Below are 230,686 nucleotides of genomic sequence, written 5' to 3' on the forward strand. Positions count from 1 at the left end.
TAGACGCATTGGGGCCCGGCGCCTGCGCCGGGCCTCCCGCTTTTCGGGCCCGGCGCGAGACCTTGATCCTCAGACCACCTTGGCGGTCCTGAGCGCGGCAATCTCGTCAGCGCCGAAGCCGAACTCCTTGAGCACCTCGTCGGTCTGCTCGCCGAACTCCGGCGGACGCGCCACCATCCTGCTCGGCGTGCGCGACAGCGTGACGGGCTGGCCGACCAGGCGGATTTGACGACCCTCGTCGTTGGGCACATCCTGTGCGATGCCGAGATGTTTGACCTGCGCGTCCTCGAACATCTGGTCGATGGCGTAGATCGGCCCGCACGGCACGCCGGCCTCGTTGAGCTCGCGGACCCAGATCTCGGTCGATTTCGTCACGGTGCGCCGCTCGATCTCGGCGTTGAGTGCGTCGCGGTTCTTCGAGCGCGCTGGCGCAGTGGCGTAGTCGGGATTGGAGACAAGCTCCGGCGCGCCGATCGCCTGCGCGCAGCGCTCCCAGATCCGTCCACCTGTCGTCGCAATGTTGATGTAGCCGTCCGAGGTCTTGAACACGCCGGTTGGAATGCTGGTCGGATGATTGTTGCCGGCCTGTTTTGCTACTTCCTTTTCCATCAGCCAGCGCGCGGCCTGGAAGTCGAGCATGAAGATCTGGGCCTGGAGCAGCGAGGTCTGCACCCACTGGCCCTTGCCCGAAATGTCGCGCTCGAGCAGCGCCGTGAGGATGCCCATGGCGCAAAACAGGCCGGCGGTGAGGTCGGCAACGGGAATGCCCACCCGCATCGGGCCTTCGCCCGGTGCACCGGTGATCGACATCAGCCCACCCATGCCCTGGGCGATCTGATCGAAGCCGGGCCGCTTGTGATAGGGGCCGTCCTGGCCGAAGCCGGAGATGCTGCCATAGACGATGCGCGGGTTGATGCTGGCGAGGCTGTCATAGTCGATGCCGAGCTTCTTCTTCACGTCGGGCCGAAAATTCTCGACCACGACGTCGGCCTTGGCGGCGAGGCGCTTGAACACGGCAAGCCCGCGCTCGTCCTTCAGGTTCAGCGTCATGGCCCGCTTGTTGCGGTGCAAATTCTGGAAGTCGGAGCCCAGCCGCGGCCCCCCTGGCTGCTCGCCGCCGGCGTCCTCCGTGAGCGCGTCGATCTTGATCACGGTCGCGCCCCAATCCGCGAGCTGGCGCACGCAGGTCGGCCCGGAGCGGACTCGGGTCAGATCGAGCACGGTGAAGCGCGAGAGGGCTTCGGAAGCGTGAGGAAAAGGCATTTCGAGGCTCCGGTGAACGCAGGAGGAATAGTGATTCTGATCGGTCAATTCGAGCGGGACTTCAATGCCTGGGAGAATGGCAGTGGGTTCCGAGGCCTACCGCAGAATTCAGTAGCTTTGTCCGAATGCTACATTATTTTTGACGGTAGTTGTCCGGGTTGAATAGATAGAGGCTTCGGAACAAAAGGCGCTGCTAACGCTCGCATTGCCGGTTCCATGAAACCACAAATTAACGTTGGTGGCCCGATCCTGACGCCTGAGCCTGATGGGGGCTGGCGCCGAGCACCGCGTCCTCCTCATGGCCGCAGGCGAACAGTCGACTGAAGCCCGACTCGAGACACTACAATGAGAACATCGACCGATGAACTGCTCGCCGACGATCCGTTCTATACGGTTGTCGGCAACAGCATTCAGGGCAGCTATTTCCCGGACACTGCGGCAAGCACTCCCGGTTCGACCACGACGACCGGCTCCGTCATGTCGGTCAATTCGGGCGGCATCACGATCAACTTGGTTCTCGATGCGGCGGCACAGGCCGCGCCGACCAGCTTCAAGAACGGTCTGCAACAAGCGGTCTCAATCCTTGCGGCCAACATCACCGACAAGATCACCGTCAATATCAACATCGATTATAGCGGGACGGGCGGCGGGGCCGCGGCCGGCCCAGATTCCGGGTATTACGAGAATTACTCTTGGGTGCACTCCCAGCTGGTCAACAACGCGACCGCGGGCGATACCACTTTCAACAGCCTGCCGACTGGCTCCACAATCCAGGGACAGACGAATGTTGCGGTCTGGAATGCGCAGCTCAAGCTTTGGGGCGTGCTTGGCGCCAACGACACCACCACCGACGACGCCAGTGCGAATTTCGCCACCGACATCAATTCAAATCTAATCGTCGGTGTCGCGCTTCACGAGCTGACGCATGCAATGGGCCGCGTGCCCTACGGCGCGGCGCCGGACATCTTCGATTTCTATCGTTTCATGAGCCCGGGCGTACGCCTGTTTTCCGGTGCACAAACCGCGCCGGCCGCGTACTTCTCGCTGGACGGGGGCAACACCAAGCTCGCCGACTACGGACAGAGCTCCGACCCAAGCGACTTCCTCAACAGCGGCGTGCAGGGGTCCAACGACCCCTTCAACGAATTCTACACTGGCAGCACCTATCAAGGGCTGACGGCGATCGACTTGAAACAGCTTGACGCGCTCGGCTTTCATCTTGCGACGAACTCGCCGACAACGATTGAGTCCTATGGCGCAACCAGTCTGGTGCAGGCCGGCAGCAACTATTTCGTGAATCCCACGGTTGGCGGCAGCGGTCCGTCTCTGAAGTATGGCGACACCAGCATTACGGCCGGGCAGTGGGGCGGCTGGGTGCCGATCGGCGCCGAAGCCGTGGGCGGCGGATACGAGGTCGCCTGGAAGCTCACCGGCGCGGATCAATACACGGTCTGGAACACCGACGCCAACGGCAACGACACTGTCAACTATATCGGCACAGTGTCGGGCAGCAGCACAGCGCTGGAGTCGCTGGAGACTAGCTTCCATCAAGACCTCAACGGCGACGGGGTCATCGGCGTTCTCGGCGTCGCCGGCGTGACGATCGAGTCCTATGGCTCAACGAGCCTGCTGCAGTCGGGCAACTATTATTTCGCCAATCCGGTCGCGGGCGGAATTGGGCCGACCTTAAAATTTGGCGGCGCCAGCATCACGGTGGGGCAATGGGGCGGCTGGGTGCCGATCGGCGTCGAAGCCGCGGGCAGCGGATACGAGGTCGCTTGGAAGCTGGCCGGCGCAAATCAATACACGGTCTGGAATACCGATTCCAACGGGAACGACACCGTCAACAATATCGGCACGGTATCGTCGGGCAGCACCTCGTTGCAGTCGTTAGAGGCCAGCTTTCATCAGGACCTCAATGGCGACGGCATCATCGGTGTTGCCGCATTAGCTACCGCAACGATCGAGTCTTATGGCGCCACCAGCCTGATACAATCGGGAGGCAATTACTTCGTCAATCCGACGGCGGGCGGGTCCGGGCCGACGCTGAAATACGGCGGAGCCGGCATCACGGTCGGGCAGTGGGGCGGCTGGGCGCCGATTGGCGCGGAAGCAACTGGCAGTGGTTATGAGGTCGCTTGGAAGTTTGCGGGAGCCGATCAATACACCGTCTGGAACACGGACACCAGCGGCAACGACACCGTCAACAATACCGGCACGGTGTCTGGGAGCAGCACTGCGCTGGAGTCGCTGGAGACCGGCTTTCATCAGGATCTCAATGGCGATGGAGTCATCGGAATTCCCAGCCATACAAGTCCGCAGGTTGTGACGGTCGCCAAAGACGGCTTTACGTTCGCGCCCAGCGCGAGCACTCCCTCGAGCGCAATCGGCTCCGCTGCCGCGCCCTTGGCTGTTGGCGCCCATACAGCCGTTCATTTGGATACCGGCGGGGTTCCGGTCGCCGGTCAGCCGGTGAGCGATCTCCTCGCCGATTGGATCGCCCACCATCAGGACTCGTTCGCTGGTTTTATTATTCTTCACTGAGGTTTGTTGTGCCCAACTTGCGACTACGCCGGGTCGACCGCGGAGCGAAGTTGTTCCGCCTGCGCTCAAGTACAAACAAACACGTTGGACCTCGCTATTCTCTTCAAGCTAGAATGCGGCTCTAAAGCATGATCCAAGAACCTGATCATCGCATTTTTGTCTAGCAGCGGGAGAAATCGTGCAAAAGCACCCGATTGTCATCTTCGGAACTGGTGAAATCGCCGAGTTGGCCGATTTTTACTTCACTGCTGATTCCGGCTATGAACCGGTCGCGTTCACGGTCGATGCCGCTTTTCTCAAACAACATGAGTTTCGGGGGCGTCCCGTCGTTGCGTTCGAGGAGGTTACCGAGACTTTTCCGCCAGACCGTTTCGGCGCCTTCGTGGCCGTGAGCTACGCTAAGATCAACGCCGTGCGGACCGAAAAGGTCGCCGCCTTCAAGGCCAAGGGTTATGGCCTCGTCAGCTATTTGAGCAGTAGCGCGACCACATTTCCCTTGTTCAATCTCAGGGAGAACTGCTTCATCCTGGAAGACAACACCATCCAGCCTTTCGCGACGGTCGGTGCCAATGTGACCTTGTGGAGCGGCAACCATATCGGCCATCACTCGGTTATCGAGGACGACGTTTTTCTCGCATCCCACGTCGTGGTGTCAGGGGGCGTGCGGGTCGGGCAGGGAAGCTTTGTTGGCGTCAACGTCACGATCCGGGATCATGTGACGATCGGCAAGAAGTGCGTGCTTGGTGCCGGCGCCCTCGTGCTAGAGAACCAGCCGGATTTCTCGGTGGTAGCCCCGCGCGGTTCGGAACGCTCGGCGGTGCCCAGCACGCGCTTACGAAATCTTTGAGGCAGGCGATGTCCTGGAGACGTCTTGGCTTGGTCTACGTTCCGGATGGCACGCTCTCATGGGCGCGGAGCCATGCGGCTCTGGCCACTCCGCTTCATCTCGTCGGGGACACCTTCCGGGTGTTCTTCAGCTCACGGGATGCTGACAAGCGTTCGTACGTTGGTTGGGTGGACGTCGAGATCTGCGAAAGGCCCCGCGTCTTGGACGTTGAGCGCGGGGCTGTGTTAGCGCCGGGCCCTGATGGCACGTTCGACGACAGCGGCATCGGCATCGGCAGCATCGTCGCGACGGATGGCGAGCTTTTGATCTACTATATGGGCTGGAATCTCGGGACGCGCTCGCCATGGCGGAACGCTATTGGACTTGCACGATCCAGTTCCAAAGGCGGCCCTTTCACGCGATTTTCGCCTGGTCCGATCCTGGATCGTTCACCGGAGGACCCTTACACCCTTTCTTATCCGTGCGTGTTGCGGCTCGGTCCTCAAGATTGGCGTATGTGGTATGGTTCGAATCTCGCTGCTGCAGTCGGCAACGCCGACATGCAACATGCGATCAAGCAGGCGCGGTCGACCGACGGAATTCGTTGGACACGCGACGGCCGGACTGTCGTTGGGTTCGCCGACGAGACCGAATATGCACTCGCGCGTCCGAGCGTGATCAAGGTCGGCAGCGCGCTACTGATGTGTTTCGCTTGCCGCGGGCCGCACTATCGCATCGGCGCTGCAGCCTCGCAAGACGATGGGACAAAGTGGACGCGGATCGACTCGACGATGGGACTTGATGCATCCGATAGCGGCTGGGACAGCGAAATGGCCTGCTACCCGGCCTTGTTCTGGCACGCCGAACGACTTTGGATGGCTTATAGTGGCAATGGCTATGGGGCGACTGGGTTTGGCCTTGCCGTGTGGGACGGACCCCTTTCGCTGCCTATCTAGGTAATCTTCCGCGCACTCCGGTAACTGCAAGCAGTGGACGCGGAAGCTACGCAAGAGGTCCGTTAGATCTTGTCAGGCCGATCGGGCTGCGGAGGCCCGAAGCCGCAAGCGCGCCACGACCACGCTTCCGAACCACCGTGCCAATTGCACGGCCGGGTCATTGACGAGGTGTGCGAACAGAACAGCGGCCGTTATTGAACCGACGATGACGAGGCCGTCGACTGTAAGACCCCAAGCAATTGATGGGTTGCTTCGCATCATGGGTTCGCCAACCAAAGAGATCACGGGCCCATGAACAAGATAGAGCGGGAAGGACAGCCATCCAAGCCATTCGGATATTGGATTGCTCATGAGGTTGCGAATGGACGGAAGCCTTATCGACCCTGCGATCAGCAAAGGAGCGGCGATCATTCCCCAGGCCAGCACGCTGTAGGGAAACAGAGCAGGAATGAGAACGCCGCCAGCAACCGCAGCCAAAGCCGCAATAAAGACGGACATCCTGTCGAGCCAGCCCCGCAGCATTGCGTCGGCAAGTGCAATACCGAGAGGAAAGATAGCCAGCATCTGACTCGTTGAGGTTTCTGCCATATAGAACATGCTGGCTGCGAGGCCGGCCAAGACGGCTATTCGAAATCTTATCGGCCTGACGATGATCGCAGCAGCCAACGTAACTATCGAACCCAGCATTTCCGGCTGCATGGTCCAAAGGGGCCCCGCGTAAGTCTCAAGGGGGCTGTAGCGGAAGAACACGTCGAAAAGGCCGAAGGTCAGAAGATGTCTCAGCGTCGGCTCAAACTGGAACAGGAAGCGAAAGTTCGGCAGCCGGTCCGACCTGTCGACCCAGCCTGATAGCAAGACGAGGTGCACCAAGAGACAGATGGCAAAGACCGGGATTGCAAGTCTGATATAACGGGCGGCCGCAATGCGAGCAATGCTACCGATCTCACCAGAGGCCAGATAGCCGACTGAAAGCGAGATCGCTGAAATCACGAAGAAACAGAACACGGCCATGCCGCCGTTGAACGGCAACACATAGCGGAGGTGCGTGGCCCATGGTACTGGCGACAACCCATCAACAAAGACGTGGAAGAGAACCACGAATACGGAGGCCCATCCGCGCATGCCGTCGAGAAACTTTAGTCGCACTAGCCCTCCCGTTTGCGGGCTTTTCCTAACATCTTTATCGAAGGAACGTCCATGGTGGATGGCGGTCGCAATCGCAAAATTCCGAATGCCGGCCTAGAGTCAAGCTGGTCTGAGAAGCTCATGCTTGGCGCCCGCCTGTTCTTCGGGGTGTCAGCCCGAGCAGTGCAGGAAGCTCCCGCAAGGCGGCCGGGCTCAAAGACTTGATGCGGACTGGTGCGGACTTGACCACCGTCATCGACGCCGACTGCTCAGACTGGCTACTCGATTAATCCGATTCAAGGATGCCGCACTAGGATCGTGAACTCGTACAGTCCGTAATCTTGTAGCAGTGCGACGGATCTGCCGTAGCGCGACAGGCAATAGCCGAGCATTAACGAAGGGTCCGCATAGTACAGATTTGGTCTTCGCCGGTCCTCATCGCTCGACAGGCTCAGGATGTTGAAGCCAAATCCCTTGCGGCCTGCGTCGGCAAGGACATCCATGGTCTGGTGGATATAGTCCAACCAGAGCTCGGCCGGGATGGTCCCCTTCACGTTGAAGACCCCGCTGGCGATCGCGAAGTCGGCCGCGATAGCCGGCATGGCGCCGACGTGCCAGCGCCGGTCCTCACCTTCACCATGCAGGCTCCGCGCCGCCTCGATCATGTCGGGCGCGATATCGTAGCCAATGAATGGGCCGCGATGGCCCGAGCGTCTCAAGAAGTCCAGGAAGTCGCCAAAGCCGCAGCCGAGATCGATGATCGACCCGTCCGGGTCGTTTTCGATCAATCGCAAAAACTGCCGGTGTCGGAGCTGGTGCGATTCTGGCCCGTTCCAGTCGACGCCCCGCGCCGTCGCACCGTGGGCCTCGAGCTTGGTAGCATAGTAGGCAGCAACGTCGCTCAGTATCTGGGCTTGGCGCAAGCTATCGGTGTTCATGGGGCAAGCCTTGCTTCCGTCCTTGGGTCGTCCCATCGCCGGAACGATAGACGGCGCGAACGACAGTATAGGGTCTGCGCTTGGTCTCCGCGAGGATACTTGAAATGTAAATCCCAAGAATGCCGAGAATCAGAGTGATGAGCCCACCCAGAAACCATAGCGAGATGATCTGAGAGGTAAAGCCGCTCACTCCGATCCCATGGGTCAGGTAACGGAATAGAAAGTAGATGACGATGCCGATCGATGTCGTAAAGATCGCCAGCCCCGTGTAAAAAACTAGGTACAGCAATCGCATTGAGGACGTCGTCAAATGCTTCACGGCAAGATCGACGCGTTTCCAGATCGAATAAGTTGATGGCGAGGCAGCGAGCTTTCCGACAACGATGGGTATCTGGCGAAATCCGGTGACCTCCCAGAGATCCGAGATGACGAACTCTCGATCGCGATGCTGGATCAGTGCCTTGACGTAATTGGCTGTCATCAGTCGCGAAGTCACGAGATTGCGCGGCAATGGGCGATCGCCAAGGGCATCGACCAATGCAAAAAATACGGCGCCGCTTATCCGCTCGAGCAGCCCGCCCTTTCGCTTTTGCTGCACACCATACACGACGTCACAATCGCCCTGGCAAAATCGCTCGTAGAAGCGGGCGAGATCTTCCGGTTGTTCCTCCAAGTCGCTATCGATCAAGAAAACGAGTTCGCCGGAAGCGTATGCCAACCCGGTCATGATCGCTTTATGATGTCCAAAATTGCGGGACAGATCGACCACGATCACGTCGGGATTCGAGCTGCGCACCTTCAAGGCAAGATCGAGGCTTTCATCGGGGGAACCGTCGTTCACCATGATCAACTCGACCTCGTCGGCGATCTTGCGCGCGGCCTCGGTCGCACGCTGGTGGAATTCCTCGATGTAGGGTGCGGAGCAGTAGAGCGTGGTAACAATCGAGAGTTTCATCAGGCAGCCTTTGTCTTCGGCGGATCGCTGGCCGCGTGCGTGGAGCGACCAGCCGGGGACTTAGCGCACCGGACACGTTGTGGCTGCAGGGGAAGAATGTTGCTATGCAAAAAGGAGCGTGTCTTTCCGCAGCCTTGAAGCCGCCTTCCAATGCACATCAGATTTTCATCGATCCACAATTGTTCTAAACCCACCAAGGACATACGACAGGCGGCTACCATGCGCAATTGACCGAATGAATCAACCTCGGCGGGACACGTAATAAACATGCACGGCTATTGAACCATTGTCGCAAAGGGAGGGACATAATATGAGAAAGGCCCCGTCCATCGGTCAGTCTTGCATCCCGTCTTCATTTATTTCCCGAAATTTGGTTGTTTGCGTATCTGTTTGATTCGATGGGCATTCAAGCGATACGGCATTCGTTTCAGCTGGAAAGAACTTTCAGCCAACAAGGAGGGTTCGTTATGCGGCGTTTAGCGTTTCTGGCATTGATCATTGGTCTATTCCTGCCGTTCCTCGCATCAGCTCCGGCCTATGCTCAGGCATCACGAACCTGGGTATCGGGAGTGGGCGATGATGCTAATCCCTGTAGCCGGACGGCTCCCTGCAAGACGTTCGCTGGCGCGATCTCAAAGACCGCGGCGTTCGGCGAGATCAACTGTCTGGATCCAGCGGGCTATGGTGCGGTGACGATTACCAAATCCATTACCCTAAATTGCAGCTCTACGATTGGATCTGTCCTGGTAGCGGGTACGAATGGTATCGTCATTAGCGCGGCGACGACCGACAAGGTGGTTCTCCGCAACATCCAGCTTCAGGGGCTCGCGGGTTCGGCTTCGCCAGGTCTCAACGGTGTGCGCATCCTGAGTGCGGCGTCGGTATCTATCGAAGATTGCGTCATCACCCAATTCTCGCAATCCGGAATCAGTGATGCGCGAACGGCTGGCAACACACAACTCTATATCCGCAACAGCATCATCAGCAACAATACTGGAACTGGGATAGCTCTCGTCGCGACGGGTCCAAACAGGGCCGTTGTGAACGGAGGTCATGTTGTCGGCAACCTGTTCGGCATCGCGGCCGCCAATGGTAACAGCGCTATGGTCACACGTTCGGCATTTTCCGGCAACACTACTGGTGTAGAAGCCGACTCGGGTGGCGCCGTCAGCATCGACAGCAGTTCGATTTCAGGGAATGGCACCGGCGTTCAGTCGACCAGCAACATCCGTTTGTCGAACTCCGACGTCACATTCAACACCACGGGCTTCAATGGAGCGGCCATCACCTACGGCAACAACCGGACTCTAGGCAACACATCGCTTGGAACCACGCCCACGGCTGCCGGCGGTGCTGTCAGCAATCTGGGTGAACAATAAATCCTGCTTGCTTGCGGACAGCTCTCATAGCGCGAAGAGGACAAATCCCGGGGCCTTGCCCCGGGATCTTCGTGATCAAACGACCCTGACGTCAGGGCCCACTTTTTTGGCGGACGAAACGCGGCGCTTCGGGACCGGCGTTAAAGAGTATGTCGAGCACGCTGACGGCATGCTCAAACTGGCCATGGAGCTGCGGATACTCTTGATATCGTTCGTAGCTCATCCATTCAGTGGCGATACCGGCGGTCGCGAGCAGCGACTCGTCGAGATAAGCGCGTGCAGATGGGCCGCTAAGATAGCGGTCTGCGCCCGCAGCAGCCGCAATTGCGAGAAGTCGTGCGGTCTTGGTCCCCTCTGCGGGATAGTCTATATCCCTTACTATACGGGTTCGCATCCCAAGCAGCGCGGCGATTTCTCTTGTGAACAATTCGTTGATGTCAGTGAGAAGCATCTTCTTGTCGGCGCGCTCGTACCAGCCTTGCACGAGGGGTGCCAGGGTCTCGAAGAAAGGTGCGCGACGGTAGGCCAGTTCCAGCGCGCGCCAGTGCTTCTCGGCCCAAGGCTTCTCAATCTCGACCTCGTCAATAGCCTGGTCAAAGCGCCCCTTCGTGACGACGGGTATCGTCAGCCACTCCAGCCCGTTAGCGGTTTTGATCCGGTTTCGATTGTGCCAGTGCCGCTTGACGAATTGCATGCGATCGAAGATGACGTATTCGTCGCACTGTCCGATGAGGTCAAAAAATCCCTTCCATGGGATGTAGCAGGATTGGATGATCGAAACTAGCACTTGCCATTCCTGTCAAGAATTCCCCGGGCGTCGAGGAGCAGGCCTATCTAACTCTTTCCAGCCGTGTGTAAAAGGGCATTAGCGTTCCGGACCTTTGCTTGATAGCGGCGGGAGGTGAACATGTTATTTGGCCGCACCTGCGCAGCTGGCGTTCACCACGGACCATAATTCCCCTTTTGTCTTGATCTGCGTCCGAAGCGGCGTCCCAAGATGTTCGTTGCAATACCTGTTCAACAGCGATTGCTGCTCGGGGGCAGCAATCAGAGGAATGCCCGCCTCGGTTCGCAATCGCACGAGAAAGCCCCGGTGCGCCGCCTCGTCTTTAGTGGGGACAGAGAATGGTGCGAGCGTCAACACTCCCAGGGCGTATATTCGGGTCGAGCGGACATCGTCCACGCGCGTGAACACGGGAAACACTACTTCATATGGCAGCGCGTCGCCCCAAACGAACGTAGATTCCGGGGAGCTGAGTTTTTGAAAGCGGGCGAGAGCGATGGCTCGGTCGTTTGCAGCGGCCTCTCCGATGAGATGCCACGCGTTCAAGACGGCACCGGCAAGCAGGGCTGCGGTCAGGGCGAGGTCCCTCCATCGCGGCAACTGCGGTTGCATGGAGACGGCGGCAATGATCAGCAGTCCGAGCAGGGGGAAGCAGACGCGAGGTGGCGGAGGTCGTCCGACCGACGCAAATGCAAAGATGGCGGCCAAGAAGAGGGCCCAGACGGCGAACAGGCGGAGCCGCAGCAGGATCATCAGCAGCACGATACCGACATATGTAAGCGTCAGGAGTAAAGGGCTCTGCGGTACCGCAATAAGGACAGCGAGACTGGAGGCGAGGTTTCTCTCAACGATCGTCCGCGCCGGAATTTCGCGGACCAGCGAGAGCAACAGCTCCGGATTGGAGAGCTGGGGGTCGACGAAGAACCAATCGCTGATGAGCCGAACGTCGTTCCTGGATAAGCCATGACGCTGCATGAGATCCGGACGTTCCAGGATGAATGTGGCGACGCCAAAATCCGTCAGCGGGGCGCGCGCCAGGTTCTGCTGCCGGAAGGCCTGCCATTCGGGCGACGAATAGGCACGCACGTCAGCGATGGTTGCGCCAGCCATGCAAATCAAGAGCACGGCCGTTGCGAGGTGAGCCAACTGTGAGTTAGCCAACTTTCGCCACGGAAACAGGGGGAGAGCTACAGCAAAGACCAGAGCCAATTCAAGGTCTCGGATGAGATATGCGAAGAATGCCAGGCAACACGCTGCGACGAGATCGTAAACCGATCGGCGGCGACAAAAAGCCTGCAGGCCGAGCGCGGCTGCAATACCTAGCAATCCAGCTGTCTCGGTGAACTGCGGAATAAGGATGGGGCGCGTGAAGACGATGGTCAGGACCAAGGTGGCGACCATCGGCCTGACACCCAGGCGCAGTAAGAAATAGACGGTCGCGGCACCAGCTAAGGCCAGTGATAGCAATGTCGCGATGGAGTAGCCGAGTATGCCGTCGACCGAGGGAAGGCTGCGGACGATAATGCCCCACAGTACGTTGGAAAAGAACAGGCGAGCCGAGCCGTGATCGGCAATGCCATACCCGTGAGCGACCATCGACATCGCGACATCGTCGTTGGTTTCCCATTTTGGATCGAAAGTTGCACATAGCAGGATCGTCCAGCCGACAGCGATTGTCGCGGCCATCAGGAGGTCGCGGCTCGGCGAGCGGTCGCGCATTCCCGGGGTGGTCGGTAGCAGGACTGAAAAACTCATCTTCATTGGTCGGAGGAACTGTCGGCCTGCCGGTTATACCCACCGCGGCCGATCGGCAAGCCAATCTTCCACGCCTATCATCAGCGGGCATAATGGAACGAGAAAGTAATGGCAATCGCCGCACCATGTTGGATTGTTGCACCGAGCTTTAAGCATTGGCGAGCGAGACCTCAGGCAAGGCAGGCGTATGGATTTCATCGCCGCTCGATAATAGTGTGTCTCCAGCATAATCGACGGGACGATGGACGATGAGCACGAACGGCCGCAATCAAGGCCTTAGCAAGAAGTTGTGGCTCCGACGCCGGCTCGTGGCAGCTAGCCTCGTGACTCTCGTGGCCGCAAGCGGCACTCTTGCCCGGGCCCAATCGCTCGGCCAAGGCATGTCCGCCTACCAGCGCCAGGATTTTGTGACGGCGTCCCGCATCTTCATTCCGCTTGCGGAGCGCGGCAACGCCTCTGCGCAGACCTATCTCGGTTTCCTGTTCGAGACCGGTCGCGGCGTGCCGCAGAACTACACGGAAGCTGCGATGTGGTACCGCCGAGCGGCAGAGCAGGGCGACAGCCGCGCGCAATATTCGCTCGGCCTGCTTTATGATCGCGGTCAGGGCGTGCCGCGGGACATTGTCGAAGCCTCCAAATGGCTGAACCTGTCGACCGCGGCCTCGCCGCCGCGGGTGCGCGAGTCCCGGGCCCGGATCCGCGACGCCGTCACCACCAAGATGACGCGCGGACAGATCGCCCAGGCCCGTCTGCGGGCGCTGGAATGGGCGCCAAGCCGCGAGCGCTGATGGCGTCAGGCCGGGGCCCCGGCAAACAAACGAAAACAACCCCATGCACGGTGGAAGTCGGCGGCCGCGATTTGCGCGGTCGTAGCGATTCAGCCTCCGTGCCCCGGGCGTTAACCGGGCCAGCCGCCCAGCCAGTTCAGATACCAGGTCTCGGCCAGCCAGCCGATCCAGATCGATGGCGCGAGGAACAGCCCGAACGGCAGGAACGCTGTCCCGCGCAGCGGCTTTCCTTGCCATGCAGCATTGGCGACATAGGCACCGATCGCGAGCAGCGCGGCAAACTCGATCACCGCCGCCACCGCCGCAAGATCCAGCCAGGCGCCGCAGACGGCCGCGAGCTTGACGTCGCCGAGCCCGAGCCCGTCGCGGCCGCGCCAGCGCCGATAGGCCAGCATCAGGAGCAGCAGCGGGAGCGCCACGGCGAGGGCGCGCGCGACCGGCCAGAGCAGAGCCCGGGCGCCGACATCGGGCACCACGGTGGCAGCGCGGAGCAGCGCGAGTGCGAAGGCGGCACCTGTCAGCTCGTTGGGGATCAAATAGTGGCGGGCATCATGCGCAGCGATGGCGAGCATCAAGGCGGCGAGGAACGCGCCGTAGATGCCTTCCGCGGCGGGCGCCGTCACGAGGCTTGCGAACACCCCGACGATCAGCGCGCAGCTGAGGACCAGCGGGGCGCCGATCCCGTCCTGCGCATCGTCCTCGGTCACGCCGTCAGCGCGCCGCCCTGGGCGCGCTCACGGTGACCACGGGATTGCTGGTGCCGACCAGGCGGCCGTTCATCTTGCTGCGCATCTCCTCGGCGATGACATGTGCATCGACGCCATCCTTGATCACGGTCGGGCGGATGAACAGGATCAGCTCGGTACGGGCTCGGGCGTTGGTCTGATGCGAGAAGGCATCGCCTACGCCGGGAATGGAATCCAGGACGGGAATGCCTTGGCGCTGCTTGTTCTCGGTCTCGCTGATCAGGCCGGCGAGCAGCACCGTCTGCCCGCTGGCCACCGCAATCGAACTCTTGACACGACGCTGCGAGATCGTCGGCGTCAGCGAATTGGCGCTGCCGGCGGCCACGCTGGAGATTTCCTGCTCGATGTCGAGCACGACATTGCCGTTGGCGTTGGCGCGCGGCAGCACGCGCAGGATGATGCCGGTGTTCTTGTAGTCGATGGTATTGACGACAGTGTTGTTGGCGGTCAGCACGGTCGCGGTGCCCGTGGAGAACGGCACCTGGTCGCCGACCTGCAACGTCGCCGCCTGGTTGTCCAGCACCACCAATGACGGGTTCGACAGCACCTTGACGTCGGTGATGCCGTGCAACGCGTCGAGAATGACCCGCGGCGAGTTCTCGGAGCCGATCAGGAAGTTGAAGCCCGGCAGGACACGTCCGAGCAGCGCGCCGCCCGCGGCGTTGACGGCGTTTGACGCCGCTTGGACCGCACCGCTGCCGACGCTTGCGGCATTGCTGACACCGGAGATGGTGTTGGAGATCGAGCCCTTCTGGCTCGCCAGGAAGAACTGCACGCCGTAGTTCAACTGGTCGTTCAGCGTCACCTCGGCAATCGTCGCCTCGATCGCGATCTGGCGCTGCGGCCGGTCGATCTGGCGGATGGTCTGCTCGACGATGCGCTGCGCATCCTGATTGGCATAGACGAGAACGGCATTGTTGGTGACATCGGCGGTGATCCGGACATTCTGCAGGATGCTGGTGATGCCAGACTTCGAACCGCTTCCGCCCGGTGCACCGAGGCCGTTGTCCTGACCCTGCGCCGGTGTTGCCGACGCAGCCGGAGCGGGGCGGGTCCCGAGCGCGGATCCCGCAGGTCCGGTCACGGGCGTTGCCGCGCCGGCCGCGGCGGTCGGCATCGCGCTGAGTGCGGCGACCGGATTGCCGGACGAGGACGTCGAAAGGCCCGCGCCGGGCGCGACCTGGCTCGAGGCGCTGTCGAGCGAGGTGTTGCTCGTCGAGCTCTGGTTGAACAGCATATCGTTCAACATCGACACGACCAACTTCGAGTTGCCGTAGCGCAGCGGATAGGACTTCAGGTTCACACCGTCGGTGTCGGAACGGTCGAGCCGCGCGATCCAGGTCTGGGCGCGCTTCAGATATTCCGGCTTCTGGCTGACGACGAGGATCGCATTGAGCCGTGCGATCGCCTGCATCTTGATGACGTTCTGGCCCATCCCGCCTTCGCCGGAATCCATGATCTTCTCGATCTCGGAGATCACGGGCTCGGGCGCGGAATTCTGCACGGGGAAGACGCCGACGGATTGTCCGCGCATCCAGTCGGCGTCGAACGACAGAATAGTGTCAACCGCCGTCGCGCGATCGGTCCCGCTGCCCGATACGATCAGGGTGTTGCGCGAATTGTCGGCACGCATGGTCGAAGCCTTCACGCCGAAGGCGTCGAGCAGCTTGAAGATGTTTTGCGCCGAGGTGTAGCGCAGCGGCACGACAGTGATGCCCTGGCCGGCCTCGGTGCTCGCGGAGCGGTCGATGCCGCCGGGGCCGGCCTCCGGCGCCGGCAGCAGACGATAGCCGGTGCGGTCGCGCACCAGCGCGACGCCGGACATGCGCAGCGCGTTCTCCAGCACATAGACCGCGTCCGCCTTGGGGACCGGCCGCACCGAGGCGAGCGTCACGGTCCCCTGCACGCGGGGATCGATGGTGTAGCCGACGTTGAGAACGTCACCAAGGATGACCTTTGCGACGGTCGCCACGGGTGCGTTCTCGAAATTGAGGTCGTAGCCGCTGCCGCCGCCATCGTCGCGCTCGACCAGCGCGCCGCCTTGCGGCGTTGCACCATCGCTCAGATAAATCGCGGGCTTCGACGATTTCGGCTGGGAGATGCCGCTGCTTCCGGTATCCGCAAGTTGGCGCGGCTGGAGATCGATGCCCCGGATCTTGTCGACGAGGTCCTGGGCGCGCGGATCCTTTGGATCGGCTTCGATCGACTGATCGGCGGTGACGATGCATCCCGTGAGCAGGACGGCCGTCGACAACAGCAAAATCATTCCAGTCAACGCTGCGCGGCGGCGCAAAAGCGGTTGGACCACTTCAAACAAGGTACGCCTGCCAACTCTGGAAGTGACTGGAAACAGCATCCGATCCCCCTTGGTTCGGACGCGCAATAATTTGCGCCACGATTATGTTTTTGCTAAGAAATAAGTCAAGGGCAAAGGACCTCCCGTGCCCGTTGAAGCTGTTGCATTCAAGTAACAAGGTCAACGCTGTGAATGCGATGCGAGACCGTTCCGCCGACAGCTTCCGGCAGCATCTTCTTGAAAAATACTCAATGCCGCCGCGCGCCCATGTCCGTGTGGAAAAAACCGCCAATCCCGCGCTCGTACGTCCGTTGCGCGAGTTTTGGGAGGCCACCGATCTGTCGGCGGCCGAGTTCGCCGATGAGGTGTCGGATTATTTCGCCCTGCCGCGGCTGAGTCTTCCGCAACTACTGACGACGACGCCTCGCCTCGAAGGCTTTTCGCGTCGATTTCTCCGGGAATCGACCATTTTTCCATTCGGCGCGCCGGACGGCGGATTTCGTCTGGCGGTCGCCGATCCCTCCGATACGGCTGCCATTCGGGCTGCGGAAATCGTGTTCGGAACGGCGGTCGATGTCGTCGTGGCGTCATATGAGGACATTACCACGGTCCTCGATCAGCGAGCCGATGCCGACGATGCGAATGCAGACCAGGGCACCGGCCGCGCGGTGCAATCAGACGACGACATCGAGAGCCTGCGCGATCTCGCCAGCGGCGCGCCGGTGGTTCGCGCCCTCAACGATCTGCTGGAGCGCGCGGTCGACCTGCGCGCCAGCGACATTCACGTCGAGCCGTTCCGCGCCGGGCTGGTAGTGCGCATGCGCGTCGACGGTCTCCTGCGCGCGCTGTCGTCACCGCATGGCATCCCGCCACAGGCGCTGATCTCGCGCATCAAGATTCTCGCCAGCCTCAACATCGCGGAACGGCGCCTGCCGCAGGACGGCGCAGCGCGCGTGCGCGTCGGACGCAGCGAGCTCGACGTCCGCGTCGCCACCATGCCGACGCAGCATGGTGAGAGCGCGGTCATCCGCCTGTTGCCGCGCGACCGCGGGCTCCTCGAGATGAGCAAGCTCGGGCTCGGCGCGCGCGACGAGAATGTGATGACCCGGCTGCTCGCCATGCCGCACGGCATGATCGTGATCACCGGACCGACCGGCAGCGGCAAGACCACGACGCTTGCCACCATGCTGTCGATCCTCAACGAGCCGACGCGGAAGATCCTCACCATCGAGGACCCCGTCGAGTACGAGATTCCCGGCATCAATCAGTCCCAGGTCAAGCCGTCGATCGGCCTGACCTTCGCCTCGGCGATGCGCGCCTTCGTGCGCCAGGACCCCGACGTCATCATGGTCGGCGAGGTCCGCGACGCCGAGACGGCGCATATCGCGATCCATGCCGCGCTCACCGGCCATCTCGTGCTGACGACGCTTCATACCGAGACCGCGGCGGCGGCCGTGCCGCGCCTGATCGATCTCGGCATCGAAGGGTTTCTGCTCAAATCGACGCTGCGCGCAGTCGTGGCGCAGCGGCTGGTGCGCATGCTGTGCGACCGTTGCAAGGTGCCGCACACGTTGACCGAGGCCGATCTCGCCAGGGATCCGCGCTTTGCCGTGATCGGCTTCAAGTGCGGCGAGGTGGTGCACGAGGCCGGCGGCTGCGAACGCTGCGGTGGCACCGGCTATCGCGGTCGTAACGGCGTATTCGAGCTTCTCGAAATGTCCGACGAGGTGCGTGCACTGATCGGGCCGCAGACCGACTCGCACTCCGTCGACGCCGCCGCGATGCGGGGCGGCATGACGACGATGCTGGAGGATGCGGTGGCCAAATGCAGGGCCGGACTGACGACGGTGCCCGAAGTCTTCCGCGTCACGACGGTGCGCTAGACCTGGGAGCGCTAGACATAATGCCGAACTATCGCTACCGCGCTCTCAATGCCGACGGCGAACTGGTCTCCGGAGCCATAGCCGCGCCGGCGCCGGGCGACGTGGCGTCGCGGATCGAGCGGCTCGGCCTGGTGCTGGTCGACAACGTCACCCCGGAGGAGGGCGGTGCGGCCGGCAGCGTGCTCAGGCTGTTCAACAGGCCGAAGCCGGAAGACGTCACCATTCTCACGCGCGACCTCGCGCTGCTGCTGCGCGCCGGCGCCCGCATCAATGACGCACTGGAGCTGCTTGCGGCCGATCCGGATTTCGGTCGGCTGCTGCCCGTTGTCGCCGACATCCGCGCGCGCGTCGTCTCAGGCGAGAGCTTTGCCGAAGCGTTGGCACGGCATGAGGGACTGTTTCCGCCGATGTATATTGCGCTGGTGCGGGTCGGCGAGGCGTCGGGGTCGCTGGACCAGGTGCTGGAGGTGTTGTCGGGCGAACGGGCGCGCGCCGAGGCGCTGAGGCGGCGCCTCACCGATGCGATCCGCTATCCGCTCTTCGTGCTCGGCGCGGCCGGCTGCGTGCTGCTGTTCTTCCTGACGTTCGTGTTGCCGCAGTTTGCCGGCGTCCTGCAGGATTTCGGCGCCAAGGTCGATCCTGTGGTCGGCGTGTTCCTGAACATATCGACTTTTCTGCGCAGCAATTCGGAGCTGGTGCTGGCCGGCCTTGCTGCGACGATCGCAACGCTGTGGCTCGTGCTGCGGCAGGAGCGTGTCCGTCGCGGTTTGACCAACGCTCTCGTGCGGCTGCCGGCCATCCGCAACGTGATGGGCGCGTATCGTACGGCGCTGTTCTGCCGCAATCTCGGCTTGTTGCTGGGGAGCGGCGTCAATCCCACCACCACGCTGCGCATCCTTATTGACATGATGGCGACAACGGGGGCATCCACGGTCTGGAGCGATGCCGCCGACCGTGTCCGCCACGGCTCAAAACTCTCCGATGCGCTGGCGGAAACGGACGCGTTGCCGCCCATGGCTGTCCGCATGCTGAGATTGGGCGACGAGACCGGGCAGTTGCCGATGCTGTCAGGCCGGGTCGCCGAGTTTTACGAGTCGAAGCTGCAACGCACGCTCGATCGCGCGGTCGGCATTGCCGGGCCTGCGGCGATCATTGCGATCTCGCTCGTCGTCGGCGGTCTGATCACATCGGTGATGACCGCGCTGATGTCGGTGAGCCAGCTTGTCGGTTAGATCGAGGGAATGGGAGGGCTTGAAGTGACCAGACATCCACCGTCGAGGCGTCGTCAGCGGCGCGGGGCCGGCGGCGAGGCCGGCTTCACCCTGGTCGAGATGCTCGTCGTCATCACCATCATCGGCATGATCATGGCGCTGGTCGGCCCGCGGGTGTTGAACTATCTCAGCGAGTCCAAGGCCAAGGCGGCGAAGATCCAAATCGAAAGCTTCTCCAGTGCGCTCGATCTCTACTACCTCGATCTCGGCCGCTATCCGACCTCGAATGAAGGCCTCGCCGGCCTGACGCGAAGCAACAACCAGGCCGGCTGGAACGGGCCGTACCTGCGCGGTGGCGTCGTGCCCAACGATCCCTGGGGCCACGGCTATGTCTATCGGTCACCGGGCGCGAGCGCTCCCTACGAGATCATCTCGCTCGGATCAGACGGGCAGGAAGGCGGCAGTGGAACAGCAGCCGACATCGTCAGCGGCGGACGCTGAACCTGATCGTGAGGTGCAAGCCTTCGATCGGCAAGAAGGCTTCGATCAGCAAGGTTTCGCGCTGATCGAGATCCTCTGCGTGCTCGCGATCATCGGCCTGCTCGCAGCAATCATCCTGCCGGCGATCCCGCGCTCGACGACCCGAGCCAAGCTCGAGAGCTACGCGGTCGAGACCGCGGCGTTACTGAAATCCGATCGCAACGCTGCGCTGCGCCGCCAGGTCAGGGTCGCAACCCAGGTGGATGCGGAGGGGCGCGCGATCCGCTCCGGCGTCACCGGGCAGACCATCCGCCTGCCGCGCGACGTCGTCGTGCAGGCGACGCTTGCCGCGCGCTGCGCCGATCACGCGACGGGACGGTCGATCGACTTCTTTCCGTCGGGCATGTCGTGCGGCGGGACGATCGCGCTGGCGCGGCCGGGCATGGGCTACGAGGTGCGGGTCAACTGGCTGACCGGAGGCGTCGAGATTGTCCCGCAGAAGCTGCTCTAACGGCGCCGCCGGCTTCACCTTGATCGAGACGCTGGTTGCGCTCGCGATCATCGCCATCGTGCTTGGGACCATCGGCTCGGTAGTCTCAGTCACGGTCAGGGGCACGCGCTCGATCGACCAGCGTCTGGCGCTATCGGGAACGGCGGAGACCTTGCTTGCAGACTTGCCCGCGCGCGGACTGCTGAAGCCCGGCCGGCAGAACGGCCAGCTGGCCGGCAGCCGCTGGCGGGTCGATATCGCGCCGATGAACGTCGCCGGCGGCAATCCCGCCACCGACCGCTTCGTGCCGCTTGCGGTCAATCTGCGCCTCCAGGGCAGAGACGGCGGCGCGATCCAGGTGACGACGGTGAAGCTGGTGCCAAGGTCTACGCAATGACCGACGCAATGACCAGCGCAATGATCCACGCCATGAAGCGCATGACGCGACGGTCGCGCCGCGCGCTCGGATCCGAAGCGGGTTTCACGCTGCTCGAAGTCCTGCTGGCGACGCTGCTGATGACCGTGATCCTGGCCGCGCTCGCGACCGTCACGGCGCAGTGGATGCCGAACTGGAATCGCGGCATCGCGCGGGTGCAGCGCGCAGAGCGTCTCGCCACCGGGCTCGACCGCATCGTTGCCGATCTCTCGGTCGCCGAGCAGATGACCATTAACGGCGACGCCAAGGTGCCGCTGTTCGATGGCGCCGAATTGTCGGTGACCTTCCTGCGCACCGCGCTCGGCCCGAGCGCGCGCCCGGGCCTGGAATTCATTCGCTTCATCGAGAAGGCCGACGCGCAGGGGCTGGCGCTGGTCCGCGAGCGCGCGCCGTTCCAGCCGATGCCGAGCGACGGCCAGATCCGCTTCATCGACCAGGTGGTGCTGATCCGCGCGCCATTCCGTGTGAACTTCTCCTATGCCGGTCCCGATCGGACCTGGCAGCCGACCTGGCGCGGCCAGTCGCAACTGCCTGAACGCATCCGCATCACGGTGCGCGATGGCGCCTCCGGCCAGGTGCTGGCCGTGTCGGCGGCGACGGTGCTGCACATCAATGCGCCCGCCGAATGCGCGCGCGCCAAGAACCCGACGACCTGCGTGACGGGCCCCAGGCCGCAGCAGGCGCAGAAACAGGAGCCGCAGCTGTGAGCGGCAGGGCTCAGAATCGGGCTGCAATTGGCGACGACCGTGGCTTCATCGTCATCGTGGTGCTCTGGATGCTGGCGGCGCTCGCCACGCTCGCGCTGATCTACCTGACCTATGTCACCAACACGGCGGTGACGGTTGCCGTGAACACCGACCGGTTGCAGGCCGATGCACTAATGAACGCGGGCCTCGAGCTCACGGCCTATCGGCTCACCGCGCAGAGCGAGGCGGCGCGCCCGACCAGCGGCACCTTCAACGCCCGCGTCGGGGCAGGCCGGATAGCCGTGACATTCCGCTCGGAGGCTGCGCGCATCGATCTCAACGCCGCGCCGAAGGCGATGCTCATTGGCCTGATGACGACCGGGCTCGGCGTATCGGCGGCCGACGCGCCCGACTATGCCGACCGGATTCTGGCGTGGCGGTCCTCGACGGAGCCCGGCCAGGACAATCCGGAGGACTCCTACTATCGCACGCTCGGCGCGTCCTATCTGCCCCGCCATGCACCCTTTCAGAACGCTGACGAGCTGTGGCTGGTGCGTGGCATTCCCCCCAACGTGATCGAGCGCATGCTGCCCTTCGTCACGGTGTTCAGCAACATGCGCACCGTGAACGTGCTGGATGCCGCGCCGCAGGTGGTGGCGGCACTGCCCGGCATGACGCCGGAGACTTTGCAACGGCTGCTGCGCGACCGCGCCGATCCCGGCGTCGACCCGCAATCCCTGGTCGGGCTCGCCGGCAGCGCCAGCGCGACGATCGAGGGCGCGAAGACCTACCGTGTGACGGTCGCGGCCGAAGCGCCGTCGCACCGGCAGAGCTCGGCCGAGATCGTCATCCTGCTTCTCGAAAGCGGCGATGAGCCCTATCGTGTATTGTCGTGGCACAACGCCTTTGACGGCTCCGCCGGAAAGCCTCTGTGAGATGAGCTCGCTCAGTTCCATCAGCACCGTTTTCGATACCTGGACCGGCACGGTGGCGGGTGCCGCGGTCTCTGGACTGGAGCGGATGGTGTCGCCGCGCCTGGTAAGGCTGGTCGAGGGCGACAGCGGCGCGTTCGCCCTGGAGGCCTCCAAGCCGGACAATGCGCCCAGGGAGGTCGCGTTCGAGGACGGCAAGTTCACCGGCGCCAATCTCGCGCCGATCGTCCGCGGCAGCCGCATCGAGATCGTGCTGCGGCCGGCTCGCTTCCTGTTCCGCCCGCTGGAGCTGCCGGCGCGCGCGGCCGATTTCCTCGACGGTATCGTGCGGGCGCAGATCGACCGGCTGACGCCGTGGAGCGCTGCGGAGGCGGTATTCGGCTGCAGCGCGCCGGTGACGCAAGGCAGCGAGGGCATTACCACGATGATTGCGGCCGCACCGCGTCGGCTGGCGATGGGCTATGTCGAAGCGCTGTCCGGCTTCCATCCATCCGCGATCGCGGTTCTGACGGAGGCTGACGGCGGGCGGATCAGGGTGTTCGAGCAGAAATCGCGCGGTGCGATCGATCCCGTGCGGCTCAGCCGGACGCTGCAAGTGGTGCTGGCCGTCGCCGCGGTCACGGCTGTGCTCGGCTCGATCGTCGCGGGTTACATGGCGGATAGTCTGAGTGCTCAGGAGAGTGAGCTCGAGCAGCAGATCACCCAGCGCCGTGCCGCGATCCGTGGCGCCGACGGCGGCGAGCGCTCGCCGCTGGCACTGCTGGAGCGGCGCAAATACGAGACGCCGGCAAGCGTGATCGTGCTGGAATCGCTGAGCCGGTTGCTGCCTGACCACACCTACGTCACCGAGATGCATCTGGCCGGCAACAAGCTCCAGATCGCCGGCATCACGCGCGATGCACCCTCGCTGATCCCGCTGATCGAGCAGTCCCAGCATTTCACCCGCGCGACCTTCTACGCCCCGACGACGCGCAGCCCCTCCGATCCCGGCGAGCGCTTCCACATCGAAGCGCAGGTCGAGCCGAGGAACGCGCCATGACCGGCGCCATGAAAAGCGGCATGAGCGGCAGCGGGATCGCAAGCGGAAACGTGCTGGCGCGGTGGCTGAGTTCGCCGCCGATCGCGGTCACGCTCTATCTCGCGGTGACGGGGGGTCTGCTGTTGATGGCGGGTCTGTCGATCGCCGACGTGATCGCCCATCGCCAGGCCCTGGCGCAGACGTCCGACCTGCTCGATCAGCTGCGCGGTCGCAAGGGCGCCGCCAAGAATGCCGCGGCCGCTCTGGCGGAGCATCCCGGCACGCCATTCCTGGAAGGGCCGACGGTGACGGTGGCGGGCGCCAATCTGTTGCAGCGGGTTGCGGCCGCTGTCGGCAATCAGGGCGGCTCGGTGCAGTCGTCGCAGGTCGACGTGTCGGGTGCGCAGACCAAGGACGGCTTCGTCGGTCTCGTCATCAGCTGTGAGCTCGAGCAACCCGCACTTCAGAAGGTGCTCTACGATCTCGAGGCCGGGATGCCGTTCCTGTTCGTCGATCAGCTCGACGTCCAGGTGCCGCAGACCACGGCACTGAACGATGCCCCGAGCGGCCGCGTCAGGGTGATCCTGGGCGTCTCCGGCCAGTGGCAGGCGGCGAAGTAGGCCGAATCCGCTCATCATTCTGCGTTTGATGAACGCTGACTCGCGCAGCTCGCTCCGTTCACCTCCCCCCGACGGGGAAAAGTGCCCCCGCAGGCGCACACGTCGAATTCAAGCGAAACGCGTCTCGCTCTCGATGCAGGGCAAGGCAAGCGATGTCGCCTCGCTCACCAGCTGTACTTGAACACGCCCTTGCCGGAGTAGCTGGTGACGTTGCCGGAGAACTCGCCGTCGAAGGTGCCGGCGATCGAGAAGCCGTTCAGCCATTTCATCTCGGCGCTGGCGCTGACGAGCGCGGAATCGGCATCGACCCTGGCGCCGTTGACGACGAAGCTGGTGCCCGGCAGCGTCTGGAACAGCGCGGTGACGGCGCGGCTCGGATTGTAGTCATGGGCCCAGGCGGCGCGGCCGCGCAGGGTCAGCACACCGTTCTGCATCGCATAGGATTTGTCGGTGCGCAGGCCGAGCTCGGAGCGGGTATCGATCAGCGATTGCGAGGCGTAGTTCAGTGCGAACAAGCCGCCGCCATTGAGGCTGACTTCGGAATAGTTGGGCAGGTTGAAATTCGTAACCTGGGCGGCGGCGTAGGGCGTGATGCCGACAAGCGGCGTGGTGAAGCGATAGCCGCCTTCGAAGCGCGCAGAGAAGGTGTCGGCCTTGAAGCGGCCCTGGAGCTGGTCGGCGCCGATCAGGGTGCGGTTGGTGGTGACGTCGTGCCAGCCATAGGCCAGCGCGGCCGAAAGATAGGCGGGTCCGATATTGTGCCGACCGTAGACTCCGGCCTGGAAAAGGTCGGCCGAGCCTGTGCCCATCGCATTGGCAAGCGAATAGTTCAGCCCGCCGCCGCCGAGCGCAAAGCCGACCAGCGTATCCATCGAAATCCTGTAGTCGGCGCCGGCCGCGCCGCCCCAGACCCGCGCCGTCAGATCCTGCGTGCCGACCGCGGCATTGCCGCCGACCTGCGCCGAGCCGCCGTAGCCGGCCGTCCAGACGCTCCAGCGATTGATCGGCTGCGCCGACAGCAGCGGCGCCTTGATCGCCATCGCGAAGGCCTCGCGCTCGCGCGCAGTGGCCGGGCGCATGGTCGCATAAGCATCGGCGTCATCGCTCTCGGCGAATTGCGCGACGCTGCCTGCCTTGGTGAAGCCGCTCGAGCGGCCCGCGATGGTCGGATCGAGCATCAGGTTCAGGAACTGGCCGTCGGCATTGATCGAAGACTGGATGATGCCGGTGCCGAGCTCGCCCGAGACGGTGCTCAGCCCTGACGGTGTCAGCGCGGCGAAGGCCGCGGGGATGCTGCCGGTCGAGTTGAAGAAGTTCGTCAGCGTGTTGGCGACGTTTTGCTGATTGGGGTTGAGGCCGCCGCCGCCCGGCGCGAAATTGATGCCGATGTTGAGGAACACGTCATGGGCGTCGTAGCTCAGCGAGGTGTTGAGCGCCGGCATGTTGGAGACGACCGCCGGATTGAAGGTGGTGCCGCCGAGGCCGCCGGTCGCGGTCAGGATCGTGTACTGCTTCTTGATGCTGCCGGAGTCGAAGATAGCACTCACCGTGGCGCCGCCGAGCGTGGCCGCGCCCGTGACGTTGGCGAGGCTGGCCGCGCTGGAGGAGACCTGCACCAGATAGGTCGAGGCGGCGGTGAAGCTCAGCGATCCATTGACCGCCAGCGTGCCGATCGCGCCCTTGCGGCCCGGCGCAAGCGTGCCGCCGGTGACCGCGACGTTGCCGACGGTGCCGGTGCCCGCGAGCGTGCCGCCGGTGTTGACAGTGGTCGCACTGACGATCGAGCCGTCGACCTGCAGCCTGCCGCCGTTCACCGTGGTCGCACCGGCATAGGTGTTGGCGCCGGTCAGGGTTTCCGTGCCGCCGGCCATGGTGAGGCCGCCGCCGGCGCCACCGTCGGCGATGATTCCGGCGAAGATGCCGTTGCCGCTGGTGATGGTCAGCGTGTTGGCGCCGAGATTGACGTTGCCCGAGCCCGACAGCGATTTGATCGAGGTGCCGGCGGCCAGGGCCGAGATGTCGAAGATGCCCTTGGCGATGACTTCGCGCGAGGTTGCGATGCTGCCGTCGCTGCCGCCGTTGGTGAGATCGAGCTCGCCGCCCGCCGCGATGGTCGTGGTGCCGGTGTAGGTGTTGATCCCGTTGAGCTGCTGCGTGGCGCCGTTTGCGATGACGAGGTTGCCGCCGACGCCGCCCCCGATGCCGCCATCCTGGATCACGCCGCCGAAGAAGCTGCCGCCCGTGATCGTCAGCGTCTTCGATCCCAGCGAAACGAAGCTGCCGCCGGCGGCGGAGACCAGCGCATTGACGGACGCGCCGGTGGTCGTCTGCGAAATGTCGAATGTCCCGCCTGCGCCGGGCGTGAAGGTGACGCTCGCCGAGTTCGCGATCGATCCGCTGCCTTTCAAGGCCAGCGTCGCGCCCGCGTCGATCTGCGTCGTGTCGGTGTAGGTGTTCACGCCGGACAGCGTCTGCGTTCCGCCGAAGACCTCCAGCCCCCCGGTGCCCTGGATCACGCCGGCAAACTCGGTCGAGCCGTTGATGATGAACAGGCCCTTGGTGCCCAAATTGACGATGCCGCTCGCGCTGCCGGCAAGGGTCGTGATGGGGGCGAACGACGGGGTCATCGCCGAGATATCGAACGTCGCATTCACCGTCACGACGCTCGATGACGAGATGTCGCCGAAGCCCGACAGCGCCAGCGTTCCTGACGAGACCGTCGTCGCGCCGGTGTAGGTGTCGCCGCCGGTCAGCGTCAGTTTGCCGGTGCCGACCTTGGTCAGGCCGCCGCCGGTGCCGGAGATCACGCCGTCGACCTGGGTCGAGGTGTTGAGGCTGCCGGTGGTCAGCGTGTTGGCGCTGAGCACATAATTGCCCGCGCCCTCGATCGAGCCTGCGGTCATGCCGCCATTGGTCAGGCCGGAAATGTCGACCGTGCCGCCGGCATTGGTGATGAAGCGCGCGTTGCCGCCGCTCGCCGTGGCGGTGAAGCTCGTGGTGGCGAGATTGTTGGTCGTAATGGTGGAGCTGCCTGCAGTAGCGGAACCGTCGAAGTTCAGCGAGCCGCTGTTGGTGATGCTCGACGTGCCAGCGGTGGTGTTGTTGTGGAAGTTCAGCGTCGCGGATGCCGCGTTGATGATGGTGGAGCCGGCGGCCGTTGCGTTGCTGAAGAAGTCGATCTGGCCGTTCGCATTGTTGGTGATTTGTGAGGTGCCAGCCGAGGCGAAATCCTCGAACGTCACGAAGCTGTTGTTGATGAGGGTCACCGACCCCGCCGTGCTGTTCTGGATGAAGTTGACGGTGCCGCCGGTCGCGTTGGTGATGGTCACCGCGCCGGTGCCGCCACTCGCGGTGCTGTTCTGCTGAAACACCAGATTGTTGCCGGAGGTGACTCCGAAATTCTGCGCATTGCCGGAATTGTTGATAATGCCTGTCCCGTTGACGATGAACGGGTTACCGACAGTGACCGTGTAGGCCTGAGCGGTGCCGTTGAACAGGACCGTGCTGATCGTGATGATGCCGTTGTTGTTATCGACGGCGGCGCTTCCGGTGTTACCGAAGGTTGCGGTCCCGTCCGGCACGGTGGGGCTCGACCAGTTCGTCGGATCGGTCCAGTCGGAGGTGGCGCCAACCCAGGTGCCATCGACCGCATGCGCGGCGACGACGCCGAGCGCCGTGGTTGCTAGCAGTGTCGCCAGTGAATGCCTGATGACGGCGGGCAGGCGGCCATCAATCCTTCGAGGCGCAATGATCGAGTTGGCCATCTGCCCTTCGCAAATCTCTAAAGCAAATCGGGAGCGATAACGTTCCGGCGGCATGATCCCACGGTGTCGCCTCCGGCTGCAATGAACGGGCATCAATTTGCCTGGGGTTCCCGCCAGTTTCCTTTGCAATTTCAGTAATCGTGGCCATTGGGCAACAATTTGACGCATCGCAACATAGCAGGGAATCAACCAGCGAAGAGCGGGTTGATGGCGAGGCTTATCAGAATTACATTAGTGCGGCAGGGCAGCCGCGGACGGTCGCGGTTTGCAAGGGACTTTCGATGTCGAGTTGGCTGAGATCGAGCGGGATCGCCGCGCTGTGCGCGGGGCTCGGCGTTGCCGGGGCCGTCGCTGCGACCTCCTCACGCATGGACATCTTGCCCGACGATGCCGCCCGCCGCCCCGCCGAGAACGTTGAGGTCGGCGCGGTCAGGCCAATCGTCCGGGTCGAGCCGAATGCAAGCAAGCCGGCCCCCCGCGGCAACCCACTGTGGTCGGTGCCGCTGTCGGTGCTGACAGTCACCCAGGAGCGACCGATCTTCTCGGCCACGCGCCGACCGCCGCCGCGCGCGGTCGCAGCCGCCCCGGTCGACGATGTTCGCGCGCCGCCGCCGCCAAAGCCGGTCGAAGCGCCGCCGCTGGCGCTGGTCGGGGCCGTGGTGGGCGAGGGTGATGCGATCGCAATTCTTGTTAACCGCACCGACCAGAAGGTGGTCCGCCTGCGGCAAGGCGAATCGGTTGGTGGCTGGGCATTGACCTCGGTCCAACCACGCGAGGTTACGTTCAAGCAGGGCGATCGCAGCGAGGTGCTGGCACTGCAGCGACCGGGCGGAGCAGCCCCGCCCGCTAGTTCGCCTGCCCCCGCCGAAACCGGCGGCAAGTTGACGATGCCGACCACGGCCGATACGTCGTTTGCGCCCTTCGTGCCACGGTCCACTCCGAAACACGGCGAGTCGGACGGGCTCTGAAAGCTGCTTGGAACACTCAACCCCATTCGCAAACAAAGGCTGAATCGCCGTCAATCGTGCGATCCCGAGTCAGAAGGCCAGCGCCTGCGCTGTTTGCCGCCGCATTCTCAACGACATTAGTTCGGCAGGCTCATCATCACTCAAGGCCAAAGGGCAAGCTGCCGGAGGGTCCTCTGAGGCTGTTCGTTTCTCCACCGCAAGGCGACGTGAGGCAACAATTGCGAACTTGTGGCTCTGGACAGGAGCCTTCCGTTGTCTAGCATGTCTGCATCGAATCCGGTACAGCATTCGATCCCACGAACTGCGCCTTCGGATTTTATCTTTTGCCTGACGTTCACAGATCATCGACCTTGCCAGGAAACGAGCGAGGCGCGCCCTTAGTGAAGGTATTCGAAGCTGCGGCCTTTTGCGCCTCCTTGGCGGCGAGCTTCTGCCTTCTCATCTGGGTGCTGCTTCTTTGTCGGCATGGCATCGATTTAACCGACGAAGGCTTTTACTTAAACTGGATTGCAGCTCCCCAAGAGTACCGCGCATCCATTTCGCAATTTGGATTCGTATATCATCCTTTATACCGGCTCGTCGGCCAAAACGTCATATTGCTTCGGCAAGCGAACGTCCTGATCATATTTTTCTGCGCCTTCCTCGTTGCCCTCGCGACGCTTCACACGTTGCGGCCAGGCCGGTCCGAGCCCGGATCGAATTTACCGGTGAGAGGACTGTTCGCCCCGGCGTTCCTGACGGCGAGCGGCGCGCTGGCCTTTCTTGACCTGTGGCTGCCGACGCCGAACTACAACTCCCTTGCGTTCACCTCCTTGATGATCGCCTCCATCGGGGCGATCTTGAGTGGCGCCGCTTCCCCGCGGCTGCGATTCGGCGGATGGTTCATCATTGGCGCGGGAGGTGCGTTGGCGTTTCTTGCAAAGCCCCCGGGGGCGGTTCTGCTGGGCACCCTCGTGATGGCATACACAACTGCCGTCGGCAGGTTCTCGATTCGCGGATTGCTCGTTTCGTGTCTAACCGCGCTGTTGATCCTGATCTTCGCGGCGCTGGCCATCGACGGCTCTGTCAGCGCGTTTGTCGCCCGGATCGAGCATGGCTTCGAGCTCAGCACTTTGATGGCGGCCGGCCAGTCCTTGGGGAATCTGTTTCACCTGGATCACTTCAACTTGAGCCAAGAGCAGCACGTCAATTTTCAGCGGCTCCTCGTCCTGGCCTTCGTCATGAGCGTGCTCACCGCCAGCGCGAGGCCGGCGCTGAGGATCGTCTCCGCGATCATCGCTGCGATCGCTTCGGCAATCGTAGTTTCTGTGAGCCTCGGCTGGATGAATCCGACGATCTCGTACGAACCGTTTCAGCCGCTGATGTTCTGCGCGATCCTGTTTGCCACCATCGTCGCTGCTCTGTTTTTTTCGCCGTGGCGGCGTGCGCTCCTGTCGCGTGAGATTCTTGCGACGACTGTGTTCTTTATCGCGATGCCGTATGTGTATGCTCTTGGAACCAACAACAATTATTGGCAACAGGGCGCGCGCGCCGGCTTCTTCTGGCTGCTGGCAGGCGTAGTGCTCAAGAGCGCGCCGGCCGCGAAAGAGGGGGCTCTCGCCAGGTGGCACCTTACCCCGATCCTTGCTGCGGCCCTGCTTGCGACGACCGGCATTGTGTTGGCTTCAGCCGAGCATCCATATCGCCAGACCGCAGCTTTGCGGATGCAGACCACGGCGACCGAATTCGGTACCGGTGGTCGGCAACTCCTGGCGAGTGCCGAGGTGGGGGCCTATGTCCGCAGTCTCAAGACCATTGCGGTCGACAACGGATTTGCGCCGGGTAGCCCGGTAATCGATCTCAGCGGCGTCAGCCCCGGCGCCGTCTACTCCCTCGGAGGTAAGGCCCCCGGCGCCGCCTGGCTCTCCGCGGGATATCCCGGTAGCAGCAATTTCCTGAAAGCTGCGTTGGCGGATGTCGACTGCGCACAGCTCGCCGCGTCCTGGTTGTTGACGGAGCCAGCCTCGCCGGATTCATTTCCCTTGGACGTGCTCAGCCCGTTCGGAATCGACGTTTTGCGCGACTACGAGGACGTTGGTGCGGTCCAGGCGGTCAGGGCATTCGCGCCTGTCAAATTCGAGCAGCGCCTTTACAAGCCTGTGCGAGACGTCAAGGACGCCATTGAAGCGTGCGAGCGAGCCAGGATGGCGAAGCCGTAACGACGGCGGTACGCTCTCGTTCAGCGCAGGAGAATGTCCCGCAACGTGTCGCAGACCCGCTGCTGCTGCGATTCGCTCAAGCCGATCCAGAACGGCAGCCTGACCAGCCGCTCCGACACCGACGTCGTGGTTTTGAGTTCGCCGGCCGCGCGGCCAAACCGCCGCCCCGCTGGCGACGAGTGAAGCGGCACATAGTGGAAGACCGCGTGAATTCCTCGCTCCTTGAGCGCTGCAAGAACCGCGCCGCGGTCGATCTCTGGGGCCAGCAGGACGTAATACATGTGTCCGTTCTGGCGGCTGCCGTCGGGCACGATGGGCCGGCGCAGCACGCCCTGCTGCTCCAATCCGGCGAGCATGCCGTGATAGCGGTTCCAGATCGTCAGCCGCTCAGCCGTGATGCGGTCGGCCTGCTCGAGCTGGGCCCACAGAAAGGCCGCGGTCATCTCGTTCGGCAGAAAGGAGGAGCCGACGTCCTGCCAGTTGTACTTGTCGACCTCGCCACGGAAAAACCGGCTCCGATCGGTGCCCTTCTCACGCATGATCTCAGCGATGGTGACGAGCTCGGGATCGTTAACCAAGATGCATCCGCCCTCGCCGGACATGATGTTCTTGGTCTCGTGGAAGCTGAAGCTGCCGATGCGCCCCATCGCCCCAAGTGCGCGGCCCTTGTAGTCCGCCATGATGCCCTGCGCGGCGTCCTCGACGACCGTGAGGTTGTGGCGCTCGGCGAGCGCCAGGATCGGATCCATGTTGCAGCTGACGCCGGCGTAATGCACCGGAGCGATCACGCGCGTGCGCGGCGTGATGGCGGCTTCGATCTGCCGTTCGTCCAGATTGAGCGTGTCCTCGCGCACGTCGACGAACACCGGCGTTGCGCCGCGCAGCACGAACGCATTCGCGGTCGAGACGAAGGTGAACGAGGGCACGATGACCTCGTCGCCGCTCTTGAGGTCGAGCATCAGCGCGGCGAGATCGAGAGCGGACGTGCAGGAGTGCGTCAGCAGCGCCTTCGCGGAGCCGGTGTTCCGCTCGAGCCATTCATGGCAGCGCTTGGTGAACGATCCATCGCCGGAAAGGTGATGGTCGCGATGAGCTTGCTCAATGTAAGCAAGCTCGTTTCCAGTCAAATACGGCCGATTAAAGGGTATGAACTCGGATCCCATCCCTCACACATCCATGTCGACCGCTTCGTGGTCCCGCCGGAAATCATATCGACATCTAACCGCGAGGCTGCTAGCTCGCTCCCGGGAGAGAGGTAGCCCTTGAAGCACAAAGTCGAGTCGAGCGGAAACTTGGGGCCGGGCGACTACGGCCGTCATAGCCGGGTTCGCCGCCTTGTTCAAGGCTGGTCGGCGAATCTCGTCCAGCTGGCGCTTGGCATTACGCAACAGGTTTTCCTCGTCCCGGTCTTTCTGCAGTTCTGGACTGGCGAGGGGCTCGCGGCTTGGTTCGCCATCGTCGCTGCGGGAAACCTCATGCTGGTTGCGGACGCCGGCCTGCAATTGCACGTGATCAATCGCTTCCTAACCTTCAAGTCGAGCGTCGACCCGGACGGGCGCACGGCAAGCTTCTATGCGCGCATGCATCGCATCTATCTTGCCGTCGCCGGCGGGCTCTCCCTGCTGCTGCTGGCGCTGGTGCGATTTGTGCCGCCCTCGACAACCCTGGGGTTCCAGGACATCACTGGGTTCGACACCGCGTTTCTGATCATGACGATCAGTGTGCTGGCGATCATGCCGTCCAACCTCGTATCGGCCCTGTACCGGGCGAGGGGCGAGTACGGCCGAGCGGTGTGGCTGCAGAATGCGGCTATGCTCGTCGCGCAGTTTGCGCAGGTCGTTGCCGTCCTGATCGCTGGTACGCTGATCGCCGTTACGATCGCCTTCACCGCGATACAGGTCGCGATGGCGCTTTTCCTCCTTGTGGTCGACGCGCCGCGCCTGTTTCCGTTTCTGCGCCGCAAGCAGACCCGGGCATCCTGGCGCTGGTCTGGCGGACAATTCCGACTGGCGTTTCCGTTCGCCGTCGCCAACCTCACCGAACTCGCGCTGCTCAACGCGCCGGTGCTGCTGGTCAGCGCGCTCCTGGTCGATCGTATTGCAGTCGCGCAGTGGGGACTGATGAGGGTGGTCGTCGGGCTCCTGAGAGGATTGTGCGTTCAGGTGAGTCTGCCCCTGGCTGCCGAGCTCGGGCACGACCACGCCATCGGCGACAGGGAGCGGCTGCGCCGCCTGTTCGCGCGTGGCTCGCTGCTCGTCACCGTGCTCTCGAGCTTGATCGTGTCCGGACTGCTGCCGTTCTGGTCGGATTTCTTCGCGTTGTGGACGCACGACAGCATTCCCTACGATGCCGCACTCACCGCGACCCTGCTGCTCGGCTCCGTCGCCACCGCGCCATCGCTGCTCGCACTGTCGTTCGCCAACTACAGCAACCGCCGCGAGCTTCTCGTTCGCACTAAGGGTCTTCAGCTCATCGCCTTCCTAATCCTGTCCGTCACGTTGATCCCTATGCTGGGCGTGCTGGGAGCGGCGATCTCGATCGTGCTGAGCGATTTCCTGATCCAGACGTGTGTGCTCGGCGTCATCGTCATGCGCCAAACCTTGCAGAGCGCGGGGCGCCACCTGCTGTTCAGTGGAGTGGTCGCCGTGGCCATCATCCTGCTCGGCTACGGCGTCGGCGCGGTCATCAGGTCGTCGCTGCCGCTGGCGGGTTTCCCGCGCCTCGCCGGCGAGAGCGTCTTGTGGCTGGCTGCAATGGCGCTCGTCGCCGGCGTGATATGGACCCGCCGCATTCGGGACACGCTGATGGCCTCGATCCCGGATTAGGAGAGCCCGGCCTGACGGATGAGGTATTTGCCGTAGGCCGTATTCTTCAACGGCTCGGCGAGTTTCACGAGCTGTTCCGCGTTGATGAATCCTTGGATGTAGGCGACTTCCTCCGGACAGGCGATCTTCAAGCCCTGCCGCTTCTCCACGATGTAGATGAATTCAGAGGCTTCCAGCAGCGATTCATGGGTGCCTGCATCGAGCCAGGCATAACCGCGGCCGAACCGCTCGGCGCGGAGCTCGCCGCGCTCCAGGTACCACTGGTTGACGTCGGTGATCTCGAGCTCGCCGCGCGCCGACGGCCTGATCTCGCGCGCGACGTCGACTACGCGCTCGTCGTAGAAGTAGAGGCCCGTCACGGCGTAGTTCGATTTCGGCGCCTTCGGTTTCTCGACGATTCCCGCCGGCCGGTGCGATGCGTCGAACTCGATCACGCCATAGCGCTCGGGATCGTCGACCCAGCAGGCGAACACCGTCGCGCCGCGGGTCTGCTCGGCGGAATCGCGCATCAGCGCGCGGAGATTGTCGCCGTAGAAGATGTTGTCGCCGAGGATCAGGGCGCAGGGACTGCCGGCGAGGAAGTCGCGACCAATCAGGAACGCCTCGGCAATGCCGCCCGGATGATCCTGAATCGCAAAGGAGAGCTCGATGCCCCATTGCCGCCCGTTGCCGAGGAGCCGCTTGAACTGGTCGATCTCTTCCGGCGTCGTGATGATCAGCAGCTCGCGGATTCCGGCAAGCATCAAGGTAGTCAACGGATAGTAGACCAACGGCTTGTCGTAGATCGGCAGCAATTGCTTCGATGTTGCAAGCGTCAAGGGATAGAGTCGGGTTCCCCGACCGCCAGCCAGAATGATTCCTTTGCGTTTCATGTGCTCGCACTCTATGTATAATGACGGCTAATTAGAGTCGTCCGTTAGCACGCGGCGCAGCCAACTCAAAGATCGAGTCAGCAAAGTCGACGCATTGGGACGTGCTGAAGGTAGAAAATCGTCAATAATTTCAATGTTTTGGGACGATAGTCTGACTGCGTTGCTACGCCTCGACCTGTGAGATAGGAAGGCAATGGGCGCACAAGATGCTTCGATGCGCCAGGCTCCCTCCTGCTGACCGGCAAGGTATCATGGCAAAGCGCGTTTACTGCACTTACTTCGATCACAACTACATCGCGCGGGGACTGGCGCTCTTCCACTCGCTGCAACAACACGCACCCGGCTCGCGGCTCTGGGTGCTGTGCCTGAGCGAGCCTTGTTACCGCGCGCTGATCGCGCTCAACCTGCCGAATCTCGTTCCCTGCCGGCTTGGCGATTTCGAAGCGGCGGATCCTCAAGTCGCCGCAACCAAACCCACGCGCAGCACGATCGAGTACTACTTCACCTGTTCGCCGGCCTGGAAGCTGCATGTGCTCGCCAACGAGCCGGACGCGGAGTGGGTCACCTATCTGGATAGCGACCTCTTTTTCTTTGCATCGCCTGAGCCGATCTACGACGAAATGAAGGGCGCCTCATTCGGCATCATCCCGCATCATTTCACTAGGCGAATCGCCTTCAGGCAGCGCTTCGGTACCTACAATGTCGGCTGGGTCAGCGTCCGCAATTGCGAGGAGGGAATTGCGGCTCTCCGCTGGTGGAGAGAACGCTGTATTGAGTGGTGTTTTGACTATGTGGATGTTGAGGGCGACCGATTCGCGGATCAACGCTATCTTGATCGGCTGCCACGCCTATTTCCTAACGTCCGCATTATCGAAAATCTGGGCGCCAATCTGGCGCCCTGGAATATGGCCGAGCGGGAGATGGAATGGCGCGACGGCGCACTGCTGATCGACAGCAAGTACAATCTATTGTTCTTTCACTTCCACGGTGTTCAGCGCGTGGGTGACTACTACTTCAATAGCCACCGTGTCTTTCGCGCGCCGTTTCCCTCTATCATGCGCGCGCACGTCTATGAGCCTTACGTGGCGGCGCTCGCCGCGGCGGAAGCCAAGGTCGCGCCGATGCTGGCCGGCGACCGCGTCGAGATTGTGCGCAATTGGGCCGTGGGCAGCCGCGTCGATCATCTCCTCAACATCTTCCGGAGGTTGAGGACGGTGGTGTTGAGGTGGCTCGACGTGGTCACGCGCCGTGCCATTGCTGTGCCGCGCGAGCCGGCTCGCTAGTCCCACCCCCTTGAGAAGCCACAATGCGATTGCTAATCCTCGGTTATTCCTCCATAGCAGAACGGCGCGTGATACCGGCCGCCGCAAAAGTGCCCTCCATCTCGGAGGTTTCGATTGCGAGCAAGAGCCGGCCCCGCCCCGCCGAATGGCCCAAGGCCGGACGCTTCTTCGCAGACTATGAACAAGCCTTGCGCCAGTCAGACGCCGACGTCGTGTATTTGTCGCTCCCTAACGCCATGCACGAGCTTTGGTTGTATGCCTCGTTGGCGGCGGGCAAACATGTCGTTGTCGACAAGCCGGCGCTGATGAACGCGCATGCAGGCCGGCGCGCGATCGCGGCCGCGCGTTCGGCCGGGTGCCTCGTCGCCGAGGCAACCGTGTTCGGCTATCATCCGGTGTTTGCGCAGATTGCGACGCTCTTGGCAGACAACGGCCCGCTGACGCAAGCAGCCGCACAGTTCATTATTCCCCCACTCCCGATCGATAACTTTCGCAACCACGCCGAGCTCGGCGGCGGCTGCCTTCTGGACATGGGACCCTATGCTGCCGCGACCATGCGCCTCCTCGGGGGCTCCGTGTCCCGCCTGACCGCAATCGGGGGTGGGCGGCATCCAGAGACCGGCGTCGATATGGGCTTCTCGGTGCAGGCGCAGCTCGCTAATGGCGGGGTGTTCTCGGGCCATTACAGTTTTGAGGGCGAATATCAGAACCGCCTGCTCGTGGTGGCGCGTTCGGGCTCGGCCATGATCGAGCGCGTGTTCAGCCCGCCTGCCGATTTCCGCCTGGAATTGCGACATCGCGTGCGTAATAACGAGAATGTCGAGGTAATCGAGCCGGCCGACACATTCGCAAATTTCCTGACTTCGGTGACGGACGCTATCGACGGGGGTGATCATGAGATATTTTATAGCGACCTGCTGATGGATGCCGAATGCCGCGACCGGATAGCCGCCGCGCTTACCTAGCCAGAACTCGCCGTCGCACGTGAAGGAGCGAACAGGAATGCCGATCAACGTTTGGGACTACCTTCGGGAGTACGACGAGCTTCGCGACGAGATCCTGAAGGCGGTCGACCGCGTATTCAGCTCGGGTCGGCTAGTGCTCGGGCAGGAGGGCATAAAGTTCGAGCGCGAGATGGCCTCGTATCTTGGGGTTGCTGGGGGAGTTGGCGTCAACAGCGGAACGGATGCGATCTATATCGCGCTCGCGTCGCTCGGTGTGAAGGCCGGCGACGAGGTGATCACCGTGCCCAACACCGCGGTTCCGACCGTCTCTGCGATCCGCACCCTCGGCGCCAAGCCCGTCTTTGTCGATATCCGCGACGACGATTTCTTGATGGATGTCGCTCAGATCGAGGCGGCGATCACTCCGCGCACGAAGGCTATTATTCCTGTCCATCTCTACGGTCAGTGCGTCGACCTCGAACCGCTGATGAGGCTTGCCGAAATGCACGGTCTGAAGGTGATGGAGGATTGCGCCCAGGCGCAAGGCGCGCTGTACAAGAATAGCCAGGCCGGTAGCGTCGGCCATGCCTCGTCCTTCTCGTTCTACCCAACCAAGGTGCTTGGCGCCTATGGTGACGGCGGCATGGTGCTGAGCAATGACGAGGCGGCGCTCAAGCTCGCCCGCAGCCTGCGCTTCTACGGCATGGAGACCCAGTATTATTCGGAGCGGCACGGCTACAATTCGCGCCTCGACGAGGTTCAAGCTGCCATCCTGTCGCTGAAGCTGCCGCTGGTGAACGGCTGGATCGACCGGCGCCGACAGATTGCTGAGCGCTACAACCGCGGGCTCAAGGACAGCGGTCTCAGCCTGCCGGCCGAAAACGCGCACAGTCGGCATACCTATTACGTATATGTGGTCGAGCATCCCAGCGATCGCGACGGCGTGCTCGACCGGCTTGCCAAGCGCGACATCAACTGCAACGTTTCGTATCGTTGGCCGATTCACATCATGCGCGGCAGCACGGACCTCGGTTATCGCGAAGGTCAGTTTCCGGTGGCAGAACGCAAGGCGCAGCGTATCTTTTCGCTGCCGATGTATCCGCACTTGAAGGATGAGGAAGTCGATACCGTGATCAACGTATTGCGGGAAGTGGTGTAATGGCCGAGCGCACGCACCTCGACTGGCTACGCCAGCGTCTGGTCTTGTCGCATACGATCGAGCCGAAGGATCCCGCGCCGCTGCTTGCCTGGCGCGAGCAGCGACGCAGCGCGATCACTTTCAGGGCGGAGCTGATCGGCCTCAATGACGTGCGCGGCTGGTCGCGCGATGAAAACGGCAATGTTCGGCACCAGACCGGACAGTTCTTCAGTGTCGAGGGCGTGAGGGTCCAGAGCGGGGACTTGCGTGAGGTCGCTTCCTGGGACCAGCCGATTTACAGCCAGCCTGAAGGCGGAATTCTCGCGCTCCTGGCGCGCGAGACCTCAGCCGACGGCGTTCAATTCCTGCTTTGCGGCAAGCCGGAACCTGGCAACATCGGCATCATCCAGTTCTCGCCGACTATCCAGAGCACGTGGTCCAATATCCGTCGAGCGCACGCCGGAAAGCGGCCCCCGATGGTCGAAGTGCTGGCCGCCGAAAAAGGCGTGCGCTTCGTCTACCGTGCGGAGCACAACGAAGAAGGGGGGCGGTTCTGGCGCAAGTCGAATGAGAACATCATCGCCTTCCTGGACGACGAAAGCGTCATTGAGACGGACATGACGATGTTTTGCTGGGCGAGCCTGAGTCAGATCAGAGAACTCGCTCTAATGGATAATGTGATGAGCCCGTTCGTCAAGACAATCGTGGCGCCGCTTTAGCAGCGTCAGGCCTTTTCTAATTTCGCAAACAGATAGGTCTCCATGATCGAATGGCGTCCTGTTACTTCGACGACGTCGTAGGGAATTGACGTCCAAGTCGATGTGAGACTCAGGCCGGCCTGTTCGCACAAGGCCATAAGCTCTTTCTTGGAGAAAATGATCTCCACCACGGGCGCGCCGTAGGCATATTTTTGCAGGAACACCGTCGGACCATCGTTGGAGGTGAAGACGGGTACGCTATGCAGGATGGAATAATGCGCCACCCTTGCGGCCTCGCGGATCGCCGCTGCGTAGTCGAGTATATGCATCAACGACACGCCATTGAAGACGATGTCGAAGCTCGCGTCGCCATAAGCGAGCCGCGTGGCGTCACCCACCTCGAAGGAATCGGACGGATAGTTCGCGCGCGCCCGCTCGATCATGGCCTTCGAATAATCGAGCCCGGTATATTGTACCCTGCCGGTCAAGAGCGTGCCGAATACCTCTGAATAGTAACCACTTCCGCAGCCGACCTCGAGCAGCCGCGGGCGGCTTAATTGAGTAGCAGAGATTGCTTGCGCGGCCACGGCGAAATCCAGCCGAGGCTCGCCTTTTCTCATGTCTGCGATAAGGCTTCGATAAGCATTCTCCTGCCGTCGCACGGTCCGCGCCTGCAACCATCCGCCCGATGAGGCTTGGAGGCGGCGGGCTTCGTCGATACCCTCGAGTACCCGATAGTCGGTTGATGAAAGGATGCGTCGGCGCAAGAAGGGCGTCGCCTTGACGACCTTCTTGCCGACAGATCGGATCGCGCGGCGAAGGTTCATCACTATGTCCTGGTTGCGTCGAGGAACCCGAGGATCTCGCGGGTCCTGTGGTGAAAAGTGTGCTCTTGGAGTGTCTTTGCCTGGCCCGTGTGTGCCACCGCGGTGCGTCTCGCGTCGTCGCCGAGGTAGCGCTCGACCGTCTTCAGACAATCGTCGATGGTGTGCCATACGGTGACCTCGCGATCGGGCTCGAACAACGTGTGGAGATTGTCCTTGAAGTCGGTGAGCAGGAACGCCCCGACGCCGGTCGCCTCGAACAGACGCATGTTTCCCGCTTCCCGGCCGGCGAGGTCGATGTGCGAGTTCAGCGTGATCTTCGACTGTCGAAGCACCTGATACATGTCCGTGCCCCAGACTTCACCCTGGAAGCAGGCGTGCAGGGGCGAGGAGGTGGGAAGCGTTCGCGGAATCGTGCCCCACAACTTGAGCTCATACCGTCGCGCCACCGCCTCGAGCAGCGTAATCCGTTGACGGTGATCGTCGGATATCGTTCCGACGAACGAAACGTCGACCGGGCCATCAGTCACCGCCGGTAGCCGCTCCAGCACGACCGGCTCGAATGCGAGATGGCTGACCTCGGCCCGAATGCTGCGCCTGCGGAACCATTCGACCGTCGTCGGCAACTGGGAAATCATCAGATCGTAGGTGGTCCAATCCTCGCCGGCGGATGGCTCGATCCCGACCTGCCCGATGACGATCGGCTTGCAGACTGCTTTAATGCGGCGGATCAGCCGTGTGTCAATGTAGAAGACGTCCTGATTGAGAATGAGATCGGGCCGGAACTCCTCGATCTGCGCGAGTAGGATGTGCTCGCTTTGCGGGTCGAGGCGCGGACTGAGACCCACCCTGCGTGCCAGCGGCCGCAGCAGCGGCTTAAATGGGACGGCCGCCCGCTGCATCCAGCGGGGCAGTCGCTGTGCCTTGCCGGACGCGATTTCGGCAGGCCCTTCGATAGCCAAGCCGTGTTCGCGTGCCCAGGCCGTTTGCAAATAGGCATTGTTGACATGAATCTCCGCCGCGGCATGGCCGAGCTTTGCGAAGTTACACGAGTAGAAATCGGCGACGCCGAATAGAGTGGCGTTCCTCGCCGCCATCTGATCGGCGTAGCAGGCCTCGGATAACGCCGGCTCGCGCCGGTACATCCAGGTCAGAAAGCGAGGATAGTCGGCGTTCAGGACGAGAATGCGCATCCGCTAGACCGCGGTCCGGAAGCTGTAGTTCTTGTCGAGCCAGGCCTTGTATCCGCCGGTGACGATCTCGTCCCACCAGCTCTGATGGTCGAGGTACCAGTGGACAGTTTGATCGAGACCTGCCTCGAACGTTATGTGGCAACGTTCGCCTAGCTTCATGGCGAGCTTGTCTGAATCGATGGCGTAACGGTGATCATGGCCGGGACGGTCCGTGACGTATCGGATCAGCGAATGGGAGGACTGCTTGGTTGCCGCCGGGCATGACGGGAAGCGCGCGGCCAGCGCCGGATCTTCCGCGAACGCACGATCGATCAGGTCGCATATGGTGCCCACGACATCGCGATTGTTTCGCTCGCTGCGGCCACCCACATTGTAGGTCTCACCCGGCGATCCGCGTTCGATGATCGTCATCAGCGCCCGGCAGTGCTCAGACACGTGCAGCCAGTCGCGAATGTTCGAGCCATCTCCGTAGATCGGCAGCGGCTTACCTTCGAGCGCGTGAATGATCATGAGGGGAATGAGCTTTTCCGGGTGTTGGTACGGACCATAATTGTTCGAGCAATTGGTGATCAATGCCGGCAGCCCGTAGGTCACCACGTAGGACCGTACCAAATGATCGCTCGCTGCCTTGCTGGCGGCATAGGGCGAGTTCGGACGATAGGGATTAGACTCCGAGAACGGCGGGTCAGTGAGTTTCAGCGATCCGTAAACTTCGTCGGTCGAGACATGAAGAAAGCGCGACTGCGACATGGTGTCCGATGCGCGCCAGCAATCTAGGGCCGCCTTGAGCAGCGTAAACGTGCCGAGCACGTTGGTCTGAAGGAACGCTTCAGGGTCGACGATAGAACGGTCGACGTGAGATTCGGCGGCCAAGTGCAGCACGCGATCGAATTTGTGCTCGTCGAACAGCGAACGCACCATACCGGCATCCCTGATGTCGCCCTTGATGAATAAAATGCTGCCGCTCGCGATCAACGGTTCGAGGCTGCGGATATTGGCCGCATATGTCATCGCGTCTAGCACAACTAACCCGTCCTCCGGACGCGCCGTCCGCCACGCATGCACCAGATTCTGGCCGATGAAGCCGGCCCCTCCAGTGATCAGAACCTTATGCATACAACACCTCGACGATCACGTTGGTCAATTCAATGCGCGAGTGCCCACTGGGGGCTTCGGTTCGTCCGATCGGGCGCTGAAACCCGCCCTTGGCATAACGTACCACAGTATGAAGAGGAGAAGGGCCCCATTCGATAGCAGCGTCGTTGTCAATGGTACGTTTAGGAGCACTTGGCTGAGGAGCCCTCCAGACAGGATGACGAACTTCGCAGGCAGGCCGGCCGAAGTCCGATTCCCGAGCGAGACCACGAGCCCGCACACGGCCGCCGCAATCGGCGCTCCGAGCGGGCCAAGCGACGCAATCCCCTCAGTGGCAAACAGCGATGCGTTCAGGTTGCCGAGCTCGTAGTTCTTGGACATCAGGACTGACAGAGGATCGCCATAGGCGCAGCCGGTGAAGAGCTTGACCATATTGATCTGGCAAAAGTGCGTTAACTGATGGGTCGAGAAGAAGTCGTTGTAGACGTCGAGTGCGATCGAGGGGAAGGCGACCATGCGGAAGTTCACCAGCGAGAAGTAGTTGACGAACCGGTCGTACGGGATCGCTCCGAGATTGTAGGGAACGACCAGTAATAATCCGCCAAGCAGCGGCAGGAATAGGGACAAGACGACCGCGGTCCTGGATTCCGACACGCTGGAGATGACAGCGAGGAAGAGGAGCCACATTGGAGCGAACAGGGTGAGCTTGGTCAGCGTGACGGGATAGAACGCCAGCAGCAGCAGCAGCACAATGGCCGCCCTCGCTCTCTCGCCGCTGATGACGAATCCGGCAAAGGCGAACGGCAACAGCGTGTTCGAGGTGATGCCGATAGCGTATCGGAGCGGCCACGGTAAATCTAGGGCGTTGCGGAAGTCATATATGGAGCCCAGGCTGGTCAGCCGAAAATTGTAGAGCGTTCCAACGGCGATAGTGGCGGCTGCGATCACCAGGATGGCGAGCCGCAGCCTGTTAGCCGCACCATCGCTCAGCACAAAATATTGCTTGAGCGGCGAAGTGATGAAGAGCACCGGGACCAGGAACGCCAAGATTGAGGTAATGGCCGAGGCGATCGACAGCGCGTGGTCGTAGGGAAACTGGGAGAAAACGCTGAGCCAAGCGTACCCGAGGATTAGGGTGTACAGATAGAACCCGACAAAATAGCCGAAACTAAACCGCGCGACCGCTAAGAGGATAGCGACTGGCGCAAATGCCGCTGCGACTAAGATGGCGTGCGGCAGCCTTGTCTGCTCAAAGGCGACCACTCCCGTGTACGCGTAGAACTGGGCGACATAGACCAACGATAGGCAACTGACGAACAGGTGAGTCCATAGCAATGGCAGGCGGCCTCCCCACGACGAGGGCGTCGAGAGGCCGAAGAACCTGGCTGCTCGGGGGGATCGCTCCGTGAACTTCATGCTTGCTCGCCGAATAGTGAGCTAGGGGTCAGGTACCAGAGTAGGAAGAGCAGCGCCGCGCCGTTCGTCACGAATGTGATCGTGAGCGAGACGTTGAGGAAGATCTGCGGGAGCACACCGGCCGAGAGCAGGATAAATCGCGCCGGCAAGGCGGAGGAAGCCGAATTACCGACGGCAACGACGAGCCCGCAGATGAAGGCGGTCAACGGCGCAAGAACCACGCCAACCGAAGCGATGCCTTCGGTTGCGAACAGGGAGGCGTTGAAATTGCCCACATCGTAGGCCTTTTGCATCGCGATGGCCAGCGGCTCGCGGTAAGGACAATCGATGAAGGATTTTAGGATGTTCACCTGACAAAACCAGGTCAGGTCATGATGGGCGAAAAAATCATTGTAGAAATCGAGAGCGCTGGAAGTCAACGCCACCATTCTGAAATTGACCAGGCTAAAATAAGCAATGAACTGTTGATACGAGATCGCGTTCATGTCGAATAGCCTGGCTAGCAGCACGCCGAACAAGATCGGCACCAGCAGTGACAGCGTTACTGCGATCCTCGCCGTGAAGAACTGGGTGACAGCCGTCAGGATGATTAGCCACACCGGCGCAAAGAGCGCGAGCTTGCTCAGAGTGATCGGGTAGAACATGAGCAGTAGCAGCAGGCAGAACGCGGCACGCCATCGGGCGCGCTCGACGACGAAGAATGCGAAGGCGAAAGGTAGCAATACGTTCGAAGTAACTCCCAGACCATACTGGAGCCAGGCTGGAAATTCGAGCTGGTTGCGGAAGTTGTAGATCTCGGAGATCCCAACAACCCTCACATTGTGAAGCGCGCCGATCCCGAGCAGTACAACCGAAAATGCCAGGACGGATGTCAGCAATCGTCGAAAACCAGCCTCGGACAAGGCGAACCTCTGCCCGACCGGCAGCGAGATCAACATGGCGGGAAGTAAAAACGCCAAACCCGAAGCGAATGCTGACGCATAGGCCAAGGTGTGATCGTAGGAGAATGTCGATAAAGGCAGCAGCCAAAGGTACCCCATCAGCATGGTGAAGAAGTAAAAGCCGATGAGGTAGCCGAAGCTGAAACGGCATACCGCGAAGAGGATGGACAACAGGGCGAACGGGGCGACGTTTAGCGCGGCGAGCCAGAGCCTGTCGCTGTCCGGTATGGTCAGGCGCATGAGCGGCGCGTAGTATTGTGCCACATAGGCCATCGACACGAAGCAGACGGCTATGTGGAGGTAGAGTAGGAAGACGGGTCCCAGGCCTTCGTTGCGGCGCGTGCCGGCCTCGTCGGGACTGTGGTTGGGGACGTCGTTTGATTCGCTGCTCATGTGCGCAGGATGATTGCCCGAGGCATTGTGAATGGCCGATCCGTCAGGCTTTCGTGATGACCAAGTTGTGGAGAAATGCAATCGCTCCGAACGCGAGCAGGATCGATGCGACCGCAGCGATGATCAGTAGGGAGGACCGTTTGGTCCCGACCGGCTCAGGCATCACTTCGGGCACGAGGGTAACGCGCGTGACCTTGAACGCCCGCGCTGCGATCTGCGCTTCGACGAGGTTCCCTGCAATGACGTCGCGCCGGGCGCGCAATCTCGTCACATCGCGCATCGACTGGGTGCGATCCTCGCTCAGGACCGCCAGCAGCTCCAGTTGGCTCGCAATCTCCTTTCGCAGTCCTTCGATGTCCGCCGCCTTGTTGCTGTCTTCGACCTGCGCTGCGGCGCGCTTTTGGAGCGCTGCGCCACGCTCGAGTTGTCTAGCGTGAAGCAGGCTCTCAGCTTCCGGCACCAATCCGCTCAGGTGGTCCAAGATCTTCCCGTAGTTGGCGATTTGCTCTTCTAACCCGTCGCTGGTCTGTTTCAGCATTGCGGTCCGCAAGGCGGCGGCCTCGCGCAGGAAGTCGCTGCGCTTGCTCTCCTCATCCACGATCTGGTCGAGGATGTTCTGCTGGAGCTTCTTCGCTTCCGTAACCATGGCCGAATTGACGATGCTCAGTATACTCACGGTCTGGCCGATGCTTTCGCCTGACGAAGTCTGCAGCCCGCCGAGCGTCGACGCTGGCGCGCCGCCCTTGGCCAGCGCGGTGATAGCGGCTGGCACATAGACCGCGGGGATGCGCTTTGCGAGCAGTTCCGGCGACTCGAGCGGCTCCTCCCTGCCGTTTACCGCAACGGTCCCGACTTCGATGGCGGAGCGGACAAGCGAACGAGGCTGGACAAAAATGAATATAGCGGTAGCCAGGATAAAAAACGTGATCCCCGCGGCAGACAGGAAAGTAACCCAAAATAACTGAAATGGCCTCAGGATCGCGACAGTGGCTTTATCGGTCATGCTCATGAACTTGAATTGAAATCCTCAGCCCTTTCGGCTGGTTCGCCGACTGTTAGGTGAAACGGAGAGCCAAGTCCATTTCAAGTGTCTTTCTGGGTTGTTTGCGCCGCAATTTTCACTTGAAGCGCTCGATCCCCCCGGAGAGGCTGTCCGGAGCACGCGATTCCGCCGGAATCGGGCTCGGTCACCGTCCTGACAGGTGCCCAATTGGCTTGATCTAAAAGAGCTTTTGCGTATAGACCACTAGGCCGCGAGGGGGGTATCGAGCGTCTCGGTCTCGACACGCCCTAATCAGGGGAAGGTTTTATGCTCAGATTCGGCTTGCTCGGCTGCGGCCGCATTTCCAAACGGCATTCGGACCTGCTTGGCTCCAATCAGATCGAAAATGCCAAGCTGGTCGCGGTTTGCGATTCCGTTCGCGAGCGCGCTGACGCCGTGGCGGCCAAATTTGCGATACCGGCAGACTATGACATCGATACGTTCCTAGCCCGTAAAGACATAGACGTCGTCGCCGTGCTGACGCCTAGCGGTATGCATCCCCAGCATGCGATCGCCTGTGCAAAGGCTGGCAAGCATGTAATCGTCGAAAAGCCAATGGCGCTCCGCCTTCAGGACGCCGACGATATGATCCGTGCTTGCGACCAGGCTGGCGTAAAGCTGTTCGTTGTGAAGCAAAATCGTTTCAACGTTCCGGTGGTGAAGGCCCGTGAGGCGCTGGACGCCGGAAGATTCGGTCGGCTTGTCCTCGGTACGGTGCGGGTGCGCTGGTGCCGAGATCAGTCCTATTACGATCAAGACGCCTGGCGCGGCACCTGGGCCTATGACGGCGGCGTGCTGACGAATCAGGCCAGTCACCACATCGACATGCTGGAATGGTTCTTCGGGGACGTGGTGAGCGTGCATGCGAGGGCGACGACGGCCCTGGTGAAGGTCGAGACCGAAGATACTGCGGTTGCGACGCTGAAATTCCGCAACGGCGCGCTTGGTATCATCGAGGCGACCACAGCGGTGCGGCCAAAGGATCTTGAAGGTTCCCTTTCGATCCTCGGCGAGAAGGGAACTGTCGAGATCGCGGGCTTCGCGGTCAACCAGATCAGACACTGGAACTTCGTCGAGGAGTTGCCGAGCGACAAGGTGGTCATCGAGAAGTTCTCCGTGAATCCGCCCAACGTCTACGGCTTCGGCCACCAGGCCTATTATCAACACGTCGTCGACTGCCTACTGCATCAGCGCGCCGCGCTCGTCGACGGTCTTCAGGGCCGAAAGAGCCTCGAACTGATCTCTGCTCTCTACGAGTCGATCGAAACAGGGCAGGAGGTTGCGCTGCGTTTCGAGCCGCGGCGGAGCAAGCTCGGTGCGCTCGCGTGAGTGGCATGCCGCAAGTGCACCAAGTTGCAATTCGCGACGTCAAATTTGGGGAGCGCGTTAGGCTGGTCGAACCCTGCAATCTTTACGGTTGCGCGATTGCAGACGACTGTTTCGTCGGCCCATTCACCGAGATACAGGCCGGCGTTATCGTCGGTGCACGCACACGCGTACAATCGCATGCGTTCATTTGCGAGCTGGTGTCGATTGGGGAAGACTGCTTCATCGGGCACGGGGTGATGTTCATCAATGATACGTTTTCGACTGGCGGGCCGGCACGCGGACGTCGCGAATTGTGGTGCGCGACGAAAATCGGCAACCGGGTTTCGATTGGTTCTAACGCCACCATCATGCCGGTATCAATTGTCGACGACGTCGTGATCGGAGCCGGCTCGGTGGTCACAAAAGACATCGTCGAACCGGGCAGCTACGCCGGAAATCCCGCCCGCCGCCTCAAGACCAAGACCTAAGGACAGCAATCATGCCGGTACCATACGCGGATCTCGGGCTCCAATACCAGTCGATCAAGAATGAGATCGACGGTGCGATCGCCGCGGTCATTCGCGACAGCGCATTCATCCGCGGGCCCTATGTCGACGCCTTCGAGCGGGAGTTCGCGGCGGCGGCGAGCGTCGAACACTGCGTGTCCTGTGCGAATGGCACCGACGCGCTATACCTCGCGATGGCCGCACTGAAGGTCAAGCCTGGTGACGAGGTCATCACGACGGCGCATTCCTGGATATCGACGTCCGCGATGATCACGCATGCAGGTGCACAGGTCGTGTTCTGCGACACCGACGGCGAGACCTTCACGATCGACCCTGCGGCTATCGAGGCGGCGATCACGCCGCGCACCGTCGGCATCATCCCCGTGCACCTCTTTGGCCAGCCGGCGGACATGGACGCGATCATGGCAATCGCCCGCAAGCACGGCCTTTGGGTCGTCGAGGACTGTGCCCAGGCGCATTTGGCGCGGTACAAGGATCAGCCGGTCGGGACGTTCGGGGCGGTTGCGACCTATTCATTCTACCCAGGCAAGAATCTGGGTGCGTTCGGCGATGCCGGCGCGGTCGTGACCGGTGATGCTGCGCTCGCCGAGCACATGACCATGCTGGCTCGCCATGGTGGCCTCGTGAAGCACAAGCACCTGATCGAGGGCATTAACAGCCGTCTCGACGGAATGCAGGCGGCGATTCTGTCGGCCAAGCTCAGGCATTTGCAGGCTTGGACCAAGTCACGCCAGGATGCAGCGGCAGTCTATGATGCCGGTCTCAATCAGCTCGACGGCGTGGAGCTGCCCCGCGTCGCGCCTGACCGTACCCACGTCTACCATCTCTATACGATCAAGCACCGGAAGCGAGACGCGCTCGCCGCTTATCTGGCAGAGAATGGAGTGCAGACGGCGATCAATTACCCGACGGCCCTACCATTCCTTCCCGCCTATTCGCGCCTTGGACACAAGCCGGAGCAGTTTCCGCGGGCGTTTGACGACCAGAGCAAGATCCTTTCGTTGCCGATGTTTGCGGAAATCACGCGCGAGCAGCAGGACGAGGTCATCAGGCTGATCAAGGACTTCTAGTCGTCGCTCTCGCGCAGGCACCGTACTATGTCGCGGTAGCGCTGCGTCGAAGTTTGCTGGCTATATTTCAGCGCGGCGACCGCTGCCTTGCTGCCTCGCTCGAGCGTCGCCGGGCGATCGGACGCGGCTGCGGAGATCGCTCGCGCCAAGCTCGTCGGATCCTCCGGAGGCACGACCCAACCAATGTCCTCTTCGGCGACCGCAAGTGCAGCTTCCGAATTCGGTTCTGTTCCGACGATGACCGCCCGCCCAACGGCGAGGAGGTTGTAGAGCCGGCTTGGGATAGAGACCCCAGCGACGTTGCGCCGGTAGGGAATGACCCAAGCGTCGGCCATCGCGAGGAATTCGGCAAGTTGTTCCTCGGGCACGGGGTCCAGCAAGGTCACGTTCTCCAGCTTCTCCGCGGCCTGAAGGGTTTCCAGCTCGTTCCAGCCGATGCCCCAGCCAGACAGAACGAAATGTATATGCTTCTCATGTTGCAGAAGCCGTGCGGCTTCAAACACGGTGCGAGGCGCATGCGTGAAGCCGAGATTGCCGCAAAGACCGACGACGAACGGTGCCGAGTAGGGTTTCCTGAAACTGCCGCCATTATCAGGTTCGCGGAAGCCGATCGGTAGCAACGTCCAGTTGGGCACGAAATGAATGTTGCCTGCACGCACGTGTGGATAGCGCAGCAGCAGCGGGGGGACGTCGCGGCCGATGACGAAGATTGCGTCTAGGGATCTGAAAAGCCAGCCATTGGCAATACGCGAGAGGCGTGTGATGATCGATGACTGACCTGCCATGCCGGCGGCAACCAGAGCTTCCGGATAGAGGTCGTAGATCAGAAGTGCCGTCCTGGCGCCCCGCAGTCTTGCGGCAAGCGTAATCGCGTAGGGCAGCGTGAAGGGGCTCGTGACCGACATGACTACATCACCCGGCGTTGCGCATCTATAGACGCCCCAGAACAAGCGCATCGCCAGCGCGAAACTTGCGATGAGCCGTCTTACGAGCGCCTGCTTGGGAGGTCTCCAGTTTGCGATCTCGATGACCTCGGGCGTGTCGTTGTCGGATTTCGGCTTTGCGGAGCCCTGCGTTCCCGACAGGACGACTGTGTGCATGTCGAGGGCGATCGCATTGGCGATCGCACCGAGATAGATCGCCGTCGTGCTAGGGTCCGGCGGATAGAATTCTGTCGCGAGAATGAAACTGGGAGCTTTCGCCACGCCGTTATCCGTTTACCAGAAGGGGCAAGATGAAATCTCGCAGATTTCCGCCCGGAAAGGCGTGGCCCGGGAGGCCTGCGGCGCGCGCTGCTTCGATGTCCGATGGATTGTCACCGACTACGAAGCTCCGGCTCGCGTCGACGGGAAACTTGTTCAGAAGGTCGATGATCATGCCGGGCTGCGGCTTGCGGCGTTCGCTGACGCGTCGGTAACGTTCGATGCTTCCCTCGGGATGAAACGGACAATATTCGAAAGCATCGATGCGTGCACCCTGGGCCTCCAGTTCACGCGCCATCCAGTTGTGTAGCCGATGTATGTCGGCCTCTTCGTAGATGCCCCTGGCTACGCCCGATTGGTTGGTGATCACGAAGGCAAAATAGCCGGCTTCGTTGGCCGCTTTGATGGCCTCAATCGCGCCATCGATCCAGACGAATTTATCGATCTCGAACAGATAATCGGTGTCGACATTCAGAACGCCGTCACGATCGAAGAAAACAGCCGGGCGCAACGTCTGGTCAATCGCCGGGCTCTGTCTATCTTGGGACATTTCGGCTCGAGTTTGTGAGTCTCTGATGGGCGCGAAGCCGCCACTGCGGCTAATTGCATGTGCCAGTATCACGATTGGGTCCCGGGTCCAATCCGTCTCCGCGCACCCGGCATCCCGGTTTTCGGGGCGTTCCCCGGGGTTGACCCGCCCTGGGTGATATGGCCAAGAAGGGGCACGGGAATGCGCTTCGTTCGGCGCTCTGCATGCATCCATGAATTCTAAATGTTGCGAGAACTAGGTCGGCTATGACTCAACGCGTCGCTCTCATCACCGGTGTGACCGGCCAGGACGGTGCCTATCTGGCCGAGCATCTGCTGTCGCTCGGTTATGTCGTGCACGGCATCAAGCGGCGGTCATCCTCGTTCAACACCGCGCGCGTCGATCACCTCTATCAGGACCCGCATGTCGGCGACGTGCCGTTCATGATGCATTACGGCGACATGACGGATTCGACCAATCTGATCCGCCTGGTGCAACAGATCCGGCCGACCGAGATCTACAATCTCGCCGCCCAGAGTCACGTCGGCGTCAGCTTTGAGAGCCCAGAATACACCGCCAATGCCGACGGCATCGGCGTGCTGAGGCTCCTGGAAGCGATCCGCATTCTCGGCATGGAGAAGGACACGCGGTTCTACCAGGCCTCGACCTCCGAGCTCTACGGCCTCGTGCAGGAAATCCCGCAGAAAGAGACCACGCCATTCTATCCACGCTCGCCTTACGGCGTCGCAAAGCTCTACGGCTACTGGATCACGGTGAACTACCGCGAAGCCTACGGGATGTTTGCCTCCAACGGTATCCTGTTCAACCATGAGAGCCCGATCCGCGGTGAGACCTTCGTTACCCGCAAGATCACCCGCGGCGTGGCTCGCATCGAGGTCGGCTTGGAACAGACGCTCTATCTTGGCAATCTTGAGGCCAAGCGAGACTGGGGCCATGCCAAGGACTACGTCGAGGGCATGCACATGATCCTTCAAGCCGACGAGCCCGACGATTTCGTGCTCGCCACCGGCGAGATGCACTCGGTGCGTGAGATGGTCGAGCTGTCCTTCGCGCAGGTCGGCCGCCACATCGAATGGCGCGGCGCCGGCGTGGACGAGACCGGCATCGACGCCAAGAGCGGCAAGGTAGTGGTGAAGATCGACCCAACCTATTTCCGCCCGACCGAGGTCGATCTCCTCATCGGCGATGCCTGCAAGGCGCAGCAGGTTCTGGGCTGGAAGCCGAAGCGGACTTTTGCGCAGCTCGTCGAGGAGATGATGGCGAGCGATGTGGCCGAGGCAAAGCGGGATGTCGTCAATGGCAAGCGTACCGTTTGAGCTGAAAGGCAAAAGCGTCTACGTCGCTGGCCATCGCGGCATGGTGGGCAGCGCGATTGTGCGTCGGCTGGCGCGGGAGAATGTCAATCTCGTCACCGTCGACCGGCGCGAGGTCGATCTCTGCAACCAGGCCCAAGTGTTCGACTGGTTCGCCCGCGCGCGGCCGCAGGTGATTTTCCTCGCCGCGGCCAAGGTCGGCGGCATCGTCGCCAACAACACGCTGCGCGCCGAGTTCATCTACGACAACATCGCGATCGCCGCGAACGTGATCCAGGCCGCGCATCAAAACGGCGCCGAGAAGTTGATGTTCCTCGGCTCGTCCTGCATCTATCCGAAGCTGGCGCCGCAGCCGCTGCGCGAGGATGCCGTCCTCACCGGTCCGCTGGAGCCGACCAACGAGCCCTATGCGATCGCCAAGATCGCCGGCATCAAGATGGCGGAGGCCTATCGCAGCCAGTACGGCAGCGACTTCATCAACGTGATGCCGACCAACCTCTACGGCCCCGGCGACAATTATCATCCCGAATTGAGCCACGTCGTCGCAGCCCTGATCCGCCGCTTCCACGAGGCGAAAGAGTCCGGCGCCAAGAGCGTCGTCGTCTGGGGCACCGGGACGCCGCGGCGCGAGTTCCTCTATGTCGACGACATGGCGGATGCCTGCGTGCATCTGATGAAGACCTATTCCGGCAGCGACCTCATCAATATCGGCACCGGCGAGGACATCGCCATCGCCGAGTTCGCGCGCGTGGTCGCCGGGATCGTCGGCTACCGCGGCGAGATTTCGTTCGACACCTCGCGCCCCGACGGCACGCCGCGCAAGCTGCTCGATGTCAGCAGGCTCGACAAGCTCGGCTGGCGCGCGACGACGCCGCTTCACGACGGCTTGAAGCGCGCCTACGAGGCGTACCTACGACCGGCCGAACAGTCATGAGCAGACACAGGCGGGACGATTACCGCTCGTCTGCGATCACCTTGCCGTCGTTCGGCAGCGCCCCTGGGCTAACCAGCTCGACGGCGCCGCCGAGCTTGGTCACGGCCCGCAGGCTGCTCGCGATCTCTTCACGCAGCGTGTCGTCCAAAGTGCAGGTCTCGGCCTTCAGCGTCATCGCGTCGGCCTCGCCCTGGCGGGTGACGACAAGGCGCAGTCGTCCGAGCGCGGGATGGCGCTTGCCGATTTCGGCGATCTGCTCGGGGCGTACGAACATGCCCTTGACTTTGGTGGTCTGGTCGGCACGGCCCATCCAGCCCTTGATGCGCATATTGGTGCGCCCGCACGGGCTCGTGCCCGGCAGGGACGCAGTGAGGTCGCCGAGCGCCAGTCGAATCCAGGGATGATGCGGATCGAGCGAGGTCACTACGATGTCGCCGACATCGCCCGGCGCCACCGGATCGCCGGTGCCCGGTTTGACGATCTCCATGATCAGGTCCTCGTTGACGACCATGCCGTCGCGTGCCTCGGTCTCGAACGCGATGAGGCCAAGATCGGCCGTGCCGAACGCCTGGTAGGCGTCGATGCCGCGTGCCTTGATCTCGGCCTGGAGGGAGGGCGGGAATGCTGCGCCCGAGACCAGCGCGCGCTTGATCGAGGAGAGGTCGCAGCCGGCGGTCGCGGCGGCATCGAGCAGGATCTTCAGGAAATCGGGCGTGCCGCTGTAGCCCACGGGCCGGTAGGCCTCGATCAGCTCGAATTGCTGCTCGGTATTACCAGGGCCGGCGGGGATCACGGCGCAGCCGAGCGCGCGTGCGGAGGAATCGAAGATGAAGCCGCCGGGGGTGAGGTGGTAGCTGAATGTGTTGAGCACGATATCCTGGGGGCGGAACCCGGCGGCAAACAGCGCCCGCGCGCCGCGCCAGGGGTCGGCCTGGCGTCCTTCCGGCTCGAAGATCGGGCCCGGGGAGGTGAACAGGCGCGCGAACGACCCGGGGGCTGCCGCAACGAAGCCGCCGAAGGGCTGGGCGGCCTTGTGCAGGGCCGGCAGTTCCGATTTGCGCAGCACCGGCAGGCGTGCCAGCGCTGCCCTGGAGGTCACGGAGGCGGGATCGATCCCCTTGAACCGCTCGGCATAGGCAGGTGCGGCCATGGCGCTGCGCAGCACGTCCGGCAGGCGGGCGAACAGATCGGCCTCGCGCGCCGCAGGCTCGCGCGTCTCGAGGGCGTCGTAATGGGCGGTCATGGCAGATCTTTCCGGGTTGGCATCCGTTGCACGCCGCCGCTTGCATGGGTATCAGACGGCCATTGGTAGGGCGTGGAGAGAACGCGATGGCGGACGAGAGCATCATTCCGGTAGAGGAGGCGGCTGGGGTCGTCGCGCGCCTGAAGCGCCGCATGATCGAGGACGCGATCCCGCTGTGGTCGACCGTCGGCTTGGACCACGCCACCGGTGGTTTCATCGACCGGTTGCATCGCGACGGCACCGCTGACGTCTCCGCGCCGCGGCGCGTGTTCGTGCAGGCGCGGCAAATCTATTGCTACGCCAAGGCGGCGCAGATGGGGTGGTATCCGCAAGGCCGCGCCATCGCGCTGAAAGGGCTCGAATACATGCTCGCGAAGGCCAAGGCGCCCGACGGCAAGCCTGGCTATGTGCACCGTCTGACGCCTGAAGGCACGGTGCTGGACTCGCGGCGCGATGCCTACGATCACGCCTTCATCCTGTTTGCGCTGGCGACCGTTTATTCGCTCGACAAGGACGCGCAAGTTCGCGCCGAGATCGACGCGTTGCTTGCCTTCCTCGACGGCCATCTGCGTTCGCCGCATGGCGGCGTCCACGAGGGCCTGCCGGTGTCGCTGCCGCGCCGGCAGAACCCGCACATGCATCTGTTCGAGGCGATGATCGCGTGTTTCGACGCGACCCATGATCTGTCGTTCCAGAATCGCGCCGGCGAGTTCTTCGCGCTGTTCCTCGCCAATCTCTACGACAAGCGGACGTGCGCGCTCGGGGAATATTTCGAGGAGGATTGGTCGAAGATCGCGCCCGTCAGCGTCGAGGCCGGCCACCAGGCGGAGTGGGTCTGGCTGCTGAAAGGGTTTGAGCGCATCACCGGCTGCCCGACCGGACAGCGGCGCGCCGAGTTGCTTGCGACCGCGATGCGCTACCGCGATGCGGCTACCGGCTGTCTCGTCGACGAGGGCGACGATGCCGGCAACATCCGCCGCTCGACGCGCCGGCTGTGGCCGCAGACCGAGATCGCGAAGGCGTGGATCGCGCAGGCCGAGTCCGGCGAGGCGGGCGCGGCGGAGCAAGCGCGCGCGGCGCTGGTGCGGCTCGAGCGACACTACCTCAGCCATCCCGTGCGGGGCGGCTGGTACGACCAGTTCGACAGCGACGGAAAATCGCTGATCGACACCATTCCTGCGTCGTCGTTCTATCATGTTCTCTGCGCGGTCACGGAAGCGGATCAGGTGCTCGGTTGAGAATTAAAGCCACCGTTTGCGCCGCTTGAAGCTCTTGAGGTTCTTGAAGCTCTTGCGCTGGTCGCCGGCGCCGCCGAGATAGAATTCCTTGACGTCCTCGTTGTCGCGCAACTCGTCGGCGGTACCGTCGAGCACGACCTTGCCCTGCTCCATGATGTAGCCGTGGCTTGCCACCGACAGCGCGGCGCGCGCGTTCTGCTCGACCAGCAGGATGGTGACGCCGAGGTCGCGGTTGATCTTCTGGATGATGGAGAACACCTCCTTCACCAGCAGCGGCGACAGGCCCATCGAGGGTTCGTCCATCAAGATCATCTTCGGGCGCGCCATCAGCGCGCGGCCGATCGCCAGCATCTGCTGCTCGCCGCCGGAGAGATAGCCGGCCAATCCGGTCCGCTCCTTCAGGCGCGGAAAATAATTGAAGACCATGTCGAGGTCGGCATCGACCCCACGGTCTTTGCGGGTGAAGGCGCCGAGCCTGAGGTTTTCCAGCGACGTCATGTCGGCGACGATGCGCCGGCCCTCCATCACCTGGAAAATGCCGCGGCGGACGATCTTGTCGGGATCGATGCCAGCGATGGGCTCGCCCTCGAACAGGATCTCGCCGCGCGTGACGTCGCCGTCCTCGGTCTTGAGCAGGCCCGAGATCGCCTTCAGCGTCGTCGACTTGCCGGCGCCGTTGGCCCCGAGCAGCGCGACGATCGCGCCCTTGGGCACGTCGAGGCTGAGGCCGCGCAGCACCAGGATGACATCGTCATAGACGACCTCGATGTTGCGCACGGCGAGGAGGGACGGGGGTGGTACGGCGGTCGGCTTGGCGCGAGATGTCTCGAGGGTGTCGGTCATGCTTTATGACTCCGCTGTCGTCGCCCGGCTTGACCGGGCGACCCAGTATTCCAGAGGCGCCGGAGACTCATCGAGAAGCCGCGGCGTACTGGATCCCCCGCCTTTCGCGGGGGATGACAGTTGTGCGTAGGGAAACGGCGAGGCTCACCAGCCAAACCATTCCGGCTTGCGAGGCAGATCGACCGATTTGACCTTCTCCAGCTTGATCGAGCCTTTGCCCATCAGATCGTTGATGTCGCCATCGGTCGCGCCCGACACCCTCGTGCGATAGAGATCGACCTTCATGGTCCCGCGATGGTCTTTCTCGGTCCAGGTCGAGGGATTGCAGACGCCTTCCATCCCGGCCGGCACCCAGTCCTTTTTCTGGTAGAAGCCCTTGGCGACGTTCTCGCCGGTGGCACCGCCGTTCTTGGCCGCCCAATCGAGTGCTTCCTTCATGTAGAGCGCCGAGCAGACGGCCGCGACGTAGTGCACGGGGCGGTAGACCTTGCCGGTGGGATCGGACATCTTGGAGATTTCCATCACCGTCTTCATGCCGGGCGCATCGCCGCCCCAGCTCACGGCCGTGCGTAGGGGAAACACCACCCCGTCGGCGGCGTCGCCGGCAGCCTTGGCGCCGGCCTCGTCCATGCCCCAGACGTTGCCGAGGAACTGGACGTCCACGTTCGCCGCCTTGCAGGCCTTCAGCACCGACACGTTGGACTGAGGCGTATTGCCGAGATAGGCGTAATTCGCACCCGAGCTCTTCAGGCTCAGGCACTGGCTGCTGTAGTCGCCGGGGCTCAGCGCGAAGACCAGCGGTGGCAGAACTTCGAAGCCGAGCTCGGTGGCCAGCGCCTCGCCGGCAGCCTTCGGGGCGTTAGGATAGGGATGGTTGGCGCCCATGTGGACGTATTTCGGCTTGCCGGGCTTGCCCTTGGCCTTCCAGTCTTCGGCCGCCCACATCAGCATCGCACGCAGCGCGTCCGAATAGGTGGGACCGTAGAAGAAATTATAGGGCGCAGGCTTGGCCTTGCCGCTGGTGCCCTCAGGATCCGACAGGGCTGCTGCGTATGAGCCGGACATATCAGGGATCTTGTCCTGGGCGAGGAAGCCGGTCAGTGCTTCGGTATCCGCCGTGCCCCAGCCCATGATGGCGGCAACCTTGTTGTCCGGTGCTGACCACTTCTTGTAGAGCGCGATCGCGCGCGGCACCTGGTAGCCGTAGTCGTTGGTGTCGACGTTCAACTGTTTGCCGCCGACGCCGCCGTTCTTGTTGACCCAGGCGAAGGTGTCGGCAACGGCCTGCCCGAACGGTGTGCCGACGTCGGCGGTACCCCCCGAGCGGTCTTCAAGATGGCCAATCGCGATCTGCGCCTGCGCGCTCGCAGAAAATGCGGCGATCGCGAGCGCGAGTGAGGCGGTGCTCAAAAGGGCCTTTGTCTTCATTGGTCGTCTCCTCCTGTTATTGGTTTGTCGAGATAGCCGCGCTCAATAAGAGAACGGGTAGAGTTTCCAATAGGCCTTGATCTGACGCCAGCGATGGGCAAGCCCATCAGGCTCGAACATCAGGAACACGATGATGATGAGCCCGATCGCGATCTCGCGCAGGAAGGTCAGGTTATTGTTGAGCGACAGCGCCTGATCGATCGCGCCGCCCTTAAGGTGCAGGCTCATCCATTCCATGGATTCCGGCAGCAGCACCACGAAGGCGGTGCCCATCAGCGTGCCCATGATCGAGCCGGTGCCGCCGATGATGATCATGGCCAGGAACAGGATCGAGCGCTCGATGCCGAAGCCTTCCTGCGACACGACCTGCTGGTAATGCGCGTAGAGCGCGCCGGCAATTCCGGCGAAGAAGGCGGCGAGGCCAAATGACAGCGTGCGGTATTTGGTGAGGTTGATGCCCATGATTTCGGCGGAGAGATAATGGTCGCGGATCGCCACCAGTGCCCGGCCGTCGCGCGTGCGCATCAGGTTGGTAACGAGAATGTAGCTCGCGAGCACATAGGCCAGCACGACGTAGAAATATTGCTTATCGCCGTGCAGCGTATAGCCGAAGATCGAGAACGGATTTGCGCTTGCCGGCACCGAGCCGCCGGAAAACCATTCGGCGCGGGAGAAGAAGTCGAGCAGGATGTATTGCGCGGCGAGCGTCGCAATGACGAGATAGAGACCCTTGAGCCGCGCCGCGGGAATACCGAAGATCAGCCCGACCAGCGCGGTGACGACGCCGGCGAGCGGGATCGCGAAGAACACCGGGATCGGCGCGTTGTTGGAGATGTAGGCGGACGTGAAGGCGCCGAGTAGGAAGAAGGCGGCGTGGCCGATGGAGATCTGGCCGGTGAAGCCGACCAGAATGTTGAGGCCAAGCGCCGCGATCGAGAAGATGCCGATCTGGATCAGGATGCTGAGCCAGTAGCCGCCGAGAACCTGCGGCACGAGGCAGAGCAGCAGCACGCCTAGAATCGCGAAGTTGCGGCTGGTCGTGGTCGGGAAGATCGTGGTGTCGGCCGCGTAGGAGGTGCGGAAATCACCAGCAGGGATGAGGGCAGGGCCGGCCATGGATCAGATCCGCTCGATGTCGTGGGTGCCGAACAGGCCGTAAGGCTTGATCATCAGCACGATGATGAGGACGTAGAACGGCGCGATCTCGTAGAGATTGCCCCAGTGCAGGTACTGGCTGTCGACATATTGCGCGACGTTCTCGAGCAGGCCGATGATGATGCCGCCGAGCACGGCGCCGCCGACGGAATCCAGCCCGCCCAGGATCGCCGCCGGAAACACCTTGATGCCGTAGGCCGCAAGGCCCGACGAAACGCCGTTCACCACGGCGACGACGACGCCTGCGACCGCCGAGACGGTCGCCGAGATCGCCCAGGCCATCGCGAACACGCTCTTCACGGAGATGCCGAGCGACTGCGCCACCTGCTGGTTGAACGCGGTGGCCCGCATCGCAAGGCCGTACTTCGAGGCGCGGAAGAACCAGGCCATGCCGATCATCATCGCGAGCGAGACGACGAGGCTCATGACATAGACGGTCTGGATCTGGAGGCCGAACAGTCCGACGGACTGGCTCTCGAACACGCGCGGGAACGGCTGCGGATTGACGCCGAACATCCATTTCAACGTCGCCTGCAGCACGGTAGAGAGGCCGATCGTCACCATGATGACGGAAATGATGGGCTCGCCGATCATCGGCCGCAGGATGAGGACCTGGATCGCGATGCCGAACACGAACATGAACACCAGCGTGATCGGCATGCCGATCCAGAACGGCACCTGGTATTTGGCCAGCAGCGCCCAGCACACCCAGGCGCCGACCAGCAGCAGCTCGCCTTGCGCAAAATTGACGACCTGCGTCGCCTTGTAGATCAGCACGAATGACATCGCGACCACGCCATAGAGCGTGCCGACCACGAGACCGTTGACCAGGAGCTGAATGAGGAAGGCGGTGTTCATGTTGATTCCGTGCTATCTTCGCCTCTCTCCGCTTGCGGGGAGAGGCCGACGCGCGGAACGCGCGGCGGGTGAGGGGGAGTGGCGTGCTTGTCTGGCTGCATCACTCCGCAGCCTCCGCCATGGGCCCACGGCCGCCGAGATCCACCACACGCAATGTCGTCCGCACGCGCTGCGTGGTGCCATCCTGGAAGCGGATCACGGTGTCGACGGGGATGTCGGCATCGCCGCGATAGATGGCGTCGATGATTTCAGCGTATTTCTCGTTGATGACGCCGCGGCGCACCTTTCGGGTGCGGGTGAGCTCGCCGTCGTCGGCGTCGAGCTCCTTGTATAGCAAGAGGAAACGCGAGATGCGTTGCGCCGGTGGCAGCGTGGCGTTGACGGTCTCGACTTCCTTCTGAACCAGCGCATACACCTCAGGGCGGGAGGCGAGGTCGCTATAGGTCGTGAAGGAGAGCCGATTCTTCTCCGCCCATTTCGAGATAATGGAGTAGCGGATGCAGATCATCGCCGCGAGCGCGTCGCGGCCGGCGCCCAGCACCACGGCTTCGGCGATATAGGGCGAGAACTTCAGCTTGTTCTCGATGAACTGCGGCGAGAAGCGCTCGCCGCGCGAGGTCTCGGCGAGGTCCTTGATGCGGTCGATGACGACGAGCTGCTTGTTATCGTTGAAATAGCCGGCGTCGCCCGACAGCATCCAGCCGTCCCTGATGTCGGCAACGCTCGCTTCCGGGTTCTTGTAATAGCCGAGGAACATGTTGGGGTGCCGCACCACGATCTCGCCGACGCCATGGACGTCGGCATTGTCGATGCGGATCTCGACATTGTCGGCCATCGGCACGCCTGTCGTGTCGGGGTCGACCTTGCCCTCGGGGTGGAGCGTGTATGCCCCTAACAATTCCGTCTGACCGTAGAGTGTGCGCAGCGGCACGCCCATCGCCTGGAAGAACTTGAACGTATCGGGCCCGAGCGCTGCGCCGCCGGTCGCGGCGGAGCGCAGCCGCGTGAACCCGAGCCGGTCGCGGAGCGCACGGAACAGGATCGCGTCGGCAAAGCCGGAGCGCTTGCCCTGTTCGAGTGCGGCGAGGCCACTGTTCATGCCGATATCGAACAGGCGCTGCTTGAACGGCGTCGCATCCATCACTTTGGCGCGGACGTCGGCGGCGATGGATTCCCAGACGCGGGGCGCAAAGAGCACGAATGTCGGCGCGATCTCGCGCAGATCGTTCATCATGGTGTCAGGCTCTTCGACGAAGTTGATCTTCATCCGGCAGAGCAGGCCTTTGCCGAGCACGTAGACCTGTTCCATGATCCAGGGCAGCGGCAGCACCGAGACGTATTCGTCGTCGGGTCCCTTCGGATCGAAGGCGAGATAGGTCGCGCAATGGCCGAGCACGCGGCCGGCGGCGAGCATCGCGAGTTTCGGATGCGACGTCGTGCCCGACGTGGTGCAGAGGATCGCGACGTCCTCACCTTTGGTGGCATCGACAAGGCGGTCGTAGAGCTCCGGCTCGCGCGCGGCCCGGGCGCGGCCGAGCTTGGCAAACTTCTCCGCCGACATCAGGCGCGGGTCGTCATATTTCCGCATGCCGCGCGGGTCGGAATAGATGATGTGCTTGAGATCAGGCACGCGCTCGGCCAGCGCCAGCAGCTTGTCGACCTGCTCCTCGTCCTCGGCGAAGACCAGCTGCGCTTCGCCGTAGTTGAGGAGATAGGAGGCCTCTTCGTCGAGGACGTCGCGATAGAGCCCGAGGCTCAGTCCGCCGATCGCGTGGGTGGCTACCTCCGCCGCCACCCAGTCCGGCCTGTTATCGCCGATAATGCCGATGACATCGCCGCGGCCAAGGCCCAGCTCGATCAGGCCGAGCGCGAAGTCGCGCACGCGGGTCTGGTAATCGGTCCAAGTGAAGGGACGCCAGAGGCCGAGGTCCTTTTCGCGCAGCGCGATCTCGTTGCCATGCTCCTTCGCGTTCAGGCGGAGCATCTTCGGATAGGTGTCGGCCTGCGTGACGCGCCCTGCGTAATCCATCATGCCGCGCTCTCCTGTGCCGGCGGGGCATCATCGGGATCGACCAGAACCTCGTCCTCTTCGCCGAGATAGGCGCGCTTGACGTGCGGGTCGGCAAGAACGGCAGCCGGATCGCCCTCGGCGATCTTGCGACCGAAATCCAGCACCATGACGCGGTGGGAGATGTCCATCACGACGCCCATGTCGTGCTCGATCATCACCACCGTCATCCCGAACTCCTCGTTGAGATCGACGATGTAGCGGGCCATGTCCTCCTTCTCCTCGAAGTTCATGCCGGCCATCGGCTCGTCGAGGAGGATGAGGCGCGGCTCCAGCGCCATGGCGCGGGCGAGCTCGACGCGCTTGCGCAGGCCGTAGGAGAGGGTGCCGGCCGTCGCCTTGCGCACCGACTGGAGGTCAAGGAAGTCGATGATCTCCTCGACCTTGCGGCGATGCGCGAGCTCTTCCTTGCGCGCGCCGGTGAGCCAGTACAGCGAGCCGGTGAGAAAGTTGTTCTTGAGCAGGTGATGGCGCCCGACCATGATGTTGTCGAGCACGCTCATATGGTGGAACAGCGCCAGGTTCTGGAAGGTGCGGCCGATGCCGAGCTTGGGGCGCGCATTCGGCGTCAGCCCCGTGATGTCGCGGCCCTGGTAGAACAGCTGGCCTTCAGTCGGCTTATAGCGGCCGGAAATACAATTCACGATCGAGGTCTTGCCGGCGCCGTTGGGGCCGATGATCGAGAACAGCTCGCCCTCGCGGATCGAGAAGCTGACGTCGGTCAGCGCGCGAACGCCGCCGAATCGCAAGGACACGCCGCGCACTTCGAGACTGGTAGCCACCAAACAATTCCCTCCCGGTGATGGCGCATTCAGCGGCGCTCTTCGTCGATTCTTCCCGAGCGATCCTAGTACGGTCGTCCCGGTGAGGCCATGCAGCACATGGTCCCGACCAGACCCGCTCCGCTTTCGCCCCGTTTGGGATCAAAAGCCGCATCGCCCGAGGTGGTTCTCAATAGGGGAAAGCGCTATTTTGAAATGTCTCCGGCCTGACAATTCTGCGACAAAGTTTTCGGGCGGCCGCGGTCTCCCTCTTTCGTAGGATGGTGGCGGGAATGATCATGTTGCAATGCAACAGAAGGATGGAGTGACGAAGCGGTGCGGCTGGCCTCTCGATCATGATTTCAGAGGATCAACTGAGGCGCGTCGCCGCCTGGTCGCGCGAGCTCACGTCGGCGGAGATCGAGGTCGCCCGCGCCGGGATCACCGAACGGTCCTACGGCACCGGCGAGACCGTGTTCATGCGCGGCGACAAATTCGATTATTGGGCCGGCATGGTGAGCGGCCTTGCCCGCATGGGCGGGGTGTCGCGCGACGGCAAGGAGACCAGCCTTGCCGGGCTCACGGCAGGCGCCTGGTTCGGCGAAGGCAGCGTGCTCAAGAACGAGCTGCGCCGCTACGACGTGGTCGCGCTGCGCGACAGCCGCGTTGCGCTGATGGAACGCAGCGCCTTCATGTGGCTGTTCGAGAACAGCGTCGGCTTCAACCGCTTCCTGGTGCGCCAGCTCAATGAGCGGCTCGGCCAGTTCATCGGCATGCTCGAGGTCAATCGTACTCTGGATGCGACCTCGCGCCTTGCCCGCAGCATCGCCTCGCTGTTCAACCCGATCCTCTATCCGGAATCGACCGCGCATCTGGAGATCACCCAGGAGGAGATCGGCGCGCTCTCCGGCATGTCCAGGCAGAACGCCAACCGCGCATTGAACCGGTTGGAGAAGGAGGGTCTGCTGAGGCTGGAGTATGGTGGCGTCACCATCCTCAACGTCGAGCGGCTGCGCGGATACGGGGATTAGCGCGCATTGGCGGGCGCGTGGACCGGCCAGAGGTCGGCGCGCCAGCGGATCGCGATCGCCAGCATCGCGATGAAGCCGGCGGCGGCATAGAGCGATCCCGTCGCGGAATAGCCGATGATGTCGATCAGGCTGCCGGCCGCGAGCAATCCGATCGGCAGGCCGTAGATCACCATCATGCGCACGCCCATCACGCGACCGCGCAGATGCGCGCTGGCCGTCCTCATAAGGATCACGGCGGCCGAGATCATCGACATGCTTTGGGCGATGCCGGCCAGTACGAGGCAGGCCATCGCGACTGGCATGGTTCTGATTTCGACGAATACCAGCAACAGCGTGTACCAGGCCAGCGTGGCGCCGATCAAAAGACGGGCGATGCGCAATCCGCTGACCAGGCTGAGGGTAATCGAGCCGATCAGCGAACCGACGGCGAAGCTCGCCGAGAGATAACCGAGGCCGGTCTGGTCGGTGTGAAAGATTTCGCGCGCGATATAGGGCAGCAATCCGCCGGTGAAGGGAAATGCGGTGAGATTGGCGAGGAAGGCGACGCACAGCGCGGCGCCCATTCCGGGGCCATTCCAGGCGTAGACGATCCCTTCCTTCAGTTCGTCGAGCAGTTTTGAAAGAGCGCGGCTGTTCGCCGGCAGATCGGTCGTGGCAATGGTCCTTTCCGGTCGGGTCAGGCAGGACATGAGAATTGCCGCCACGAGGTAGAGGCTGGCAACCGCCGTGTAGACGAGGCCAATGCCAAGTACGGCAAACAGTCCGGCTCCCGTCAGCGCCCCTGCGATGCGCGCGCTGTCCTGGGTCGTGCGCGACAGGCTGATCGCCCCCACCAGCAGCTCGGCCGGCATGATGTCGGCAAGCAGCGCGCTGCGCAGGCCGAGATCGGAGGAACGGATCAGGCCCATGATCGTCACGATGATCATGACGTTGAGCGGCGCCAGGTGACCGGTCAGCGCCAGCACCATGATGGTCGAGGCGAGCACCGTATAGGTGAGACGCAGCACGACGAGGAGGTCGCGGTGACCGATGCGATCACCAACCATGCCGAGCGCCGGTGCAATCAGCGTTCCCAAATATTGCAGCGAGGCGAGAACGGTCAGCAGCAGCACCGAGCCTGTTTCGACCAAGATGTACCAGCCGAGCACCAGCGTCTCGATCTCGAACGCCCAGGAGGTGAGCAGATCCGACGGCCACTGGAAGCGATAGTTGCGGATGCGGAATGGTGCGAGCGCCGAACGCCGTGCGGCTGCGCTCACAACGCGAGGACGCGTGTCACGGCGATTCCCTGCCTGGGTTGTTTCTTCTTGATACCGGGCAAACTAACGCTGGCGATGGGCGTGTCAATCGCAGCCGTTGCGGGCCGCCCCTGCGCTCGGCGTCTACCTCGCCGCGGCCTGCTGCTTTCGCTCGGACAGCGCCGCGGCCATCGCCGAGATCAGGGGACGCATGAAGAAGGCTTCATCGGCGGGCGATACGTCGGTGCGCAAACCATGCGCGGCGAGTTCGCCGGAGACGGCCGGTCCGACAGAGGCAATCAGTGTCCGATCAAATCCCGCGCGCAGCTTCGCCTCGCTGCCATGCGCCTTGGCGGCCTCGATCAGCCGGCGAACCTGACCGAGATTGGTCAGCGCGATGCAATCGATCCGTCCCTCGGCCATATCGTCGATGGCGGCGACGATATTGGCGTCCGCAGCTTTGGAGTCGTAGACGTAGGGCAGCACGGTATCGACCTCTGCACCTTGCGCGGCCAGCGCGCCGGTCAGCGCGCTGTGGTCCTTGTCGGGATAAAGCTGGAGGCCGAGGCGATGCCCGTTCAAATCGAGCTTGCCCAGCATCTCGATCACGCCATCGGTGGTCGGCTTCTCCGTGGTCTGCTGTGCCTCGAGCGAGATTTCGCGCAGCGCCTTGCCGGGTTTCGGCCCGCGGGTGAATTTTCGCGATTTGGCCAGCGCTGCGATAAAAGCCTGGTCGAGCCCGCGCGTGCGCGCGAGCTTCATGATCCGCCGCAGGCCCTCTCCGGTCATCAGCACGAGGTCGTCGAACGGCTTGTCGATGGCGCGGCGGATCCAGGCTTCGACCGGAACGTGGTCCGGGGCATCCTGGATGGTGAACATCGGACATTGCACGACCTCGGCGCCTTGCTCGGCCAGGAGCTTTGAGAACTGCGCCTCCTCGCGGGTTTCCAGGATCAGGATGCGGGTGCCGTTCAAACGGTCGGCCATGGGCGTGCTCCGGTCGGTCCAAAATCGCAATCGTCCATTCATCCTGACTCCGTCGTCGGGATTGGCGCAAGGGTGGGGTGGTGCTAGAGCAGGGCGCAAAATCGCGGGGTGTTTCGCGCGCCGCTGCCCAATCCTTCGTCAAGAGCCAATCTCTTCAACAGCCATGCCCAATCACCAATACGTGCTGACCCTGTCCTGTCCAGATCGTCCCGGCATCGTCTCGGCGGTGTCGACCTTCCTGGCGAACTCCGGACAGAACATTCTCGACGCCCAGCAGTTCGACGACGTCGAAACCAAGAAATTCTTCATGCGCGTGGTGTTCACCGCGGCCGATCTCGCCGTGGAACTGTCCGCGCTCCAGACCGGCTTTGCCGCGATCGCCGAGCGCTTCGGCATGGAGTGGCAGATGCGCGACCGCGCCGCGCATCGCAAGGTGATGCTGCTGGTGTCGAAGTCCGACCACTGCCTGGTCGACATCCTCTATCGCTGGCGCACCGGCGAATTGCCGATGACGCTCGCCGCGATCGTCTCCAACCACCCGCGCGAGGTCTATGCCGGGCTCGATTTCGGCGAGATCCCGTTCCACTATCTGCCTGTCACCAAGGAGACCAAGCGCGAGCAGGAGGCGCAGATCCTCGATCTCGTCGCCAGGACCGGGACCGATCTGGTCGTGCTCGCCCGTTACATGCAGATCCTGTCGGACGATCTGTCGGCAAAACTGTCCGGTCGCTGCATCAACATCCACCACTCGTTCCTGCCGGGCTTCAAGGGCGCAAAGCCCTATCACCAGGCCCATGAGCGCGGCGTGAAGCTGATCGGCGCCACCGCCCATTACGTCACCCGCGATCTCGACGAAGGTCCGATCATCGACCAGGACGTCGAGCGCATCAGCCATCGCGACACGCCTGAGGATCTCGTGCGCAAAGGCCGCGACATCGAGCGCCGCGTGCTGGCGCGCGCGATCCGCTATCACCTCGACGACCGCGTCATCCTCAACGGCCGCAAGACCGTGGTGTTCGTGGATTGATCGTGCGAGTCATTCCGGGGCGATGCGCGAGCATCGAACCCGGAATCTCGAGATTCCGGGTCTGGTCCTTCGGACTATCCCGGAATGACGGCTGCTCCTCAATGCACCGCGTCGCCCGACGTCGACCCGGTGGCGCCCTTCTCCGCCTGCTCTTCCTTGTCGCGATCCGCCGCGGGCATCAGCCGCTTGCGCTCGCGCTCCTTCATATAGGCATCGTATTGCGGCGTGCCCGGCCGGGGCGGGGCATCCGCCGGCAGGCCGCCGGCCCATTGCGGGATGTAATCACCCATGCCAGCCGAGAGTTTTTCGTTGACCGTGCCGCAGCCGGACAGGCCCGCGGCGAGCGCGAGCAGGGACACGATGGAACGGAAACGTCTGGACATGTTTGGGCGCTGCAATCGGGACGAAGGACCTGACGCCGCGGACGAACGGCGCTGCCGGAACGGTAGCCTTCAACAAGGTAAAATAGACTTATTCGAGGTAGGTATAAGAATACCTTGATGTATCAAGATCGGTTTTCCCCCGATGTCCGAATTCTGCAAATGAAAGACGAAATCCTCCATCCACGCAGGCGGGCGTCTTCCTAGACTGCGGCCGCCGGCTCGCGACAATCTGCTTAGCAGGCGCGAGGGCTTTTTCGTTGACAGCTCCATTTCATTTGTACAATCGTACAAATGATGGAGCGAGCTCGGGGCTCGGGTTACCCCGGCGTGACCGCGAGATCGCTTTCCAATGTTGGTAACCGGAACGCGCGGGCATTGCGCGGAATGGTCGCCAAACGTCCGATTGACAATGAGGGCGCGAAAGACGCCATGTGGCGCGCGATATCGCTCGTGCGTGGGTTAAAGTCAGGCAAGGACCGAGGCAATCGGTCCACCGCACAAGAAGGTCAGGAATGAAGGGGAGGGACATCTGATGTTCGAACACAAAACGTTTTCTCGGGCAGCTGCCATTGCCGCCATCGCGGGCCTTGCAGGCCTTACGCCGGCCAAAGCGGAAGACACCGTCAAGGTGGGCTTGATCCTGCCGATGACCGGCGGCCAGGCATCGACCGGCAAGCAGATCGAGAACGCGATCAAGCTCTACATGCAGCAGAACGGCGACACCGTCGCCGGCAAGAAGGTCGAGATCATCGTCAAGGACGATGCGGCGATCCCGGACAAGACCAAGACCGCCGCGCAGGAGCTGATCGTCAACGACAAGGTCAACTTCATCGCCGGCTTCGGCGTTACGCCGGCGGCGCTCGCCGCGGCGCCGCTCGCAACGCAAGCGAAGATTCCGGAAGTCGTGATGGCGGCGGGCACCTCCATCATCACCGAGCGCTCGCCCTATATCGTGCGCACGAGCTTCACGCTTGCGCAATCCTCCACCATCATCGGCGACTGGGCGGCGCAGAACGGCATCAAGAAGGTGGCGACGCTGACCTCGGATTACGCGCCGGGCAACGACGCGCTCAACTTCTTCAAGGAGCACTTCACCGCCGGCGGCGGCGAGGTGGTCGAAGAGGTCAAGGTTCCCCTGCAAAATCCTGACTTCGCGCCGTTCCTCCAGCGCATGAAGGACGCCAAGCCCGACGCGATCTTCGTGTTCGTGCCGGCCGGTCAGGGCGGCAATTTCATGAAGCAATATGCCGAGCGCGGCCTCGACAAGGCCGGCATCAAGGTGATCGGGCCGGGCGATGTCACCGACGACGATCTCCTCAACAACATGGGCGACGCCGTGATCGGCACCGTGACCGCGCATCTCTATTCCGCGGCCCATCCCTCCCAGATGAACAAGGACTTCGTGGCGGCGTACAAGAAGGCCTTCAACAGCCGTCCGGGCTTCATGGCGGTGAGCGGCTATGACGGCATTCACCTGATCTACGAGGCGCTGAAGAAGACGGGTGGCGACACCGACGGCACCAAGCTGGTCGAAGCCATGAAGGGTCAGAAGTGGGAGAGCCCGCGCGGCCCGATCTCGATCGATCCGGAGACGCGCGACATCATCCAGAATATCTATATCCGCAGGGTCGCAAGGTCGAAGTCCGACGGCGAACTCTACAATGTCGAGTTCCAGGTCTTCGAGGCCGTCAAGGATCCCGGCAAGACGAAGAAGTGACCCGCGAAAGCGGGTCATCCCGGGGCGCGCTTGGCGCGAACCCGGGATCTCGAAATTGATGAAACGGATTCCGGGTTCAGCGCTGCGCGCTGCCCCGGAATGACGAGCGTCTATCAGGATCGATCCACCTTCGATGACCTCAATCCTCACCAACCTGTTCGATGGCGTTGCCTACGGCATGCTGCTGTTCGTGCTCGCTTGCGGGCTCGCGGTCACGCTCGGCCTGATGAACTTCGTCAATCTCGCCCATGGCGCCTTCGCCATGGCCGGCGGCTATGTCTGCATGCTGCTGGTGAACCAGCACGGCTGGCCGTTCTTCGCGGCATTGCCGCTCGCCTTCGTCTCGTCCGCGGTGATCGGCATCGTGCTCGAGCGCACGCTTTATCGCCACCTCTATGCGCGCAGCCATCTCGATCAGGTGCTGTTCACGATCGGATTGACGTTCATGTCGGTCGCGGCCGTCGACTACATCCAGGGCTCCTCGCGTGTCTTCATCAATTTGCCGGCCGCGCTGGAGGGCCAGTTCGACCTGTTCGGCGTCGGCATCGGCCGCTACCGGCTGATGATCATCGTAATCTGCGGCCTGCTCACGATCGGCCTGCAGATGGTGCTGGCCAAGACGCGTTTCGGCAGCCGCCTGCGCGCCGCGGTCGATGATCCCCGTGCCGCGAGCGGTCTCGGCATCAACGTGCCGCAGGTGTTCGCCTTCACCTTCGCTTTCGGATGCGGGCTTGCCGGTCTCGGCGGAGCGCTGAGCGCGGAGATTCTCGGTCTCGATCCGTACTTTCCGCTGAAGTTCATGATCTACTTCCTGATTGTGGTCACCGTCGGCGGCTCCTCCTCGATAACAGGCCCGTTCCTGGCCTCGCTTCTGCTCGGCATCGGTGACGTCGCCGGCAAATATTACGTGCCGAAGATGGGACCCTTCGTGATCTACACAATGATGATCGTGATCCTGATCTGGCGCCCGAACGGCCTGTTCGGCCGCACGGCTGCGCGTTGAGCTTGCCGATGAACGCTTCGTCCGACGTCGGTTATCACGCCCAGCGGCAGGCGCGCTGGCACTATGGCGAGGCCGCCTTCTGGCTCGTCGTGCTCGCCTGCGGCTTTCTGTTTCCCTCGCGCTATCTGATCATGACCGACATCCTGCGGCTGGCGCTGTTTGCGATGTCGCTCGATCTCATCCTCGGCTATGCCGGCATCGTCTCGCTCGGCCACGCCGCCTTCTTCGGCGTCGGCGCCTATGTCGCGGGACTTCTTGCCCTTCATGGCGTCATCAACGAGCCGGTGCTGGCGCTGATCGCGGCGGGCCTCGCCGCCATGGTGCTCGGCTTTGCCACCAGCTTCCTGGTGATCCGCGGCGTCGACCTGACGCGCCTGATGGTGACGCTCGGCATTGCTCTGCTGCTGGAGGCGCTCGCCGAACGCTTCTCCAACATCACCGGCGGCACCGACGGCCTGCAGGGCATCGAGATGCAGCCGATCCTCGGCGCGATCCCGTTCGACATGTTCGGCAAGGCCGGGTTCTTCTATTCGCTGGCCGTGCTGTTCGTGCTGTTTCTGCTCGCCCGCCGCATCGTGCACTCGCCATTCGGCCTGTCGCTGCGTGCGATCAAGAACAATCCGTTGCGGGCAGCAGCCATCGGCATTCCCGTCAACCGCCGTCTGGTCGCGATCTATACGCTCGCTGCGTTCTATGCAGGCATCGCGGGTGCCCTGTTCGCTCAGACCACCGCGATCGCCTCGCTCGATGTGTTCGCATTCGATCGCTCCGCCGATCTGATGCTGGTGCTCGTCATCGGCGGCACCGGCTATCTCTATGGCGGGCTGATCGGCGCGGTGATCTTCCGCATGCTGCAGGAGATATTCTCCACCATCACCCCGCAATATTGGCAGTTCTGGATCGGCCTCGTGCTGGTCGTGATCGTGCTGGTCGGCCGCCAGCGCCTGCACTATGGCGTGCTGTTCCTGCCCAATTTGCTGATCAAGCAGCTTGCGGGACGCAAGGCGGTCGTATCAGTGCCGGAGAGCGACGCATGACCATCGCCCTCGAAACCCAAAACCTCGAAAAGACCTTCGGTGGTCTGCGTGTCACCCGCGACCTGTCGCTCAGGATCGAGCAGGGCGCCCGCCATGCGCTGATCGGCCCGAACGGCGCCGGCAAGACCACCGTGATCAACCAGCTCACCGGCGTGCTCAAGCCGAACTCGGGCCGCATCCTGCTCGAAGGCCAGGACATCACCGATCTGCCCGTGCACAAGCGCGTGCTGCGCGGACTGTCGCGCACCTTCCAGATCAACCAGCTCTATCCTGATCTCACCCCGCTGGAGACCATCGGCCTTGCCGCCTCCGAGCGCCTCGGCCATGGCGGCGACTGGTGGCGGCGGATGGGTACGCGCAGCGACGTCAACGGCGAGATCGCCGATCTCCTGACGCGCTTCCATCTGCTCGACGTCATGAACGAGCTGACCGTGACGCTGCCTTACGGCAAGCAGCGCCTGCTGGAGATCGCGGTCGCGATCGCCGCCAAGCCGCGCGTGCTGCTGCTCGACGAGCCCGCCGCCGGCGTGCCCGAGAGCGAGCGCCACGACATTCTCGCCGTCGTCGGCAGCCTGCCGCGCGACGTCACGGTGCTGCTGATCGAGCACGACATGGACCTCGTGTTCTCCTTCGCCGACCGCATCTCGGTGCTGGTCTCCGGCGCATTGCTGACCGAAGGGGCACCCGAGCAAGTCGCGCGCGATCCGCAGGTGAAGGCGGTCTATCTCGGCGAGGAGGCGGTCAATGTCTGACCTGCTCGCAATCGACCAGCTTCGCGCCGGCTATGGCGAGGCGGTGGTGCTGCCGAAGATGACGCTGAACCTGGCCGAGGGGCAGGTGCTGGCGCTGCTGGGCCGCAACGGCACGGGCAAGACCACGCTGATCAACTCCATCGTCGGCGTCACCCGTCGCTTCTCGGGCTCGGTCACGCTCGCGGGCACCGACGTCACGAGCTTGCGGCCCGACCAGCGGGCGCGTGCCGGCATCGGCTGGGTGCCGCAGGAGCGCAACATCTTCCGCTCGCTGACGGTGGAAGAGAATATGACCGCGGTGGCGCAGCCCGGTCCCTGGACCGTCGAGAAGGTCTATGAGATGTTCCCGCGGCTGAAAGAACGCCGCAGCAATTTCGGCAACCAGCTCTCCGGTGGCGAGCAGCAGATGCTGGCGATCGGCCGCGCGCTGACCCTCAACCCGAAGGTCCTGCTGCTGGACGAGCCGACCGAGGGCCTGGCGCCCATCATCGTCGAGGAGCTTCTGAAGGCAATCGGGACAATCACCCGGGCCGGTGGCATCTGCTCTATCATCGTCGAGCAGAACGCGCAAAAGATTCTGGGGCTCGCCGACCGTGTTGTGATATTGGAGCGCGGAACGATCGTCCACGACGCCCCGAGCGCCGCGCTGAAGGCCGACCCGTCGGTCCTGGACCGCCACCTCGGCGTCGCAGGGGCGGCGGCCCACTAACTGTCCGACGCGTTTTCTTCGCGCGAACCGGTCTCCACTTCGCTTGAAAACGCTATAGAAAATATCTTGGGAGTTAAGACATGCAGCGAACCAAAGCCCCCTTCCGTGCCGACGAGGTCGGCAGCCTCCTGCGCCCTGCCAAGATCAAGGACGCACGCGCGAAGCTCGAGAAGGGTGAGATCTCGGCCGACGATCTGCGCAAGATCGAGGACATGGAGATCGAGAAGGTCGTGCACAAGCAGGCCTCGGTTGGCCTGAAGCTCGCGACCGACGGCGAATTCCGCCGCTCATGGTGGCATTTCGACTTCCTGGCCAAGCTCACCGGCTGCGAGCTGTTCCATCCCGACACGGGCATCCAGTTCGCGGGCGTACAGACCCGTCACGACGCGGTGCGGGTGATCGACAAGCTCGATTTCCCCGACAATCACCCGATGCTCGACCACTTCCGCTTCCTGAAGAAGGTCGCCGACCAGGCCCACGTCACCGCCAAGATGACGATTCCCTCGCCAGCCGTTCTGCACTTCCGCGGCGGCCGCAAGGCGATCTCCAAGGATATCTATCCCGATCTCGACGCCTTCTACGAGGATCTGGGCAAGACCTACCGCAAGGCCGTGAAGGCGTTTTACGACGCCGGCTGCCGCTACCTGCAGTTCGACGACACCGTGTGGGCCTATCTGTGCTCGCCGGACGAATTGCAGAAGGCGCGTGAGCGCGGCGACAACCCGGACGGCCTCCAGCAGATCTATGCCCGCATCATCAACTATGCGCTGGCCGAGAAGCCTGCCGACATGGTGGTGACGACGCATGTCTGCCGCGGCAATTTCCGCTCGACCTGGATTTCTTCGGGCGGCTACGAGCCGGTGGCCGAGACCATGCTCGCCGGCACCAATTACGACGGCTACTTCCTCGAATACGACTCTGACCGCGCCGGCGGCTTCGAGCCGCTGCGCTTCCTGCCCAAGGGCAACAAGGTCGTCGTGGTCGGCGTCATCACCTCGAAGTTCGGCGAGCTCGAGAAAAAGGACGACATCAAGCGTCGTCTCGAAGAGGCTTCCAAGTTCGCTCCCCTGGAGCAGCTCGCGCTGTCGCCGCAGTGCGGCTTCGCCTCGACGGAAGAGGGTAACATCCTCTCCGAGGAAGAGCAGTGGGCCAAGCTGAGCCTGGCGGTCGAGATCGCGAAGGAAGTTTGGGGCAACTGAGCTCCGGCGCGTGAGTGACGGCGAGTCCTCACCTCACACTGATGTCATTCCCCGCGAAGGCGGGGAATCCAGTACGCCGCGGCCTCTCCGTGAATGACTGGCGTCACGGACTACTGGATCGCCCGGTCAAGCCGGGCGACGACACTTGGGTGTCGGGTGAGTAGCGCGGCGTTCAAATCGGCTACGCAAGCCATCCTCACTTCTCCGCCAGATAGACCTCGCCCAGCAGCGACGAATTCGACCACGGCACCTGCTTGTTCTTCGTGGTCGCGACCACTTCGGCCCGCACCCGCGTGAGCATCTGCTGCACTTCCAGGCCCGGCGTGCCGAGGTGGCGGGACAGCGCGGCGGAGAAGGGGGAGTTGGCGCCTTCGCCATCGAGCGCGACCTGACCCGGCGCGGTCGCGAACGCGATCAGCGTGCCGGCCCCCAGCGTTGCACCGGATCCGAGGCTCGACGGAGCAGCGAGGCCCGAGGCGCCTTCAATGCCGCGACTTCCGCCAGCAGCCGCGACCTGCTGCGCCATCGGGTTGTTGCGGCAGGCATCGAAGATCAAGATGTTGGTGCGAACCTGGTCGTCGAGGCCCGCCATGATCGTGTCCATGTCGATCATGGCCTCGGTCATGCTGCTGCCTGGCTTCAGCGCAACGTCGACGGGAATGAGATAGTTGCGGCCGTCGATTTGCACGCCGTGGCCGGCATAGTAGACGAGCGCCACCTGCGCCCGTGCGGCCTCGCGCAGGAAGTCGCGCGTCATCTTCTGCATCGCGGCGCGGTCGAGGTCGACACCCTCCGACACCGTGAAGCCGATGTCGCGCAGACTCTTTGCGACCGCGCGCGCGTCGTTGGGCGGATTGGGCAGCGCCTTCACATGGGCATAGGCACCGTTGCCGATCACGAGCGCCATGCGGCTGCCGCGAACGGCCGGCGCAGGCGAGGGCGCGGGAGACGGCGCAGGTGCTGCGTCCGTCTGCTGCGGAGCCGCCGCGGCCGCCGGTTGCGTCGTCGGGGAGGGTGCATCGCGCGGGATCGGCGCGGCTGCGTCCGTCACCAGCGACAACCGCACCTTTGCGGTGGCCTGATTGGCCTTGCTGACGGCATCGGACGCCACGATCGCGAGCGTGGCGTTATAATCGTCCTTCGCGCGCGCGTAGTCGCCTTTTGCTTCATAGGCCAGCGCGCGATGGGTGTAGCCGGAGATCAGCACGCTGTTCGGCGGCGTCATGATGTTGACGGGCGGTTTCTCCTTGGCGAGCCGGATCGCGTCGCTGCCGTCGGCAATGGCGCGATCGAGATCGCCCTTGGCGCGCCAGATCGAGGTGCGGCTGATCAGCGGCTGCGGCAGCGTCGGATCGAGCCGGATCGCCTGGTTGATGTCGGCGAGCGCACCGTCGAGATCGCCGAGGGCCTCTTTCGAGACGCCGCGATTCAGCAACGAGAACGCCGATTTCGGATCGGCCTTGATTGCGGCATCGTAATCGGCAATCGCCTTGGCGTAGTCGTGCTTGCCGCGCCAGGCATTGCCGCGATTGTGGAAGATGCTGGCGCTCGGCGGCCCGAGCTTCAGCGCATCGTCGAAATCGGCGATGGCGATGTCGTAGTCGCCCTTGTCGTAATAGGCCGAGCCCCGCAAGTTGTAGACGGGCTGGCTCGGCTGCAGCCGGATCGCCTCGGTGGTGTCGGCAATGACCTTGGCGTAGTCGCCCTTCTTGTTCCAGCCCACCGCGCGCCAGAAATAGACGGTCGCGAGCTGCTCGCCCTTGAAAGCCTTCAGGGCGATGATCTTGGTGCAGGCGTCGACCATCTGGTCCGCCGGCGTGGTCTCGGTTGTGCAGAGCGGCCCCAGCTGGCCGCGCGACTGGGCCGAGCAGGGCGCCGACCACAGAGTTGCGACGAGCAGGGCGAGCGCGACGAGCAGGCGGCTCATGGTGATTTCCTTGAGGAGAGGTGCTTGTTTGTTGTCGGGCAATACGTCGGGGTTCACGCGCCCATCGCGTCTTGGGTAAACCAAGTCGTGGTATTCCCTCGGTGGGCAGAATTTGCTAGGAAGTTGATCCCAATTCCTCTGCCCACCAACTTCCCATCCATGAAGAACGACGAAATCCTGAGCCAAATCACCGAGTTCTGCCGCAAGGCGGATATGGCGGAATCGACCTTTGGCCGGCGGGCGGTGAACGATGGGAAGCTCGTGCACCGCCTGCGCGAGGGCAAGCGCATCACCATCGACACGCTGGAGCGGATCCAGGCCTATATTGCGGCATCGACCACGGGCGGCCTGCCGCCGCCCCGGGGGCTTCAGGTCCCCCCGGAAAAGCGCGATCCGCGCGGCAATTTCCGCTTTTTCGAGAACCGGCAGAAATATCTGCTGTTCGTCCACACCTGCAGCGAAAAGCGGGTGATCGCCGACCGCGTCGCGCTGGAGCTTTCCACCATCCATCCGCGCCCGCCGGCGCTGCGCATTTTCGATGCCGGTGTCGGCGACGGAACGGTGCTGGCGCGGGTGCTGCGCGCCACGCACCAGCGCTACCCCCACATGCCGTTCTACGTTGCCGGCAAAGAGCTTAGTCTCGAGGATCTGCGCCTGACGCTCGAGAAGGTGCCGGACCGCATTTTCGAGCACCCGGCGTCGGTTTTCGTCTTCACCAACATGTTCTATTCGGAGGCGCCCTGGCTCACGCCGGCATCGCCCGCCGCAGCCGCTGCCACCGTCTGGCACGAGGTCCCGCTGCGGGGCGCCTCGTCGGGCGAGTTCGAGCAGCAGATTGCCGAGCTACGGCCGTTCCTGGAGCAGAATTGGCGCGCCGCGATCAGCCCGCGTACGGCGATGCCGCTCTACGAGCGGCCGGTCGTGCTCGTGCTCTACCGCGACGACCATCGATTCCTGCTCGATTCGACCATTCCGAGGCCCGGCCAGACCGAGGCCAATTTCGATCTCGTGATCGCATCCCAGCCATACCGGGCCCTGTCCTCGGTCAATTTTCGGGCCAAGCGGATCATTGCACCGCTGGCACGGGCGTTGCGGCCGGGCGGCCGCCTGATCGGAATCCACTCCCATGGTCACGATCCCGGCATGGAAATGATCCAGGCGATCTGGCCCGGAGAAAACCCTTTCTCGGTGAGCCGTCATGAGCTATTGCGCGCCGTTAAGTATGAGCTCGGATCGTTGGGCCGCGACCTAAATTTTAATGCCTATGCGGATAACCGTTCGATCTTCAGGTATGATATGGAAGCGCTGCCCAACGAGGTGACCGGTACGATCGGGACCTCGACGGCCTTTGCAGCGTGGAATGCGGCGGTGTATGTCGCTCAGATTGAGGACGACCGGTTGACAGATATGACTCAAAACGGCCGCACTCTGGATGCCGCCAGGGATGTGCTGCGAAAGTACAACGGGCTCTGGTTTCTCGACGAATCCTACGTCATCTCGCGCCGGCGTGATTGACATAATCCAACTGTAAACATCGCAAACGTCCGCCGGTAGCGGTGGAACAAGGGGTTTCTTGATGCGCGCGTCCTATCTCTTCACCAGCGAGTCCGTGTCTGAAGGTCATCCGGACAAGGTCTGTGACCGGATCTCCGATGAAATCGTCGATCTGTTCTACCGCGAAGGGCCGAAAGCCGGCATCGATCCGTGGGCTATCCGCGCCGCCTGCGAGACGCTGGCCACCACCAACAAGGTCGTGATTGCCGGTGAGACCCGCGGTCCGAAGTCGGTCACCAACGAGCAGATCGAGAGCGTCGTGCGTGCGGCGATCAAGGACATCGGCTACGAGCAGGAAGGCTTCCACTGGCAGAAGGCCGACATCGAGATCCTGCTGCACCCGCAGTCGGCCGACATCGCGCAGGGCGTCGACGCGCTGCAGCCGGGCGAGGTCAAGGAAGAGGGCGCGGGCGACCAGGGCATCATGTTCGGTTACGCCACCAACGAGACGCCCGACCTGATGCCGGCGCCGATCTTCTATGCCCACAAGATCCTGCGTCTGATCTCGGAAGCCCGCCACTCCGGCAGGGAGAAGGTGCTCGGCCCTGATTCCAAGAGCCAGGTCACCGTGCAGTACGAGAACGGCAAGCCGGTCGGCGTGCGCGAGATCGTGGTGTCGCACCAGCATCTGGTCGAGGATCTCACCTCCAAGCAGATTCGCGACATCGTCGAGCCCTATGTGCGCGAGGCGCTGCCGAAGGACTGGATCACGCCGAAGACGATCTGGCACATCAATCCGACCGGCAAGTTCTTCATCGGCGGCCCCGATGGTGACGCCGGCCTGACCGGCCGCAAGATCATCGTCGACACCTACGGCGGCGCGGCGCCGCACGGCGGCGGTGCGTTCTCGGGTAAGGATCCGACCAAGGTCGACCGTTCGGCTGCCTATGCTGCCCGCTACGTCGCCAAGAACATCGTCGCCGCCGGCCTTGCCGACCGCTGCACCCTGCAGCTTGCCTACGCCATCGGCGTGGCGCGTCCGTTGTCGATCTACATCGACACCCACGGCACCGGTAAGGTGCCGGAGGATCAGCTCGAGAAGGCGGCCGCCAAGGCGATGGACCTCACCCCGCGCGGCATCCGCACCCATCTCGATCTCAACCGCCCGATCTACGCGCGCACCTCGGCTTACGGCCATTTCGGCAGGACGCCCGACAACGAGGGCGGCTTCTCCTGGGAGAAGACCGATCTCGTCGAAGCGCTCAAGCGCGCGGTCTAGTTCTCTTGCGTCATTCCGGGGCACCGCGACAAGCGGCGAACCCGGAATCTCGAACCTCCGGATTCCGGGTTTGCTCGTTTCACGAGCGCCCCGGAATGACGAGCCAAACAGACAGGAACCCCCCATGAACGCGAAGCCCGGCTTCAACGATTACATCGTCAAGGACATTTCGCTCGCCGATTTCGGCCGCAAGGAACTCTCGCTCGCCGAGACCGAGATGCCCGGCCTGATGGCGACCCGCGAGGAGTTCGGCCCGAAGCAGCCGCTGAAGGGCGCGCGCATCGCCGGCTCCCTGCACATGACGATCCAGACCGGCGTGCTGATCGAGACGCTGGCAGCGCTCGGCGCCGACATCCGCTGGGTCTCCTGCAACATCTATTCGACACAGGACCACGCCGCCGCCGCGATCGCCGCCGCCGGCATTCCCGTCTTCGCCGTCAAGGGCGAGACGCTCAAGGATTACTGGGATTACACCGCGAAGCTGTTCGACTGGCACGGCGGCGGTCACCCGAACATGATCCTCGATGACGGTGGCGACGCCACCATGTACGTCCATCTCGGCCTGCGCGCCGAGAAGGGCGACACCGCGTTCCTGGACAAGCCGGGCTCGGAAGAAGAGGAAGTCTTCTTCGCGCTTCTGAAGAAGCAGCTCAAGGAGAAGCCGAAGGGCTACTTCGCCGCGATCGCCGCGAGCATCAAGGGCGTTTCCGAAGAAACCACCACGGGCGTGCATCGTCTCTACGACATGCAGAAGGCCGGCACGCTGCTGTGGCCCGCCATCAACGTCAACGACAGCGTCACCAAGTCGAAGTTCGACAACCTCTACGGCTGTCGTGAATCGCTGGTCGACGGCATCCGCCGCGGCACCGACGTGATGATGTCAGGCAAGGTCGCGATGGTTGCGGGCTTCGGCGACGTCGGCAAGGGCTCGGCGGCCTCGCTGCGCCAGGCCGGCTGCCGCGTGATGGTGTCGGAAGTCGATCCGATCTGCGCGCTGCAGGCCGCGATGGAAGGCTACGAGGTCGTGACCATGGAAGACGCCGCGCCCCGCGCCGACATCTTCGTCACCGCCACCGGCAACAAGGATATCATCACCATCGAGCACATGCGCGCGATGAAGGATCGCGCCATCGTCTGCAACATCGGCCACTTCGACAACGAGATCCAGATCGCGGGTCTGCGCAATCTGAAGTGGACCAACATCAAGCCGCAGGTCGACGAGATCGAATTCCCCGACAAGCATCGCATCATCCTGCTCTCGGAGGGCCGCCTCGTGAACCTCGGCAACGCGATGGGCCACCCGTCCTTCGTGATGTCGGCGTCCTTCACCAATCAGACGCTGGCGCAGATCGAGCTGTTCGCCAACAACAAGGACGGCAAGTACAAGAAGGAAGTCTACGTGCTGCCGAAGTCGCTCGACGAGAAGGTCGCGCGCCTGCACCTCGCCAAGATCGGCGTCAAGCTCACCGAGTTACGCAAGGACCAGGCCGACTATATCGGCGTGAAGCAGGAAGGTCCGTACAAGTCGGACCACTACCGCTACTGAGATCGCACGCACTTGCGATAGGAAGCCCCGGAGCGATCCGGGGCTTTTTTGTTGTCCCGCTGTCTGATACGCTCTCAGGTAGAGCCAAGAGAAGCCTGCCACTTTTGAAGCGGGCGGCCGCATTTCATTCATTGCATTTGGAGGGGACGCGATGTCCAGCGAAGCCAACGTTCGGTTGCTGACGGAAGCCTATCGCCTGTGGAATGACAGCAAGGGTCAAAGCGTCGACCATTGGTTCGACAGCGTCATCGGCCCGCAGATCAGCTTTGGATCCATACCGCGTGGTGCCGAGCCATTGGCATTCGCCACTCAGTACGACGACCGTACCAGGCTTCGCGGCTATTTCGACGGTCTGCTGGCGGATTGGGCCATGCAGTACTACACGATCAACGAATACGTCGCGCAAGGCGATGCCGTGTTCGCGCGCGGCACATGTGCTTGGACCAACAAGCGAACCGGAAAGACCGCGGAGACGCCCAAGGTTGACTTCTGGCGCTTCAAGGACGGCAAGGCGGTCGAGTTTTACGAGTATTTCGACACCGCTTGTGTCGTCGCCGCCGCCACCCCTTGATGGTTGCAATTTGGCGCGCTGCCGCCCATCCTGCGTCGAGGGAGAAGCGGAATGACCGAAGCCAAAGAACATTTCGACGTGCTGATCGTCGGCGCCGGCTTATCGGGCATCGGCGCGGGCTATCATCTGCAGACCAAGTGCCCGGGCAAGAGCTACGTCATCCTGGAGGGACGCGACTGCAGCGGCGGTACCTGGGACCTGTTTCGCTATCCCGGCATCCGCTCGGACAGCGACATGTTCACGCTCGGCTATTCCTTCAAGCCGTGGACCGATCCGAAGGCGATCGCCGACGGGCCGCAGATTCTGGACTATGTGCGCGAGACCGCGGCCGAGAACGGCATCGACAAGCACATTCGCTTCCGTCATCGCGTCAAGCGGGCGGCGTGGTTGACGAGTGATGCGCGGTGGACCATCGAGGCCGAGCGCACCGCGGGCGAGGGCGCCACGGAGCTCGTGCGCTTTACCTGCAATTTCTTGTTTCTGTGCGCGGGCTACTACAAATACGAGGCGGGCTACACGCCGGAGTTCGCGGGTGCTGCCGACTTCGCCGGCCGCGTCGTGCATCCTCAGAAATGGACCGAGGACATCGACTACGCCGGAAAACGCGTCGTCGTGATCGGCTCGGGCGCGACCGCGGTGACGTTGGTGCCGGAACTCGCGAAGAAGGCTGCACAGGTCACCATGCTGCAGCGCTCGCCGACCTACGTGGTGTCGCGCCCGGCGCAGGATCCCGTCGCCAACAAGCTGCGCCGCAACTTGCCGGCGCGGCTGGCCTATCATTTGATCCGCTGGCGCAACGTGTTGTGGGGGATGTTCTTCTTCCAGCTCAGCCGGCGCAGGCCGGCGAAGGTGAAGAACCTGATCCTGACGGGCGTGAGAGCCGCACTCGGGCCGGACTACGACATCGCGACCCATTTCACGCCGCGCTACAATCCCTGGGACCAGCGGCTCTGCCTCGTGCCTGATGGGGATCTCTTCAAGGCAATTCGCGAAAAGCGCGCCGCCGTGGTCACCAGCGAGATCGACAGGTTTACGCACGATGGCATCCGCCTCAAGGACGGCAGCGAGCTTGCCGCCGACATCATCGTGACCGCGACGGGCCTGGTGCTCCAGGTCGTCGGCGGCCTCGATGTCAGCGTCGACGGCCGTGTCGTCGATTTTGCCAGTACGCTGACCTACAAAGGCATGATGTATGCCGACGTGCCCAACATGGCATCGGCCTTCGGCTACACCAATGCGTCCTGGACGCTGAAATGCGATCTCACGTGTGAGTACGTCTGCCGGCTCATCAACTACATGGACCGGCACAATTTCCGGCAGGCCATGCCGCACAATGACGACCCCGAGATCACCGCGCAGCCGTCGCTGGATTTCACCTCGGGCTATGTGCAGCGCTCGGTCGCCAGGATGCCCAAGCAAGGTTCGAAGCGGCCGTGGCGGCTGTACCAGAACTATGCGCTCGATATCGTCTCCTTGCGCTTCGGCAAGATCGATGACGGCGTGATGCGGTATTCCTGATCATGCCGTCAGTCTCGCTTCCAGGCCGTGCGCGTGGTGAGCGCGAGGCCAAGGTCGATCGCGAGCGCCAGCAACGCGGCGCCGCCGCCGAGGGCGAACAGGACGAGATAGTCGCCGCCGGTCTGCGCATAGATCCAGGAGAAGCCGTAAGCCGCGGCGGCCTGGAACAGCGCAAAGCTGGTGGTGGCATGGCTCCATGTCGCGCGCTGTTGCTCGCCGGCGTGCGGGACAAGCTCATGGATGCGGCCGAGCACCAAAGGCACGATGCCCGGCGTGAAGCCCCCGATCACCACGCTTGATACGATCAGCGAAGCCGGTGCGGTGCTGACGGTCGGCAGCAGCACGGCGGATGCTTCGATCAGGAAGGCTGCGCGCAAGGCCGGGCCGAATCCGGAGCGGTCCCCGAGATGGCCGGTGACGAGCGGGCCGACGATCGCGCCAAGACCGTACAGCACCCAATAGCGTGATCCCGCGGCAATACCCTGGCCAAGACCGCGCGCCACGAAATCGACGATGAAGACCATGTGCGGCACCAGCGCGACCGCGTTCAGCCCGTACTGGATCAGCAGCGCCCGAGCGACGGGCGAGGTGTGATGCTGTCTCGTGTGGTGTGCAGCCGCAGACTCGCTCCTGGCTTCCGCGGGCCAGTTCCACCAGCTCGCGAGTGTGAGAACGGCCGCAAGGGCACCAAGGCCATACCAGCTCTGCTGCAAGCCCTGTTGCAGCAGCAGCGGCACGAGCGTGCCCGATGCAGCCACGCCGAGCCCGACGCCGGCAAAGATCACGCCGCCGACGATGCCGCGCCGGCTGGCCGGGGTGTGGGGCAGGATTACAGAGGCCGCCAGCACCATGATGATGCCGCCTGTGAGACCCGAGAGGAAGCGCCAGGCGAAGAACCAGATGAAAGACACCGGAGCAGAGCTGGCAAAGAAGGAGAGGGTGGCAAGCAGCATCATTGCCCGTAACGCGCTGACTGCGCCGATCCGTGCCGCGACAGCTCGCGCCGCGAGTGCGCCGGCGAGGTAACCGGCAAGGTTCGCGGCACCGAGATAGACGACGTCGGAGGCACTGAACCACTTTGCTGCGATCAGCGCCGGGATCAGCGGCGTGTAGGAAAAGCGGGCGAGGCCAAGCCCGACCAGCGACGCGGCGAGGCCGGCGGCGGCATATCGCCAAGTCGACTCTGACGCTGTGCCCAGCCGCTGCTGCGGCCGGGCGTGGTGCCTGGTATTTGCATTGAGTTCAATCATGTTATCCTCGTGCGCGCACGGGCGCGCGGATGCGCTCAGTGGCCGGCGCTCTGACCGCCATCGACATGCAGGATCTCGCCGGTGACGAAGGACGCACCGTCCAGGTAGAGCACGGCATCGACGATGTCCGACATCTCGCCCATATGGCCGACCGGGTGCATCGCGCCGTATTGGGCGTGCGTCGACGCCGGGTGCATCGGCGACTTGATGATCCCTGGTGCCACCGCATTCACGCGGATGCCGCGCCTGGCATACTCGATCGCGAGCGACCTGGTCGCCGCGTTCAGCCCGCCCTTGCTCAGCGAGGCCAGCGCCGAGGGCACGTTCGAATTGGCCTGGTCGACCAGGGTGGTCGTGATCTGGACAATGTGGCCAGAGCCCTGCTTCTCCATCTCGGCAATCGCGAGCTGGGTGATGTTGAAAAAGCCTGCGACGTTGGTTCCCATAACGGCCGCATAATCCTCGGCGGTATATTGCGTGAACGGCTTTGCGACAAAGATGCCGGCGTTGTTGACCAGCGTGTCGACGCGGCCGAAGCGGGCGATGGCCTGCGCGACCACGCGCTCGGCCGTCTTCCGGTCGGCGATGTCGCCGGGAACGGCGAGGACATCGTCATCGGCCGACTGCTTGACGGAGCGCGCGGTCGCAACAACGCGGTAATTGCGATCGCGAAAGCCCTGGACTAGCGCGGCGCCGATGCCCTGCGATGCACCGGTGATGATGGCAACCTTTTGCTCGATACCCATGACGGGCTCCTGTTGTTGGTTGGTGCCAGCACTCGCCGGCTTCGGCTGTGAGGTAGGCCGCGGTGGCCCGGCCGCGAATACGCGCTGCCCGGCAGACACTCTTTCGCGGCGCGCACGAATGCCGGACCGGCGTCTGGCGGGAGTTGTCGCTGATGGGGCAAACGCCTAGCTTGCCGGTGGAATTTTCAGAGGGCCGCGGCAAGGCATGGATCGTCTCGATGCAATGAAGGTATTCGTCCTTGCGGTGGACGAGGGCAGTCTTGCCGCCGCGGGGCGTAAGCTTGGCCGTTCGCCTGCGGCGGTCAGCCGCGCCATCGCATTTCTCGAGGAACGGGTCGGTGCCGAGCTGCTGCATCGGACCACGCGATCCATCAAGCTGAGCGAGGAGGGCGAGCGCTATGTGGCGGTCTGCCGCCGCGTGCTGATCGAGCTGGAAGAAGCCGCCGATATAGCAGCTGGCCCGCGCACCGCGCCGCGCGGCCTGCTCACGATCACCGCTCCCGTGGTGTCGGGCGAGATGGTGCTGCGGCCGATCCTGGATGCGTTTCTGGACGCCTATCCGACGGTATCGGCGAAGCTCCTGCTGTTCGACCGCGCGGTCAATCTCATCGACGAAGGCGTCGATATCGCGCTCCGCATCGGTCCGCTCGCGGACTCGGCGATGGTGGCGACGCGGATCGGCGAGGTCCGCCGTGTCGTCGTAGCTGCCCCGCGCTATCTCAAGCAACATCCGCGGATCGAAGAGCCCGGCGATCTCGCCAAGCACCAGGTCGTGGCGATGGCCCATCTTCCCAATTCATGGACGTTCAAACCGCCGAAAAACTCGTCCGCGCCCCGCACGGTCCAGTTCATCCCGCGCCTCACCGTCAGCAGCACCTATGCCGCCGTGGCTTCTGCCGTCGCCGGGCGCGGCGTGGCGCGAATGTACTCGTATCAGGTCGCCGAGCAGGTGGCGCGCGGCGAGCTCGAGATCGTGCTTGCCGGCGACGAGGACCCCGAGATGCCGGTTCACCTGATCTGTCCGCAGGGTCGGCTCTCGGTGCCGAAGGTGCGTGCCTTCACCGACTTCACGGTCCCCCGGCTCAAGAAGCAGTTCGCGCTGCTCAAGAAGAGTCTCGGTGCGCGCTAGTCTAGACATTGCGGCCGCAGCGCGACTGCCAATGCGTTGTTTTGCGTATACGGCCGTCGGGTTGAATCGGCGATGGTTCCCAAACGGTTAACGCCGATTTAACGGATGAGTCCTAGCCTGTCTCGGCCGGGGTTACTCGCAAGGCCGAGGTGAGCCCAATGGAAGCCCAGAAGATCGCGGTCGACGCCGTTGTGGCGCTGACCGATTGTGATCGCGACGCTGTCATCGCCTTTATCCGCCGGCTCTATCTCGCGGGCGTCACCGATCCCAAGCGCCTGACTTTCAAGGGTCTCCAGGCGTTGTCCCGGGCGTGATTCGGCCCGTTTTGGTCCGTTTTCGCCCCGGTTCCATCTCCAGGCTCTCCCCGGCGTGACCGCAACCCCCCGGTGAATATCTTGCCGGTGAGGGCGCCGCGGGTTACACGACACCCCGGCTGGGTCACTCGGGATTGGGGAAATGTTGAAACAGCTTTTTGCGCCGCAACTCGTCATTTTATATGTGCTTGTGGCATCGACGATTTACGTTCACTTCCGCGGCAAGCAACGGCTCCGCTTCGCGCGCCAGCTCGGCGATCACTCGACCTACCTCGCGCCCTACAATGTGCTGATGTATGCGGGCTCGGCGGTGCCGAACAAGCCGGTGATCTCGGTCGAGCAGTTTCCGGAACTGAAGCCACTCAGCGAAAACTGGGAAACCATCCGCGACGAGGCGGTGCGCCTGTTCGACGAGGGCTTCATTCGCGCCGCCGCAAAGAACAACGACTGGGGCTTCTACTCGTTCTTCAAGAGCGGCTGGAAGCGGTTTTACCTGAAATGGTACGACGACTTCCTGCCTTCGGCGAACGCGCTGTGTCCGAAAACGGTGGAATTGCTCAAGTCGATCCCGAGTGTGCACGGCGCGATGTTCGCCATGCTGCCGCCGGGCGGCAAGCTCGGCGCGCATCGTGATCCCTTCGCCGGCTCGCTCCGCTACCACCTCGGTCTCGTCACGCCGAACTCGAACAAGTGCCGCATCCTCGTCGACGGCGTCGAATGCGTCTGGCGCGACGGCGAAGCCTTCATGTTCGACGAAACCTTCATCCACAGCGCCGAGAACCAGACTGATGTCAACCGCATCATTCTGTTCTGCGACGTCGAGCGTCCGATGAAGTACGGCTTCATGACCGCGATCAACCGTTGGGTCAGCCATCACATCGTCAAGGCGTCGGCGACCCAGAACGTCGATGGCGAGCATGTCGGCGCGCTCAACAAGGTGTTCGGCAAGCTCTACGAGATCCATCTCGGCAGCCGCAAGGTCAAGGAGTGGAACCGCAACGTGTACTACACGCTGAAGTATTCGCTGACGGCGCTGGTCCTGGGCCTCATCGTGTTTTCGGCATTGCGCTAGTGACCGTGGAGCCCTTGCCGACGGCGAGCGCCGGTGTCGTGGAGTTCTTCCGGGACTGGCTGGAAACATTCGCCGGCTATGTCCGCGAGGTCGACTACGCCTCGGCACGCCCGCTGTTTCATCCTGACGTGCTGGCGTTCGGCACGCATAACGACGTCATTCCCGGTCTCGATCAGTGGGTCACCACACAGTGGGACAACGTGTGGCCGAAAACGACCGGCTTCCGATTTGTGCTCGACCAGACCTCGGTCCTGGCATCTTCCGATGGCTCGATGGCAACGGTGATCGCGCCGTGGACGAGCACGGGCTATCATCCCGATGACAGCGCGTTTCCCCGCCCTGGCCGCGCGACCATGATCTTTTCGAGGAATGGCGATGGCTGGCTGTGCGTGCATTCGCACATGTCGCTCAATCGCGGTGTGCCGCAAGCGAGTCACGCCAACCGGCCGGTGAAGGCCCGGTAGTTCGATGCGTAGGGCGGATTAGCGAAGCGTAATCCGCCGTGCGGCCGCGCAGCCATCGACGGCCGCAGTTTGTCGCGCAAAAGTGGCGGATTACGCTTCGCTAATCCGCCCTACGCTTTCGAGACTATTCCGGCTGCCCGATGCTCACCTTCAGCGTGCCGACGCCGTCGACGCCGCATTCGAGCTTGTCGCCCGGCTGGAGCTGCGACACGCCGGCCGGCGTGCCCGTCATGATGATGTCGCCGGCGGCGAGCTTCACTTGCTGCGAGAGTTGCCAGATGATTTCAGGCACGTTCCAGATCAACTCGGTGAGGTCGCCCTTCTGAGCTTCCTTGCCGTTGACCGTGAGCCAGATCTTGCCCTTGGTGGGATGGCCGATCTTCGATGCCGGCTGTACCGCGGAGCAGGGCGCCGAACCATCGAACGACTTGCCGATCTCCCACGGACGCTCCTTCTTGCGCGAGGCGATCTGGAGGTCGCGGCGGGTGAGATCGATGCCAACCGCATAGCCGTAGACATGGTCGAGCGCCTTGTCGGCGGGGATGTTCAGCCCGCCGCTCTTCATCGCGACGACGAGCTCGACCTCGTGATGCAGATCCTTGGTCAGCGGCGGATAGGGAATGGTGGCGCCATCGGGCACCAGCATGTCGGCGTGCTTGGCGAAGAAGAACGGCGGCGCGCGCTCGTCATTGCCCATCTCGCGGATATGCTCGAGATAGTTGCGGCCGACGCACCAGATGCGGCGTACCGGATAGCGGCCGCTCTCGCCGACGACGGGGAGCGAAGCCTGGGGCGGAAGCGGGATGACGTAGGAGGCGGCGTTCATGGAGCGATCTCGCTGCTCTTGGGTTGAAGGAACTCTATGCGGTTGCACTGATCGGCGCCAGAGCGCCGGCGTCGCGATGTTGCAGGCGGAAGAACGAGGCGTAGCGGCCCGAGCGGCGGAGCAGTTCGTCGTGACGGCCCTGCTCGACGATCTCGCCGCCCTCGACCACCAGGATGCTGTCGGCGTGCATGATGGTGTGCAGGCGATGCGCGATCACGATGGTGGTGCGGTTCTGGCAGAGATGCTCGATCGCCTCCTGCACCTGCCGCTCGGATTCGGAATCGAGCGCGGCGGTTGCTTCGTCGAGCAGAATGATCGGCGCGTTCTTGAGCAGCGCACGCGCGACCGCAATGCGCTGGCGCTGGCCGCCGGAGAGCTGCGTGCCGTGCTCGCCGACCGGCGTGTCGTAGCCGAGCGGGAAGCTCACGATGAAATCGTGCGCGCACGCGGCCTTCGCGGCCTCGATGATCTCGTCCTCGCTCGCGTCTGGCTTGCCGAAGGCGATGTTGTTGCGAATGGTGTCGCGGAACAGATAGACGTCCTGGCCGACATAGGCAGTCTGGGCCCGCAGCGATTTGCGCGAGATCGCGCCGATCGACTGGCCGTCGATGACGACGTCGCCTTGCGTCACCTCGTAGAAGCGCAAGAGCAGCGCCAGCACCGTCGACTTGCCGCCGCCGGACGGGCCGACCAGCGCCGTGACCTTGCCGGGTTCGGCGACGAAGCTCATGCGGTTGAGCACGGTCTCGCCCGAGCGATAGCAGAAGCTGACATCGCGCAGCTCGATCCGGGCGTCGATGAGCTTCAGCGCCGGCTTGTCGTCGTCGGAGTGCTCGCTGGCAGGGCTGTCGACGACTTCGAGCAGCATGCGCGCGCCGACGAGCTGGCTGTTGAGGTCGATGTTGAGCCGTGCCAACCGCTTGGCCGGTTCGGTCGCCATCAGGAATGCCGTCATGAAGGAGAAGAACGCGCCGGGCGTCGCGTTGAGCGCGACCACGCTATAGCCGCCGTACAGCAGGCAGCCGGCGACGGCGAAGCCGCCGAGCATCTCCATCAGCGGGTTGGAGCGGTTGGCGACGCGGGCCATTTTGTTGGCGTTGCGCTCGACGATCGCGATGTTCTCGTCGATGCGCTTCTGCATGGTCTCTTCGAGCGTGAAGGCTTTCACGGTGCGGATGCCTTGCAGCGACTCCTGCATCGTTTCCATGATGTCAGCGGTGCCGGTGAACTGGTTGAAGGCGAGGCCCTTGATGCGCTTGACCAGCTTGCGCAGCACCAGCATCGCCGGCGGCACCGCGACGAGGCCGATGAACGACATCAGCGGATCCTGCCACACCATCACGCCGATCATGGCGAGCAGCATCATCACGTCGCGCCCGATGGCGTTGACCAGCATGTTCAGCACGTCGGTGATCGACTTGGCGCCAGCCGTGAGTCGTGCCAGGAATTCGGACGAATGCCGTTCGGAGAAGAAGCCGACGCTCTCGCGCATCAGTTTTGCGAACAGCTGGCGTTGGTTGTTGGCGAGGATGGCGTTGCTGATCTTGGTCAGGATCACCATGTGGCCGTAGGTCGCCACGCCCTTGATGAACAGCAGGATCACCGTGATGCCGGAGAACATCGCGATGCCCGGGATGTTCTTGTCGACATAGGCCTGGTTGATGACCTGCCCGAGCACATAGGTCGCGCCTGCGGTCGCACCCGCGGCAGCCGCCATCAGCGCGAAGGCCACGAGGTAGCGCCGCCAGTAGACGACCCCCTGTTCCATGACCAGGCGGCGAATGAGGACCATCGCCGCATAGGGATCGTCGGTGATTTTCTTTGGAAACTGGGCCATCCGTAGTCCATTGACGGCGCAGGGAAAAGCCTGCCCGCGCGTCAGGGATCGAATGGCCTCTGTGCCCGCTAAAGCGCCGCTTTTCAAGCCCAATTAAGGGCTTGCGCAGGATGCGATTCTAGGCCGAGACGGCGTGGCGGAGTTCGCCGTGGCGCTCCCGGAACAGCTTGTCCTCCCAGGCCAGCGCGTGGGCCGCGATGGTCTCGAGGTCCTCGTATTGCGGCTTCCAGTCGAGCAGGCCGCGGATCCTGCTGGTGTCGGCGACCATGGTCATGATGTCGCCGGGGCGGCGCGGGGCGTACTGGACGGCGAAGCTGCGACCCGACACCCGGCGCACCGCGTCGATGGTCTCCAGCACGGAGTAGCCGCGGCCATAGCCGCAATTCAGCGTGGTCGAGGCGCCGCCGTTGCGCAAATAGGCCAGCGCCGAGCGATGGGCCTGCGACAGGTCCGTGACGTGGATGAAGTCGCGGATGCAACTGCCGTCCGCCGTCGGATAGTCGGTGCCGAACACGTCGATCTTGGCGCGCTGACCGGTCGCGGCCTCGACCGCGATCTTGAGCAGATGCGTGGCGCCGACGGTGGCAAGCCCGATGCGCGCCTGCGGATCGGCGCCGGCGACGTTGAAATAGCGCAGGGTGACGTACTGCATGCCGTAGGCGGCGGCGACGTCGTGCAGCATGATCTCGGTCATCAGCTTCGAGGAGCCGTAGGGCGACAGCGGCCGGGTCGGCGCGTGCTCGGGCACCGGCACCTGGTCCGGATTGCCGTAGACGGCGGCGGTCGAGGAGAAGATGAAGCGGCCGATGCCGCGCTTGACCGCGACGTTGAGCAGATTGCGCGCCGTGGTGAAGTTGTTGCGATAGTAGCCGAGCGGATCGCGCATCGAATCCGGCACGACCACCGAGCCCGCGAAATGGATGATGCTCTCGATATTGTGCTGGGCGATCACGCCCTCGAGCAGGTTCTCGTCGCCCGCATCGCCGATGAACAGCGGCACGCCTTCGGGCAGATAGGTGGAGAAACCGGTAGAGAGATCGTCGATCACGACGACGTCCTCGCCGGCTTCCGCCAGCGCCAGGACCGTGTGACTTCCGATATAGCCGGCACCGCCGGTGACTAGCACAGTCATGACCTCACCCGTCTTCGATCAACGCGCCAAGTTAACGTTTGCGCGGTGAAGAGGGGGTTTCGGCACGGCTGAACTGGTCACTATGCTTAATGTTGCGTATAGGGGACGCACCGAACGGAGCATGACGTGGCGAATTCCCCTGATGATCTCGACGTGATCGTGCCAAATCTGCACAGGCGCTATTCCGGGGTCACCGCGACCAACCGGATGGTGGCGCCGCGGCTGGCAAAGCTCTATCGCGCGGGCTGGTTCGGCTCCGATGCGCCCGAGGGGATCGCGCGGCTCGCCGTCGGCGATGTCCTGAAACTGTGGCGCCGCAAGCGGCCAGTGGTCTGGCACGCACGGCGCAACAACGAGATGATCGCAGGCGTGTTGCTGCGCGCACTGGGCTGGCCGCTCAAGCTGGTCTTCACGTCGGCGGGGCAGCGCCATCACACCTGGATCACGCGCTGGCTGATCCGCCGGATGGACGCGATCATCGCGACATCAGACATCTCCGCTTCGTTCCTGAAAGTGCAATCGACGGTGATCCCGCACGGCGTCGATACCGACGTCTATGTGCCTCCGGTCGATCGCGCCGCGGCGTTTTCGGAAAGCGGTTTGCCGGGCCGTTACGCCATCGGCTGCTTCGGCCGCGTCCGGGCGCAGAAGGGCACCGACGTCTTCGTCGATGCGATGTGCCTGTTGCTGCCGCGCTATCCTGACTTCACCGCCGTGATCGTCGGCCAGGTCACGGCCGAGCAGACGTCGTTTGCAAACGACCTGACGAAGCGCATCGAAGCCGCCGGACTGCAATCGCGCATCGTCATCACCGGCGAGCTGCCGATCGAACAGGTGCAGCGCTGGTACCAGCGGCTGACGATCTACGCCTTCACCTCGCGCAACGAAGGCTTCGGCCTGACGCTGATCGAGGCGATGGCATCAGGCAGCGCGCTGGTCGCCGCGCGCGCTGGAGCCGCGACGCTGGTGGTCGAGGATGGCGTGAGCGGCGTGCTGATCCCGACCGGCGATGCCGACGCGCTGGCTGTGGCGCTCGAGCCGCTGATGCGCGATGTGTCTTTGGCGACCGCGATGGGCGAGCGCGGCCGGGCTCGGGTGCTCGAGAGGTTCAGCCTCGATGCGGAGGCGGCCCGGATCGGCGAGGTCTATCGGCCGCTGCTTTGAGCTGCTTTTCCAAAACGCGAAAACAACCCCATGCACAGTAGCCGGCACCGGCCAGGTCAAGGCCTTGCCGAGGCGGATGCGCTGGAATGCGGATTTTGCGAAATTTGCTTGATGCGTCGGGCAAAACAGGTGTAGATTGGCAGCATCCCACGATCAGCGACGACGTCCACCGGCGTGCCGCCGGATGCGCGAACTTCAGCGAATCCCAACGGTCACGCCTCGATCAAGCCGGCGTCTCGCGGCTCGATGTCTTCCGGGCCTTCTGACGCAGGAAGCTGACCTCGAGCTCGTCGCCATTGACGCGGTCGAGTTGACATCGCCGATAGGCAAGTCCGGTCGAGGAGAGCAGAAGGAAGAATTCGCTCAGCGCGAGACCCTCGATCGACGTCTCGACGCGAAGCGTGGCGTCGCTCTCCGATACGTCCTTGACGAAGCAGGCGCGGCGCCAGGTGCCGTCGATCGCCATCATCTGTGCCGACAGAGGCCGCTCGAACGAGACGCGCTGGCTGTCGCGCTCTTTCTCCTTGGGCATGCCTAGCGCTTCATCTGCGGCTGCGAATGCCGGCCTGCCGGTCTGGCCGTGGCGTGCGGCGCCGGACGAAGCCTGCGCTCGTAGGTGTCGGCAAGATCGAGCAGGCGCTTTTGGGTGAACGGATCCGCCTTCGTCGCAAGCTCGCGGATGTCTCGAGCGCGTCCTCTGATGAAGTCGTCGTCCATTGGCTGTTTCCCCTGAAAGCGAGAGGATGCCAAGTTGTCCCGGGGGTGTAAGCAACATTTGTTATGATGTGGCGCAGTTCCACGAGGGCGCGTAACCTTTCAAGAGCTTCTGCGGCTCAAGATTTCGTTCCCATTTGGGAGCACCAAGAGTACGCGGAATAGATGCGGAGACTGTGTGATGATGGACGTGAAGCCCCTTCACAACGAGCAGGACTACGATTGGGCGATCCGCGAAGTATCCCGCTATTTCGACGCCGAGCCTGACAGCTCCATGTGAGCTGGGGCGCGCCTCTGCGTAATTCTGCCGGCGTAACTCGAGCCGTATTCGTAAGCGACGGCTAGACGCGCGCCCCGGTCTCCCTCAGCACCCGCTGCGCAATCCCCACCACCTCTTCGGCGGCGATGTCCCGCATGCAGCGGTGGTCGTTCATCTTGCAGACCGTGCTCTGGCAGGGCTGGCACGACAGCACGCTCTTGTTTTGCACGACGGTCGCGGCGAGGCCGTTCAATGGCGCCCAGAGATAGGGGCTGGTCGGGCCGAAAATGCCCATGGTGGGCGTGCCCAGCGCGGCCGCGATGTGCATGAGGCCGGAATCGTTGGAGATCGCGACGCCGGCCGCCGCCATGGCGAGGACGCCGTTGCGTAGATCGTTGCCGGTGAGGTCCCGCACCCCCGGGCCGCCAGCGGTCCCCGGGCTGCCAGCGGTCCCGGGGCCGCCGGCGGCGACGATCTCCTGCGCGAGGCTCTTTTCGGCGGGGCCGCCGACCACCCAGACCTCCAGCCCGCGTTCGACCAGCAGGCGGGCGGCCTCTGGATAGGAGGTCCAGCGTTTTGATACCCCGACCGAGCCAGGGGCGAGCGCCACGGCGGCGCCGCTGCTCAGCCCGTTGGCCTCGCGCCAGCGGGCGATCTCCTCAGCCGGAACCCGCAATTGCGGCACCGGCCATTCCGGAGGCAGGGGAGCGCCGTCCGGCTGGGCCAGGGCGGCATTCTCGTCGATGAAGCGGGGCAGCTTTCGCTCGCCCCAACGCCATCTGTTGATCAATCCGAACCTGAATTCGCCGACCCAGCCGACCCGTTCGGGGATGCCGGCCAGCGTCGGCGCAATGGCGGCCTTCCAGGTGCGCGGCAGCACCAGGGCCGTGCCGTAGTTCCGCTCGCGCAGAAGCTTGGCCAGGCCGAACTGGCGGCGCAGCGCCAGGCGGCTGCGCGGCAAGTCCCAGACGATCCCGGCGCGCACGCCGGGCATGTAGTCGACCAGGGGGGCGCAAAGGGAGGTGGTGAGGAGATCGACCGGCCGGTTCGGCCATCGCTCCTTGAGGACCCGGACCACGGTGTGATTCCGGACAAAATCGCCGATCCACATATAAGGAATGATCAGAATCGGGCTTGTGTCGCTCCGTTCCTCATTCCTGCCAAATTGTGAATCATCATTCATTTGTTGATGGGGCCGCAATGCTCAAGGTTTGGCGGTTCGGTAGCCGCTCCGGGCCGGCAGGTAAAGCCGGGAGGAGGCGGGTCCCAAAATGCTTACACTTTGGCAGATGATGCGCTACGGCAGGTATCGGGCCGCACAAGATCGGGCAGGGTGGTTGGAATGTTGCTGGTGACCGGCGGGGCCGGTTTTATCGGATCGAATGTCGTCGCCGCGCTGAACGATTCCGGCCGCAGCGACGTCGTGGTCTGCGATCTCCTCGGCAGCGACGGCAAGTGGCGCAATCTCGCCAAGCGGCAGCTTGTGGATATCGTTCCGCCGGCCGAACTGCTCGATTGGCTGGAGGGCCGCAGGCTCGACGCCGTGATCCATCTCGGGGCGATCTCCGCGACCACCGCGACCGACGGCGACCACGTGTTCGAGACCAATTTCCGCATGTCGATGCGCCTCCTGGACTGGTGCACGGCGCGCGCCGTGCCGTTCATCTATGCCTCCTCGGCCGCGACCTATGGCGACGGCGAGGCCGGCTTTGGCGACGATGCCTCGTTGCCGGCACTGAAGAAGCTGCGGCCGATGAACCTCTACGGCTGGAGCAAGCACATGTTCGATCTCGCGGTCGCCGGCCGCGTCGCAAATGGCGATGCGCTGCCGCCGCAATGCGTGGGCCTGAAATTCTTCAACGTGTTCGGCCCGAACGAGTACCACAAGGGCGCGATGATGAGCGTGCTGGCGCGCCGCTTCGACGACGTCAAGGCGGGCCGCGTCGTGCAGCTGTTCAAGTCGCATCGCGAGGGCATCGCCGACGGCGACCAGCGCCGCGATTTCATCTATGTCGACGACGTCGTGCGCGTCATCCTGTGGCTGCTGGCGACGCCTGCCGTCTCCGGCCTCTTCAATGTCGGCACCGGCAAGGCGCGCAGCTTCAAGGACCTGATGCTGGCGGCCTATGCCGCGCTCGGCACCAGGCCCAACATCGAATACATCGACATGCCCGAGAACATTCGCGGTGCTTACCAGTACTTCACCCAGAGCGAGGTCGATCGCCTCTGCCGCGCCGGCTATAACGGCGGCTTCACGACGCTCGAGGACGCGGTGAAGGCCTATGTCGCCGACTATCTCGACCGGCCCGACCGCTTCCGTTAAGGCCATTTGACCATGCCGACGCCGATTCTCGATTTCGATGCCCTCGCGCAAGCCATCTGCGGCCGCACGGTGCTCTGCATCGGCGACATCATGCTGGACGAGTTCGTCTATGGCGAGGTGTCGCGGATTTCGCCGGAGGCGCCGACCCCCGTCATCACGGCCCAGCGCAGCGAGATCCATATCGGCGGCGCGGGCAACGTCGCGCGCAATATCGCGTCGCTCGATGCGCGCTGCGTCTTCGTCGGCCTCGTCGGCGAGGACGATGCCGGCAGGCAGCTTGCCTCGGCACTGGCTGATCATGCCGGGATCGAAACCGTGCTGGTGTCCGACCCGTCACGCCCGACCACGCGAAAAGTCCGCTTCGTCTCCGAGCATTTTTCCACGCATATGCTGCGTGCGGATTGGGAGCAGGCGCAAGCCGCCTCCGATGAGATCGAGAGCAGGCTGATCGAGGCGATCCTGCCGCAGATCGCGCGCGCCGATATCGTGCTGCTGTCGGACTACGCCAAGGGCGTGCTGACCGCGCGCGTGATCCGCCATGCGATCGATGCCGCACGAAACGCCGGCAAGCCCGTGATCGTCGATCCCAAGAGCCTGAACTGGGCGATCTATCGCGGTGCGACGCTGCTCACGCCCAACCGCAAGGAATTCGCGGAAGCCACCCGCAGCCGCGCCGACACGCCGCAGAGCATCGTCGACGCCTCAGAGGACGTGATGCGGCTCGCCGATTGCGAGGCGATCCTGGTCACCCAGGGCGAGCACGGCATGACGCTGGTGCCGCGCCATGGCGAGGCCGTGCATGTTCCGGCCTTCCCGGTGAAGGTGCGCGACGTTTCCGGCGCCGGCGACACCGTCGCCGCAGCGCTCGCGGTGTCGATCGCGGCGGGCGCGGATTGGGACACGGCGCTGCGCATGGCGAGTGCGGCGGCCGCGGTCGCCGTCGGCAAGCAGGGGACCGCCAGCGTCAGCGCCATCGAGCTGCGCCGAAAGATCCTGCCGCACGCCACGCTCGCGGCCGAGGAGAAGGTCGTGGCCGCGCCCGGTCACCTCGAGGCCCGGCTCGCCGAATGGAAGCAAGAGGGGCTGCGGGTCGGCTTCACCAATGGCTGCTTCGACATCCTGCATCCCGGCCACGTCAAGGTGCTGACCGCGGCGCGCGCGGCCTGCGATCGCCTCATTGTGGGGCTCAACAGCGACGCCTCGGTGCGGCGGCTGAAGGGCGCCGATCGTCCGGTTCAGGACGAGCAGGCGCGTGCGGAGGTGCTGGCCGCGCTCGAAGCGGTCGATCTCGTCGTCATCTTCGAGGACGACACGCCGATCGACCTGATCAGGCGGATCACGCCGAGCGTGCTGGTCAAGGGCGGCGATTACACCCGCGAGCAGGTGGTCGGTCACGAGGTCGTCGAGGCCGCCGGAGGAACGGTCGTGCTGGTCGACATCCTCAAGGGATTCAGCACGACCGCGCTGGTCCATCGTGCGCGCGGAGGCACCACGTGACGGCGCTTGCGGGGGAGACGACCGCCCAGATGCTGTGGCGGCGTTTCCGCAGTCCGGTCGCCTGGAGCGAGACCGTCGACCTGTTCGCGATTCTCACGGTCGCCTCGCTGCCCTGGTCGACCTCGCTCGCGGCCATCTTCAACGCTGCGTTCCTGGTCTGCATGGTGCCGTTCCTCGACATCAGGGCGTTCCTGCAATCGCTGACGCGCCCGATCTGTGCGGCGCCGATCGCGCTGTTCGTGCTCGCGCTGGTGGGAACGCTGTGGTCGGACGCGGCCTGGGGTGTGCGCCTCTATGCCGTCGGCCCGACCGTCAAGCTGCTCGTGCTGCCGGTGCTGCTCTATCATTTCGAGCGCTCGCCGCGCGGAAACTGGATCTTCGTCGCCTTCCTGGTGTCCTGCGCGCTGCTCTCGGTGATGTCCTGGCTGGTCGCGTTCTATCCCGACCTGACGCTCAAGCCGGACCATCTGGAGCGCGGGATCTTCGTCAAGAACTACATCGACCAGAGCCAGGAATTCACGCTGTGCGCAGTCGCGCTCGCCTATCCTGTCGTGCTGCTCCTGCGCGAGAAGCGCTACTGGCTGGCCGGATTGCTGACGGCGGTGGCGCTAAGCTTCTTCGTCAATATGGTCTTCGTGGTGGTGTCGCGCACCGCGCTCGTCACGGTTCCGATCATGTTCGGCGTGTTCGCGCTGCTTCATTTGAGATGGCGCAGCATCGCGGTTATCTCGCTCGCCCTGATCGCCGGCGCTGCGATCGCCTGGCAGGCTTCGCCGCAATTGCGCAAGACCGCAGACACGTTTTCGCGGGATTACCGCCTTTACACCCAAGAGAGCGTGCCGACGTCCATCGGCGAGCGCCTCGAATATTGGCGGCATGCCGTTCAGTTTTTTGCGGAAGCTCCTCTTGTGGGACACGGTACCGGTTCCTCGCAGGGGCTGTTTGAGAGAGCCGCGCAAGAGCCCTCATGGGTTCCGGGCGTCAGGGTCTTTCCGAATCCGCATAACCAGACTCTGCACGTCGCCATCCAGTGGGGGATCATCGGCGTCGTCGTTCTCTACGCGATTTGGATCCTGCATCTACTTCTGTTTCGCGGCGACGGACCAGCCCATTGGATCGGCCTTCTGATTGTGGTGCAGAACGTCTTCACCTCGCTGTTCAACTCCCATCTGTTCGATTTTCACGAGGGCTGGATGTACGTCATCGGCGTCGGCGTTGCCGGCGGCATGGTAATCCGGGCACAACGGGAGGGCGCGAAAGTGGGGAAAGTGGGTTCCTGAGCGTTGGGGCTGGCAAACCGCTAGGTAGTAAGTCTTCTGCTGGCAAGTCTCGCCGAGATGGGCTATCAGCGCGGGCAGGTTGAACTAACGGGATAATCATCGGTCGGCGGATGACGCGGCTTTCGCATCTTTCATTGCGCAATTTCATGATTGCGCTCCACGACCTGCTCGCTACGACAGCGGCGTTGTTCGCGGCGTTCTATCTGCGTTTTGAGGGGGCGGACGGTTTCTATGACCGCTTGCCGCTGCTATTCCAAATCCTGCCGTACTTTCTCGCCTTCAGCGTAGTCGTGTTCTTCATTTTCAACCTGACCACGACGAAATGGCGCTTCATCTCGTTGCCGGATGCGATCAACATTGTCCGCGTCGCTAGCGTGCTGACAGTTGCCTTGCTGGCGCTGGACTACATCATTGTTGCTCCCAATGTCCGCGGGGCCTTTTTCTTCGGCAAGGTGACGATCGTTCTCTACTGGTTCCTCGAGATCTTCTTTCTCAGCGCCTTGCGCATGGCCTATCGCTACTTTCGCTACACGCGGGTTCGGCGTCATGCTCGCGCGGAGGATGCCGCGCCGACATTACTGATCGGCCGCGCTGCGGACGCCGAGGTGCTGCTGCGCGGCATCGAGAGTGGGGCGATCAAGCGGATCTGGCCGGTCGGCGTGCTGTCGCCGTCGGGCTCGGATCGCGGTCAGTTCATCCGCAACGTTCCGGTGCTGGGCGACATCGACGACATCGAGGACGTGGTCTCCGCTTTCGCCAAGCGCGACAAGCCGATCGCGCGCGTGGTGATGACGCCGTCGGCGTTCGAGCCGGAGGCGCATCCGGAATCGATCCTGATGCGGGCGCGCAAGCTCGGCGTGATCGTCAACCGCATGCCCTCGCTCGAGAGCGGCGACACGCCGCGGCTGACCGCCGTCGCGGTCGAGGACCTGCTGCTGCGGCCGAGCGAAAAGATCGACTATGCGCGCCTCGAAGACCTGATCAGGGGCAAGGCGGTGATCGTCACCGGCGGCGGCGGTTCGATCGGCTCGGAGATCTGCGAGCGTGTCGTCGCCTTCGGCGCCGCGCGCCTGTTGATCCTGGAGAATTCCGAACCGGCGCTCTATGCGGTCACCGAGGCGCTCGCCGCGCACGATGCGGGCGCTGCGATCGAGGGACGGATCGCCGACATCCGCGACCGCGAGCGCGTGATGCGCCTAATGGCCGAGTTCAAGCCCGACATCGTGTTCCACGCGGCAGCGCTCAAGCACGTGCCGATCCTCGAGCGCGACTGGAGCGAGGGCGTCAAGACCAACATTTTCGGATCGATCAACGTCGCCGACGCGGCGCTCGCCGCCGGCGCCGAAGCCATGGTGATGATCTCGACCGACAAGGCGATCGAGCCGGTCTCGATGCTCGGCCTCACCAAGCGTTTCGCCGAGATGTACTGCCAGGCGCTCGACCACGATCTTGCGGCGGCCGCCGCCGGCGCCAAGCCGCCGATGCGGCTGATCTCCGTCCGCTTCGGCAATGTGCTGGCCTCGAACGGCTCGGTGGTGCCGAAGTTCAAGGCCCAGATCGAGGCCGGCGGCCCTGTCACGGTGACGCATCCCGACATGGTCCGCTATTTCATGACCATCCGCGAGGCCTGCGACCTCGTCATCACGGCGGCGACGCATGCGCTCGGCACGGCGCGTTCGGACGTTTCCGTCTACGTTCTCAACATGGGCCAGCCGGTGAAGATCGTCGATCTGGCCGAGCGCATGATCCGTCTCTCCGGCCTGCAACCCGGTTACGACATCGAGATCGTGTTCACGGGGATGCGGCCGGGCGAGCGCCTGCACGAAATCCTGTTTGCCTCGGAAGAGCCGACCCGCGAGATCGGTGTCGCCGGCATCATGGCCGCGCAGCCGAACGAGCCGCCGATGCAGACCCTGCGCAAATGGATCACGGCGCTCGATCAGGCCATCGAGCGCGACGACCGGGCGACCATCAGGACCATCCTCAAGGATGCAGTCCCCGAGTTCGGGTCGTCAGCGGCCTGAGCATGCAGTCGCAGGGCCAGATTGTCGTCGCGAGCCAGCATTATCCGCCCGATCCGAGCACGACCGCGGCGATCATGGCCGAGATCGCCTGCCGCCTTGCATCCGACCACGAGGTCGTGGTGCTGTCGGGTTCACCAGGCGCGCTGCCGGCTTCGCAGATCGGCCCCGACAAGCCGCGGGTCATCGCCATCAGAAACCGCATGGCGGGAAAGGCGGCGCTGGTCCGGCGCGGCATCTCCGAGCTGCTGTTCGTGCTGCGCATCTTCGTCGCGCTGCTGCGGCGCCTGCAGCGCGGTGACGTCGTGCTCACAGTGACCGCGCCGTTCATGCTGCCCTACGCGGTGGTGGCCGCGGCCTGGCTCAAGGGCGCGCGCTCGGCGCTGATCATGCATGATCTGTTTCCCGACGTGCTGGTGATGGCAGGTCTCTTGAAGCCGCGCTCGATCGTTGCGGGCGTGATGCGCGCCGCCAACAGCCTGATGTTTCGCGCCCTCAGTGCCGTCGTGACCATCGGGCGCGATGCGCAAGCGCCGCTGCTCAGCTATGCCGGCATGACGCGCAACAAGATCCGCTTCATTCCGAACTGGGCGACGCTGGTGCCGGGGTTGAGGCCGGTGACACCGGACAATCCGTTCCGCAGGCACCTTTCGGCCCGCTTCATCGTCGGGCTATCAGGCAATCTCGGCTTCACCCACGATCCGGAGATCGTGTTCGAGGCGGCGGGCCTGCTGAAGAACGAGCCGGACATCGGCTTCCTGCTGTCCGGCTGGGGCATTGGCTTCGCGCGGCTGAAGCAGTTGCAGGCTGAGGCGAACCTGCCCAATGTCAGCTTCGTGGCGCGGGTCGAGGATGCCGAGCTCGAGGCGTTCCTGGCTGCGGCCGACCTCTGGATCATCCCCTACCGGAAGGACGTCGCCGGGGTGTCGGTGCCGAGCCGCTTCTATAATCTGCTGGCGGTCGGCCGTCCGGTCGTGCTGGTCTCGGAGCCCGAGGCCGAGGCTGCCCTGACCGTGGTGGAGGGCGGGCTCGGCTGGGTGGTGGCGCCGGGCCGCGCCGATCAGCTGGCCGCTGCGATCCGGGCGGCATCCGCCTCCAGCGACGGCGCCATGGCTGCGCGCGCGGTGAAGGCGGCATCGGGGTTCGATCGCGGCGTCGCGATGAACGCCTATGCCGCCATGATCGACGAATTGTTGCGCAACCCGAACCTTTCGGAGCAACGATGAGCAAGGACAGGCCGCTTGTGTTGGTGACGGGAGCGAGTGGCTTCGTCGGTCGTCACGTCGTACCCGACCTGGAGCGCGAAGGATGGTCGGTCCGGCGCGCGGTCCGCAGTTCGGAAGGGAAGGGCGACGAGGTCGTCATCGAGACCATCGGTCCCGACACCGACTGGACAACTGCGCTCGAGGGCGTCGACGCCGTCGTTCATCTCGCCGCCCGCGTGCATCACAAGCACGAGGAGCACGCGGTCCAGCTCTACCGCAACGTCAACATCGCCGGCACGCTGCACCTGGCGCGCTCTGCGGCGATGGCCGGCGTGCGCCAGTTCATCTTCGTCAGCACGGTCCTGGTGCATGGCCGCAGCAACGAGGGCCGCGCCCCGTTCAGCGAAAACGACATCCTGACGCCGCGCGGCCTCTACGGCATGTCCAAGGCGGCGGCCGAGGCCGGCTTGAGGACGCTCGCGCGCGACAGCCAGATGACTATCTCGGTGATCAGGCCGCCGCTGGTCTATGGCGCGGGTGCCAAGGGCAATTTCGCGCTGCTGACGCGTGCGGTGAACCTGGGATTACCGCTGCCTTTCGGTTCGATCCGCAATCACCGTGCCTTCCTGGCCGTGCAGAACCTCTCGTCTTTCATCCTGCGCCGGCTAGGCAAGCCCGACCGCGCGAGCAATTTCGAGGTTTTCCTGGTGGCCGACAGGGAGCAGGTCTCGACGCCCGAATTCATCGAGCGTCTGGCCAAAGCGTCGGGCAAGAATCCGAGGCTGTTCGGCATGTCGCCGGAGCTGCTGAGCTCGCTGCTCGGCCTGCTCGGCCGGCAGGACACCCATGACAGCCTGATCGGCTCGCTCGAGCTCAACGTGTCCAAGGCGATCGCAACGGGATGGCAGCCGTCGGTGACGCTCGACGAGGGCCTGCGGCTGGCGCTATCGGCTCACGACGCCTGAGAGCGGGAGAACCGCCGCAGCACGAAGGCGATCGCGATCGCGGCCGCCAGCAGCGCGATCAGCGTGACCGTCACCGAGCCTGACCGGACCGTGACCAGCGCAAGGGCCGCCAGCACGAGGTTGAGCACAAAGACTTCGCCGACGACGCGCGGAACCGAAAAACCGTTGTCGGTGGCGCGCTGGTAGAAATGCGACCGGTGCGCCGACCAGAACTGCTCGCGGCGCGCGATCCGGCGGAACAGCGTAATGGTGGAATCCGCGAGGTAATACGCCGGCAGCAGCAGCGCCGCGGCGGGTTGCCCGCGCCAGGCGAGCTCCAGCAGGCACCAGCCGAGCAGAAGGCCGATCGGGAGGCTGCCGACATCGCCCAAGAACACCTTCGCAACCGGCTTGTTGAACGGCGCAAAGCCGAGCATGGCGCCGCACAGGGCGGTGGCGATCAGCACCGCCGGCCAGGACAGATCGCCAAGCAGGCCCAGCAGCAGCAGCGCTGCGCTGACGGGCACCACCTCCGCCACCGTCATCAGGTCGAGCCCGTCCATGAAGTTGACGAGATTCACGAACCAGACACCGGCGAGCAGGACGAGCCCGCGCTCCAAAGCGAGCGGCAGCGCCGGCACGATGCGTGCGGTTTCGGGCGCGGTGAACACCACGGCGCCGACGCAGGTCGCCTGCAGCACGAGCCGTACCAGCACCGGCAGGGACACGATGTCGTCCGCGAAGCCGACCAGCGCGATCACGATGGTCGCAATCACCAGCGCGGGCGGGATCGCAATGTTCGCCCACGCCGCCCAGGCGGACGCGACGAGCAGCGTTGCCGCGATCACCGCGATGCCCGCACCTTGCGGGGTCGGAATGCGGTGCGAGGAGCGCGCGTTCGGCCGCGCCAGCGCATAGCGCTGGAGCAGGGGGCGGCTGGTCCAGGTGATCAGCGCCGAGATCAGCGCGGCGATCGCAATGGCGAGCAGCGAGGCCACGATGGTGGGCGCGCTCACTCCCGGACCCCGAGATGCGCCGAGCCCTGCGCGGCTTTCTCCGCGCTGAGGATCCAGACCAGGCCGCCGACGGCGCCGACGATGAAGAAGACCGCGCCGAACAGCAATGAGACGTTGACGCCTTCGTTGGCGGCAAGTCCGGCGAAGCCGAAGGCCAGCCCCATGGTGGCCTCGCGCACGCCCCAGCCGGCGATCGAGATCGGCATCAGGGTGATCAGCATCACCGGCGGCACCAGCAGGAAGACCTGCGCGAAGCTGACGGGTGCTGCGATCGACTGCACCACGCACCAGGCGATGACGGCAGTGAGCACGTGAACGAGCAGCGACAGGATCGCCACCCTCGGCCCGCGCGCCGCGTTGAAGATGACGCGATTGGCAATGACGGCACAGGCGTGGAGGTGATGGGTCGCCCACCAGGTCTTCAGCCACGACCATCGCAGCGCGCCGAAGATCAGGAAGCCGATGCCGCCGGCGAGCGCGGCGAAATCGACCAGCAACAGCGCCGAGCGTCCGTGCGGGTCGGTGATCAGTTGATAACTCCAGGGCAGGCTCGCGACGATGAGGATCGCCAGCGCGATCAGGCCGATGGCGCGATCGACGAAGATCGAATAGGTCGCCGCGCGCCATCCGGCGCCGGCACGCGCGACCAGCCACAGCCGCACCGCGTCGCCGCCGATTGCGGACGGCAGGGTCTGGTTGAAGAACGAGCCGATCACGTTGTAGCGCATGGCGCGGGCGAGCTCGAGCGGCGCGCCGCATGCGGCGCTGACATCGCGCCAGCGCAGCACGCCAACGAAGATCTGCAGGAATGTCACCGCGATCGCCAGGCCGATCCAGAGCAGGCTGGACACGGTGAAGCGCGAGAACAGCTCGGTCAGGTCGACCTTGCGCAATGCCAGATAGAGCAGTGCCGCGGAGATCAGGATTTTGGCCGTCGACAGCAGGATTCGGCGCATCTCGCCCGCATGAACAGGGTTGGCGAAGGTTGAGGTTACCCGACGCCAGGCGCCGAATTCGGCCGCTTTGGTATGGTTTTGGCGCCGATCTTGCAATAGCTCTGTTGAGCTCTCTTGCAACGGCCCTCGAGCGCCTGTGGGGGCTCTTTACCGTTAAAGTCGCTGGCTATTGCGGCCCCCGCGGGGGGGCGTCTAAAGAGGCTGACATTGCCAGTGTGGCGAAGCATGTCCTCGGCTTTGCCTCAGGATTTTGCCTTGGGAACAGGATGACGGATCAGGCGATTTTGGTCACGGGAGCCGCCGGCTTCATCGGCTTTCACGTCGCCCGGCAGCTGCGGGCCGAGGGCAGGCCCGTCGTCGGGCTCGATAATCTCAACACCTATTATGATCCGGCGCTGAAGCAGGCGCGGCTGGCGCTGTTGCAGGGCCAATCCGGTTTCTCCTTCGTGCAGGCCGATCTTGCCGATCGCGAGGCGATCGCGGCGCTGTTTGCGCAACACCGATTTGCCAAAGTCGTGCATCTGGCGGCCCAGGCCGGCGTCCGCTACTCGATCGACCAGCCCCACAGTTACGTCGATTCCAATCTCCAGGGCTTTCTCAACGTGCTGGAGGGCTGTCGAAACAACGGATGTCGTCATCTTGTCTACGCTTCGTCATCCTCCGTTTACGGCGCGAACACGAAACGGCCGTTTTCCGTGCAGGACCGGACCGATCATCCAGTGAGCTTCTATGCTGCGACCAAGAAGGCGAACGAGGTGATGGCGCAGTCCTACAGCCATCTGTACCGGCTGCCGGTCACGGCCTTGCGCTTTTTCACCATCTACGGCCCATGGGGACGGCCTGATATGGCCATGTTTCTGTTCGTAAACGCCATCATGGCCGGCAAGCCGATCCGGCTCTTCAACCATGGCAGGATGCGCCGCGACTTCACCTATATCGACGACGTGACGCGTGTCGTATCCAAACTTGTCGATCTCGTGCCTGCGGACAATCCGGCTGCCGCAAATGCGCCGTCTCGAACCTACAATGTCGGAAATCACCGCCCCGAAGAGCTGATGCATGTCGTCGAACTTCTGGAGCGGGAGCTGGGCCGGACGGCGATCAAAGAATTGCTGCCGATGCAGCCGGGAGATGTGGTGGAAACGTTCGCGGATGTCGAGGATTTGATGCGCGACACCGGCTTTGCACCGTCAACGCCGATCGAGCGCGGGGTCCACAATTTTGTCACCTGGTATCGCGACCACTACAAGGTTTGAAATGACGATGGACAAACGCATTATCCCCCTGATCATGTGCGGTGGTGCCGGCACGCGGCTGTGGCCGGCTTCGCGCGAGGTTCGCCCGAAGCAGTTCCTGCCGCTGTTCGGCCCGCGCTCGACCTTCCAGGACACGCTGCTGCGCGTCTCCGATCCGTCGCTGTTTGATCGCCCGGTTGTCATCACCAATGCGGCGTACCGCTTCATGGTGCTGGAGCAACTCGCCGAGATCGGCATCGAGGCCGACGTCATCCTCGAGCCGATGCGCCGCGACTCCGGCCCTGCGATCGCCGCCGGTGCGGCATTCGCGCAAAACCGCACCGGTGAAGCGATCGTGCTGGCGCTCGCCGCCGATCACGTGGTGCAGGACAACCCCGCCTTCGTCGCGGCGTGCCGCGAGGGCTTAGCTGCCGCGAGCACCGGCCGCATCGTCACCTTCGGCGTCAAGCCGGAGCGGCCGGCCACCGAATACGGCTATATCAGCCCGGGTGAGGTGATCTCGGGCGAAGTGCATGCGGTCGCACGCTTCGTCGAGAAGCCGGATGCGGTGAAGGCCGCGGATTACGTCAATTCGGGCTATCTCTGGAACAGCGGCAACTTCATGTTTCCCGCAAGCCTGCTGCTCGACGAGTATCGCAAGGTCGATGCGGCGAGCGTGGATGCGGTCTCCAATGCGGTCGCCAATGCCGGCCGCGATCTCGGCTTCGTGACGCTGGAGCCGCAGGCCTTTGGCGCGGCGAAGGCGATCTCGATCGACTACGCCGTGATGGAGAAGACGTCGCGCGCCGCGGTGGTGCCGGTGTCGTGCGGCTGGTCCGACGTCGGCTCCTGGCGCGCCGTGTGGGAATTGTCCGACAAGGACGCGCAAGGCAATGCGGCCCACGGCACCGCCGTGTTCGAGGATTCGCACAACTGCAACGTCACGACCGATCACGCACTGGTCGCGCTCGAAGGCGTCGACGATCTCGTCGTCGTCGCGACCGCGGATGCGGTGCTGGTCTCGCGGCAGAAGGATGCCAACGGGCTGAAGCGTCTCGTCACCAAGCTGAAGGCGGTCGCGCCGAAGGTCACCGAGGAGCATCTCAGGGTGCATCGCCCCTGGGGCAGCTATCAGTCGGTCGACAATGGCGAGCGACACCAGGTCAAGCGCATCGTGGTGAAGCCGGGCGGTCGTCTGTCGCTACAGAAGCATCACCATCGTGCCGAGCACTGGATCGTGGTCCGCGGCGCCGCCCGCGTCACCGTGAACGAGACGGTGAAGACGGTGCATGAGAACGAGTCCATCTACATTCCGATGGGCGCCGTGCACCGGATGGAGAACCCCGGTAAGATCATGCTGGAACTGATCGAGGTCCAGACCGGCTCCTATCTCGGGGAAGACGACATCATCCGGATTGAAGACGACTATCAAAGGTCGTAACCAGCGAACTCCGAATCACGCGATCCGGGCCCCAAAAGCCCGCTTTTGGCGGCTAACGCCCGGAGAACGTGTAATTTTTTGAATCAAATCGTGTCCGGCCAATTTGGCCGGCATTCGCCACATCTGTGGCACCCGTGCTAGAAGCGGCCCGGGGATTTGCGTTGAATCGGGGTTCGATCAGATGAGTTCCATGGGATCACAGCCGGCGAAGGCCGGCTTGCGCGTCGGTGTCATCGGCGCCGGCGTGATGGGCAGCAACCACGCGCGGGTGCTCGCCGGTCTGCCCGGCGTCAGCCTGGTCGGCGTGGTCGATCCTTCGCCGACACATCGGACGCGCGCGACCGAGCTTGCCGGATGCAACAGCTTCGAGACGCTCGACCAGCTCCTCGCCGAGGGCGTCGACGCCGTCACCATTGCGGCGCCGACCCATTTGCATCACGAGGTCGCGCTGGCTTGCATCGGCAAGAACATCCACGTGCTGGTCGAGAAGCCGATCGCCTCGACGGTGGAAGAGGGCCGCGAGATCGTCTCCGCCGCGCAAAAGGCCGGCGTCACGCTGATGATCGGCCATGTCGAGCGCTTCAATCCGGCCGTTGCCGCGGTCAAGCAGGCGATCGCGGGCGAGGACATTCTCTCCATCGCGATCACGCGGGTCGGTCCGTTCCCGCCGCGCATGTCCAATGTCGGCGTCGTCATTGACCTCGCCGTGCACGACATCGATCTGATCCGCTGGTTCACCGAATCCGACATCGTCGAGGTGCAGCCGCAACTGTCGAGTGCGGTCGCCGAGCGCGAGGACATCGCGCTGCTCCAGTTCCGTACCGCCAATGGCGTCCTTGCCCACATCAACACCAACTGGCTGACGCCGTTCAAGGCGCGCAGCGTCACGGTCGCGACCCGCGGCAAATACGTGATGGGCGATCTGTTGACGCGCCAGGTCACCGAATGCTTCGGCTTCAAGCCTGATGGCAGCTACTCGATGCGGCATCTGCCCGTCGGCCATGACGAGCCGCTGCGCGCCGAGCTGATCGCCTTCCTCAAGGCCGTGCGTAACGGCGAGACTCCCGCGGTCACCGGCGACGAGGGCGTCGCCAGCCTCGAGATCGCGACGCAGTGCCTCGAGACGCCGTCACGGCCCGCGGCCAAATCGCCTGCCATCAAGGGCCCGCGCCGCGTCGCCGGCTAACCCTATCCATGTCGACCACGCAAGAAGGCGCCAAGAACCAGACCATGAACCAGCATCTGCGTTCCGAACCCATCCCCTTCATCGACGTCGCCTCGCAGCGCGTCCGGCTCGGCGCCTCGCTCGATGCCGCCGTCAAGCGCGTGATGGACCATTGCCAGTTCGTCAACGGCCCCGAGGTCTTCGAGCTCGAGAAGCAGCTTGCGGTCTATTGCGGCGCCAAGCACGTGGTGGCCTGCTCCAACGGCACCGATGCGCTGCTGATGGTGCTGATGGCGAGGAATGTCGGGCCTGGCGATGCCGTGCTGTGTCCTTCCTTCACCTTCATCGCGACGGCGTCTCCGGCGGCACGGACCGGCGCGACGCCTGTTTATGTCGACGTCGATGAGACGACCTTCAACATGGACCCGGAGTCGCTCAAGCGCGGCATTGCGGGCGCGCGCAAGGCCGGCTTGAAGCCTGTCGCGGTCATTCCGGTCGATCTGTTCGGGCAACCTGCCGACCACGATGCCATCGCCGAGATCGCCGCGGCCGAAGGCCTCTTCATCATCGATGATGCCGCGCAAGGTTTTGGCGCAAGCTACAAGGGTCGCAAGCTCGGCACCTTCGGGCTCGCCACCACGACCAGCTTCTTCCCGGCAAAGCCGCTGGGCTGCTTCGGCGACGGCGGCGCGATCCTGACCGATGACGACGAACTCGCGGCGACCCTGCGCAGCATCCGCGTGCACGGGCAGGGCGTCGACAAATACGACAATGTCCGCCTCGGCCTCACCGGCCGGCTAGACACCATGCAGGCCGCGATCCTGATCGAGAAGTTGAAGATCTTTGACGACGAGATCGCCGCCCGCAACAAGGTCGCCGAGCGCTATGCGCGCGGCCTGTCCAACGTGGTTACCGTGCCGCGTCTGGCGCCGGGCAATACCTCGGTCTGGGCGCAGTACACCATCCGCCTGCCTGAAGGCACCGACCGGGACGGCTTTGCCGCCGCGCTGAAGGCCCAGGGCGTGCCGACGGCGGTCTATTACGGCAAGTCGATGCATCAGCAGTCCGCCTACAGGCAGTATCCGGTCGCCGAGGGCGGCCTGCCTGCCTGCGAGAGCCTGTCGCAGGACGTCATCAGCCTGCCGATGCACGCCTATCTGACCGAAGCCGATCAGGAGCGGGTCATCGCCGCCGTGCGCGGTGCGCTCGCGGGGTGATCTTGGTTCACCTCTCCCGCTCGCGGGAGAGGTCGGCGCGAAGCGCCGGGTGAGGGCTTTCTCCTCTGGGGGATTCTTCGTTGTCGAGACACCCTCTCCCCAACCCTCCCCCGCAGGCGGGGGAGGGGGCACAGCTTCATCGCGGCGGGCACCTAGACCTAATCTCGCCATGCTCTAAAACAGACGCATGCTCGGACGCATCTTCACGGTTGGTGGTTACACGCTGCTCTCGCGGCTGACGGGGTTTGCCCGCGACATCATGCTCGCGGCGATCCTCGGCGCCGGCCCTGTGGCCGACGCCTTTTTCGTGGCGCTGCGGCTGCCCAATCATTTCCGCGCGATCTTTGCCGAGGGCGCCTTCAACGCCGCCTGGGTGCCGGCCTATGCGCATGTCCATGGCGAGAAGGGGGAGGGGGCGGCACACCTGTTCGCCGACCGAATCTTCACGCTGCTGCTGGCCTCGCAGGTGGTGCTGCTGATCGTCGCCTGGCTGTTCATGCCGCAGGCCATGAGCCTGCTTGCGCCGGGCTTTTCGGAGGATGCCGAGCAGCGCAGGCTCGCGATCGAGCTGACCCGGATCACATTCCCCTATCTGCTGCTGATCACGCTGGTGACGCTCTATGGCGGCATGCTCAACGTGATGCAGCGCTTTGCCAGCGCCGCGGCCGCCTCGATCTTCCTCAACGTCGCGATGATGATGACGCTGGCGGTCGCCGTCTGGTTTCCGACCGCCGGCCACGCCGCCGCCTGGGGCGTCCTCATTTCGGGCTTCCTGCAGTATTTCCTGCTCGCGGGCGATCTCGCGCTTCATGGCGGCCTGCCGCGCTTTGCACCGCTCAAGCTCGACGAAGACGTCCGCGGCTTCTTCAAGGCGCTGGGCCCGGCGACGCTGGGCTCGATGGGCACGCAGGTCGCGCTGTTCGCCGACACCATCATCGCGACCTTCCTGCCCGCGGGCGCGCTGTCGGCGTTGTATTACGCCGACCGTCTCAATCAATTGCCGATCGGCGTGATCGGCATTGCCATCGGCACGGTGCTGCTGCCGGAAATGTCGAAACGGATCACGGCCAACGACCATGACGGCGCGATGAAGGCGCAGCGCCGCGCCTTCGATTTCACGCTGCTGTTCTCGGTGCCGTTCGTCGCCGCCTTCCTCACCGTGCCCGACGAGATCATGCGCGCGCTGTTCGCCCGCGGCGCGTTTTCGAAGGCCGATGCGATTGCCGCCGGCGGCACGCTTGCGGCCTATGCCATTGGCCTCATTCCGTTCGTGCTGATCCGCAGCGCGGTCGCAACCTTCTATGCGCGCAAGGACACCGCGACGCCGGTGCGGGCGTCGCTGAGCGGCATCGCGGTCAACGTCGCGCTCAAGGTCGCCTTGATGGGATCGCTCGCCCAGATCGGCCTCGCGCTGGCGACCGCCGTCGGGGTCTGGACCAATCTGCTTCTGGTGCTGTTCTTCGCCGTACGGCGCGGTTTTCTCGTGTTCGATCGCGCCTGGCTGATGTCGATCGGCAAGTTTTTGCTGACCGGGATCATCCTCGCGGCCGCGTTCTGGCTGATTGCACGTGTCAGCGGATCTTCGCTGGGCGCGATGCGCTTCCACCATGAAGTGACGCTGGTGCTGCTGGCCATCGGAGGCACGATCGTCTATGCGCTGGCGATCCTCGTGCTGTTCGGGCGCAGCTGGCTGCTCTCGCTGGTGCGCAACTAGCAGCGGGCGAAAGCGACGTTGGTGCGAGGGGCTCGCCTCCAGGGTGCAGTCAGCTTCCGCACACCTCTTGATTTTGCGCGATTCCCGTGCTATTGGCGCTGCATGATTAAATGCTCGCGCAAAGTCAACTTCAACCACATGACCCGCTTCGGCCGGGCCGTGGAAGGAGTCGTGCGCTAGTATCTCGACGACGACATCTTCTCCACCAGGCCCCGCCGGCATCGGACGGGGCCTTTTGTTTGGCCACGCTCCCTGCCGGCACAACAGCAGGAGCGTACGATGCCACCACAACTCACGGATATCTCACCCGGAATTGGGGGCGAGGCCGCAAGGCCCGGCCTCAGCCGCACTATTGTCTCAGCGAAGAGCGCGGTCGATCAAGCTTTGGCCGCGCGTCTCAAGGCGTCCGCCGCGGCGCTGGGCGGCGCGTTGCCGGAGGCTGCCGGACCAACGGCGGCATCGACGCCAAGCCTCATCGGTCTGCTCAAGCGCGCCTGGCTTGCGTTTCTGGCGCGGCGCCAGAACCCGCAGCTGACCTTGCAGGTTCTGAGCGACAGGGAGCTGATGGACATCGGCCTGACGCGCGGCGAGGTCGACTACCTCTCGCCCCAGCGCGCGATCGATAACCTGAGAGACAGCACGCGGTATCTCTGGAACTGCGGTGGGATGTGAATGATCCATCGCAAGACCTGCGCTCTGAGAACGACTGGCTTGGTGCGGCCGGTTGTTCTCAGGCATGCGCCGCGGCGCGAGACCAGCGACGATCCTGCCATCCGGTCGTTTCACCAACACCGGGGCGAGGGCGCCTGATCGATCATTGATCTTCACAGGGAAATGACCGCACTGCGGCCCTTCCGTCCAATCCCGCTCTGAGGCGCGAGCCACGGGACGATTTTTCGCGGGCCCGGCTTGCCTAAAGCCGTTTGCACTGCCTGTTTTTCCACGGCAATATGGTTCGCAAAACAACCATAGGACGGGACAAGACAATGGCAGCCCCCATCAAGTTCGGCGTTGGCCAAAGCGTGCTTCGCAAGGAGGACGACGCGCTGATCCGCGGCAAGGGCCGCTATACCGACGATTTCGCACCGCAGGCCGCGCTGCGCTGCCTGGTGTTGCGCTCGCCGCATGCGCATGCCAAGTTCACCATCGACGCCGGCCGTGCCCGAACCCTGCCTGGCGTTGCGCTGATTCTGACAGCGGCCGAGGTTGGGGATCTCGGCAATCTGCCCTGCCTGTTCAATTTCGAGACCGATCCGTTCACCGGCCCGCCTTACCCGATCCTGGCCAAGGACGAGGTGCGGCATGTCGGCGATGCCGTCGCCTTCGTGGTCGCGGAGACCATCGACCAGGCGCGCGACGCGATCGAGGCGATTGAGGTCAAATGGAGCCCGCTGCCGGCGGTGACCGGCGTCGTCAACGCCGTCAAGAAAGGCGCGCCGCAGGTCTGGCCGGATAAGCCGGGCAACGTGCTGTTCGACGTCTCGATCGGCGACAAGGCGGCAACGGATGCGGCCTTCGCCAAGGCGCATACGGTCGCCGAAATCGCGATCGTCAATCCGCGCGTGGTCGCGAGCTTCATGGAGACGCGCGCGGCGGTCTGCGAATACGATGCCAAGAACGATCATCTGACGCTGACCGTCGGCAGCCAGGGCAGCCACCGCCTGCGCGACATCCTCTGCCAGAACGTGCTCAACATTCCCACCGACAAGATGCGGGTGATCTGCCCTGATGTCGGCGGCGGCTTTGGCACCAAGCTGTTCCCATACCGCGAATACGCCCTGATGGCTGTGGCGGCGCGCAAGCTGAAGAAGGCCGTGAAATGGTCGGCCGATCGCTCCGAGCATTTCATGGGCGATGCGCAGGGCCGCGACAACGTCACCACCGCCAAGATGGCGCTCACTGAAGACGGCAAGTTCCTCGCGATGGATTGCGACCTGATCGGCGACATGGGCGCGTATCTGTCGACCTTCGGGCCCTATATCCCGCATGGCGGCGCCGGCATGCTGCCGGGTCTCTATGACATCCAGGCCTTCCACTGCCGCGTGCGCACCATCTTCACCAACAGCGTGCCCGTCGATGCCTATCGCGGCGCGGGCCGGCCCGAGGCCGCCTACGTCATCGAACGCCTTGTCGACGCCTGCGCGCGCAAGCTCGACATGACGCCGGATGCGATCCGCCGCAAGAATTTCATTCCGCCGAAGGCGCTGCCCTACAAGACCGCGACCGGCAAGGTCTACGATTCCGGCGATTTCGCCGCGCATCTGAAGCGCGCGATGGACATCGCGGAGTGGAAGGAGTTTTCAAAGCGCGCCAAGGCGGCCAAGAAGAATGGCCTGATCCGCGGCATCGGTCTTGCGAGCTATGTCGAGGTCTGCGGCACCATGGGCGAGGAGACCGCCAATGTGCGGATGGACCCCAACGGCGACATCACCGTCCTGATCGGCACGCAGTCGAGCGGGCAGGGGCACCAGACCGCCTATGCGCAGATCGTCGCCGAACAGTTCGGTGTTGCTCCCGAGCGCGTGCACGTCCACCAGGGCGACACTGCGGAGATTGCGACGGGCCTCGGCACCGGCGGCTCGGCCTCGATCCCGTCAGGCGGCGTCAGCGTCGAGCGCGCCACGCGCGAGCTCGGCCAGAAGATCAAGGAGATCGCGGCGCAGGCGCTGGAAGCCAGCGCCGGTGACCTCGAGATCACCGACGGCATCATCAGGATCGCCGGTACCGACCGGTCCATGAGCTTCGCCGATGTCGCCAAGCGCGCGGGCGCCGACCCGTCGAAGCTGAATGCGAGTGCGACCTTCGCATCCGCTGACGGCACCTATCCCAACGGCACGCATGTGGCCGAAGTCGAGATCGATCCGGCCACCGGCATCATCAAAATCGTCAACTACGTGATCGTCGACGATTTCGGCAAGACGCTCAATCCGCTGCTGCTCGCGGGCCAGGTGCATGGCGGCGCCATGCAGGGCATCGGCCAAGCGCTGATGGAGCAGGTGGTCTACGGCGCGACCGACGGCCAGCTCATCACCGCCACCTACATGGACTATGCGCTTCCGCGCGCGGCCGATGGTCCCGCCTTCGTGTTCGAGACCAACAACATTCCGTGCACGACCAATCCGATGGGCGTGAAGGGCGCGGGCGAGGCCGGCGCGATCGGCTCCTGTCCGGCCGTCGTCAACGCCATCGTCGACGGGCTCTGGCGCGAGTACAAGATCGACCACATCGACATGCCGGCAACGCCGGAACGGGTGTGGATCGCGATCAACGAGCACCACCGCCGCCACAGCCTGTAAGGCGGCCGCCTGGCGCCCCGCGGGAATTAACGGCCCGCGGCCGGGTTCTAACCCCTATGGTCTTCCCCCAAACCGACTTGCGAGCCGGAGTAACAAGCCTATGAAACGGATTCTTGTTGTCGCGGGCACCCTGCTTCTGGGTGCGGGCGCCGTGATGGCGCAGCAGGAGGTCGCCGTCCAGCAGGACAATCTGATGCGCTCGCAGGCCAAGAGCCTCTACACTGTCATCCTGAAGATGACCAAGGGCGACATCCCCTACAACCAGAAGCAAGCCGACGAGGCAATTGCCAATCTGGAGGCGGATGTTGGCAAGATCGCCAAGACCTTCGAGGTCAATCCCAAGCAGGACGTCGTCAATGCCACCTACGGTTCGTCGCCGAAGGTGTGGCAGCAGAAAGCCGATTTCGATTCAAAGATCCCGCCGGTGCAAAAGGCGATTGCCGAGGTGAAGGGCAAGATCCACGATGTCGCGAGCCTCAAGGCGGCCTACACCTCGATCAACGACCGCTGCAACGATTGCCACGAGACCTATCGGCTGAAGCTGAAGTAAGACGACGCGGTGTCGCCTCAACCATAGCTACGCACTCCCCGTCATCGCCCGGCTTGACCGGGCGATCCAGTACTCTGAGACGGCTGTGGTTCAACCGATGGGCCGCGGAATACTGGATTCCCGGCTTTCGCGGGGAATGACAAGCGGTGCGTGCCGCAAATTCTGTCCGCACGCCCTGACGGATCAGCGCCAGAAGGACTATGTTTGCTCGCGCCGCTGCGGCGTTGATGCCCGACGCCGTCCCGCGTTCCGACGCGCGGCGAGGAACTGCATCAACAGCGAGACTGGCCATGGCAAAACCATTTCCGTCGAAAACCCATATCGGCAACCATATGCTGCATCCGGAAACGCTGATGCTGACCTATGGCTATGATCCGCAGCTGTCGGAAGGCGCCATCAAGCCGCCGGTGTTCTTGACCTCGACCTTCGTGTTCAAGACGGCCGAGGACGGGCAGGACTTCTTCGACTACGTCGCGGGCCGGCGCGAGCCGCCGGAGGGCATGGGCGCGGGCCTGGTCTATTCGCGCTTCAACCATCCCAACAGCGAGATCGTCGAGGACAGGCTCGCGGTCTATGAACGCACCGAGAGCTGTGCGCTGTTCTCCTCAGGCATGGCGGCGATCTCGACGACCATTTTGGCGTTCGTTCGGCCCGGTGATGTCATTCTGCACTCGCAGCCGCTCTATGGCGGCACCGAAACGCTGCTGACGAACACGCTGTCGCGCTTCTCGATGGGCGCGGTCGGCTTTGCCGACGGCATCGATGAGGCGGTGGTCAACGCAGCTGCGGAAGAGGCCATGCGTCGGGGGCGGGTTTCGATGATCCTGGTCGAGACGCCGGCCAACCCGACCAATGGGCTCGTCGACATCGCGCTGATGCGCCGCGTCGCCGACAGCATCGGCAAGGCCCAGGGCCACACGCCGATCATCGCCTGCGACAACACGCTGCTCGGTCCGGTGTTTCAGCGGCCGATCGAGCATGGCGCCGATATCTCGCTGTACTCGCTGACCAAATATGTCGGCGGCCATTCCGATCTGATTGCGGGTGCGGCGCTCGGCACCAAGGCGGTGATGAAGGGCATCAAGGCGCTGCGCGGCGCCATCGGCACCCAGCTCGATCCGCATTCCTGCTGGATGATCAACCGCTCGCTGGAGACCCTGAGCCTGCGCATGGAGAAGGCCAACAGCAACGCGCGCCTGGTCGCGGACTACTTACGCGACCATGCCAAGGTCGCGAAGGTCCACTATCTCGGCCATCACGCGGAGAGCTCGCCGGCCGGGCGCGTGTTCGCGCGACAATGTCTCGGCGCAGGATCGACCTTCTCGTTCGATATCGTCGGCGGCCAGGCGGCGGCGGAGACGTTTCTCAACGGCTTGCAGATCTTCAAGCTCGCGGTCAGCCTCGGCGGCACGGAATCATTGGCGAGCCTGCCGGCGACCATGACCCACTCGGGCGTTCCCGCCGATATCCGCCGCAAGATCGGCGTGCTCGATTGCACCATCCGCCTGTCGATCGGCATCGAAAATCCGCAGGATCTGATCGCCGATCTCGAGCACGCGCTGAGTGTGGCGTAGGCGACAGATTCAAAGGGGATTGGATGCGCGACAGGCCGACATGATCGCCGCGGCCGCCTCGTTGGACTGGGCGCCCGAGAGCTGGCGCACGAGGCAGACATAATAGCCCTTGCTGGAGGCGTTCAGCAGGGAGTCGCCGTTGACCACGAGCCAGTTGCAGGCCGAACGGATCGACTGGACGGCAAGTGGCGATCGCGTGTCACGGATGGCGGACAGCTCGCATTGCGCCTGCCTTTCCATGTCGGTTTGCGCGGCAACCATCTCGGCCGATGACAGCAGCAGTCCCGCGGCAATGACAACGGCTGACAGCGGGCAAGCCGCGTTGAGGGACGCGACGCGCGGCGGCTTATTCCGTTTCATCGATGCGTTCGTCATGAACAGCTCCCGGCGCTGCGATGATGGCGCCAATGGATATTTTAGTCTCGTACCCCGAATAGAGCGAAGCGAAATCCCGGAAGTGGTTGCGAGCTGAATATTCATCCCCGGATTGCGCTTTGCTCCATCCGGACTACAAGGCTCACATTCGCACTACCCGGAATCGAAAAGGCCGGGACACGCAGCGCGCTCCCGGCCTTCGTCGACAACATTGCCTTAAAACTTACTTCGTCACCTGTCCGCGGATTTCGCCGCCCGGGTTCGCCGCGGTGTGAATGTTGACATAGAGCTTGCCGGCCAGCAGATCCGAGGCCTGCGCGTCGGTTAGCGTCGCCGAGCCCTCGGCCGGGCTGTTGGCGATACCGGGGATCGGCACCGCGACGCCGGCGTTCTTGCCGACCTCGGCAGGCCCGTGGAAATGGGCGGCGGTGGCGGGGCCGGAGAGGCCGGAATAGCTCACCTTCCAGGACAGCTTCTTGGTGGCGGCGTCATAGTCGAGATCGGCGGTGCCTTTGCCGGCGCTGGCATTGGCGGGGACTTCGGACTTTCCGTCCAGCGTCGCCTTCAGTTTCTCCGCGCTGGCCGAGCCTGCGAATGCGACGGCGGCTCCGAGTGCCAGCGTGGCAAAAAGCGTTTTGTTCATGGGTCTCTCCCTGTTGACGCCTGATTGCTGTCAACTTGCAAACAGTGCGGTCCCGACTTTATTCCCGGATTCCGATCAAACCATCTAAATTATTCGTGGCTGGAGCGGCTGCAGGATGATCCGTAAATTCGCTCGAGCTCAATGGGATCCTCAATGCTGCGACGAACAATTTATGTCACTTTGATTGCTGCTGTCGCAGCCTTTGCCGTCTACTGGTGGCTGACTGCGCCGAGCGCCTTGGCCTTGCCGGCGCCGACCCGCGGGCCCGACCTTGCCAACGGGCAGGAACTGTTCAACGCCGGCGGCTGCTCGTCCTGCCATGCCGTGCCCAACCAGCCGGACCGTTTGAAGCTCGGCGGCGGTCTCGCGCTCGGCTCGCCATTCGGGACGTTCTATGCCCCGAACATTTCCCCTGATCCCACCGACGGCATCGGCCGCTGGAGCGAGGCCGATTTCGTCAATGCGGTGAAGCGCGGCGTTTCGCCCGAGGGCACGCACTACTTCCCGGCGTTTCCCTACACGTCCTATCACATCGCGAAAGTTGATGACGTCCGCGATCTCTTTGCCTATCTGAAGACATTGCCGCCGGTCGCCGGCCGCGTGCGCGACCACGATCTGCGGTTTCCCTTCAATATCCGCCGCAATGTCGGCATCTGGAAATTGCTGTTCATGGATGTCAGGCCGTTCGTGCCGGCGGCGATGCATCCGGCAGAGTGGAATCGCGGCGCCTATCTCGTGAACGGTTTTGGCCATTGCGCCGAATGCCACAGCCCGCGCAATTTGCTCGGCGGCGTCATCAGCTCGCAGCGCTTTGCCGGCGGCCCCAATCCCGAAGGCGAGGGCTGGGTGCCGAACATCACGCAGAAAGGCATCGGTGACTGGAGTGAGAAGGATATCGCCGATTTCCTCGAGACCGGCGACATGCCCGAAGGCGACAGCGCATCGGGCTCGATGCGGCCGGTGATCAAGAATCTGGCGCAACTGAAGCCAGAGGATCGCGCCGCGATGGCGGCCTATTTGAAGTCGTTGCCGCCGGTCGACGGCCCGACGCCGCCCAAGCGCAAGGAAGGCGGCTAGCCGGTGCCGAACGCCTTGAAGGTGATGATGGTGAGCGTGTCCTGGATGCCGGGCAGCACTTGCACCTTCTCGTTGACGAAGTGGCCGATGTCGGTGTCCTTGTCGACATAGAACTTCACCAGCAGATCGTATTGGCCGGCGGTGGAATAGATCTCGGAGGCGATCTCGGCTTCCGCAAGCGCATTGGCGACCGTGTAGGACTGGCCGAGCTTGCATTTGATCTGGACGAAGAAAGGAACCATTGCAGTCACTCCGAAGGCATATCTTGTCGGCTAATAGGCCAAAACCGGGCCGATTTAGCAAGCGGGCAGGCCGACCGTCAGAGGCCAGGCCGGGCTTTACGACGTCACCGCCGCCGCTGCAAATGCGTCCCTGAGCCGCTGGGCGAGCTCGGCCTTGCGATAGGGCTTGGTCAGGATGACGGCATGCGCCTGCACGCGGCCCTGCTCGACCAGGGTCTCCAGCGCATAGCCCGAGGTGAACAGCACCGGCAGGCCGGGCCTGACGCGACGGGCCTGCTCGGCGAGCTCCCAGCCGCTCATGCCACCGGGCATCACGATATCGGTGAACAGCATGTCGATGCGGGGATCGGCGCGCAGCCGCTGCAAGGCCTCCTTGCCATTGACGGCGGCGACGACGCGATAGCCGAGCGCCTCCACCCGCTGGATCACCGAGGAGCGCACGAACGGATCGTCCTCCGCGATCAGGATGGTCTCATGGCCCCGCGGCGCAGCCTCGTCGGTCTCGGGCATGTCGGCCACCGACTGTCCGGCGCCGACGCGCGGCAGATAGATCCGGACCGTCGTCCCCAGACCCTCTTCGCTGTAGATAGAGACATGGCCGTCGGATTGCTTGGCGAAGCCATAGACCATGCTCAGCCCGAGGCCGGACCCCTTACCGACCTCCTTGGTGGTGAAGAACGGCTCGAAGGCGCGCTCGATGACCTCAGGGGTCATGCCTTCGCCGTCATCGGTGACCGAGATCAGGGCGTAGCTGCCGGATGCGACTTCCGGGTGAAGGGCGCGATAGTCATCGTCGATCGCGGCGATCTCCGTGCTCAGCGTCAAATGCCCGCCCGATGGCATCGCGTCCTGCGCGTTGAGCGCAAGGTTCAGCACCGCGGATTCGAGCTGGGCGCGGTCCGCAAACGCCCGGATGGTGCCCGGACCGAACGTCGTCCTGATCTCGATGTTCTCGCGCAAGGTGCGCTTGAGCAGCTTGAGCATGGACAGGATCAGCTCGCGGCAGTCGATCGTGCGCGGCTGGAGCAACTGGCGGCGGCTGAACGCCAGCAGCCGCTGCGTCAGTTCTGCGCCGCGTTCACCGGACTCGCAGATGTCGTCGGCAAATTGCCTGAGATCGGGCCGCGCCTTGAGCTGCTCGCTGAGATGCTCGGCGTTGCCGATGATGACGGTGAGGAGATTGTTGAAGTCGTGGGCGATGCCGCCGGAGAGCTGGCCGACCGTCTCCATCTTCTGCGCCTGCTGGAGCTGCTGCTCGGTGAGCTTGCGCGTGGTCAGATCGTGGATGATGCCGACGTGGATCAGCTCGCCGTCCTGCCAGGCCTGGCCCACCGACAGGTCCATCGGAAACGTCGAGCCATCCTTGCGCAGGCCGACGGCTTCTCCGGTTGCGAAACGCCGCGCATGACCTGCGGATGAGGACCTCTCCTCATTGGACATCAGCATGCCGATGTCGCGATTCATGAGTTCGTCGGCGCGATAGCCGAACAGCCGTTCGCAAGCGGGGTTGAACAGGAGAATGCGGGCTTGCGCGTCGAACAGGATGACGCCGTCGACCGCCGTCTCGACCACGGCTGTGAGGCGCGTCATGCTTTCGCGCATCGCGCGCTGAGCCTCGCCCACCTGTTTGAGCAGCAGCGTCGCGTCCCGGCTCTTGATCTCTTCCTCCTCGAGCGCGGCCTGAACCTTTTGCAGCTCGAACGGGGAGGGGATCGCCAGGATCTTCGGCAGCAGGGGCCACAGCGCGCCCGCGGTGAAGATGGAGGCCGCAGCCGTGACCGCCTTGACGATGCCCTCAATGCCGTAGATCGGAACCCAGAGCGTGTAGATCGACAACAGATGTGTCAGGCCGCAGGCCATGATGAAGATCGCGAACGCCCAGTAGACCCAGCCGAACTGGAGGTCGCGCCGCTTGGTGACGAGAATGGTGAGAGCGAACGGGATCGAGAAATAGGCGGCGGCGATCACGGCATCGGAGGCAACGTGCAGCCAGATCAGCTCGGGTTCCCACAACAGGCAGATGCCGTGCGGTGAAAGCATTGACGAATCGAGGAGACGTTCGAAAAAGGCCCACATGATTTCTTCCCGAGAGAATTGCAGGCCGAACCGGCCCGCAATTTGGAGTCGCTGGACGAATTCACTAATGTTTCACCGATTTGGGAGGATGCGCCAAGGCCGGGTGATGCCTAGGTCATATTTTCCGGGATGTGCACGCTTCCGGGACGACACGGCTGTGCGGCACCGTTTCTGCCTGATTCGCCGGCTTGCTGGAGCTGCAGGGGCGCGCTAGGACAGGCCATGTCAGGACAGATCATGGCCGTCGTTCCTTCAAGCAAGCGAATCCCGCGATGACCACGCCCGTGGCGCTCACCATTGCCGGCTCGGATTCGAGCGGCGGCGCCGGCATTCAGGCGGACTTGAAGACGTTTGCCGCGCTCGGCGTGTACGGGGCGTCCGCGATCACGGCGCTGACGGCGCAGAACACCAAGGGCGTCACCGGCATTCATGCGGTGCCGGCCAATTTCGTCGCCGCGCAGATCGATGCCGTGTTTTCCGATCTCGATGTCGGCGCGGTCAAGATCGGCATGGTGGCGCAGGCTGCGAGCATCGATGCGATCGCTTGTGCGCTGGCGCGCTGGAAGCCGCGCCATGTCGTGCTCGATCCCGTGATGGTCGCGACATCAGGCGACCGCCTGCTCGCCGCAGAGGCCGTGGCGGCGTTGCGCGCGAAACTGATGCCGCTCGCATCCGTGATCACGCCCAATCTGCCGGAGGCGGCCGCGCTGCTCGACGAGCCAGTCGCGCGAAGCGAGGCCGAGATCGAAAGCCAGGGGCGCCGCCTGCTGTCTCTCGGTTGCCGTGCGGTCCTGATCAAGGGCGGGCACGGCGAGGGCGCGGAGAGCACCGACTATCTCGTCAGTGCTGACACCACGCTCGCGCTCGCCGCGCCGCGCATCGCCACCCGCAATACCCACGGCACCGGCTGCTCGCTGTCGTCGGCAGTGGCGGCGGGCCTCGCCAAGGACGAGGATCTCGCGACGGCCGTGCGCCATGCCAAGAGCTGGATCAGCGCGGCAATCGCGTCGGCCGACCGTTTCAGCGTCGGTCACGGCCACGGGCCGATCCACCATTTCCACACGTTTTACTGACGCCGGCGTCCTGCTGGCGCCGACGGTCCCGATATTAACCAACAAAGCCAGGGTTCCGGGGTTCTGCAGGCCATCATTGCCTGACCATGTCGCCTGATTGTCGCATGTGACTGATATTCGCGGGGAAGGCGAGGCAAGGTTCGATTCGTATCTGAGGGTGCCTCAAGGGTTCAATCGGTCATCCCCCTGTCACGGGACACAGTTACAGGCTGGCGCATGGGAAGTTACGATGTGAGTGACGAGAGCCCGGAGCGGCGCTTTCGCACGTTGTTCATCTCCGACGTTCATCTCGGAGCCCGCGGCTCTCAAGCCGACCTCTTGCTGGACTTCCTGCGCTACCACGATGCCGACACCATCTATCTCGTCGGCGACATCGTCGACGGCTGGGCGCTGAAATCGAGCTGGCACTGGCCGCAATCGCATAACGATTTGGTGCAGAAGCTGCTGCGCAAGGCGCGCAAGGGCGCCAAGGTCATTTACGTGCCCGGCAATCACGACGAGTTCCTGCGCAATTATTACGGCACCCATTTCGGCGGCATCGACGTCGTCGAGAACACGGTGCACACCGGCGTGGACGGCAAGCGCTATCTCGTCATCCACGGCGACATCTTCGACCTCGTGGTGCAGAACGCGCGCTGGCTCGCCCATCTCGGCGACAAGGCCTATGACTTCGCGATCCAGATGAATCGCTTCGTCAACTTCTTCCGCCGCCTGTTCGGCGTGCCCTATTGGTCGCTGTCGCAATGGGCCAAGCAGAAGGTGAAGAACGCGGTCAACTATATCGGCGCGTTCGAGCAGGCGCTCTCCGCCGAAGCGCGGCGCCACGACGCCGACGGCGTGATCTGCGGCCACATCCACTACGCCGTGATCCGCGACGAGAACGGCATCCGCTACATGAACTGCGGCGACTGGGTCGAAAGCTGCACCGCGCTGGTCGAGCACGACGACGGCCGTTTCGAGATCATCACCTGGGCGGATCATCTGCAGAAGCCGGCACAAGTGCCGCAGGTGGCAGCAAGGGCGGCCTGATGCGCATCCTGGTCGCGACCGACGCCTGGCACCCGCAAGTCAACGGTGTGGTTCGGACGCTGACCAAGCTCGCTGACGCCGCGAAGACGCTTAGCGTCGAAGGTCTCGGTGTCGAGTTCGCGTTCCTGACGCCGCAATCGTTCCGCACCTTCGCGATGCCGAGCTATCGCGACGTGCGGTTGGCGATGCCGCGGCCGGCGCGCATTGCAAGACTGATCGAGGAAGCGCGGCCCGACAGCATCCATATCGCGACGGAAGGGCCGATCGGGCTGATGGTCCGCCGCTATTGCCGCCAGCGCAAGCTGCCGTTCACGACCAGCTTCCATACCCGCTTTCCCGAATATGTCCGTGCCCGGGTGCCGGTGCCGGGCTCGCTGATCTGGCGGGCGCTGCGCCGATTCCACAGCCCGAGCCGGGCCGTGATGGCGGCTACTCCTGCGCTGGCCCGGGAGCTCGGCGAGCGCGGGTTCGACAATGTCGTGCTGTGGCCGCGCGGGGTCGACACCCATCTGTTCCATCCCCACGCGGTCGATCTCTGTCTGCCGGCGCCGATATTCCTCTCGGTCGGCCGCGTCGCGGTGGAGAAGAATCTCGAGGCGTTCCTCGAGCTCGATCTGCCCGGCACCAAGGTGATCGTCGGTGACGGCCCGGCGCGCAACGCGTTGGAGGAGGCCTATCCCGAGGCGATTTTCCTGGGCGAGAAGCACGGCGAGGAACTGGCCGACATCTATGCGGCGGCCGACGTCTTCGTGTTTCCGAGCAAGACCGACACGTTCGGCCTGGTCCTGCTCGAGGCGCTGGCGAGCGGCCTGCCGGTCGCGGCCTTCCCGGTCAAGGGCCCGCGGGACGTGATCGGGGATGCGCCCGTCGGCGCGCTCGACCACGACCTGCGCAACGCCTGCTTCGCCGCGCTCGACATCTCTAGGCAAGCCTGTGTCGAATTCGCCGCCGCCTACACCTGGGAGGCCTCGGCGAGGGCTTTTGTCGACAGCATCCGCGCCGTCGGCGCCGTGCTGCCGGGCCGGGCCGGGGCGGAACAGAAGCGGTTCGTGGCCTAGATTCCTGTTTTGACGCGTTTTCTTCATGCGAACCGGTGCCCACTTCGCTCGAAAGCGCTTTGGAAATCCTCGCGCGGAGGTGTCTTGCCCGCGCCTCGTCCCCCGCGATAACATCACCCGATGTCCGAACAGCCCCTTCCGATCGGCCCCGCCGATATCGACGCCGCTGCCCGCGTGCTCGCGCCTTTCGCCGTCCGCACTCCGCTGCTGTCCTTTCCCGTGCTCAACGAGCGCGTGGGCGCAAAAGTGTTCCTGAAGCCGGAGATGCTCCAGCGCACCGGCTCCTTCAAGTTCCGCGGCGCCTTCAACAAGGTGTTCTCGATCCCGCAGGACAAGCGGGCCGGCGGCGTCGTCGCATTCTCCTCCGGCAACCACGCCCAGGGCGTGGCGGCGGCGGCGAAAATCCTCGACATGCATGCGACCATCGTGATGCCGGCGGACGCGCCGCTGTCGAAGCGCGAGCGCACCAAATCCTATGGTGCCGAGGTCGTGCTGTACGACCGCTACAACGACGACCGCGAGGCAATCTCGCGCGGCATCGCCGAGAAGCGCGGCGCGACCTTGGTGCGGCCCTATGACGATCCCTTCGTGATCGCGGGCCAGGGCACCGCCGGCCGCGAGATCGCGGAAGACATGGCAATGCTCGGCCTCCCGCCTGACATCGTGGTGGCGCCGGCTTCCGGCGGCGGCCTGATCGCGGGCGTCGCCACGGCCGTGAAGGCGCGCTATCCGCAGGCACAGATTGTGGTGGCCGAACCGGAGGCGTTCGACGATCACGGCATTTCGCTGAGCGCCGGCCATCGCGAGCCGCATCCGCCGGCGGGCCGCACCATCTGCGATGCGCTGATGGCGCTGATCCCCGGCGAGATGACCTTCGCGATCAACAGCAAGCTGCTGGCGCGCGGCGTGACGGCGTCCGACAAGGAAGTCGGCGCGGCGGTTGCCTTCGCCTATCACGAGCTGAAGCTGGTGGTCGAGCCGGGCGGCGCAGTCGGCCTCGCGGCGCTGCTGGCGGGACGCCTGGATGTCGCCGGCAAGAACGTCGTCATCGTGCTGTCAGGCGGCAACGTCGATGCGGATCTGTTCGCCGAGCTGGTGGCTTAGGCGTCATTCCGGGGCTCGCGGAGCGAGAGCTATGATGCGCAATTGCGCATCTGAGAATCCATTTCCCCACCATCTCTGCCGCACAATGGATTCCGGGCCTGCGCCTCGCGGCGCATCCCGGATGACCAGGAACTGACATGCAGAAGGGGCAGAGCGTTTCCGTTCTGCCCCTTTGTCGTTCGTTGCTTGCGGTAATCAATGCATGAAGCCGCGGTGGTTGTTGCCGCCGGTCATCGCGGGCGACTGGTTCATCGATTGGCGGAAATTGTTGTTGCCGCCGCCGTTGCCCGTCGCATTGAACTGCGGCCGGTTGTTCTGGACGCCGTTCTGGACTTGCACCTTGTTCACCGGGTTGTTGTTGAGCTTCACGACGCCGTTGTTGAGGCGGATCGGCTGGTTGTGGGGCTGACCATTCGTCGGCTTCACGTCGGTGGTCTTGACGTCGACGGTCGAACTGGTCTTGCCCGCCGGGCCGGCATTGGTGTTGCCGGTGTTCGGTGTGGTGTTGGTCACCGGCAGCGTCACGATCTTGCCGATGCCGTTGTTGTTCGTCGTGGTGTTAACAGGCGCGGGCAGGGTGACGATCTTGCTGACGGTGCCATCGACCGGCTTCTGCCCGACCGGCAGGTTGGCGTTCATCGGCGAGCCGCCATTGCCCTGCTGCATCAGCGGCATGTATTTGGGCTGGCCGAGATTGCCGATCTTCAGCGTCGGGGCGATGTTCTGCGGAGCCAGGAACTTGGTCGCCTGCATCAGCGGGATGATCTTCGGCTGGGCCTCGAGCTTGAGCGCGGCTTGTGCATAGGGGCTGTTGCCGTATTTGCTGTAGAAGGCCTGGTAGCCGATCGGCGAGTTCAGGAGCACCGCTTCGTGCCAGGCCTGCGAGATCAGGAGGTTCGCCAGCAGCCAGCGGATGTGATCGCACAGCGGGTCGTGCGGATACATCGCGACGAACTCCTGATAATATTCCGGCTTGCCCTCGGACAGCACGTAATCATAGGCCTGACGCGCCGAGCGGCTCGGCAGGTTGGAGGCCAACTGCACCACCGGCGCATGCACCGGTGCGCGGTTGGCGGCCACGGCGGTGTCGCCGAAGAAGGTGAAGTCGGAGGTGAGCGAGGAGCTCTCCCACGGCACTTGTGCGCCGCTGGTGGTCTGGTTCACCGCGAGCCGCACGCGCTTGAACAGCTGCTCGATCGGCACATTGGGCTCGCGCGCGACGTTCAGGAACGCTTGCGTATAGGGACTGTGGCCGCCCGTACCGTCGAGCGCTTCGGCGCCCGGCGCGGTCGAATAGCCGACAATCGAGCCGTTCGGCGCATCGACGATGGCGAGGCCGCGCCCGGCGTCATTCACGTTGGGGAACGGGTTGTTGCGGCAAGCGTCGAGGATGACGATGCGCATCCGGCTCGGGATCGTCTCCAGCGTCGACATCACGTCGACCAGGCGAACCGAGTCGTTGACCAGTTCGGTCTGGTTCGAGACTTTCGCGTCGACAGGGACGAGGTAGTTCTCGCCGGCAAGCTGCACGCCGTGACCGGCGTAATAAACCATCGCCACCGTGTTCGGACCGCGCGCGGACACTTTGGCGGAGAAATCCTGCACCACGCGCAGCATGTCGTTCTGGCCGAGGTCGGTCGCCGAGATCACCTCGAAGCCGGCTGAGTTGAGGAACTGCGCCATCGACTGGGCGTCATTGTCGGGGTTCGCAAGCTGCGGCGCGTTCTGGTAGTTCGAATTGCCGATCACCAGTGCCACCCGCTGCTCCGGGCCTTGCAGCGCAGTCGGGGCGGGCGCGGCGGGGGCAACTTGCGCGGAAACAGGGCCGCAGGCAAAGCCGAACAGGCTTCCCAGCAGGCCGGCAGTCATCAGGGCGGATTTCAGGCGGAACATGGCGTGCTCCTTTGGCACTCATCTCGATGCGAGATTGGTTGCGAGGAAGCTAGATTGCGTTCGAAGCCTGGTCCGTGATCGGGATCACCGTAGCGAGGAGGGTGATCCAAATCACGCAGGGATTGGCTGGGGTGAGGCCATTGGGGGAAACTGTTTCCTCATGCGCCGTCATTGCGAGCGCAGCGAAGCAATCCAGCGCCTCTCCGCGGACGGATCCTGGATTGCTTCGCTGCGCTCGCAATGACGATGTGGAGGCGGACGTGCGTCACCGCCGCTTACGAGAAGAACGCGATCTTCTCGGCCTGGGTCATGCGGCGGATCGGCGCGAGCGCGTCGTTGGCGGCGGGGCGGGGCTTTTGCAGGATGCCGCTGGCGAGGATGGTGGCGCCGAGCGAGGGCTCGGGCAGGGGGGACGGCAGCGGCAGCGTTGCGGTGGCGGCTGCGCCTGAGAAGGCCGCGGCCGCCATGGCGGGGGCCGGCTGCTCCATCACTTCGGCGGCGGCTTCCGCGATGGCATCGGTGAGGCGCGCGAGCGATTCCAGCGCGATCGGGGCCTCAGTCACCGGCTCCTCGACGACGAGCTCCTCGACATCGGGCGCGGCCGGCGCCGCCATGGCGACCGGCTCCGCGATCTCTGCGGACATCTCTTCCGGCAGCGGCTCGGGAACCGCTGCTGCCATCTCCATGGGCTCGACGATCGCGTCGAATTCCGGATCGGGCGCGGCCATCTCCAGCGCGATGGCGTCGAGGATGGCGTCGTCCTCGGCTTCCGCGGCGGCATCGAGCGAGAATTCGTCGATGATCTCGGCAAGGCCTGCGGGGGCGGAGAGGCTGTCCTCGACCGCGGCAAAGCTCTCCTCGACGGCGGTATCGCTTTCGACGATCTCGGGCGCGACCGCCACGTGCATCGTCGCGTCCTCAGCGATGTCGCTGATATCGGCGGCTGCCTCGGGTTCGGGCGCGATCTCCTGCGGCGTCTCCATAAAAGCCACGGGTGCTTCGCTCGCCATCACAGCGGGCGCTTCGGCAACCTGTGCCTCAGCCACCGGCGGCGCCGGCTGCTCGGGCGCCGGCTGCGCCATCGCCTGCGGTGCAGCAGCCCCAGCATCGGTCTGATCGACCCGGTCCTTGAGCAGATCGAAGGCGGCCTTGAGGTCGCCGCGCGGATCGATGGCCGACACCTGCGCGCAGGCCGCTTCGATCGAGGCGAGCTGCGAATCAATCAGGTCGCAGATTCGCCCGTCGGCGCCGATCTCGCGCCAGCGCCAGGAGATCTCCTTGATGATGCGCACGCCGCGCGTCACAGGCGCGAGGCTTGTCTCGATCGCGGCGGGATCGAATGCCTTGGCGGCCGCGCTTTCCGCGTCCTCGACCGCGCGGCGGATTGCGACGAGGGCTTCGGGCAGGCGATCCTCGACGACGGGTTGACGCTGTGCCGCAAGGGTTTCTTCGATTTTCGCAACCGCGTCGAGCACCATGCTCGTGTCGGCATTGCGGTTGCGCTTGGCGTATTCGCCGAGGAACCAGCGGCCCCGCGCGGTCTCCATGAAGGCTTCGCGGATCGCGTCGTAATCCTGCTCGTTCGGCTCGGCCGCGCGGGCAGACATGGGCGAGAGGGCGAATGCTTCGTTGGCCATGACAATCTCGTCGCGCAAATCACCGCGCGTTACTGTAACGATCACCACGATATCGACCGAATCGCAATTGGTTTGATGCCTCCCGAATCACAAATCCCCACGCCAGCAGCGGTCAAGCGGCGATTCGCCGTGAGTCTCGCGCTGTTCTACGGCACGTCGTACGGTGTCCTGGGCACCCATCTGCCGTTCTTCACGGTGTGGCTGAAGGCCATCGGCATCGAGCCGGGTTGGATCGGAATCATCAGCGCCGTTCCCGCCGTCACGCGCTTCACGACGCTGCCTGTCGTGACCGGCCTCGCCGAACGGCGCCGCGCGTTGCGCAGCGCGATGCTCCTGACGGCGTCGGCCACCGCGCTCTGCTTCGTGCTCGTCGGCACCCAGCAGCAGCCTTGGCCGGTGCTCGTTCTCTACATCGTGACCTGTTGCTGCTGGACTCCGCTGACCCCGCTCACCGATGCCTACGCCTTGCGCGGCGTCAGCAGGTACAAATTCGATTACGGGCCCGTGCGGCTCTGGGGATCGGTCGCGTTCATCCTCGGTGCGCTTGCTTGCGGGCTGTTGATCGAATTGATCGCAGCGCGCCAGCTGATCTGGATCATCGTCGCGATGGCGACGATCTCGGCCATGACAGGGCTTTCGCTGCAGCCGCTGGAGGATGTGCCGCGAACATCCGGGGCGAGGGAGGCCGGCAAGCCTCTGCTGCGCGACGCGGGCTTCCTCGCCATCGTCGTCTCGTCCGCGCTGATCCAGTCCAGCCACGTCGCCTACTACACCTTCGCCTCGATCAACTGGCAGAGCCATGGTCTCGGCGGATTGACGATCGCGGGGCTGTGGGTGCTCGGCGTGTGTGCCGAGATCGTCGTCTTCGCGGTGTCGCCTCGCTTTTCATTGCATCCGGCGCTGCTGGTCGTGATCGGAGGCTCGAGTGCGGTGATACGCTGGGCGATCACCGCGCATGAGCCGCCGATCGGCCTGCTCGCATTCGCGCAGCTCGGCCATGGCCTGAGCTTCGGCCTCACCCAGGTGGGCGTGATGAATCTCCTGGTGCATCACGTGCCGCCCCGTCAAATGGCGCGGGGACAGGGATATTACGCGGCGATCGGCGGGCTGTTGAGCTCGGCCACGTCGATCGTCTCAGGCGCGATCTACGCGCGTTATGGCGAGGGGCTGTACTACGTCATGGCGGCGATGGCTGCGGCCGGTGCGCTTCTGATCTGGTCGGCGCGGCATCGGCTGAAGGATCAGCCCCACAGCGCGGCGTCGGGCGGATAGACCAGGCTGCCGTCGTAACGAAGCCCATGATCGCGGTCGCGGGCGAGCAGCAACGGACCGTCGAGATCGACGAAGCGCGCCTGCGGCGTCACCAGCATGGCGGGCGCCATCGAGAGCGACGTCGCGACCATGCAGCCGATCATGATCTCGAGGCCGAGCGCCTGCGCCGCGTCCGCCATGGCGAGCGCTTCGGTCAGGCCGCCGGTCTTGTCGAGTTTGATGTTGACAGCATCGTAGCGGTCGCGGAGCGGCGCCAGCGAGTGGCGGTCGTGCACGCTCTCGTCGGCGCAGACCGCGAGCGGCCGCTTGATCCGCGCCAGCGCGTCGTCCTTGCCCGCCGGCAGCGGCTGCTCCACCAGAGTGACGCCGACGGCGGAGCAGGCGGCGAGGTTGGCTTCCAGATTGGCCTCGGTCCAGGATTCGTTGGCATCGACGATCAGCTCGGATTCGGGGGCAGCCTTGCGCACCGCCGCGATCCGCAGCGCATCGCCGTCGCCGCCGAGCTTGATCTTCAGCAACGGACGGTGCGCCGCTTTGGCGGTCGCCGCCGCCATGGCCTCGGGCGTGCCGAGCGAGATCGTGTAGGCCGTGGTGCGCTCGCCCGGGACCGGCCGGTCCAGCAGGTTCCAGGCCCGCTGTCCGGCTGCCTTGGCCTCTAAGTCGATCAGGGCGCAATCCAGAGCATTGCGGGCAGCTCCTGGCGGCATGGCTGCCTGGAGCGCCTGCCGCGTCAGCCCGCCCGCCACCGCCGCCTGCATCGCCAGGATGGCTGCAAGGGCCGCCTCGGGCGTCTCCCCATAGCGGGGATAGGGCACGCATTCGCCGCGGCCGACGAGGCCGTTCCGGCTCAGTTCGGCCACGACGGTCGCAGCTTCCGTCTTGGTGCCCCGGCTGATGGTGAAACTGCCGGCGATGGGAAACCGCTCGATTCGGGCGGCAAGAGCCGGAACTTTGCTGGAAGTCATTTTGAACTCTGGCGAAATCTGAACCTGCTGGTTACCTCTAGCAACTAATATTAACCAGTTGGGGATACCTTTTCTGGGTAAGGGCGCGTGCGCAACACTCTGATTTTCTCCGCCCTGGTCGTATGGGAGCGGACACCTTGAGCGGCGATCCGAAGCTGGAACGGATTGCCAAAGGCAATGCGCTGGCCCTCTGCGCCACCGGAACCTGGACGGCGAGCTTCGCGCCGGCCCTGGAGCGGATGGTCGCCGACGCCGAGAAGCTCGCCGGCAGCCCCCAGAACATCTTCATCGACGTCTCCGAGGTCGCCAAGCTCGACACCTTTGGGGCCTGGCTGATCGAGCGGCTGCGCCGTAGCCTGACGAAAGGCGCCGTCGAGGCGCAGATCGCCGGGTTGTCCGCGAACTATTCGAGCCTCGTCGACGAGGTGCGGCGGGTCCGTGCGACCCCTGTGGTCGAGAGCTCGGCGATCACCATCACCGGCATGCTGGAGCAGATCGGCCGCGCCGTGGCCGGCGTCGGCGGTACCTTTGCCGGCCTGATCGACATGTTAGGCGCGGTGCTCGCGGCAGGCGCGCATGTGCTGCTCCGTCCGCGCTCGTTCCGCCTGACCTCGACCGTGCATCACATGGAGCAGGTCTGCTGGCGTGCCGTGCCGATCATCGTGCTGATCACCTTCCTGATCGGCTGCATCATCGCGCAACAAGGCATCTTCCATTTCCGCCGCTTCGGCGCCGACATCTTCGTCGTCGACATGCTTGGCGTGCTTGTGCTCCGAGAGATCGGCGTGCTGCTGGTCGCGATCATGGTCGCGGGCCGCTCGGGCAGCGCCTACACCGCCGAGCTCGGCTCGATGAAGATGCGCGAGGAGATCGACGCGCTGCGCACCATGGGCTTCGATCCGATCGAGGTGCTGGTGCTGCCGCGCATGCTGGCCTTGGTGCTGGCGCTGCCGATCCTCGCGTTCCTGGGCGCCATGGCCGCGCTCTATGGCGGCGGCCTCGTCGCCTGGCTCTATGGCGGCGTCGATCCCGAAGCATTCCTGCTGCGCCTGCGCGACGCCATCTCGATCGACCATTTCATCGTCGGCATCGTCAAGGCGCCCGTGATGGCCGCGGTGATCGGCATCGTCGCCTGCGTCGAGGGACTCGCGGTGCAGGGCAGCGCGGAATCGCTCGGACAGCACACCACGGCATCGGTGGTGAAGGGCATCTTCTTCGTCATCGTGATGGACGGCGTGTTCGCCATCTTCTTCGCCTCGATCGGGATGTGACGATGGCGCGAGAAACTCAACGAGAAACCCAAAGCGCGATTCAAAATCCCATCATCCGCGTCCGCGACATCACCGTGCAGTTCGGTTCGACGCGCGTGCTCGACGGCCTCAACCTCGACGTCAAGCGCGGTGAGATTCTTGGATTTGTCGGCCCTTCAGGCGCGGGAAAATCGGTGCTGACGCGCACTATCATTGGTCTCGTGCCGAAGGTTGCGGGCTCCATCGAAGTGTTTGGCGTCGACCTCGATGCTTCCAACACGTCGCAGCGCCGCAATGTCGAACGGCGCTGGGGCGTGCTGTTTCAGCAAGGAGCGCTGTTCTCCTCGCTCACCGTGCGGCAGAACATCCAGTTTCCGATGCGCGAGTACTTACGCGTCTCGCAGCGGCTGATGGACGAGATCACCATGGCCAAGCTCGCCATGGTCGGTCTCAAGCCCGAGGTGGCCGAGCGTTTTCCTTCGGAACTCTCCGGCGGCATGATCAAGCGCGTCGCGCTCGCCCGCGCGCTGTCGCTCGACCCTGATCTCGTCTTCCTGGACGAGCCGACCTCGGGGCTCGATCCGATCGGCGCCGGCGATTTCGACGAGTTGGTCAGGACGCTGCAGCGGACTTTGGGGCTGACGGTTTTCATGGTAACCCACGATCTCGACAGCCTTTACACAGCTTGCGACCGCATCGCCGTTTTAGGGAACGGTAAGATCATTGCGGCAGGGTCGATTGCCGACATGCAGGCCTCGCAGCATCCCTGGCTGAGGCAATATTTCCATGGCAAGCGCGCCCGCGCAGTGATGAGTTGAGTAGCCGGAGCACCTGATGGAAACGCGGGCGAATTACGTATTGATCGGATCCTTCACGCTGGCGGTGATCGCGGCTGCGATCGGCTTCGTGCTCTGGTTCCAGTCGCTGCACACCACCAAGCAGCGCAGCCCCTTCCGTGTCGTGTTCGAGGGCCCGGCGGCGGGTCTGCGCAACGGCGGCAGCGTCAACTTCAACGGTATCCGGGTCGGCGAAGTGGTCTCGGTGAAGCTCGACAACCCGCGGCGCGTTGTCGCACTCGCCATGATCGAGAACAACACGCCGCTGCGCAAGGACACCCTGGTCGGCCTCGAATTCCAGGGCCTGACCGGTGTTGCTGCGATCTCGCTCAAGGGCGGCGAGGAGGCCGCGCCGCCGCCGCCGCTCGACGAGGACGGCATTCCGACGCTGACGGCCGATCCGAACAAGCTCCAGGACGTCACCGAAGCGATCCGCGGCACGCTGCAGAACATCAACAAGATCGTCGCCGACAATCAGGAGTCGGTGAAGAACTCGCTGAAGAATCTCGAGACGTTCACCAGTTCGCTCGCGCGCAATTCCGAGAAGATCGACGGCGTGATGGCCAAGGTCGACGGCGTGATGCTGAAGGCCGACAACCTCATGCTCGGCCTCAACTCGCTCGCCGGCGGCAAGGACGGCGGCGAGCTGTTCCTGACGGTGAAGTCGATTCGCGAACTGGCTGAAGACTTCGACAAGCGCTCCGGCGCGCTGATGACCGACGGTCGCCGCACGCTCGGCGACATCAGCCGTGCCGTGAACAATTTCGACCGCAACCCGACCCGCGTGCTGTTCGGCGCCAGCAACAGCGCGCCGGCCGCTGCTCCGCCGCCCGCCGAGCCGCCGAAGCCCGCGCCGTCCGCGAGCGGCAGGCGGCAGTAGGCGTCTCTCTAAATCCGTCATTGCGAGCGAAGCGAAGCAATCCAGACTATTTCCGAGGAGATAGTCTGGATTGCTTCGTTGCCTGCGCGAAATTGCTACGCGATTTTGTCGCGGGCTCCTCGCATGACGACCTATCGGGCGCCGTGCCCATACGAAAGTATGGGGGGCTGGCCGCGCCAAGGTAGGGGGAGGGGCTGGCGGGTGATCTCAGCTATATCGCGCTCAAGGCGTGCTTCACGAAAAGCGCGCCGACTTCACTCACACGGGAGGAGAGAGCGTGATACGTCTCTTGCTGTTGTTGCCGTTCATCGGCCTGATGATCGTGCCGTTCTACAATGTCCGGGAGCCCTATCTGTTCGGCTTCCCGTTCTTCTACTGGTATCAGCTCGCCTGGGTGCCGCTCACCTCGCTCATCACCTGGATCGTCTACAGGAGCGTGCGTCGTGCTGGCTAATGTCGATAGCGCGGCCTTCGCCGTTTTTCTCGTCTTGTTCATCCTCGTCACCGGCATGGGCTTCGTCGCCGCGCGCTGGCGCAAGCCGGAGACGCTCGCTCATCTCGACGAGTGGGGCCTCGGTGGCCGCAGGTTCGGGACCTGGATCACCTGGTTCCTGGTCGGCGGCGATTTCTACACCGCCTACACCGTGATTGCCGTTCCCGCGCTGGTCTACGCGGTCGGCGCCTACGGATTCTTCGCGCTGCCTTACACCATCATCGTCTATCCCTTCGTGTTCGCGGTGATGCCGGTGTTGTGGAAGGTCGCCAAGGAACGCGGCTATGTCACCGCGGGCGACGTGGTACGCGGCGCCTACGGCTCGCGCGCGCTCGAGCTTGCCGTCGCCGCGACCGGCGTGTTGGCAACGATGCCTTACATCGCGCTCCAGCTGATCGGCATGGAAGTCGCGATCAAGGCGCTCGGGCTGAGCGGCGAGGTGCCGCTGGTGCTCGCCTTCCTGGTGCTGGCGCTCTACACCTATTCGTCGGGCCTGCGCGCGCCTGCGCTGATCGCCTTCGTCAAGGACATCATGATCTACATCGTGGTGATCGCCGCGATCGCGATCGTGCCGTCCAAGCTCGGCGGCTACGGCGCGATCTTCACCGCGGCGGATGCAGCGTTTGCGGCCAAGGGCTCGGGCGGCATCCTGTTGTCGCCGGCGCAGATCGTGCCCTACGCCTCGCTGGCGCTCGGCTCGGCGCTGGCTGCCTTCATGTACCCGCACACGCTGACCGGCATCTTCGCGTCATCAGGCGGCAACACCATTCGCAAGAACGCGATGCTGCTGCCGGCCTACACGCTGCTGCTCGGCCTGCTGGCGCTGCTCGGCTATATGGGCCATGCAGCGGGGCTGAAGCTTGCGAGCAACAATGACGTGGTGCCGGAGCTGTTCAAGACGCTGTTCCCGAGCTGGTTCGCCGGCTTTGCCTTCGCGGCGATCGCGATCGGCGCCCTGGTGCCGGCCGCCGTCATGAGCATCGGCGCGGCCAACCTGTTCACCCGCAACTTCTGGAAGGTGTGGGTCGATCCGAAGGTGACGCCGGCGGGTGAGGCTAAGGTCGCCAAGATCACCTCCATGCTGGTGAAGGTCGGCGCGCTGCTCGCCATCCTCCTGATGCCGACGCAGTTCGCGCTCGACCTGCAACTGCTCGGGGGCCTCTGGATCCTGCAGACGCTGCCGGCGCTGGTGTTCGGTCTCTATCTGAACTGGTTCTCGAGCCGGGCGCTGCTGGCCGGCTGGGCCGTCGGCCTTGCGGGCGGATCGTGGCTGGCCTGGTCGGACGGCTTGAAGCCGCTGCATGGTATCGACTTCGGCGCCGGCAAGGTCGCGATCTACACCGGCGTGCTGGCGCTCGCGCTCAACATCGTGGTCGCGGTCGTGGTCAATCTCGTGCTCAAGGGCCTGCCGCAAGCCCGCCTGTCGCGCGAGGCGGCCTGACCTCAAGCCTTGGTCGGCGGCCGGCGATCCGGCCGCCGATCCCAAAAGCACCTTCCACGCGATTGAAAACGCTTTAGTATCCGCCCGCGCTCCGACCCCTCGATGAGAAGGCGGATCGATCTCGAGTGAGGATATCTTGCAGGCGTGGTTCGTTCTCGCGGTCGCAGCCGGTTATGTGACCACGCTGTTCCTGGTTGCCTGGTGGGGCGATCGGCGGAGCGTGGACGGACCGCTGGTCTCGCCAAAATCCTGGGCGGCCGCGGTCAGCTATTGCCTGACACTCGCGGTCTACAACACCTCGTGGAGCTTCTACGGATCGGTCGGCCGCGCCGCCACCAGCGGACTGGACTTCGCCACGATCTATATCGGTCCGACGCTGGTGCTGCTGTTCGGCCAGAAGCTGCTGTCCAAGGTGATCGCGATCGCGAAAGCCCAGAACGTCACCTCGATCGCGGACTTCATCGCCGCGCGCTACGGCAAGAGCCAGGCGCTCGCCGCCTTTGTCACGCTCGCTTCCCTGCTTGGCGTGCTTCCCTATATCGCGCTTCAGCTCAAGGCCGTTGGCAAGAGCTTTGACTATCTGATCCTGCAGCCTGAACGCGCCGGCGGCGAGGCGTTGCGGTTCTGGCAGGACTCGGCCTTCGGCGTCGCCGCGTCGATGGCGCTGTTTGCGATCGTGTTCGGCGTTAGGCATGTCCACGCCAGCGAGCATCATCGCGGCTTGATGCTGGCGATTGCGTTCGAGAGCGTGGTCAAGCTGGTCGCATTCCTCGTCGTCGCGCTGTTCGTGCTGTTTGGGCTCTCGGGCGGACCTGCCGCGCTGCTGTCGCAATTCTCTTCGGATCCGCAACTGGCCGGGATCCTCGCCTTCGATCCCGCCCAGCCGGTCTGGCCCTCGACGATCATCATCTCGGCGATCGCCTTCCTCTGCTTGCCGCAGGCGTTCCATGTCGCCGTCGTCGAGAACGAGAGCCCTGAGCATACGCGTACGGCGGCTTGGCTTTATCCTGCCTATCTTGCGCTGTTTAGCCTGCTGATCCTGCCGATCGCAGCCGCCGGCCTTGCAAGGTTCGGTGCGATGATGGACCCCGACACCTACGTCATCTCGCTGCCGATCGCGGCGGATGCCGGCACCATCAGCCTGATCGCCTTCCTGGGCGGGTTGTCGGCGGCCACCGGCATGGTGATCATGACCTCCGTCGCGCTGAGCACCATGCTCTGCAACGACGTCATCATGCCGCTGTTGCTGCGCTCGCGCTTCTTTGGACTGCGCGCGCAAAGCCGGCCGGTGGCTTCGGTGCTCATGATTGTGCGCAGGCTCTCGATCCTCGGCATCCTGCTGCTGGCCTACCTGATGCACCGCCTGGTCAACCAGGCCTATCCACTCACCGTGATCGGCCTGTTGTCGTTCGTTGCGGTCGCGCAATTCGGTCCAGCCTTCGTCGGTGGCCTGTTCTGGCCGCGCGCCAACAAGATCGGCGCCTCGATCGGAATCGCCGTCGGATTCCTGATCTGGGCGTATACGCTGCTGCTTCCCTCGGCCGCTCCGCTGTGGCCCGCCTTCGCGGAGATCGTTCGCCAAGGCCCGTGGCAGCTCGGTTTCCTCAAGCCGAACGCGCTGTTCGGCCTTGACGGGCTCGATCCGATCTCGCATGCGACGCTGTGGAGCCTTGCCGCCAACCTCATCTGCTTCGTCGCGTTTTCGTTGCTGGGGCGGCAAACCACCGTCGAGCGCAACCAGGCTGCGGCATTTGCCGACGGTGTCGTCCGCGACACGGTGCCAAAACTGTCCTCGCGCGTGGTGGTCCGGCTCGACGATCTCCGCGCGCTGGCCCGGCGTTTTGTCGGTGCCGAGCGCGGCGCGGCGGCCTTTGATGGTTATCTCGCTGCGCGCATGTCGGGCAACGGGCCACGCCTCGATCCGTCCGGCCTCGTCGATCTCGACTCGATCCGCTTCACCGAAAACCTTCTCGCCGGTGCGATCGGCGCTGCGTCGGCGCGCGTGGTGATTGCGGCCTCGCTGGAAGGGCACTCGCTGTCGCGGCGCGCGGCGATGGCGATGCTGGACGAGGCTTCGGAGGCGCTGCGCTTCAATCGCAATCTGTTGCAAAGCACGCTGGAGAGCGTGCCGCAGGGCATCTGCGCCTTCGATGCCGATTTCAACATCACGGCCTGGAATGGGCGGTTCATCGCGCTGCTCGACCTGCCGCCGGATTTCGTGCGCGTCGGCCTTCCGCTTGCCGATCTCATTGCCTTCAATGTCGAGCGCGGCGAATACGCCGCGTCCGAATTCGCAGCGCTCCTGGTCAATCGCGTTGTCGCGACCCAAAGCTGGCCTTATCTCTACGAGCGCAAGCGGCCGGACGGCACGGTGCTCGAGATCGTCTACGATCGCGCTGCCGAGGGCGGCTATGTCTCGACCTACACCGACGTGACCGAGCGTCACCGGGCCGCGGAGGCGTTGCGGCGCGCCAATGAGGATTTGGAGCTGCGTGTCCGCGAGCGGACTGAGGCGCTCGAGCAGGCCAAGGCGGAGGCCGAGCAAGCCAATCTTGGCAAGACCCGCTTTCTGGCGGCGGCCAGCCACGATCTGCTGCAACCGCTGAACGCGGCGCGTCTGTTCCTTTCGGCGCTCGACGAAAGCTTGCATGTCTCTTCGCACCCGGGCGCCGCCGAGAAGGAACGAACTCTCGCCGGCAGCGCCATCACGGCGCTACGCTCGACCGAACATGTCCTCGACAGGCTGCTCGACATCTCCTCCTATGATGCCGGTGCTGTCAGTGCCGAGCCATCAGACTTTCCGATTGCCGATCTGCTCGTGCAGCTGAACGTGGAATTCTCCGCAATGGCGCGCGAGCGTGGGCTCGTCTTCCGCGTCGTCGATTGTCGGCTCGCCGTGCGCAGCGATCCGCATTTACTGCGGCGGATCTTGCAGAACCTGCTCTCGAATGCGCTGCGCTACACGCCCAGAGGACGCATCCTGCTCGGCTGCCGGCGACGCGGGGGCGACCTGCGCATCGAGGTCTGGGACACCGGCATCGGCATCGCCGCGGCGGATCAGAAGCGGATTTTCGAGGAGTTCCAGCGCCTGGCGCCGGGATCGGAGAAAGGGCTGGGCCTGGGTCTCGCGATCGTCGATCGCGTCTCGCGGCTGCTAGGTCATCCCGTCGACCTCCGATCGCGCCCCGGTCACGGCTCCTGCTTTGCCGTCACGGTGCCGCTCGCGCGCGGGTCGGGAACGCCGCTCCGGCGCAAGACGACGGTTGCTGCGCCTGATGGGACGGAGCGCGCGCTGACGATCCTGTGCCTGGACAATGATGTGACGATCCTTGAGGGCCTTTCCGCGCTGCTCGGCGGCTGGGGTCATCGCGTCCTGGTCGCAACCGATGCCGCCGGCGCGATGGCGGCGGCCGCGGCAAAGCCACCGGACGTCGTGCTGGTCGATTATCACCTCGATGGGGAGCGCACCGGCTTGGACTTTCTCGACGATCTCAGGCAGAGATCGGGCCGCGGCATCTGCGCGCTGGTCGTCACGGGAGATCGCAGCGAGGCCGTCCGCACGGCGGCAAAGGCTCGTGGCTGCGAGGTGCTGTCCAAGCCGGTCAAGCCGGCGGCGCTGCGTCGCTTCCTGAGTGGCGAAGCCTTGAGCCGGCAGTTCGGGACAAAACAGGGAGCCTCATCAGTGTGACCATGCGCATCCTTATCGGCGATGATCATCCGCTGGTGCAGGCTGCGCTCCGCAGCGCGCTGTCGACCGTGCTGCCCGACCTCGACATCATCGCCTGCCAGTCCCTCGACGAAGCCGTCAGCGTGCTCTCCGCGCAATCGGACGAGATCGACCTCATCCTGTGGGACCTGACGATGCCGGGTATCCAGGGATTTGCCGCGCTGTTCATCCTGTCGGCGCAATTCCCGACGGTGCCGGTTGCGATCATTTCGGCGCGGCAGGACGCGGCCACGATCCGCCGCGCCATCGCCTATGGCGCATCCGGCTACATCCCGAAATCGCTTGGCCTGCCCGAGATGGCGGATGCGATCACGAAGATCCTGGTCGGCGAAATCTGGATGCCGCCCAATGTCGGCGGCCGCGGTTCGATCCAGACCGCCGATATCGAGCTTGCCGCCCGCATGGCCTCTCTGTCGGCACAGCAACTGCGCATTCTCGCGATGATCGTCGAGGGCAAGCTCAACAAGCAGATCGCCGGCGAGCTCGACATCGCCGAGCAGACCGTGAAGGGCCACGTCTCGACGATCCTGCGCAAGCTCGGTGTCGGCTCGCGGACCCAGGCCGCTGTCCTCGCGGAGCGGCTGTCGTTCGGTCAGCCCGGCGGGGCCTGATTTCGCGACGTCAAAAGCAAAACGGAGGCCGTCAGGCCTCCGTTCGTATTCGTCGCTAGCCTTGCCGCTTATCCAAGCCGGCCCGCCGCATGTGCCAGCAGCGTGTAGACCAGGCCCGTCTCCGAGGTCAGGTGGCTGCGCAGTTCCTGCGGGCCGCGGCCGTCGCGGGCGACTTCGTCGAGCAGGCGTTCGAACTCGCTGATGTAGCGGTCGACCGTGCCCTTGAAGTTGCGGTCGGCGCGATATTTGCGGGCGACCTCGTCGAAGGCTTTCTGGCCGGCCGGCGTGTACAGGCGCTTGGTGAAGGCCTTGTTCTCGCCGCGCTGGTAGCGGTCCCACATCTCGGCCGCGAGATTGCGGTCCATCAGCCGGCCGATGTCGAGCGACAGCGATTCAAGCGGATTGCTGCTCGCCTGCGGGGCCTGCGGCTGCGGAGCGGGGGCAGCCTGGCGGGGACGCGGAGGCTCACGACCGGTCGGGGCCGCCTGGTTGGCGTCCGTGCGGTTCAAGAGGTCCGACAGCCAGCCGTCGCGGCCCTGGTCGTTGCCGCCGGGCGCGACCGGCGGGGCCTCGGTGCGACGCGAGGAGGCGGGCATGCCGAGGTCCGGCGGCGGCAGCGTCGAGGCGCTGCCGGTGTCGCGCATGCGGGTCTCGGTGCCGCGACCGCCCACGGACGCCATCACCGGCTCTTCCTGGCGCTGGACGGCGACGGAGGCGCGGCCCGCGGTGGTGACATCGAGGCCGCGGCCATGCTGGGCCACGATGCGGTTGAGCTCGGCGAGCGCCTCGATCTGGTCAACGATCACCTTGCGCATCTGCGCGGTGCTCTCGGCGGCCTCCTGCGGCATCTCGAGCACGCCGCGGCGCAGCTCGTTGCGGGTGGCTTCGAGCTCGTTGTGCATCTCGAACGCCATCTGCTTCATGCTGGCGACGAGGTTGCCGAACTTCTCGGTCGACTGCTTGAACATCGCATCCGCCTCGTCGGTGGTCTGGCGGTAGATGTCGTGCATGGCCTCGATGGTCTGGCGGTGCTCCTCTTCGGACGCCGACCGCACCGCCTCGAACTGGCGGGTGATCGCGGCCGAGCCTGCGCCGGCGGTCTCGGCGACCACGCGGGCGATGTCGCGGGCACGCTCTTCGGCCGCAGCGAGCGACTCATCGAGCAGCCCGGTGAAGCGCGACAGGCGCTGGTCGAGATCGGCGGTGCGCAGGTCGATGGTGGTGACGAGCGATTCCAGCGCCGCCTTGCGTTCGGCAAGCGAGGCGGTGGTGTTCTTGTTGCTCTGCTCGACGACCTGCGCGGCATCGACCAGCGCCTTGCCGTGGGCGTCGAACTGGGTCGACAACTCGCCGAGGTCCTGGAGCGCCCGCGTGGTCTTGGTGTTGAAGACGTTGAGCTGGTCTTCCAGGTTCTGGGTCGCCGCGCCGTTGCGCGAGGTGACGTCGTTCATCGCCGAGACGAAGTCGGCGACGCGCGTCACCAGCGCCCGCTCCAGCGAGTTGAGGTTGTCGTGCGCACCGGTCAGCACCTCCTGGAGGAGGATGTTGCCTTCGCGCAGACGCTCGAACAGGGCGACCGTGTCGGTGCGCAGGATCTTGCTGGTCTCCTGCATCTCGGTGACGGCCGCGATCGAGACCTGGCGCGACTGGTCGATCGCCGCGCGAGAGGCCGATTCGAGGTCCTTGAGCGACTTGCCGACCGCGCTGGTGGCGATCTCGCTCGCCGCGTTGATGGTGCGGGCGACTTCGTTGCCGTTGCCCATCATGGTCTGCGAGAAGGCCTGGCCGCGCGTCTCGATCGACTTCAGCGCGTCGGAGGTGACGCGGTCGATGTCGAGCGTGAGCTGGCTGGTCTTCGAGCCGATCGCGTCCACGAGCGAGCCGCGCTTGGCGTCGATCAGGTTGGAGAGGCGGTCGGCCTGCTGCTGCACATAGGTGACGATCTCGTCGGTCTTGCCGGTCATGGCCTGGCCGAAGCTCGAGCTCGCCGCGAGCACCGAACGTTCGACGTCGGCCGAGCTCGACTTGACCCGCGAGCTCGCCTCGTTGGAGGCGGAGATCAGCGCGTTCTGGGCGTTGAGCGCGCTGGTCTGGATGTCGTTGGTCGCGTTCGAGGTCGCCGTGCTCAGCGCACGCTCGATCTCGGTCGAGATCGTGCGGATCTGGCTGGCGGCATCCGCCGAGGTCGAGGTCAGCGAGGTCTGGGCCTCGCGGGCGCTGTTGAGGATGGTCGAGGCGGTGTCGGCGCCGACCGCAGTCAGCGTGCGCTCGATATCCGTCGTCAGCGACTTGATCTGGCTCGCCGCGTCGGTCGAGGCGGAGATCAACGTGCCCTGGGCTTCGCGCACGCCGCTGGTGAGCGCCTCGATGGTGGCGCCGCCGGCGGTCGCCAGCGCGCGCTGCATCTCGGCCGCGAGCGAGCGGACCTGGCCGGTCTGTTCGGCCGAGACAGAGAGCAGGGTGCTCTGGGCGTCGCGGGCGCTGGCCGTGATCGTTTCGGCGGTGCTCTGGCCGACCTGCGACAGCGAACGATGCACTTCGGCCGCGAGCGACTTGACCTGGCTCGCCGCCTCCGAGGACGCATTCACGAGCGTGCTCTGCGCTTCGCGGGCGCCGGCCAGAATGCTCTCCGCCGTCGAAGTGCCGGCCATGGAGAGCGAACGCTGCACGTCGGCTGTCAGAGCCTTGACCTGGTTTGCCGCATCCGCAGATCCGGCAACGAGTGTGCTCTGGGCCTCGCGCGCGCCTGTCATGATGGTCTCGGCCGTCGCGGTGCCCGCCATCGAGAGCGAGCGCTGCACGTCGGAGGACAGCGCCTTGATCTGGTTGGCGGTCTCGGTCGAGGCCGCAATCAGCGTGCCCTGCGCGTCGCGGGCGCCGGCGGTGATCGATTCCGCCGTGGTGGTGCCTGCCAGCGACAGCGAGCGCTGCACGTCGGCGGTGAGCGTCTTGACGTGGTTGGCCGCATCCGAAGACGCGGTGACGAGCGTGGTCTGCACCTCGCGGGCGCCGGCCAGGATCGAGGCCGCGGTGGCGGAGCCTGCTGCGGACAGCGTGCGTTCAACGTCGGCTGCAAGGCCCTTGATCTGGTTGGAGGCATCGCCCGAGGCTGCGACCAGCGACGACTGCGCTTCGCGGGCGCTGGTCAGGATCGAGTTCGCAGCACCGGTGCCGACCGCCGTCAGCGCGCGCTCGACCTCGGCAGAGGTCATCTTGAGCTGGGCGTTGACGTCGGAGGAGACCGTCATCAGCGACTGCTGCGCGGTGCGCGCACCGGTCTGGATCGTCTCGCTGGTGTTGACCACGAGGTTGGTGAGGGAGCGCTCGGCGTCCTCGACATGCGAGCGGATCGCGGTCGAGATCATCTCGGCGCGGGACATCATGTCCTCGCTGGCCTGGCGGCCGCTGCTCTCGATGCGGCCGGCGACGGCCTCGACACGCGAGCCGAGCAGGTCCTCGAACTGCGCGACGCGGACGTCGATGTCGCTCGCGACCGAACCGACCTTGGTCTCGATCGCCTGCTGGATGTCCTGGAACCGCGCCGTGACCGTATCGGTTAGGTGCATGCTGCGGCCGTCGATGAGTTCGGCAACGCTGGTGATGCGGCGATCAACCGCATCGATCGCCTGCGCGGTGCCGTCCGTCAGCGTCGAGGTCAGCAGGCTGAGGCGGGTGTCGATCGACTGCACCGCCTGCGAGGCGCCGTTGGTCAGGGCTGAAGTCAGGTACGTGAGGCGGCTGTCGACGGACTCCAGCGCCTGCGATGCGCCGCTGTTGAACGTCGTCGTCAGGTGCGTCAGGCGCGTATCGATCGCCTGGATCGTCTGCGAAGCGCCGTCGGTCAGCGTCGTCGAGAGGTTGGTCAGGCGCGAGTCGATGGATTCGAGCGCCTGCGCCGCGCCGCCGGTGAGCGTCGTCGTGAGGTGCGTGAGGCGCGAGTCGATCGACTGGATCGCCTGCGCCGCGCCGTCGGTCAGCGTCGTGGACAGCGTGTTGAGACGTCCGTCGATGGTCTCGGTGACGGACTTCGCGCGGGCATCGAACGACTGCTCGAGCGCGCCGACGCGGCCGCCGAGCTGCTCGTCGAAGGTCTTGATGTGGCCTTCGATCGTGCCGTCGAGGCTGGCGATCTTGCCGTTGAGCGAGGCGTCGAGATTGGAGACGCGGTCGCCGATCGTGGTCTCGAACTGCACCAGGCGCTGGTCGAGAATGGCCGTGATCTCGCCGCCGTTGGCGGTGAAGCGGGTGTCGAAATTCTCGACATAGGTCTTCAGCGATTCATGGATGTCCTGCGTGCGCTGGCCCATGCGCTCGACGATCTCGCCGCCGAAGGTCTTCACGGTGCGGTCGAACTCGGAGATGTGGCGCGTGATCAGCGCGCCGAGCGTGCCGGAATCGCGGGCGAACTTCTCGACCAGCTCGGTGCCCTGGTTCTTCACCAGCTCGTCGAACGCGCTCATCTGCAGCGACAGTGAGTCGTGCGCGGTTTCGGTCTGGCTGACGACCTTGGCGACGAGGGTGTTGACGGTGGCGTCGAGCGCTTCGCTGGCCTTGTCGCCGGAGGTCATGATCTGGCCGGCGAGGCGGTTGCCCGCGTCGTCGATCTTGGCGGAGAGATCGTTGGAGCGCAGCTCGAGTTCGAGCAGCAGCGAGTCCGACGAGTTCTTGAGACTGTCGTGCACCTGCTCGGTGCGCTCGGAGATGCCGTCGACGATGGCGGCGGAACGCTGCTCGAACTCGCCGGTGATGCGGTCGATGCGCTCGTTCAGCATCTCGTGGACGCGGTCGGCGAGATCGACGAACTCGTCGTGGACGTGGCCGGTCTTGAAATTGAGGCTGGTGGTCAGCCGCTCGCTGGCGTCGAGCACCGCGCGGGTGGTCTCCGCGCTGGCTTCCTCGAGGCGGTCGAGCAGGTCGCCGCCGCGCTCGCCGAGCGCCAGGATCATGTTGTCGCCGGCGTGGCTCAGCGCACCCGTGATGTGGGCGCCGCGCTCTTCCAGTGCGCCGGTGATGGATTTGGCCACCTCGTCGACGCGCGAGGCGATCGCGTCCGAGATCAGCGCGATGTCGTGGCGGAGGTCGATCTGCACGCCGGAAATGGCGCTGCGGACCTGCTCGGCCTGGCCGACCAGATTGTCACGCTGGTGCGCGATGTCCTGCAGCAGGGCGCGGATGCGCACCTCGTTGTCCGAATAGGCGCGCTCCAGCGCGGCGACCTCGTTGGCGACCAGCGTCTCGAGCTCGCCGGCACGCGCGATCGCGCGCTCGATGCCGTCGCCCATCGCCGCGACTTCGCGGCGGATGGCCTGGCCGACGGTGACCATGGAATCGGATGCCGAGCCTTCCGGCTCGGAGAAGCGGATCGCGACCTGCGCCATCGCCTGCGCGACCTGGCTCATCTGCTGGCCGCGCCAGACGAGGCTGGCGAGGAAGTAGAACAGCATGATCGGCGCGAAGAACATCGTGACGAGGCCGGCGATCGCCAGCACGCCGCCGCTCTCGCCCATGGCAGCCCGGATCGAGGGCAGGAAGCCGACCGTCAGCGCGGCGCAGGCCGCAAGCCAGACGACGGTGAAGATGGTCGCGCCGGTGTAGATGTTGCGGGCAGGGCGGCCCGTCTGCAGCGATTGGAGCAGCTGGCCGATGGTCTCGCGGTCGTCATTGGCAGCACGGCGCGAGGTGCGCGGCTCCTCGATGGAATCGAACACCGCGCGCTCGTTGGCGGCAGGCCGCGGCTCGAAGGCCGGCTCGTCGAACATGGGCGGCGCGGGCGGTGCCACCGGGGGCGCCGTTTCGTTGCGCATCGATGCGTTGCGGCTGGTATCGGCAGCCGTATCGCTGATGTTGAGGGCTTCCTGGATCGCAGAAAGCGCAACTTCTGTGGGGTCTTTGACCTTTTTGGGAGTATTGGCCATGTTCAGTCCGAGCCCTCGTTACTTTTACGCGTCCCCCGCGAGCCCTGCGCGCTGCGCAAGCCCACAGACCGGATCATGCCGCTTGCGCGGATCTCCGAGCCATCCCCACCCGGACGGCTTGTCCGCCAATTTCCGCAACATCCTATTGGCAGAGCGTCGCGAATGAAATGCCCGCGATTAAGACATTCTTAATCATCGTTAACAGGAATGGGCCGTAACACCTTAGGCCTAAATGAAATTCTCCACCGGACTCGCGAGATTGCGGCAACTTTTCGTCAAGAAACGGGCGGATTTGCGTAAAACGGCCCAAACACTTCGTTAACCATTTCCGTGCTTCGGTTGAGGGGAACCGCCGGACCGGCGGACCGTCGCGCGATGCCGGGGCCTGCGCCATGATGCCTGAATTGCAACGGATGGACTGGATGCCCTCGCCCCCGCTTGCGCCCATCGACAGCCCGCTCGACCTCGACCACCTCTCCCGGATGACGCTCGGTGATACCGAGCTCGAGCAGGAAGTGCTGGCGATGTTCGCCGAACAGGCGGTCCGCCTGATCGCCGCAATGACCGCACTGCCGGCCGAGACCGGCACGCTTGCGCACAAGCTGAAAGGCTCGGCACGTGGGATCGGCGCATTTGCCGTCGCGGATGCTGCCGCCAGCCTCGAGACGGCAGCCCGGATCGGCCACAACCAGCCGCACGCCCTTGCCGCGCTGAAAGAGGCGGTTGCCGAGGCTCGCGCGGCCATCGCGGCGATCCTGAAGCACTAAAGCCGGGGTCTCCAAAGGACCGTGGTCTGCGCACTAGTCTTTTGTTTTGACGCGTTTTCTCTCCTGCGAACCGGTCGCCACTTCGCTTTAAAACGCTATGGCGCGGCCCGGAGCGACCCGTTATAGGACAACCCGGACCCTCCTTTTTCCCCAGATCGCGGCAGCACGAGAACACATGGCCAAAATTCACTTTGTCGACCACAAGGGCGAAACCCGCACGGTGGAAGTCGAGAACGGCGCGACCGTGATGGAAGCCGCCATCCGCAACAGCATTCCCGGCATCGAGGCCGAGTGCGGCGGCGCCTGCGCCTGCGCGACCTGCCACGTCTATGTCGACGAAGCCTGGCGCGAGAAGGTCGGTAGCCCGACGCCGATGGAAGAAGACATGCTCGACTTCGGCTTCGACGTGCGCCCGAACTCGCGCCTGTCGTGCCAGATCAAGGTGAGCGACGATCTCGACGGGCTTGTGGTGGCGACGCCGGAACGTCAGGCCTGAGCTTTCTGATTTAAGTGCTCGGCGGCGCGACCTCGATGCCGCGCTTGTGCCAGGGCTTGAATTTGGCGACCACCTCTGGGGTCAGCGGCGCCGGCCGCCGCGTCGCCTCGTCGAGCAGAACGCCGACTGACGTCGCCGACGCGATGCACGTCCCATGCGAGAACACGACCTGCTCGAAGGTCACTGACGTGCGCCCGAGCTTCACCACGCCGAGGCCGAGCTCGATTGTGCCCGGCCAGTGCAACTCGGCGCGGAAATGGATGTCGAGCCGCACCATGATCCAGGCGAGGCCCGGCGGCGTCAGCCCGTATTGCGGGCTCTTCATCAGCGTGACGCGGCCGGTCTCGAAATAGGTGGCATAGACCGCGTTGTTGACGTGCTGGTTGGGGTCGAGATCGCCGAAGCGGACGTTGTCGCTGAGGCGGTAGGGGAAGTCCTCCAGGCGCGGCGTCATGTCGAGGCGGCTTGGTGCGTTCACCTGATGATCTCCGTCAAATCCAATCTCGTTACAGCCCAGTTATTTTGCCCCGGCAAGTGGTGTGCCTGCGGGGCGCTCCCGCTTTTATGCCTTCCCTGATCCATCCCCGTTGGCTAGACAGGCAGGGTCACCTCTGCCCGAAGGGCGCCGTCCAACCGATAACGACTGACAAAGAGACGACATGAGCGACGTGATCAAAACCGATGTGCTGATTATTGGCGCTGGCCCCTGCGGTCTGTTCGCCGCCTTCGAGCTTGGCCTTCTCGACATGAAGGCGCATTTCGTCGACATCCTCGACAAGGTCGGCGGCCAGTGCGCCGAGCTCTATCCGGAAAAACCGATCTACGACATCCCAGGCATTCCGCAGGTGTCGGGGCAGGGTCTCACCGATGCGCTGATGGAGCAGATCAAGCCGTTCCACCCGACCTTCCACCTCGGCGAGATGGTCGAGACCGTGGAGAAGATCGGCGATCCCGCGTTCCGCTGCACCACCGACACCGGCAAGGTGTTCGAATGCAAGGTGGTCGTGATCGCGGCCGGCGGCGGCTCGTTCCAGCCCAAGCGTCCGCCGGTGCCGGGGATCGAAGCCTATGAAGGTACCTCGGTGCACTACGCCGTGCGCAAGATGGAAAATTTCCGCGACAAGAACGTGCTGATCGTCGGCGGCGGCGATTCCGCGCTCGACTGGACGCTCAACCTGCATCCGCTCGCGAGGCGCATCACGCTGCTGCATCGTCGCGACGATTTTCGCGCCGCGCCCCACAGCGTCGAGCAGATGCGCGCGCTGGTTGCCGGCGGCAAGATGGATCTGCGGCTCGGCCAGGTCACGGCGCTGTCAGGGGCCGACGGCCAGCTGACCGGCGCCACGGTCAAGGGCAACGACAACAATGTCAGCGAGATCGCCTGCGACACCATGCTGCCATTCTTCGGACTGACCATGAAGCTTGGTCCGGTCGCGAACTGGGGCATCGCATTGGAGAACAATCTGGTGCCGGTCGAGACGAGCGCATTCGAGACCAACGTATCCGGCATCTTCGCGATCGGCGACATCAATACCTATCCCGGCAAGATCAAGCTGATCCTGTGCGGCTTCCATGAGGGCGCGCTGATGTCGCAAAAAGCCCACCGCTACGTGTATCCGGAGAAGCGGCTGGTGTTCCAGTATACGACCTCGTCCTCCAGCCTGCAGAAAAAGCTCGGTGTCAACTGACGGGCATCGGGACGGGCGCGTGATGCCCCATGTTTCTGGTGCTGGAATCGTTCGCGAAATCGCCGTAGTCTGCGGCCAATCCGGTCTTGGCAAGCAAGGTGTTTGGCCTAGCAAGGTGATGATGATGCGGAATCCTTTTTCGAGCTTTCGGCTGCTCTCGCTGCTGACGCTCGCTGTCGCCCTGTCGGTTGGCGCGGCGAAGCCGGCTGCCGCTCAACAGCCAACTGCAGCGGGTCTCTGGCAGAAGGTCGAAGACGGCAGGCCGGTGGGCTGGTTTCTCTTCATCGATCACAACGGCATCTTCGAAGGCGTCATCGCCAAGACCTTCCCCCGTCCTGGCGACAATCCGAACGAGGTCTGCGCGAAATGCACTGACGATCGCAAGAATCAGCCGGTGCTCGGGCTCTCCTTCATCCGCGACATGAAGCGCGACGGGCTGAAGTATGAGGGCGGCAATGTCGTCAACCCGCGTGACGGCAACATCTGGAAAGCCAAGATGACGGTCAGCCCGGACGGACAAACGCTGACCATGCGCGGCTTCCTCGGCATTTCGTTGTTTGGCAAGGACGAGACCTGGCAGCGTCTGCCTGACGCCAACATGGCCGAGGTCGATCCCGCGATCATCGCCAAATATCTCCCCGCGCAGGCCGCCGCGGCAAAGACACCGGCGCCCGCGACAAAGAAGGGCGGCGCGATGATGATGGCGCCGGCGGCGAAGAAATAGGCTGGCCGGGCGGCTGTTGCGGCCGCTGCCTCACACAGCACTGCCGTTTCTGCAGGCGAGCGCATTCGTCGAAAGGCGAATGCCGGCAACGCCTGCGCCAGTAGTTCCCCGGAATGCGCGTTGGCGCCGGATTTGCATAGCTTTCGACAAAGCTGCTGGAGGAACGAGTCGTTGCTTCAGCGCCCTTTCAGGGCGTGAGCGACCCTGCTCGCTCCTCGCGGCACGATTCGATTGCGCGAGAAGACACGATGAGACTTGCAGGAGCATGTGCCGCAATATTGCTGGGGCTGACGCTGCCGCTGCCGTTGGCGACATCGGCGCTCGCGCGGGATGACGGGCGCTATGCCAACTCGCCGCTCAAGCCCTGGTTCGAGAGCCTGCGCAGCGAATACGGGCAGTGCTGCTCGGACGCCGACGGCTATGTCGTCGCCGACGTCGATTGGGAGTCCGACAAGGGCCATTACCGCGTGCATCTCGACGAGGAGTGGGTCGTCGTCCCCGACGGCGCCGTCATCACCGAGCCGAACAAGATCGGGCGCGCCATGGTGTGGAAGCACTATATCGACGGCCATCCGCGCGTGCGATGTTTCATGCCGGGCAGCATGACGTAAAAATGCTCACGGCGACCGCAATGGGTGCGGGCGCCGTGATGCATGCGAGGGCTCAGCGCGCTTCGCTGTCCGAACTCGCGCTGGCGAGCCGTTTCACGCGTGGCGACAGCACCGACATTTGTGCGGGCGAAGCCGGCATTCCGGCGACGATCATCGTGGGCGCGGTCGATTGCTCCTCGACACCGGCGCCGCCGAGCACCTGCACTTGCGTCGCCGAGATCGGAAACGACTTCACTTCGTAAGAGGGAAGCTCGCCGGCAAATGCGCCGGCTGTGCTTGCAATCATTGCACCGGCAACTGCAATCATCGAGAGAATGCGCATTTCAAAATCTCCGTTGAAGATATCAATCGGAGGTTTGGTCGCGGCACGACTACGACAGGTTCGCCTGTGTGCGAACATTCGATCACTGTCGGTGAATGAATTTGGTTGCGTGACGCGACGGGACGAAACGGGGAGGAAGTTTCCCGCGCCAAGGTTTCCGGACGGTTTCGCGAAAGACTGATGATCCTGCTTTGCGCGTCGAACCTGGATTCTCGCACCGGTGCAGGCCTCGACCGCTCGCGGGCGTCAGGTCACCGGCGCCGGATTGAACAGCGTCAGATCGTTGTGGATGCCCCAGCGATCCGACCACGGCTTGGTGCGGCCGGAGGCGACATCGAGGATCAGGCGGAACAGGTCCCAGCCGGTCTCCTCGATGGTCTTTGCGCCGGTGGCGATACCGCCCGCGTCGAAATCGATCAGATCTTTCCAGCGGCGGGCGAGCTCGGTGCGGGTCGCGACCTTGATCACGGGCGCAGCCGCGAGGCCGTAAGGCGTGCCGCGGCCGGTGGTGAACACCTGCAGCGTCATGCCGGAGGCGAGCTGGAGCGTGCCGCAGATGAAGTCGCTTGCCGGCGTCGCCGCGAACAGCATGCCCTTCTGCGTCGCCTTCTGGCCGGGCGACAGCACGCCGGTGATCGCCGAGGAGCCGGACTTGACGATCGAGCCCAATGATTTTTCGACGATGTTGGCGAGGCCGCCCTTCTTGTTGCCGGGCGTGGTGTTGGCGCTGCGATCGGCGCCGCCACGGGCGAGATAGGAATCGTACCAAGCCATCTCGCGCACCAGCGCGCGGCCGACATCCTCGTTGATGGCGCGGCGGGTGAGCAGTTGGATCGCATCGCGCACTTCGGTGACTTCGGAGAACATCACCGTGGCGCCGGCGCGCACCAGCAGGTCGGCTGCGAAGCCGACGGCGGGGTTTGCGGTCACGCCGGAGAAGGCGTCGCTGCCGCCGCATTGCAGCCCGATGACGAGATCGGAGGCCGGGCAGGTCTCGCGGGTGCGGGTGTTGAGGATTTTCAGCCGGGCTTCGGCCTGGGTCATGATCGCATCGACGATCGCGCCAAAGCCGTCGAAGGCTTCGTCCTGCATGCGGACGATGGCATGATTCACGCCCTCCGGGACCAGCCGCTCGGGCGCGAGCTTTTCGCAGCCGAGGCCGACGACGAGGATCTCGCCGCCGAAATTGGGATTGAGCGCGAGGTTTTGCAGCGTGCGGATCGGCACGACCGCGTCCGGCGCGGTGATGGCGACGCCGCAGCCATAGGCGTGCGTGAGGGGAACGACGTCATCGACGTTCGGATACTTTGGCAGCAATTCGGCGCGGATGCGTTTCACGGCATATTCCATCGTGCCCTTGACGCATTGCACTGAGGAGGAGATGCCGAGGATGTTCTTGGTGCCGACCGATCCGTCCGGATTGCGATAGCCTTCGAAGGTGAAGCCTTCGAGCGGCGGCAGCGGCGCGGGGACGGCGGTCGAGATTTCCAGCTTGTCGAGGTCCGGGGCCTCCGGCATGCGGATGCGGGCTTCGTCGACCCATTCGCCGGCCAGGATCGGCGAGAGCGCGTAGCCGATCACCTCGCCATAGCGGATGATCGGCGCATCTTGCGCGATGTCCACCAGGGCGGTCTTGTGCCCTTGCGGCACGAAGGCGCGCAGCGTCAGTCCGCAGGCAAAGCGGGAGCCGGCGGGAAGCCCGAAATCATTGACCACGATCGCGACGTTGTCGCGCGTGTTGAGCTTGATGTAGCGGGGCTGCTCTTTCGCTGCGACGTCCTGGTCCATCTTGGACTCCGGATTTGTAGGGTGGGTTAGCGCAGCAGATGCGCAGAGCGCATCTGCTCGGCGTAACCCACCACTGTCTATAACCGCGGAAGCAGAAGAGGTGGGTTACGCTGGGCTAACCCACCCTACGAAGTCTATTGTGAAATCACCCTATCAACCCGGATAGGTATAGGCCGTCTTCACCGTCGTGTAGAACTCGCGCGCATAGGAGCCCTGCTCGCGGGCGCCGTAGCTCGAGCCCTTCCGGCCGCCGAACGGCACGTGATAGTCGACGCCGGCGGTCGGCAGATTGACCATCACCATGCCGGACTCGCTGTTGCGCTTGTAGTGCGAGGCGTATTTCAGGCTGGTGGTGCAAATGCCGGAGGCGAGGCCGAACTCGGTGTCGTTGGAGATCGCGAGCGCTTCCTCGTAGTTCTTGGCGCGGATCACGGCGGCGACGGGGCCGAAGATTTCTTCACGCGCGATGCGCATGTTGTTGTTGGCCTCGGTGAACAGCGCCGGCTGGAGGTAGTGGCCGGGATTCTCGCGCTTGAGCAGCTCGCCGCCGAAGGCGAGCTTGGCGCCCTCGTCCTGGCCGATCTTGATGTAGCGCAGGTCCTGGTCGAGCTGGCTCTGATCGACCACCGGGCCGATGTGCACGCCGGCCTTGAGCGCGTCGTCGACCGACAGGCTGTTCAGGCGTTCGGCCACTGCAGCGACGAAGCGATCGTGAATGCCTTCGGTCACGATCAGGCGGGACGAGGCCGTGCAGCGCTGACCGGTCGAGAAATAGGCGCCATTGACGGCGACCTCGACGGCGGTCTTCAGGTCGGCGTCGTCGAGCACGACCAGCGGGTTCTTGCCGCCCATCTCGAGCTGGAATTTCTTCATCGGGTTCGAGAGCACGCAGGCCTGCGCGATCTTGCGGCCTGTCTGCACCGAGCCGGTGAAGGAGATCGCAGCGACGTCCGGATGGTCCAGCAAGGTCTGGCCGACGACGGAGCCCGAACCGACCACGAGGTTGAAGACGCCGGCCGGAATGCCGGAGCGGGTGATGATTTCGGCGAGCGCGTGGCCCGAACCCGGCACCAGCTCGGCCGGCTTGAACACCACAGTGTTGCCGTAGCAGAGCGCGGGCGCGATCTTCCAGGCGGGGATCGCGATCGGGAAATTCCAGGGCGTGATCATGCCGACGACGCCGACCGGCTCGCGAGTCAGCTCGACATCGAGGCCGGGACGCACCGAGGCGCCCTTCTCGCCGATCAGCCGCAGGGCTTCGCCGGCGAAGAACGCAAAGATCTGGCCGGCGCGGGCGACCTCGCCGATGCCCTCGGGCAGGGTCTTGCCTTCCTCGCGCGCGAGCAGGCGGCCAAGCTCTTCCTTGCGGGCGAGGATCTCGGTGGAAATCTTGTTCAGCGCGTCGTAGCGCGCCTGCGGCGTCGACTGCGCCCAGGCCGGGAAGGCGGCCTTCGCGGCGGCGATTGCCTTCTCGGTCTGCGCCTTGTCGGCCTTGGCGTATTCGCCGACGACATCGTTCGTGTTGGAGGGGTTGATGTTCTTGGTAATGCCGGAGCCATCGACCCACTCGCCGCCGATGAAGTTTTTCAGGATCGCAGTCATACAGTCCTCCAAGTCATTTAAGGGGGCATGATCCCAGTCGAAAAACCCGTACCCACTTTTCCGGGATCGTGCCTCGGCTTCCTAGCGAACGAGGCAGGGACGCTTGTCGTCAAAGGTCCAGCCCGGGATCAAATCCTGCATGGCAATAGCGTCATCCCGGGCACCGAGTCCATGCTTCTTGTAGAGCTCATGCGCGGCCTCGATGGCCGTCCGGTCGACCTCGATGCCGAGGCCCGGACGATCCGGGACCGCGATCTTGCCGCCGCGGATCAGCAGCGGCTCCTTGGTCAGCGCCTGGCCATCCTGCCAGATCCAGTGAGTGTCGATCGCGGTGACCTTGCCGGGGGCGGCCGCGCCGACATGGGTGAACATGGCGAGCGAGATGTCAAAGTGGTTGTTGGAGTGCGAGCCCCAGGTCAGGCCGTTGTCACGGCAGGTCTGGGCAACGCGCACGGAGCCTTGCATGGTCCAGAAATGGGGATCGGCGAGCGGAATGTCCACCGCGCCCAGGCGCAGCGCGTGGCTCAGCTGCCGCCAGTCCGTGGCGATCATGTTGGTCGCGGTCGGCAAGCCGGTGGCGCGGCGGAACTCGGCCATGATCTCGCGGCCGGAAAACCCGGCTTCGGCGCCGCAGGGGTCCTCGGCATAGGCGAGGATGCCGTGCATGTTCTTGCAGAGGCTGATGGCCTCGTCGAGCGACCAGGCGCCGTTCGGGTCGAGCGTGACGCGGGCATTGGGAAAACGCTTGGCGATGGCCGTGACGGCCTCGATCTCCTGCTCGCCGCGGAGCACGCCGCCCTTGAGCTTGAAATCGGCGAAGCCGTAATGGTCTTGCGTGGCTTCCGCCAGCCGCACCACGGTGTCCGGCGTCATCGCTTCCCGGTGGCGGAGGTTGAACCACTCGGGCTTGCCGGCCTCGCCCTTGGTGTAGTCGAGCCTGGACTTGCTGATGTCGCCGACGAAGAAGAGATAGCCGAGCGTCTCGACGCTCTTGCGCTGCTGGCCTTCACCGAGCAGGCCTGCGACCGGCAGATCGAGATGCTGGCCGAGCAGATCGAGCAGGGCGGATTCAATGGCGGTGACGGCGTGGATCATCACGCGCAGGTCGAAGGTCTGCTTGCCGCGGCCGCCGGCATCACGGTCGGCGAAAGTTTTGCGGACGTCTGCGAGGATGTTGTTCATCGCGCCGACGGTCTTGCCGATCACGAGATCCCTGGCGTCCTGCAGGGTCTGCCAGATCTTCTGCCCGCCCGGCACTTCGCCGACGCCGGTGTGTCCGGCATTGTCGGTGAGGATGACGATGTTGCGGGTGAAGAACGGCGCGTGCGCGCCGCTCAGGTTGAGGAGCATGCTGTCGCGGCCCGCGACCGGGATCACCTGCATCGATGTGACGACCGGTGCGCCGGCGTCTGTCGCGCCGGCGATATTGGTCTCGGCCATCGCACGCTCCTCCCTGTTGTCGTTTGTTATTCAGCAGCCTGTTGTGACGATCGGATGGCGGGCAGGTTCTTCACCAGTGTGGTCAGTTCCGCCATCTCCTGCTCGGTCAGGTCGGTCAGCGGCGGACGGACCGGGCCGGAATTGCGGCCGATCACCTTCATGCCGGCCTTGATGATCGAGACCGCATAGCCCTTTTTGCGGTTGCGGATCGCGATCAGCGGCAGGATGAAATCCTTGAGCCCGGCGTGGATGGTCGCATGATCGCGCTTGCGCACGGCGGCGTAGAAGTTGGTGGCGAACTCAGGCACGAAGTTGAACACGGCCGAGGAGTAGGTCGTCACGCCCATGTCGAGATAGGGCAGGGCGAACGTCTCCGCGGTCGGCAGGCCGCCGACATAGGTCAGGCGGTCGCCGAGCTTGGTATGGACGCGCGTCATCAGCTCGATGTCGCCGATGCCGTCCTTGTAGCCGACGAGGTTGGGGCAGCGCTCGGCGAGGCGGGCGAGCGTGTCGGGCTGGAGGATGGCGTTATCTCTGTTGTAGACGATGACGCCGATCTTCACGGAGGCGCAGACGGCCTCGACGTGGGCGGCAAGGCCGTCCTGTTCGGAATGGGTGAGGTAGGGCGGCAGCAGCAGCAGGCCGTCGGCGCCGGCCTTTTCCGCGCCCACAGCGATCTCGCGGGCGATCGCGGTGCCATAGCCGGTGCCGGCGAGCACGGGCACGCGGCCCTTGGTCTCCTCGACGGCGACCTTGACCACCTCGGGAACTTCGGTCGGGGTCAGCGAGAAGAACTCGCCGGTGCCGCCGGCGGCGAACAGGCCCGCGACGTCATAGCCGCACAGCCAATCCATGTTGGCACGATAGGTCGCTTCGTCGAAGGAGTAGTCCGCCTTGAATGGCGTGACGGGGAAGGACAGGAGGCCCGATCCGATCTTCTGGGCCATTTCCTGCGGGGTCATCTTGCTCACGGGCGCTGCTCCCTGCTCTCGTGTGTGTGTCGGGGACGCTCACTGAGGCACGCGTCCATGGCCGCTGTTTAGGAGACCGTTCGATGCGCGTCCAAGCCAAAGCCTATATCGACTGATGCGGATTGAGCATCAATCCTCCAGGATCTCCGCGGACGACAATTCGCTGGCGATTTTGACCAGCGCCGACAGCAACGGATTCTCGTCGTCGCGGCGCCAGACCATGAAGAGCTCGACCGGGACGCGGTTGCGTAGCTTCAGCGGCCGCAGCCGGACGTCGGAGATCTTCAGGCCGGCGGCCGCGGCGGGCACGATGGCGAGGCCAAGGCCGGCACGGACCATGGCGAGGATCGAGTGGATCTGACTCAAGTGCTGGACATAACGCGGCAGGATGTCGGCGCGGGTGAACAGCGCGACCAGCAGATCGTGAAAGTAGCGGCTCTCATAGGGCGAATACATCACGAAGGGCTGGTCGTCGAAGTCCTTGATGGTGATGTTCTCGGCATTGGCCAGCGGATGCTTCTTCGGGATCGCGGCGAGCAGGGGCTCGGCGACGACGCGGCGGCTGGCAAGCTCGGGCCGTGCGATCGGCGGCCGCAGCAGGCCGGCATCGATCTGGCCCGAGGTCAGGGCCTCGAACTGGTCGCCGGAGACCATCTCCTTCAGCGAGAAATCGACCTCCGGCAGCTTGGCACGGCAGGCCGCGACCAGCTCAGGCAGGAAGCCGTAGGCGGCGGCGGCGGTGAACCCGATCTTGACCGAGCCGGTCTTGCCGAGCGCGATGCGGCGCGCAACCTGCGAGGCGCTTTCCGCAAGCTTCAGGATGCGGCGTGCCTCGGGCAGGAAGCTGCGCCCGGCCGGCGTCAGGCGCACCGAGCGGCTGGTGCGTTCCAACAGCGGTGCGTCGATGATGTGCTCCAGCACCTGGATCTGCCGGGACAGCGGCGGCTGGGTCATGTTCAGCCGCGCGGCGGCGCGGCCGAAGTGCAATTCCTCCGCCACCGTGACGAAACAGCGGAGCTGGTTGAGGTCGAACATCGATACATGCCTTAGATGAATAAGGCGTTTCCCCGGCACTTCTAGCATCGATCACCTCCAAAACAAAGACGGCGGCCTTTGCAAGCCGCCGTTGAGTTGCCTGTCCCACTCCGATCACTCGGAGCGCTCAGGAGGAACGTTCGAGCACCACACGCTCGATCTTGCCGACCACCACGAGATAGGCGACCGCGGCCACCAGGGCGTTGATGCCGACGAACACCAGCGCGCCGTTGAAGGAGCCGGTCGCGGCCACGATGTAGCCGATCACGATCGGCGTGGTGATCGAGGAAAGGTTGCCGAAGGCGTTGAACAGGCCGCCGGAGACGCCGCCGGCTTGCTTGGGAGAGGTGTCGGAGACCACAGCCCAGCCGAGCGCGCCAATGCCCTTGCCGAAGAAGGCGAGCGCCATGAAGCCGACCACCAGCGCCTGGCCGTCGACATAGTTGCAGGCGATGATCGACATCGACAGCAGCATGCCGCCGACGATCGGGATCTTGCGCGCCATGGTCAGCGAGCCGGTCTTGCGCAGGATGACGTCGGAAATGATGCCGCCGAGCACACCGCCGACGAAGCCGCACAATGCGGGCAGCGTCGCGACGAAGCCTGCTTGCAGGATCGACAGGCCGCGCTCCTTGACGAGGTACACCGGAAACCAGGTCAGGAAGAAATAGGTCAGCGTGTTGATGCAGTATTGGCCGAGATAGACGCCGAGCATCATACGGTTGGAGAGCAACTGGCGGATATGGTCCCACTTCGGACCAGAGTCCGGCGCGCGCTCGTCTCTGGGCGCGTCGAGATCGACCAGCGCGCCGCCCTCCTTGATGTAGTCGAACTCGGCCTCGTTGATACCAGGATGCTCCTTCGGGCCGTAAACGGTCTTGATCCAGACGAGGCCCATGATGACACCGAGCCCGCCCATCACGAAGAACACGTAGCGCCAGCCGTAATCATGGGCGATCCAGCCCATCAGCGGCGCGAAGATCACGGTGGCGAAATACTGCCCCGAATTGAAGAAGGCCGACGCCGTGCCGCGCTCATTGCCCGGAAACCAGGCCGCGACGATTCGGGCGTTGGCGGGGAAAGAGGGCGCTTCCGCGACGCCGACCAGGAGGCGAAGCGCGAACAGCATGGCGACGGCCGCACCGGCGCTCAAGAAACCGACCCAGCCCTGCAGCATCGTGAACAGCGACCAGACGATGATGCTGAAGGCATAGACGAGGCGCGAGCCGTAGCGGTCGAGCAGCCAGCCGCCCGGCACCTGGGCAACGACATAGGACCAGCCGAAGGCCGAGAAGATCCAGCCCATGGCGACCGGATCGAGATGGAGCTCCTTGGAGAGGGCGGGGCCCGCGATCGAGAGCGTGGCGCGGTCGGCGTAATTGACCGTGGTGACCAGGAACAGCATGGTCACGACGAACAGTCTGACGCGAGACCTCCTCACGTCCGTTGCGGACACCACTGCGCTCATCAGGCGCCTCCTTAGAACTCGAATTGTTTCCTCGCTGCGACTCCTAGAGGCGCGCCTGGGAAAGTGTCCAAGTTCAAGGGGGTATCGATTGATGCCGATTTTGAATTGATGGAACGGCAGGAAGCAGGGACGCTGCGTTTTGAGTGGGAGGTCGTCGCCAAGCATGACGCCGTCATTCCCCGCGAAAGCGTGGAATCCAGTACGCCGCGGCATCTCGATTCAGTCACGGCTGCCGCGGAGTACTGGGTCGCCCGCCCCAGTGCGCAATTGCGCGCAAGGCGGGCGATGACAGGAGGGTTGTGATTGCGGCGAAGGATCAGTCCTTCAGCCGCACGCCGGGCAGCAGACGGGTATGGTCCTCGCCGCGCACCGCCTCGAGTTCGTCCGGATCCAGGCCGAGTGCCTTCAGGATGGTCGGCGCGACCTGCCGGTTCGCGACGCGCTCGTGAACCACCGCGGGAGCGAGCTTCGGATTGGAGACGACGAGCAGGACGTGGGTGTCGTCCTCGGCGAAACCGCCGTGTTCGGCGATCTTCTTCTTGCTGCCGCTGTAGATCGTGCCGGGGATCGGCTGGATGATGATATCGGGCGTTCGGCCGGCCGCCGGATCGCCGAACCGGTCGACCAGCTCATCGCCGGCATAGATCTTCTCGATGTGAGCCTTGTTGCTGCCCTTGCGGTCGGCCTCGAGGATCGCGACGGCCCTCGCCGCATCACCCTGGTTCTTGAGCCAGATCAGGGCAACGTCGTCGGCGGTTTCCTGAGCCAGCGCAACACCGCCATTCGTCAGCAGGTCAGCCGGATCGGTCACGTCGGCGCGTGCGCCGCCGCCCAGCTTCGGGTTGGTGCTGCCGACCAGCATGTGCAGCTTGTTGACGTCGATCGGCGACTGGCCGTGCTTGGCGCCGACGATGACCAGCGTGTCGCGGGCGATGTGCTGGTCCGCGAGCGCATCCAGCATTTGCCCGAGCGAGGCGTCGACGAAGTCGAGCGAGGCCTGGAGTTGCGGGCTCGGCGTTGCCGCGGCGTCCAGATATCCGTCGGCCGTCACTTTCTGGCCGACGCTGACGGCCTGGAAGTTCATGCCGAAGATCGCGGGTACGCCGACCCTGGTGTTGCCGGTGTGATCAAAGCCCTTGATCCAGTTCAGCACGGCGGTGACCTTGAACTGGTCATAGGTGCGCGTGAAGCTCGGATCCGTGGTCCAGTCCGCGCCCGGCTGTCCCGGCACGGAGGTCGAGTTGATCTCGGGCGCATAGAGCTCGTCGAGGCCCTTGCCGGACGGACCGCTGATGATCTCGTAGGCGGGGTGCTTGTCCGACCAGGCGGTGCGTTTGCCAGCCTCGTGGATCACTTCCATGATGGTATTGAGCCGCAGGAACTGATGAGGATAGACGAGCTCGCATTTGCCGTTCTTCAGGCGCATCGGCAAATTTGCGGGATTGATATGATTGGAGCCGGCAGGACCGCCGCCGTCCAGCTTGGTCAGGTCGTAGTCGAGGTTCTCGGCAAAGAGCGTCTCGGTTCCGGGGCTGCCCTGGCAGTTGCTGCCGGGCGCAAACAGCGTGCGGTCGTAGGAATCGTCATAGAACACGCCGTGCGTCTTGGGCGTCCCGCCGGTCATGAATGCGAGGAGGCCCGGGAAGGAGTCGGAGGGCCGCGACGTATGGGCATCAGCGAAGCGCACGCCATGGGCGAGGAGCCTCGCGAAGCTCGAAGACGGGTGGGAGTTCACATAGCGCTGCAGGTCGACCTCGTGCATGCCGTCGACGCTGATCAGCAGCACATGCTTGATGTCGTCCCTGTCCTTGTCTCTGTCGTCGGCGCGTGCGACCGATGGAGCCAGCGAGGAAAGAGCAAGAGTGCAGGCAAAAGCGATAGCGACGGCCGCAAACGGCCGCTGTTCGATCGTCATTGTTGAGCTCCCCAGTGATGTCTGATGTTGCTTGACGTGCAGGCGCGCGGCGCCGCGCAGCGGAGAGCCTGCGCTCCCGCCACGTGCGTCAACCGCTGCGTCAAGATGTAGCGCGGGGAAAACTAGGTAACGGCAATGACCGTTGGATGACGGCGCGACTATGCGATGCGCGAAAATTTTTCTGTGCGCGGCTTCGTCGTCTCAAACTAACGCCAGGTTCGTCGGGTGCACGCCCGTGAAGATGCGCTGGATGCTCTCGTTGCCGAGACCGAAGACGTGGCCGAGCAGATCGGCGAACAGCGCGCGATAATCGGTCAGCACGGGATAGTCGCGGTTCTGGAACAGGTGCGGCTGCTCGACCTTGACCTGCTCGCCGAGAACGCGGCCGCCATTGATGCCGCCACCTAGCACCCAATAGACGCTGCCGTGACCATGATCGGTGCCGCGGTCGCCATTCTCGCGGAAGGTGCGGCCGAATTCGGAGATGACGACCACCACCGTATCTCGCCAAGCGGCTGGCCCGATTTCCTCGGAGAAGCCGACGAGTGCGCGACCGAGCTCGCCGAGCCGGTCGGCGAGATAGCCGTTGGCGGCACCCTGGTTGACATGGGTGTCCCAGCCACCGACGTCGACGAAGCCGAGGTTGAACTGCTCGCGCATCAAGCGGCCGATACGCCGCGCCGACAATTCGAAACCGCGTGGCGAGACCGCGCCGCGGTTGGCGGCATTCATCTCCTCGGAGACCGACCGGTAGACGTCGTCGCGCACCCGAAAACCTTCCGACACCGAGGCCGCCAGGTTGGACTGGGCGTACATCTTCTTGATCAGATCGGCCTGACGGTCGTCGACGCCGGGCTTTCCGACGTTGTTGATGCCAATGTTCGGCACCTGTGTCTTGCCGCGGAAGATCAGCGGGAGCTGGTCGGTGAACGCGATCGGTTTGACCCGCGTCAGCTCGATGGCGAGCCTGCTCATGAAGCCCGAGCGATAGTCGCGGGAGCTGCCGGCGGATTGGCCGAGCTCGATCGTATCCTGGGTCTCGAAATGGCTTCTGGTCAGGTCGTCGCTGGTGCCGGCGAAGGGAATGAAGGCGATTTCGCGCTTGGCCCAGAGCGGATAGATGCTGTCGCGCAGAGCCGGATGCAGGCCCCAATCGGCATCGAGCGCGAGCGCGGCATTGGGGTTGCCAACATCGGGCTTGGCGATGGCGAGCGTCGGCCGTGAAGCACGATAAAAATCGCTCGACACCGGCACGACGACATTCGCCGCGTCATAGGCGCCGCGCAGGAACACGACCAGCATGCGGGCGTTGGTCGCCGGCGCGGCCCAGACGCGGCCTGCCACCGTGAGCGGAGCGAGTGCGGCAAAGGTCTTGATCAGCTCGCGACGGTTCATGGTGACCTCCGGTGCTCAGTGCATGAATTCCGGTGACGACAGGAACAACGTGTTCCAGTCTTGCGGAGAAATCGCCCTGTCGAGCGAGGCCAGCGTCGCCGGGCCGAGGGTCTTGCGAAGGCCGTTGAAGTACAGCGCGTTCTGGAGCAGCGGGAACGCGGGTTGCTCGACCGGGTTCGGTCCGTCGGATTTGAACAGGCCGGACGAGCCGGATCCGATCTGGCGTGCGATCTCGAAGCGAACCATCATCTGTCCGGGACCGTTCCATGACGCCGAGGTCAGCGCGTAGCCGTCCGGCGTCTCGTGGTTGAACAGGCCTTCGCCGAGGCGGTTGATCCAGCCCTGGATCGGTGCCGTGTTCAGGATCACCCGGTCGTCATAGGCGAGACGGACGGCCGACAGCACGTATTGCACGGGATCCTTGAAGCGCGTGCCCGGCTTCAGTGCGGCTTCGAATTCGCTCGAATGGACCATCGTGGCGAGCACGGCGGCGATGTCGCCGTCGGTGGTTTTGAAGGTCTGCGCCATCCGCTGCACCAGCGCATCGGGCGGATTATCCGAGACGAAGTAGGTCGCGATCTTGCGCGACACATGGGTTGCGGTCGCCGGATGGTGGACCAGGATGTCGATGGCCTCGTCGACTTCAGCAAGCCCGCGGCCCTTGATGATATGACCGAGGAAGGTCTTGTCGCTGTAATCGTGACGGGACGGGTTGAACTCGAAGGCGCCTTCGCGCACGAGTTGGGACTGTAGTTCCGGCTTGAGTTTCGGGTCTTCCGGCTTGGTGTCGATGCCGACCCCGGTCAGGATTTTCGCAAGCGCCTCGACGTCGGCCTGGGTGTAGCCGGAGCCGACACCCATGGTGTGCAGCTCCATGATTTCGCGGGCGTAGTTCTCATTCAGATGGCCCACCGCGTTGTCGGCATTGTCGAGATAGCGCAGCATCGCGGGATGACGAGCGGTTGCCGCGAGCAGGTCACGAAATTTGCCGAGTGCGTTGGGACGGATGGCGTGATCGATGTAGTCACCGACCAGCACACGCAGATTCGATTTGTACTGATGCACGTTGAAATGATTGAACCAGAACCAGACCATGCGTTCGCGCAACTGGTCCGGCGCGTACAGCGCGCGCAGGATGGTGCGCGCAGCGGCCTGCCTGGCGCGATCGTTCATCGCCTGCTGAAAGACCTGCTGCGCGGCCTTCCTCTGCTCGGGATCGGCAACCTGGTTGGCGCTCTTGGACTGTTGCTCGAAGGCGAGGGCAATGTCGAACGGGAAGCTGTGGAGGTCGGGCATCGCCTCGATTTGCGCCTTTGCAGCGTCGGGCAATGGCGGATTGGCGGCCGGGTGCAATTGCTCCTGGAGCCAGCGTTCGGCGCCGATGCCATGCATGTGTGTGGCGCTTGACGTGCTCGCGCCAAAAGTCAGCCGATCGAGCAAAGCGAGATCATGCGGATTGAGATCGTCGGCACGGCAAATGTTCGGCATCAAACCTGCAGCGACCGCCACGAGCGCCACGAGGCGCGACCTCGGCAGCCGACGAAATGTACCTCTGCTATTCACGATCGGTCCCGACGGGCTCGAACTGCACGAGACGCCCATAGCTCATGACGCGCGCACATCATGCGCCGGTCGGCTGAACCTGCCCTGAATGGAATGGACTCAATTGATGGCAGCGCCATCAATTTCCGGCGAGCTGCAACCGGTTCCCACCCCGCCGGCTATCACTGCGCGCCCGGCAGCAGCGGAGCCAGAAGCCCGGGGGTCACGCCCGGCGGCACGGCATCCAGCCCCAGCACCGCGCTTGCAGCGGGCAGGGTCGCATCCGCCATCGCGGCGTGGCCTTCGGCGCTCGGATGCACGGCACCGCCGTACACCGCCGAGAGCACGCCCCAGGTCGCGTCGTGGATGTCATTCGGCTGGCTCGCCGCCGGCAACCCCTGGGGATAGGTCATCGCTGCGAAATAGCTGTCATTGGCGTCGCGGATCCAGCGCGCGCGCGGCAGGTAAGCGCGATACTCCGAGGCGCCGCGGCCGCACAACATCGGCTGGCTCGCGCCCGACACGATGTCCGGATTGAAGCTCTGTCCGTTCTCGGCAAAGCAGGCGCGGTCGAATTCGGGATCGCTGCCGGCATGCGCGCAGAAGCCGTGATCGGCGAACGCGGCCTGGTGGGTATCGACAAAGGTCATGCGGTCAGCCTCGGGATCGCGGCACAGCGCACCGTTCGTGCAGGTGGCGAGCCCCTTCAACTGCGGCAGGAACTCGGTGTCGACGAAGGTCGAGACGCGGGCGAGGCGCTGCGAATCGGCCTTGAAGGCGGGATGGATGTCAAAGCCGGCGCGGCCGCCGCGACAGGGCACGCCGCCGTCTGCAAGCGCCGGATTGGCGTAGGAGACATAGACTACATGCGAGAGATCGCCGCCGACCAGCGGCTTCAGCGCCTCGCGCAGCTTGACGAAATTCTGCGGCAACTCGCGCCGGAGCGCGTCACGGGATTCGTCGACGCTCGCCATCACGCCGGAGCGGCGGAACAGCGCACGTTCGGTCGCCGTGTCGACGATGACGTCGGCGACCAGGCCGGAGAAATAGACGTCGTTGGCGCCGATCGAGAGCAGCACGAGATCGAGATTGCGATCCGGCTGACGCTTCTTGGCCGCGGCCAGCGCCTCACGCAGTTCGGCGACCTGCGCATTCACACTGGTGTTGCAGACGCCGGACTTGCCGGGCGGGCACTCGCGAGCGCGTTGGGAGCCGAGCAGCCCGTCGCTGATGCTGGCGCCGGTGCAGGCCAGCGGCAGATAGGTGACGGCGATATGGGTGTAGCGCACCGCGAGGGCGAGCGCGGTGCGCGCCTGATAACTGTAGAGCGAGCGGTGGCACGGCGAGTTGAACCAGAGCGCGCCATAGCGTTGCCAGTTGGCGAGCGTATCCGGCGCTTCGCAGGCGCGGCCGCCCTTGAAGCCGGCGCGGCTCGGCCGGTAATACTGTCCGCCGCCGGTGCCGAGATAGGAGCGGAAGCAGAAGCCTTCGTCCGACAGCGCCAGCGCCCGGTCCGGATTGCCCTCGCCGGAGGCGATGCTGTCGCCAAGGCCGGCGATGAAGATGTCGCGGACCTGGATCTCGGTCTGAAGGCGCTGGCTCGGATCGGAGCCGGAAGAGACGTCGACGGTTGCGACCGTCTGCTTGCCGTAACGGACCCGCAGATTGACCGGTTCGGCGCAGTCGAAGGTGGAGGATTGCGGCCCGTCACCGTCGTCGAACGACCAGGCGCAGGTGGCGCCGACCGGCACCGCGCCGGTCAGGCGCACCGTGATGGGGTGGTCGACCGGGGTGAGGTAGTTCTCTTTGACGTTGTCGCGGGTGCAGGGCTGGTTGACGCGGCCTTGCAGGTCGATGCAGAGGCGGTTGACCATGTTGCGGGCCCAGCCGCGGCCTTCGCTTTGCAGCTCCAGCGACTGCTCGGCGGCGAGGATGCTGCGGTTACGGGCATTCTCCACATGGAGCAGGAAGTCGCGCTCCTCGCGGAACAGGCGGAAGCGGTTGCGGACCTCCCAATTGATCTGCAGGGCGCCGGCATCCTGCGCGAGGACGCGCGGAAACGGCAGAACGGTGAGGAGCCCGTACAGCAGCAGGGCGCCTGCAAGGAAACGGCGAGGGGAAATCGACATCATGGCCCGCGTCTTCAACGGCAAAGTTGAGGCGGAAATAAGAGAGGATAGCTCTCGGGCCTGCAATCCTCCGACAACAGCTTTTGCGGGTTTCCGCGCGGCGGCTGGCCGCGTTACCGCTTGCTGGCCTGGCGCACCAACCGCTCGCGCTCCATCGGCGTCACCTCCGTGGGCAGGTTGGCCTGCGCGCAAGCTTCCGCCAGCCGGCGCCGTTCCTGCCAGGGCCGGACCACGTTCATCCAGAGCTCTCTCGTGCCCATGATGGAAATGGCGAGGCCGAACGGGATCACGAAATAGAGGATACGGAAGACCAGCAGGGTCGCGAGCAATTGCTCGCGGCCGAATTCGGGCAGCGCCACCAGCATGGCGGCGTCGAATACGCCGATCGAGCCGGGGGCGTGGCTGGCAAAGCCCAGCAGCGTCGCCAGAATGAACACCACCGCAAGCGACAGGAAGTCGATCGGCGGATCGGCCGGAATCAGCAGATACATCGCAAAGGCACAGAAGCCGAGATCGACGACGCCGATCAGGATCTGCACCAGCGTCAGAGGCGCCGACGGCAGCACGACCTTCCAGCCCTTCTGGCCGAGTTCGCGGCGCTTCTCGCCCATGCTGAGCCAGACCAGGTAGGCGGCGATCGAGGCAAGGCCGCCGAACGCGATCAGCCGGTTGATCGACGATGGCAGCTGATCCATGTACGAGGCCGCGCCCGGATGGATGGCCATGCCGATCGACAGCACGAAGATGTTACCGAGCCAGAAGGTCAGGCCGGAGAGGAAGCAGATCTTGGCGACGTCGATCGCGTTCAGCCCATAGTCCGAATAAATCCGGAAGCGGATCGCGCCGCCCGTGAACACCGTGGCGCCGATGTTGTGGCCGATCGAATAGGACGTGAAGCTCGAGAGTGCTGCGATGCGATAGGGCACGTGCTTCTTGCCGATCGTTCGCAATGCAAAAAAGTCGTAGAAGGTCAGCGTACAGAACGCGAAGAACACGCAGATCGCAGCAAGCCCGATATGGCCGCGGGGAATATCGGTCAATGCGGTCAGGATGACGCCGGTATCGATGCCCTTGAGGGTGCGCAGCAGCGTGGTAACCGCGAAGGCGATGATCATCACGCTCGCGGCAATCCCGAGCCGTCGCCAGCCGATCCATTTCTTGAAGCCGCGTTTCAGCGCGGGCAGCAGTCCGTGCATTCATCCTCCCGGCGGGGGGCAAGACCGACCGGGCCAGGTATTGGCCGGTCGATTTACGATCACTGCCCGAAATGGGCGTCGATCGCTAGGCATGATCTAGCTCATTTAAGGCAAAAACACCGACTTGTGCAGCCCTTGACAACGACAGCTTCCGCGCCGGACCGGCCGTTTTGTCATACGTGGTTCACATGGCCGGCGCGTTAAGCATATGAGTCGAGGACCACGCTTTGTCCGTCTTCCCAAATGGTCCCAAATCCCGCGCTCGCAAGCATTGTTCCGGCGCAAACGAAGCCAGACTTTTTTGGAACGACGGCCCTGCGCACCGGTTAGCGCTCCATCAGCAATCGAACATGACAAAACAGCGGCTTTTGTCCAAGCCGGTGCCGTCGTGTTCCCGAAACTTCTCGAGGATTGGAACGATGGGACTGTTCACCAAAGACATCAAGACCATGAACGACCTGTTCGTGCATCAGCTGCAGGACATCTATTACGCCGAGCAGCAACTCACCAAAGCTCTGCCGAAAATGGCAGATAAGGCCACCGATCCGCAGCTGAAGCAGGGCTTTTTGACGCATCTTGAAGAAACCAGGCAGCACGTCACGCGGCTCGAGGAAGTGTTCAAGATGCACGGCGTCGCGGTGAAGGCGGTCGATTGCCCGGCCATCGATGGGATCATCGAAGAGGCCGACGAAACCGCGGGCGAGGTCGCCGACAAGGCGGTGCTCGATGCGGCCCTGATCAATGCGGCGCAAGCCGCCGAACATTACGAGATCGTCCGCTATGGCAGCCTGATCGCCTGGGCCAAGCAGCTCGGCCGCAGTGACTGTGCCGCCGTGCTTGCCAAGACGCTCGAGGAAGAGAAGGCAACCGACAAGAAGCTGACGACGCTGGCCGAGAGCAAGGTGAACTTGCGGGCGGCGAGCTGAACGTAACGTCTGATCAGCGCCGCGCGGGTTCTCCTGCGCGGCGCTCGCATGCGCGCTTTCATAATTCGATTATCGTCGAAGCATGACAACGCGAAGGCGGCGTATATGTCGCATGGGGCTGCAATCGAGGTGGCAGCATGCGAGCCAACACCATCAAATACGAAACTTTCGAGGCGAGCGGTGCCCCACGCAACGCACCGCGCCTTGCAACGTCGCTCACGCTGGCCGCGATGAGTCTTGGCTATGGCGTCGTGCAGCTCGACGTCACCATCGTCAACACCGCGCTCGCCGCCATGGGCAAGACGCTCGGCGGGGGCGTCGCGGAGCTGCAATGGGTGGTCAGCGCCTACACCATTGCTTTTGCTGCCTTCATCCTGACATCAGGCGCACTTGGCGACCGCATCGGCGCCAAGCGCATCTTCATGGCGGGGTTCGCGATCTTCACGGCGGCCTCGCTGGCCTGTGCGCTGTCTCCCAACGCCATCGTGCTGATCGGCGCGCGCCTGGTGCAGGGACTGGCGGCGGCGATCCTGGTGCCGAATTCGCTGGCGCTGCTCAATCACGCCTATACGGACGATCGCGCGCGCGGCCGTGCCGTCGCGGTCTGGGCCGCAGGGGCGAGCCTGGCGCTGACGGCCGGTCCCTTCGTCGGCGGCGCATTGATCACGCTGGTCGGCTGGCGCGCGATCTTCCTCGTTAATCTGCCGATCGGCCTCACAGGGCTGTGGCTGAGCTGGCGCTATGCGACCGAGACCACGCGGGCGCGCTCACGCGAGATCGATCTGCCCGGTCAGTTCGCCGCGATCGGGGCGTTGGGCGCGCTGGCTGGTGCGATCATCGAAGCCGGTGCGCTTGGGTGGGATCATCCGGCGGTGATCGCGGCCTTCGTGACCTCCATCGTTCTCGCGGCGCTGTTCCTCCGGCGCGAGAGCCGCGCCGAGCAGCCGATGCTGCCGCTGTCGTTGTTCGCTCAAAGGCTGTTTACCCTGACCACGATCGTCGGCCTGCTGGTCAACATCGCGATCTATGGCCTGATCTTCGTGCTGAGCCTCTACTTCCAGCGGATCAACGGTCTGTCGGCGTGGTGGACCGGGCTCGCCTTCGTGCCGATGATGGGAGCGGTGCTGCCGGTCAATCTGCTGGCGCCGCGCCTGGCCGAGCGTATCGGCCCGTGCCCGACCATCGTGGCCGGCGCCTGCATCTCTGCGCTCGGCTGTCTCGGCCTGGTCTGGATCGAGGCCGGGACGAGCTACCTTGCGATCTTTGCGCAGATGATCGCGATCAGCGGCGGGCTTGGCCTCCTGGTACCGCCGCTGACCTCGACCTTGCTTGGCAGCGTCGAGAAGGCGCGCTCAGGTATCGCTGCGGGTGTCCTCAACGCGACACGGCAAACCGGCAGCGTCCTGGGTGTCGCGCTGTTCGGCTCGCTGGTGGCGTCCGATCGCGCGTTCATGATAGGCCTTCACCAATCGCTAATCATATCGGCGGCGGTGCTGCTACTGGCCGCCGGCGTGATCGGCCTTGGCGTCACCGCGCGGGCCCAAGAAATGTGAGCGGCCGCACACATTCTCTGTTCACCATTCCGGCAACCGGCGCATAGCCGGTTACCGACTGTCCACCTCTGCCGGCTCTAGTGCCTGATGGAATAGGGGCCGGCAATGTATCAAGTTCTGTTTTGTCTGACGGACCAGCACGATTGGCGCCTTGTCGCACTCGGCGGCGCCGTGTGCCTGCTGGCAAGCGCGGCGGCAATCAGTCTTTTTCATCGGGCGCGGGCGGCGAATGGCGGTGCCCGTCTCGTATGGATAACGCTCGACGCCGTCGTGGCCGGTTGTGGCATCTGGGCAACCCATTTCATCGCGATGCAGGCCTACGGGCCCGGCGCTGGTGGCGCCTACAACATCCCCGTCACGATCCTCTCGCTGATCTTTGCGATTGCTGTGACCTTCATCGGTCTCAGCATTTCGGTTTCGACGCGGCGAGGAGCGGTGGTCGCGCTTGGTGGCGCCGTCGTCGGCGGCGGCGTGGCAGCGATGCATTACACCGGCATGATGGCGTTCGAGATTCCTGCCCATGTCGGTTGGGACACCGGAACGGTGACGGTATCGATCTTGCTCGGCATCGTCTTTGGGTCTTGCGCCCTGTTCATGGCAGGTCGTGGCGACAGCCTGCCCAACGCGCTTGCCGCGACCACCTTGCTGACGGTTGCCATCGTCTCGCACCATTTCACCGCGATGGGCGCACTGCAGTTGACGCCTGATCCCACGCTTGCGATCGGCGGTCTTTCGATCCCGCCGGCGTCGTTGTCCATCCTGACCGCCAGCGCAGCCGTTGCCATCATCGCTATCGCCCTCACGGCCGCCGTGCTCGACCGTCGCGCCAAGGGCGAGATCGGGCGCCAGCAGATCGTGCTCGACACCGCGCTCGAGAACATGTCGCAGGGACTGTGCATGTTCGATGTCGAAGGCAAGATCATCCTGTTCAACGAGCGTTACGCCGCGATGCTGCGCCGCTCCGACATGCAGCTGACGGGCCGTGTCCTGCTCGATATTCTCCGCGAGGAGGCGGCGAAGGGCCAGTGGAACGGTGATGCCGAGCAATTCTTCGCGCGCCTCGTCGAGGATGCCAGGGAAGGACGTACAACGACGGACGTCGTTCGCCGGTTCGAGCGCTCGATCCGGGTCGTCAACCAGCCGATGCAGGGCGGCGGTTGGGTCGCCACCTTCGAGGACATCACCGAATGGCTGGACGCGCAGGCCAAGATCTCGCACATGGCGCGGCATGACGCGCTGACCAATCTGCCGAACCGCGTGCTATTTCACGAGCAACTCGAGCAGGGACTGCGCCGGGCGGGGTCGAATGACCAGCTTGCGGTGCTCTGCCTCGATCTCGATCATTTCAAGGACATCAATGACTCGCTCGGCCATCCCATCGGCGATGCGCTGCTCAAGCAGGTCGGCCAAAGACTGAAAGCGACGGTCGGCGAGCATGACACGGTGGCCCGTCTCGGCGGCGACGAATTCGCCGTGGTCCAGATCGGCCGCTCGGAGGAGGCTGCGGCGCGGGCGCTTGCCCGGCGCATCGTCGAGGTGATCTCAGCGCCTTACGAGATCGAGGACCATCAGATCGTGATCGGCGTCTCGATCGGCATTTCTTTGTCGCCGCAGGACGGCAGCAATCCGGACGAACTGCTCAAGAACGCCGATTTGGCGCTCTACCGCGCCAAGGCCGACGGCCGCGGCACCTATCGCTTCTTCGAGACCGGCATGGATGCGCGCGCGCAGGCCCGGCGGCTGCTGGAAATGGATATGCGCGCGGCGCTGCAGCGCGATGAGTTCCAGCCGTATTATCAGCCGATCCGAGACGTCGCCAGCGATCGCGTCGTCGCCTTCGAGGCGCTCTTGCGCTGGAATCATCCAGAGCGCGGCCTGATCGCGCCCATCAACTTCATTCCGCTCGCGGAGGAGACCGGTCTCATCGTCCAGCTCGGCGAGCTCGTGTTGCGCGGCGCCTGTGCGGATGCTGCGACTTGGCCGGATGATATCTGCGTCGCCGTCAATCTGTCGCCGGTCCAGTTCAAGAATCCGAACCTGATTGCCTCCGTGACGGAGGCGCTGAGGAATTCGGGCCTCGCGGCGCGTCGCCTCGAGCTCGAGATCACCGAATCCGTGCTGCTCCAGAACAGCGAGGCGACGCTGACCACACTGCACGATTTGCGCGCCATGGGCGTGCGGATCTCGCTGGACGATTTCGGCACCGGCTATTCCTCGCTGAGTTACTTGCGCAGCTTCCCCTTCGACAAGATCAAGATCGACCGCTCCTTCGTGTCCGAGCTCGTGACGCGTGAGGATTCCGTGGCGATCATTCGCGCGGTGACCGGCCTTGGCCGCAGCCTTGGCATCGTCACCACGGCGGAAGGTGTCGAAAACGACGCGCAGCTCGAGTTGCTCAGGCGCGAGGGATGCACCCAGGCGCAGGGCTATCTGTTCAGCAAGCCGCGGCCCGCCGCCGAGGTCGTGATGATGCTGGAACAGCCGCCGCTGAGGGTTTCGGCTTGATGGACTAGCCGCGGCGCAGCGCGAAATGCGCGCCGCAGAAAGCCATGACGGCACCGAGGCACAGTGCCGCGAGGCCCGCGAGCACGCCGGAAACGGTCGGAAGCGGGCTCGGCGCCGAGGCCGCTTGCCCGGCGCCCGCGAGCAGCAGCACGCCGACCACGATCAGGAATTGGCGCATCCGCTGCGGGATCTGGCCAGAGACCGCGCTCTGCATCAACGTCGCCGTGAAATAGCCGCCGGAAAAGCCCACGGTCGCGATCAGCCACCAGGCGATCGCCGCGCCTGTCGGCATGAACTCGTGCGTGTCCGAGCGCCAGAGACCGCCGAGGTCGAGCCCGTAGCGCGCACCCAGCATGTGCACCGCGAGCGCGAGCAGCACGCCCGCGATCGCAGCGGCTCCGAGAATCAGGCGGCGCGGAAAATAGATCGTCTCAGCCATGCCTCGCTTGTAGGATGGGGAAGGGCGATCGCGCAAGCACATCGCAAGACGGGATCAGGTGATGCAGGTTTCGGACGACGGGCAGGGCGGACCGGTCATCAGCTATGCCTACAAGGCGTCGCTGATCGGCTCGGCGCATCGCTTCGAGCTGACTGACGATGGATTGGCCTGGCACATTGCCGGCCGCACCGGCCTCTGGCGCTATGGCGAGATCAGTGCAATCAGGCTGTCGTTCCGCCCGGTCTCGATGCAGCAGCACCGCTTTCGCGCCGATGTCAGCCACGTCAAGGGCGGCCGCATCGCGATTCTGTCGACGAGCTGGCAGACCGCGGCGCTGATGGCACCGCAGGACAATGGTTTTCGCGACTTCATCGTCGCGCTGCACGCACAGATGGCCAAAGCCGGCGGCCGGGCCGAGCTGACCGCCGGCCTCGGCCGCAAGACTTATGCGGCGGTGCTGGCGTTCCTGGCGCTGCTGGCCGTGGCGATGGCGGGGCTGTTGATCCGCGCATTGTTGATCGGCCAATTCGCTGGCGTGCTGTTCATTCTTGGCTTTGTCGCGCTGTTCGTCTGGCAGGTCGGTGGCTTCGTCCGGCGCAACCAGCCGCGCAGCTACAGTTTCGATCGGCTGCCGGCCGGCTTGCTGCCGTAGCGCTTGCAATCAGTCGCAATCAAATTTGACTTCGCCGCCGCGCGCCGGTCCCGCATCGTGCCGCGATGACATCAACGAATCGCAGCGCGCGCCTGCCGACGGCGGACGAGATCGCCGAGATCAACCGCACCCATCTGATCGATACGCCGCTCCGGCCGGCCGATCTGCTGTTTCTGTTCGGCACCCGTGAGGACGTTGCGCTGCGCGTCGAGACCGCCGCGCGGCTGTGGCGCGAGCGCTTTTACCCCTGGTCGATTGTCAGCGGCGGTGTGACACAAGGCTCGGAGCAATCCGAGTGTACCATCATCAAGGCAGCGATGGTCGCAGCGGGCATTCCAGCGGACCGGATCCTGGAGGAGCACCGCGCGATGAACACCGGCGAGAACGTGACCTTCTCTTTGCCTGTGATCGATGCGGCGCTGGGACTGCAAAACATCCGCAGCGTGATTTGCCTCGGCAATACCTGGACGGCGCGGCGCTATCCGATGACATTGCATCGACATTGGCCCGAGGTTACGAAGCTGCTGCTCACCGTCGACGGCTTCGCAACGCCGCGCGCGCTCTGGCATACCGACCCGGAATTTCGTCGTCGTGTCCTGCACGAGTGGGACAAGATCGAGCCGTACAAGGCGAGGGGCTTCATCGCGGAATGGCCCGAGCCCTAAGGAAAGGATTCGTGCTCCGACGCGTTTTCTTTACGCGAACCGGAATCCACTTCGCTCGAAAACGCTCTGATTACTCGGTCGAGTCGAAATCCTCCTCCTTCGTGCCGAGCAGCGACACGATCGTGCGCAGGCCGGAATCGAGCTGCTCGAAGGAGGGCGGGGCAAGCGCAAGCCGCACCGCATTCGGTGCGTGGCCGTGCGCGACGGCGAATGTCGAGGACGGCGTCAGCGCAATGCCGCGCCGGGCGGCTGCGGCGACGAAGGTCTGCGAGCGCCAGTGCGGCGGCAGCGTCAGCCAGAGATGATAGGAGCGTGGATCGGCCGAGAGCTGGCTACCGGCGAGCAGTCGTGCCGCGGTCTGCTGGCGCCGCGCGGCATCGATACGCTTCAGCCGCGTCAACTCGGCGACCGTGCCGTCAGCCATCAACCGTTGCCCCGCGGCGAGCGCGTGGCCCGAGGCGATCCAGCCGCCGGTGCGTACCGCGCTCATCACGCTTTCACGCAAGTGCGGCGGCGCGACGAGGATGCCGAGCGCCAGGCCCGGCGCAACCTTCTTGGAGAGGCTGTCGAGCACGATGCAGCGGTCCGGCCCGAGCGCCGCAAGCGGCGTGTCGTCGGCAAGGAAGCCGTAGACTGTGTCCTCGATGATGGTGAGATCGAGCTTCTCGGCGACGCGCATGATGTCGGTGCGCCGCGTCGCGTTCATGGTGACGCCGAGCGGATTCTGGATGATGGGCTGCAGATACAGCGCAGACAGATGCGCTTCGCGATGCGCTTTCTGGATCGCATCGGGCCGCGCGCCAAATTCGTCCATCGGGATCGGCACCAGCGTGATGCCGAGCCGCGCGGCGATGCTCTTGACATAAGGATAGGTGAGCGCCTCGACGCCGCAGCGACCGCCGGTCGGCACGAGCGCTGCGAGCGCTGCTGCGAGCGATTGCTTGCCGTTGGCGGTGAAGAGGATCTGCTCGGCCTGCGGCGCAAAATCCTTGCGCGCGAGATAGGCGGCGGCAGCAACGCGCGCGTTCTTGGTGCCCGTGCTGGTCGATGATCGCAGCACGGCCTCCAGCGCATCGACGCGCTCGAGCCCGGCGAGGCTCTTGGCGATCATCGTCCATTGCTGCGGCAACAACGGATAATTGACCTCGAAATCGATGCGCGCATCGCGCGGCTCGGCGATGGTCTCGACCTCACGCCTGATGTCGCCGGAGATGAAGGTGCCGCGGCCGACTTCGCCGACTACGAGCCCACGGCGCAGCAGCTCCGTATAAACCCGGCTGGCTGTCGAAACGGCAATGCCGCGATCGTAGGCAAAATTGCGCTGCGGCGGCAGCCGGTCGCCGGGCTTTAACGTGCCCTTAGCGATATCTGCGGCAATGGCATCCGCAAGCTTCACATACTCGAACTTGGACATTATTGCACCGAGAGCAATGTTTTTCTTGCTCCGAGCAATGTACTGGAGCATTTAGGTTCCATCAAGGTCCGCGATTGAGCCGAGGTGAGCGAGAGCAATCCGACGGCAAATGAGGTGCAGCCGCTTCCAAGCGTTTGCGCCAACGGCATCCGCTTCGCCGTGCAGGACCAAAGGCCGGAGAAGAAACATGACCACGATCTCGCAAACTGCCGGGCGGAGCTTACGCCCATCCTCATCGAGCGGATTTTTTGCCACGCTCGTCAATGCCGCTTACGCGCTGTTCGACCGCCTGGAGCGCCGCTCCGCCGTCAAGACGCTGAACGAACTCGACGATCGCGCCCTGCGCGACATCGGCATCAACCGCAGCCAGATCGAAGACGCCGTCTACGGCCAGTTCAAGGCCGAGCTGACGCGGTATCTTTGATCTTTCTTTCGCGTCCCGGACGCGCTGCAACGCCCTTAGCGTTGCTGCGCAGAGCCGGGACCCAACAGAAGCCGCACGGTGCGCTGCTGCATGGGCCCCGGCTCTGCAGCGCACCGCTGAAGAAGCGCTGCGCTGCGTCCGGGGCACGAAACCTGAGTTGCCGCGCGCAACTGCCCGCACCACCGCAATCAGGCGAACGCCGCCTGGCCCCAGACTCCATAAGCTCGATCGTCCTTGGACGCGCTAGGCTTGGGGCAGGGTCGCGCCGGAGCGCTACGCTGGCGCCCATGCCGGACATCAAGGCGCTGTAGTCGTGAAACGGTACTGCCCGCGAGCATGGCGAACCGCGCTGCCGCCTGTTTGACGACGAACATGATCGTCGTGATGCGGCTCAGCACGCCGAGCAGGAACAGCACCGAGAAAATGTCGATATAGGCGAGGAAATCGCCGATCAGCATCAGCTCAGGCGGAAGCGGGATGCTGTGATAGTAAGCGCCGATGAGGATGACGACGGGGATGAAGGCGATGATCTTCCGCACCGTCAGCCTGTCGAGCAGCGCAGCAAGTTGCACCACCAGCACGTCCCACAGGGCATCGCCGATCGCGAGCGAGACCTCGTAGGTCCATTTCCGCCAGAATCGCTTCACGCTAGTGCTCCTGCTTTAGTGCCTCACCACCAGCACGGAGCATTTGGCATAACGCACCACATGGCCGGCATTGGAGCCGAGGAAATACGTGCGCATCGCCGGCCGATGCGAGGTCATGACGATCAGGTCGGCCTTCATGTGCGCGGCCTCCTCGAGGATCTCGTGATAGATGCCGCCCTGGCGCACCACGCTGGAGATGTGGGCGGCGTCGATGCCGGATTCACGGGCGACGATGGCAAGTGCCTCTTCAGAGGTCTGGCGCTGCTGTTCGTCGAAGTCGGCCGGGACATATTCGGCCAGCATCACCGGCGTCATCGGCAGCACGTTGAGCAGCCGGACCGATCCGCTCCAGTTCTGCGACAGCGTCGTCGCGGTGGCGATCGCTGGCTTTGCCAGATCAGTGTCGGCGAGGTCGATGGGCACGAGAATGGACTTGAACATCTGCGCCTCCAAATCTTCCAGTCAGCAAGATCTCCAGGTACGTCGCGCGATCATCCCATTCGAAGCAATTTGGGGCTGACGAACAGCACCAGTTTGCCGCGGCGGTAGGCCACGTCCCCCCAATCCTTGACATCAAAGTCGAGGACCGCAAGCCCCGCCGTCGGCAGATTGTCGGCGAGCGCCTTGGCACTGGCTTGATCGCCGCTGCCCGTCAGCATCAGGGCAGCCTCGTGCATGCCGGGATTGTGCCCGACCAGCAGCAGCCGCTTGGGATCGGCCGGGATCGTTGCAGTGCGAATGGTTTCGAGAATCTGGGCGGGATCGGCGCCATAGAGTTCCGACAGGATCTCAACCTGCGGCGCCGCGACGCGGTCTTTCATCGCTTCCCAGGCGATGTCCCAGGTCTGCCTGGCGCGGACGGCGTGCGACACCAGCACGGTCTCGGGGACGGGCGGATGGGTGGCCATCCAGTCTCCCATCTCTGCGGCATCTCGCTGGCCGCGATGGTCGAGCCGGCGGTCCTGGTCGCGGCCGCTTGGCGCGTCGGTCTCGGTCTTGGCGTGACGCAGCAGCATCAAACGGCGCATGGCATTCTCGAATCGTTCCACGTCCAGGATAATCTACAGGCGCCCGTTGGGGACAAGGTGACAAGCGCCCGATTGGTATTAGCTTGTTATATTGAGCATGATCCTGTCGGAAAACCGCTGCGCACTTTTCCGGATCATGCTCTAAGAAACGCTATGAGCGAGACTTTCACAAGCGCATCCCAGGAAGAAGCCGGCTTTCGCGAGCGTGCCCGGCTGTCATTCGATCTCGACGCCGACATTTGCGTGATCGGGGCAGGGCTTGCCGGCCTTTCCATTGCACTCGAGGCGGCACGGCTGGGGGCCAGCGTCGCGGTGCTCGAGGGCCGTCATATCGGCTGGAACGCCTCCGGCAATCAGCTCGGCACCGTGATGCCGGGCTTCGCGCTGCCGCTCACCGAGCTGATCGAGCGCATCGGCTTCGAGGATGCCAGCGAGTTGTGGGCGCTCTCGAAGGAGGGCGCGGAACTCGTCCGGGCCAACGCCACCGAGGAGAACATGCCTGATATCGGCCTCACCGAGGGCGTATTGGAGGTCTCCAACGTCGATAGCGGCGACCGGCTGATCAGCCGGTTGCAGATGCTGCACGAGGATTTCGATACCGAGGTCGAAGGCTGGCAGGTCGATCGCGTTCGCGCGGCGCTCAAGACCGATCGTTACTTCCACGGCATCTATTACCCCAATGCGTTCCAGGTCGACGGCCGCAAATATGTACATGGCCTTGCCGCGCTGGCGCGGCGCGCCGGGGCCCGCATCTTCGAGGATACCCCTGTCGTCAGCATCGACCATTCCGGCATCCGCAAGCGCATCGTCACGCCTTCGGCGCGGCTGCGCGCCTCGCATATCGTGCTCGCCGGCAACATTCATCTCGGCGCGCCCCTGCGGCGCCTGTCGGAGACGCTGCTGCCGGTCTGGCGCTACGCCGGAATCACCGCGCCGCTCGGCGAGCGCGTGCACGAGATCATCGGCTTCAAGGGATCGGTGATGGATTCCGACGGTATCGATCATTTCCGCATCGTCGATGGCGACCGCTTGATGTGGGAGAGCCCTGAGACCACGTGGGCGGCGCGACCGCAGCGCTTTGCGGGCAGCGTCAAGCGTCGCATCCGCTCGATCTTCCCGGAGCTCGGCAATGTCGAGATATCGGAGACATTTGGCGGCGCCACCGGCCAGACCGTGCACGGCATGCCGCAGATCGGCCAGTTGCGCAAAGGCCTGTGGGTGGCGAGCGGGTTCGGCCGCCAGGGCATGAACACGTCGGCCATGGCCGGGCAGCTGATCGCGCGCAGCATCCTGTGGGGTGAGGAGCGCTGGAAGCTGTTCTCGCCGTTCGAGCTGGTTTGGGCCGGCGGCACGACGGGCCGGGTCGCGGGGCAGTTGGTTGGCCTGTGGGGCCGGGCGAGTTCCGCCGCCGCGGGATCGCTCGCCCGCTATCGCGAGCGGGCGCGGGTGAAGGACAGGGAACGAGAGGCGCGGCTCGCCGAAGCCAACCGGGCCGCCGGCACCGGTCCGCGCCGTCCGCCGCCGGGGGGTCGGCCGCGGATGGCCCCACCGCCGCAGCCGACTGCAATCGAGGAGGCGGAACCGGCCGCCCAGGATATCTCCCAAGAGCAAGGCGTCTCGCAATAAGGACGCGAAAAATTCCCTCTGGATGTGTAACATTGGCCGCTAGAGCCCGTATCTCAGGGCGTACAGCTCCCACACGGAGAATGAGATGTTTGACCGCCGCATCCTGCTAACGACTGTCGCCGGCCTGTTCGGCCTTTCGGCCTTCCGCTGGCTGAGGGCAACGCCGGCCGAGGCCGGAGAGAAGGCCGCGCAAAAGTTCGAGATCGAGAAAACCGACGCCGAGTGGCGTGCACAATTGACGCCGCAGCAATATGAGATCCTGCGTAAAGAGGGCACCGAACGGCCGGGCTCCAGCCCGCTGCTGAACGAACATCGCAAGGGCACCTTCGCCTGTGCCGGCTGCGACCTCCCGCTGTTTGCCTCCGAGACCAAATTCGAGAGCGGCACGGGTTGGCCGAGCTTCTACCAGCCGATCGAGGGCAACGTCGGCAAGACCGAGGACCGCACCTTCGGCATGGTGCGCACCGAGGTGCACTGCCGGCGCTGCGGCGGCCATCTCGGCCACGTCTTCGACGATGGTCCGAAGCCGACCGGACTGCGCTATTGCATCGACGGTTTCGGGCTGGTTTTCCACCCCGCGGCGCCGTCGGCGACGTAAGCTCTATTTGAAGTGTTTCCCCGGCAATTGTTGCCGGTCCGGCAATTATGCCCCGGTCCCTCGGCCGGGGCATTTCTATTTAAGTCATTGATTTCGTGAAAATACCCGCCTTGGCATAGGCCTTGCGACTGTCTCCCCGACTGCGGCCATGGGTCGACCCGCCGCCGAGATCGGATTTGGAGACAAAGTTATGGGTATCTTCGATGCAATGAACACCTCGGTGGGTGGCCTGCAGGCGCAGTCCTACGCGCTTCAGAACATCTCGGGCAACATCGCGAACTCGTCCACCACCGGTTACAAGGGCATCGGGACCAGCTTCGTCGACCTCATTCCCGACGCCTCGGTGCCGAGCAAGCAAGTCGCGGGCGGGGTGACGGCCAGCGCCAAAGCCACCATCACCACGCAGGGCACGATCTCGTCCTCCAGCGTCGCCACCAACATGGCGATCACCGGTGACGGCTTCTTCTCGATCCAGAAAGCCACCAGCGTCGTCGACAACTTGCCGCAGTTCAGCGGCGTCACCTATTACACAAGGCGCGGCGACTTCCAGCTCAATTCCAACGGCAACCTCGTCAACGGCGCCGGCTACTATCTGATGGGCGTCACGGTCGACCCGAAGACCGGCAACCCGCAGGGCAACGTTGCGACCGTTTTGAAATTCCAAAACAACTTCATCCCGGCTCAGGCCACCACCTCGATCCAGTACGCCGCGAACCTGCCATCCGTGCCGAACACGGTGGCGAGCTCGACTGCAGCGACCGGCACGCTCCTCGCGTCCGGAGGACTGAACCCGTCGGACTTCCAGGCGAACCCGTTGCCGGTCGGCACGCCGCCCGCGCCCTATACCAGCGCGACCGTGTCAGGTGCAGCCGCAACCGGCAATCTCCGCTCGCCCTACTCGTCGACGACGGGGACAGGCACGGTTGCGCTCCAGAACAATTCGGCCGCGGTGGCCTCGACGTCCACGTCCCTCGACAACTCGGTGGGCACCCATCTCGCCTCCAGCATCCTCACCGCGCTGAGCGGCCAGACGCTGACCATCAACGGCAACACCATCACCTTCAACGGCGGCACCACCGTCACGACGGCCGGCAGCAACACCACGATCGGCCTCGGCACCGGCACGACCGCGACGGTGGCCAGCATCCTGAACGCGATCCAGACCGCGGGCGGCGCCGGTGTCACAGCATCACTGAACGCCACGGGCAACATCCAGATCTCGACGGGTACCGGCACCGACGTGGCGGTCGGCAGCGGTACGGCGGCCACCGCGCTTGGCCTCAGCAGCGTGACGCGCGGGGGCAACGTGCTGTCCTCTCCCGCTATCACCGGCGCCACTGTGCTGAGCGGCGCCGCGTCCGCCGGCGGCGCCGAGGTGCTCACGTCGGGCTTCTCTGCGGGCGACACCATCACCGTTGATGGCCAGACGCTGACCTTCATGACCTCGGGCGCCACGGGTGCGAACCAGATCAACATCACCGACAACATCACGACCCTGCTCGGCAAGATTGACGCTCTCTCCGGCGCGTCGGGATCATCGGTCAGCGCCGGTGGCGTGATCACGCTGAACACCGGCACCGTTTCGAACCTGTCGGTGTCGAGCTCCAACAGCGCCGCCTTCGCCGCGCTCGGCTTCACCTCGACCATCACCAAGAACCGCGACGGTGGCGGCACCGCCGGCACCGGCGGCGTGATCGGCAACGACATCGCCACCTTCACGAAGGAATCGATCAGCGGCGGTGCGGTGACGGCCTACAATGCGGCCGGTACGCCGGTGAACCTGCAGTTGCGCTGGGCCAAGACCGACAGTGCGTCCCTGGGCGCGGGTCATTCCGATAGCTGGAACCTGTTCTACCAGACCGACCCGAATGCGACCGGTACGACGGTCGGCTGGGTCAACACCGGACAGGCCTTCACTTTCGCTGCCGACGGTTCGCTGACTTCGCCGAGTGGCTCCGGCATCACCATCAACAATGTCAGCGTCGGTGGTCAGTCGCTCGGCTCGGTCGCCTTCAACATCTCCTCGGGCGGCCTGACGCAATATGCCAGCACCAGCGGTGCGGTGACCATCAACACCATCACACAGAACGGCTACGCGGCCGGTCAGCTCCGCTCGGTCGCCGTCAACAACAACGGTCTCGTGGTCGGTACGTTCTCCAATGGCCAGAACCTCGACCTCGCCCAGGTCTCGCTGTCGCACTTCAACGGCACCAATTACCTCAAGGCGATGGATGGGGGTGCCTATGCCGCGACCGATCAGTCGGGACCTGCGATCGATGGCGCGTCGGGCACCATCAGCGGCTCGTCGCTGGAAGGATCGAACACCGACATCGCCGACGAGTTCACCAAGCTGATCGTGACCCAGCAGGCCTATTCGGCCAACACCAAGGTGATCACGACGGCGAATTCGATGGTCCAGGATCTCCTCAACGTGTTGCGCTGATCGGCGCGTAACGTAACCAAAGGCGGCAAGTAAGATGGGTTTGAGTTCAGCCCTTGCCAGTGCGATGAGCGGTCTGCGCGCCAACCAGGCCGCGCTCTCGATCGTCTCGTCGAACGTCGCAAACTCACAGACGCCGGGTTACGTCGCCCAGACGCCGAACCAGATCGAAGTCTCCACCGGTGACTTCGGCGCGACGGCGAAGACGACAGGCGTCAGCCGCGAGATCGACAGCTATGTGCAGAACCAGCTGCGCACCGAGACCGGCGGCAGCGGCTACGCCGACCAGATGGCCAACATTCTGAAGCAGCTTCAGAGTGTCTACGGCACGCCCGGCAACAGCGGCACGCTCGAGAACGCGCTGAACGATTTCACCTCCTCGCTGCAGGCGCTCTCCACCAGCGCAGGCTCGTCGTCGGCACAGCGGGTCGCGCTCGGCGCCGCCCAGGCGCTGGCGACGCAGCTCAACGTCACGACCAAGGGCATCCAGTCGCTGCGTTCGAACGTCGAGCAGGATCTCGGCACCTCGTCGCAAGCCGCCAACGCGGCGCTGAACCAGATCGCCGACATCAACACCAAGCTGCAGGGCCTGGCGCCAACCGATCCGTCCGCGGCAAACCTGATGGACCAGCGCGACCAGGCCATCAACAGCCTGTCGAAATATGTCGACGTCCGCGTCACCACCGACGGATCGAATCAGGCCAACATCTACACCACGACTGGCATCCAGCTGGTCGGCGCGGGGCTGGCTTCGCAATTCTCGTTCACGTCAGCGGGGGCGCTGGGCGCGACCTCGCTCTACAACATCGATCCGTCCAAGTCGGGGGTCGGCGCGCTCACCATCAAGCTGCCGAACGGCTCATCCATCGACGTCGCCGGCAACAACGTGGTCTCGTCCGGCCAGATCGCGGCCGACCTGAAGCTGCGTGACCAGACGCTGGTGCAGGCGCAGAACCAGGTCGACCAGCTCGCCGCGACGATGTCGAGTGCGATGTCGGACAAGACCACCGCGGGCACCCCCGTTTCCGGCCCGCCCGCCGGCTTCGACATCGATCTCGCCGGCGCGCAGCCGGGCAACACCGTCAACATCACCTATATCGACTCCACCAACACCCAGCGCCAGGTCACGCTGGTGAACGTGACCGATCCGACGGCGCTGCCGTTGCAGAACGCCACCAACGCCAACCCGATGCAGATCGGCATCAATTTCTCTGGCGGCATGGGCGCGATCGCTTCCGCGCTCAACACTGCGCTGCCAGGCTCGCATTTGTCGTTCTCCGCGGCACCGTCGCCGGCCACGGCGACGACGCTGCGCGTTACCGACGACAATAGCGGCCTCGCCAAGGTCACCGCGGCGTCGAGCAGCAAGACGGTCTCCTCGCTGACGTCGGGCGGTCCGCAACTGCCGCTGTTCACCGACGGCGGCCAGGCGCTTTATACCGGCGCGATCACGGGATCCGGTTCGCAGATGACCGGCCTTGCCGGCCGCATCGCCGTGAACACGCAGCTCACCGCCGACCCGACCAGGCTGTCGATCTACAACACCTCGCCGGTGACGCCCACGGGCGACACGACGCGCTCGGACTATCTCTACTCGCAGCTCACGACGGCCGTGTACTCCTATTCGCCGCAGACCGGTCTCGGTTCGGCGAGCCAGCCGTTCACCGGCAGCGTCTCGAACTACCTTCAGCAGTTCCTGGGCGTGCAGGCCAACGCCTCGACCCAGGCGACCGCGCTCCAGCAGGGCCAGAGCGTCGTGGTGTCGACGCTGCAGGCCAAGTTCAACTCGACATCCAGCGTCAATCTGGACTCGGAGATGTCGAACCTGATCCAGCTTCAAAATGCCTATGCCGCCAACGCCCATGTGATGTCGGTGGTGCAGAGCATGATGAATACGTTGATCCAGGCTCAAGGGTAATCAGTAGGGCTCTGAAAACATGTCGATCAGCAGCATCAATTACGGCTCGTCAGTCCTCGGCGCGCAAATCCGCAACATCAACCAGCAGCTCACCGACCTGTCGACGCAGCTCTCGACCGGCAAGCTGTCGCAGAGCTATTCCGGCATGGGGACCAACGAAGGCTTTGCGATCGCCTCGCGCGCGCAGCTTTCGAACATCGCCGCCTATACCGACACGATCACCAACGTCAACGTCAACATCAACCTCGCCAACACCGCGCTGCAGTCGCTGACGACGATCCGCAACACGGTGCAGACGGGTTCTGCCGGCACCTCGCAGGATCTCAACGTCAACGGCCAGACGGTCGCGCAGAACACTGCCGCCGCACAGTTCGGCTCGATGGTCGGCGTCCTCAACACGCAGTCGGGCAACCGCTATCTGTTCTCCGGCACCGCCTACAACACGCAATCGGTCGCCGATGCCGGCGACATCATCAACGGCACCACCACGCAGGCAGGCCTGAAGACCGTGATGGCGGAGCGCCAGGCCGCCGACCTCGGCACCAACGGCATGGGGCGGCTGGTGCAGTCGACGTTGCCATCAGGCGCCATACAGGTGCAGGAGGATTCGCCGACCTCGCCGTTCGGGCTGAAGATCGCGGCGGTGTCCTCCACGCTGACAGGGGCGACCGTGACTGGCCCGAGCGGCTCGCCGGTGGCGTTCTCGGTCAATCTCAACGGCGTCAATCCGAGCAACGGCGACAAGCTCAGCGTGAAGTTCACGCTGCCCGACGGCTCGACGGAGCAGATCGACCTGACCGCATCCACTGCGACCCCGACGCCGGTCGGCAGCTTTGCGATCGATCCCGGTAATCCCAATGTCATTCCGCCAGTTCCCTCAAACCCGGCCGTCACGTCAGCGAACCTCAACACCGCGCTGAACACCGCGATCACGAAGCTCGCCAACACCTCGCTGGTGGCGGCGTCCGCCGTGGCCGCCGGCGACAATTTCTTCAATACGGCGGGATCAGCCACCGCGAATGCGGCAGGCACTGGCAATCTGAGTTCTTATACCTCGACGACCGGGACGGGCTCGGTCGCGTTGCAGGACAGCGCATTGGCGGCTGCGTCTGCGACCACGTCGCTCGATTCTTCGGCGACACCCCATCTCAACGGAGCCGTTCTCAACGCGCTCGCCAACGCTCCGACCGGTACCACTCTGACCATCACCGGCGCGAGCGGCGCCCACACGATCACCTTCGACCCTACCGTCACCACGGTCACGACCGCCGGCGGCAATACCACGATCGGACTGGCTTCGGGCAGCGCCGCGAAGATGTCTGATATCCTGAATGCGGTCGCGACGGCCGCCGGCGTCCCCTCCGCCAACGTGACTCTGAGCGCCAGTGGCAATATCCAGATCGCGACCGGCACCGGCACCGACGTGGCGGTCACCGGTGGCGCGGCGGCCACGGCGCTCGGTCTCAGCAGCGTGACGCGCGGCAGCGTGGCGTCGACGCCTCCGATCACCGGTTCAACCGTGCTGAGCGGCACTGCGACCACGGGCGGCCCGGAAGTCCTCTCGACGGCATTCCAGGCGGGGTCGGCGGGTCCGCCTGTCGTCAACCCCGATACGATCACGGTGAATGGTCAGACGCTGACTTTCGTCGCCTCGGGCGCCTCCGGCCCAAACCAGATCAACGTTACCGACAACGTCACAACTCTGCTTGGCAAGATCGATCAGCTCACCGGCACCACAAAGCCGTCGACCATCCATGGCGGCGTGATCACGATCAACACGGACGATCCCGGGAGCCTCAACATTACGAGCTCGAACAGCGCGGCGTTCGCGGCGCTCGGCTTCACGACCTCCCCGGTCACCGCGGCAAAGGCTCCGCTGCGCGTCGGCTCTTCGCCCCTCGGCTCGGCGACGACGCTGGTGAATGGCTCGGCCAACACCGTGAAATGGTACACGGGGAATGATGGGCCGGGTTCGGCGCGTTCGACCGCCGTGGCGCGGGTCGACGACTCCGTCACGGTGCAATATGGCGCGCAGGCCGACGAGAACGCGATCCGCACGCAGTTGCAGGCGATTGCGGTGTTCGGCACGTTCTCGACCTCGCCGACCGGGCAGTATTCGGGCGCGCAAGTGGCCGCGCTGAGCCTGCGCACCACGCAGGCGCTGACGCCGCAGGCCGGGCAGCAGAAGATCGAGGACATCCAGACCGACATCGCGATGGCCCAGAACACGATGAAGGACGCGTCCACACGCCAGACCCAGGCCAAGGCGCAACTCCAGAACATCGTCGATCAAGCCGAGTCGGCGTCGCCCGACCAGGTCGCGAGCGAAATCCTGTCGCTTCAGAACGCGCTGCAGGCGTCCTACCAGACTACCGCCAACCTCGCGCAGCTCTCGCTGGTCAAGTACCTGTAACGGCGCATTAAGGTGCCGTTAACCATGCCTCTTTACCTCTTGGAGAGGATTTGAGCGGGCGGAGCCGTCAATGTCGGACAAGATGCAATTAGTGGTGGCGACGCCTTGCTTCGGCGGGCAGGTGTCGAGCATTTACGCGAGCTCGATCTTCGCGCTGCAGCGTGCCGTCCACGGCATGTCCAATCTCGGGCTCAAGGTGCACTTGCGCGACGGCGATGCGCTGATCACGCGGGCACGGGCCAATCTGGTCGCGATGTTCCTGGACGACCCCCACGCCACGCATTTTCTGTTCATCGACGCCGATATCGGCTTCAAGCCCGAGCAGGTGTTCCGGCTGATCGAATGCGGCGCCGACGTCGTCGCCGGCTGCTATCCGATCAAGCGGGTCAACTGGGACAAGGCGAGGCGAGCGATCCAGGCCGGGCGGACCGACGTGACGGCAGCCTCGCTCGACTACGTGCTCGAGATCGAGGACCCCGACCGCATCGTGGTGGTCAACGGCTTTACCCGCGTGCGCTATGCCGGCACCGGCTTCCTGATGATCCGCCGCCAGGCGCTGGAGGCGATGTGCCGCCATCCGGACTACGCCAATCTGCAATTCTTCCGCGAGCATTCGCACGACACGCTGGCCGCGAGCCAGAACCGGTTCGCGCTGTTCGAATGCATGATCGATCCGGCGACCGGCACTTACCTCTCCGAGGACTTCGCCTTCTGCAAGCGCTGGACCGATATCGGCGGCGAGATCTGGGCCGACATCCAGAGTTCGCTCGACCATGTCGGTCCCTCGGTGTTCCATGGCGACATCGCCTCGCAATTCGCAGCCGCGCCCGCTGCGGCGGCCGACGCGGCGTGAGCCTGTCGGGATGAGCATCGGCGCATCCCGCCCGTCAGACATCGAGCGCGCATCCGAGAGCGGCTCGCGCTATCGTCTGCGCGATCTGTTCACGCCGCTGGATACGTTGCTCGTCTCCGGCGGTGACGGGCGGCTCGCGCTTGATCCGAAAGTGCGCGTCAACGCCTATGGCTGCGGGCCGTCGCCCGAGCCCGAGATCTGGAATTTCGCCTCGTCGACTGCCTCGACGATCTCGCAAAGAGCTTATGAGCGCGCCGCGCTGGCGCGCGAGGAGCTGGTCCACAAATCGTTGTTCGACGAGGTCGAGATCGCCTTCGACCGGCATTGCGAGGACATGCGCGACGAGCTGCGCGACCACTTGCAGCTTTCGCCGCGCGTCGATGTGGTGTTCTCACCTTCGGGCACGGATTCTCAGCTCCACGCTCTGTTCCTTGCCCACGCGGTGCTCGGCGTGCCGCCGGTGACGATCGTGGTCGGCGCCGACCAGACCGGCAGCGGCACTGTTCATACCGCGCGCGGGCGCCATTTCAGCACGATGACGGCGAGCGGCGTTGCGGTGCGCAAGGACGCTGCGATCGCGGGCTTTGCCGGCGATACGATCGCGGTGCCGCTGCTCGACGCGGCCTCCGGTCTCGCGATGCGCGTTGACGTGGATGTGGAGGTCATCCGTGTCATCGAGGCCAGCCTCGCGCAAGGCCGGCGCGTTCTGTTGCACATCATGGATTCGTCAAAGCTCGGCTGGCGTGCACCAAGCGATACCTGTCTCGATGAGATCGTGCGGCGTTGGCCGCGCGAGGTTCAGGTCGTCGTCGATGCCTGCCAGGCGCGGCTCGGCCGCCGCAGGCTGCGGTACTATCTCGACCGCGGCTACATGGTGCTGATGACAGGTTCGAAGTTCTTCGGTGGTCCCGCTTTCAGCGGCGCGTTGCTGCTGCCGAAGGGTCTGTCGCGTGCGCTCGATCGGATTGAAGGGATCGCGCCCGGCTTCTTCGATTATGCCGGCCGCTGCGATTGGCCGATGGCGTGGACGGCGCTGCGCTCGCGCTTCGAACGCCGACCGAATTTCGGCCAATGGCTGCGCTGGGAAGCGGCGCTGGCCGAAATCGGAAGCTACTATGCCGTGCCGGGCGCGTTCCGCGTGAAGACGATGGCCGAGCTCGCCATCGGCATCGACAGCATGATCGCGCTGTCGCCGTCGCTGCGCGCCGTAACGGCACCGGTCGGCACCGCCGATGCCGATGATGAAGAATTTATGCAGCGTTCGATGTTTCCGTTCACTCTCTTGCGCCAGAATAGGCCGGTGTCGATCTCTGATACCAGCGCGGTCTATCGCGCGCTCGCGCGCGACATGAACGATGACATCGGCGGTAGCGCAGCGGACCGGCAGGTCGCAGCCCAGCGCTGTCTCGTCGGCCAGCCGGTGCGGCTGGAGCAGCCCGATGGCGCGCCGCGGGCCGCGTTGCGGCTAGGTGTCGGCGCGCGGCTCGTCACGGACGCCTGGTCGGCCGACAGTGCCCAGGCGCAACGCAATGTGCAGCACATCCTCGATCGCATCGCCCACGTCCTGGTGAAGATCGAGCTGCTGCTTGACCATACCGCCGCTGTGTCGGCGTAGCCCGTATAGGTGTGAGATGTTGCATCCGCTTGCCGCGCCGAACTATGCCGACCGTATCGGCTTTGCGCATTTGACGCGCCAGGCCTTCGAGGGCGTCGATCTGCACCCGCTGCGCGAGCGACTGCTGGCACGGATCGCGGAGGGAACGGCTCTGGCCGGTGAGGGCCTGGATTTGTCTCTTATCGCGCAACTGATGGGCGAGAAGGAAGCCGGCCTCGTGATCCAGTCCGAGGTGCTCTCGTTCCATCAGCTGTTTCGTACCCCCACCGCTGCGCCGAAACCGGGCCTGCGCGTGCTTGCGTTGGCAGCCGACATCGACATGGGCGGCAACACGCCGATCGAATTCCTGCTCGAAGGTTCCGACATCGAGCTCCTGACGCTCTATGTCACCAAGACGTCAGGCCTGCCGGAAACATTGCCCGAGCACGACGTTGCCATCGTGGTCGCTTCCGACTCCGAGGAATGCCGCGAAGCGCTTGCCCTGATCGAAACGGCTGCGCCGCGCTGGCCGCGGCCGCTGCTCAATCGCCCCGAACTGATCGGCAATCTCGATCGCGACAAGTTGTATCGGTTGCTCGCCGACATCCCCGGTCTCGACATTCCCGTGACCGCCCATGCGACGCGTGCACAATTGTCGGCTCTCGCGGCAGGGCGGATTGCCTGCGCGGAGATCACGGACGAACTGCACTTTCCGATGATTGCGCGGCCGCGCGGTACGCATGCCGGTGTTGGACTTGCCAAGCTCGATGATGCCGCTGCGCTCGCGGCCTATCTCGCCGAGCGGCAGGAGCAGGACTTCTTCGTGGCGCGTTTCGTCGACTACGCAAGCCCCGACGGCCTCTATCGCAAGATCCGGCTCACCATGGTCGACGGCAAACCCTATGCCTGCCACATGGCGATCGCCGATCGCTGGGACATCTGGTACCTCAACGCCTACATGGCGTTCAGCGAAGAGAAGCGCGCGGAAGAAGCCATCTTCATGCAGGACTTCGACCGTGCCTTCGCCGCCCGCCACAGGCACGCGCTCGATGAAATGAGCCGGCGTGTCGGGCTCGACTATTTCATCGTCGATTGCGCCGAGAACCAAAACGGCGAGCTCCTGGTGTTCGAGGCCGACAATACCGCGGTCGTCCACAACATGGATTCGCCGGTCGTGTTTCCATACAAGCCGCCGCAGATGCGCAAGATCTTTGCCGCATTCACCGCGATGCTGTCGCGGCGTGCCAAGGGAATTGCAGAAGCGGACGTTGGGACCGCAGCATGAACGAGATCATCCGCAATCCGAAAGCCGGCGTCACGAACGGATCGCTCGATCCGCAGGACTGGAGCGGGTTTCGGAGCCTCGCCCATCGCATGCTGGACGAGGCGATCGACGGCATCGCCAATGTTCGGGCGCGGCCGGTTTGGCAGCCGATCCCCGATGAGGTCCGTGCGGCTGTCCGAACCGACGTGCCACGCGCGGCAACCGATCTCGCTGAAGTCTATCGCGAGTTCTCCGAACATGTTGCGCCTTACGCGACCGGCAATGTTCATCCGGGCTTCATGGGCTGGGTGCATGGCGGCGGCACCGCCGTCGGCATGATCGCGGAGATGCTCGCAGCTGGCCTCAATGCCAATCTCGGCGGGCGTGATCACATGCCGATCGAGGTCGAGCGCCAGATCGTCGAATGGATGCGCGGCCTGTTCGGCTTTCCGCAAGGTGCGAGCGGCATCTTCGTCTCCGGCACGTCGATGGCCAATCTGATGGCGGTGCTGGTGGCGCGCACGAATGCGCTCGGCGCGCTGGCACGGCAGCACGGTATCGGCGGCGACGGTGCGCTGCTCACCGCCTACGCGTCGAAGGCCGCGCATGGCTGCCTCTCCCGCGCGATGGACATCGCTGGCTTCGGCACCGATGCGCTGCGCAAGATCGATGTCGATGCCGACCATCGCATCGACGTCGCCGCCCTGCGCGCGCGCATCGCTGTTGATCGCGAAGTCGGCTTCAAGCCGTTCCTGGTCACGGCGTCGGCCGGCACCGTCGATATCGGTGCGATCGACGATCTCAAGGCGATCGCGGAGCTGTGCCGCGAGGAGGGCATCTGGTTTCACGTCGATGGCGCCTTCGGTGCGCTCGCGATCCTGTCGCCCGAGCTGGCGCCATTGCTCGAGGGCATCGAACTTGCGGATTCGATCGCGCTCGACTTCCACAAATGGGGGCAGGTGCCTTATGATGCCGGCTTCCTGCTGGTGCGCGACGGCGAACGTCACAGGCAGGCGTTCGCGCAGCCGGCGGCTTATCTCAGTCGCGAGGCGAGGGGACTTGCGGCCGGCACTGCCTGGCCTTGCGATCTCGGCCCGGATCTGTCGCGCGGCTTCCGCGCGCTCAAGACCTGGTTCACGCTGAAGACGTTCGGCACAGACCGGCTCGGCGAGGTGATCGCGCGAAGCTGCGCGCTTGCAAGATATCTGGAGACGCGCGTGCTCGCCGAGCCCCGGCTCGAGCTGCTTGCGCCGGTCAATCTCAATATCGTCTGCTTCCGCTACCGTGCCGGCGACGCGGTCAATCGCGAAGTGGTCGCCGATGTGCAGGAATCCGGCATTGCTGCGCCGTCAAGCACGATCCTGGACGGCAAGTTCGCGATCCGCGCCGCGATCGTCAATCATCGTACGGCGGAGAGCGATATCGACGCGCTGGTCGCAGCCGTGATCAGGTTCGGCATGCAGCGGAGCGACGGATTGATCGAGGTCGAGGCGCCGCCGCTCGCGGCGCAGTGATCGCGAGCGGGCCGAAACGACAACGGCCCCGGAGATGATCCGGGGCCGTTGTCGTTTGCGCGAATTTATCGTGGAGATCAGGCCGCGGTGCTGACGTGGCCCTCGGGATGCGCAGCGTTGTATTGGTCGCGCAGCTTCTCCTCGTAGGCGATCAGCTTGCGAGCATCCTTCAGCGCCCGGTAGAGGTCGCCGTTCAGGATGTTGTTGTTGATGCCCTCGATGATCGGCCAGGAGCTCGGTACCGCGGTGACGATGTCGCGCACCAGGTTGAAATAGGTGCCGTGCTGGGTCTGCGGGTCCGGCGAGATGTACATGAGCTGGACCGCCAGATAGACGAGCTTGGCCGGCGTATCGGCGGTCTCAGGCGTGAGGATGTCGCGCTCGCGCAGGATCGGCACGTTCTCGCCGTCGATCAGAAGGCGGGCGCGCTGGTCAGTGTTGGTGATGACGCAGTTGCCGACAATGATCCGTTCGTGCGGCCTGAGCTCGACCTTGAGGGCCATTTGCCTGTTCTCCATCAACGCTTTCGTAACCGAAGCGCATGTTGTGGCGGTGCAGGGCGCGATACTCCCTCAACATTAGTTAACGAGTTCTGAATCCGGGGCGTCGCCACGGAAAAGCTCAATCATATCAATGATGAAATTGCACGGCTGCGCGCCGCTGCCGCTGCGTAGGTGAGCCGAATCACGCCGCGACTCAGCGAAAGCGCCGGTTTCATTTCATGCTTCGTTAGATTCTCGGAGCCACCGTCCGCCGGTCGCTGGGTCAATCAAGATCCCAGGACGCGTAACAGTAGCGTCGTTTACCAGAAAGGTAACACCCAATGTCCGGTATTGTTCTCTCCGCATCGGTTCGCCAGAACCTGCTCTCCCTCCAGTCCACCGCCGATCTTCTCGCCACCACTCAGAACCGTCTGTCGACGGGCAAGAGCGTGAACTCGGCTCTGGACAATCCCACCAACTTCTTCACCGCCCAGTCGCTCGACAACCGCGCCAGCGACATCAACAATCTGCTCGACAACATCGGCAACGGCGTGCAGGTGCTGCAGGCTGCCAACACCGGCATCACCTCGCTGCAGAAGCTCGTCGACTCCGCCAAGTCGATCGCCAACCAGGCGCTGCAGACCACCGTCGGTTACTCCACCAAGTCCAACGTCTCCACCTCGATCTCCGGTGCGACGGCGGCCGACCTGCGTGGCACGACCAGCTTTGCGAGCGCCACCGCAAGCGGCAACGTCGTTTATGACGGCGCCGCCGGCGGCACCACCGCAGCAAGCGGTGCGACGACCCTCGGCGCCACCATCGGCGTTCTGCAGGGAACGGCGGCAACGGCCGGTGACGGCACCACGGCCCTGACCGGCGCCATCACCCTGATCGCCACCAACGGCACCACGGCGACCGGCCTGGGCGCCAACGCCCAGCCCGCCGACGGCGACACGCTGACGGTCAATGGCAAGACCATCACCTTCCGTGCGGGCTCCGCTCCGGCGACGTCAGGCGTTCCGACCGGCTCCGGCGTCAGCGGCAACATCGTCACCGACGGCAATGGCAACTCGACCGTCTATCTCGGTACCGCGGGTACGCCGACCGCGAGCGTCAGCGACCTCTTGACAGCAGTCGACCTCGCCAGCGGCGTCAAGACGGTTTCGATCAGCTCCGGTTCTGCGACGATCGCCACCAGCGTCAACCAGACCGCCTCGAGCGTCGGCGGCGGCAAGGTCTCGCTGGAAAGCTCGACCGGTGCGGATCTGAGCGTGACGGGCAAGGCTGACCTGCTCAAGGCTCTCGGCCTGACCACGTCGGTGGGTGGCGGCAACGCCACCGTCAACGTCAACCGGACCACGAGTTCGGCCTCGCTGGGCGCGACGATCACGGACGGTTCGACGTTGAACGTCGACGGTCACGTCATCACGTTCAAGAACGCGCCGACCCCCGGCACGACCGGTGCTCCGAGCGTTCCGTCCGGCTTCGGTGCGAGCGGCGCGGTCGTCACCGACGGCAACGGCAACTCGACCGTCTACCTGCAGGGCGGCACGGTCAACGACGTGCTGAAGGCGATCGACCTTGCCACCGGCGTGCAGACCGCGACGGTCAACGCCAACGGCACCGCGACGCTTGCGACCGCCACCGGCCAGACCAACTCGTCGATCAACGCCTCGGGTCAGCTGAAGATCTCGACCGGCGTCAACGCCGACCTGTCGGTCACCGGCACCGGCAACGCGCTGAACGTGCTTGGCCTCGCCGGCAACACCGGCACGGCAAGCGCCTTCACCGCGGCTCGTACCTCCGGCGTCGGCGGCATCACCGGCAAGACCTTGACCTTCACCTCCTTCAACGGTGGTACGGCGGTCAACGTTACCTTCGGTGACGGCACCAACGGCACGGTCAAGACGCTCGATCAGCTCAACTCGCAGCTGCAGGCCAACAATCTGTCGGCCACGATCGACGCCAATGGCCGGCTGACGATCTCGACCACCAACGACTACGCGTCCTCGACCATCGGTTCGAGCACCGCAGGTGGTTCGATCGGCGGCACGCTCACCACGTCGCTGACGTTCTCGACGGCTTCGGCGCCTGTTCAGGACACGGTTGCCCAGACGACTCGCGCCAACCTGGTCTCTCAGTATAACAACATCCTGAGCCAGATCGACTCGACCTCGCAGGACTCCTCGTTCAACGGCGTCAACCTGTTGAACGGCGATCAGCTCAAGCTGACGTTCGACGAGACCGGCAAGTCGAGCCTGAACATCACCGGCGTGACCTACAACTCGAAGGGTCTGGGCCTCGCTTCGTTGACCAGCGGTGTCGATTTCATCGACAACGCTGCCACCAACAAGGTGTTGACCAACCTGAACGCCGCGTCGAGCACGCTGCGCTCGGAAGCTTCGAGCCTCGGCTCGAACCTCTCGGTGGTGCAGGTTCGTCAGGACTTCAACAAGAACCTGATCAACGTGCTGCAGACCGGTTCGTCCAACCTGACGCTGGCCGACACCAACGTCGAAGCGGCGAACAGCCAGGCGCTGTCGACCCGCCAGTCGATCGCGGTCTCCGCGCTGTCGCTGGCCAACCAGTCGCAGCAGAGCGTGCTCCAGCTGCTCCGCTAATAGCTGACAGCATCGCTAAGCAGGATCCGGCGGCGGGGCTTCGGCCCCGCCGCTTTCTTTTGTGCCGGCACCGGAGTGCCGCTCGCTCATTGAAGGCGATGCCTTTCAATGCAGCGGATTGCTCACTCTGAGTTATGGTTGACAAGTAGCAAACGCGCTGCGGCTGCACCAAAAAGCATCATTCGATCATGACGATAGAAGTGGGCGCGATCCGGGGGCGATCGCTCACATGGTGAATCCGTGCAAGGACTCGCGCGACACGCTTCATGCTTTGTTAGCCGTCTGCGTTCACCGTCCCGGCATCGATTAATCCTAATCGAAGTTTGTTGCGTTGCGTACCAGAAGGGTAACACTCAATGTCCGGTATCGTTCTCTCATCTTCGGTTCGTCAGAACCTGCTCTCCCTCCAGTCCACCGCCGATCTTCTCGCCACCACTCAGAGCCGTCTGTCGACCGGCAAGAGCGTGAACTCCGCCCTGGACAATCCGACCAACTTCTTCACCGCCCAGTCGCTCGACAACCGCGCCAGCGACATCAACAACCTGCTCGACGGCATCGCCAACGGCGTGCAGGTGCTGCAGGCTGCCAACACCGGCATCACCTCGCTGCAGAAGCTGATCGACAGCGCGAAGTCGATCGCCAACCAGGCGCTGCAGACCACCGTCGGTTACTCCACCAAGTCCAACGTCTCCACCACGATCTCCGGTGCGACGGCGGCCGACCTGCGTGGCACGACCAGCTTTGCCAGCGCCACCGCAAGCAGCAACGTCATTTATGACGGCGCCGCCGGCGGCACCACCGCAGCGAGCGGTGCGACGACCCTCGGGGCCACCATCGGCGTTCTGCAGGGAACGGCGGCAACGGCCGGTGACGGCACCACGGCCCTGACCGGCGCCATCACCCTGATCGCCACCAACGGCACCACGGCGACCGGCCTGGCCGCCAACGCCCAGCCCGCCGACGGCGACACGCTGACCGTGAATGGCAAGACCATCACCTTCCGTGCGGGCTCCGCTCCGGCGACGTCAGGCGTTCCGACCGGCTCCGGCGTCAGTGGCAACATCGTCACCGACGGCAATGGCAACTCGACCGTCTATCTCGGTACCGCGGGTACGCCGACCGCGAGCGTCAGCGACCTCTTGACAGCAGTCGACCTCGCCAGCGGCGTCAAGACGGTTTCGATCAGCTCCGGCGCTGCGACCATCGCCACGAGCGTCAACCAGACCGCCTCGAGCGTCGGCGGCGGCAAGGTCTCGCTGGAAACCTCGACCGGTGCGGACCTGAGCGTGACGGGCAAGGCTGACCTGCTCAAGGCTCTCGGCCTGACCACGTCGGTGGGCGGCGGCAACGCCACCGTCAACGTCAACCGGACCACGAGCTCGGCCTCGCTGGGCGCGACGATCGCTGACGGTTCGACGCTGAACGTCGACGGTCACGTCATCACGTTCAAGAACGCGCCGACCCCCGGCACCACCGGTGCGCCGAGCGTTCCGTCCGGCTTCGGTGCGAGCGGTGCGGTCGTCACCGACGGCAACGGCAACTCGACCGTTTACCTGCAGGGCGGCACCGTCAACGACGTGCTGAAAGCGATCGACCTTGCCACCGGCGTGCAGACCGCGACGGTCAATGCCAACGGCACCGCGACGCTTGCGACGGCCACCGGCCAAACCAACTCGTCGATCAACGCCTCGGGTCAGCTGAAGATCTCGACCGGCGTCAACGCCGATCTGTCGGTCACCGGCACCGGCAATGCGCTGAACGTGCTTGGCCTCGCCGGCAACACCGGCACGGCGAATGCCTTCACCGCGGCGCGTACCTCAGGTGTCGGCGGCATCACCGGCAAGACCTTGACCTTCACCTCCTTCAGCGGCGGCACGGCGGTCAACGTCACCTTCGGCGACGGCACCAACGGCACGGTCAAGACGCTCGATCAGCTCAACTCGCAGCTTCAGGCCAATAACCTGACCGCGACGATCGACGCCAATGGCCGGCTGACGATCTCGACCACCAACGACTACGCGTCCTCGACCATCGGTTCGAGCACCGCAGGTGGTTCGATCGGCGGCACGCTCACCACGGCATTGACGTTCTCGACGGCTTCCACTCCCGTCCAGGATGCGGTTGCGCAGACCTCTCGTGCCAACCTGGTCAACCAGTACAACAACATCCTCCAGCAGATCGACTCGACCTCGCAGGACTCCTCGTTCAACGGCGTCAACCTGTTGAACGGCGACCAGCTCAAGCTGGTGTTCGACGAGACCGGCAAGTCGAGCCTCAGCATCACCGGCGTGACCTACAACTCGAAGGGTCTGGGTCTCGCTGCGTTGACTGGTGGTGTCGACTTCATCGACAACTCCGCCACCAACAAGGTGCTGACCAACCTGAACACCGCGTCGAGCACGCTGCGCTCGGAAGCCTCGGCTCTGGGTTCGAACCTGACGATCGTGCAGGTTCGTCAGGACTTCAACAAGAACCTGATCAACGTGCTGCAGACCGGTTCGTCCAACCTGACGCTGGCCGACACCAACGTCGAAGCGGCGAACAGCCAGGCGCTGTCGACCCGCCAGTCGATCGCGGTCTCCGCGCTGTCGCTGGCCAACCAGTCGCAGCAGAGCGTGCTCCAGCTGCTCCGCTAATAGCTGACAGCATCGCTAAGCAGGATCCGGCGGCGGGGCTTCGGCCCCGCCGCTTTTTTGTCGTCATCAGGTATTCGAGGAGGCGGAGAGCGGCGAAAAAGTAACCAGCGGTTATGGTTAATGGAGCGTAAGCAAGCAAAATCGCCAATGATTTCAGGCCGATTGCGAGGGCTGGGAGCGCGCCCCAATGGTTTATGGTGAACCGATGCTTGGGAGTGCGAGGTTCGTTTCACCCTTTATTAGCCATGTCGGGGCACCCTGGGGCCGTCACTCGATCCAGAAGCGATCGAACGAAGACGCGTAAGCCAGAAGGGTAAGAGTCATGTCCGGTATCGTTCTCTCTGCGTCGGTTCGTCAGAACCTGCTCTCTCTCCAGTCCACCGCCGATCTTCTCGCCACCACACAGAACCGTCTGTCGACCGGCAGGAGCGTCAATTCGGCCCTGGACAATCCCACCAACTTCTTCACCGCACAGTCGCTCGACAACCGCGCCAGCGACATCAACAACCTGCTCGATGGCATCGCCAACGGCGTGCAGGTGCTGCAGGCGGCCAACACCGGCCTGACCTCGCTGCAGAAGCTGATCGACAGCGCCAAGTCGATCGCCAATCAGGCGCTCCAGACCACCGTTGGTTACTCCACCAAATCGAACGTCTCCACCACGATCGCGGGTGCGACAGCGGCCGACCTGCGTGGCACGACCAGCTTTGCCAGCGCCACCGCAAGCAGCAACGTGCTGTATAACGGCACAGCCGGCGGCACCACGGCGGCGGCCGGCACCACCACGCTGGGCGCCACCATCGGCGTTCTGCAGGGAACGGCGGCAACGGCCGGTGACGGCACCACGGCCCTGACCGGCGCCATCACCCTGATCGCCACCAACGGCACCACGGCGACCGGCCTAGGCGCCAACGCCCAGCCCGCCGACGGCGACACGCTGACGGTCAATGGCAAGACCATCACCTTCCGTGCGGGCTCAGCTCCGTCGACGTCAGGCGTTCCGGCTGGTTCTGGCGTCAGTGGCAACATCGTCACCGACGGCAATGGCAACTCGACCGTCTATCTCGGCACCGCGGGTACGCCGACCGCGAGCGTCAGCGACCTCTTGACCGCAGTCGACCTCGCCAGCGGTGTGAAGACGGTCTCGATCAGCGCCGGCGCTGCGACGATCGCCACCAGCGTCAACCAGACGCCTTCAAGCGTCGGCGGCGGCAAGGTCTCGCTGGAAAGCTCGACCGGTGCGGATCTGAGTGTGACGGGCAAGGCCGATCTGCTCAAGGCTCTCGGCCTGACCACCTCTACCGGCGCGGGCAATGCCACCGTCAACGTCAACCGGACCACGAGCGCAGCCTCGCTGGGCGCGACGATCACGGACGGCTCGACGCTGAACGTCGACGGTCACGTCATCACGTTCAAGAACGCGCCGACCCCCGGCACGACCGGTGCTCCGAGCGTTCCGTCCGGCTTCGGTGCGAGCGGCGCGGTCGTCACCGACGGCAACGGCAACTCGACCGTCTACCTGCAGGGCGGCACCGTCAACGACGTGCTGAAGGCGATCGACCTTGCCACAGGCGTGCAGACCGCGACCATCAATGCCAACGGCACCGCGACGCTTGCGACCGCCACCGGCCAGTCGAACTCGACGATCAATACGTCGGGCCAGCTGAAGATCTCGACCGGCATCAATGCCGATCTGTCGATCACCGGCACCGGCAACGCGCTGAACGTCTTCGGTCTCGCCGGCAACACCGGCAACGCCACGGCGTTCTCCGCCGCGCGCACCTCCGGCCTCGGCGGCATCGCGGGCAAGACCTTGACCTTCACCTCCTTCAACGGCGGTACGGCGGTCAACGTTACCTTCGGTGACGGCACCAACGGCACGGTCAAGACGCTCGATCAGCTCAATTCGAAGCTGCAGGCCAACAACCTGTCGGCCACGATCGACGCCAACGGGCTGCTGACCATCACCGCATCCAACGACTATGCGTCCTCGACGCTCGGTTCGGCGGTCGCGGGTGGCACGATCGGCGGCACGCTGACTTCGGCCCTGACCTTCTCGACGGCTTCCACCCCCGTCCAGGATGCGGTTGCGCAGACGGCTCGTGCAAATCTGGTCTCCCAGTACAACAACATCCTGAACCAGATCGACACGACCTCGCAGGACTCCTCGTTCAACGGCGTCAACCTGTTGAACGGCGACCAGCTCAAGCTGGTGTTCGACGAGACCGGCAAGTCGAGCCTGAACATCACCGGCGTGACCTACAACTCCAAGGGTCTGGGCCTCGCCTCACTGACCGTCGGTGTCGATTTCATCGACAACGCGGCGTCCAACCGCGTGCTGACCAACCTGAACGCCGCGTCGAGCACGCTGCGCTCGGAAGCCTCGGCTCTGGGTTCGAACCTCTCGGTGGTGCAGATCCGTCAGGACTTCAACAAGAACCTGATCAACGTGCTGCAGACCGGCTCGTCCAACCTGACGCTGGCCGACACCAACGTCGAAGCGGCGAACAGCCAGGCGCTGTCGACCCGCCAGTCGATCGCGGTCTCCGCGCTGTCGCTGGCCAACACCTCGCAGCAGAGCGTGCTTCAGCTGCTCCGCTAATAAGCGACTGAAATTACTCGATAAAATCGAGCGGTGGGGCTTTCGCCCCACCGCTCTTTCTTGCGTTTGGTGGCAAGGAAAAGCGTACACCAGCCATTAACCCTATCCCTTAAACCGGCGTTAACCATACTTTAAAGGACACGTCCTAAAACTGGACGAAAGCCCGCTTCCAGACCCGCGCGGCCGATTCGTATCCGGTTCAAGAGGAAGACTAGCCAATGTCCAACATCGTTCTCTCGGCGTCAGTTCGCCAGAACCTGTTGTCGCTGCAGTCGACGGCCGACTTGCTGGCCACGACGCAGGAACGGCTGTCGACCGGCAAGAAGGTGAACACCGCGCTCGATAATCCCACCAACTTCTTCACGGCTCAGGGATTGGACAACCGGGCGAGCGACATCAGCAACCTCCTGGACGGCATCAACAACGGTGTGCAGGTGCTGCAGGCGGCCAATACCGGCATCACCTCGCTGCAGAAGCTGATCGATTCGGCGAAATCGATCGCCAACCAGGCGCTCCAGACCACGGTCGGCTACTCCACCAAATCCAACGTCTCCACCACGATCCCGGGTGCAACGCCGGCGGATCTGCGCGGCACGACCTCTTATGCGAGCGCGACCGCAAACAGCAACGTGCTCTATACCGGTGCGGCCGGCGGCGTCACGCCGGTCACGGCGGCAGCGGCGCTCGGCGCCTCGCTGGGGTCGACCGCCGGCACCTTGGCGGGAACCGCGGTGACCGCCGCCGACGGAACCACCGCGCTCGCCGGCACGGCTACGCTGCTTGGCACAACGACATCCAGCACCTTCAGCACGCCGCCGGCGGATGGCGACACCATCACCGTGAACGGCAAGACCATCACCTTCCGGACCGGCCCCGCGCCGGCGACTCAGCCGACCGGCTGGGGCCTGAATGCCAGCGGAAGCATCGCCACCGACGGCAACGGCAACTCGATCGTCTATGAGGGAACGGCGGCCGCTCCGAAGGCGACCGTCAACGACGTGCTCAGCGCGATCGACCTGGCCAGCGGCGTCAAGACCGCGACGATCAGCGCCGGCGCTGCCACGATCGCAACCAGCGGCGCGACCGTCGGCACGATCCAGACGCCGTCTTCCATCACGGCGGGTGTCATCACGCTGAAGAGCTCGACTGGCGCCGATCTGAGCGTGGCGGGCAAAGCCGACTTCCTCCACGCCCTCGGACTGACCGCAGCGACCGGCGCCGGCAATGCCAGCGTGAGTGCGAACCGATCCACGACCTCGGGCTCGCTGGGCTCCCTGGTCCAGGACGGTTCGACGCTGAACGTCGACGGCCACACCATCACCTTCAAGAATGCGCAGACGCCGCAGTCGGCAGCGAGCGTGGCGACCGGGTTTGGCGTCAGCGGCAACGTCGTCACCGACGGCAATGGCAACTCGACCGTCTATCTGCAAAGCGCGAACCTGACCGACCTCTTGAATTCGATCGACCTTGCGACCGGGGTGAAGACCGCGAGCCTCTTCAACGGTACCGCGACGCTCTCCACCACGTCGGGCCAGATTCCGTCGTCGGTGAACTCCAGCGGCCAGCTCTCTATCTCGACCGGCATCAACGCCGACCTCTCGATCACCGGCACCGGCAACGCGCTCAGCGCCTTCGGCCTCAGCGGCAACACCGGAACCGCGACGGCTTTCAGTGCGGCGCGCACCTCCGGTGTTGGTGGCGTCAGCGGCAAGACACTGACCTTCACCTCCTTCAACGGTGGCACGCCCGTCAACGTCACCTTCGGCGACGGTACCAACGGTACGGTCAAGACGCTCGACCAGCTCAACGTCCAGCTTCAGGCCAACCACCTGACGGCGACGATCGATGCCAACGGCGTGCTGACGGTGACCACCGTCAACGAATACGCCTCATCGACGCTCGGCTCGTCCACCGCGGGCGGCACGGTCGGTGGTACGCTCACCGGCGTGCTGGCCTTCACCACCGCGCAGCCGCCGGTGCAGGATCCCGTGGCGCAGACCGCGCGCTCGAGCCTGGTCAGCCAGTTCAACAACATCCTGGCGCAGATCGACACGACCTCGCAGGACTCCTCCTTCAACGGCGTCAACCTGCTGAACGGCGATACGCTGAAGCTGGTCTTCAACGAGACCGGCAGTTCCACGCTCGGAATCAACGGCGTGGTGTTCAACGCCGCCGGTCTCGGCCTCAGCAATCTCGTCCCCGGCACCGATTTCATCGACAACGGCGCGACCAACAAGGTGCTGCAGAGCCTGAACGCGGCCTCGAGCACGTTGCGCTCGGAAGGCTCCTCGCTCGGTTCGAACCTGTCGATCGTGCAGGTGCGCCAGGACTTCTCCAAAAACCTGATCAACGTGCTGCAGACCGGCTCGTCCAACCTGACGCTCGCCGACACCAATGAAGAAGCGGCCAACAGCCAGGCGCTGTCGACCCGCCAGTCGATCGCGGTCTCGGCGCTGTCGCTGGCCAACCAGTCGCAGCAGAGCGTGCTGCAGCTGCTCCGCTAATTCGCGAGCGCAGGAACGAAGCTTGAGATGGCGCGGCGGGGCTAATGCTCCGCCGTTCTTTTGAAGGAGTTCGCTAAGACAAGATTAGCTGCGATCGATGTGCGTGATGCAGTGCAAGTTTACAGCTTGCGTCTCGCGCATTTATCCTCGCGCTAACAAGGACGCCGACCCGTAATAATCCGGAGTCCTTCCAAGCGCACATGTAAGCAAATCTTAAGCGCTACTGCATAGGGTTGGGAAAGAAATCCTTAAGTCCGTTCAACGGGCTAGGAAGCTTCCAAGGTGTGATTGATGTCGAATTCCGCTGCCTCGGCCTACGCGCGTGTTGCAACGACCACCGCATCTCCTCGCGACATCGAGGCGCAGACTCTGCTGAAGGCTGCCAACAAGCTTCAGGACGCGGTCAATGCCGCCGATCCGTTCAGCGAGCAGACCACGCAGGCGCTGCTGTTCAATCGCAAGCTCTGGACCATTTTCCTCAGCGAGGCGATGCGCGACAACAACCCGCAGCCGCTCGACGTCCGGCAGAAGATCGCCAACATCAGCGTGTTCGTGCTGAGCCAGACCGCGGCGCTGCAGATGAGCCCGCAGTTCGATCACTTCCGGCCGCTGATCGAGATCAACCGCAACATCGCTGCCGGTCTGTCCGGCCGGCCGTGACGGAGCGACGTGATGTCGGACATCATGAGCATCCTGTCGTCCGCCTATAAGTCGACCGCGCTTTCGAGCACCACGGGCTCGTCCAAATACGTGCCGGTTGATTCGTCGCTGTATCAGGGCAACTGGAGCGGCACCTACGCCGACGGCAAGACATTTTCGCTCAACATCTCGCAGGTCAACGGGTTCCGCGCGCAGATCCACTATCAGAGCGAGGGGACCTCGCAGTACCAGCAGGTACTAATCAAGGATTCGTCGTTCCGCTTCGGCAACACGAAGTTCACGTTGACGAACTCAGGTGTGGCGCAGATCAAGAACGTCGTCACCGATCCTGCGACGGGTTCGAGCTATCTCGACACCGCCCAGGCCACGCTCGACGGCTGACCGGGAGGCGTTCCTCAAGCGCTGAGATCCGTGTTGAGCGGACGCGAGGGCTCCGACTTCAAATCCAGTGCGTGGAAATAGGCTCGCCGGCGCAGTATCGCCTCGTCGGGAAATTGATTGACCACTGCGTCGGTCTTTTCGTTGACGACCTGGAAGACCATTGACGCGGCCGCCTGGTCGAACACGACCTGACGCGAGATGTTCGCGTTGCTCTGCAGATCATTGCTCGCAGGCGCGCCCGTATCGCTCGCGGCGACCGTCTGGCGCACCGGCAAATCGGTTTGCACGGCATCGTTCGCCGCCGAATTCGACGTCGTTACGATCTGTACGGGGGCCGGGATCCCCACCGGCCTGATGCTGAAATCTGTACTCATGGCAGCCTCCTGGTTGCCTTGCGTGAGTCAAATCCCAACCCCTCTCAATGCGCAACCATGGAACACCAGGATTGAAGACCCGGTTAGGAAACGTGCCTAACCGCGCGACGCTTTTGCCGCGCGGTTTTTCGTAAAATTTGAAGTAGTCTAGGTGTGGCTAGAGCGTGCGGCTGACCGCAAGCGGCGTGTTGTGACGGGGGCCCGGCGTGGCCCGGCGGCCTGCTGCGGTATAGGTGTTCGGCACGTTGCGCTTCTGGATCTCGGTGTTGACGCCGCGCACGACACTTTCCGAGACAGCATGAGCGGTCGCTAGCACGGTGAGGTTGACCTGAAGCATGGCGCGGAAGGCGTCGTGGTGCCGGTGCAAGGTCGACAGCAGCTCGGGCGCCGATTTTGCAAGCTTGTCCTGGTTCGCCTTCAACTGGCCGACGGCGGCGACATAGCGCTGTGACAGCTCCTGCTTCTTGCCTTCCATCGTCATTGCATCGCGGACCTTGCCGGCGCGGACCAGCTCGGTCTCGCGCTCGATCAGGCCGAGCAAGGCGTTCATCGCATCCATCAGATCTTCGGCGAGCTTGCGCGCCTCGGCGCTGCCGGGCGTATTGTTCGGGCGTTGCGCTGGCATCGGCTGACGTGACGCGTTGAAGTGGTTCATCTCGTTTGACCTTATGCCGTACGAAGAGTGGTTTTGGCCTGCTGCATGATCAAGGTCCGATAGACGTCGCGGGCGATGCCGACGCCACCGGCACTGGCGAAGTTCTTGGAGTATTGCTCGGTCAGCATCGAGCGCCACACGCCGGTGCCCGGGGTGTCGCCGAACGGACCTTCGCCCTTCAGGCCCGACGTCATCTGTGCGAACATGCTGTTGAGGAACATGCCTTCGAAATCGGTCGCGGTCTTCTGCGCCTTGGCCTGCTGCTGCGGCGAGACCTTCTGAAGCGCTGCGGCGAGCTCGAAGTCAGGCCGGCCGTTGCGGCTCTCTACCGAGAATGCCGGGTTCGGGGAGAGGGCGGCGGTGGCGAGATGTGCTGAGTTGATCATGCCGGTCTGCATCACATCACCTCGATGTCGGCTTCGATCGCGCCGGCGGCCTTGATCGCCTGCAGGATGCTGATCAGGTCGCGCGGGCCGATGCCGAGCCCGTTGAGGCCGTCGACGAGCTGTTGCAGCGAGACACCGTCCTTGACGACGGCGAACTTCTTGCCGTCCTCGGTGACGCCGACGCTGGAGCGCGGCGTGACCACGGTCCGGCCCCGCGATAGCGGGTTGGGCTGGCTCACTTGCGGACTCTCGGAGATCGTGACCGTGAGGTTGCCCTGCGCGACCGCGACGGTGGCGACACGGACGTCGCGGCCCATCACGATGATGCCCGAGCGCTCGTCGATGACGATCTTGGCGGCGAGGTCGGGATCGACCTGAAGCTGCTCGATCTCGGTCAGGAAGGCGACCACGTTGCCCTTGAACTCCGGCGGGATCGTCAGCTGCACCGTCGAGGGATCGATCGGCTCGGCACTCTTGACGCCGAGATAGTCGTTGATCGCGGACGCAATGCGCTTGGCGGTGGTGAAGTCGGCGTTGCGCAGCGCCAGCCTTACGTTCGGCAGCCGATTGAGCGCGAACTCGATCTCGCGCTCGATGATGGCGCCGTTGGCAATGCGGCCCACGGTCGGAACACCGCGCACGATTTTCGCCGCTTCGCCTTCGGCCTGGAAGCCGGAGATCGCGAGCGAGCCCTGCGCGACCGCATAGACGTTGCCGTCGGCACCTAACAGGGGAGTGACGAGCAGGGTGCCGCCACGCAGATCCTTGGCATCGCCAAGCGCGGAGACGGTGACGTCCATGCGCGTGCCTTGCGTTGCGAAGGGCGGCAGGTTGCCGGTCACCATCACGGCGGCGACGTTTCCGGTACGGATCGTGGCGCCGCGGATGTTGACGCCCATGCGTTCCAGCATCGCTTGCAGCGACTGCTTGGTGAATGGGATGTTGTTGAGGGTGTCGCCGGTGCCGTTGAGGCCGACGACGAGGCCGTAGCCGATGAGCTGGTTCTGCCGCACGCCTTCGATATTGGCGAGATCCTTGATGCGCGAGGTCGCGTTTGCGGACGCGACCGAGAGCGCCAGCGCTGACAGCGCGGCACAGGCCACCACAAAAATCCTCACCCAACGAACGCCTGGCATCCTCTGCTCCCCAGGGCTCCCGAAGAGCCTCCTCACACCTCGGACCATCCGCGACACTCCCATGACGAGCTGGTCCGACGCTGTCCTTGCCAGTGCTGTGCCAACGCGAGGCAGAGTTGTTAGGTGATTGAATAGGTTGAGTAAATTTGTTTCCTCCGATGTCAGCGGCTGTTGTCGCTGAGGAGCGAAACTGCCGTGTGTCGGCAGATTTTGCCGGGCCGTTTACGCGTCGTTAACCATAATGCGGCGAATGTGGCGCATCGATCACCCGGATTGCTTCGATGCGCATCTACGGACCGAATGGCACCACGCTTGGAACGCCGGCGAGCCAGGCCAAGCGGACCGGCTCCGGCACCTTCGTGCTGCCGGACACCTCGTCGGCGCAGGAAACGCGCGCCGCCGCCGCACCGAAGGCCACCGCCAACATCGATGCGCTGCTCGCGCTGCAAGGCATCGAGGAAGATCCGGTCGAGCGTCGCAAACGCTCGGTCGCCCGCGGCAAGACCGCGCTCGACGTGCTCGACGATCTCAAGATGGGATTGTTGTCGGGCAATCTCGACGCCTCGACCGTGATGCGGCTGCGCGACGCGGCGGCGAACCTGAAATCGTCCTCCGGCGACCCTGGCCTCGATTCCGTGCTGTCGGAGATCGAGCTGCGCGTCGAGGTCGAACTGGCCAAGGCCGGGCAGGGCTGATCATTGCGACGGGTCTGCTTGTTGTCGCGCGCACCTACGCCGCTTCCTCCTTCTGCTGCGCGTCGTAGCGGCGCTGGGCGGCGAGCACGTCTTTCAGATTCTCCTCGGCCCAATCGCGCAGCGGATCGACCGCGGCGGCGAGTGTCACGCCGAGCTGGGTGATCGAATATTCAACCGTGACAGGCACGGTCGCGATGGCGCGGCGCTTGAGCAGGCCGTCGCGTTCGAGCGATTTGAGAACCTGGCTCAGCATCTTCTGCGAGATGCCTTCAATCGTGCGACGCAACTGATTGAAGCGCATCGGCTCCTCGCGCAGCAGCAACAGGATCAGCACGGCCCATTTGTCGCCGACACGATCGAGGATCTGGCGCGTTGGGCACTCGGCAGCATAGACGTTGGGTTTCATCTCGGTTTCTCGCGCTTTGCTTGGCTTGGCATCTGTTGTTGCCGGTTACTCCTGCGTAATCAGGTAAGCACATAGTGCTCTCTTAACACCAACATTCTTTGCGATATCTAGTAACCGTTAGTTACTATAGAAGCAAAGGAGCCTTCCATGAAAATCGCAGTCGCCGGCGCCTCGGGCCGGGCCGGGTCGGAAATCACCAAGGAACTGTCCCGCCGTGGCCATACGGTCACCGCCATTGCCCGGAACCCGGAGAAGATCGCGGCGCTGCCGAACGTCACCCCAACCAAGGGAGATGTGTTCGACCAAGCCGGTCTGACGAAACTCTGGACCGGGCACGACATCGCGGTGAGTTCCGTCCACTTCCTGGCCAGCGACCCGCACAAGCTGATTGGCGCGGCCAAAGCGTCCGGCATCGGACGCTATCTGGTTGTTGGCGGCGCCGGCAGCCTGGAGGTCGCTCCAAACGTCAAACTGGTCACAACTCCGGGTTTTCCGGCCCAATACAAGGCCGAAGCGGAGGCAGGGTCCGCGTTCCTGGACCTGCTGCGGCAGGAAAAAGACCTGAACTGGACCTTCATCTCGCCCTCGGCGCTGTTCGTCGAGGAGGCGCGGACTGGCAAGTTCCGGCTCGGCACCGACCGGCTTCTCGCAGATGCGAACGGCAAGAGCTGGATCAGCTTCGCCGACTACGCGATCGCACTTGCCGATGAGATCGAGAAGCCAGCCCATCAAAGGCAGCGTTTCACGGTCGGTTACTAGGGTTTTGGCCGCCCCCGGGTCCTCCAGGATAAACCTTCCTGTGCAAGGGCTTGGGGGCGGTAACTGCGCCATTAAGGAAATATTGTCTGTCACAAGGGGTAGCTATATAAGCCCCGGCTCAACGGACCCCGTTCCGTTCGCGAGTCGTTGCTTAAGAAGATAGGCCGCCCTTGGAAAAGTTGAAAAACTACCGACCGACCGAAAAAGAGCCTTTCATGAACGACCGGCAGAAGGAGTACTTCCGTTTGAAGCTCCTCGCCTGGAAGGATGAGATCCTCAAAGAGTCCAAGCTCACCCTGCAAGCCCTGCAGGAGGAGAACGTGAACCACCCCGATCTCGCCGATCGGGCATCGTCCGAAACTGACCGCGCCATCGAACTCCGCGCCCGCGACCGCCAGCGCAAGTTGATCGCCAAGATCGACGCCGCGCTCCAGCGCATCGAGGACAACACCTACGGCTATTGCGAGGATACCGGCGAGCCGATTTCGTTGAAACGGCTCGAGGCCCGGCCCATTGCGACGCTCTCGGTGGAAGCGCAGGAGCGCCACGAGAAACGCGAGAAAGTCTATCGCGACGAATAGAGTCCGAGCCGCAGAGATGCGGCTCTTTGTTTTTGGGCTCACGGTGCCGCTTGAGCGCCGCGACCAGCCATTTGCCTGTCGCTTGCCGTCGCGCGCCTGGATGCGCGCACGATCGCGAAAAATGAATCGCGATCAATGAGCTAGAGACGATTCATGTGAACTCACGTGAGTTCACATAAGAAACAGCCTTCACTTCAGGTGCGGGAGGTTTTTGCGAATCGCATCAACGAGATCGGCCCGGATGCTGTGAAGCTGATCGAGCAGCATCATGTTTCGCTGCAATCAGGCTTCATGCGACGCCGTCAGGCGTGCGTCTCCATAAAGCCTTGACCAGCTCAATATTTCCTTAAAGGCCGGAAGCAGGCCGTAAGCCGCATCGGTCAGCTCGTACTCGACCCGCAACGGCTTCTCGGCGAAGGCGGTGCGCGAGACCAATCCGTCCTGTTCGAGCTCGCGCAACTGCGTCGTCAGCATGTGCTGGGTGATGCCGCCGACCGATCGCCGCAACGCACCGAAACGAACCGCGCCGTTCATCAGCGCGAACAGGATCTCAAGTTTCCACTTCCCACCGAGCGCATGGATGGCGCGCTTGAAGTCGGCAAGCAGGGCAGGGTTGGGGCTGCAATCGCACTCGCCGTCGCAAACGCTGGTCAGGTTTTCCATACCGGTTTCGAATTCCATTCTACTTGTTCCCACTGAAGATAGTGACCAGATGCGGCCTTGGGCAGGGTGGCGGAAAAGATTGGCCGGCCCGGCGCGACGAGGGAAATTAGGCAATGAGCACTGTTCTGGTGACCGGCGGGTCCGGCTTCGTCGGCATCCATGTGATCCTGCAGCTACTGGCCGCCGGCCATACGGTGCGAACGACGGTGCGTCGGGCGGACCGGCAGGCCGAGGTGATGGCGATGCTGCGCGAGGGTGGGGCGACCTCGCCCGAGAGCCTGACCTTCTTCACCGCCGACCTCACGGCGGACGCGGGCTGGCGCGAGGCGGTGACGGGCTGCGACCACGTGCTCCATGTCGCCTCCCCGCTGTCGACCAGTGTTCCCAAGGACGAAAACGAGATGATCATCCCGGCCCGTGACGGCACGTTGCGGGTTCTGCGTGCCGCGCGGGATGCCGGGGTCAAAAGGGTCGTCGTCACCTCGTCGCTGGGCGCGATCGGCTACGGACATTTGCCGCGCCAAAAGCCGTTCGACGAAACCGACTGGACCAATCTCGGTGGCGCAGACGTCCAGCCCTACATCAAGTCCAAGACCCTGGCCGAGCGGGCAGCCTGGGATTTCGTCGCGCGCGAGGGCGGCGGCCTCGAGATGTCGGTGATCAACCCCGCCGGTGTATTCGGTCCGGTGCTGGGGCCGGACTTCTCCGGCTCGATCGAGATCGTCAAATCGCTGCTCGACGGCGCCATGCCGGCGGTGCCGCGGGTCTATTTCGGCGTGGTCGACGTGCGCGACGTCGCCGATCTGCATTTGCGGGCGATGACCGCGCCGGAAGCCAAAGGCGAACGCTTCATTGCGGTATCAGGCGAGACCATGTCGATCCTCGACATCGCCAAGGTGCTGCGGCGGGAACTGGGCCCCCCAGCGCGCCGGGTTCCCAGGCTACAGGCGCCGGACTGGCTGATACGGCTCGCCGCGCGCCGGATTGCCTTGCTGCGGGCGGTGGTGCCGATGCTCGGGCGTGTCAGGCATTCCACCAGCGCCAAAGCGAGGTCGGTGCTCGGCTGGCAGCCTCGTTCCAACGACGAGGCAATTCTCGCCACCGCCGAAAGCCTGATCCGGCTCGGCCTGGTCAAGGCTTGATGCTGCACGCCGCCCGCGCTTGTCAGGCCGCGGCCGGGATGCTGAAGTGCCGCTCTTGAAAAGGTAGCGTGGAGAGGCGGCGCCGATGGACAAAATTCTCGAGGCCGCAAAGGCGATTGCGCTGGCGCGCCGCAACCACGCGCCGCTCGCGGCGCTGGGACATCCGCCCGCCGACGAGGCCGAGGGCTACCAGGTCCAGCGCGCGTTGCACGATCTCTTGCTGCCGCATGTGGGGCCGCTGGTCGGCTACAAGATCGGCTGCACCAGCCAGGTCATGCAGGAGTATATCGGCATCCCGCATCCCTGCGGCGGCGGCGTGTTCCAGAAGGGCGTGCACGACAGCGGCGTCAAGCTCGCGGCTGGAGATTATGTCCGCGTCGGCGTCGAATGCGAGATTGCGGTGCGCCTGAAGCGGAACCTCGCCGCCGGAGAGGCGCCGTTCACGGCGGAATGGGTCGGCGAGGCCGTCGAGGCCTACCATCCTGCGATTGAGATCGTCGACGACCGCTACGTGAAATGGGAGACGATGGGCGCGCCGACGCTGATCGCCGACGATTTCTTCGCCGCCGGCTGCGTGCTGGGCCCGGCCGTCCCGCGCTCGTCGGTGCCCGACCTGAAGGCGGTCAAGGGCCGCGCCCTCGTCAATGGCAAGGAAGTCAGCCACGGCACCGGCGCCGACGTGCTCGGCCATCCCCACAACGCACTCGCCTGGCTCGCCAATCACCTCGCTGCCGAAGGCAAGGGCCTGCATGCGGGACAGCTCGTGCTGACCGGGAGCCTCGTGAAGACGCTGTGGCTGAAACCCGGCGACAAGGTGCGGATGGAGCTCGACGGGCTGGGCGTGGTGGAGGCGGAGTTCAGCTGAACTCTCTCCGCCGTCATTGCGAGCTGCGGGCGTCATCGCTGTTTCAATTCGCATTTGCCTCTCCGGACATACCTTCGCGATCTCGCGGCTGTTTCGCCCGAGTTCTTGCTTTTCCGTTCGCCCTCATCGAAGCGAGGGCGCAGGAAAGGCCAGGGCGCCGGCCGGCACCCGCAATCCCGTGGGTGGATTCAACGCGCACGGGTGGATCACAGGTGACGCCGGGCATCCCGGCCTTCCCTGCGCGAGTGGTTTTAACGGCTTCCTTCGCGCTCTCCCCGGGTAGCGATGCACTATTGCCCCCGTCGCCTCGCGGATGACTGATGCACGCGCCCGGTCGGGGCGTCACATCACCACAAGACTTGACGCACAGGCTCCGGGCGTCAGGACCACACGACTTCTCCGTCCGCGCACATCTTCGCCGGATTCCCGATGGCTGGCGTGCGCTCACCATCGAGACCTGCGCAAAGACGCTGTCAGCGCCGTGTCATCGCGCGAGAGGTTTTGCTCACGGAGCACCGTTGAAGGCGTTCCGCCCTGCACAGCTCTTCGCGCCCGTCGCCGTCGCGTCCACCGCATTCCATTCCGCGTTTCGTGACGATCGCGATACGCCCTCTTGCGGAATAGAACGAAACGGGAACATAATGGAGTGGCCAAACCTTGCCAACAGGAATTTCTAAATTCCGAAAATTCTGAAATTGAAAATTGGTAACAAAAATGGTACCAAGAATTGAGATCGCGGAATACAGCATCGACGGCCGCAGCCCGTTTCGGGAGTGGCATGACGGGCTCGACGCACAGGCGGCCGCCGCAGTCTCTGTGGCGATCGAGCGGCTCGCTGACGGAAATACGTCGAATGTGAAGTCGATCGGCGAGGGCGCGGCCGAACTGAAGATCAATCGTGGCCCCGGTTTTCGGGTCTACTTCGGATGGGACGGCAGCTTGCTGGTAATCCTGTTGGGTGGCGGCACCAAGCAGAGGCAGCAAACCGATATCAGCGGCGCGCTCCGCCGATGGCGCGACTACAAGGTACGAAAACGGAATAAGGGATAGGCCGATGCCATTGACCCACAGTTTCAGAGAAACCATTCGCGCGCGGGCTGAGCGCGATCCGGCATTTCGTGAGGCGCTGTTTCAGGAGGCGATGCAGTCGCTGTTGCAGGACGACGCCGACTATGCCCGCACTGCGCTCCGGACCTACATCAACGCGACTATCGGTTTCGAACGGTTGAGCGAGGTGCTTGATCGTCCGCGGAAGAGCCTGATGCGGATGTTCGGGCCGGGCGGAAATCCAACGATGGCCAACCTGATGGCGGTGGTCCACGCGCTTCAGAAGGAGACCGGCGTCTACTTGAAAGTACACGCTGTTACGGCCGCATAACAGTTAAGACGCCGCAGGTTCCAACTTCACTAGCGAAGCCAAACGAAGTTCGAATTTCCGGGGGCAATCCTAAGTAATTGGTTCAATCGACTTCTGTCGGAGTTGATCTTACGTCTTGCCGCATTGAACGATGAGCAAACGGCCCATGTCAGAATGTTGGAGGTTTTGAAGCGCCATATGGATGGTATCCCGTCTCTCTTGAGCGACCCAAATGGTAGGGCTCAACTGGCCCTCCCACTATCGCCGGGAGAAGATGCAAAAAATAACGGCCCTCGCCAGGGGAGCTAGCGAAGGCCGCGTAGTACATCGTCGCTCGCGCCTAGGTTCGCGAGCACGATGTGGGAGCTCTGCAGAGGTCAGAAGGGCAGCAGCACGTCCATCACTTGCTGGCCGTAGCGCGGCTGCTGCACGTCCGTGATCTGGCCGCGGCCGCCATAGGCGATGCGGGCCTGCGCGATCTTGCTGGAATCGATGGTGTTGTCGCTCTGGATGTCCTCGGGACGGACGATGCCGGCGACCACGAGCTCGCGGATCTCGTAGTTGACCCGGATCTCCTGCTTGCCTTCGACCACGAGGTTGCCGTTCGGCAGCACCTGCGTCACGACCGCGGCGACGTTGGTCTGCAACGCTTCCTGGCGCTGCACGCTTCCCTTTCCGTCGCTGGAGGCGGTGGAGTCGGCGGTGAGGATGCGGCCGGGCAGGATCTTGTTGGCCTGGGTAATGGTCTTCGCGCCGATGAAATCGGTGATGCCGGAATCTTCCTTGTTGGTGCGGCTGCGCTGGGTCTCGTTCTCGATGTTGGCCTTGTCGGTGATGTTCACGGTCACGGTCAGGAGGTCGCCGACATGGGTGGCGCGCTGGTCCTTGAAGAAGGCGCGGCTGCCATTGCGCCACAGCGAGTTGGGATTGTAGGAGGCGACTTCCGGTTTCGGCATCGGCATCTGCACCGGCTTGTAGCCGGGTTGCGTCGTCGGATTGTCGATCGCCGACAGCTTCGGTTGCTCGCCGATCTGGGACAGGCGGTCGATCGAGGAGCAGCCGCCCAGCGCGCTGGCTGTCAGCAACAGTGCTGGGATCGCGATGCGACGAAGGCGGGAAGCCGAACTGAAAGCGGACATGACTAACTCTTACTTTGCTTGTGCTTGCGAGGCGCGGGCTTGCGGGATCTGGGCTTCGGCGATCCGGGCCGGCGAATTGGGCGTCTGGACCAGGCTGCGGAGGAGGGCTGCGGTGTCGACAGGGGCGGGCGCTTCGTCCCGCTTGAGCGAGGAGGTCTGTTCGACGGCAGGTGCTATCGGCACGGACTGGCTCGCACCCTGCACGGTGACCTGGCCGCGGCCGGTGACGACGCCGGTCAGCGTACGCTTGGTCTGCAGATTGAGGACGCTCACGGTGTCGCCCTCGGCGCCGCTCTCGATCGCCTTGCCGCGGGTGGTGAGGTAGATCCCGGGGACCTGGTAGATGACGGTGACGCTCTGGTCACGCGATACGAATTCGGGCTTGGCGAGGTCGGCGATGCGGATCGGCGTGCCGGCGCGCATCGATCGGCGCAGTTGCATGCCGATGGCGCGGTCGCGCAGCGCGGGCTCGCCCGTTACCTCGGCCTTGGGCCGTCGCTCCAGCGCGACGTCGGAGGATTTCAGCGTCTCGCTGCGATCGACGTCGCGGGCCAGAACAGCGACCTCGACGGTCTCGATCGCGGTGCCGGTCAGGCGCAGCTTGGTCGGCGCCGGGTTGTTGTCGTTGTTGATCTCGAACGAGATGTCGAAGCGGCCGCCGCGGGCATCGTAGTGGGTCGCGACCGGCTGCAGCGCGCCGGTGTTGGAAGCCTCCAGCCGCATGTCGGAGATGCCGCGGTCGAAGGTGACGGTGATGTTGGCGGCATCGCCGAGGCCGAAGCGATGGTCGAGCGCGGACGTGACCGCGTTTTCGAGGTCCTTGTTGGCGAGCGTGCGGGCAAGCCGCGTCACCTGGACTTCCTTGATGTCGCCGGTCATCACGCCGATCACCTGCTTGGCGCGGAGCACGTTCAGAACCTGGGCGACCGGCAGCGCGCCGGTGGTGCCGAGATCGGGCGAGCGATAGACCGGGATCTGCGCGGCCGAGCCGGCATTGTCGACGAGGTCGCCGACCCGGACCACGTCGGAGGTGACCGTGACGCTGGCGCGCAGCGTCGGCGCCGCGATGCCGTCGTCGGCGGCCCGCGCCGGCAGCGCCAGCACGAGCAGGGCGGAAATGGTGAGAAGCGTGGTGCGGATCATCATCATCATCATCACCTCAGCGGAACAGCGCCGTGGTCGATTGCATCATCTGGTCGGCGGCGCTGATCACCTTGGCGTTCATCTCGTAGGCGCGCTGCGCCGCGATCAGGTCGCTCATTTCCGAGACGACGTCGACATTGGCCTGCTCGAGGCTGCCTTGCGTGATCTTGCCGTAACCTTCCGAGTTCGCGGTGCCGTCCTGCGGCGTGCCTGACGACGTCGTCTCGACGAACTGGTTGCTGCCGACCGGCTGCAGGCCCGCCTTGTTGATGAAACGGGTCACGCCGATCTGGCCGAGATTGGTGTTGGTCGTCGAGCCCGGCAGCGTCACGGTCACCTGGCCCTGCTCGTTGACGGTGATGCCCGAGGCGTTGTTCGGGATCGTGATGGTCGGCTGCACCGGATTGCCGCCCGCGGTGACGATGCGGCCCTGATTGTCCATCTGGAACGTGCCGTCGCGGGTGTACTGGAAGGTGCCGTCGGGCATCAGGATCTTGAAGAAGCCTTCGCCCGAGATGGCGAGATCGAGGTCGTTGCCGGTCTGCGACAGCGTGCCTTGGGTCATGCTGCGCGGCGTGCCGACGGTCTTGACGCCGCCGCCGATGTCTACACCGACGGGCAGGATCGTGCCCTGGTCCGAGGCCTGGGCGCCGACGCGGCGCACGTGCTCGTAGATCAGGTCCTCGAACGCCGCGGTCTGCTTCTTGAAGCCGGTGGTGCGCAGGTTGGCGATGTTGTTGGAGATCACCTGAACGTTCAGTTCCTGTGCCGCCATTCCGGTCGCTGCGGTGTGAAGCGCCTGCATGTCAGTTCTCCCTCAATCAGGCCGGAACGTCGGCGAGCTTTTCGATCGCCGATTTGTGGAGGTCGCTCTGCTGCTGGAGCAGGTTGGCGATGGCGGTGTAGCTGCGCATCACCTCGACCATGCGGCTCATCTCGCCGACCGAATTCACGTTCGACTTCTCGATGTAGCCCTGCTGCAGGGTGGACTTGGTGTCGGGCTGCTGGGTCGCGGAGCCCGTGTCATAGAGATTGGCGCCGAGCTTGGTCAGCTTGGCCGGATCGTCGAACGTCACCATCTTGATCTTGCCGCGGATCGTGTCGATCTTGGCCGTGCCTTCCAGCACCGTCACGGTGCCGTCGGGGGCGACGTTGATGTCGTGGTCGGTCGGCTGGAACACGATCGGGCCGGCCGTGCCGAGCACGAGGTTGCCGTCAGAGGTCATGAGCTGGCCGGTGCTGCTGAGCGCGAACTTGCCGTCGCGGGTGTAACGCTCGGCGCCATTGGCCTGCACCGCGAAAAAGGCGTTGCCGCTGATCGCCATGTCGAGCGGGTTGTTGGTCGCCTCCATCGGCCCCTGGCCGACGTCGCGGTAGGTGCCGCGGTCCTGCACGTAGGAGACCCGGCGGTCGGAGCCGACGAAATTGTCCTCATGCGCGTTCGAGCGGAGATACTCCTCGAACAGCGAATGATCGGCCTTGAAGCCGTTGGTGTTGACGTTGGCGACGTTGTTGGCGATGACATCCATCTGCCGTTCCAACGTCATCTGCCGTGACAAGCCGATCAGAAGCGCATTCTGCATCGGTCAATCTCCCCTTGCGTGAGATCTGCCATTTCGCTCTCCCAAGCGCCTTGGCCGATCCCGTGAACGAGGCCGTCGGGTTCTCCCAAACCGTCAGGTCTCGGCCCTCTCTCAGCGAAAGCCGTGCCAACTCGAAAAGATGCGTGATTACAGTTGGTTGGCTATTTTCCGATCGCGAAAGCAGGGGGCAGAAAGGTTCTGTTAGCCATGTTTGCCCGGCAGATTTTTCCTAGCGGAAGCCTGATCGAAAGGTTCCGTTAACCATTATTACCGTAGCGTTTGCGTGTGAGAGGAGCGCTTTGCGCTGGGGCATTTGTATCGCGTCACTGTCTGCCAGGAGGCTTCGTTCTCTCGACCTTTATAAGATGAGCGAGCCGGGACGATCATGGCAGAGAATGAAGCGGAAGGCGGCGCAGCTGCCGAAGGCGCGGAAGCCGCTGCCCCCAAGAGCAAGTTCAAGCTGATCCTGATCGTTGTCGGCGTGCTGGTCGTGCTCGGCGGCGGTGCCGCCACCTGGTTTCTGTTCTTCCGTCATGGCGATGACGAGCATCATGCGGAGGCCGCGCCCCCGCCGAAGCCCCCGGCCTTCGTCGAAGTCCCCGACATGATGGTCAACCTTGCCGGCGCGCCCGGCGAGCGCGTGCAATATCTCAAGCTCAAGATCGTGCTCGAGCTGAAGGAAGAGAAGCAGATCGAGGCGATCAAGCCCTCGATGCCGCGGGTCACCGACATCTTCCAGACTTATGTGCGCGAACTCCGCTCCTCCGATCTCAACGGCTCCGCCGGCATCTTCCGCCTCAAGGAAGAGCTGACCAAGCGCGTCAACGCCGCGGTCGCGCCGATCCAGGTCAGCGCGGTGCTGTTCAAGGAAGTCGTGCTCCAGTGAGGATGCAGCGGAAGGGTACGGGCTAGCGTCATGGCCGGCAACGAGCAGATGGACCAGGATGCGATTGCCGCCCAATGGGAGGCGTCGCTCGATTCCGAGGATCCCGCGGAGGCCGCGAAGGCTGCTGCCGAAAACGAACTCTCGGAGACCATGGCCCTGCAATGGGCGGCCATGGTCGAGGACGGCAGCCGCGATCTCGGCAACGGCAAGAACTCCGGGGAGCGAGTGCTGTCGCAGGAGGAGATCGACAATCTCCTCGGCTTCACCGTCGGCGACGTCACGCTCGACGATCACAGCGGCATTCGCGCGATCATCGATTCGGCGATGGTCTCCTACGAGCGTCTGCCGATGCTTGAAATCGTCTTCGACCGCCTCGTGCGGCTGTTGACGACCTCGTTGCGCAATTTCACCTCCGACAACGTCGAAGTCTCGCTCGACCGCATCACCTCGGTGCGGTTCGGCGACTACATGAACTCGATCCCGCTGCCTGCCGTGCTCTCGGTGTTCAAGGCCGAGGAGTGGGAAAACTTCGGCATGGCGACGGTGGATTCCAGCCTGATCTACTCGATGATCGACGTGCTGCTCGGCGGCCGCCGCGGCTCGAGCCAGCTGCGCATCGAGGGCCGGCCCTACACCACGATCGAGACCGAGCTGGTCAAGCGCCTGGTCGAGGTGGTGCTGACCGATGCCGAGCAGGCGTTCCGGCCGCTGTCGCCGGTGACCTTCACGATCGACCGGCTCGAGACCAATCCGCGCTTCGCCGCGATCAGCCGTCCCGCCAACGCCGCGATCCTGGTGCGGCTGCGCATCGACATGGAAGACCGCGGCGGCAACATCGAGCTGCTGCTTCCCTACGCGACCATCGAACCGATCCGGCCCGTCCTGCTGCAGATGTTCATGGGCGAGAAGTTCGGCCGTGATCCGATCTGGGAAGGCCATTTCGCCACCGAGATCGTCCAGGCCGAGATTTCCGTCGATGCAGTGCTCTACGAGGCCGACATTCCGCTCAAGCAACTGATGCGGCTCAAGGTCGGCGACACGCTGCCGCTGGACATGCGCGCGGATGCCAACGTCACCGTGCGCTGTGGCGACGTCACCATCACCGAAGGACGCATGGGCCGGGTCGGGGAGCGCGTTGCGATCAGGGTGACGAAACCCTTGCGCAAGCCAAATACGACACTTGCGATGTTCGAGAAGGTGGACGAACAGAATAAGCTGATGGAGGCCCCATGAACCACTCCCTTGGAATGGCGATCGAGACGCTGGTGGCTATCCTGCTGATGCTCACGATCGGATATTGCATCGTGCTCAACAAGCGGCTGACCCGCCTCAAGGCGGACGAGCATTCGCTGAAGGCCGTGATCGGCGAGCTGATCACCGCGACCGAGATCGCCGAACGCGCGATCGGCGGGCTGAAGCTCGCCGTACGCGACGTCAACGAGAATCTCGGCAGCCAGCTTGCGGCCGCGACGCAAATGTCCGACCAGCTCTACAAGCAGCTCGGCGAAGCCGACAACGTGGTGCGCCGCCTCTCCAAGATCGCCATCGCGGCGCGCCCCGTGACGAACCCGGAGGCTGCCGCTGCCCCCGTCGCCAAACCATCGCCCGCGAAGGCGGTGGCCGCCGCCGCCGAAGCCTTCTCGGAGCGCCGCAGGTCCAACGGTCTTGGGTCCAACGGCATCGCCGCGTAAAGTCAGGGTATGAAGTCCTTTCGTAACATCCGCGTCATTCCGGTCGTGCTAGTTGCGGTCGCAGGTCTCGCCACGCTGAAAGTGGCGGGGCTCGTGATCAATGGCGGCTACGTGTTCGACTACCAGCCGAACACCCTGAAGAAGTCCTGGGCGCAGGAAAATCTGAACTTCCCGACCGGACGAGACGACCCCGACATCACCGGCTCGACACATGGCGAGCCGAAGGAAGCACCGAAGCCGGCCGCACCCGAGAGCAAGCCCGAGGGCACTGTGGTCAAGATGGACGAAACCCAGCCGCAGGTCTCGGCCTCGGAGCGTGCGATCCTGGAACGGCTGCAATCGCGCCGCCAGGAGATCGAGGCCCGTCAGCGCGAGATCGACATCCGCGAGAACCTGTTGAAGTCGGCCGAAAAGCGCATCGAAGGCAAGGTCGAGGAGATGAAGGCGGTGGAGTCCCGCATCAGCGCGACCCAGGCCGAGCAGAAGGCCGCCGAGGCCCAGCGCCTGAAGGGCCTCGTGACCATGTATGAAGGCATGAAGCCCAAGGACGCCGCACGGGTGTTCGACCGGCTCGAGATGAGCGTGCTGATCGAGATCGCCTCGGCGATCGCTCCCCGCAAGATGTCCGATATCCTGGGACTGATGTCGTCGGAAGCCGCCGAAAGGCTGACCGTCGAGATGGCGCGCCGTGCCAATGGGGGCGGGGATCAGGCAGCTTCCGCCGGGGATCTCCCCAAGATCGACGGCAAGCCGACGCAAAAGCCGAATTGAGGGCTCATACTTAAGAAGTCCTTAATTGGCAAAACCTACATTCGAGGGCATGGGCCGGCACCAGTGCCGGCGTGGACCCGTCGAGCCGGAAGAAATGCCGCCAATGGCGCGAGAGGCTGCCGCTGGATTTGTGTCGCGAGCCCGCGCCCTGGCGCTGGGGCTGTCGCGTCATGTCCGCAAGGCGGTCTTGCTGGGCGCCTGCGCGCTGGTCAGCCTTAATTCTTTTGCCCGCGCCGCCGATCCGATCCGGGGTGAGGCGACTTTCTCGGCCGGCGGCGGCTTTGCCCGGCTCGTCATCAAGCTCGGCGAGGATGTTCCCTCCGAGGTGACGACCGCCGGCTCCATTCTGATCATCCGCTTCGATCGCCCGGTCGACGTTCCCGTCGATCGCGTGCCGGAGGGCGCGCCGGACTATGTCAACTCCGCCCGTCGCGATCCCGACGGCAGCGCGATCAGGCTGTCGCTGGCGCGGCGTGTCACGGTCAACACCATGAATGCGGGCGAGCGCACCTTCATCGATCTGCTGCCGGAGGGCTGGAAGGGTGCGCCGCCGAGCCTGCCGATGGACGTGGTGAAGGAGCTCGCCGAGCGTGCCCGTGTTGCTGAGCGCGCGTTGCGCGCCCAGCGTGCCGCGGCCGAAAGCAAAAAGCGTCCGCCGATCCGCGTGCGGGCCTCGGTGCAGCCGACCTTCGTGCGCTTCGTGTTCGAAATGCCTGACGGCGTCGGCGTCTCCTCCGTGCTCAATGAGCAGAAGCTCACGCTGGTCTTCAACGCCAATCTCAACTTCGATCTTGCGGACGCCGTCGTTGCTGCGCCGCCGAACGTCGCTTCGATCAAACAGAAGGCCGACATCGATACGACCAGTGTCGAGGTTGCGCTGATCGGCGATTCCGACGTGCACTCCTTCCGCGACGACAAGAATTATGTCGTCGATATCGCCTTCCAGCCTGACAAGAGCAAGACGGCCGCAACGCCGGAGGCCGCGATCGCGAAGGCCGAGGCCGGTAGTCAGGGAGCGCCTGCGGACAAGCCGGCGGCCGCGAAGCCGAAGGAGGTTCACAGCGAGATCAAGCCGCCGACCTCGGAGGCGATCGCGCGCGAAGCCAAGATCGAGGTGAAGCCCGACGTCAAACCCGAGGTGAAGGCAGAGGCGAAGCCGGAAGCGCCCGCCGCGATGCCGGCAGCCGAAGCCCCGAAATCCGCTCCGGCCGTAAACTCGACCGAAGCTCCGCACGTCACGGAAGCGCCCAAGCCGGCGCCGCCCGTCATGGAGGCCGCTGCACCTGCTGCTCCTGCCAAGCCGATGGTGACCGAACTACCCAAGGAGGTCGCGAAGGAGCCGGTCAAGGAAGAGCCGAAGGAAGCCGTCAAGGAAGCGCCGAAGGACGCGCCCAGACCCGCACCGGTCGAAGCGCAAGCAGCGCCGCCGCCTCCTGTCGCCAGCGTCGATGCGCGGCGCGACAGCGACGGCCTGCGCGTGACCTTCCCGCTTTCTGTCGCAACGCCGGCGGCAGCGTTCCGCCGCGGCGACACGGTGTGGCTGGTGTTCGACTCGCCGAAACCTGTCGATGTCGAAGCGATCCGCACCCGGGGGGGCGCGATGATCGGCGAGGTGAGCCGCATGCCGCTGGAAAAGGGCCAGGCGGTGCGGATCCGTCTTACCCGACCCCTGGTCTATTCGCTGACCAGCGAGGAGGTCGGCAAGGAGACCAACTGGCTGCTGACGCTCGCCGACAAGATCCAGGCGACGCCGCTGCCGCTGATGATGTCGCGGAACATCACCGATCCCGCGCTCGCCAACATCGCTATTCCCTTTGCCAATCCGGGCATGCTGCACAAGCTCACCGATCCCGATGCCGGCGACATGCTCTACGTCGTCACCGCGCAACGGCCGGTCCGCGGCTTCATCAAGCGACAGGATCTCGTCGATCTCTCGCTGCTGGAATCCGCGCACGGCATCGCGATCCGGCCGAACTCCGACGATGTCGGCGTCGAAGTCGGACAGGACAAGGTCATTCTCGGCAAGAAGGGCGGCCTGACGCTGTCACCGGTCGACGTCTCGGCGGAGCGCGCACCGACCGCGGTGCGGCCGGTCTTCAATCCCGAGAACTGGCGCAAGGGCCAGTCGGAAGATTTCTGGACGCGCCAGAGCGATCTGATCGCGGCGATCTCGGCCGTCGAGCCGGCGCAGCGCTCGCTACCGCGGCTCGATCTCGCCCAGTTCTATATGTCGCGCGCGATGTATTACGAAGCCAAGTCCGTGACCGAGGTGATGCTGACCGATCCGCTCAACAAGGAGGAGAGCAGCGCGCTGATCATCCACGCGATCGCGTGCATCCTGATCGGGCGTCCAGCACAGGGCCTGAAGGATCTCGCCAATCCCGTGATCGGCAACAGTCACGATTCACAGCTCTGGAAGGCGCTCGCTTATGCGCGCCAGGGTAAATGGGCGGACGCTCGCGAAAAATTCAAGAACGTCGAATTCGCCATCGCCTCGCTGCCACTGGACATCCAGCGCATCGTGACGATGGATGCGATGCGCGCCTCGCTCGAAGTCAAGGACTATGCCGGCGCCTCCAAGCGTCGCGGCGAGATCGAAGTGGTCGGCGTGCCGCCAGAGGCGGCGCCGGGCTTTGCCGTGCTGCGCGGCCGGCTCGCCGAAGCGCTCGGACACGATAAGGACGCGCTCGACGACTATAAATTCGCAGTTGCCTCGGACGACCGGCAGGCCGCGGCCGAAGCCAAGCAGCTCGAGGTCGCGTTGCGGCAGAAGCGCGACGAGATCAGCAAGGAAGACGCGCTGAAGGAGCTCGAGACGCTGTCGATGACCTGGCGCGGCGACGCGATCGAAGTCAAGACGTTGCAGATGCTGTCGCAGCTTTATTCCGAGAACGGGCGCTATCGCGACGCGCTGACCGCGGCACGCACTGCGACGAAGATGCAGCCGAATTCGGAAGCCTCGCGCCAGGCACAGGATCTGGCGTCGGATCTGTTCACACAAATCTTCCTGGGGCCCAAGGGCGATGAACTGCCGCCGGTCGAGGCGCTCGGGATGTTTTACGAGTTTCGCGAGCTGACGCCGATCGGCCGCCGTGGCGACGAGCTGATCCGCCGTCTTGCCGATCGTCTTGCCTCGATCGATCTGCTCGATCAGGCCGCCGAGCTGTTGCAATATCAGGTCGATCATCGGCTCGAAGGCGCGGCGCGCGCGCAGGTCGCCGCGCGCCTGGCCATGATCTATCTCGCCAACCGCAAGCCCGACATGGCGATCACGGCGCTGCGGGCGAGCCGCATCAGCGACCTCTCCGGCGAGCTGCGACAGCAGCGCCTGCTGCTCGAGGCGCGGGCGCAGAGCGACGTCGGCCGCCATGACCTCGCGCTCGACATCGTTTCCAACGTCTCGGGGCGCGAGGTGCTGCGGCTGCGATCGGACATCTTCTGGGCGGCACGGCGCTGGCGCGAGTCTGCCGAGCAGATCGAGCTGTACTACGGCGAGCGCTTCCGCGACTTCAAGCCGCTCAATGCAGTCGAGAAGAGCGATATCATCCGCGCCGCCGTCGGCTATGCGCTCGCCGACGACTCGATCGGGCTGTCGCGCTTCCGCGAGAAATATGCCCCCCTGATGAGCGAGAGCGCCGACCGGCTCGCCTTCGACATCGCCAGCAAGCCGGCCGCCGCCTCCAGCGCCGAATTCGAAGAGATCGCAAAGCTCGCCGCGAGCGTCGACACCCTCGACGGCTTCCTCCGCGAGATGAAACAGCGCTTCCCCGACGCCACCGCCCGCGCCCCGGCCTCGCCGCAGGCCAAGGATGAAACCGACCACACCGGTTCGCTGCCGACGATCCCGGTCGTGCGGCAGATCAAGATGACGCGGTAGCACCCCTGCTACTTCTGGCCTCTCGACAGGTGCCGGATGAGACGGCAACCTGTCGCCCTTCATGCCGGGAGAGCGACGATATGAGCAAGCCTGCCAAGACCGAAGCCGAACTCATCACCATGGCGCGGGCCGAGTTGAAGGTCCACTCCGACGGCCCTGACAGCCTCGTGATTTCTGTTGTCCGCGACGGCGACAGCTGGGAGTTCCGGGCCGATGCCGATCAGGCAACGCGCGACAAGCCCGGCTTCCCCGAAAGCGTCGCGATGCTGGTGCAGATCGGCGATCACCTCAGCAAGCAGTATGATGTGAAATAGGGGCACTGAGCGCCGCGCATTCTCAGTGTCATCGCCCGACTTGAATCGGGCGATCCAGTATTCCGAGACAGTTGTGATTGGATGGAGAGGCTGCGGCGTAGTGGATGCCCCGGTCAAGCCGAGGCATGACAGCGGAAGTTGCGGTCACTACCCCCCGTAACTCTGCACCAGGCTCCCCGCCACCAGCGACCAGCCGTCGACCAGCACGAAGAAGATCAGCTTGAACGGCAGCGATATCGTTGCGGGCGGAAGCATCATCATGCCCATCGACATCAGCACCGAGGCGACGACGAGGTCGATGATCAGGAAGGGGAGAAACAGCAGGAAGCCGATTTCGAAGGCGCGCTTCAGCTCGGAGATCATGAAGGCCGGGACCAGAATGCGCAGTTCAAGCTCGTCGGGGGTTGCCGGCGGCGGCTCGCCGGAGAGATCGAGAAACAGCTTCAGATCCTTTTCGCGCACGTTCTTCTGCATGAAGCCGCGCAAGGGAATGGAGGCGCGCTGCAGCGCGTCCTCGACGCTGATCTGGTTGGCGACGAGCGGGCGGATGCCGTCGTCGTAGGATTTCTGCAGCACCGGTCCCATCACGAAGAAGGTGAGGAACATCGCCAGCGCCAGGATCACCGAGTTCGGCGGCGCGGTCGCCGTGCCCATCGCGGTGCGCAGCAGCGACAGCACGACCACGATGCGCGTGAACGACGTCATCATGATCAGGATAGACGGGGCGATCGACAGCACCGTGAGCAGTGCGATCAGCTGGATCGCGCGCTCGGTGACGCCGCCACCGCCAGCACCGCCGCCGCCGAGATTGATGCTGATGTCCTGCGCATGCGCCGGCATCGCGAGCGACGTCGCGGCGATCAGGACAGAAAAAAAGAATACTCTACGCGGGAAGGACGGCAGCCTCACGAAGACGGCTTCGGACGGCCGAGTAGCGAGGCCATCTCGTCTTCGAGGTTTTCAAAGCTGGTTTTCTCCTGAGCCGGCCTCGCCGGAGGGGCGGGTGGCTCGGCGCGGGTAGCGCGCGGGGCAGGCGCATCCGGAGCGACCGGCGGCGCGATGGGTTCGCCGGCCGGACGGCGCAGGGCTGCCTCGAGGCGCTGGGCCATCTCGGCCAGATTCTGTTCGGCGCTCGACGGCGCGGCGGCAGCAGGGGCCGGTGGCGGAACGGGCGGAGCCTGCAGTCCTGGCGGGGCCTGTGGCACAGGTGGAGGGGGCGGCGGCGCAGCCGCACGCTCGGCACGTACCGGCGGCATCTTCGCCGGATCGCTCTGGCGCGGCGGGCGCGGCATCAGCGGCGGTTCGTTGCGTGCAACGCGCGGCATCGGCTCGGGACGAGGCTCACGCTCGGGACGCGGCATGGGTTCGGGCGAGAAGCCGCCGAGTTGCGGCTCGCTGCGACGCTCGGCCAACGCGGGCGCCGGCCGGCGGACCTCGTCGGCGAACGACGGGCGTGCAGGCCGCGGCGGCGGCTCCGGCATCTGCGGTTCGGGGTGGTCGAGCACTTCGGGGCGCGGCGCCTCGTCGGCCCAGCTGCTTGCATCGGGCATCGGGGCGAGGCGCGGCGGCTCGGCGGCGCTGGGACGCTGCGGAATCTGGTCGCGGCCGGCGACGGCCCGCACGATATTCGGTTCGACCACGATGTCGGTCGGGCCGCCGATCATCAGGAGATGCTCGACATTGTCACGGCGCACCAGCACCAGGCGCCGGCGGCCATCGACCGCGGCCGCGTCGATCACGGCGAGCCGGGGCATCCTGCCTCGCTGCGTGTTGGCGCCGAGCCGGGTGGTCGCGAATCGGCGGACCAGCCACGCCGCGACGCCGATCAACGCCAGAACGACGATGAACGCGACGATGAAGGTGATAGGACTACCGTTCATACCTGTCCCCGGTAAATGGCGCTTCTGTCGAGCCTATGGTCGGATCCCGACCACTGGCCTGCGATGCCCCAAAACTGCGATTTCTTAACATCCCGCGGCAAGTTTTGCCGTCCCCAACTCTTAATAACCTATGAATCGCCCGATCCAAAACGACTTCTTGGCCTGTGCATGCGCTGCCAAGCGGTTGGGTTAATACGGCTTTTGGAATGGGGCGAATCATGGGGGGAGGATTGCATGTTTCAATCGGAAACATGGATCCGCCGCGTCTTAACCACCTGTTAACCATACACGCGGCAAATTCTGCCTAGCTTCGGATCGCACGGTCCGCAAGAGGCGGAAGGAGCCGCAAACGATGTCCATCAACGATCTGCCGGTGCTGTCGGCGCTTCGCACCAAGATGCAGTGGCACCAGGAACGCCAGCGCGTCCTGTCCGAGAACGTCTCCAATTCCGACACCCCCAATTTCCGGCCGCGCGACCTGGTCGAGCCGAAGTTCGACAAGACCGGGGCCACCACGGGCTCGATGGGGACCCTGGCGATGACCGTCACCAGCGCCTCCCACATGACGCCGTCCGGGGCGGTCTCGAGCTTCGACCAGAACAAGAATGCGGGTTTCGAGACCCGCCCCGCGGGCAATGCCGTCAATCTCGAAGAGGAGATGATGAAGTCCGCCAACAACCAGATGGATTACGCGGCGGTGACCTCGCTCTACTCCAAGAGCCTGCATCTTCTGAAGACCGCGATTGGTAAAGGCTAGAGCTAACGGAGCCGAATGATGGCGAATGACAGCAGCGACTTTGCCCGCTCGATGGCGATCGCGACCTCGGGCCTGCGGGCCCAGGCCGGACGGATGCGGGTGATCTCCGAGAACATCGCGAATGCGGACTCGACCTCGGCGACCGCGGGCGGCGATCCCTATCGGCGCAAGGTGCCGACGTTCTCCTCCGCGCTCGACCGTACGCTCGACGCGCAGGTCGTCACGCTCGGTAGGATCAAGCCAGACCAGTCCGACTTTCGCATCAAATACGAGCCGAGCAATCCGGCGGCGGATGCCAGCGGCAACGTCAAATATCCCAATGTGAACTCGGTGGTCGAAATGACCGACATGCGCGACGCGCAGCGGTCCTACGAGGCCAATGTCAACATCATCAGTGCAACGCGCCGGATGATCCAGCGCACGCTCGACATCCTCAAGGCCTGAACAGGGATTTTAAGCCATGGCAACACCCACAATCGCGGCCAATGCCTACGCCAATCTTGCGCGCGTGCTGGAAAACACCGCCGCCGGCAAGGGTAGCGAACCGAACGGGCAGTCCTTTTCCGCGCTGCTGAAAGACGCCGTCGGCAGCGTCATGGAATCTGGCCGCAAATCCGACGCGCAGACCGTGGCGATGGCCAACGGCAAGGCCAACGTCATGGACGTGGTGACGGCGGTCGCCGACACCGACGTCGCGGTGTCGACGCTGGTCTCGGTCCGCGACCGCGTGATCGCGGCCTATGAAGACATCATGAAGATGCCGATCTGATTTCGACCTCCGTCGTCATTGCGAACGCCGCGAAGCAATCCAGAGTTTTTCCACGGCGGCAGTCTGGATTGCTTCGCGGCGCTCGCAATGACGGGGAGGGGCCGTGTGGTCCTCGTCGGAGCGGCGGGGATGGAAGCTTGAACAAGGAATTCTGCAAATGACCGGACCCGAGACCCTCGACGTCGCCCGCGACGCGATCTGGACCATCGTGATCGTATCCTCGCCGCTGATGGTGGTCGGTCTGGTGGTCGGCGTGGTCGTATCGTTGTTCCAGGCGCTGACCCAGATCCAGGAACAGACGCTGGTCTACGTGCCGAAGATTTTGGCCATCTTTGCCACAATGCTGCTGGCGCTGCCGTTCATGGCCGACGCCCTTCATTCCCACATGATGCGGATCTCGTCGCGAATCATCGGCGGCTGAGGCACAATGCGCTCACCATGCGCATCGACGTCTCGCTGCTGCCGGCACTTGCGGCGGCCTTCATGCTCGCCTTCGCCCGGGTCGGCGCGATGGTGATGCTGCTGCCGGGGCTCGGCGAGACCAACATCCCGACGCGGGTGAAGCTGTCGATTGCGCTTCTGCTCACGCTGATCATCCTGCCGCTGCATCGCAATGCCTATCACGTCGATATGGGCTCGCTCGCGCCGATGCTGGTCCTGATGCTGCATGAGATCGTGATCGGCATCGTGCTCGGCGCCACTGCGCGCGTGACGCTCGCGGCGCTCCAGGTCGCAGGCGCGGTCATCGCGCAGCAGATGGGGCTCGGCTTCGTCACTTCGGTCGATCCGACCCAGGGGCAGCAGGGCGTGCTGGTCGGCAACTTCCTGACCATGCTGGGCGTGACGCTCCTGTTTGCCACCGACAGCCATCATCTGGTGATCGCGGCGCTGAACGACAGCTATTCGATCTTTGCACCGGGCGAGACCGTGTCGAGCGGCGACGTCGCTGCGCTGGCGACGCGGGCCTTTTCCGCCGCGTTCCTGCTCGGCTTGCAGCTGTCGGGGCCGTTCCTGGTGTTCGGCCTCGTCTTTAACATCGGGCTAGGGGTGCTGGCGCGCTTGATGCCGCAGATGCAGGTCTATTTCGTCGGCGTGCCGCTGTCGATCTTCGCGGGCTTCATGGTGCTGGCCATGGTGCTCACGGCGATGATGGGCACCTATCTCGACTACTTCATCGGCGTCATGCACCAGATGTTGCCGCTCAGATAAGAGGGATCGATGGCGGAAGACAACGATCCAGAGAGTCAAACAGAAGACCCGACACAAAAGCGCCTCGACCAGGCGCTCGAGCGCGGCGACGTCGCCAAAAGCCAGGAGATCAACACCTGGTTCATGATCGCGGGCGGCACGCTGGTCATCTCGACCTTCTCCGGCTCGGTGGGCAGCGGGCTGCTGACGCCGTTGCGTAATCTGCTCGCCAATTCTTGGATGATCAAAACCGATCCCGGCAATCTGCTCGCACTGATGCGTCAGATCGAGGTCGCGGTGCTGGCTGCGGTCGGCGTGCCGCTCCTGATGCTGGTGATCGCGGCGATTGCCGGCAACATGCTGCAGCACCGGCTGGTGTGGTCGACTGAATCCCTCATCCCCAAATTCAGCAAGCTCTCGCCGGCTGCCGGCTTCAAGCGCATCTTCGGCAAGCAGGCCGGCGTCAATTTCCTCAAGGGCATCGGCAAGCTCGTCGTGCTCGGTGCGATCATGACCACGATCCTGTGGCCGGAGCGGCACCGCATGGAGGCGATGGTCAAGCTCGATCCGATGGCCATGTTGGGCGCCTCCACCGGCATGACCGTTCATCTGCTCGGCGCTGTCGTCGCAGCCCTCGCGATCATCGCCATCGGCGATTATTTCTTCCAGTATCGCAGCTGGTTCCAGCGGCAGAAGATGTCGCTGCAGGAGATCAAGGAGGAGTTCAAGCAGTCCGAAGGCGACCCGCACATCAAGGGCAAGCTCAGGCAGTTGCGGCAGCAGCGCTCCAAGAAGCGCATGATGGCAGCGGTTCCCAAGGCGTCGGTGATCATCACCAACCCGACCCACTATTCGGTGGCGTTGTCCTACGAACGCGGCATGTCGGCGCCGATCTGCGTCGCCAAGGGCGTCGACAACCTCGCTTTCAAGATCCGGGAGATCGCGCGCGAGCACGATATCCCGATCGTCGAGAACGTGCCGCTGGCCCGCGCGCTCTATGCGACCGCCGAAATCGACAAGGAAATCCCCGTCGAGCACTACCATGCGGTCGCCGAAGTCATCGGCTACGTCATCCGGCTGAAGCGCGGTTTCAGTGCCGCGCGGCAATAAAACCCCCGAAAAGTACCGGAAATGGCCGTAAGCTGGGAATCAGCGTACCTTTCGCCCCTGTCGCCCTTGCGTCTGCGGGTCCGATTCAGGCAGGGAGGACCCCACGTGCCCCGTGGCGCGTTGATTCTCTGCCGACAGGCTGCCTAGCGTGAAATGACCGCCGAGACCGACCACGACCTGTCACGCGAGCCCGTTGCGGCGCATGAGCCGTCGCCGCGCTCGGGCAGCATTGCGCTGGTGCTGCTGGTGGCCACCGGCCTCGTCGCGGTCGCCGTCGGCCTGATGACGCTCGGGCGCGCGCAGGCGCAGCCTTATATCCTCGGCATCCTCGCCGTGCTGGCGATGATCGGCCTGTTCAATCTGTTCGCCTTCGCGGCCGGCATCATCCGCTTCGTCGATCGCAATCTGGACGATCCCGTGATGGGCCGCATCGCCGATCACGCCTTCGACGGTCTCGCGGTGACCGATCCGCGCGGCCATGTGGTCTATTCCAACGCGGCCTATCTGACGCTGACGGGCGCCGCCGGACCGCAGGACGTACGCCCCGTCGAGCGTGTCTTCATCGGCAACCCCGATGTTTCCGAAGCCGTGTTCCGCCTGCTGAAAGCCGCGCGTGAAGGAAAACGGCAGCAGGAAGAGGTGCGCATTTCCGGACAGGACGGCAGCCACGGCCGCTGGTTGCGCATGCGCGTGCGTCCGCTCGGTACCGGCAAGCGCGAAGCCAAATATGCGGTGTGGTCGATCGCCGACATCACCCGCGACCGCGAGCGCCAGGAGGACGTGTTCCAGGAGCTCCAGCACGCGATCGAATATCTCGATCACGCGCCGTGCGGCTTCTTCTCGGTCAATCCCGCCGGCGAGCTCGCCTATGTCAACGCGACGCTGGCGAACTGGCTCGACTATGATCTCGCCGAGATCGGCTCGGGCGGCCTGAAGCTCGCCGACATCGTCTCCGGTGACGGCGCTTCGCTGCTGTCTTCGATCGTGGCGGTGCCGGGAGAAGTGAAGACAGAAGTCTTCGACATCGATCTGCGCATGCGCACCGGCAAGACCATGCCGGTCCGGCTCTATCACAAGCTGGCCTTCGGTGCCGATGGTGCGCCGGGACCGTCGCGCACGCTCGTCATCAGCCGCGCCCGCGACGAGCGCAGCGATCCCGATCGCGCCGCCGAAGTGCGCTTCATGCGCTTCTTCGACCACACGCCGATGGCGATCGCCACGGTCGATCGCGGCGGCAACGTCGTGCGGGCCAATGCGCGGTACGCCAAGCTCGCGCAGGGCCTCGGGCTCGACAGCGCCTCCAAGTCGATCTTCCGTGCGGTCAATGCGCGTGATCGGCACCTGCTGATTGCGGCCATCAACCAGGCGGCCGAAAACCAGGCCGATATCGCGCCGGTCGAGGTGGCGCTGGAAGGGACCAAGGAGCGCTGGGGCCAGTTCTTCGTCACGCCTGTCGATGCGGCCGAGAACGACGCGGAAGCTGCGATCGTGCACATGCTCGAGACCACCGAGCGCCGTGCCCTCGAGAACCAGATCAACCAGTCGCAGAAGA

199 protein-coding genes (1 of these 199 only partly in view) are annotated in these 230,686 nt (G+C 64.0%); 120 read left to right on the top strand and 79 right to left on the bottom strand.

The genetic code is table 11. The features are described from left to right. Positions 1 to 69: 69 nt before the first annotated feature. Positions 70 to 1,263: a CaiB/BaiF CoA transferase family protein gene (locus XH91_RS11425; protein ID WP_128950688.1), complete on the bottom strand. Its 1,194-nt coding sequence runs from the start codon at positions 1,261 to 1,263 to the stop codon at positions 70 to 72. A gap of 345 nt (positions 1,264 to 1,608) precedes the next feature. On the opposite strand from XH91_RS11425, the gene XH91_RS11430 reads away from it, so the two are divergent. The 3 genes from XH91_RS11430 to XH91_RS11440 all read left to right on the top strand — a co-directional run bounded on the left by XH91_RS11430 (position 1,609) and on the right by XH91_RS11440 (position 5,589). Further along, complete coding sequence (locus XH91_RS11430) at positions 1,609 to 3,807, top strand: NF038122 family metalloprotease (protein WP_128950689.1); 2,199 nt, start codon at positions 1,609 to 1,611, stop codon at positions 3,805 to 3,807. Positions 3,808 to 3,985: 178 nt separating this feature from the next. Further along, positions 3,986 to 4,654 carry an acetyltransferase gene (locus XH91_RS11435; RefSeq protein WP_128950690.1) on the top strand — a complete coding sequence of 223 codons (669 nt, stop codon included), beginning with the start codon at positions 3,986 to 3,988 and terminating at the stop codon, positions 4,652 to 4,654. Positions 4,655 to 4,683: 29 nt separating this feature from the next. Then, positions 4,684 to 5,589 (top strand): glycoside hydrolase family 32 protein, encoded by a 906-nt coding sequence (locus XH91_RS11440; protein WP_128950691.1) that lies wholly within the window; start codon positions 4,684 to 4,686, stop codon positions 5,587 to 5,589. Positions 5,590 to 5,661: 72 nt separating this feature from the next. Here XH91_RS11440 and XH91_RS11445 read toward each other — a convergent pair whose 3' ends face one another. The 3 genes from XH91_RS11445 to XH91_RS11455 form a co-directional block, all read right to left on the bottom strand. Beyond that, entirely contained in the window at positions 5,662 to 6,735 is a 1,074-nt protein-coding gene (locus XH91_RS11445; protein WP_128950692.1) for an acyltransferase family protein, read from the bottom strand. Positions 6,736 to 7,010: 275 nt separating this feature from the next. Then, positions 7,011 to 7,652, bottom strand: coding sequence for a methyltransferase domain-containing protein (locus XH91_RS11450; protein WP_128950693.1), 642 nt, complete (start codon positions 7,650 to 7,652; stop codon positions 7,011 to 7,013). After that, positions 7,639 to 8,607 (bottom strand): glycosyltransferase family 2 protein, encoded by a 969-nt coding sequence (locus XH91_RS11455; protein WP_128950694.1) that lies wholly within the window; start codon positions 8,605 to 8,607, stop codon positions 7,639 to 7,641. Before XH91_RS11455 ends, XH91_RS11450 begins: the two co-directional genes overlap by 14 nt. A gap of 374 nt (positions 8,608 to 8,981) precedes the next feature. Here XH91_RS11455 and XH91_RS11460 point away from each other — a divergent pair, with 374 nt between their 5' ends. Beyond that, the gene (locus XH91_RS11460) at positions 8,982 to 9,986 is read left to right on the top strand and encodes a right-handed parallel beta-helix repeat-containing protein (protein WP_245477304.1); all 1,005 of its coding nucleotides are present in this window, start codon (positions 8,982 to 8,984) and stop codon (positions 9,984 to 9,986) included. Between the two features lie 91 nt (positions 9,987 to 10,077). Here the strand turns inward: XH91_RS11460 and XH91_RS11465 are convergent, their stop codons facing one another. Together XH91_RS11465 and XH91_RS11470 are read right to left on the bottom strand one after the other, a co-directional pair. Next, positions 10,078 to 10,773 (bottom strand): WbqC family protein, encoded by a 696-nt coding sequence (locus XH91_RS11465; protein ID WP_128950695.1) that lies wholly within the window; start codon positions 10,771 to 10,773, stop codon positions 10,078 to 10,080. A 123-nt stretch (positions 10,774 to 10,896) separates the two neighbouring features. Continuing rightward, the gene (locus tag XH91_RS11470) at positions 10,897 to 12,456 is read right to left on the bottom strand and encodes a hypothetical protein (protein ID WP_128950696.1); all 1,560 of its coding nucleotides are present in this window, start codon (positions 12,454 to 12,456) and stop codon (positions 10,897 to 10,899) included. Between the two features lie 449 nt (positions 12,457 to 12,905). Here XH91_RS11470 and XH91_RS11475 point away from each other — a divergent pair, with 449 nt between their 5' ends. Further along, a complete protein-coding gene (locus XH91_RS11475; RefSeq protein ID WP_128950697.1) occupies positions 12,906 to 13,313 on the top strand; it encodes a tetratricopeptide repeat protein in 408 nt (135 codons plus the stop codon). Between the two features lie 110 nt (positions 13,314 to 13,423). Here XH91_RS11475 and XH91_RS11480 read toward each other — a convergent pair whose 3' ends face one another. Together XH91_RS11480 and gspD are read right to left on the bottom strand one after the other, a co-directional pair. After that, on the bottom strand, positions 13,424 to 14,020 hold the full coding sequence (locus tag XH91_RS11480) for a prepilin peptidase (RefSeq protein ID WP_128950698.1): 597 nt from the start codon (positions 14,018 to 14,020) through the stop codon (positions 13,424 to 13,426). A gap of 4 nt (positions 14,021 to 14,024) precedes the next feature. Next, positions 14,025 to 16,415 carry a type II secretion system secretin GspD gene (gene gspD, locus XH91_RS11485; RefSeq protein WP_128950699.1) on the bottom strand — a complete coding sequence of 797 codons (2,391 nt, stop codon included), beginning with the start codon at positions 16,413 to 16,415 and terminating at the stop codon, positions 14,025 to 14,027. 137 nt (positions 16,416 to 16,552) lie between these two features. On the opposite strand from gspD, the gene XH91_RS11490 reads away from it, so the two are divergent. Genes XH91_RS11490 through gspM form a run of 9 tightly spaced genes read left to right on the top strand, consistent with a single transcriptional unit; the run spans position 16,553 to position 24,111 of the window. Continuing rightward, positions 16,553 to 18,238 (top strand): GspE/PulE family protein, encoded by a 1,686-nt coding sequence (locus XH91_RS11490; RefSeq protein ID WP_430648547.1) that lies wholly within the window; start codon positions 16,553 to 16,555, stop codon positions 18,236 to 18,238. Between the two features lie 20 nt (positions 18,239 to 18,258). Beyond that, on the top strand, positions 18,259 to 19,470 hold the full coding sequence (locus tag XH91_RS11495; RefSeq protein ID WP_128950701.1) for a type II secretion system F family protein: 1,212 nt from the start codon (positions 18,259 to 18,261) through the stop codon (positions 19,468 to 19,470). A gap of 24 nt (positions 19,471 to 19,494) precedes the next feature. Further along, positions 19,495 to 19,950 carry a type II secretion system major pseudopilin GspG gene (gspG, locus tag XH91_RS11500; RefSeq protein ID WP_128950702.1) on the top strand — a complete coding sequence of 152 codons (456 nt, stop codon included), beginning with the start codon at positions 19,495 to 19,497 and terminating at the stop codon, positions 19,948 to 19,950. Then, positions 19,913 to 20,440, top strand: coding sequence for a prepilin-type N-terminal cleavage/methylation domain-containing protein (locus XH91_RS11505; RefSeq protein ID WP_430644525.1), 528 nt, complete (start codon positions 19,913 to 19,915; stop codon positions 20,438 to 20,440). The genes gspG and XH91_RS11505 overlap by 38 nt, the downstream gene beginning before the upstream one ends. Continuing rightward, a complete protein-coding gene (locus XH91_RS11510) occupies positions 20,418 to 20,816 on the top strand; it encodes a type IV pilus modification PilV family protein (RefSeq protein ID WP_128950703.1) in 399 nt (132 codons plus the stop codon). The genes XH91_RS11505 and XH91_RS11510 overlap by 23 nt, the downstream gene beginning before the upstream one ends. Further along, complete coding sequence (locus XH91_RS11515; protein WP_245477306.1) at positions 20,813 to 21,562, top strand: general secretion pathway protein GspJ; 750 nt, start codon at positions 20,813 to 20,815, stop codon at positions 21,560 to 21,562. The genes XH91_RS11510 and XH91_RS11515 overlap by 4 nt, the downstream gene beginning before the upstream one ends. After that, entirely contained in the window at positions 21,559 to 22,476 is a 918-nt protein-coding gene (locus XH91_RS11520) for a type II secretion system minor pseudopilin (protein ID WP_128950704.1), read from the top strand. Before XH91_RS11515 ends, XH91_RS11520 begins: the two co-directional genes overlap by 4 nt. A 1-nt stretch (position 22,477) precedes the next feature. Further along, on the top strand, positions 22,478 to 23,512 hold the full coding sequence (locus tag XH91_RS11525; RefSeq protein ID WP_164938264.1) for a PilN domain-containing protein: 1,035 nt from the start codon (positions 22,478 to 22,480) through the stop codon (positions 23,510 to 23,512). Next, on the top strand, positions 23,509 to 24,111 hold the full coding sequence (gspM, locus tag XH91_RS11530; protein WP_245477307.1) for a type II secretion system protein GspM: 603 nt from the start codon (positions 23,509 to 23,511) through the stop codon (positions 24,109 to 24,111). The genes XH91_RS11525 and gspM overlap by 4 nt, the downstream gene beginning before the upstream one ends. 164 nt (positions 24,112 to 24,275) lie before the next feature. Here the strand turns inward: gspM and XH91_RS11535 are convergent, their stop codons facing one another. Then, positions 24,276 to 27,875, bottom strand: coding sequence for an autotransporter outer membrane beta-barrel domain-containing protein (locus XH91_RS11535; RefSeq protein ID WP_128950706.1), 3,600 nt, complete (start codon positions 27,873 to 27,875; stop codon positions 24,276 to 24,278). Between the two features lie 281 nt (positions 27,876 to 28,156). Here XH91_RS11535 and XH91_RS11540 point away from each other — a divergent pair, with 281 nt between their 5' ends. Further along, positions 28,157 to 28,843, top strand: coding sequence for a hypothetical protein (locus tag XH91_RS11540; protein ID WP_128950707.1), 687 nt, complete (start codon positions 28,157 to 28,159; stop codon positions 28,841 to 28,843). A 380-nt stretch (positions 28,844 to 29,223) separates the two neighbouring features. Continuing rightward, entirely contained in the window at positions 29,224 to 31,041 is a 1,818-nt protein-coding gene (locus XH91_RS11545) for a hypothetical protein (protein WP_128950708.1), read from the top strand. A 20-nt stretch (positions 31,042 to 31,061) separates the two neighbouring features. Here XH91_RS11545 and rffA read toward each other — a convergent pair whose 3' ends face one another. Further along, positions 31,062 to 32,204, bottom strand: a complete 1,143-nt coding sequence (gene rffA, locus XH91_RS11550) for a dTDP-4-amino-4,6-dideoxygalactose transaminase (protein ID WP_128950709.1) — start codon at positions 32,202 to 32,204, stop codon at positions 31,062 to 31,064. Between the two features lie 99 nt (positions 32,205 to 32,303). Between rffA and XH91_RS11555 the strand changes: the two genes are divergently transcribed. Beyond that, the gene (locus XH91_RS11555; protein ID WP_128950710.1) at positions 32,304 to 33,866 is read left to right on the top strand and encodes a lipopolysaccharide biosynthesis protein; all 1,563 of its coding nucleotides are present in this window, start codon (positions 32,304 to 32,306) and stop codon (positions 33,864 to 33,866) included. On the opposite strand, the gene rfbA is transcribed toward XH91_RS11555, so the two are convergent. Then, positions 33,863 to 34,738: a glucose-1-phosphate thymidylyltransferase RfbA gene (gene rfbA / locus XH91_RS11560; protein ID WP_128950711.1), complete on the bottom strand. Its 876-nt coding sequence runs from the start codon at positions 34,736 to 34,738 to the stop codon at positions 33,863 to 33,865. The two genes, XH91_RS11555 and rfbA, sit on opposite strands and share 4 nt — an antisense overlap. A gap of 251 nt (positions 34,739 to 34,989) precedes the next feature. Between rfbA and XH91_RS11565 the strand changes: the two genes are divergently transcribed. From XH91_RS11565 to XH91_RS11580, 4 genes are read left to right on the top strand one after another with little or no spacing between them, the layout of a single operon-like run. Further along, entirely contained in the window at positions 34,990 to 36,021 is a 1,032-nt protein-coding gene (locus XH91_RS11565; RefSeq protein ID WP_128950712.1) for a glycosyl transferase, read from the top strand. 23 nt (positions 36,022 to 36,044) lie between these two features. Beyond that, positions 36,045 to 36,986, top strand: coding sequence for a Gfo/Idh/MocA family protein (locus XH91_RS11570; protein WP_128950713.1), 942 nt, complete (start codon positions 36,045 to 36,047; stop codon positions 36,984 to 36,986). A 37-nt stretch (positions 36,987 to 37,023) separates the two neighbouring features. Then, positions 37,024 to 38,124: a DegT/DnrJ/EryC1/StrS family aminotransferase gene (locus tag XH91_RS11575; RefSeq protein ID WP_128950714.1), complete on the top strand. Its 1,101-nt coding sequence runs from the start codon at positions 37,024 to 37,026 to the stop codon at positions 38,122 to 38,124. Further along, positions 38,124 to 38,822: an NDP-hexose 2,3-dehydratase family protein gene (locus tag XH91_RS11580; RefSeq protein WP_128950715.1), complete on the top strand. Its 699-nt coding sequence runs from the start codon at positions 38,124 to 38,126 to the stop codon at positions 38,820 to 38,822. The genes XH91_RS11575 and XH91_RS11580 overlap by 1 nt, the downstream gene beginning before the upstream one ends. 5 nt (positions 38,823 to 38,827) lie before the next feature. Here XH91_RS11580 and XH91_RS11585 read toward each other — a convergent pair whose 3' ends face one another. From XH91_RS11585 to XH91_RS11610, 6 genes are read right to left on the bottom strand one after another with little or no spacing between them, the layout of a single operon-like run. After that, entirely contained in the window at positions 38,828 to 39,628 is an 801-nt protein-coding gene (locus XH91_RS11585; protein WP_128950716.1) for a class I SAM-dependent methyltransferase, read from the bottom strand. Between the two features lie 2 nt (positions 39,629 to 39,630). Continuing rightward, entirely contained in the window at positions 39,631 to 40,818 is a 1,188-nt protein-coding gene (locus XH91_RS11590) for a CgeB family protein (protein ID WP_128950717.1), read from the bottom strand. Between the two features lie 3 nt (positions 40,819 to 40,821). After that, a complete protein-coding gene (gene rfbB / locus XH91_RS11595) occupies positions 40,822 to 41,934 on the bottom strand; it encodes a dTDP-glucose 4,6-dehydratase (RefSeq protein WP_128950718.1) in 1,113 nt (370 codons plus the stop codon). A gap of 24 nt (positions 41,935 to 41,958) precedes the next feature. Next, positions 41,959 to 43,329 (bottom strand): hypothetical protein, encoded by a 1,371-nt coding sequence (locus XH91_RS11600; RefSeq protein ID WP_128950719.1) that lies wholly within the window; start codon positions 43,327 to 43,329, stop codon positions 41,959 to 41,961. Continuing rightward, positions 43,326 to 44,663, bottom strand: a complete 1,338-nt coding sequence (locus XH91_RS11605) for a hypothetical protein (protein ID WP_128950720.1) — start codon at positions 44,661 to 44,663, stop codon at positions 43,326 to 43,328. The genes XH91_RS11600 and XH91_RS11605 overlap by 4 nt, the downstream gene beginning before the upstream one ends. 43 nt (positions 44,664 to 44,706) lie before the next feature. Next, positions 44,707 to 45,672, bottom strand: coding sequence for a hypothetical protein (locus XH91_RS11610; RefSeq protein ID WP_128950721.1), 966 nt, complete (start codon positions 45,670 to 45,672; stop codon positions 44,707 to 44,709). A gap of 315 nt (positions 45,673 to 45,987) precedes the next feature. Here XH91_RS11610 and XH91_RS11615 point away from each other — a divergent pair, with 315 nt between their 5' ends. Genes XH91_RS11615 through XH91_RS11625 form a run of 3 tightly spaced genes read left to right on the top strand, consistent with a single transcriptional unit; the run spans position 45,988 to position 48,610 of the window. Continuing rightward, a complete protein-coding gene (locus tag XH91_RS11615) occupies positions 45,988 to 47,034 on the top strand; it encodes a Gfo/Idh/MocA family protein (protein ID WP_245477308.1) in 1,047 nt (348 codons plus the stop codon). Positions 47,035 to 47,039: 5 nt separating this feature from the next. After that, a complete protein-coding gene (locus tag XH91_RS11620; RefSeq protein ID WP_128950723.1) occupies positions 47,040 to 47,501 on the top strand; it encodes an acyltransferase in 462 nt (153 codons plus the stop codon). 11 nt (positions 47,502 to 47,512) lie between these two features. Then, on the top strand, positions 47,513 to 48,610 hold the full coding sequence (locus XH91_RS11625) for a DegT/DnrJ/EryC1/StrS family aminotransferase (RefSeq protein ID WP_128950724.1): 1,098 nt from the start codon (positions 47,513 to 47,515) through the stop codon (positions 48,608 to 48,610). Here XH91_RS11625 and XH91_RS11630 read toward each other — a convergent pair. Further along, entirely contained in the window at positions 48,607 to 49,515 is a 909-nt protein-coding gene (locus XH91_RS11630; RefSeq protein ID WP_206736859.1) for a glycosyltransferase family 4 protein, read from the bottom strand. The two genes, XH91_RS11625 and XH91_RS11630, sit on opposite strands and share 4 nt — an antisense overlap. Before the next feature lie 304 nt (positions 49,516 to 49,819). Next, entirely contained in the window at positions 49,820 to 50,434 is a 615-nt protein-coding gene (locus XH91_RS11635; RefSeq protein ID WP_347339928.1) for a D-glycero-alpha-D-manno-heptose-1,7-bisphosphate 7-phosphatase, read from the bottom strand. Positions 50,435 to 50,607: 173 nt separating this feature from the next. Between XH91_RS11635 and gmd the strand changes: the two genes are divergently transcribed. Next, a complete protein-coding gene (gene gmd, locus XH91_RS11640) occupies positions 50,608 to 51,678 on the top strand; it encodes a GDP-mannose 4,6-dehydratase (RefSeq protein ID WP_128950726.1) in 1,071 nt (356 codons plus the stop codon). Next, the gene (gene fcl / locus XH91_RS11645; RefSeq protein WP_430648548.1) at positions 51,659 to 52,609 is read left to right on the top strand and encodes a GDP-L-fucose synthase; all 951 of its coding nucleotides are present in this window, start codon (positions 51,659 to 51,661) and stop codon (positions 52,607 to 52,609) included. The genes gmd and fcl overlap by 20 nt, the downstream gene beginning before the upstream one ends. Positions 52,610 to 52,628: 19 nt before the next feature. Here fcl and XH91_RS11650 read toward each other — a convergent pair whose 3' ends face one another. Further along, positions 52,629 to 53,852 (bottom strand): phenylacetate--CoA ligase family protein, encoded by a 1,224-nt coding sequence (locus XH91_RS11650; protein WP_128950728.1) that lies wholly within the window; start codon positions 53,850 to 53,852, stop codon positions 52,629 to 52,631. A gap of 86 nt (positions 53,853 to 53,938) precedes the next feature. On the opposite strand from XH91_RS11650, the gene XH91_RS11655 reads away from it, so the two are divergent. Further along, entirely contained in the window at positions 53,939 to 55,090 is a 1,152-nt protein-coding gene (locus XH91_RS11655; protein WP_164938265.1) for an AGE family epimerase/isomerase, read from the top strand. 3 nt (positions 55,091 to 55,093) lie between these two features. Here XH91_RS11655 and XH91_RS11660 read toward each other — a convergent pair whose 3' ends face one another. The 6 genes from XH91_RS11660 to XH91_RS11685 all read right to left on the bottom strand — a co-directional run bounded on the left by XH91_RS11660 (position 55,094) and on the right by XH91_RS11685 (position 62,224). Continuing rightward, positions 55,094 to 55,933 carry an ABC transporter ATP-binding protein gene (locus XH91_RS11660; RefSeq protein WP_128950730.1) on the bottom strand — a complete coding sequence of 280 codons (840 nt, stop codon included), beginning with the start codon at positions 55,931 to 55,933 and terminating at the stop codon, positions 55,094 to 55,096. Positions 55,934 to 56,077: 144 nt separating this feature from the next. Next, on the bottom strand, positions 56,078 to 57,361 hold the full coding sequence (locus tag XH91_RS11665; protein ID WP_128950731.1) for an ABC transporter substrate-binding protein: 1,284 nt from the start codon (positions 57,359 to 57,361) through the stop codon (positions 56,078 to 56,080). Positions 57,362 to 57,403: 42 nt separating this feature from the next. Next, entirely contained in the window at positions 57,404 to 58,477 is a 1,074-nt protein-coding gene (locus tag XH91_RS11670) for a branched-chain amino acid ABC transporter permease (RefSeq protein ID WP_128950732.1), read from the bottom strand. A 3-nt stretch (positions 58,478 to 58,480) separates the two neighbouring features. Further along, entirely contained in the window at positions 58,481 to 59,374 is an 894-nt protein-coding gene (locus tag XH91_RS11675) for a branched-chain amino acid ABC transporter permease (protein WP_057749289.1), read from the bottom strand. 100 nt (positions 59,375 to 59,474) lie between these two features. Continuing rightward, on the bottom strand, positions 59,475 to 61,406 hold the full coding sequence (locus XH91_RS11680; protein ID WP_128950733.1) for a long-chain fatty acid--CoA ligase: 1,932 nt from the start codon (positions 61,404 to 61,406) through the stop codon (positions 59,475 to 59,477). Beyond that, positions 61,403 to 62,224, bottom strand: coding sequence for an ABC transporter ATP-binding protein (locus tag XH91_RS11685; RefSeq protein WP_128950734.1), 822 nt, complete (start codon positions 62,222 to 62,224; stop codon positions 61,403 to 61,405). The genes XH91_RS11680 and XH91_RS11685 overlap by 4 nt, the downstream gene beginning before the upstream one ends. Positions 62,225 to 62,559: 335 nt before the next feature. Between XH91_RS11685 and XH91_RS11690 the strand changes: the two genes are divergently transcribed. Further along, positions 62,560 to 63,234 (top strand): Crp/Fnr family transcriptional regulator, encoded by a 675-nt coding sequence (locus XH91_RS11690; protein ID WP_128950735.1) that lies wholly within the window; start codon positions 62,560 to 62,562, stop codon positions 63,232 to 63,234. Here XH91_RS11690 and XH91_RS11695 read toward each other — a convergent pair. Together XH91_RS11695 and XH91_RS11700 are read right to left on the bottom strand one after the other, a co-directional pair. After that, entirely contained in the window at positions 63,231 to 64,493 is a 1,263-nt protein-coding gene (locus XH91_RS11695) for an MFS transporter (RefSeq protein ID WP_128950736.1), read from the bottom strand. The two genes, XH91_RS11690 and XH91_RS11695, sit on opposite strands and share 4 nt — an antisense overlap. Before the next feature lie 123 nt (positions 64,494 to 64,616). Further along, positions 64,617 to 65,459, bottom strand: coding sequence for a uroporphyrinogen-III synthase (locus XH91_RS11700; RefSeq protein ID WP_128950737.1), 843 nt, complete (start codon positions 65,457 to 65,459; stop codon positions 64,617 to 64,619). A 163-nt stretch (positions 65,460 to 65,622) separates the two neighbouring features. Between XH91_RS11700 and purU the strand changes: the two genes are divergently transcribed. Continuing rightward, positions 65,623 to 66,486 carry a formyltetrahydrofolate deformylase gene (purU, locus tag XH91_RS11705; protein ID WP_128950738.1) on the top strand — a complete coding sequence of 288 codons (864 nt, stop codon included), beginning with the start codon at positions 65,623 to 65,625 and terminating at the stop codon, positions 66,484 to 66,486. A gap of 98 nt (positions 66,487 to 66,584) precedes the next feature. Here the strand turns inward: purU and XH91_RS11710 are convergent, their stop codons facing one another. After that, positions 66,585 to 66,869: a hypothetical protein gene (locus tag XH91_RS11710; protein WP_128950739.1), complete on the bottom strand. Its 285-nt coding sequence runs from the start codon at positions 66,867 to 66,869 to the stop codon at positions 66,585 to 66,587. A gap of 532 nt (positions 66,870 to 67,401) precedes the next feature. Between XH91_RS11710 and XH91_RS11715 the strand changes: the two genes are divergently transcribed. The 6 genes from XH91_RS11715 to XH91_RS11740 all read left to right on the top strand — a co-directional run bounded on the left by XH91_RS11715 (position 67,402) and on the right by XH91_RS11740 (position 73,286). Then, complete coding sequence (locus XH91_RS11715) at positions 67,402 to 68,586, top strand: ABC transporter substrate-binding protein (protein ID WP_128950740.1); 1,185 nt, start codon at positions 67,402 to 67,404, stop codon at positions 68,584 to 68,586. 133 nt (positions 68,587 to 68,719) lie between these two features. Continuing rightward, a complete protein-coding gene (locus tag XH91_RS11720) occupies positions 68,720 to 69,589 on the top strand; it encodes a branched-chain amino acid ABC transporter permease (protein ID WP_128950741.1) in 870 nt (289 codons plus the stop codon). An 8-nt stretch (positions 69,590 to 69,597) separates the two neighbouring features. Beyond that, on the top strand, positions 69,598 to 70,626 hold the full coding sequence (locus XH91_RS11725) for a branched-chain amino acid ABC transporter permease (protein WP_128950742.1): 1,029 nt from the start codon (positions 69,598 to 69,600) through the stop codon (positions 70,624 to 70,626). Continuing rightward, the gene (locus XH91_RS11730) at positions 70,623 to 71,378 is read left to right on the top strand and encodes an ABC transporter ATP-binding protein (RefSeq protein WP_128950743.1); all 756 of its coding nucleotides are present in this window, start codon (positions 70,623 to 70,625) and stop codon (positions 71,376 to 71,378) included. Before XH91_RS11725 ends, XH91_RS11730 begins: the two co-directional genes overlap by 4 nt. After that, entirely contained in the window at positions 71,371 to 72,087 is a 717-nt protein-coding gene (locus XH91_RS11735) for an ABC transporter ATP-binding protein (protein ID WP_128950744.1), read from the top strand. Before XH91_RS11730 ends, XH91_RS11735 begins: the two co-directional genes overlap by 8 nt. 80 nt (positions 72,088 to 72,167) lie before the next feature. Then, a complete protein-coding gene (locus XH91_RS11740; protein WP_128950745.1) occupies positions 72,168 to 73,286 on the top strand; it encodes a cobalamin-independent methionine synthase II family protein in 1,119 nt (372 codons plus the stop codon). Between the two features lie 196 nt (positions 73,287 to 73,482). Here the strand turns inward: XH91_RS11740 and XH91_RS11745 are convergent, their stop codons facing one another. After that, the gene (locus XH91_RS11745) at positions 73,483 to 75,213 is read right to left on the bottom strand and encodes a caspase family protein (protein ID WP_128950746.1); all 1,731 of its coding nucleotides are present in this window, start codon (positions 75,211 to 75,213) and stop codon (positions 73,483 to 73,485) included. Between the two features lie 159 nt (positions 75,214 to 75,372). Between XH91_RS11745 and XH91_RS11750 the strand changes: the two genes are divergently transcribed. From XH91_RS11750 to XH91_RS11770, 5 genes are all read left to right on the top strand, one after another. Beyond that, the gene (locus XH91_RS11750; RefSeq protein WP_128954813.1) at positions 75,373 to 76,728 is read left to right on the top strand and encodes a hypothetical protein; all 1,356 of its coding nucleotides are present in this window, start codon (positions 75,373 to 75,375) and stop codon (positions 76,726 to 76,728) included. 61 nt (positions 76,729 to 76,789) lie between these two features. Next, positions 76,790 to 77,986 (top strand): methionine adenosyltransferase, encoded by a 1,197-nt coding sequence (metK, locus tag XH91_RS11755; protein WP_128950747.1) that lies wholly within the window; start codon positions 76,790 to 76,792, stop codon positions 77,984 to 77,986. 124 nt (positions 77,987 to 78,110) lie between these two features. Continuing rightward, entirely contained in the window at positions 78,111 to 79,532 is a 1,422-nt protein-coding gene (gene ahcY, locus XH91_RS11760; protein WP_128950748.1) for an adenosylhomocysteinase, read from the top strand. Positions 79,533 to 79,683: 151 nt separating this feature from the next. Then, positions 79,684 to 80,103 (top strand): nuclear transport factor 2 family protein, encoded by a 420-nt coding sequence (locus XH91_RS11765; RefSeq protein WP_128950749.1) that lies wholly within the window; start codon positions 79,684 to 79,686, stop codon positions 80,101 to 80,103. A gap of 51 nt (positions 80,104 to 80,154) precedes the next feature. Further along, on the top strand, positions 80,155 to 81,621 hold the full coding sequence (locus tag XH91_RS11770; RefSeq protein WP_128950750.1) for a flavin-containing monooxygenase: 1,467 nt from the start codon (positions 80,155 to 80,157) through the stop codon (positions 81,619 to 81,621). An 8-nt stretch (positions 81,622 to 81,629) separates the two neighbouring features. Here the strand turns inward: XH91_RS11770 and XH91_RS11775 are convergent, their stop codons facing one another. Beyond that, positions 81,630 to 82,871: a YbfB/YjiJ family MFS transporter gene (locus XH91_RS11775; protein ID WP_128950751.1), complete on the bottom strand. Its 1,242-nt coding sequence runs from the start codon at positions 82,869 to 82,871 to the stop codon at positions 81,630 to 81,632. A 35-nt stretch (positions 82,872 to 82,906) separates the two neighbouring features. Further along, on the bottom strand, positions 82,907 to 83,617 hold the full coding sequence (locus XH91_RS11780) for an SDR family NAD(P)-dependent oxidoreductase (RefSeq protein WP_128950752.1): 711 nt from the start codon (positions 83,615 to 83,617) through the stop codon (positions 82,907 to 82,909). A 205-nt stretch (positions 83,618 to 83,822) separates the two neighbouring features. Here XH91_RS11780 and XH91_RS11785 point away from each other — a divergent pair, with 205 nt between their 5' ends. The 4 genes from XH91_RS11785 to XH91_RS11795 all read left to right on the top strand — a co-directional run bounded on the left by XH91_RS11785 (position 83,823) and on the right by XH91_RS11795 (position 86,596). After that, entirely contained in the window at positions 83,823 to 84,746 is a 924-nt protein-coding gene (locus tag XH91_RS11785) for a LysR family transcriptional regulator (RefSeq protein WP_128950753.1), read from the top strand. A gap of 158 nt (positions 84,747 to 84,904) precedes the next feature. After that, a complete protein-coding gene (locus XH91_RS38785; protein WP_014493894.1) occupies positions 84,905 to 85,060 on the top strand; it encodes a hypothetical protein in 156 nt (51 codons plus the stop codon). A 142-nt stretch (positions 85,061 to 85,202) separates the two neighbouring features. Continuing rightward, complete coding sequence (locus XH91_RS11790) at positions 85,203 to 86,132, top strand: aspartyl/asparaginyl beta-hydroxylase domain-containing protein (protein WP_128950754.1); 930 nt, start codon at positions 85,203 to 85,205, stop codon at positions 86,130 to 86,132. A 5-nt stretch (positions 86,133 to 86,137) separates the two neighbouring features. Continuing rightward, the gene (locus tag XH91_RS11795; RefSeq protein ID WP_164938324.1) at positions 86,138 to 86,596 is read left to right on the top strand and encodes a YybH family protein; all 459 of its coding nucleotides are present in this window, start codon (positions 86,138 to 86,140) and stop codon (positions 86,594 to 86,596) included. Between the two features lie 124 nt (positions 86,597 to 86,720). On the opposite strand, the gene XH91_RS11800 is transcribed toward XH91_RS11795, so the two are convergent. The 3 genes from XH91_RS11800 to galE form a co-directional block, all read right to left on the bottom strand. After that, complete coding sequence (locus XH91_RS11800; protein WP_128950756.1) at positions 86,721 to 87,422, bottom strand: fumarylacetoacetate hydrolase family protein; 702 nt, start codon at positions 87,420 to 87,422, stop codon at positions 86,721 to 86,723. 34 nt (positions 87,423 to 87,456) lie between these two features. Continuing rightward, the gene (locus tag XH91_RS11805; protein WP_128950757.1) at positions 87,457 to 89,259 is read right to left on the bottom strand and encodes an ABC transporter ATP-binding protein; all 1,803 of its coding nucleotides are present in this window, start codon (positions 89,257 to 89,259) and stop codon (positions 87,457 to 87,459) included. 118 nt (positions 89,260 to 89,377) lie between these two features. Further along, positions 89,378 to 90,391, bottom strand: a complete 1,014-nt coding sequence (gene galE / locus XH91_RS11810; RefSeq protein ID WP_128950758.1) for a UDP-glucose 4-epimerase GalE — start codon at positions 90,389 to 90,391, stop codon at positions 89,378 to 89,380. Positions 90,392 to 90,517: 126 nt separating this feature from the next. Between galE and XH91_RS11815 the strand changes: the two genes are divergently transcribed. Beyond that, positions 90,518 to 91,555, top strand: a complete 1,038-nt coding sequence (locus XH91_RS11815; RefSeq protein ID WP_128950759.1) for a glycosyltransferase family 4 protein — start codon at positions 90,518 to 90,520, stop codon at positions 91,553 to 91,555. Between the two features lie 223 nt (positions 91,556 to 91,778). Here the strand turns inward: XH91_RS11815 and XH91_RS11820 are convergent, their stop codons facing one another. The 3 genes from XH91_RS11820 to waaF form a co-directional block, all read right to left on the bottom strand. Then, complete coding sequence (locus tag XH91_RS11820; RefSeq protein WP_128950760.1) at positions 91,779 to 92,087, bottom strand: PilZ domain-containing protein; 309 nt, start codon at positions 92,085 to 92,087, stop codon at positions 91,779 to 91,781. A 2-nt stretch (positions 92,088 to 92,089) separates the two neighbouring features. Continuing rightward, positions 92,090 to 92,272, bottom strand: a complete 183-nt coding sequence (locus XH91_RS11825) for a hypothetical protein (protein ID WP_128950761.1) — start codon at positions 92,270 to 92,272, stop codon at positions 92,090 to 92,092. A 338-nt stretch (positions 92,273 to 92,610) separates the two neighbouring features. Beyond that, the gene (waaF, locus tag XH91_RS11830) at positions 92,611 to 93,711 is read right to left on the bottom strand and encodes a lipopolysaccharide heptosyltransferase II (protein ID WP_128950762.1); all 1,101 of its coding nucleotides are present in this window, start codon (positions 93,709 to 93,711) and stop codon (positions 92,611 to 92,613) included. Between the two features lie 159 nt (positions 93,712 to 93,870). Between waaF and rfaD the strand changes: the two genes are divergently transcribed. From rfaD to XH91_RS11860, 6 genes are all read left to right on the top strand, one after another. Further along, a complete protein-coding gene (gene rfaD, locus XH91_RS11835; RefSeq protein WP_128950763.1) occupies positions 93,871 to 94,851 on the top strand; it encodes an ADP-glyceromanno-heptose 6-epimerase in 981 nt (326 codons plus the stop codon). A gap of 12 nt (positions 94,852 to 94,863) precedes the next feature. Further along, positions 94,864 to 96,348, top strand: a complete 1,485-nt coding sequence (rfaE1, locus tag XH91_RS11840) for a D-glycero-beta-D-manno-heptose-7-phosphate kinase (protein ID WP_128950764.1) — start codon at positions 94,864 to 94,866, stop codon at positions 96,346 to 96,348. Further along, positions 96,345 to 97,628, top strand: coding sequence for an O-antigen ligase family protein (locus XH91_RS11845; RefSeq protein WP_128950765.1), 1,284 nt, complete (start codon positions 96,345 to 96,347; stop codon positions 97,626 to 97,628). The genes rfaE1 and XH91_RS11845 overlap by 4 nt, the downstream gene beginning before the upstream one ends. Before the next feature lie 110 nt (positions 97,629 to 97,738). Continuing rightward, complete coding sequence (locus XH91_RS11850; protein WP_128950766.1) at positions 97,739 to 99,652, top strand: SDR family NAD(P)-dependent oxidoreductase; 1,914 nt, start codon at positions 97,739 to 97,741, stop codon at positions 99,650 to 99,652. 2 nt (positions 99,653 to 99,654) lie between these two features. Beyond that, a complete protein-coding gene (locus tag XH91_RS11855) occupies positions 99,655 to 100,875 on the top strand; it encodes a glycosyltransferase family 4 protein (protein ID WP_164938266.1) in 1,221 nt (406 codons plus the stop codon). Then, positions 100,872 to 101,819, top strand: coding sequence for an NAD-dependent epimerase/dehydratase family protein (locus XH91_RS11860; protein ID WP_128950768.1), 948 nt, complete (start codon positions 100,872 to 100,874; stop codon positions 101,817 to 101,819). The genes XH91_RS11855 and XH91_RS11860 overlap by 4 nt, the downstream gene beginning before the upstream one ends. Here the strand turns inward: XH91_RS11860 and XH91_RS11865 are convergent. Together XH91_RS11865 and XH91_RS11870 are read right to left on the bottom strand one after the other, a co-directional pair. Then, positions 101,807 to 102,814 carry an MraY family glycosyltransferase gene (locus XH91_RS11865; RefSeq protein WP_128950769.1) on the bottom strand — a complete coding sequence of 336 codons (1,008 nt, stop codon included), beginning with the start codon at positions 102,812 to 102,814 and terminating at the stop codon, positions 101,807 to 101,809. The genes XH91_RS11860 and XH91_RS11865 overlap by 13 nt on opposite strands. Continuing rightward, positions 102,811 to 103,770 carry a lysylphosphatidylglycerol synthase transmembrane domain-containing protein gene (locus tag XH91_RS11870; RefSeq protein ID WP_128950770.1) on the bottom strand — a complete coding sequence of 320 codons (960 nt, stop codon included), beginning with the start codon at positions 103,768 to 103,770 and terminating at the stop codon, positions 102,811 to 102,813. Before XH91_RS11870 ends, XH91_RS11865 begins: the two co-directional genes overlap by 4 nt. A gap of 266 nt (positions 103,771 to 104,036) precedes the next feature. On the opposite strand from XH91_RS11870, the gene XH91_RS11875 reads away from it, so the two are divergent. The 9 genes from XH91_RS11875 to XH91_RS11920 all read left to right on the top strand — a co-directional run bounded on the left by XH91_RS11875 (position 104,037) and on the right by XH91_RS11920 (position 115,962). Then, positions 104,037 to 105,026, top strand: a complete 990-nt coding sequence (locus XH91_RS11875; RefSeq protein WP_128954814.1) for an SDR family NAD(P)-dependent oxidoreductase — start codon at positions 104,037 to 104,039, stop codon at positions 105,024 to 105,026. A 7-nt stretch (positions 105,027 to 105,033) separates the two neighbouring features. Then, complete coding sequence (locus tag XH91_RS11880) at positions 105,034 to 106,446, top strand: mannose-1-phosphate guanylyltransferase/mannose-6-phosphate isomerase (RefSeq protein ID WP_164938267.1); 1,413 nt, start codon at positions 105,034 to 105,036, stop codon at positions 106,444 to 106,446. A 181-nt stretch (positions 106,447 to 106,627) separates the two neighbouring features. Continuing rightward, positions 106,628 to 107,632 (top strand): Gfo/Idh/MocA family protein, encoded by a 1,005-nt coding sequence (locus tag XH91_RS11885; protein WP_128950772.1) that lies wholly within the window; start codon positions 106,628 to 106,630, stop codon positions 107,630 to 107,632. A gap of 8 nt (positions 107,633 to 107,640) precedes the next feature. Continuing rightward, complete coding sequence (locus tag XH91_RS11890; protein WP_206736860.1) at positions 107,641 to 108,828, top strand: DegT/DnrJ/EryC1/StrS family aminotransferase; 1,188 nt, start codon at positions 107,641 to 107,643, stop codon at positions 108,826 to 108,828. Positions 108,829 to 109,015: 187 nt separating this feature from the next. Further along, a complete protein-coding gene (gene murJ, locus XH91_RS11895) occupies positions 109,016 to 110,542 on the top strand; it encodes a murein biosynthesis integral membrane protein MurJ (RefSeq protein WP_128950773.1) in 1,527 nt (508 codons plus the stop codon). Positions 110,543 to 110,926: 384 nt separating this feature from the next. Beyond that, positions 110,927 to 111,214: a YjiS-like domain-containing protein gene (locus XH91_RS39385; RefSeq protein WP_347339929.1), complete on the top strand. Its 288-nt coding sequence runs from the start codon at positions 110,927 to 110,929 to the stop codon at positions 111,212 to 111,214. Between the two features lie 314 nt (positions 111,215 to 111,528). Continuing rightward, on the top strand, positions 111,529 to 113,838 hold the full coding sequence (locus tag XH91_RS11905) for a xanthine dehydrogenase family protein molybdopterin-binding subunit (RefSeq protein ID WP_128950775.1): 2,310 nt from the start codon (positions 111,529 to 111,531) through the stop codon (positions 113,836 to 113,838). 100 nt (positions 113,839 to 113,938) lie between these two features. Further along, positions 113,939 to 114,388 carry a cytochrome c gene (locus tag XH91_RS11910; protein WP_128950776.1) on the top strand — a complete coding sequence of 150 codons (450 nt, stop codon included), beginning with the start codon at positions 113,939 to 113,941 and terminating at the stop codon, positions 114,386 to 114,388. Positions 114,389 to 114,678: 290 nt separating this feature from the next. Further along, on the top strand, positions 114,679 to 115,962 hold the full coding sequence (locus tag XH91_RS11920) for a cystathionine gamma-synthase family protein (RefSeq protein WP_128950777.1): 1,284 nt from the start codon (positions 114,679 to 114,681) through the stop codon (positions 115,960 to 115,962). Between the two features lie 9 nt (positions 115,963 to 115,971). Here XH91_RS11920 and XH91_RS11925 read toward each other — a convergent pair whose 3' ends face one another. Both XH91_RS11925 and XH91_RS11930 read right to left on the bottom strand, forming a co-directional pair. Next, the gene (locus tag XH91_RS11925) at positions 115,972 to 116,337 is read right to left on the bottom strand and encodes a VF_A0006 family four-cysteine protein (RefSeq protein WP_245477309.1); all 366 of its coding nucleotides are present in this window, start codon (positions 116,335 to 116,337) and stop codon (positions 115,972 to 115,974) included. A 223-nt stretch (positions 116,338 to 116,560) separates the two neighbouring features. Continuing rightward, on the bottom strand, positions 116,561 to 116,980 hold the full coding sequence (locus XH91_RS11930; RefSeq protein WP_128950778.1) for a CHRD domain-containing protein: 420 nt from the start codon (positions 116,978 to 116,980) through the stop codon (positions 116,561 to 116,563). A 153-nt stretch (positions 116,981 to 117,133) separates the two neighbouring features. On the opposite strand from XH91_RS11930, the gene XH91_RS11935 reads away from it, so the two are divergent. Further along, on the top strand, positions 117,134 to 118,057 hold the full coding sequence (locus XH91_RS11935) for a c-type cytochrome (protein WP_128950779.1): 924 nt from the start codon (positions 117,134 to 117,136) through the stop codon (positions 118,055 to 118,057). On the opposite strand, the gene XH91_RS11940 is transcribed toward XH91_RS11935, so the two are convergent. Together XH91_RS11940 and XH91_RS11945 are read right to left on the bottom strand one after the other, a co-directional pair. Then, positions 118,054 to 118,299 carry an Lrp/AsnC ligand binding domain-containing protein gene (locus tag XH91_RS11940; protein WP_018642903.1) on the bottom strand — a complete coding sequence of 82 codons (246 nt, stop codon included), beginning with the start codon at positions 118,297 to 118,299 and terminating at the stop codon, positions 118,054 to 118,056. The two genes, XH91_RS11935 and XH91_RS11940, sit on opposite strands and share 4 nt — an antisense overlap. 96 nt (positions 118,300 to 118,395) lie before the next feature. Next, positions 118,396 to 120,339 carry a PAS domain S-box protein gene (locus XH91_RS11945; protein ID WP_245477310.1) on the bottom strand — a complete coding sequence of 648 codons (1,944 nt, stop codon included), beginning with the start codon at positions 120,337 to 120,339 and terminating at the stop codon, positions 118,396 to 118,398. Between the two features lie 308 nt (positions 120,340 to 120,647). Between XH91_RS11945 and thiD the strand changes: the two genes are divergently transcribed. The 4 genes from thiD (at position 120,648) to XH91_RS11965 (ending at position 124,639) form a co-directional block, all read left to right on the top strand. Next, positions 120,648 to 121,448, top strand: a complete 801-nt coding sequence (thiD, locus tag XH91_RS11950; RefSeq protein ID WP_128950781.1) for a bifunctional hydroxymethylpyrimidine kinase/phosphomethylpyrimidine kinase — start codon at positions 120,648 to 120,650, stop codon at positions 121,446 to 121,448. Between the two features lie 216 nt (positions 121,449 to 121,664). Beyond that, positions 121,665 to 122,477: a UDP-2,3-diacylglucosamine diphosphatase gene (locus XH91_RS11955; protein WP_128950782.1), complete on the top strand. Its 813-nt coding sequence runs from the start codon at positions 121,665 to 121,667 to the stop codon at positions 122,475 to 122,477. After that, entirely contained in the window at positions 122,477 to 123,535 is a 1,059-nt protein-coding gene (locus XH91_RS11960; RefSeq protein WP_128950783.1) for a glycosyltransferase family 4 protein, read from the top strand. Before XH91_RS11955 ends, XH91_RS11960 begins: the two co-directional genes overlap by 1 nt. 120 nt (positions 123,536 to 123,655) lie before the next feature. Next, entirely contained in the window at positions 123,656 to 124,639 is a 984-nt protein-coding gene (locus XH91_RS11965) for a threonine/serine dehydratase family protein (RefSeq protein WP_128950784.1), read from the top strand. A 195-nt stretch (positions 124,640 to 124,834) separates the two neighbouring features. On the opposite strand, the gene XH91_RS11970 is transcribed toward XH91_RS11965, so the two are convergent. Continuing rightward, on the bottom strand, positions 124,835 to 126,532 hold the full coding sequence (locus XH91_RS11970; RefSeq protein WP_164938268.1) for a caspase family protein: 1,698 nt from the start codon (positions 126,530 to 126,532) through the stop codon (positions 124,835 to 124,837). A gap of 275 nt (positions 126,533 to 126,807) precedes the next feature. Further along, a complete protein-coding gene (locus XH91_RS11980) occupies positions 126,808 to 128,169 on the bottom strand; it encodes a hypothetical protein (protein WP_164938269.1) in 1,362 nt (453 codons plus the stop codon). 75 nt (positions 128,170 to 128,244) lie between these two features. Between XH91_RS11980 and XH91_RS11985 the strand changes: the two genes are divergently transcribed. Further along, positions 128,245 to 129,441, top strand: coding sequence for an MFS transporter (locus XH91_RS11985; RefSeq protein WP_128950788.1), 1,197 nt, complete (start codon positions 128,245 to 128,247; stop codon positions 129,439 to 129,441). On the opposite strand, the gene dgcA is transcribed toward XH91_RS11985, so the two are convergent. Next, positions 129,411 to 130,406 (bottom strand): N-acetyl-D-Glu racemase DgcA, encoded by a 996-nt coding sequence (gene dgcA / locus XH91_RS11990; protein ID WP_128950789.1) that lies wholly within the window; start codon positions 130,404 to 130,406, stop codon positions 129,411 to 129,413. The genes XH91_RS11985 and dgcA overlap by 31 nt on opposite strands. A 137-nt stretch (positions 130,407 to 130,543) precedes the next feature. Here dgcA and XH91_RS11995 point away from each other — a divergent pair, with 137 nt between their 5' ends. The 7 genes from XH91_RS11995 (at position 130,544) to XH91_RS12025 (ending at position 139,644) form a co-directional block, all read left to right on the top strand. Then, entirely contained in the window at positions 130,544 to 131,677 is a 1,134-nt protein-coding gene (locus XH91_RS11995) for an MlaE family ABC transporter permease (protein WP_164938270.1), read from the top strand. A 2-nt stretch (positions 131,678 to 131,679) separates the two neighbouring features. Continuing rightward, a complete protein-coding gene (locus tag XH91_RS12000) occupies positions 131,680 to 132,474 on the top strand; it encodes an ABC transporter ATP-binding protein (RefSeq protein WP_164938271.1) in 795 nt (264 codons plus the stop codon). Positions 132,475 to 132,490: 16 nt separating this feature from the next. Continuing rightward, positions 132,491 to 133,372 (top strand): MlaD family protein, encoded by an 882-nt coding sequence (locus XH91_RS12005; protein WP_128950792.1) that lies wholly within the window; start codon positions 132,491 to 132,493, stop codon positions 133,370 to 133,372. A gap of 277 nt (positions 133,373 to 133,649) precedes the next feature. Next, entirely contained in the window at positions 133,650 to 133,826 is a 177-nt protein-coding gene (locus XH91_RS12010; RefSeq protein ID WP_128950793.1) for a DUF3311 domain-containing protein, read from the top strand. Next, positions 133,816 to 135,306 (top strand): monocarboxylate uptake permease MctP, encoded by a 1,491-nt coding sequence (gene mctP, locus XH91_RS12015; RefSeq protein WP_128950794.1) that lies wholly within the window; start codon positions 133,816 to 133,818, stop codon positions 135,304 to 135,306. Before XH91_RS12010 ends, mctP begins: the two co-directional genes overlap by 11 nt. Before the next feature lie 136 nt (positions 135,307 to 135,442). Continuing rightward, entirely contained in the window at positions 135,443 to 138,994 is a 3,552-nt protein-coding gene (locus tag XH91_RS12020) for a hybrid sensor histidine kinase/response regulator (RefSeq protein WP_164938272.1), read from the top strand. Further along, complete coding sequence (locus tag XH91_RS12025; RefSeq protein WP_128950796.1) at positions 138,991 to 139,644, top strand: response regulator; 654 nt, start codon at positions 138,991 to 138,993, stop codon at positions 139,642 to 139,644. Before XH91_RS12020 ends, XH91_RS12025 begins: the two co-directional genes overlap by 4 nt. A gap of 68 nt (positions 139,645 to 139,712) precedes the next feature. Here XH91_RS12025 and XH91_RS12030 read toward each other — a convergent pair whose 3' ends face one another. After that, positions 139,713 to 145,559 (bottom strand): apolipoprotein A-IV repeat region-like domain-containing protein, encoded by a 5,847-nt coding sequence (locus XH91_RS12030; protein WP_128950797.1) that lies wholly within the window; start codon positions 145,557 to 145,559, stop codon positions 139,713 to 139,715. A gap of 392 nt (positions 145,560 to 145,951) precedes the next feature. Here XH91_RS12030 and XH91_RS12035 point away from each other — a divergent pair, with 392 nt between their 5' ends. Continuing rightward, positions 145,952 to 146,326, top strand: a complete 375-nt coding sequence (locus XH91_RS12035; RefSeq protein ID WP_128950798.1) for an Hpt domain-containing protein — start codon at positions 145,952 to 145,954, stop codon at positions 146,324 to 146,326. A gap of 175 nt (positions 146,327 to 146,501) precedes the next feature. Further along, positions 146,502 to 146,822, top strand: a complete 321-nt coding sequence (locus XH91_RS12040; protein ID WP_128950799.1) for a 2Fe-2S iron-sulfur cluster-binding protein — start codon at positions 146,502 to 146,504, stop codon at positions 146,820 to 146,822. Between the two features lie 10 nt (positions 146,823 to 146,832). Here the strand turns inward: XH91_RS12040 and XH91_RS12045 are convergent, their stop codons facing one another. Next, positions 146,833 to 147,300 carry an acyl-CoA thioesterase gene (locus XH91_RS12045; RefSeq protein ID WP_128950800.1) on the bottom strand — a complete coding sequence of 156 codons (468 nt, stop codon included), beginning with the start codon at positions 147,298 to 147,300 and terminating at the stop codon, positions 146,833 to 146,835. 181 nt (positions 147,301 to 147,481) lie between these two features. Between XH91_RS12045 and XH91_RS12050 the strand changes: the two genes are divergently transcribed. The 3 genes from XH91_RS12050 (at position 147,482) to XH91_RS12060 (ending at position 149,845) form a co-directional block, all read left to right on the top strand. Next, positions 147,482 to 148,510: an NAD(P)/FAD-dependent oxidoreductase gene (locus tag XH91_RS12050; RefSeq protein WP_128950801.1), complete on the top strand. Its 1,029-nt coding sequence runs from the start codon at positions 147,482 to 147,484 to the stop codon at positions 148,508 to 148,510. A 124-nt stretch (positions 148,511 to 148,634) separates the two neighbouring features. Then, positions 148,635 to 149,234, top strand: a complete 600-nt coding sequence (locus XH91_RS12055) for a DUF2147 domain-containing protein (protein WP_164933915.1) — start codon at positions 148,635 to 148,637, stop codon at positions 149,232 to 149,234. 248 nt (positions 149,235 to 149,482) lie between these two features. Then, a complete protein-coding gene (locus tag XH91_RS12060) occupies positions 149,483 to 149,845 on the top strand; it encodes a hypothetical protein (protein WP_128950803.1) in 363 nt (120 codons plus the stop codon). 52 nt (positions 149,846 to 149,897) lie between these two features. Here the strand turns inward: XH91_RS12060 and XH91_RS12065 are convergent, their stop codons facing one another. The 7 genes from XH91_RS12065 to XH91_RS12095 form a co-directional block, all read right to left on the bottom strand. Then, entirely contained in the window at positions 149,898 to 150,167 is a 270-nt protein-coding gene (locus tag XH91_RS12065; protein ID WP_164933914.1) for a hypothetical protein, read from the bottom strand. A 246-nt stretch (positions 150,168 to 150,413) separates the two neighbouring features. Then, entirely contained in the window at positions 150,414 to 151,955 is a 1,542-nt protein-coding gene (gene garD / locus XH91_RS12070) for a galactarate dehydratase (RefSeq protein ID WP_128950805.1), read from the bottom strand. A 153-nt stretch (positions 151,956 to 152,108) separates the two neighbouring features. Further along, positions 152,109 to 153,557: an aldehyde dehydrogenase family protein gene (locus XH91_RS12075; protein WP_128950806.1), complete on the bottom strand. Its 1,449-nt coding sequence runs from the start codon at positions 153,555 to 153,557 to the stop codon at positions 152,109 to 152,111. A gap of 81 nt (positions 153,558 to 153,638) precedes the next feature. Next, the gene (gene gudD / locus XH91_RS12080; RefSeq protein WP_128950807.1) at positions 153,639 to 154,997 is read right to left on the bottom strand and encodes a glucarate dehydratase; all 1,359 of its coding nucleotides are present in this window, start codon (positions 154,995 to 154,997) and stop codon (positions 153,639 to 153,641) included. A 26-nt stretch (positions 154,998 to 155,023) separates the two neighbouring features. Beyond that, positions 155,024 to 155,968 (bottom strand): 5-dehydro-4-deoxyglucarate dehydratase, encoded by a 945-nt coding sequence (gene kdgD / locus XH91_RS12085; protein WP_128950808.1) that lies wholly within the window; start codon positions 155,966 to 155,968, stop codon positions 155,024 to 155,026. A gap of 129 nt (positions 155,969 to 156,097) precedes the next feature. Next, complete coding sequence (locus XH91_RS12090) at positions 156,098 to 157,003, bottom strand: LysR family transcriptional regulator (protein ID WP_128950809.1); 906 nt, start codon at positions 157,001 to 157,003, stop codon at positions 156,098 to 156,100. Between the two features lie 127 nt (positions 157,004 to 157,130). Continuing rightward, a complete protein-coding gene (locus XH91_RS12095) occupies positions 157,131 to 158,471 on the bottom strand; it encodes an MFS transporter (protein WP_164938273.1) in 1,341 nt (446 codons plus the stop codon). A 63-nt stretch (positions 158,472 to 158,534) separates the two neighbouring features. Here XH91_RS12095 and XH91_RS38790 point away from each other — a divergent pair, with 63 nt between their 5' ends. Next, positions 158,535 to 158,774 (top strand): hypothetical protein, encoded by a 240-nt coding sequence (locus XH91_RS38790; protein ID WP_164938274.1) that lies wholly within the window; start codon positions 158,535 to 158,537, stop codon positions 158,772 to 158,774. A gap of 13 nt (positions 158,775 to 158,787) precedes the next feature. Here XH91_RS38790 and XH91_RS12100 read toward each other — a convergent pair whose 3' ends face one another. From XH91_RS12100 to XH91_RS12120, 5 genes are all read right to left on the bottom strand, one after another. Beyond that, complete coding sequence (locus XH91_RS12100) at positions 158,788 to 160,386, bottom strand: alkaline phosphatase family protein (RefSeq protein ID WP_128950810.1); 1,599 nt, start codon at positions 160,384 to 160,386, stop codon at positions 158,788 to 158,790. 201 nt (positions 160,387 to 160,587) lie between these two features. Beyond that, entirely contained in the window at positions 160,588 to 161,781 is a 1,194-nt protein-coding gene (locus tag XH91_RS12105; protein ID WP_128950811.1) for a DUF1501 domain-containing protein, read from the bottom strand. Between the two features lie 15 nt (positions 161,782 to 161,796). Further along, positions 161,797 to 163,269, bottom strand: a complete 1,473-nt coding sequence (locus XH91_RS12110) for a DUF1800 domain-containing protein (RefSeq protein WP_206736861.1) — start codon at positions 163,267 to 163,269, stop codon at positions 161,797 to 161,799. Positions 163,270 to 163,505: 236 nt separating this feature from the next. Beyond that, the gene (locus XH91_RS12115; protein WP_128950813.1) at positions 163,506 to 165,455 is read right to left on the bottom strand and encodes an SGNH/GDSL hydrolase family protein; all 1,950 of its coding nucleotides are present in this window, start codon (positions 165,453 to 165,455) and stop codon (positions 163,506 to 163,508) included. Positions 165,456 to 165,565: 110 nt separating this feature from the next. Further along, positions 165,566 to 166,648, bottom strand: coding sequence for a lysylphosphatidylglycerol synthase transmembrane domain-containing protein (locus XH91_RS12120; RefSeq protein WP_128950814.1), 1,083 nt, complete (start codon positions 166,646 to 166,648; stop codon positions 165,566 to 165,568). Between the two features lie 419 nt (positions 166,649 to 167,067). Between XH91_RS12120 and XH91_RS12125 the strand changes: the two genes are divergently transcribed. The 3 genes from XH91_RS12125 (at position 167,068) to XH91_RS12135 (ending at position 171,632) form a co-directional block, all read left to right on the top strand. Then, positions 167,068 to 167,574 (top strand): YciE/YciF ferroxidase family protein, encoded by a 507-nt coding sequence (locus tag XH91_RS12125; protein ID WP_128950815.1) that lies wholly within the window; start codon positions 167,068 to 167,070, stop codon positions 167,572 to 167,574. A 137-nt stretch (positions 167,575 to 167,711) separates the two neighbouring features. Further along, positions 167,712 to 169,127 (top strand): MFS transporter, encoded by a 1,416-nt coding sequence (locus XH91_RS12130; RefSeq protein ID WP_128950816.1) that lies wholly within the window; start codon positions 167,712 to 167,714, stop codon positions 169,125 to 169,127. Positions 169,128 to 169,232: 105 nt separating this feature from the next. Further along, complete coding sequence (locus XH91_RS12135) at positions 169,233 to 171,632, top strand: bifunctional diguanylate cyclase/phosphodiesterase (RefSeq protein WP_128950817.1); 2,400 nt, start codon at positions 169,233 to 169,235, stop codon at positions 171,630 to 171,632. A 4-nt stretch (positions 171,633 to 171,636) separates the two neighbouring features. Here XH91_RS12135 and XH91_RS12140 read toward each other — a convergent pair whose 3' ends face one another. Continuing rightward, a complete protein-coding gene (locus XH91_RS12140; protein WP_128950818.1) occupies positions 171,637 to 172,071 on the bottom strand; it encodes a hypothetical protein in 435 nt (144 codons plus the stop codon). A gap of 61 nt (positions 172,072 to 172,132) precedes the next feature. Between XH91_RS12140 and XH91_RS12145 the strand changes: the two genes are divergently transcribed. Then, positions 172,133 to 172,723, top strand: a complete 591-nt coding sequence (locus tag XH91_RS12145; RefSeq protein ID WP_128950819.1) for a hypothetical protein — start codon at positions 172,133 to 172,135, stop codon at positions 172,721 to 172,723. 65 nt (positions 172,724 to 172,788) lie between these two features. Then, positions 172,789 to 173,388, top strand: coding sequence for a YdcF family protein (locus XH91_RS12150; protein ID WP_128950820.1), 600 nt, complete (start codon positions 172,789 to 172,791; stop codon positions 173,386 to 173,388). A 70-nt stretch (positions 173,389 to 173,458) separates the two neighbouring features. Here XH91_RS12150 and XH91_RS12155 read toward each other — a convergent pair whose 3' ends face one another. Then, positions 173,459 to 174,802 (bottom strand): aminotransferase-like domain-containing protein, encoded by a 1,344-nt coding sequence (locus tag XH91_RS12155; protein WP_164938275.1) that lies wholly within the window; start codon positions 174,800 to 174,802, stop codon positions 173,459 to 173,461. 187 nt (positions 174,803 to 174,989) lie between these two features. On the opposite strand from XH91_RS12155, the gene XH91_RS12160 reads away from it, so the two are divergent. Then, complete coding sequence (locus XH91_RS12160; protein WP_128958298.1) at positions 174,990 to 175,226, top strand: DUF1127 domain-containing protein; 237 nt, start codon at positions 174,990 to 174,992, stop codon at positions 175,224 to 175,226. 188 nt (positions 175,227 to 175,414) lie between these two features. Here the strand turns inward: XH91_RS12160 and XH91_RS12165 are convergent, their stop codons facing one another. The 3 genes from XH91_RS12165 to XH91_RS12175 are packed head-to-tail and all read right to left on the bottom strand — an operon-like array spanning position 175,415 to position 176,901. Next, a complete protein-coding gene (locus XH91_RS12165; RefSeq protein ID WP_128950823.1) occupies positions 175,415 to 175,873 on the bottom strand; it encodes a hypothetical protein in 459 nt (152 codons plus the stop codon). 15 nt (positions 175,874 to 175,888) lie between these two features. Then, entirely contained in the window at positions 175,889 to 176,314 is a 426-nt protein-coding gene (locus XH91_RS12170) for a universal stress protein (RefSeq protein ID WP_128950824.1), read from the bottom strand. 50 nt (positions 176,315 to 176,364) lie between these two features. Next, complete coding sequence (locus XH91_RS12175) at positions 176,365 to 176,901, bottom strand: SixA phosphatase family protein (protein ID WP_164938276.1); 537 nt, start codon at positions 176,899 to 176,901, stop codon at positions 176,365 to 176,367. A gap of 153 nt (positions 176,902 to 177,054) precedes the next feature. On the opposite strand from XH91_RS12175, the gene XH91_RS12180 reads away from it, so the two are divergent. From XH91_RS12180 to XH91_RS12220, 9 genes are all read left to right on the top strand, one after another. Further along, on the top strand, positions 177,055 to 178,527 hold the full coding sequence (locus XH91_RS12180; protein WP_128950826.1) for an NAD(P)/FAD-dependent oxidoreductase: 1,473 nt from the start codon (positions 177,055 to 177,057) through the stop codon (positions 178,525 to 178,527). Between the two features lie 85 nt (positions 178,528 to 178,612). Beyond that, positions 178,613 to 179,125 (top strand): peptide-methionine (R)-S-oxide reductase MsrB, encoded by a 513-nt coding sequence (msrB, locus tag XH91_RS12185; RefSeq protein ID WP_128950827.1) that lies wholly within the window; start codon positions 178,613 to 178,615, stop codon positions 179,123 to 179,125. A gap of 190 nt (positions 179,126 to 179,315) precedes the next feature. Continuing rightward, entirely contained in the window at positions 179,316 to 181,568 is a 2,253-nt protein-coding gene (locus XH91_RS12190; protein ID WP_128950828.1) for a flagellar hook-basal body complex protein, read from the top strand. Between the two features lie 34 nt (positions 181,569 to 181,602). After that, positions 181,603 to 183,483: a flagellar hook-associated protein FlgK gene (gene flgK, locus XH91_RS12195; protein ID WP_128950829.1), complete on the top strand. Its 1,881-nt coding sequence runs from the start codon at positions 181,603 to 181,605 to the stop codon at positions 183,481 to 183,483. Between the two features lie 19 nt (positions 183,484 to 183,502). Continuing rightward, positions 183,503 to 185,896 carry a beta strand repeat-containing protein gene (locus XH91_RS12200; RefSeq protein WP_128950830.1) on the top strand — a complete coding sequence of 798 codons (2,394 nt, stop codon included), beginning with the start codon at positions 183,503 to 183,505 and terminating at the stop codon, positions 185,894 to 185,896. A gap of 70 nt (positions 185,897 to 185,966) precedes the next feature. Then, positions 185,967 to 186,749, top strand: a complete 783-nt coding sequence (locus XH91_RS12205) for a hypothetical protein (RefSeq protein WP_128950831.1) — start codon at positions 185,967 to 185,969, stop codon at positions 186,747 to 186,749. Between the two features lie 10 nt (positions 186,750 to 186,759). Continuing rightward, complete coding sequence (locus XH91_RS12210; RefSeq protein WP_164938277.1) at positions 186,760 to 188,364, top strand: hypothetical protein; 1,605 nt, start codon at positions 186,760 to 186,762, stop codon at positions 188,362 to 188,364. Between the two features lie 16 nt (positions 188,365 to 188,380). After that, complete coding sequence (locus XH91_RS12215) at positions 188,381 to 189,628, top strand: ATP-grasp domain-containing protein (protein WP_128950833.1); 1,248 nt, start codon at positions 188,381 to 188,383, stop codon at positions 189,626 to 189,628. Further along, entirely contained in the window at positions 189,625 to 191,121 is a 1,497-nt protein-coding gene (locus XH91_RS12220) for a pyridoxal phosphate-dependent decarboxylase family protein (RefSeq protein WP_128950834.1), read from the top strand. The genes XH91_RS12215 and XH91_RS12220 overlap by 4 nt, the downstream gene beginning before the upstream one ends. A 77-nt stretch (positions 191,122 to 191,198) precedes the next feature. On the opposite strand, the gene flbT is transcribed toward XH91_RS12220, so the two are convergent. Beyond that, on the bottom strand, positions 191,199 to 191,624 hold the full coding sequence (gene flbT / locus XH91_RS12225; RefSeq protein WP_128950835.1) for a flagellar biosynthesis repressor FlbT: 426 nt from the start codon (positions 191,622 to 191,624) through the stop codon (positions 191,199 to 191,201). A 320-nt stretch (positions 191,625 to 191,944) separates the two neighbouring features. On the opposite strand from flbT, the gene XH91_RS12230 reads away from it, so the two are divergent. The 6 genes from XH91_RS12230 (at position 191,945) to XH91_RS12255 (ending at position 203,007) form a co-directional block, all read left to right on the top strand. Then, positions 191,945 to 194,224, top strand: a complete 2,280-nt coding sequence (locus XH91_RS12230) for a DUF1522 domain-containing protein (protein ID WP_128950836.1) — start codon at positions 191,945 to 191,947, stop codon at positions 194,222 to 194,224. A gap of 356 nt (positions 194,225 to 194,580) precedes the next feature. After that, on the top strand, positions 194,581 to 196,860 hold the full coding sequence (locus XH91_RS12235) for a DUF1522 domain-containing protein (protein WP_128950837.1): 2,280 nt from the start codon (positions 194,581 to 194,583) through the stop codon (positions 196,858 to 196,860). 322 nt (positions 196,861 to 197,182) lie between these two features. Beyond that, positions 197,183 to 199,462 (top strand): DUF1522 domain-containing protein, encoded by a 2,280-nt coding sequence (locus XH91_RS12240; RefSeq protein WP_128950838.1) that lies wholly within the window; start codon positions 197,183 to 197,185, stop codon positions 199,460 to 199,462. A 218-nt stretch (positions 199,463 to 199,680) separates the two neighbouring features. Next, on the top strand, positions 199,681 to 201,966 hold the full coding sequence (locus XH91_RS12245; protein WP_128950839.1) for a DUF1522 domain-containing protein: 2,286 nt from the start codon (positions 199,681 to 199,683) through the stop codon (positions 201,964 to 201,966). Positions 201,967 to 202,257: 291 nt separating this feature from the next. Next, the gene (flaF, locus tag XH91_RS12250; protein WP_057747396.1) at positions 202,258 to 202,626 is read left to right on the top strand and encodes a flagellar biosynthesis regulator FlaF; all 369 of its coding nucleotides are present in this window, start codon (positions 202,258 to 202,260) and stop codon (positions 202,624 to 202,626) included. Between the two features lie 12 nt (positions 202,627 to 202,638). Then, positions 202,639 to 203,007 carry a hypothetical protein gene (locus tag XH91_RS12255; RefSeq protein WP_128950840.1) on the top strand — a complete coding sequence of 123 codons (369 nt, stop codon included), beginning with the start codon at positions 202,639 to 202,641 and terminating at the stop codon, positions 203,005 to 203,007. Positions 203,008 to 203,021: 14 nt separating this feature from the next. On the opposite strand, the gene XH91_RS12260 is transcribed toward XH91_RS12255, so the two are convergent. The 4 genes from XH91_RS12260 to XH91_RS12275 all read right to left on the bottom strand — a co-directional run bounded on the left by XH91_RS12260 (position 203,022) and on the right by XH91_RS12275 (position 205,558). Then, positions 203,022 to 203,381: a hypothetical protein gene (locus XH91_RS12260; protein WP_128950841.1), complete on the bottom strand. Its 360-nt coding sequence runs from the start codon at positions 203,379 to 203,381 to the stop codon at positions 203,022 to 203,024. Positions 203,382 to 203,538: 157 nt separating this feature from the next. After that, positions 203,539 to 204,036: an MCP four helix bundle domain-containing protein gene (locus tag XH91_RS12265; protein WP_128950842.1), complete on the bottom strand. Its 498-nt coding sequence runs from the start codon at positions 204,034 to 204,036 to the stop codon at positions 203,539 to 203,541. Between the two features lie 11 nt (positions 204,037 to 204,047). After that, positions 204,048 to 204,434, bottom strand: a complete 387-nt coding sequence (gene flgJ / locus XH91_RS12270) for a flagellar assembly peptidoglycan hydrolase FlgJ (RefSeq protein ID WP_164933709.1) — start codon at positions 204,432 to 204,434, stop codon at positions 204,048 to 204,050. Further along, positions 204,434 to 205,558 carry a flagellar basal body P-ring protein FlgI gene (locus XH91_RS12275; RefSeq protein WP_164933708.1) on the bottom strand — a complete coding sequence of 375 codons (1,125 nt, stop codon included), beginning with the start codon at positions 205,556 to 205,558 and terminating at the stop codon, positions 204,434 to 204,436. Before XH91_RS12275 ends, flgJ begins: the two co-directional genes overlap by 1 nt. A 281-nt stretch (positions 205,559 to 205,839) precedes the next feature. Here XH91_RS12275 and XH91_RS12280 point away from each other — a divergent pair, with 281 nt between their 5' ends. Next, entirely contained in the window at positions 205,840 to 206,253 is a 414-nt protein-coding gene (locus XH91_RS12280; RefSeq protein ID WP_128950845.1) for a flagellar assembly protein FliX, read from the top strand. 34 nt (positions 206,254 to 206,287) lie between these two features. On the opposite strand, the gene XH91_RS12285 is transcribed toward XH91_RS12280, so the two are convergent. Further along, complete coding sequence (locus XH91_RS12285) at positions 206,288 to 206,659, bottom strand: winged helix-turn-helix transcriptional regulator (protein WP_057747390.1); 372 nt, start codon at positions 206,657 to 206,659, stop codon at positions 206,288 to 206,290. 147 nt (positions 206,660 to 206,806) lie between these two features. On the opposite strand from XH91_RS12285, the gene XH91_RS12290 reads away from it, so the two are divergent. Further along, positions 206,807 to 207,418 (top strand): NAD(P)-dependent oxidoreductase, encoded by a 612-nt coding sequence (locus XH91_RS12290; protein ID WP_128950846.1) that lies wholly within the window; start codon positions 206,807 to 206,809, stop codon positions 207,416 to 207,418. A gap of 215 nt (positions 207,419 to 207,633) precedes the next feature. Further along, the gene (gene dksA, locus XH91_RS12295) at positions 207,634 to 207,999 is read left to right on the top strand and encodes an RNA polymerase-binding protein DksA (RefSeq protein WP_008554760.1); all 366 of its coding nucleotides are present in this window, start codon (positions 207,634 to 207,636) and stop codon (positions 207,997 to 207,999) included. A gap of 282 nt (positions 208,000 to 208,281) precedes the next feature. On the opposite strand, the gene XH91_RS12300 is transcribed toward dksA, so the two are convergent. Continuing rightward, the gene (locus XH91_RS12300) at positions 208,282 to 208,680 is read right to left on the bottom strand and encodes a winged helix-turn-helix transcriptional regulator (protein WP_206733489.1); all 399 of its coding nucleotides are present in this window, start codon (positions 208,678 to 208,680) and stop codon (positions 208,282 to 208,284) included. A 95-nt stretch (positions 208,681 to 208,775) separates the two neighbouring features. Between XH91_RS12300 and XH91_RS12305 the strand changes: the two genes are divergently transcribed. From XH91_RS12305 to XH91_RS12320, 4 genes are all read left to right on the top strand, one after another. Continuing rightward, a complete protein-coding gene (locus tag XH91_RS12305) occupies positions 208,776 to 209,804 on the top strand; it encodes an SDR family oxidoreductase (protein ID WP_128950847.1) in 1,029 nt (342 codons plus the stop codon). 85 nt (positions 209,805 to 209,889) lie between these two features. Next, the gene (locus XH91_RS12310) at positions 209,890 to 210,669 is read left to right on the top strand and encodes a 2-keto-4-pentenoate hydratase (protein WP_128950848.1); all 780 of its coding nucleotides are present in this window, start codon (positions 209,890 to 209,892) and stop codon (positions 210,667 to 210,669) included. A 714-nt stretch (positions 210,670 to 211,383) separates the two neighbouring features. Next, positions 211,384 to 211,719 (top strand): type II toxin-antitoxin system RelE/ParE family toxin, encoded by a 336-nt coding sequence (locus XH91_RS12315; protein ID WP_128950849.1) that lies wholly within the window; start codon positions 211,384 to 211,386, stop codon positions 211,717 to 211,719. 4 nt (positions 211,720 to 211,723) lie between these two features. Then, positions 211,724 to 212,047, top strand: a complete 324-nt coding sequence (locus tag XH91_RS12320) for a helix-turn-helix domain-containing transcriptional regulator (RefSeq protein ID WP_128950850.1) — start codon at positions 211,724 to 211,726, stop codon at positions 212,045 to 212,047. Between the two features lie 356 nt (positions 212,048 to 212,403). Here XH91_RS12320 and flgH read toward each other — a convergent pair whose 3' ends face one another. Genes flgH through flgF form a run of 4 tightly spaced genes read right to left on the bottom strand, consistent with a single transcriptional unit; the run spans position 212,404 to position 215,891 of the window. Continuing rightward, the gene (gene flgH, locus XH91_RS12325) at positions 212,404 to 213,165 is read right to left on the bottom strand and encodes a flagellar basal body L-ring protein FlgH (RefSeq protein WP_128950851.1); all 762 of its coding nucleotides are present in this window, start codon (positions 213,163 to 213,165) and stop codon (positions 212,404 to 212,406) included. A 9-nt stretch (positions 213,166 to 213,174) separates the two neighbouring features. Further along, a complete protein-coding gene (gene flgA, locus XH91_RS12330; RefSeq protein WP_164933717.1) occupies positions 213,175 to 214,308 on the bottom strand; it encodes a flagellar basal body P-ring formation chaperone FlgA in 1,134 nt (377 codons plus the stop codon). Positions 214,309 to 214,324: 16 nt separating this feature from the next. After that, complete coding sequence (gene flgG / locus XH91_RS12335) at positions 214,325 to 215,113, bottom strand: flagellar basal-body rod protein FlgG (RefSeq protein WP_128950852.1); 789 nt, start codon at positions 215,111 to 215,113, stop codon at positions 214,325 to 214,327. Positions 215,114 to 215,129: 16 nt separating this feature from the next. Further along, positions 215,130 to 215,891, bottom strand: coding sequence for a flagellar basal-body rod protein FlgF (gene flgF / locus XH91_RS12340; RefSeq protein WP_128950853.1), 762 nt, complete (start codon positions 215,889 to 215,891; stop codon positions 215,130 to 215,132). Positions 215,892 to 216,276: 385 nt separating this feature from the next. Here flgF and fliL point away from each other — a divergent pair, with 385 nt between their 5' ends. The 6 genes from fliL to XH91_RS12370 all read left to right on the top strand — a co-directional run bounded on the left by fliL (position 216,277) and on the right by XH91_RS12370 (position 223,430). Further along, positions 216,277 to 216,777, top strand: coding sequence for a flagellar basal body-associated protein FliL (fliL, locus tag XH91_RS12345; protein WP_128950854.1), 501 nt, complete (start codon positions 216,277 to 216,279; stop codon positions 216,775 to 216,777). Between the two features lie 30 nt (positions 216,778 to 216,807). After that, complete coding sequence (gene fliM, locus XH91_RS12350; RefSeq protein ID WP_128950855.1) at positions 216,808 to 218,010, top strand: flagellar motor switch protein FliM; 1,203 nt, start codon at positions 216,808 to 216,810, stop codon at positions 218,008 to 218,010. Continuing rightward, positions 218,007 to 218,468: a DUF6468 domain-containing protein gene (locus XH91_RS12355; RefSeq protein ID WP_128950856.1), complete on the top strand. Its 462-nt coding sequence runs from the start codon at positions 218,007 to 218,009 to the stop codon at positions 218,466 to 218,468. The genes fliM and XH91_RS12355 overlap by 4 nt, the downstream gene beginning before the upstream one ends. A 9-nt stretch (positions 218,469 to 218,477) precedes the next feature. Further along, positions 218,478 to 219,239, top strand: coding sequence for a MotE family protein (locus tag XH91_RS12360; protein ID WP_128950857.1), 762 nt, complete (start codon positions 218,478 to 218,480; stop codon positions 219,237 to 219,239). Positions 219,240 to 219,342: 103 nt separating this feature from the next. After that, positions 219,343 to 223,116, top strand: coding sequence for a tetratricopeptide repeat protein (locus tag XH91_RS12365; protein ID WP_164938326.1), 3,774 nt, complete (start codon positions 219,343 to 219,345; stop codon positions 223,114 to 223,116). An 80-nt stretch (positions 223,117 to 223,196) separates the two neighbouring features. Next, a complete protein-coding gene (locus tag XH91_RS12370; RefSeq protein ID WP_128950858.1) occupies positions 223,197 to 223,430 on the top strand; it encodes a hypothetical protein in 234 nt (77 codons plus the stop codon). Between the two features lie 147 nt (positions 223,431 to 223,577). On the opposite strand, the gene fliP is transcribed toward XH91_RS12370, so the two are convergent. Beyond that, complete coding sequence (fliP, locus tag XH91_RS12375; RefSeq protein ID WP_128950859.1) at positions 223,578 to 224,339, bottom strand: flagellar type III secretion system pore protein FliP; 762 nt, start codon at positions 224,337 to 224,339, stop codon at positions 223,578 to 223,580. Continuing rightward, positions 224,336 to 225,310 carry a flagellar biosynthetic protein FliO gene (locus XH91_RS12380; protein ID WP_128950860.1) on the bottom strand — a complete coding sequence of 325 codons (975 nt, stop codon included), beginning with the start codon at positions 225,308 to 225,310 and terminating at the stop codon, positions 224,336 to 224,338. The genes fliP and XH91_RS12380 overlap by 4 nt, the downstream gene beginning before the upstream one ends. A 352-nt stretch (positions 225,311 to 225,662) precedes the next feature. Between XH91_RS12380 and flgB the strand changes: the two genes are divergently transcribed. The 7 genes from flgB to cckA form a co-directional block, all read left to right on the top strand. Further along, positions 225,663 to 226,067 carry a flagellar basal body rod protein FlgB gene (gene flgB / locus XH91_RS12385; protein ID WP_092228130.1) on the top strand — a complete coding sequence of 135 codons (405 nt, stop codon included), beginning with the start codon at positions 225,663 to 225,665 and terminating at the stop codon, positions 226,065 to 226,067. A gap of 18 nt (positions 226,068 to 226,085) precedes the next feature. Then, complete coding sequence (gene flgC / locus XH91_RS12390) at positions 226,086 to 226,511, top strand: flagellar basal body rod protein FlgC (protein WP_128950861.1); 426 nt, start codon at positions 226,086 to 226,088, stop codon at positions 226,509 to 226,511. 16 nt (positions 226,512 to 226,527) lie between these two features. Then, positions 226,528 to 226,836, top strand: coding sequence for a flagellar hook-basal body complex protein FliE (fliE, locus tag XH91_RS12395; RefSeq protein ID WP_128950862.1), 309 nt, complete (start codon positions 226,528 to 226,530; stop codon positions 226,834 to 226,836). Between the two features lie 157 nt (positions 226,837 to 226,993). Next, positions 226,994 to 227,257: a flagellar biosynthesis protein FliQ gene (gene fliQ / locus XH91_RS12400; protein ID WP_128950863.1), complete on the top strand. Its 264-nt coding sequence runs from the start codon at positions 226,994 to 226,996 to the stop codon at positions 227,255 to 227,257. A 17-nt stretch (positions 227,258 to 227,274) separates the two neighbouring features. Then, positions 227,275 to 228,045, top strand: coding sequence for a flagellar biosynthetic protein FliR (gene fliR / locus XH91_RS12405; protein ID WP_128950864.1), 771 nt, complete (start codon positions 227,275 to 227,277; stop codon positions 228,043 to 228,045). A gap of 9 nt (positions 228,046 to 228,054) precedes the next feature. Then, a complete protein-coding gene (gene flhB / locus XH91_RS12410; RefSeq protein ID WP_128950865.1) occupies positions 228,055 to 229,134 on the top strand; it encodes a flagellar biosynthesis protein FlhB in 1,080 nt (359 codons plus the stop codon). 153 nt (positions 229,135 to 229,287) lie between these two features. After that, positions 229,288 to 230,686, top strand: partial view of a cell cycle histidine kinase CckA gene (gene cckA / locus XH91_RS12415; RefSeq protein WP_128950866.1) — the 5' portion only. The gene runs 1,187 nt beyond the window's last position; only the first 1,399 of its 2,586 coding nucleotides appear in the window; it begins with the start codon at positions 229,288 to 229,290; its stop codon lies off the right edge, out of view.

This window comes from Bradyrhizobium guangzhouense, from assembly GCF_004114955.1.
GTDB classification, from domain to species: Bacteria; Pseudomonadota; Alphaproteobacteria; order Rhizobiales; family Xanthobacteraceae; genus Bradyrhizobium; species Bradyrhizobium guangzhouense.

What these genes read in the sequence shown, in the direction of transcription:
- XH91_RS11425 (WP_128950688.1), bottom strand. Translation starts at nt 1,263, where the DNA reads ATGCCTTTTCCTCACGCTTCCGAAGCCCTCTCGCGCTTCACCGTGCTC.
- XH91_RS11430 (WP_128950689.1), top strand. Translation starts at nt 1,609, where the DNA reads ATGAGAACATCGACCGATGAACTGCTCGCCGACGATCCGTTCTATACG.
- XH91_RS11450 (WP_128950693.1), bottom strand. Translation starts at nt 7,652, where the DNA reads ATGAACACCGATAGCTTGCGCCAAGCCCAGATACTGAGCGACGTTGCT.
- XH91_RS11455 (WP_128950694.1), bottom strand. Translation starts at nt 8,607, where the DNA reads ATGAAACTCTCGATTGTTACCACGCTCTACTGCTCCGCACCCTACATC.
- XH91_RS11470 (WP_128950696.1), bottom strand. Translation starts at nt 12,456, where the DNA reads ATGGCCGCGACAATCGCTGTCGGCTGGACGATCCTGCTATGTGCAACT.
- XH91_RS11475 (WP_128950697.1), top strand. Translation starts at nt 12,906, where the DNA reads ATGTCCGCCTACCAGCGCCAGGATTTTGTGACGGCGTCCCGCATCTTC.
- gspD (WP_128950699.1), bottom strand. Translation starts at nt 16,415, where the DNA reads ATGCTGTTTCCAGTCACTTCCAGAGTTGGCAGGCGTACCTTGTTTGAA.
- XH91_RS11490 (WP_430648547.1), top strand. Translation starts at nt 16,553, where the DNA reads ATGCGAGACCGTTCCGCCGACAGCTTCCGGCAGCATCTTCTTGAAAAA.
- XH91_RS11495 (WP_128950701.1), top strand. Translation starts at nt 18,259, where the DNA reads ATGCCGAACTATCGCTACCGCGCTCTCAATGCCGACGGCGAACTGGTC.
- XH91_RS11515 (WP_245477306.1), top strand. Translation starts at nt 20,813, where the DNA reads ATGACCGACGCAATGACCAGCGCAATGATCCACGCCATGAAGCGCATG.
- XH91_RS11525 (WP_164938264.1), top strand. Translation starts at nt 22,478, where the DNA reads ATGAGCTCGCTCAGTTCCATCAGCACCGTTTTCGATACCTGGACCGGC.
- gspM (WP_245477307.1), top strand. Translation starts at nt 23,509, where the DNA reads ATGACCGGCGCCATGAAAAGCGGCATGAGCGGCAGCGGGATCGCAAGC.
- XH91_RS11535 (WP_128950706.1), bottom strand. Translation starts at nt 27,875, where the DNA reads ATGGCCAACTCGATCATTGCGCCTCGAAGGATTGATGGCCGCCTGCCC.
- XH91_RS11540 (WP_128950707.1), top strand. Translation starts at nt 28,157, where the DNA reads ATGTCGAGTTGGCTGAGATCGAGCGGGATCGCCGCGCTGTGCGCGGGG.
- rffA (WP_128950709.1), bottom strand. Translation starts at nt 32,204, where the DNA reads ATGGGATCCGAGTTCATACCCTTTAATCGGCCGTATTTGACTGGAAAC.
- rfbA (WP_128950711.1), bottom strand. Translation starts at nt 34,738, where the DNA reads ATGAAACGCAAAGGAATCATTCTGGCTGGCGGTCGGGGAACCCGACTC.
- XH91_RS11565 (WP_128950712.1), top strand. Translation starts at nt 34,990, where the DNA reads ATGGCAAAGCGCGTTTACTGCACTTACTTCGATCACAACTACATCGCG.
- XH91_RS11570 (WP_128950713.1), top strand. Translation starts at nt 36,045, where the DNA reads ATGCGATTGCTAATCCTCGGTTATTCCTCCATAGCAGAACGGCGCGTG.
- XH91_RS11575 (WP_128950714.1), top strand. Translation starts at nt 37,024, where the DNA reads ATGCCGATCAACGTTTGGGACTACCTTCGGGAGTACGACGAGCTTCGC.
- XH91_RS11580 (WP_128950715.1), top strand. Translation starts at nt 38,124, where the DNA reads ATGGCCGAGCGCACGCACCTCGACTGGCTACGCCAGCGTCTGGTCTTG.
- XH91_RS11585 (WP_128950716.1), bottom strand. Translation starts at nt 39,628, where the DNA reads ATGAACCTTCGCCGCGCGATCCGATCTGTCGGCAAGAAGGTCGTCAAG.
- XH91_RS11590 (WP_128950717.1), bottom strand. Translation starts at nt 40,818, where the DNA reads ATGCGCATTCTCGTCCTGAACGCCGACTATCCTCGCTTTCTGACCTGG.
- rfbB (WP_128950718.1), bottom strand. Translation starts at nt 41,934, where the DNA reads ATGCATAAGGTTCTGATCACTGGAGGGGCCGGCTTCATCGGCCAGAAT.
- XH91_RS11600 (WP_128950719.1), bottom strand. Translation starts at nt 43,329, where the DNA reads ATGAAGTTCACGGAGCGATCCCCCCGAGCAGCCAGGTTCTTCGGCCTC.
- XH91_RS11605 (WP_128950720.1), bottom strand. Translation starts at nt 44,663, where the DNA reads ATGAGCAGCGAATCAAACGACGTCCCCAACCACAGTCCCGACGAGGCC.
- XH91_RS11610 (WP_128950721.1), bottom strand. Translation starts at nt 45,672, where the DNA reads ATGAGCATGACCGATAAAGCCACTGTCGCGATCCTGAGGCCATTTCAG.
- XH91_RS11620 (WP_128950723.1), top strand. Translation starts at nt 47,040, where the DNA reads ATGCCGCAAGTGCACCAAGTTGCAATTCGCGACGTCAAATTTGGGGAG.
- XH91_RS11625 (WP_128950724.1), top strand. Translation starts at nt 47,513, where the DNA reads ATGCCGGTACCATACGCGGATCTCGGGCTCCAATACCAGTCGATCAAG.
- XH91_RS11630 (WP_206736859.1), bottom strand. Translation starts at nt 49,515, where the DNA reads ATGTCGGTCACGAGCCCCTTCACGCTGCCCTACGCGATTACGCTTGCC.
- gmd (WP_128950726.1), top strand. Translation starts at nt 50,608, where the DNA reads ATGACTCAACGCGTCGCTCTCATCACCGGTGTGACCGGCCAGGACGGT.
- fcl (WP_430648548.1), top strand. Translation starts at nt 51,659, where the DNA reads ATGGCAAGCGTACCGTTTGAGCTGAAAGGCAAAAGCGTCTACGTCGCT.
- XH91_RS11650 (WP_128950728.1), bottom strand. Translation starts at nt 53,852, where the DNA reads ATGACCGCCCATTACGACGCCCTCGAGACGCGCGAGCCTGCGGCGCGC.
- XH91_RS11655 (WP_164938265.1), top strand. Translation starts at nt 53,939, where the DNA reads ATGGCGGACGAGAGCATCATTCCGGTAGAGGAGGCGGCTGGGGTCGTC.
- XH91_RS11660 (WP_128950730.1), bottom strand. Translation starts at nt 55,933, where the DNA reads ATGACCGACACCCTCGAGACATCTCGCGCCAAGCCGACCGCCGTACCA.
- XH91_RS11665 (WP_128950731.1), bottom strand. Translation starts at nt 57,361, where the DNA reads ATGAAGACAAAGGCCCTTTTGAGCACCGCCTCACTCGCGCTCGCGATC.
- XH91_RS11670 (WP_128950732.1), bottom strand. Translation starts at nt 58,477, where the DNA reads ATGGCCGGCCCTGCCCTCATCCCTGCTGGTGATTTCCGCACCTCCTAC.
- XH91_RS11675 (WP_057749289.1), bottom strand. Translation starts at nt 59,374, where the DNA reads ATGAACACCGCCTTCCTCATTCAGCTCCTGGTCAACGGTCTCGTGGTC.
- XH91_RS11680 (WP_128950733.1), bottom strand. Translation starts at nt 61,406, where the DNA reads ATGATGGATTACGCAGGGCGCGTCACGCAGGCCGACACCTATCCGAAG.
- XH91_RS11690 (WP_128950735.1), top strand. Translation starts at nt 62,560, where the DNA reads ATGATTTCAGAGGATCAACTGAGGCGCGTCGCCGCCTGGTCGCGCGAG.
- XH91_RS11700 (WP_128950737.1), bottom strand. Translation starts at nt 65,459, where the DNA reads ATGGCCGACCGTTTGAACGGCACCCGCATCCTGATCCTGGAAACCCGC.
- purU (WP_128950738.1), top strand. Translation starts at nt 65,623, where the DNA reads ATGCCCAATCACCAATACGTGCTGACCCTGTCCTGTCCAGATCGTCCC.
- XH91_RS11710 (WP_128950739.1), bottom strand. Translation starts at nt 66,869, where the DNA reads ATGTCCAGACGTTTCCGTTCCATCGTGTCCCTGCTCGCGCTCGCCGCG.
- XH91_RS11715 (WP_128950740.1), top strand. Translation starts at nt 67,402, where the DNA reads ATGTTCGAACACAAAACGTTTTCTCGGGCAGCTGCCATTGCCGCCATC.
- XH91_RS11720 (WP_128950741.1), top strand. Translation starts at nt 68,720, where the DNA reads ATGACCTCAATCCTCACCAACCTGTTCGATGGCGTTGCCTACGGCATG.
- XH91_RS11725 (WP_128950742.1), top strand. Translation starts at nt 69,598, where the DNA reads ATGAACGCTTCGTCCGACGTCGGTTATCACGCCCAGCGGCAGGCGCGC.
- XH91_RS11730 (WP_128950743.1), top strand. Translation starts at nt 70,623, where the DNA reads ATGACCATCGCCCTCGAAACCCAAAACCTCGAAAAGACCTTCGGTGGT.
- XH91_RS11735 (WP_128950744.1), top strand. Translation starts at nt 71,371, where the DNA reads ATGTCTGACCTGCTCGCAATCGACCAGCTTCGCGCCGGCTATGGCGAG.
- XH91_RS11740 (WP_128950745.1), top strand. Translation starts at nt 72,168, where the DNA reads ATGCAGCGAACCAAAGCCCCCTTCCGTGCCGACGAGGTCGGCAGCCTC.
- XH91_RS11745 (WP_128950746.1), bottom strand. Translation starts at nt 75,213, where the DNA reads ATGAGCCGCCTGCTCGTCGCGCTCGCCCTGCTCGTCGCAACTCTGTGG.
- XH91_RS11750 (WP_128954813.1), top strand. Translation starts at nt 75,373, where the DNA reads ATGAAGAACGACGAAATCCTGAGCCAAATCACCGAGTTCTGCCGCAAG.
- metK (WP_128950747.1), top strand. Translation starts at nt 76,790, where the DNA reads ATGCGCGCGTCCTATCTCTTCACCAGCGAGTCCGTGTCTGAAGGTCAT.
- ahcY (WP_128950748.1), top strand. Translation starts at nt 78,111, where the DNA reads ATGAACGCGAAGCCCGGCTTCAACGATTACATCGTCAAGGACATTTCG.
- XH91_RS11765 (WP_128950749.1), top strand. Translation starts at nt 79,684, where the DNA reads ATGTCCAGCGAAGCCAACGTTCGGTTGCTGACGGAAGCCTATCGCCTG.
- XH91_RS11770 (WP_128950750.1), top strand. Translation starts at nt 80,155, where the DNA reads ATGACCGAAGCCAAAGAACATTTCGACGTGCTGATCGTCGGCGCCGGC.
- XH91_RS11775 (WP_128950751.1), bottom strand. Translation starts at nt 82,871, where the DNA reads ATGATTGAACTCAATGCAAATACCAGGCACCACGCCCGGCCGCAGCAG.
- XH91_RS11780 (WP_128950752.1), bottom strand. Translation starts at nt 83,617, where the DNA reads ATGGGTATCGAGCAAAAGGTTGCCATCATCACCGGTGCATCGCAGGGC.
- XH91_RS11785 (WP_128950753.1), top strand. Translation starts at nt 83,823, where the DNA reads ATGGATCGTCTCGATGCAATGAAGGTATTCGTCCTTGCGGTGGACGAG.
- XH91_RS38785 (WP_014493894.1), top strand. Translation starts at nt 84,905, where the DNA reads ATGGAAGCCCAGAAGATCGCGGTCGACGCCGTTGTGGCGCTGACCGAT.
- XH91_RS11790 (WP_128950754.1), top strand. Translation starts at nt 85,203, where the DNA reads ATGTTGAAACAGCTTTTTGCGCCGCAACTCGTCATTTTATATGTGCTT.
- XH91_RS11800 (WP_128950756.1), bottom strand. Translation starts at nt 87,422, where the DNA reads ATGAACGCCGCCTCCTACGTCATCCCGCTTCCGCCCCAGGCTTCGCTC.
- XH91_RS11805 (WP_128950757.1), bottom strand. Translation starts at nt 89,259, where the DNA reads ATGGCCCAGTTTCCAAAGAAAATCACCGACGATCCCTATGCGGCGATG.
- galE (WP_128950758.1), bottom strand. Translation starts at nt 90,391, where the DNA reads ATGACTGTGCTAGTCACCGGCGGTGCCGGCTATATCGGAAGTCACACG.
- XH91_RS11820 (WP_128950760.1), bottom strand. Translation starts at nt 92,087, where the DNA reads ATGCCCAAGGAGAAAGAGCGCGACAGCCAGCGCGTCTCGTTCGAGCGG.
- XH91_RS11825 (WP_128950761.1), bottom strand. Translation starts at nt 92,272, where the DNA reads ATGGACGACGACTTCATCAGAGGACGCGCTCGAGACATCCGCGAGCTT.
- waaF (WP_128950762.1), bottom strand. Translation starts at nt 93,711, where the DNA reads ATGAATGATGATTCACAATTTGGCAGGAATGAGGAACGGAGCGACACA.
- rfaD (WP_128950763.1), top strand. Translation starts at nt 93,871, where the DNA reads ATGTTGCTGGTGACCGGCGGGGCCGGTTTTATCGGATCGAATGTCGTC.
- rfaE1 (WP_128950764.1), top strand. Translation starts at nt 94,864, where the DNA reads ATGCCGACGCCGATTCTCGATTTCGATGCCCTCGCGCAAGCCATCTGC.
- XH91_RS11850 (WP_128950766.1), top strand. Translation starts at nt 97,739, where the DNA reads ATGACGCGGCTTTCGCATCTTTCATTGCGCAATTTCATGATTGCGCTC.
- XH91_RS11855 (WP_164938266.1), top strand. Translation starts at nt 99,655, where the DNA reads ATGCAGTCGCAGGGCCAGATTGTCGTCGCGAGCCAGCATTATCCGCCC.
- XH91_RS11860 (WP_128950768.1), top strand. Translation starts at nt 100,872, where the DNA reads ATGAGCAAGGACAGGCCGCTTGTGTTGGTGACGGGAGCGAGTGGCTTC.
- XH91_RS11870 (WP_128950770.1), bottom strand. Translation starts at nt 103,770, where the DNA reads ATGCGCCGAATCCTGCTGTCGACGGCCAAAATCCTGATCTCCGCGGCA.
- XH91_RS11875 (WP_128954814.1), top strand. Translation starts at nt 104,037, where the DNA reads ATGACGGATCAGGCGATTTTGGTCACGGGAGCCGCCGGCTTCATCGGC.
- XH91_RS11880 (WP_164938267.1), top strand. Translation starts at nt 105,034, where the DNA reads ATGGACAAACGCATTATCCCCCTGATCATGTGCGGTGGTGCCGGCACG.
- XH91_RS11885 (WP_128950772.1), top strand. Translation starts at nt 106,628, where the DNA reads ATGAGTTCCATGGGATCACAGCCGGCGAAGGCCGGCTTGCGCGTCGGT.
- XH91_RS11890 (WP_206736860.1), top strand. Translation starts at nt 107,641, where the DNA reads ATGTCGACCACGCAAGAAGGCGCCAAGAACCAGACCATGAACCAGCAT.
- murJ (WP_128950773.1), top strand. Translation starts at nt 109,016, where the DNA reads ATGCTCGGACGCATCTTCACGGTTGGTGGTTACACGCTGCTCTCGCGG.
- XH91_RS11905 (WP_128950775.1), top strand. Translation starts at nt 111,529, where the DNA reads ATGGCAGCCCCCATCAAGTTCGGCGTTGGCCAAAGCGTGCTTCGCAAG.
- XH91_RS11910 (WP_128950776.1), top strand. Translation starts at nt 113,939, where the DNA reads ATGAAACGGATTCTTGTTGTCGCGGGCACCCTGCTTCTGGGTGCGGGC.
- XH91_RS11920 (WP_128950777.1), top strand. Translation starts at nt 114,679, where the DNA reads ATGGCAAAACCATTTCCGTCGAAAACCCATATCGGCAACCATATGCTG.
- XH91_RS11925 (WP_245477309.1), bottom strand. Translation starts at nt 116,337, where the DNA reads ATGACGAACGCATCGATGAAACGGAATAAGCCGCCGCGCGTCGCGTCC.
- XH91_RS11930 (WP_128950778.1), bottom strand. Translation starts at nt 116,980, where the DNA reads ATGAACAAAACGCTTTTTGCCACGCTGGCACTCGGAGCCGCCGTCGCA.
- XH91_RS11935 (WP_128950779.1), top strand. Translation starts at nt 117,134, where the DNA reads ATGCTGCGACGAACAATTTATGTCACTTTGATTGCTGCTGTCGCAGCC.
- XH91_RS11940 (WP_018642903.1), bottom strand. Translation starts at nt 118,299, where the DNA reads ATGGTTCCTTTCTTCGTCCAGATCAAATGCAAGCTCGGCCAGTCCTAC.
- XH91_RS11945 (WP_245477310.1), bottom strand. Translation starts at nt 120,339, where the DNA reads ATGCTTTCACCGCACGGCATCTGCCTGTTGTGGGAACCCGAGCTGATC.
- thiD (WP_128950781.1), top strand. Translation starts at nt 120,648, where the DNA reads ATGACCACGCCCGTGGCGCTCACCATTGCCGGCTCGGATTCGAGCGGC.
- XH91_RS11955 (WP_128950782.1), top strand. Translation starts at nt 121,665, where the DNA reads ATGGGAAGTTACGATGTGAGTGACGAGAGCCCGGAGCGGCGCTTTCGC.
- XH91_RS11960 (WP_128950783.1), top strand. Translation starts at nt 122,477, where the DNA reads ATGCGCATCCTGGTCGCGACCGACGCCTGGCACCCGCAAGTCAACGGT.
- XH91_RS11965 (WP_128950784.1), top strand. Translation starts at nt 123,656, where the DNA reads ATGTCCGAACAGCCCCTTCCGATCGGCCCCGCCGATATCGACGCCGCT.
- XH91_RS11970 (WP_164938268.1), bottom strand. Translation starts at nt 126,532, where the DNA reads ATGTTCCGCCTGAAATCCGCCCTGATGACTGCCGGCCTGCTGGGAAGC.
- XH91_RS11980 (WP_164938269.1), bottom strand. Translation starts at nt 128,169, where the DNA reads ATGGCCAACGAAGCATTCGCCCTCTCGCCCATGTCTGCCCGCGCGGCC.
- XH91_RS11985 (WP_128950788.1), top strand. Translation starts at nt 128,245, where the DNA reads ATGCCTCCCGAATCACAAATCCCCACGCCAGCAGCGGTCAAGCGGCGA.
- dgcA (WP_128950789.1), bottom strand. Translation starts at nt 130,406, where the DNA reads ATGACTTCCAGCAAAGTTCCGGCTCTTGCCGCCCGAATCGAGCGGTTT.
- XH91_RS12000 (WP_164938271.1), top strand. Translation starts at nt 131,680, where the DNA reads ATGGCGCGAGAAACTCAACGAGAAACCCAAAGCGCGATTCAAAATCCC.
- XH91_RS12005 (WP_128950792.1), top strand. Translation starts at nt 132,491, where the DNA reads ATGGAAACGCGGGCGAATTACGTATTGATCGGATCCTTCACGCTGGCG.
- XH91_RS12030 (WP_128950797.1), bottom strand. Translation starts at nt 145,559, where the DNA reads ATGGCCAATACTCCCAAAAAGGTCAAAGACCCCACAGAAGTTGCGCTT.
- XH91_RS12035 (WP_128950798.1), top strand. Translation starts at nt 145,952, where the DNA reads ATGATGCCTGAATTGCAACGGATGGACTGGATGCCCTCGCCCCCGCTT.
- XH91_RS12040 (WP_128950799.1), top strand. Translation starts at nt 146,502, where the DNA reads ATGGCCAAAATTCACTTTGTCGACCACAAGGGCGAAACCCGCACGGTG.
- XH91_RS12050 (WP_128950801.1), top strand. Translation starts at nt 147,482, where the DNA reads ATGAGCGACGTGATCAAAACCGATGTGCTGATTATTGGCGCTGGCCCC.
- XH91_RS12055 (WP_164933915.1), top strand. Translation starts at nt 148,635, where the DNA reads ATGCGGAATCCTTTTTCGAGCTTTCGGCTGCTCTCGCTGCTGACGCTC.
- XH91_RS12060 (WP_128950803.1), top strand. Translation starts at nt 149,483, where the DNA reads ATGAGACTTGCAGGAGCATGTGCCGCAATATTGCTGGGGCTGACGCTG.
- XH91_RS12065 (WP_164933914.1), bottom strand. Translation starts at nt 150,167, where the DNA reads ATGCGCATTCTCTCGATGATTGCAGTTGCCGGTGCAATGATTGCAAGC.
- garD (WP_128950805.1), bottom strand. Translation starts at nt 151,955, where the DNA reads ATGGACCAGGACGTCGCAGCGAAAGAGCAGCCCCGCTACATCAAGCTC.
- XH91_RS12075 (WP_128950806.1), bottom strand. Translation starts at nt 153,557, where the DNA reads ATGACTGCGATCCTGAAAAACTTCATCGGCGGCGAGTGGGTCGATGGC.
- gudD (WP_128950807.1), bottom strand. Translation starts at nt 154,997, where the DNA reads ATGGCCGAGACCAATATCGCCGGCGCGACAGACGCCGGCGCACCGGTC.
- XH91_RS12090 (WP_128950809.1), bottom strand. Translation starts at nt 157,003, where the DNA reads ATGTTCGACCTCAACCAGCTCCGCTGTTTCGTCACGGTGGCGGAGGAA.
- XH91_RS12095 (WP_164938273.1), bottom strand. Translation starts at nt 158,471, where the DNA reads ATGAGCGCAGTGGTGTCCGCAACGGACGTGAGGAGGTCTCGCGTCAGA.
- XH91_RS12100 (WP_128950810.1), bottom strand. Translation starts at nt 160,386, where the DNA reads ATGACGATCGAACAGCGGCCGTTTGCGGCCGTCGCTATCGCTTTTGCC.
- XH91_RS12105 (WP_128950811.1), bottom strand. Translation starts at nt 161,781, where the DNA reads ATGAACCGTCGCGAGCTGATCAAGACCTTTGCCGCACTCGCTCCGCTC.
- XH91_RS12110 (WP_206736861.1), bottom strand. Translation starts at nt 163,269, where the DNA reads ATGCCGAACATTTGCCGTGCCGACGATCTCAATCCGCATGATCTCGCT.
- XH91_RS12115 (WP_128950813.1), bottom strand. Translation starts at nt 165,455, where the DNA reads ATGATGTCGATTTCCCCTCGCCGTTTCCTTGCAGGCGCCCTGCTGCTG.
- XH91_RS12120 (WP_128950814.1), bottom strand. Translation starts at nt 166,648, where the DNA reads ATGCACGGACTGCTGCCCGCGCTGAAACGCGGCTTCAAGAAATGGATC.
- XH91_RS12125 (WP_128950815.1), top strand. Translation starts at nt 167,068, where the DNA reads ATGGGACTGTTCACCAAAGACATCAAGACCATGAACGACCTGTTCGTG.
- XH91_RS12130 (WP_128950816.1), top strand. Translation starts at nt 167,712, where the DNA reads ATGCGAGCCAACACCATCAAATACGAAACTTTCGAGGCGAGCGGTGCC.
- XH91_RS12135 (WP_128950817.1), top strand. Translation starts at nt 169,233, where the DNA reads ATGTATCAAGTTCTGTTTTGTCTGACGGACCAGCACGATTGGCGCCTT.
- XH91_RS12140 (WP_128950818.1), bottom strand. Translation starts at nt 172,071, where the DNA reads ATGGCTGAGACGATCTATTTTCCGCGCCGCCTGATTCTCGGAGCCGCT.
- XH91_RS12145 (WP_128950819.1), top strand. Translation starts at nt 172,133, where the DNA reads ATGCAGGTTTCGGACGACGGGCAGGGCGGACCGGTCATCAGCTATGCC.
- XH91_RS12150 (WP_128950820.1), top strand. Translation starts at nt 172,789, where the DNA reads ATGACATCAACGAATCGCAGCGCGCGCCTGCCGACGGCGGACGAGATC.
- XH91_RS12155 (WP_164938275.1), bottom strand. Translation starts at nt 174,802, where the DNA reads ATGTCCAAGTTCGAGTATGTGAAGCTTGCGGATGCCATTGCCGCAGAT.
- XH91_RS12160 (WP_128958298.1), top strand. Translation starts at nt 174,990, where the DNA reads ATGACCACGATCTCGCAAACTGCCGGGCGGAGCTTACGCCCATCCTCA.
- XH91_RS12170 (WP_128950824.1), bottom strand. Translation starts at nt 176,314, where the DNA reads ATGTTCAAGTCCATTCTCGTGCCCATCGACCTCGCCGACACTGATCTG.
- XH91_RS12175 (WP_164938276.1), bottom strand. Translation starts at nt 176,901, where the DNA reads ATGCGCCGTTTGATGCTGCTGCGTCACGCCAAGACCGAGACCGACGCG.
- XH91_RS12180 (WP_128950826.1), top strand. Translation starts at nt 177,055, where the DNA reads ATGAGCGAGACTTTCACAAGCGCATCCCAGGAAGAAGCCGGCTTTCGC.
- msrB (WP_128950827.1), top strand. Translation starts at nt 178,613, where the DNA reads ATGTTTGACCGCCGCATCCTGCTAACGACTGTCGCCGGCCTGTTCGGC.
- XH91_RS12190 (WP_128950828.1), top strand. Translation starts at nt 179,316, where the DNA reads ATGGGTATCTTCGATGCAATGAACACCTCGGTGGGTGGCCTGCAGGCG.
- flgK (WP_128950829.1), top strand. Translation starts at nt 181,603, where the DNA reads ATGGGTTTGAGTTCAGCCCTTGCCAGTGCGATGAGCGGTCTGCGCGCC.
- XH91_RS12200 (WP_128950830.1), top strand. Translation starts at nt 183,503, where the DNA reads ATGTCGATCAGCAGCATCAATTACGGCTCGTCAGTCCTCGGCGCGCAA.
- XH91_RS12205 (WP_128950831.1), top strand. Translation starts at nt 185,967, where the DNA reads ATGTCGGACAAGATGCAATTAGTGGTGGCGACGCCTTGCTTCGGCGGG.
- XH91_RS12210 (WP_164938277.1), top strand. Translation starts at nt 186,760, where the DNA reads ATGAGCATCGGCGCATCCCGCCCGTCAGACATCGAGCGCGCATCCGAG.
- XH91_RS12215 (WP_128950833.1), top strand. Translation starts at nt 188,381, where the DNA reads ATGTTGCATCCGCTTGCCGCGCCGAACTATGCCGACCGTATCGGCTTT.
- XH91_RS12220 (WP_128950834.1), top strand. Translation starts at nt 189,625, where the DNA reads ATGAACGAGATCATCCGCAATCCGAAAGCCGGCGTCACGAACGGATCG.
- flbT (WP_128950835.1), bottom strand. Translation starts at nt 191,624, where the DNA reads ATGGCCCTCAAGGTCGAGCTCAGGCCGCACGAACGGATCATTGTCGGC.
- XH91_RS12230 (WP_128950836.1), top strand. Translation starts at nt 191,945, where the DNA reads ATGTCCGGTATTGTTCTCTCCGCATCGGTTCGCCAGAACCTGCTCTCC.
- XH91_RS12235 (WP_128950837.1), top strand. Translation starts at nt 194,581, where the DNA reads ATGTCCGGTATCGTTCTCTCATCTTCGGTTCGTCAGAACCTGCTCTCC.
- XH91_RS12240 (WP_128950838.1), top strand. Translation starts at nt 197,183, where the DNA reads ATGTCCGGTATCGTTCTCTCTGCGTCGGTTCGTCAGAACCTGCTCTCT.
- XH91_RS12245 (WP_128950839.1), top strand. Translation starts at nt 199,681, where the DNA reads ATGTCCAACATCGTTCTCTCGGCGTCAGTTCGCCAGAACCTGTTGTCG.
- flaF (WP_057747396.1), top strand. Translation starts at nt 202,258, where the DNA reads ATGTCGAATTCCGCTGCCTCGGCCTACGCGCGTGTTGCAACGACCACC.
- XH91_RS12255 (WP_128950840.1), top strand. Translation starts at nt 202,639, where the DNA reads ATGTCGGACATCATGAGCATCCTGTCGTCCGCCTATAAGTCGACCGCG.
- XH91_RS12260 (WP_128950841.1), bottom strand. Translation starts at nt 203,381, where the DNA reads ATGAGTACAGATTTCAGCATCAGGCCGGTGGGGATCCCGGCCCCCGTA.
- XH91_RS12265 (WP_128950842.1), bottom strand. Translation starts at nt 204,036, where the DNA reads ATGAACCACTTCAACGCGTCACGTCAGCCGATGCCAGCGCAACGCCCG.
- flgJ (WP_164933709.1), bottom strand. Translation starts at nt 204,434, where the DNA reads ATGCAGACCGGCATGATCAACTCAGCACATCTCGCCACCGCCGCCCTC.
- XH91_RS12275 (WP_164933708.1), bottom strand. Translation starts at nt 205,558, where the DNA reads ATGCCAGGCGTTCGTTGGGTGAGGATTTTTGTGGTGGCCTGTGCCGCG.
- XH91_RS12280 (WP_128950845.1), top strand. Translation starts at nt 205,840, where the DNA reads ATGCGCATCTACGGACCGAATGGCACCACGCTTGGAACGCCGGCGAGC.
- XH91_RS12285 (WP_057747390.1), bottom strand. Translation starts at nt 206,659, where the DNA reads ATGAAACCCAACGTCTATGCTGCCGAGTGCCCAACGCGCCAGATCCTC.
- XH91_RS12290 (WP_128950846.1), top strand. Translation starts at nt 206,807, where the DNA reads ATGAAAATCGCAGTCGCCGGCGCCTCGGGCCGGGCCGGGTCGGAAATC.
- dksA (WP_008554760.1), top strand. Translation starts at nt 207,634, where the DNA reads ATGAACGACCGGCAGAAGGAGTACTTCCGTTTGAAGCTCCTCGCCTGG.
- XH91_RS12300 (WP_206733489.1), bottom strand. Translation starts at nt 208,680, where the DNA reads ATGGAATTCGAAACCGGTATGGAAAACCTGACCAGCGTTTGCGACGGC.
- XH91_RS12305 (WP_128950847.1), top strand. Translation starts at nt 208,776, where the DNA reads ATGAGCACTGTTCTGGTGACCGGCGGGTCCGGCTTCGTCGGCATCCAT.
- XH91_RS12310 (WP_128950848.1), top strand. Translation starts at nt 209,890, where the DNA reads ATGGACAAAATTCTCGAGGCCGCAAAGGCGATTGCGCTGGCGCGCCGC.
- XH91_RS12315 (WP_128950849.1), top strand. Translation starts at nt 211,384, where the DNA reads ATGGTACCAAGAATTGAGATCGCGGAATACAGCATCGACGGCCGCAGC.
- XH91_RS12320 (WP_128950850.1), top strand. Translation starts at nt 211,724, where the DNA reads ATGCCATTGACCCACAGTTTCAGAGAAACCATTCGCGCGCGGGCTGAG.
- flgH (WP_128950851.1), bottom strand. Translation starts at nt 213,165, where the DNA reads ATGTCCGCTTTCAGTTCGGCTTCCCGCCTTCGTCGCATCGCGATCCCA.
- flgA (WP_164933717.1), bottom strand. Translation starts at nt 214,308, where the DNA reads ATGATCCGCACCACGCTTCTCACCATTTCCGCCCTGCTCGTGCTGGCG.
- flgG (WP_128950852.1), bottom strand. Translation starts at nt 215,113, where the DNA reads ATGCAGGCGCTTCACACCGCAGCGACCGGAATGGCGGCACAGGAACTG.
- flgF (WP_128950853.1), bottom strand. Translation starts at nt 215,891, where the DNA reads ATGCAGAATGCGCTTCTGATCGGCTTGTCACGGCAGATGACGTTGGAA.
- fliL (WP_128950854.1), top strand. Translation starts at nt 216,277, where the DNA reads ATGGCAGAGAATGAAGCGGAAGGCGGCGCAGCTGCCGAAGGCGCGGAA.
- fliM (WP_128950855.1), top strand. Translation starts at nt 216,808, where the DNA reads ATGGCCGGCAACGAGCAGATGGACCAGGATGCGATTGCCGCCCAATGG.
- XH91_RS12355 (WP_128950856.1), top strand. Translation starts at nt 218,007, where the DNA reads ATGAACCACTCCCTTGGAATGGCGATCGAGACGCTGGTGGCTATCCTG.
- XH91_RS12360 (WP_128950857.1), top strand. Translation starts at nt 218,478, where the DNA reads ATGAAGTCCTTTCGTAACATCCGCGTCATTCCGGTCGTGCTAGTTGCG.
- XH91_RS12365 (WP_164938326.1), top strand. Translation starts at nt 219,343, where the DNA reads ATGGCGCGAGAGGCTGCCGCTGGATTTGTGTCGCGAGCCCGCGCCCTG.
- XH91_RS12370 (WP_128950858.1), top strand. Translation starts at nt 223,197, where the DNA reads ATGAGCAAGCCTGCCAAGACCGAAGCCGAACTCATCACCATGGCGCGG.
- XH91_RS12380 (WP_128950860.1), bottom strand. Translation starts at nt 225,310, where the DNA reads ATGAACGGTAGTCCTATCACCTTCATCGTCGCGTTCATCGTCGTTCTG.
- flgB (WP_092228130.1), top strand. Translation starts at nt 225,663, where the DNA reads ATGTCCATCAACGATCTGCCGGTGCTGTCGGCGCTTCGCACCAAGATG.
- flgC (WP_128950861.1), top strand. Translation starts at nt 226,086, where the DNA reads ATGGCGAATGACAGCAGCGACTTTGCCCGCTCGATGGCGATCGCGACC.
- fliE (WP_128950862.1), top strand. Translation starts at nt 226,528, where the DNA reads ATGGCAACACCCACAATCGCGGCCAATGCCTACGCCAATCTTGCGCGC.
- fliQ (WP_128950863.1), top strand. Translation starts at nt 226,994, where the DNA reads ATGACCGGACCCGAGACCCTCGACGTCGCCCGCGACGCGATCTGGACC.
- fliR (WP_128950864.1), top strand. Translation starts at nt 227,275, where the DNA reads ATGCGCATCGACGTCTCGCTGCTGCCGGCACTTGCGGCGGCCTTCATG.
- flhB (WP_128950865.1), top strand. Translation starts at nt 228,055, where the DNA reads ATGGCGGAAGACAACGATCCAGAGAGTCAAACAGAAGACCCGACACAA.